Here is a 230,686-nt window from a genome sequence, read left to right on the forward strand (position 1 = left end):
GGCGCATGAAGCCGCATGCACCGGTTGGTTCACGTCAGCCGCCACCCGCGGCGAAGTTGAATAACCTCTTTGGAGACCCTGATGCAGACAACCGTCAGTCTTTGGCCGCTCATCGGTGTGGCCGTCATCATCGTTGGTTTTCTGTTGCGCTTCAATCCGATGCTGATCGTGGCCGTCGCCGCGATCGTCACCGGATTCGCCGCGCATTTCCCACCCGAAAAGATCCTCGCGCTGATCGGCACCGGCTTCATCAAGACGCGCAACATCCCGCTGATCATCCTGCTGCCGCTCGCGGTGATCGGCCTGCTCGAACGACACGGCCTGCGCGAGCGCGCGCAGACGTGGATCAGCGGTATCAAGGCGGCGACCGCCGGGCGTCTGTTGATCGTCTATCTGGCAGTGCGGGAGTTGACCGCCGCGGTCGGCCTGACCGGGCTCGGCGGCCATCCGCAGATGGTGCGTCCGCTGATCGCGCCGATGGCCGAGGGCGCAACGGAAAACCGCTTCGGCAAGATCAGCGACTCGGTGCGGTTCCGGCTGCGCGCGTTCTCAGCCGCAACCGACAACGTCGGCCTCTTTTTCGGCGAGGACGTCTTCGTAGCATTCGGCGCGATCGTGCTGATGACGACTTTCCTGAAGGAAGCGGGCATCGTCGTCGAGCCGATTCACGTGGCGGTGTGGGGCATTCCGACCGCGATCAGCGCGTTCATCGTGCACGGCTTCCGGCTCTGGCTGCTCGACCGCCGGCTCGAACGTGAATTGCGCGGCAACGCTCCGGGCGGCAGTTCAAACCCGAAAGCGGCCGCGGCATCGACGCCGTCGTCGGCCACTCGCGCTACCGGAGACGAAGCATGACCTTCACGATCACCTATCTGTTCTGGTTGCTCGGCATCGTGCTGCTGATCGTCGGCGGCATGATCGCTACGGACCGCGAGCATCCGCGCCGCTTCACCGCGGGCGGTTTCTGGATTCTGTACGCGCTGATCTTCCTGATCGGCGACCGGCTGCCGCCGGCCGTGGTCGGCGTCGCCGTCATCGCGATGGCGCTGATCGCTGGCTTTGGCGGCGTCACCGCGGGCAAGCCGAAGACGCTGTCGCTCGAAGCGCGTCAGGCGAGCGCCGCGCGTCTGCGCAACAAGCTGTTCGTGCCCGCGCTGACGATCCCGGTCATCACGGTGATCATCACGCTCGCGGCGAGCCATCTCGTGTTCGGCGGCGTGCCGCTGATCGAGAAGGCCAACGTCACGCTGATCGGCTTCGGCATCGGCTGCGTCATTGCACTGGCGATCGCCTGCGTGATGACGCGCGACACGGTCGGTCAGTCGATGAAGGAAGCGCGCCGCCTCGTCGATGCGCTGTCGTGGGCGGCGGTGCTGCCGCAGATGCTCGGCATGCTCGGCCTCGTGTTCTCGGACGCGGGCGTGGGCAAGGCGGTCGCGCACGTGACCACGTCGTATATCAGCCTCGATTACCGCTTCGTCGCGGTGGCCGTGTACTGCATCGGCATGGCGCTGTTCACGATGGTGATGGGCAACGGCTTCGCCGCGTTTCCGGTGATGACGGGCGGCGTCGGCGTGCCGATTCTCGTCGGCGTGTTCCACGGCAACCCGGCCGTGATGGCCGCGATCGGCATGTTCTCCGGCTACTGCGGCACGCTGATGACGCCGATGGCCGCGAACTTCAACATGGTGCCGGTCGCGCTGCTCGAATTACCCGACAAGAATGCGGTGATCAAGGCGCAGATTCCGACGGCGTTGACGCTGCTGGTGATCAATATCCTGCTGTTGAATTTCCTGATGTTTTTGTAGCGGTCAGGTCTCGGTTTTCGGCTCACTTTCGGCTCAATTCGCGCTTGACGTTGCCGGGCGGCTCACTTGCACAAGGGGCGCCCGGCAGCGCCGAAGATCCGCTCCAGCCCGCAATAAGCCTTCGTCTCCCCCTTCAGAAAGCTCCCGATCTGCCGTACTTCTGGACTGGTCCTGCACAGGCCCATATTTCAGCGCGCAGGTATCGCATAACCAGTAAAAGGAGACGAAGTGCAGAAGGCCCACCTCACGATCAGGATCCGGATCCTGTTGATATTCGGCAGTTGCGTCGCGCTGAGCTTCCTTGCCGGCCTCGCGGGCCTCATCGGGCTGTCGCAGTTGAGCGGGGACGCGGCGGCAAGCCGAAGCTGGTTTGCGGCGCTGGTCGCCATGGCCTGGCTCGGCACGGCTATCGCGCTCTACGGCGGTCTGCAGTTACATCGGATCGTGTGCGGCGGCCTGATCCGGCAGCGTCGGAAATTCGAGGAGATCGCCGAGACGCTCGACGTGTCGCGGCGCGCGGCGAGCCCGCGCATGGACGAATTCGGCCGCGGCGCGGTCGCGTTCGACGCGCTGTTGCGCCGGATCGAGCAAAACATCGTAACCGTGCGCGCGTCGACCGATTCGGTCAGCACCGCGACGCGCGAGATCGCGGCCGGCAATCTCGATCTGTCGGCGCGCACCGAGGAGCAAGCCGCGTCGCTCGAACAGACCGCGGCGAGCATGACGCAGCTCACCGAAACGGTAAAGCACAATGCCGACAATGCACGTCAGGCGAACACCCTTGCGAGCAACGCCGCGAGCATGGCCGCGAGCGGCAACGACGCGGTGCAGGCGATGGCCGCGACGATCGGCCGGATCAGCGGCAGTTCGAGCAAGATCTCGGAGATCACCGGGGTGATCGAGGGCATCGCCTTCCAGACCAACATCCTCGCGCTGAACGCGGCGGTCGAAGCCGCGCGCGCCGGCGAGCAGGGCCGCGGCTTCGCGGTCGTGGCGAGCGAAGTGCGCAGCCTCGCGCAGCGCTCGGCGGCGGCCGCCAAGGAGATCAAGGAATTGATCGGCTCGTCGGTGTCGATGATCCAGGATGGCTCGACGCAGGCGGTCGAGGTCAGCACCGCGATGGGCCAGGTGACGACGGTGATCCGTCAGGTGTCGGACATCGTCGGCGAAATCGCGGCCGCGTCGGAAGAGCAGAGCCGCGGCATCGAGCAGGTCAACCAGGCCGTCAACCAGATGGACGAAGTCACGCAGCAGAACGCGGCGCTCGTCGAGCAGGCGGCCGCCGCGGCGCAGTCGCTCGAAGAGCAGGCGGCGAAGCTGGCAGGCGTGGTGTCGGCGTTCAAGGTCGGTAACGGCGAGCCGTCGGCTGCGCGTGGCGTCGCGCCGCGGATGCCGAATAAGCACGCGCCCGCGTTGCCCGCGACGCGCGCCGAGCTGCCCTCGGCGCACGGCAACGCGCAGGCGAAATCCGCGCCGCTGTCGTCAGCCGAAAGAAAATCCGCCACCAGGACGCCGGGCGCAAAGCCCGAACCAGCACTCGCGACGACCTCCGACGCCGACTGGCAAACCTTCTGATCGATCCCGCCGTTACGGCTCGAACCTCGATCTGATTCACCCCGCCTCGACTACGAAGCCGTGCTGCCGCAACAGCTGCAGCACGCCCTTCGGCCCACCCAGATGCAGCGCGCCGATCGCGACGAACACCGGCTTGTTCGGCGCGGCGTACTGCAGCATCCGCGCGACGAAGCGACGATTGCGCTCGTAGACGATCCGGTTGTCGATCGAATCGGAGACGCGCGGGTCGCGCGCGAGTTTCTCCGATTTGGCGGCCTGCCACGCGGCGATCGCATCGGCATCGCCGACCTGCCACAGCCGATGCAGCGTGCGCACGTCCTCGACGTTCTGCGCGGGCGTCTGCACCAGATCCTGCGCGAGCATCTCACGCTGCTGGGCGCCCGACAGTCCGGTGAACGCGCGCATCTGCTGCGCGAGCGTTTCGAGTCCGACGATCTTGCCGCGCGTCTTCAGATACACGTTCTGCAATTGCGCTTCGGTGCCGTACTCGGTTTGCAGACCCGCGGACAGCGAGTCGTAGGTCTCGACCACCAGCGACGCGAGCCACGGCCGCATCTTCTTGATCGCATCGAGCGCGGCCGGATTGCCGCGCAGCCGCAGAGCCAGCTTGTGCCACAGCGGCTCGGGCAGCAAACCCGGCAGGCAGTCGCGCTTGCACACGCCGTACTTCGACACGTCGTCCTGCGACACCAGCAGTTCGTCGGGCGACAGTTCGAGCGCGAGCGTCGGCGACGCGGCGAGCGCCGCGAGGATCGGCGCGCGAAACGGCTGCCCTGCCGGATAGTCGACCGGATCGCCGACGTGCAGCGTGCCGAGCACGTAGATCGTGGTATTGCCGCGCGTCGCGACATAGAACGGCATGCGCGCCGGTTGCTGACGCACCGGGCCGCTCGCGGTGGTGCCGGGCGCCGGGGGCGGCGCAACGGAAGCCGGCGGCGTGGCTGGCACCGCGACCACCGGGCGGGCCCCTTGAGCCGCCGGGGCTGGCGTATTGGCCGCCGCGCCGGCCGCGTGAGCGATGCCGGGCACGGCCGCGCCAACCGACAGCGCGCAGACCAGGCGAAAAACTCCGGACAGAAACGACGGAAGAAATGCGGAGAAAAAGGCGCGCGCAAGCGCATGAACATTGGCACGGTAAAACGTGCGAGAAAACTTGCCGACGAACCTTCCAGCAAATGCGCCGCAGGGCGCGGCGCCTCCCAGCGCACGCGCCCCGCGGCGCCGCACGAAGGCGGCTATCCAGCCGCCCTCACACAAGCGGCGCGCAAGACGACGCGCCGCCACCCCATCAGGCATCCACGTCCCCCACCTCTTCGGCGCGATGACACGAGACGAGGCGGCCGTCCACTTCACGCAGCTTCGGCTCCTCGCTGCGGCAGCGGTCGATCACGTACGGACAGCGCTGATGGAACGTGCAGCCCGACGGCGGATTCAGCGGCGACGGCATTTCGCCTTGCAGCTTGATCTTGATCGTGCGGTCCGCCTCGAAGATCGACGGGGTCGCCGACATCAACGCTCGCGTGTACGGATGGCGCGGCTTCGAGAAGATGCGCTGCTTGTCGCCGAGTTCAGCGACACCGCCGAAGTACATGACCATCACGTCGTCGGCGATATGCTCGACCACCGACAGGTTGTGCGAGATGAACACGTAGCTCGTCTTGAACTCGTCCTGCAGATCCATGAACAGATTCAGGATCTGCGCCTGGATCGACACGTCGAGCGCCGAGACCGGTTCGTCGGCGACCACGATCTGCGGATCGAGGATCATCGCCCGCGCGATCGCGACACGCTGACGCTGGCCGCCGGAAAACATGTGCGGATAGCGCTTCGCGTGCTCGGGCCGCAGGCCGACCGTGCGCATCATCTGCGCGATGCGCTCGGCGCGCTCGGTCGCGCTCATCTGGGTGTTGATCGCGAGCGGTTCGCCGAGCGTCTGCTCGACGGTCTTGCGCGGATTGAGCGATGCAAACGGGTTCTGGAACACCATCTGCACGCGCCGCCTGAGCGCCGCGATCTTCTCGTGATTCGCGCCGGCCACGTCTTCGCCGTCGATCAGCAGGCGGCCCGCGCTCGGCGTTTCGATCATCGTCAGCTGACGCGCGAGGGTCGACTTGCCGCAGCCGGACTCGCCTACTACCGCCAGCGTCTTGCCGCGTTCGAGCGCGAACGACACGCCGTTCAGCGCCTTCACCGTGCCGTGCGCGAACATGCCGCGCTTGACCGTGTAGTAGCGCGCAAGCTGGTCGGCGACGAGCACGTGATCGCCGGTACGATCCGACTGGCGACGGATTTCGGGTGCTGCGCTCATCGGGCGCCTCCTTGCGTGTGAACGTTGGCGTCCTTCTCGAGGTTCAGCGGCTTGATGCAGCGCACGCGCGTGAGTTCGGCGTGAGCCGGCAGCGACGCGAGCGCGGGGCGCGCCTTCATGCAGTCATCGACCACGTACTTGCAGCGCGGCGCGAACAGACACCCCTTGGGCCGGTCGTCGCGGCCCGGCACCATGCCCGGCAGCGCCGCGAGCCGCACCGCGCCCACGTTGTGCTCGGGAATCGCGGCCAGCAGCGCTTCCGTGTACGGATGATGCGGCGCGGCGAAGATGTCCGGCACCTTGTTCGTCTCGATCACCTCGCCCGCGTACATCACGGCGACGCGCTGCGCGACCTCGGAGACCACGGCCAGATCGTGCGAAATCAGCACGAGCGCCATGCCGCGTTCCTTCTGCAGGCGCATCAGCAGTTCCATGATCTGCGCCTGGATCGTCACGTCGAGCGCGGTGGTCGGCTCGTCGGCGATCAGCAGCTTCGGGTTGCAGGCGATCGCCATCGCGATCATCACGCGCTGGTTCATGCCGCCCGACATCTGATGCGGGAACGAGCCAATGCGGTTTTTCGCGTCCGGGATGCCAACCTGGTCGAGCAGTTCGAGCGCGCGTTTGTCCAGCGCCGAACCACGCAGCCCTTCGTGCAGCTTCAGCACCTCCTTGATCTGATAGCCGACCGTGTAGCTCGGGTTCAGGCTCGTCAGCGCGTCCTGGAACACCATCGCGATGTCCTTGCCGATGATCTTGCGGCGCTGCTTCGCGGAGGCTTTCAGCAGGTCCTTGCCGTCGAAGGTGATTTCGTCGGCGGTGACCTTGCCGGGCGCGTCGATCAGGCCCATCAGCGCCATCATCGTCACGCTCTTGCCTGAGCCCGATTCGCCCACCACGCCGACTACTTCACCTGGCGCGACGTCGAGATTGATGCGGTCGACCGCGGGCAGGCCGCCGAAGTTGACCGCGAGATTGCGGATGGTCAGTAGAGTGCTCATGTTCAGGCCATCCGTTTCAGTTTGGGGTCGAGCGCGTCACGCAGCCCGTCGCCGAGCAGGTTGATCGCAAGCACCGAGATCAGGATGGACAGACCAGGCATCGTGACGATCCACCATGCGCTGTCGATGTAGTCGCGCGCCGACGCGAGCATCGCGCCCCACTCCGCCGACGGCGGTTGCACGCCGAGGCCGAGGAAGCCGAGCGCGGCGGCATCGAGAATCGCCGACGAAAAGCCCAGTGTTGCCTGCACGATCAGCGGCGCGGTGCAGTTCGGCAGCACCTGCGAGAACATCAGCCGAAACGTGCTCGCACCCGCGACGCGTGAAGCGGTCACGTACTCCTTCTGCAACTCGCCCTGCGCGGACGCGCGCGTCAGACGCACGTAGCCCGGCAGCGCGACGATCGCGATCGCGAGCATCGTGTTGACGAGACCCGGACCGATGATCGCGACGACGGCGACCGCGAGCAACAGCGACGGCAGCGCGAGCAGCACGTCCATGATGCGCATGATCGGCGTGTCGGCCCATTTCTCGAAGAACGCGGCGATGAGGCCGAGCACGACGCCCGGGATCAGCGCGAGCACGACCGACACGAAGCCGATCCAGAACGACAGCCGCGCGCCGTACATCAGACGCGAGAGGATGTCGCGGCCCGCTTCGTCGGTGCCGAGAATGAACTTCCAGTTGCCGCCATCGAGCCAGGCGGGCGGGATCTTCACGGAGTCACGGTACTGCTCGATCGGGCTGTGCGGCGCGATCAGCGGCGCGAAGATCGCGATGAAGACCAGCACCAGCACGATGATGCCCGCGCCGACCGCGCCGCGGTTGCGCGAGAAGTTCGCCCAGAATTCGCGTACCGCGATGGCGCGGCCGCTCGGCGGGGTGACCGATTGGGGGACGGTGTTTTGAATGTCAGCCATATTGATTTACCTCGTATGGCGAATGCGTGGGTTGAGCACGCCGTACAGCAGATCGACGACGAGGTTCACGACGATCACCAGCGTCGCGATCAACAGGATACCGCCTTGCACGACCGGATAGTCACGCCGGCCGATCGCGTCGATCAGCCATTTGCCGATGCCCGGCCATGAAAACAGCGTTTCGGTCAGCACCGCGCCCGCAAGCAGTGTGCCGACCTGCAGGCCGATCACGGTGACGACCGGAATCAGCGCATTGCGCAGCGCATGCACGACGATCACGCGTCCGGGCGACAGCCCCTTCGCGCGCGCGGTGCGGATGTAATCCTCGCGCAGCACTTCGAGCATCGACGAGCGCGTCATGCGTGCGACGACCGCGAGCGGAATCGTGCCGAGCACGATCGCCGGCAGGATCAGATGGCTGAGCGCGGATTTGAACGCGCCTTCGTCGGTGGACATCAGCGAGTCGATCAGCATGAAGCCGGTCACGTGCGGAATGTCGTATTCGACCGCGATGCGGCCCGACACCGGCGTCAAACCGAACTTGACCGAGAACACCATGATGAGGATCAAGCCCCACCAGAAGATCGGCATCGAATAGCCGGTCAGCGCGGTGCCCATCACGCCGTGATCGACCACCGTGCCGCGCCTCAGAGCCGCGAACACGCCCGCCGGCAGGCCGACGATCAGCGCGAACAGCATCGCGCAGATCGACAGTTCGACGGTGGCGGGAAAGCGCGCGAGGAATTCGCCCATCACGCTCGTGTTGGTGATGATCGAAGTGCCGAGGTCGCCGTGCAAGGCGCGGCCGATGTAGTGGAAGTACTGGATCGGCAAGGGCTCGTCGAGCCCGAGGCGGTGCATCGCGGCCGCATGCATGGCCGGATCGACACCGCGCTCGCCCATCATCACTTCGATGGGGTCGCCCGGGATCAGGTGAATCAGCGCGAACGCGAGGATGGTGATGCCGATGAACGTCGGTATCACCATGCCGATGCGGCGCAAAACGAAGCGGAACATGGTTCGCTCCCATGGTACTGGTGATGAAAAAACACAACCGGCGACGAGGGCTCGTGACCCCGGTCGCCGGACCATTTCGACCAGTTTTCTAACCGTGCGAAAAGCGTACTGTATTGCGGCGTACTGTGCGAACTTTACGAATTACTTGACGCTGACGCCGTCGAAGCGCGCGTAGCCGAGCGGTTCGATGCGCATGTCGACCACCTTCTTGCTGACCGGCTGATAGACGGTCGAGTGGGCGATCGGCGAGAACGGCAGTTGCTGCGCGAAAATATGCTGCGCGTCGCCGTATACCTTCGTGCGCGTCGCCACGTCCGAGGTCGTGCGGCCCTTCTGGATCAACTCGTCGAACGGCTTGTAGCACCACTTCGAGAAGTTGTTGCCGTTGATCGCCTCGCAGCCGAGCAGCGTGCCGAGCCAGTTGTCAGGATCGCCGTTGTCGCCGGTCCAGCCGATCAGCATCGTGTCGTCTTCGCCCGCGTGCGCGCGCTTGATGTACTCACCCCACTCGTAGGTGACGATCTTCGCTTTCACGCCGATCTTCGCCCAGTCCGCCTGGATCATTTCGGCCATCAGACGCGCGTTCGGGTTGTACGCGCGCTGCACCGGCATCGCCCACAGCGTGATGTCGAAGCCGTTCGGGTAGCCTGCCTTCGCGAGCAGATCCTTGGCCTTGGCCGAATCGTACGAAGCGGCCGGCAGGCCCTTGACGAACGACCATTGCGTCGGCGGCATCGGGTTCGTGGCGAGTTGACCCGCGCCCTGGTACACCGAGTCGATGATCGCCTTCTTGTTGATCGCCATGTCGAGCGCCTGACGCACTTCGAGCTTGTCGACCGGCTTGTGCGTCACGTTGTACGCGAGGTAGCCGAGGTTGAAGCCAGGCTGCGACGGCATGTCGATGTTCGGCTCGGCCTTCAGCGGCGCGATGTCGGCCGGGCGCGGATAGCTCATCACCTGGCATTCGTCGCGCTTGATCTTCTGCACGCGCACACCGGCATCCGGCGTGATCGAGAAAATCAGCTTCGAGATCTTCACCGCGTCCGGCTTCCAGTAGTCCGGATTGCCGTCGAAGCGGATCGTCGCGTCCTTCGTGTAGCTGCGGAAGATGAACGGACCGGTGCCGACCGGGAACTGGTTGATGTCGGATGCCTTGCCCGCCTTCAGCAACTGATCCGCATATTCAGCCGACAGGATCGACGCGTATTCCATCGCCAGATTCTGGATGAACGGCGCGTTGACTTCCTTCAGCGTGAACTTGACCGTGTACGGGTCGACCTTTTCGACGCTCGTGATCAGCTTGTCGAGGCCCATGTCGGTGAAGTACGGGAACTGCACCGGATACGCCTTGCGGAACGGCTGGTTCGGGTCGAGCATGCGCTGGAACGAGAAGACCACGTCGTCCGCGTTGAATTCGCGCGTCGGCTTGAAGAACGAGGTGGTCTGGAACTTCACGCCATGCCGCAGATGGAACGTGTAGGTCTTGCCATCGGGCGATACGTCCCACTTCTCCGCAAGGCCGGGCTCGACCTTGGTGCCGCCGCGCTCGAACTCGACGAGGCGGTTATAGACGGTGAACGTGTTGGCCGTGAAGTCGACGCCCGTCGTGTATTGGGCCGGATCGAAACCCGCGGGACTGCCTTCGGAGCAGTAAACGAGGGTTTTGTTCGGGATCCCAGCGGCCTGCGCGCTTGTGACGCCAAGCAGGGATGCCGCTGCGGCAGCGACGAGCGCGGACACGCGCGCGACGCGCAACAGTTTGTTTTGCTTCATGTTTCCTCCAGGTTCAGGGCCGGCTTGCGCCGGCGTAGCGGGATATTACTTGAGCTTGGGCCGGCCACCAAGCCGAGCAAAATCCCTCTGTTGACGATAGGAAACACTTCGTGCAAACGTTTTGCCGCTGTTTTGTCATCGGCCGGGCGGCTCCGTTGAGCCGCCCGGAGACGAAAGCGGCGCAAAACGCGCCGAGTCCGCTTATTTCACCCCAACTTCCAGGAATTGCGTCGGTCCGAACGGATCGATCTTGAAGCCCGTCACGTTCTTGCTGATCGGCTGATAGACGGTCGAATGCGCGATCGGCGTGAACGGCACCTGGTCCTTGAAGATCTCCTGAGCCTGCGTATAGGCCTTGGTGCGATCGGCCATGTTGGTCGTGCTGCGGCCCTGCTTGATCAGGTCGTCGTAAGGTTGGTAGCACCACTTCGAAAAGTTGCTGCCGTTGACCGCGTCGCAGCCGAGCAACACGCCGAGCCAGTTGTCGGGGTCGCCGTAGTCCCCCGTCCAGCCGATCAGCATCGCCTGATGCTCGCCGGCATGCGCGCGGCGGATGTACTCGCCCCACTCGTACGTGGCGATATTCACCTTGACGCCGATCTTCGCCCAGTCCGACTGCAGCATTTCGGCCATCAGACGCGCGTTCGGGTTATACGGGCGCTGCACCGGCATCGCCCACAGCGTCAGATCGAAGCCGTCGGGATAGCCCGCCTCCTTCAGCAGCGCTTTTGCCTTGTCGACGTCGTACGGCGCGTCCTTCAGGTTCTTGTCGTAGCCCCATTGCGTCGGCGGCATCGGGTTGGTCGCAGCCTGGCCCGCGCCCTGGTAGACCGCTTCGATGATCGCCTTCTTGTTGACCGACATGTCGAGCGCGCGGCGCACGAGCACGTTGTCGAGCGGCTTTTTCGTCGTGTTGTACGCGATATAGCCGAGGTTGAAGCCCACTTCGCTCGGCATCGCGAGCGACGCATCGGCCTTCACGGTGGGAATGTCGGCCGGGCGCGGATAGCTCATGACCTGACATTCGCCGCGTTTCAGCTTTTGCAGGCGCACGGCCGGATCCACGGTGATCGCGAAGATCAGCTTGCCGACCTTCGCGACGCCCGGCTTCCAGTAGTCGGGATTGCCGTCGAAGCGGATCGTGTCGTCCTTCGTATAGCTGCGGAAGATGAACGGACCGGTGCCGACCGGGTACTGGTTGATATCGGCCGCCTTGCCCGCCTTCAGCAGCTGATCCGTGTATTCAGCCGACAGGATCGACGCGAACGGCATCGCGATCTGCTGCAGGAACGGCGCGTCGACTTCCTTCAGCGTGAAGCGCACCGTATACGGATCGACCTTCTCGATTTTGGCGATGTTCTTCGCGAGACCGAGGTCGTTGAAGTACGGGAAATTGACCGGATACGCCTTGCGGAACGGGTTCTCGGGATCGAGCATGCGCTCGTAGGTGAACACGACGTCGTCCGCGTTGAATTCGCGGGTCGGCTTGAAATACGAGGTGGTCTGGAATTTGACGCCGCGGCGCAGATGGAACGTATAAGTGAGGCCGTCGGGCGACACGTCCCACTTTTCGGCGAGTCCCGGCTCGATGTCCGTGCTGCCATGCGCAAATTCGACGAGGCGGTTATAGACCGTGTACGAACCGGCGCTGAACTCGACGCTGGTCGTGTATTGCGCGGTATCGAAGCCCGCCGGGCTGCCTTCGGAGCAGAAAATCAGCGTCTTGTCGGGCAGCGCGGCCGCCTGCGACGCGACGGGCGCGAGGCCGCTCGTGGCGACCGCGAGCGCGGCGAGAGCCGGCAGGCAGAACTGGTGAAGCGCGAACAGTCGGTGTGCCGCAGTCTTTCTTGTCACTGTCATATCGTCCTCCGCACAGCAGCCGGGTTAGCTGCGTTTCGATGATAGACAGCCCAAAAATGAGCTTCAACAGGGACTTACCACGCTATTTGGGACAAATTCGAGACCCACGCCGGACTGGCTATGCCCGCGCGGCCGTCGCGGCCGCGCGGGCATAGCCGTTAGAAGGCGAGCCTTCCGCAGATCGCCTTGGTCGACGCGGCGGCGTTCAGCGTATAGAAGTGCAGGCCGGGCACCTTCGCATCGACGAGCCGTTGGCACAGATCCGTCACCACGTCGAGGCCGAACGCGCGGATCGACTCGCGGTCGTCGCCGAAGCTTTCGAGCCGGCGCGCGATCCAGCGCGGCACTTCGGCACCGCACATTTCGGAGAAGCGCATCAGCTGCGAGAAGTTCGTGATCGGCATGATGCCGGGCACGATCGGCACGTCGACGCCGAGCTGGCGCGCATCGTCGACGAAGCGGAAGTACGCGTCCGCGTTGAAGAAGTACTGCGTAATCGCCGAGTTCGCGCCGGCCTTCACCTTGCGCGCGAAGTTCTCGAGATCGTGCTTCGGCGAGCGCGACTGCGGATGGTATTCCGGGTAGCCCGCCACCTCGATCCAGAACCAGTCGCCGAACTCGGCACGGATGAAGCTGACGAGCTCCGACGCATAGCGCAGCTCGCCGAGCGCGCCCATACCCGACGGCAAATCGCCGCGCAGCGCGACGATATGGCGGATGCCGTGCGCGCGGTATTCGCCGAGGATCGCGCGCAGGCTGTCCTTCGACGAGCCCACGCACGACAGATGCGGCGCCGCCTCGAGCCCGTCCTTCGCCATGTCGATGACGGTATCGAGCGTGCCTTGCTGGGTCGAGCCGCCGGCGCCGAACGTGACGGACACGAACTTCGGTTTGAGCGACACGAGTTCCGCGCGCGTCGCGCGCAGTTTGTCGATGCCTTCCTGCGTTTTCGGCGGGAAGAATTCGAATGAGAGTTCGATCGGATTCATAGTCGATGAGGTCAACCTAAACTGCGGTTGCCGAAAATGAGCGCGGACAGCAGCCACGACACGATGCTGTACAGGATCGAGCCGAAGAACGCCGACCAGAAGCCCGACACCTCGAAGCCCTTCAGCAGCGACGCGCACAGCCAGAAGCACAGCGCATTGACGACCAGGATGAAGAGTCCGAGCGTGAGGATCGTGACGGGCAGCGTCAGCAGGATCAGCACCGGCCGCAGCACCGTATTGATGAGACCGAGCACGATCGCGACGATCAGCGCGGTGCCGAAGCTACGGATATGGATCGACGGAACGATGTAGGTGATGATCAGCAGCGCGAGCGCGTTGATGAGCCAGGTCAGCAGCACGGTCATGTAGAACTCCTTGTAAGCACCTGTGCGGGGAAGATGTCCAGCAAATGAAAAGCGGCGCGGGCGAACAAAGCGGCGCATTGCGCGCCGCCCCGAGATCAGACCGTCAAGCTTTTAGCGCCGCCCGCGTGGCCGAGCGCGCCGAAGCGCGCGTCGAACCCGCGGGCGGCCGCGTGGCTTAGTAGCGGTAGTGGTTCGGCTTGAACGGACCGCTCTTGTCGACGCCGATGTAGCCGGCCTGCGCGTCGGACAGCACGGTCAGGTTCGCGCCGATGCGCGCCAGATGCAGACGCGCGACCTTCTCGTCGAGATGCTTCGGCAGCACGTACACCTTGTTCTCGTACTTCGCGCCTTGCGTGAACAGTTCGATCTGCGCGAGCGTCTGGTTCGTGAACGAGTTCGACATCACGAACGACGGGTGGCCGGTCGCGCAGCCGAGGTTCACCAGACGGCCTTCGGCGAGCAGGATCACGCGCTTGCCGTCCGGGAAAATGATGTGGTCGACTTGCGGCTTGATGTTTTCCCACTGGTACTGGCGCGTCGACGCGACGTCGATTTCCGAGTCGAAGTGGCCGATGTTGCAGACGATCGCGTTATGACGCATCGCCTTCATGTGATCGTGGTTGATCACGTGGTAGTTGCCGGTCGCGGTCACGAAGATGTCGGCCTTGTCGGCCGCGTATTCCATCGTCACGACGCGGTAGCCTTCCATCGCCGCCTGCAGTGCGCAGATCGGGTCGATTTCGGTGACCCACACGGTCGCGCCCAGACCGCGCAGCGATTGCGCGCAGCCCTTGCCCACATCGCCGTAACCGGCCACGACCGCGATCTTGCCCGCGATCATCACGTCGGTCGCGCGCTTGATGCCGTCGACGAGCGACTCGCGGCAGCCATACAGGTTGTCGAACTTCGACTTCGTGACCGAGTCGTTGACGTTGATGGCCGGGAACGGCAGGCGGCCTTCCTTTTCCATCTGGTACAGACGGTGCACGCCGGTGGTGGTTTCTTCGGTGACGCCCTTGATTGCCGCGAGGCGCTTCGAGTACCACGTCGGGTCGATCTCGAGATGCGCGGCGATCGACTTGTACAGCGCGACTTCTTCCTCGTTGGTCGGCTTGGCGATCACCGAGCGGTCCTTCTCAGCCTTCGAGCCGAGGATCAGCAGCAGCGTCGCGTCGCCGCCGTCGTCGAGGATCATGTTGGCGAATTCGCCGTTCGGCCATTCGAAGATGCGGTGCGAGAACTCCCAGTATTCGTCGAGCGACTCGCCCTTGAACGCGAACACCGGCGTGCCGGCCTGCGCGATCGCGGCGGCGGCATGGTCCTGGGTCGAGAAGATGTTGCACGAGGCCCAGCGCACGTCCGCGCCGAGCGCGGTCAGCGTCTCGATCAGCACGCCGGTCTGGATCGTCATGTGCAGCGAGCCGGCGACGCGCGCGCCCTTCAGCGGCTGCTGCGCCTTGTACTCTTCACGCGTCTGCATGAGGCCGGGCATTTCGGTCTCGGCGATCGTGAGTTCCTTGCGGCCCCAAGCGGCGAGCGACATGTCGGCAACAACGTAATCCTGCTTTTGGGAATCGATGACTGCGGCGTTCATCACGCCCTCCTTTCTAAGAAATTGACTAGAAATGTGACGTGAGCGCGGTTTGAGGCAGGGTTCGGAATCGCGCGATGCGCGTTCCATGCTGCCGATTGAAGCCTTCGAGCCTGGCGGGCGGCCGGCGAATGCGGATTCGCGGTACCCGTCGCAACGCTCCTCGAAGACGAACGGCGATTGTAGCAAATCGAGATGACATCGGCGCACGTGGGATGGCGCCGCGCGCGCCGCTTCAGATCGGCAGCAGCCCCAGCATCGGCGCGAGCAGCACCATCGCGACGCCCGCGATCATCATCGTCAGGCTGGACACCACGCCCTCCTCGCTGCCGAGTTCGCGCGCCTTCGCGGTGCCGACGCCGTGCGCGGCCGCGCCGAACAGCGCACCGCGCGCGAGCCGCGTGCGCAGCGGCACGAACGCGAGCACGATTTCGCCGAACAACATGCCGCAGACGCCGGTCGCAATGACGAATAACGCGGTCAGATCCTTCGGCGCGTGAATCCGGTCGGACACGGCGAGCGCGAACGGCGTCGACACCGAGCGCGTCATCAGACTGCGCTGCAATTCCGGCGACAGATGCAGCAGCTTCGCGAGCATCAGCGAGCCGCCGACGCCGACCAGAATGCCCACCGCCACGCCGACGGACAGCGAGATCCAGTGGCGCTTCAACAGTGCGCGATATTCGTAGATCGGTACGGCGAACGCGACCGTCGCGGGACCGAGCAGCCACATCAGCCAGCGCGTGTCCTCGAAGTACAGCGCGTACGGAATGTGCGCGAGCACGACGATCGCGACGAGCGCGGCCGGCACCGTCAGCATCGGCGTGAGCCACGGTGAGCGCACGCGCGCGTACAGCGCCTTCGACGCGAAATACAACGCGATAGTCAGCACGAGGCAGCCGGCCGCGATCAGGCGCGAGGCGTCGTCGGCCAACAGCGAAGCAAGAGAGAGCGGGCTCATCGGCGCACGCGCGACAGACTGCTTGCCTCACGCGCAACTCGCACGCGGCGCAGCGCGAAGCGCCGTTCGACGCGCGCGGCCTGATCGACGGCGAACGCCACCGCGACCATCACCATCAGCGTGCCGGCGATCACGACCAGCGCGAGGCGCCAGCCGTCCGCGCGGAACAGGCCGCCGTATTGCACGGCGGCGACCGCGGCCGGAATGAAGAACAGCAGCATGTCGGACAGCAGCCAGTCCGCGCCGGCCTTGACCCAGCGCGGCGCGATGCCGCCGCAGAACAGCAGCGCGAGCAGCACGACGAGGCCGACAACGCCGCCCGGCACCGGCAGATGCAGCCGGCGCACGACGAAATCGGCGCCGATCCACAGTGCGGCGATCGCGGCGCTTTGCACGGCGATGCGTGCGAAACGGGCGAAGCCCCCCGCGCCGTCATTCGAGCCGCCATCGGCGGCAGGCGCGGAACGGGCGAAAACTGGCGTGGACATGGCATTCCCTGACTGACATCGGATGCGACCGAGTATAGGGTTCGCCGTGTCATAAACAAAATGACTTACAATCATCGAAATCATTCCAATCTGGAATTCTGGAGGCCACGATCATGGAACTCCGTGCGCTGCGCTATTTCGTCGAAGTGGTTCGTCAACAGAGCTTCACCATCGCCGCTGAGCGGATGTTCGTCACGCAGCCGACCATCAGCAAGATGGTCAAGTCGCTGGAGGATGAGATCGGCTCGCCGCTGCTGCTGCGCGACGGCCGCCAGATGGTGCTGACCGACGTCGGCCGGATCGTCTATCAGCGCGGCCAGGATGTGCTCGCCGCGCACGCGCAACTGCAGGCCGAGCTGAACGATCTCGACACCCTCGGGCGGGGTGAGCTGGCAATCGGCATCCCGCCGATGGGCGGTGCGCTTTTCACGCCCGCCATCGCCGCATTCCGCCAGCGCTATCCGAAGATCGAGCTGAAGCTGTTCGAGCAGGGCTCGCGCGCGATCGAAACCGCGTTGATCAACGGCGAACTGGAACTCGGCGGTGTGCTGCAGCCGGTCGACCCCGACAACATCGACGTGCTGCCGATGTCGCGCCAGCTGCTGTGGCTCGTCGCGCGCGCCGGCTCGCGCTGGGACGCATTGAACGAGGTGCCGCTCGCGCAGCTCGCGAACGAGCCGTTCGTGTTTTACGGCGAGAGCCTCGCGCTGAACGACGTGGTGCTGAACGCGTGCCGCGCGGCGGGGTTTGCGCCCGCGATCGTCGGACGCAGCGGGCATTGGGACTTCATGGCGGCGTTGGTGCTGGCCGGCGTCGGCATCGCGCTGTTGCCCGCGCCCTATTGCCGGCGGCTCGATCCCGCGCAGTTCACCTGCCGCCCGGTCGTCGAACCGGAGATTCCGTGGGAAATGGCAATCGGCTGGCGCCGCAACGGCTATCTGTCGCACGCGGCGCGCGCGTGGCTCGACGTCGCGCGCGAAACGCTGCCGACGCACGTCAGCGCCGATTTCATGCTCGGACCGGGAATCGGCTTCAACGGAATCGCGACGCCTGACGGAATTCCGCCACCCTCGAGCAAGTGACGCGTGGCGGCGGTTGCGTTCGGTTACGTTCCCCGCCCGCGTTTCTCGAACTTCTCGTCGACTTCGATCAAGCCGCCCGCGCCGGCACCTCACCCGGGTTCGGGGGCGCCGTCGTCGCCGACATTCCCACTGCCTGCCGCCGGCTCGCCGCGATCAGCTCTGCCGCCCGTTCGCCAATCATCACCGTCGGAGCATTGGTGTTGCCGCCGATCAGGGTCGGCATCACCGACGCATCGACGATTCTCAATCCCGTTACGCCGCGCACGCGCAATTGCGGATCGACGACCGAGCGCGCGTCGCCGCCCATCCGGCAGGTCGCGACCGGGTGATAAATCGTGTCCGCGCGCTCGGCGATCGTCCGGCGCAGCTCGGCGTCCGATTGCCGCGGCCGCGTGTACAACTCCTCGCCGCCGTGCAGCGCGAGCGATGGCGCGTCGAGAATGCGCCGCGCCATCTTCGCGCCTTCGACGAGCAGATCGAGATCGCGCGCATCGCTCAGAAAGCGCGGATCGATCAGCGGCGCGACACGCGCATCGGCGCTCGCGAGCGTCACGGTGCCGCGGCTATACGGACGCAGCACGCACACATGCAGCGAATAGCCGTGTCCCCAGTGCATATGGCGGTTGTGATCGTCGACGATCGCGGCACAGAAATGCAGTTGCAGATCGGGCCGCTCGAGCGTCGGCCGGCTCTTCAGAAAACCGCCCGCCTCGGCGGCGTTGCTCGACAGCATGCCGCGCCCGTGGCGCATGAACGTGACGAACTGCGGCAGCATCCGCGCGATGCCGCGCACCGAGAAACCGATCGGCTCGATCGACTTCACGCGTTTGTTGATCGTGAAATCGATGTGATCGATCAGGTTCTGGCCGACCTCGGGTGCGTCGTGCAGCACGTCGATGCCGAGCGAGCGCAGATGCGCGGCCGGTCCGATGCCCGAGCACATCAGCAGTTGCGGCGAGTTGAACGCGCCCGCGGCGAGCACGACCTCCGCGCGCGCGGCTAGCGTTTCAGTGCGCCCGCCTCGCACGATCTCGACGCCGCTCGCGCGCTTGCCGTCGAACACGACGCGCAGCACGGTCGCGTCGGCGATCGTGTGCAGGTTCGCGCGCGGCCGGTCGTAGATGTACGCGCGCGCGACGCTGCAACGGCGTCCGTCGCGCTGCGTGACCTGATAAAAGCCGATGCCTTCCTGATCCGCGCCGTTGAAGTCGTCGTTCGCGCTGTAGCCCGCTTCCATCGCGGCCTGCACGAAGCGTTTCGAAAACGGATTCTTGAAGCGCAGATCGGACACCGTTAGCGGACCGCCCTCGCCGTGCCAGGCATCGGCGCCGCGCTGGTTGTCTTCGGACCGGCGGAAATACGGCAGCACCTCGGCCCACGACCAGCCATCGCAGCCAAGCCGCGCCCATTCGTCGTAATCGAGCGGATGGCCGCGCGTATAGATCATCGCGTTGATTGCGCTCGATCCGCCGAAACCGCGGCCGCGCGGCTGATAGCCCCGGCGGCCGGCGAGCCCCGGTTGCGGCGTGCTCAGGTAGCCGTAGTTGGTCTTCAGCCGGTTCGGCACCACGGCCGCGACGCCGACCGGCATGTTCACCAGCAGATTGCGCCCGGTATGCGGACCGGCCTCGATCAGCGCGATGGTCGCGTCGGGACAGCTATCCGCGAGACGGCTCGCGAGCGTGCAGCCGCCCGAGCCCGCACCGACGATGATGTAGTCGTATTGCATGCGCTCCTCCAGGTGGGCCGCGTTGTTGGCGGACCCCGTCTCGTGCACACTTGTCTACGTGTGTTTTCTGCGCATTGTAGGGAGCGTTCTAGGGCGGCGGCGGCTTCCTGACAGAGCGATTCCTCTAAACGCCGGCGGCGTCGCACCCCCTATGATGAAAGGCGCGCACGATTCGCACGACCCGCGCGGGGCAGCCGTCAGCGGGCCGCGCGCGGCATTCAAACATGGCGCGACGCGCGCCCTCGTCCCCGCATGCGACGTCACGGCCGGCGCTCGAACAGACGCCTCGACGCGCGTCGGATAGCCGTCGGTAAAGCGGCGCACAATAGACCAAGCACGGAGACAGCAGATGGAACGGCACGGCTTCGGCCAGACTCACGAGGTGACGAATCAGGCACCGCCGCTTGCGGACTACAACCTGTTCGCGAGCGACGCCGCTTTGAGCGCGGCCGTCGATCGTGATGGCGCGCAGTGGCATCGCGAGGCGCTGCTGCGGCACGGCGCGGCGCTGACGACGCCCGAGACGCTCGCGCTCGCCGAGCTCGCCAATCGCCACACGCCGGAGCTGGTCACTCATAGTCCGCGCGGCGAGCGCATCGACGCGCTCGAGTTTCATCCCGCGTGGCACGAGCTGCTCGCGCTGCTGCGCCGCGAAGGACTGCAGGCGCTGCCGTTTTCCGATCCGCGAAGCGGCGCGATGGCCGCGCGCTGCGCCGGCTACTTCATGCATGCGCAGATCGAATCGGGCTCGCTCTGTCCGGTGACGATGACCTTCGCAAGCATCCCCGTGTTGCAGCGCGAACCGGTGTTGTTCGATGCGCTGCGCGACCAGCTATACGCGCGCGAGCACGATCCGCGCGACGTGCCGCTCACGCGCAAGCGCTCGGCGATGATCGGCATGGGCATGACCGAGAAACAGGGCGGCTCGGACGTGCGCAGCAACCAGACGCGCGCCTATGCGCTCGACGGTGCCGGCGGACGGGGCGGTGCCTACCGGCTCATCGGCCATAAGTGGTTTTTCTCGGCGCCGCAGTGCGATGCGCACCTCGTGCTCGCGCGCATCGGTACCCACGAAGGACTGTCGTGCTTTTTCGTGCCTCGCTTCGCGCCGGACGGCAGCAAGAACGCGGTGCAGATCCAGCGTCTGAAGGACAAGCTCGGCAATCGCTCCAACGCGAGCAGCGAAGTCGAATTCCTCGACGCGTACGGCGTGATGATCGGCGACGAAGGACGCGGCGTGCCGACCATCATCGAGATGGCGAACTACACGCGGCTCGACTGCGTGATCGGCAGCGCCGCGCTGATGCGCGCCGCGCTCGTCCAGGCGATTCATCATGCGCGGCATCGCAGCGCTTTCGGCCGGCATCTCGCCGAGCAGTCGCTGATGCGCAACGTGCTCGCCGATCTCGCGCTCGAATCCGAAGCGGCGACGGTACTGTTCATGCGTCTCGCGCGCGCGTTCGAGGAATCCGCCGATGCGTCGTCGGCTTCGTCGGCCGAACGCGCCTGGCGGCGCATCGTTACGCCGGCCGCGAAGTACTGGGTCTGCAAGCGCGCGCTCGAATTCACCGGCGAGGCGATGGAGGTCTGGGGCGGCAACGGCTACGTCGAAACCGGGCCGATGGCGCGCTTCTATCGCGAAGCGCCGGTCAACTCGATCTGGGAAGGCTCGGGCAACGTGATGTGCCTCGACGTGCTGCGCGCGCTGGAGCGCGAGCCGCAAGCCGCGCAGGCGCTGTTCGCCGCATGGCGGGAGCTCGCGCGCGCCCATCCGGCGTTGGGCGCGGCGCTCGCGCGTCTTGCCGCGACGTTGAACGGGCCGGCCGAACAGCGCGAGGCGTCGGCACGACGTATCGCGCAGCAGATCGTGCTGATCGCGCAGGCGACGCTGCTCGCGCAGCACGCGCCCGCCGAGGTTGCCGACGCGTTCATCGCGACGCGTGTCGCCGACGGCTGCGGCGAAAGCGGTCGCGTGTACGGCACGCTGCCGGCCACGTTCGATCACGCGGCGATCGTCGAACGCGCCTTTGCCGCGTAAGCGCGGCGGCACGCAAACTACCGGGCGCACCGCTCGCAACCCGACGCAAGTTCAAACCAATAAGCGCGCTCGACGCGCATTCCTCATCCATCAGGGAGTGGACTCACATGAAGAACGATCTGGCGGACGTCGCCGCGCTCGAGGCGCTGCTGCGCGATCAACGTCACGCGTATCTGCGCGCGCCGTATCGGTCGTGGGACACGCGCGCGACGCATCTGCGCGCGCTGCGCAAGCTGATGCTCGACAATCGCGACGCGCTCGCCGATGCGATGCACGCGGACTTCGGCAACCGCGCGAAGGAAGAAGTGCTGCTCGCCGAATTCCTGCTCGTGAAGGAAGAGATCGACGCCGCGCTGCGTCACGGCAAGCGCTGGATGAAAGCGCAGCGCCGCCGCACCAACAAGTGGCTGCTGCCGGCGCGCGCGAAGGTGGTGCCGCAGCCGCTCGGCGTGGTCGGCATCATCGTGCCGTGGAATTATCCGGTGCTGCTCGCGGTCGGGCCGTTGATCAGCGCGCTGACGGCCGGCAATCGCGCGATCATCAAGATGTCCGAGCTGACGCCGCGCACCTCGGCGTTATTCGAGCTGCTGATCGGCCAGACTTTCGCGCGCAATCACGTCGCGGTCGTCAATGGCGATGCGGCGCTCGCTGCCGCATTCAGCGCGCAGCCGTTCGATCATTTGCTGTTCACGGGTTCGACGAAGGTCGGTCACGAAGTGATGCGCGCGGCGGCCGAGCATCTGACTCCCGTCACGCTCGAACTGGGCGGCAAGTCGCCCGCGCTGATCGGCGCGCATGCGCGGTTCGACAACGCGGTCGACAACCTGATCGCCGGCAAGACGATGAACGCGGGGCAGACCTGTGTGGCGCCCGACTATGTGCTGGTGCCGCGCGGCAAGGAGCAGGCGTTCATCGAGCGGGCGCGCGTGCGGATGGCGAGGATGTATCCGGACTTCGCGCAGAACCCTGACTACACGTCGATCATTTCGGCGCGGCACTTCGAGCGGCTCGAACGGCTCGCCGACGAAGCCAGGGCCGCTGGCGCGCAGTTGCATGCGCTGACCGACGCGACACCCGATGCCGCGAGCCGGCGCTTTCCGCTCATCGCCGTGACCGGCGCGCCGGATGATTGCGCGCTGATGCAGGAGGAGATTTTCGGGCCACTGTTGCCGCTCGTGGCGTATGACACGCTCGATGATGCGATCGCGTGGATCAATGCGCGGCCGCGGCCGTTGGCGCTCTATCTTTATGCCGACGATGCGAGGACGGTCGAGCGTGTCACGCTCGAAACGATCGCGGGTGGGATGGCGGTCAACGAGACGCTGATGCATCTTGCGTGTGAGAGTTTGCCGTTCGGCGGGGTTGGGGCGAGTGGGATGGGGGCGTACCACGGGTATGAGGGGTTCGTTACTTTCTCCAAGATGAAGCCAGTGCTCACTCAATCGCGCTTCAATGCGCGGGGGTTGATTGCGCCGCCGTATGGGAAACGCGTGAACGCGTTGCTGAAGTTGATGATGAGGTTTTGATTTGGGCTTTTGGGCCAGGGGCTTTTTTTGGTGGTGTTCTTTGGGGTGGTGTTGGCCTCTGCCTGGATCTCGCGCACGCTCATGCCGCGTGCGTCCCACAGGGACTAGCTTCGCGTCGTACATCGCGATGTTGCGTTCGTCAAAGCCGGTGAAACGGCGCTCATGCTTGGGGACGAGGACCGGCTCGAAACTGCCGTCGCGATCGCGCGGCAAATCGACCCTGAGCGGCCCGTGATCGGTGATGAGCGTCGTGCCACTTGCGCCGGTGCGCTCGTTGGTCTGGCCTTCGGCTTTCGGCTGCCCCTGCGGGTAGCCCAGATGCAGATTCATTTCGGCGCCCATCGCGCGCTCAATGACCGCCTTGTTGAACGCCAGCATCAGATCCTGAACCTCAGCAGGCGTCATCGGACCCTTCACCAGTTCGTCCAGCAGACCTTCAGGCAGGGCAGGCAGCGGCCCGAGGGCCGCTGCCTGAGAAGCGACCGTGCGTTTCTCAGGCAGCGGCATATCCATGATCTTTACCTCTCTTGATATGCCTCGCCCGCGAAATGACGGATAGGTCCCCTGTGCGGGGCGGCACCTACCTGCACGCGACCGAGCAATCAACAGTAGGCGGGGCGCAAACCGACATCTGACCACGCTTGACGGCCAGGCAACGCGTTCGCGCTGCGCTCAGGCATTGCGTGGAATCCGCTACCGCAGGAGATGGGGACGATTCGACCACCGCTTGCTGGTGACCGCTCGCCGGGTGGCAAGAAACAGGCGTCCGGCAAACCTCATGCCGCTTTCTAATTCATTTCGCACCAGCTTCTTAGTGGGAACGCGACCTTTCCGATTCAGGAAGGTCGCGCGCCACAGAAGCCTGAGCGCGCTTTGCCATCAGGTCGGATGGGACAGGTTCACACGTACCACCACGCGGCGGTTAGGCTCGTTGCAAGCAATTTTCTGCTGCATGGTGCCGCTGCACTCCGTAACCACAGGATCGGAATTGCCTGCGCTTTCAGCTGCAATCTTCAACGTCGGAACACCCCGCTCAATCAGCATCCGGCGAACCGTCATCGCACGCTGCTCGCCAAGTTTCTGCGCCGCTGCATCCGAGCCGATCAGGTCCGCGTGGCCAATCACCGTGACGGCTTCCAGCGATCCGTTCTCCGCGAGAATCTGCTCGGCAAGATGCGAAATCTGCTCCCGTCCTTTGCCGGTCATGTCCCGACTGCCAGACTTGCCGAAAGCGAACAGCGTGTCGCCCTTAAGAATGTAGTTTTTTATTAACGCAGGTTGTGCCGCCGCGACAGGTTGTACCACGGGGACTGACGGATAGTCACACGCCTGAACTGCCGGTGCACGGGAAAGCACGTGCATTTGCGCGCGCATGCCTTGCAACTGGGTTGCGGCTTCGTTGCGCGGCACCACCACCGGTGCACCATTGCTGCCAGCCGGCGCGACCTTGACGAAGTAGGTCATGCCGCCCTTCAGTTCAGCGCGGGATCCACCAGTGGTCTTGCCTTTGTACAGCGGTGCATCGTGGGTGTACGCACCCAGCGTGTGTTCGCCCGGCTTCACGCAGAAGACGCTATAGCCGTTAGGCAGCAACGCGGTCTGCAGGTCGCCATCAACATAGACGTCAGCGGCAGCCGAACGGCCCGTACCCGCAGACGCGTCACGGTAATAGACGATCTGCGCCTGCTGCGGGCCAATCTGTTTAACCGGCGCATAAGTCTGGCCGAATACCTTGCCAGGCTGTGTGCCGGCGCCGGTCATCGGTCCGGCACCGGGTGCGCCAGCCTGGGTAGCCAGCGACGGCTGGTTAGAGAAAGTTTGCTGTGCGACGGCGGGCAAGACGCTGCCCATCACGAGCAATGCGCCTGCTAGCGCACGCTTCAAGGTTTTATTGAAAGTCATGTTAGTTCACCAAAACGGCTCCCCGAAACGCTCGATGCGGTTCAGGGGACCGGGTCAAATGATTGGTCAATTCCAGATTCCGCGACGCAGGTCATGCGCCGCGGACCGCGCGGAGGTCAGTGGTTGTTCAATGTCGTCTCGACACCATGCTGTACCAGCAGTTCGGCATTCAGACCGGCGTGGTAGAAGACGTCATACTCAACGCCACCCACGGTCGCAGTGCCAGACTCCTGCACCCAGTCGCCAAGGTCCTCTCCGTCCGGCAGTAGATCGGAGAGTTCGACCTTGTCGCTCGCATCGCCCTTGACCATCAGCTGCGTATGGCCATCGGCAATGAACAGGTCCTCGGCTCCCAGTTCGAGCACATCGCCCAGCGAAAGCTTGAGCGTGTTGTTACCCGTGCCGGTGATGTCGAAGACTTCGATCGACGACAGCTTCTCTTCAACGTTCGCCAGATCCAGCACCAACCCTGAACCCGTCAGCGTCAACACGTCTACTCCATCTTCAGTATGAATATCACCATCCTCACGGGTGGAATACTCAATGCCCTGAAGATCAAGCACCGTCTCTGGGCTTTCAGCCAAGGTCGCGCCTACTGACTGTTCGTCACTATCGGGTGCCGAATCTGAATCGCTCGGCTTCTCATCGTCAACGCCACTGTCAGCAGGAACATCTGCATTTGCATGTGCCATTGCATCTGTATCAGACGAATCCTCGGTGTCCTGAATCTCGGAAACCGCGACCTCGTCTACAAAGACATCAGACAGGCCGATTGGGAACTGATATCCAATGTCGTAAGAAAGAGCCGTTATATCGAAACCCGGAGATGCGTTGTCGAACACGATTTCGATTCTGACCAATTCATAGCCTTCTGGCGCTTCTAATTCATAATGACTAGCACCTTTAGGCAAAGTTACGACCATTGACATTATCTCCCCTGTGATCTTTCCGACCGGCCTCACAAAGACCTTTAGCGCATGGTTGTAGGCCGCATTGACGTTAGCGAAGTCAATCGCAGCCGAAGTCGGGTAACCAGTATTAGCGTTCCAAGGCTGAATATGCAGATTTGACGTCGCTTCCTGCTTCCAAGAAGTGGTATGCGCGCCTATATGCAATACACCATCCTTGAACGTCAAATCATGACGATCCCAGCCATATTGCACGAAGTGTATCGGCGCATTGACGCCGCCGTTAAGGGCGTCTCCTAGATCCACATCTTGATGTCCGGACGGCACCACCGAGAACCCGAATTGCCCGCTCGGTTCACTGCTGCCCACCGCGTTCGTCGCCACAGCCGTCAGGCTATGTTGCCCTTCGGCCAGGGGCGTTTCCGGCGTGAAGCTCCAGTTGCCAGTGTCATCAGCCGTCATCTGTCCCAGCGCCTCACCACCATCAAAAATCGTCACGGTGCTGCCCGGCTCCGCCGTGCCCCGGATTTCCGGCTGTGAATCATCCGTCGTCGAACCGTTGGCGATCGGCCCCGTCACCGGCCCTTGATCGTCGATCACTGCAGTGATCACCGGCGCGTCCGGTACATCAGCATCCGCATCAGCGTCGGCATCTGCGTCGGCATCGGCATCGGCATCCGCGTCAGAGTCAGCATCCGCGTCCGCATCCGCATCAGCATCAGCATCAGCATCAGCATCAGCATCCGCGTCAGCATCGGCATCGGCATCGGCATCGGCATCGGCATCCGCGTCAGCGTCCGCATCGGCGTCGGCATCGGCGTCCGCATCGGCATCAGCATCCGCGTCGGCATCCGCGTCAGCATCTGCATCCGCGTCAGCGTCAGCGTCAGCGTCAGCGTCAGCATCCGCGTCCGCATCCGCATCCGCATCGGCGTCAGCGTCAGCATCAGCGTCAGCGTCAGCGTCAGCATCAGCATCAGCATCAGCATCAGCATCAGCATCAGCATCAGCGTCCGCATCGGCATCAGCATCCGCGTCGGCATCCGCGTCAGCATCTGCATCCGCGTCCGCGTCCGCGTCAGCGTCCGCATCGGCATCCGCGTCAGCGTCAGCGTCAGCATCCGCGTCCGCATCCGCATCCGCATCGGCGTCAGCGTCAGCATCAGCGTCAGCGTCAGCATCAGCGTCCGCATCAGCATCGGCATCAGCGTCAGCATCAGCATCCGCATCGGCGTCCGCGTCAGCATCAGCATCCGCGTCAGCATCCGCATCCGCATCAGCATCGGCATCGGCATCAGCATCCGCGTCGGCATCAGCATCAGCATCGGCATCGGCATCAGCATCGGCATCGGCATCAGCATCAGCGTCCGCATCGGCATCAGCATCCGCGTCGGCATCAGCATCCGCGTCGGCATCCGCGTCCGCATCCGCATCAGCATCAGCATCCGCGTCAGCATCGGCATCGGCATCGGCATCGGCATCGGCATCCGCGTCAGCGTCCGCATCGGCGTCGGCATCGGCGTCCGCATCGGCATCAGCATCCGCGTCGGCATCCGCGTCAGCATCTGCATCCGCGTCAGCGTCAGCGTCAGCGTCAGCGTCAGCATCCGCGTCCGCATCCGCATCCGCATCGGCGTCAGCGTCAGCATCAGCGTCAGCGTCAGCGTCAGCGTCAGCATCAGCGTCAGCGTCAGCATCGGCATCGGCATCGGCATCGGCATCCGCGTCAGCGTCCGCATCGGCGTCGGCATCGGCGTCCGCATCGGCATCAGCATCCGCGTCGGCATCCGCGTCAGCATCTGCATCCGCGTCAGCGTCAGCGTCAGCGTCAGCGTCAGCGTCAGCATCCGCGTCCGCATCCGCATCCGCATCGGCGTCAGCGTCAGCATCAGCGTCAGCGTCAGCGTCAGCATCAGCGTCCGCATCAGCATCGGCATCAGCGTCAGCATCAGCATCCGCATCGGCGTCCGCGTCAGCATCAGCATCAGCATCAGCATCAGCATCCGCGTCAGCATCCGCATCCGCATCGGCATCGGCATCAGCATCCGCGTCGGCATCAGCATCGGCATCAGCATCGGCATCGGCATCGGCATCAGCATCAGCGTCCGCATCGGCATCAGCATCCGCGTCGGCATCCGCGTCAGCATCTGCATCCGCGTCCGCGTCCGCGTCCGCGTCAGCATCAGCATCAGCATCAGCGTCAGCATCCGCGTCCGCGTCAGCGTCCGCATCGGCATCCGCGTCGGCATCGGCATCGGCATCGGCATCGGCATCGGCATCGGCATCAGCATCGGCATCGGCATCAGCATCAGCGTCCGCATCGGCATCAGCATCCGCGTCGGCATCCGCGTCGGCATCCGCGTCAGCATCTGCATCCGCGTCCGCGTCCGCGTCGGCATCAGCATCCGCGTCGGCATCAGCATCCGCGTCGGCATCAGCATCCGCGTCGGCATCCGCGTCAGCATCCGCATCAGCATCAGCATCCGCGTCAGCATCGGCATCGGCATCGGCATCGGCATCGGCATCGGCATCGGCATCAGCATCAGCATCAGCATCAGCATCCGCGTCCGCATCCGCATCCGCATCGGCGTCAGCGTCAGCATCCGCATCGGCATCCGCGTCAGCGTCAGCATCAGCGTCCGCATCAGCATCGGCATCAGCGTCCGCATCAGCATCAGCATCAGCATCCGCGTCAGCATCCGCATCCGCATCCGCATCGGCATCGGCATCAGCATCCGCGTCGGCATCAGCATCAGCATCGGCATCGGCATCGGCATCAGCATCAGCATCGGCATCGGCATCGGCATCAGCATCGGCATCCGCATCAGCATCGGCATCAGCATCAGCGTCCGCATCGGCATCAGCATCCGCGTCGGCATCCGCGTCGGCATCCGCGTCAGCATCTGCATCCGCATCCGCATCAGCATCCGCATCCGCATCGGCATCGGCATCGGCATCGGCATCCGCGTCCGCATCGGCATCCGCGTCAGCATCGGCATCGGCATCGGCATCGGCATCGGCATCTGCATCCCCGTCAGCATCAGCATCAGCATCAGCGTCCGCATCTGCATCTGCATCTGCATCGGCATCGGCATCGGCATCGGCATCAGCATCGGCATCGGCATCAGCATCGGCATCGGCATCGGCATCGGCATCGGCATCGGCATCGGCATCTGCATCAGCGTCCGCATCCGCATCGGCATCCGCGTCAGCATCGGCATCCGCGTCGGCATCGGCATCGGCATCCGCGTCAGCGTCAGCGTCAGCATCCGCATCGGCATCCGCATCGGCATCCGCGTCAGCATCCGCGTCAGCATCCGCGTCAGCATCCGCATCGGCATCAGCATCCGCGTCGGCATCCGCGTCAGCATCTGCATCTGCATCCGCGTCAGCGTCAGCGTCAGCATCCGCGTCCGCATCCGCATCCGCATCGGCGTCAGCGTCAGCATCAGCGTCAGCGTCAGCGTCAGCATCAGCGTCCGCATCAGCATCGGCATCAGCGTCAGCATCAGCATCCGCATCGGCATCCGCATCGGCATCCGCATCAGCATCAGCATCAGCATCAGCATCAGCATCAGCATCAGCGTCCGCATCGGCATCGGCATCGGCATCGGCATCTGCATCTGCATCTGCATCTGCGTCAGCATCCGCGTCAGCATCAGCATCAGCATCAGCATCAGCGTCGGCGTCAGCATCCGCGTCGGCGTCAGCGTCCGCATCGGCATCGGCGTCCGCATCGGCATCCGCATCCGCATCAGCATCAGCATCCGCATCCGCATCGGCATCGGCATCGGCATCAGCGTCCGCATCGGCATCCGCGTCAGCATCAGCATCAGCATCGGCATCCGCGTCAGCATCTGCATCCGCGTCAGCGTCAGCGTCAGCGTCAGCGTCAGCGTCAGCGTCAGCGTCAGCGTCGGCATCAGCATCAGCATCAGCATCGGCGTCGGCATCGGCATCGGCATCGGCATCGGCATCCGCATCCGCATCCGCGTCAGCATCTGCATCCGCGTCAGCGTCAGCGTCGGCATCAGCATCGGCATCAGCATCAGCGTCGGCATCCGCGTCAGCGTCAGCATCAGCATCAGCATCGGCATCGGCATCCGCGTCAGAGTCAGCGTCAGCATCCGCATCCGCATCGGCATCAGCGTCCGCATCAGCATCGGCATCGGCATCCGCATCGGCATCAGCGTCCGCATCGGCATCAGCGTCCGCATCGGCATCGGCATCGGCATCAGCATCCGCGTCAGCATCAGCATCGGCATCGGCATCGGCATCGGCATCAGCGTCCGCATCGGCATCGGCATCAGCGTCAGCATCGGCATCCGCATCGGCATCAGCATCCGCATCGTCTTGCTCACCCGGTGGCGTCTGCGCGTCCTCGATTGGAGCTACGTCCCCTAAGCCACCACTCTTACCGCCGCTGGCGGCTGCAATCCCTGCGCCCAACGCTGCAAGCGCGCCCAGCCGCAAAAAGCCGAGACCGGCCAAGCCCATACCAGGCGCGGCTGCGACATTTGCGCTGAACCCGTTCAGTTGCCTCACACCCAGCACCAAAGGCGAGTCGGTACCGTCCACAAGGAAAGCGGCTTCGTGGTCATTCTCGCCATCTGCAGCGATATATTCGTGATATGCCCCGTCTTCGCCCAAGCCGATCAGTTCGCCTTCATTGCCGTAAAAGTCTTCGATGATCAGTTGCGGCTGGTCGAGCTCCGTCCCTTCCAGGCTGACTAGAAGTTTCTTGCCGGAACGGCGCACGGTAATGTTTTGGGGAGCATGGCCGGTATCGCTCTGGGCCAGAATAAACTTGCCGCCCTTGATGGCGTGGATATAAACGGGTGCGCCTTGCGCGGAATCGCGCAATTCGACCGTCTGCTTGATCGTGCTGCCGTCGATAACGGCCAGCTTCACAGAACTCGTACTCACAGCATTATTCCTTTCTTTCGGAGTGGGCGCGCTGGCCCAACTGGCCAGCAAATGGATGGGAAATCGTGACCCGGTTGCCGCCGGCTTCATCCACGTTCATTCTTGATAAGTGCCCCGGCAAACAAAACTGGACAAATCCATTTCTCAACAGGACTGGACCGAAAATGCCGTTTTAATGAGAAATCAGGGAGGGCAACCGCCCCATGTAGCCACTAAGGAATAGGCCGAGAGGATTCTTGCGTTGAGATATCTGTGAACTATCGTGGGAGGACAAGAATCAGTCGTGTGAAAACTTGAGTTTCACGATGAAGTCTCCTCCGGTACCTACTGTGAAGTACGCCTCGATTGATGCGCATTGCCGTTACTTATTGCGGTCGGCGCTGTGCGAAGCCCTGTCCGTGCGGGCAAGTTCAGCCGGTGGATGGAATAGTCGGTTGGAATCGCTTGGTGGACGTTTCGTATTCCAGCTTCTTCATCGGACCTTTGTTGAATCTGTCGTCGAAGCATGTGAAGCATCGGTCATGCTTGCGAGTCAGCGGCGGTTCGAAGCTGCCATCCGGTCGGACCTATCCGTCATTTCGCGGGCGAGGCATATCAAGAGAGGTAAAGACCATGAATATGCCGATGAAGAGGAAACGCACGGTCGCTTCTCAGGCAGCGGCCCTCGGGCCGCTGCCTGCCCTGCCTGAAGGTCTGCTGGACGAACTGGTGAAGGGTCCGATGACGCCTGCTGAGGTTCAGGATCTGATGCTGGCGTTCAACAATGCGGTCATTGAGCGCGCGATGGGCGCCGAAATGAATCTGCATCTGGGCTACCCGCAGGGGCAGCCGAAACCCGAAGGCCAGACCAACGAGCGCAACGGCGCAAGTGGCAAGACGCTCATCGCCGATCACGGGCCGCTCAGGGTCGATTTGCCGCGCGATCGCGACGGCAGTTTCGAGCCGGTCCTCGTCCCCAAACATGAGCGCCGTTTCACCGGCTTTGACGAACGCATCATCGCGATGTACGACGCGAAGCTGGTCCCTGTGGGACGCACGCGCGGCATGAACGTGCGCGAGATCCAGGCATTTCTGGCCGAGGCTTACGGCACCGAGGTTTCACCTGACTTCATCAACTCGGTCACTGACGAGGGGATGGCTGAAACGCTCGCCTGGCAAAGCAGCCCGCTCGAGCAGATGTATCCGCTCATCTTCTTCGACGCGCGGCGCGCAAAGATCCGCAGCGACGGCGTAGTAAGCAACAAGGCCGTGTATCTGGCGCTGGGCATCCCGGCCGATGGCCAGCGCGACGTGCTCGGCCTGTCGATCGAGCAAACCGAGGGCGCAAAGTTCTGGCTCAAGGCGTTCAACGAACTGAAGATGCGCGGCTGTCAGGACATCCTGATCGCCGTGGTCGATGGCCTGAAGGGGCTGCCCGAGGCGATTGGCACGGCCTATCCTTCATGGCATGAACGGCTCCAGGCGATAGACCGACAAGAAATCAAGGAAAGGCCAACTAGTCCAGGACAACGAAAAAAGCGCCGCCCTGCCAAGGGCCTCACCTCACATCAGTAGCAACAACATCCACGACATCCACCGCGCCAGCGCCACCGGCAGGTTCAGCCTCCAGCCGATGCAACCAGGCCAGCAACTCGGCGACAGCCTGATAAAGCTCCGGCGGAATCCGAGCATCCAGATCGACCTGCATCAGCAGTGACACCATCTCCGGTGCCTCGTGCACATACAACCCTGCTTCCTTCGCGCGCTGCACGATCATCTCGGCGATCAGCCCATACCCCTGCGCGACCACGCGCGGCGCGGGCTCGCCGCCATGAGTGTCGTACATGAGTGCAGCCGCGCTGCGGCGATGAGTGCGGCTCATCAGATGTCCCAATCGAAGTCGTCGCGCGCCGCGGTGCTCGCCATCGCCGACGCTGTAGCCGCGGTGGCCGCCGCGGCCGCCGACCGCGCATACGCCGACGCCGCCTGCACGCCCGCCACCGAGGCGCCTGCCGCAGCTCCCCCCGGTGCCCCGCCGCCGATCTCGCGGATCGTCAATCCCTGTAGCTCGATCCCCGCCGCCGCGAGCCGCTGACGGAAATCGTCGCCCTGCATCGCCAGCCGGGCCGCGCCGCGCGGGCTCGCCTGCACGCGCGCGGCGAGCCGCGTACCGGTCAGCGTCAGCTCGGCGTCGACGGTGCCGAGCGTCGGCAGCGACAACGTTAAGCGCGTGCGCCACGGCTGGTCGTCCTCGCTCGCGAGGCCGCCACCGCTGCGGTCCCATTCGTCACCGTCCTGCTCGATCGTCCAATCCAGACGCGCGCCGGGCCACGCCTCGCCGGTCCAGCGAAACTGTCCGGTCGCGAGCAGATCGAGTTGCTGGCGCACGAGCGGCACGGTCGCCGGATGCACCGCCGCCGCCATCGCCTGCGCGCTCTGCGACGAACCGGCCTCGGCTGCTTGCGGCGCCGCGCTGTGCAACCCCGTGTGCGTGGACTGGCCGTTCAGATCGGACACCGAGCTGGCCAGCAATTCGCCCGCGACGAGGCGCGCGGCCTGCGCGGTCAGGATCGATGGCATCGCGCGCGCGGCGGAGTTGTTCTCGGCACCGGTTGCTGTGCCACCCGCCTGAGCGTTGGATGCGCCGTTCGGTGTCCCGCGTGGCGCGCCGTCCGGCGCAGCGTTCGCCGAAGCGGACCACGCGTTCGCGCCGCCATCGTCGGGGCTCCAGTCGGGAAGTAGTTGAGACTGGGCAACGAGCTGGTTCTGCGCCTCGTTCGCCAGCTCGGCCGGTGAGCGCTGGCCGACCAGCCAGGCCGCGAGATGCGCCTCGTAGAACAGGCCGCTATCGGCGACCGTCTGTTCCAGCGCGGCCGCGAGCGCCGCGACGGGCACTTCGGTCGCCGCCACGCTTGCGATCACGGTCGCGGCGGCAGTTGCGTTGGAACTGGTATTGGAAGCGGCGGCGGAATTGCCGGCAGAAGAATTGCCCGCTGCGGTGCCGGCCGCATCGGGCAGCGGCAAGCTCTCAATGGCGACATCGAGCGCCGGGGCGGCGGCCCAGATCGGCGCACGGCCGAGCACGGCGGGGGTCGCCTCGCCGCCCGAATTGGCGATCGCATTCAGCGTCAGCGCGACGGCCGACAGCGCGGTTTGCGCGGACGACTGCGGCACGGACGTCGTGTTTACGGGCGCCGCGGGAGCCGCGGTATCGACGCCGGCCGCGCCGGTCTGCGAAGTGGTCGCGGTTCCCGGCGCGATGCTGAGCAGGCTGTCGATCCGGCTCGATAGCACCGAAGCGAGGGCCGAATCGATTCCGTTCATACCGGTTCCTTGGTCGCATCGGCGGCAACGCGCGCGATGCTCTGATTGCTCCGATCCTTCAGACGCGTGCGGCGCGGCGCCAGCTCACGCGCCCACCCGCACTCAGCGCGCCCCGTACAGCTCCTTCAGCACGCGCGTCGGCCGGCCGGCGAACAGCGCCGACAGATGCGCCATGCGCGGGTTCGCGAGGTCGCGGATCGCGGCGTCGTCGGCGAGGATCTGGCGGATCAGCGCGTACTTGCGCAGGCGCTCGGCCTCGTCGAGCTTGACGCCCACGTCGGCTTCGCGCAGCGCTTCGACCAGATGCCGATACTCCTCCTGCAAGTGGACCAGGTCGTTCCACAGTGCACGACGGGCCGCCATCAGCATGCGGCAGGACAGCGCGGCAACCGCTTCATAGCGGGCAAAATATTCTGCGTTCGATGTCATCTCAGGCTTTCCGCGGCTGGCTGTGCAGCCATCCGCGCGACCTCCGGGGCTATCCCGATCCATGCCTCTTCGAGCGTCGCGAGCAGACCGTCCACTTCCACGAGCATCGCCTCGCTCTGATTGATATTGGCTTCCAGCAGCCGACGCAACATATAGGTGTACAACGCGTTCAGCCGTGCCGCGACCTGACCACCCACCTCGAGGTTGAGCGACTGCTGCAGCCCGCTTTCGATGATCCGCATCGCCTTGCTGATCGCCATGCCACGCTCGGCCACGTTGCCCTGCTGCAAATGCATGCGGCTCTGTGCGATTGCCTGCCGTGCGCCCTGGTACAACAACACAGTCAGCCGATGCGGACTCGCGCCCATCACGGATGTCTCGATACCGACACGCGCATACGCGTTGGCTCCAGCGTGACCCGGGGAAAACATCGGCGCTCCTCCTCTGATACTGACTGCGGTTAAGTCGTGGCGTGGCCGCGCGGCGCGTCGCCGCGCCGGTCGCTGACCTGTACTTTGGTTATCGGATCCGCGACGACAAAGCTTTAGGCCGGTGTAAGGGGGATCGAATGCGCCGCTGGGCGCGCACGGGAAACGCGGCACGAGGCGCCGCCGGCGCATGCGCCGGCAGCGGCTTGCCGGATCATCGGACGGGGTTGACGCAGACTGTCATGCTGTCCTTCAGGTAGACCTTAAGGAAGACCCTCAGGCAGTCCTGCACCAACCCGCGCGAGCTCGTTCAGATCGACATCTGCGCGATGTCGTTGTACGCGGCGACCAGCTTGTTGCGCACCTGCAAGCCGAACTGGAAGCCGACGTTGGCCTTCTGCATGTCGACCATCACGTCGTTCAGCGACACGTTCGACGCACCAAGCTCGAACGCCTGCGATTCGCCGACCGCCTTCTGCTGGTCGCCGCTGATCTTGTCGAGCGAGGCCTTCAGCGCCGCCGCGAAGTTGGTGGGCGTCGCCGCGCCGGACTGCTCCGCCGCCGGGGTCGCGTCGCCGGCCGCCTGCGCCGCCATCGCCTGCATCTGTTGCAGCGCCGACGATAGCGCGTTCACGGGCATGGTCATGTTTTCTCCGTTGAATGTGCGATCGGACCGCCGGAAGGTGTACCGATCTGGACGAAAGCATAGCAGCGGCCCCTCGCGGAAAGTCCCGAAACTAGGGGGGAAACCCGGCTCTATTCAAGCAATCGGGTTGAGCGCCGCTGCGGATAATTTCAAGGGTGAAAGTGTCTGTCCGTCCGCCGAGCCCCGGCGCGGCATCACGGCAGAACGCCAAGGCATTCCCCGGAGAAACCCGACGCATGGATTCGTCAGCCAACTCGTTGATCAACCCCGACGCCCGCATGGGGCTCGCCGGCGCGCAGCCCGCTGCCGGTCAGGCCGGTAGCGGCCAGGCCGGCGGCACGGCCGACCTGGGCGGCCTCGGCGGCCTGGGAGGTATCGGCGGCAATTTCGGCCAACGTCTGTCCGGACTCGCGCAGATGCGCGGCAACCCGCGCGCGCCGCTCGTATTCGCGCTCGCGCTGCTGATAGCGGTCGTCGCGGGCCTGTTCCTGTGGTCGCGCGCTCCGGACTACAAGGTGCTCTACAGCAATCTGTCCGACCGCGACGGCGGCTCGATCATCGCCGCTTTGCAGCAGGCCAATATCCCGTACAAGCTGTCCGACAGCGGCAGCGCGATCCTCGTGCCGGCCGAGCAGGTCCACGAGATGCGCCTGCGCCTCGCGTCGCAGGGGCTGCCGAAGAGCGGCTCGGTCGGCTTCGAACTGATGGACAACCAGAAATTCGGCATCAGCCAGTTCGACGAGCAGATCAACTATCAGCGCGCGCTGGAAGGCGAACTCGAACGCACGATCGAATCGATCTCGTCGGTCAAATCGGCGCGCGTGCACCTCGCGATTCCGAAGCCGAGCGTGTTCGTGCGCGACAAGGAAGCGCCGTCGGCGGCCGTGCTGGTGAACCTGTACCCGGGCCGCGTGCTCGACGAAGGCCAGGTCGTCGCGATTACGCACATGGTGGCGTCGGCGGTGCCGGAAATGCCGGTGCGCGGCGTGACGATCCTCGACCAGGACGGCAACCTGCTCACGCAGCCAACCAACGGCAGCGGGCTCGATGCAACCCAACTGAAGTTCCGCCAGCAGATCGAGCGCAATACCCAGCAGCGCATCGACACGATCCTCGCGCCGCTGTTCGGCGCCGGCAACGCGCGCTCGCAGGTCAGCGCCGACATCGACTTCTCGCATAGCGAGCAGACTTCGGAGAAGTACGGCCCGAACGGCAATCCGCAGGATGCCGCGATCCGCAGCCAGCAGACGAGCAGCGCCACCGAAATGTCGCAGGGCGGCGCCTCGGGCGTGCCGGGTGCGCTGTCGAACCAGCCGCCGCAGCCGGCCTCCGCGCCGATCGTGGCCGGCAACGGCGCGAGCTCGGTGACCACGACGCCGGTCAGCGATCACAAGGATTCGACCACCAACTACGAGCTCGACAAGATCGTGCGCCACGTCGACCAGCCGATGGGCGGCATCCGCCGGCTGTCGGTCGCGGTGGTCGTCAATTACCTGCGGGTCGTCGATCCGAAGGGTCACGTGACGATGCAGCCGGTCAGCGCCGACAAGCTCGCGCAGATCACGCAGCTCGTGAAGGACGCGATGGGTTTCGACGCGTCACGCGGCGACTCGGTCAACGTGGTCAACAGCGCGTTCACCACCGAGCTCGACCCGAACGCCGACCTGCCGTGGTGGCGCACGCCGGACATGCTCGCGCTGTACAAGCAGATCGCGACGTACCTCGGCATCGGCGCGGTGGCCCTGTTCCTCTACTTCGTGATGGTGAAGCCGGCGCTGCGCCGCGCGTTCCCGCCGCCGCCCGAGCCGGTCGCCGCACTGATGTCGCCGGACGAACCGATGCTGCTCGACGGCATCCCGGCCGAGGAGCGCGAAGGCGCGGTGGTCGAAATCGAAGCGGACAGCGAGAAGCTCGCGCTCGAAAACGCGAAGCACAAATACGAGCGGAACCTGGAGTTCGCGCGCAGCATCGCGCGTCAGGATCCGAAGGTCGTAGCAACCGTCGTCAAGAACTGGGTGTCCGATGAGCGCTGAAGGCGTAGTGAAGAGCGCGCTGCTGCTGATGTCGATCGGCGAGGAAGAGGCGGCGCAGGTGTTCAAGTTCCTGGGCCCCCGTGAGGTCCAGAAGATCGGTGTCGCGATGGCCGGGCTGAAGAGCGTGACGCGCGAACAGGTCGACGAAGTGCTGCAGGAGTTCGTGCGAGAAGCCGAACAGCACACCGGCATGTCGCTCGATTCGAACGAATACATCCGCTCGGTGCTGACCAAGGCGCTCGGCGACGACAAGGCCGGCGTGATCATCGACCGGATCCTGCAGGGCAGCGACACGAGCGGCATCGAAGGCCTGAAGTGGATGGACTCGGCGGCGGTCGCGGAACTAATCAAGAACGAGCATCCGCAGATCATCGCGACGATCCTCGTGCATCTGGACCGCGATCAGGCTTCGGAGATCGTCGCCTGCTTCACGGACCGCCTGCGCAACGACGTGCTGCTGCGGATCGCGACGCTCGACGGCATCCAGCCGGCCGCGCTGCGCGAACTCGACGACGTGCTGACCGGCCTGCTGTCCGGCAGCGACAACCTGAAGCGCAGCCCGATGGGCGGCATCCGCACGGCGGCCGAGATTCTCAACTTCATGTCGAGCAACCACGAGGAAGGCGTCATCGAAAACGTACGCCAGTACGACGCGGAACTTGCGCAGAAGATCATCGATCAGATGTTTGTGTTCGAGAACCTGCTCGACCTCGAAGACCGAGCGATCCAGCTGCTGCTGAAGGAAGTCGAATCCGAGGCGCTGATCATCTCGCTGAAGGGCGCGCCGCCCGCGCTGCGTCAGAAGTTCCTGTCGAACATGTCGCAGCGCGCGGCCGAGTTGCTCGCCGAAGACCTCGACGCACGCGGCCCGGTGCGCGTATCCGAGGTCGAGACGCAGCAGCGCCGCATCCTGCAGATCGTGCGCAACCTCGCCGAAAGCGGACAGATCGTGATCGGCGGCAAGGCGGAAGATGCATATGTCTGATCCGAACGCCCCGGCAAAGGAAAGCCTCTCGGCCTACCAGCGCTGGGAGATGGCGTCGTTCGATCCGGCCCCACCGGCGCCCCCGCCGGCCGAGCCCGAGTTCGACGAGCGTGCGTTCGAAGCCGAACTCGAGCGCCGCCGCGACGCCGCGCATGCGCAGGGCGTCGCGACCGGTCATGTGGCCGGTCAGGCGCTCGGCTACCAGGCGGGCTACGACCAGGGGCATGCGCAGGGTTTCGCGCAGGGCCAGACCGAGGCGCGCGAGGAAGCGATGCGGCTCGCCGCGCTTGCCGAAACCTTCAAGAGCGCGCTCGATGGCGCGCAGCACGCGATTTCCGAAACGCTGGTCGCGCTCGCGCTCGACATCGCGCAGCAGGTCGTGCGCCAGCACGTGCAGCACGACCCGACCGCGCTGATCGCGGCCGCGCGCGAGGTGCTCGCGGCCGAGCCCGCGCTCTCCGGCTCGCCGGCGCTGATCGTGAGTCCCGCCGATCTGCCGGTCGTCGAGGCGTATCTGCTCGAAGAGTTGCAAACCCGCGGCTGGACCGTGCGCACCGATGCTTCGGTGGAGCGCGGCGGTTGCCGCGCGCAGGCCGGCACCGGCGAAGTCGACGCGGGCATCGACACGCGCTGGCAGCGCGTCGCCGCCGCGCTCGGCAAGGTGAGCACGTGGTGAAGCCGACGCTCGACGAGATCCGCGCGAGCGACCTGACGCCGCTCGAGCGCGAGCTCGCATTGGCATCGTTCGGCGCCGAAGCGCTGGCCGATGCCGAGTCGGCCAGTACCGACGAATCCGCGGATTCCACACCGCAAGCTTCGGCGGGCGCGCATCCCGCGACAGGCGCGGCGGCGAGCCGCGAGTCGGCCGCGACGGACCACGCCGTGCGTGCGGCTTCGGCCGCTCACGCTCCGCGCGCGCCGTCCTACGATCCCGCGCTCGACATCAATCCCCACATGCAGGCGTGGCGCGGCCAGCTCGACGCGCTGCGCGCGCGCAACGCGATCGCCAGGCCGCTGCGCGCGTGCGGGCGTCTGACGCGCGCGGCCGGTCTCGTGCTCGAAGCGGTCGGCCTGCGTCTGTCGGTCGGCGCCGAAGTGATGATCGAACTGCCGCCCGGTAGTTCGCTGCCGATGGCCGAAGCCGAAGTGGTCGGCTTCTCCGGCGACAAGCTGTTCCTGATGCCGACCACCGAAGTGATCGGCCTGTTGCCCGGCGCACGCGTCTATCCGCTCGAAAGCGCGCCGATCGCCGATCCGCTCGCGGGTGCGAAGCGTCTGCCGGTCGGCTGGGAACTGCTCGGCCGCGTGCTCGACGCATCGGGCCGTCCGCTCGACGGGCTCGGTCCGCTCGGCACCCAAACCGACGCGCCGCTGTCCGCGCCGGTGATCAATCCGCTCAATCGCGAGCCGATTCACAAGGTGCTCGACGTCGGCGTGCGCGCGATCAACTCGCTGCTGACGGTTGGCCGTGGTCAACGCATGGGGCTGTTCGCGGGTTCGGGCGTCGGTAAATCGGTGCTGCTCGGCACGATGGCGCGCTACACCAGCGCCGAGGTGATCGTGATCGGGCTGATCGGCGAACGCGGCCGCGAAGTGAAGGAATTCATCGAACAGATTCTCGGCGAGGAAGGTCTGGCGCGTTCGGTCGTGATCGCCGCGCCGGCCGACGTGTCGCCGCTGTTGCGGATGCAGGCCGCCGCGTACTCGACGTCGCTCGCCGAATTCTTCCGCGACCAGGGCAAGCACGTGCTGCTGCTGATGGACTCGCTGACCCGCTACGCGATGGCGCAGCGCGAGATCGCGCTGGCGATCGGCGAGCCGCCCGCGACCAAGGGTTATCCGCCGTCGGTGTTCGCGAAGCTGCCGGCGCTGGTCGAGCGCACCGGCAACGGGCCGGCGGGCGGCGGCTCGATCACCGCGTTCTACACGGTGCTGACCGAAGGCGACGACCAGCAGGACCCGATCGCCGACTCGGCGCGCGCGATTCTCGACGGCCATATCGTGCTGTCGCGCTCGCTCGCCGAAGCCGGCCACTACCCTGCGATCGATATCGAAGCGTCGATTAGCCGGGCAATGACCGCGCTGATCGACGATAACCATCTGAATAAAACGCGTATGTTCAAGCAGATGCTGTCGCGCTATCAGCGCAACCGCGATCTGATCAACGTCGGTGCGTATTCGAGCGGGCGCGACGCGGTGCTCGATCGCGCGATCGCCCTGTATCCGCGGATGGAAGCGTTCCTGCAACAAGGTTTTCGTGAGTGCGCGAACTTCCAGCCGAGCATCGACATGCTGAACGCGCTGTTTGCTTAGCCCCGAGGAGGCTGACGATGTCGAAACACTTTCCGATCAAGACGCTGATCGGTCTCGCGCAGGACGACGTGGACGCCGCCGCGCAGCGGCTCGGCCGCGCGCAGCGCGAGCGCAACGACGTGCAGGCGCAACTCGATGCACTGGTGCAGTACCGCAACGAATACTACGTGCGCTTCACCGAGAGCGCGCAGTCGGGCATGCCGGCCGGCAACATGCGCAACTTCCAGGCGTTCCTCGACACGCTCGATGCCGCGATCGAGCAGCAGCGCAACCTGCTCGCGGCGGCGAGCGCCCGGGTCGAGATGGCGAAGCCCGACTGGCAGCGCCAGAAGCAGAAGCTCGGCTCGTACGAAGTGCTGCAGGCGCGCGGCGAGGCAGCCGAGGCGAAGGTCGCCGCGCGCCGCGAGCAGCGCGACGCCGACGAATTCGCCGCGCGCAGTCTGCGCATGCGTACCGACGGCGCGTGAGGCGTTGCCTCACGGCTAAGGCCCGACGGCACAGCCGTTTGACAGGTTCACAGGATTCCTTATGTCGCTTCTTTCACAGATCGGCTCCCAACTGAGCACGCTGCTCGACACGAGCGGCAATGGGTCGAGCAACGCCGCCGCGAGCGCCGCGGTCAACTCGAGCCCGTTCGCGCAGACCCTGCAGCAAAGCATCGACCAGCAGAACAGCGCGAATCAACAGCAGACGAGTTCCGCGACGGCGTCGCAACCCCAGCCGCCGAGCGCGCCGCCTGCCTCCCCCGCTGCCGCGCAGCAGAGCGCGAGCAGCAGCCAGAACGGCAGTGGCACGTCGAACAGCGGGTCGAGCAGCGACGCGTCGTCCACGACGTCGACGTCACAAACGCAGCAGGCTTCGAACAGCCAGACGACCACGACGCAGGCGAAGCAGAAGGGCACCAAGGCGCAGACCGACGCTGGCGCGCTTGCCGCCGCGGCGGCTGCCGCCCAGGCTCAGGCCCAGGCCCAGGCTGTTGCCAACAATGCCGACGCGAACGCGACCACCACGACCGATGCCGCGAGCGCCGCCGCCGACGCGGTCAGCGCGCTGGCCGGCACGGCCGCGGGCGCGCTCACGGCCACGGTGGCAAGCAGGACAGGCGCGGTCGATCCGAAGTCGCTGCAGGATGCGTTGCAGAGTGCACTGTCCGCGCTGTCGAGCGGCCAGGGCGCGGTGCCCGCGGCCGCGCTCGCCAGCGGCGCGGCCGCGAAAGCAGCGAGCGTGTCGAGCGCGGCAGGCGGATTGGGCAACACGAAGACTGGCCTGAACGGCACGTCGGACGGCAAGACGCTCGGCAACGGCCTGTTCAGCGATGCCAAGGGGACCTCGACCGGCCACACGACGCTGACCACGGCGACGGCCGCCGCGACTGCGCTGGCCGATCCATCGATGGCGAGGTCGGCGGCCGATGCGCTGAGCGCCGCGGCCGCGACGAGCGGCCAGGCGGACAACCTCGCATCGGCGCGCAGCGCGTCGGATGCGGCGAACGCCGCGCTGGCCGCGACGCAGGCGGCCGCGAGCGCCGCGAGCACGACGGCGGCGGTGCAGAACACCGGCAACGCGAGCGCGGCCGCCGCCGCGAACGCGCTGACGCCGCAGGTCGGCACGAGCGACTGGGAAGACGCGCTGAGCCAGAAGGTGGTGTTTTTGTCGAATGCGCATTCGCAGAGTGCGGAGCTGACGCTCAATCCGAAGGATCTGGGACCGTTGCAGGTCGTGCTGCAAGTCGCGGATAACCATGCGCATGCGCTGTTCGTTTCGCAGCACCAGTCGGTGCGGGAGGCGGTCGAGGCGGCTTTGCCGAAGCTTCGCGAGGCGATGGAGTCCAATGGGATTGGGCTTGGCAGTGCGAGTGTGAGTGATGGGTTTGCGCGGCAGAGCGGGCAACAGCAACAGAGCGCAGGCGCGGGTGGGTCTAATGGGAAGGGGGGCGGTGGTGGTGGGGCCCTCGCAGGGGATGGCGTCGTGGACTCCGCCGGTTCAGTGGCTGGTGTTGCCGTGCGGCAGCAGGTTGGACTAGTCGATACGTTTGCCTAGAGCGAGGCTGGGCGCTTTTTTCGTTGTTCTGGCGTTCTTGGCCTTTCCTTGTTGTCTTATCGGTCTATTAGCGTTGCCCCTGTGCGGGGCGGCGCTTTTTTCGTTGTTCTAGCGTGATTGGCCTTTCCTTGCTGTGTTGTCGGTCTATTAGCGTTGCCCCTGTGCGGGGCGGCACCTACTTTCTTTGCTGCTGCAAAGAAAGTAGGCAAAGAAGACAGCTCAAACCGCTAACTCTTAAGCGGGCTCCCCGGTCTGCATGAGGTAGTGGTGCATCTGGAATCCGTGCTCCCGCACATTCAGCACCAATGACAAGGCCGTCATTCCTCCGGCGGCGCTACGCGCGCCGAATCCCCGTTCAAAAACCACTGGTTGTTCTGGCGCATCGCCGAGGCGAGCCGAGGGCTCCCGCTGCGCGGGCCAAACCGTTGGTTCCCCTGGCAGACCCGTCCGCGACGCACGCAGTGCGGAGTGGGAGCTGATGACGGCTTTGTCACCAGAGCGGAATGTGCGGGGACACGGATTCCAGATGCACCACTGCCCCTTCCGAGCCAGGGGAGCCGCTTATAAGCTGGCGGTTTGAGCTGTCTTCTTTGCCTACTTTCTTTGCAGCAGCAAAGAAAGTAGGTGCCGCCCCGCACAGGGGCAACGCTAATAGACCAATAAGACAACAAGGAAAGGCCAAGAACGCCAGAACAACGAAAAAAGCGCCGCCTCCGCACAGGGGCAACGCTAATAGACCGATAAGACAACAAGGAAAGGCCAACCAAGCCAGAACAACGAAAAAAGCGCCGCCCTGCCAAAGGGCAACACCAAAACCCAAAAACAAAACCCATCTCAACGATAAAAAAACAGCCAAAAACCTGAGATAGCCAGAAATAGCCCTTCTTTTCGACCCATAGCGCCGCAGGCAAATCAACAACAATCACCCTAACCCTTACTAGGCTAGCAACAAGCTAGCAAACCAAATGGCAACCACGACCGCCCCGCAACAAGCCGTGCCCGCCTCGCCGGGCCCCATGAAGCGCATCATCCTGATCGTCCTCATTGCGCTGATCGCCGCGGGCGCCGCCGGGGCTGGCGTGTGGTTCTTCATGTCGAAGCGCGCACCCGTCGCCGTATCGGCCGAAGCCGCGCCGGCGCCGTCCGCCGTGCCGCTGTTCTTCCCGCTCGAATCAATGACCGTCAACCTGCAATCGGACGACGGTCAGCAACACTTCCTGCGCATCGGCCTCACGCTGAAGCTCGGCGACGCCGCCACCCAGCAGGCGCTCACCGATCACATGCCGGAAGTGCGCAGCCGCATCCTGCTCGCGCTGTCGAACAAGCACCCCGAAGACCTCGCGCCGCTCGAAGGCAAGCGCGCGCTCGCCGAAGAGCTGAAGACGCTGATCATGGAGCCGACCGAAAAGGGCGCCGCACCGATCCGCGTGCAGGACGTGCTGTTCACCGAGTTCGTCGTGCAGTGACGTGACGTTCGCCAGCACTGCCATCATCAATCGCCAAGGGACGCACGAGGAATAAGCAATGGGCCACGAAGAGTTCATGTCCCAGGAGGAGGTCGATGCCCTTCTGAAGGGCGTCACCGGCGAATCCGACACGGAATCCGAGCAAGGCGATCGCACGGGCGTACGCCCGTACAACATCGCGACGCAGGAACGCATCGTCCGTGGCCGGATGCCGGGCCTCGAAATCATCAACGACCGCTTCGCGCGCCTGTTGCGCGTCGGCATTTTCAACTTCATGCGGCGCTCGGCGGAAATCTCCGTCGGCCCGGTGAAAGTGCAGAAGTACAGCGAATTCACGCGCAATCTGCCGATCCCGACCAACCTGAACCTGGTCCACGTGAAGCCGCTGCGCGGCACGTCGCTGTTCGTGTTCGATCCGAACCTCGTGTTCTTCGTAGTCGACAACCTGTTCGGCGGCGACGGCCGTTTTCATACGCGCGTCGAAGGACGCGATTTCACGCAGACCGAGCAGCGCATCATCACGAAGCTGCTCAATCTGACGTTCGAGCACTACACGGCGTCGTGGAAAAGCGTGCGCCCGCTGCAGTTCGAATACGTGCGCTCGGAAATGCATACGCAATTCGCCAACGTCGCGACGCCGAACGAAATCGTCATCGTCACGCAGTTCTCGATCGAGTTCGGCTCGACCGGCGGCACGCTGCACATCTGCATGCCCTACTCGATGATCGAGCCGATCCGCGACGTGCTCTCGTCGCCGATCCAGGGCGAGGCGATGGACGTCGACCGGCGCTGGGTGCGCGTGCTGTCGCAGCAGGTGCAGGCGGCCGAAGTGCAGTTGAGCGCCGACCTCGCGCAGGTGCCGGTCACGTTCGAACAGATCCTGAACATGCGCAAAGGCGATGTTCTGCCGATCAACATCCCGGAGCACATCACCGCCAAAGTCGACGGCGTGCCGGTGATGGAATGCGGCTACGGAATTTTCAATGGTCAGTACGCGTTGCGGGTCCAGAAGATGATCAGCGCAGCCGACACGATGAAGGAAGGTGGATATGAGTGACCTGAACGCAAAGCCCGAGAGCGATCTCGCGGCAGCCGAGCAACTCGCCGCCGGCGCGCTGTCCGCCGCGGACGACGACGCGGGGATGGACGACTGGGCCAGCGCGCTCGCCGAGCAGAACGGCAACGACGAAATCAACCCGGCCGCGGCCGGTGTGTTCCAGCCGCTGTCGAAGGTCGCGCCGACCTCGACGCACAACGACATCGACATGATTCTGGACATCCCCGTCCAGATGACCGTCGAGCTCGGCCGCACCAAGATCGCGATCCGCAATCTGCTGCAGCTCGCGCAAGGCTCGGTCGTCGAACTCGACGGTATGGCCGGCGAGCCGATGGACGTGCTCGTCAACGGCTGCCTGATCGCCCAGGGCGAAGTGGTGGTCGTCAACGACAAGTTCGGTATCCGGCTGACCGACATCATCACGCCGTCCGAACGCATCCGGAAACTGAATCGATGAAACGTTTGGCAGGTCGCGGCGGGTTGCTCGCGTCGCGCAAGGTTTTGTCGCAGGCCGTGAACAAGGCGCTGGCAGCGAGCGCCACGGTGCTCTGCGCGTCCACCGTCGCGCACGCCGCCGACATGAACGCGGTCAACAACGCCGCGAAAATCGCGTCGGGTGTCGGCGCGGGCAGCGCAGTGCCGGCGCTCGGCGTAGGCGCAGTGCTGCAAACCTTCGTCGGGCTCGCGGTCGTGATCGGCCTCGTGTTCGGCTGCGCGTGGCTCGCGCGACGCTTCGGCCTGCAACCGGGCCAGCGCGGCGGCCTCGTGAAGACGGTCGGCGGCGCTTCGCTCGGCGGCAAGGAGCGCGTCGCGGTCGTCGAGATCGGCGATACCTGGCTCGTGCTTGGAGCTGCGCCCGGCAACGTGCGGCTGCTGCATACGATGCCGGCGGGTTCCGCCGCGGCCGATGCGCTCGCCGCTTCGCCCGCACCGCTCGCCGGCAGCTTCGGTCAACGCTTTCGCGACGCCCTGAAGGGCGAAGTGGGCAAACGTTTCAACGCGCACGGCGGCGGGGATCGGTGATGCAGGTCAGTTTCAGGCAGTCAGGCTGGTTCTTCATGCTCACGCGCCGAGTGGCGCGGGCGCTCCCCGCAGTGCTTCAACTCGCGCTGCCGGCACTGCTGTTCGCGCTGCCCACGCTATCGTTCGCGCAAACCGCCGGCCTGCCGGCCTTCACGACGAGCCCCGGCCCGAACGGCGGCACGACCTACTCGCTGAGCGTGCAGACGATGCTGCTGCTCACGATGCTGTCGTTCCTGCCCGCGATGGTGCTGATGATGACGAGCTTCACGCGCATCGTGATCGTGTTGTCGCTGCTGCGCCAGGCGCTCGGCACGACCACCACGCCGCCGAACCAGGTGCTCGTCGGCCTTGCGCTGTTTCTGACGTTGTTCGTGATGTCGCCGGTGCTCGACAAGGCCTATAACGAAGGGTACAAGCCGTTCTCCGAAGGCACGATTTCGATGGACCAGGCGGTGTCGCGCGGTGTCGCGCCGTTCAAGACCTTCATGCTGCGTCAGACCCGCGAAAGCGACCTCGCGCTGTTCGCGCGCATCTCGCACGCGGCGCCGATGCAGGGGCCCGAAGACGTGCCGCTGTCGCTGCTGGTGCCGTCGTTCGTGACGAGCGAGCTGAAGACCGGCTTCACGATCGGCTTCACGATCTTCATCCCGTTCCTGATCATCGACATGGTGGTCGCGAGCGTGCTGATGTCGATGGGCATGATGATGGTGTCGCCGGCGACGATTTCGCTGCCGTTCAAGCTGATGCTGTTCGTGCTCGTCGACGGCTGGCAGTTGCTGCTCGGCTCGCTCGCGCAGAGCTTCGTCTGATCTTTTTCGACTCCTCGTTCTCCAGGCACTCCCGATGACACCCGAAGCAGTCATGACGCTGGCCCACCAGGCCATGTACATCGGCCTGATGATGGCCGCCCCGCTGCTGCTCGTCGCGCTCGTCGTCGGTCTGCTGGTGAGCCTGTTCCAGGCGGCCACGCAGATCAACGAAACCACCCTGTCGTTCATCCCGAAGCTGCTCGCAATCGCACTCACGCTGGTGATCGCCGGGCCGTGGATGCTGACCACGATGCTCGACTACCTGCGCCACACGATCACCAGCATTCCGACGCTCGTCAACTGAGCGCCGCCGGCACGTCGACGCGCTCTCCCCGCCCCGCTCCATGTTCACGGTCACCTACGCGCAACTGAACGTCTGGCTGACCGCATTCCTGTGGCCGTTCGCGCGCATCGCCGCGCTGATCGCGACCGCGCCGGTGTTCGGCAACACGTCGCTGCCCTCGCGCGTGAAGATCGGCCTTGCCGCGTTCACGACGATCATCGTCGCGCCGACGATCGGCGCGCTGCCGCAGGTCACCGTGTTTTCCGCCGCGGGCGTGTGGATTCTCGTCAACCAGTTCCTGATCGGCATCGCGCTCGGCGTGACGATGCAGGTCGTGTTCCAGGCGATCGACGCGACCGGCTACTTCATCGGCCTCGGCATGGGCCTCGGCTTCGCGACTTTCTTCGACCAGCAGGCGACCGGCTCCGGCGTCGTGATCTCGCGCTACATGACGACGATCGCGACGCTGGTGTTTCTCGCCGTCGACGGTCATCTGCAGATGATCGCCGCGCTCGTGACGACGTTCCAGTCGGTGCCGGTGTCGGCGAACCTGCTCGCACCGCACGGCTGGCAGGCGCTCGCGAACTGGGGCGGCTCGATCTTTTCCGCGGGACTGTTGCTGTCGTTGCCGGTCGTCGTCGCGCTGCTGATCGCGAACCTCGCGCTCGGCATTCTCAATCGCGCGGCGCCGCAGATCGGGGTATTCCAGATCGGCTTTCCGCTGACGATGCTGGTGGGCCTGCTGCTCGTGCAGCTGATGCTGCCGAACATGATCCCGTTCTTCGTGCGGCTGTTCGATGGCGGCATCGATCAGATGGGACGGATCGCGGCGGGGCTCAGATAACACCACGCAAGTCTCGAACCGCGCACGTAAAAAAACCGGCTCGCGCCGGTTTTTTTCTTTGAGCCGCCGCAGCGGCATCAGTTGTTGATGTACTGGAACAGCGACATGTTCTGGATCTGCACGAACGCTTGCTGCGATGCTTGCAACGCGGCCTGCGTCAGCGTGTACTTGCTGATCGTCGAGACCATGTTGGTCTGGGTCAGGTTTGCGATATCGCTTGCCGTTTGCGTCGAGTTGGTCTGCGTGACCGTTTGCAGCGCCTCGACTTCCTGCTCGCGACCGCCCACCGAAGCCTGCACCGCGGTGATGTTGTTCAGCGTGTTGGAAAGCTGCGACAGACCCGTATTCATCGCGTTCTGCAGCGTCGCCGAGGCCGCGTCGTTGCCGCTCACCGGCTGCTGCAGCGCGGTGATCATCGCGTTCAGGTTCGCGAACACGTTGGTGCCCGCCTTGTTGGCCGGCTGCACCGTGAAAGTGTCGTTGGCGACCGGCGTGCCGGTGATTTCGACGGTCTGGCCGGCCAGCGTGATGTTCGAACCCGACGTGTAGGGCTGTGCCGTGCCCACGGTGTTGGTCGTCGTGTCGGTGACCGTGTAGGTCATCGCGCTGCCGGTGCCGCTGAACTGGATCTGGTACGTGTCGGCGTTCGCCGCGTTGGTCGGATCGGTGACCGTGACCGGGCCGATCACGCCGGTGCCGGTGTTGGCCGAACTGCCCGAGGCGATCGGCTCCGCGTTGGTCGCGCCGACGCTCATGAACACCGCGAGACCGTTGTCGCCGGTCGCCACCGAGTTGCTATCGGTGACCTGCACGGTGCGGGTGCCGGTGTCGCCCGAATAGACGACGTTGCCGGCCGCATCGGTCGTGAAAGCCTGGGTCGAATTCTGGAAGCCGGCGAACAGCGCGTTGCCGGAGCCGTCGGTCGCGTTCGCGTAGGTCAGCAGCTGGTCGCGCAGGGTGGTCAGCTGCGCGGCGATCGCCTGGCGGTTGGTGTCGTTCAGCACGCCGCTGCCGACGCTCAGGCCCAGCGTGTTCGCGCTTTGCAGCGTCGTGATCACGCTGGAGAGCGTCGAGTCCTCGGCCCCCAGCGACGACAACGCCGAATTCTGGTTCGTCGTGTACTGCGACAGCGCGGCCGCCGTCGAGCTGAGCTGCACCGCCTGCGCGGCGCCGAGCGGATTGTCGGCGGGCGTGGTCAGGCTCTGGCCGCTCGAGATTTCCTGATAGATCTGCGACAACTGAGCTTGCTGATTGCTCATGTTCGCGACGTTCATGCCGAAGTACTGCTGGGTCGAAATTCGCATGGTTCAACGCCTTACGAGAAGATGCCAAGCAAAGTCTGGAACAGCGTCTGCGCGGTCTGGATGACCTTGCTGTTGGCCTGATAGAGCTGTTGGTACTGAAGCAGGTTGGCCGCTTCTTCATTGATATTGACGCCCGAGACCGACTGCTGCGCCGACGTGATCTGCGTGACGAGCGTGCTTTGCGCGGTCGCCGACGTCTGGATCTGCGTGGTCTGGTTGCCGATGGTGTTCACGTAGCTCGCGTACGCGCCCGTCAGCGTCGCGGTGCCGCCGTTGAGCACCTGCGCCGACGTCAGGCTCGACAGCAGTTGCGCGTTGCGGCCGTCGTTGGTCGCGCCGGTGTTCGGTCCGATCGTGAACGTGTCGCCGCTGGCGGGCGTGCCGCCGATCGTGACCGTGACGTTGTTCATCACGCCCGCGCTCGTCGAATTGGTCGGGTTGGTGATCGTCAGCGTTGCACCCGAGCTCGGCGAGTACGGCACCGCGGTCGTCGTCGAGCCGATCGTGTACGAAGTCGACGGGGAGCCCGCGACCGTCACCACCGAGCCGACCGGGAAGCCGGTCAGGCCGGTGCCCGCGGTATAGGTGATCGTCGACGTGCTGGTCGGTGCGCTGTAGCCGGCCGATACCGTGCCTTGCGAGACCGTCATGCTGCCGGTGTTCGACGTCGATGCCGATGCGAGCACGGGCGCCGCGGCCGCGATCGACGAGGCCGAGGTGGTGGTCAGCGCGAAGCCGTCCAGCGCGCCGCGGGTCGGCTCGACCGAGAACGAGTCGCCGGCCTTCATCGTGCCGCTCGCGACCGAGAACTGCAGGCCGCCGATCGGGTTGGTCAGGTTCGCCGCCGAGCCGACGATGCTGCCGGTCTGGTTGTCGGTCAGCGTGTAGGCGGTGCCGTTGTACGACAGCGTGTAGTCGCTCGTGGTCGGCTGGGCCGCGTTCGCGAACGAGACGCCGAGCGTCGCGTTGCCGGTGTTCTGCGGGTTCGCGTACACGGTCGGCGAGCCGACCGTGAACAGCGCGCCGCCGGCGGTGCCGTTCAGCGTGAGGCCGAGCTCGTTCTGCGAGTTGACCTGCGCGGCGAAGCTGGTCGCGATCGCGCCGAGTTGCGCTTCGGCCGGATCGAGCGTTTGCGACCGGAATTGCAGCAGGCCGCCGAGCGTGCCGCCGGACACGCTCGTGTCGGACAGCGTCTGCGGGGTCGGCGCCGGCTTCGCGCCGGCCTGGCCGAGATACTGGACCGACAGCTCGCTCGGGTCGCTCGTCGAGGTCGCCGTGCCGAGGTTGAAGCTGTTGCCCGCCAGCACCAGCGGCTGCCCGCTCGACATGAACAGGCTATAGCTGCCGTTGTCCTGCACGACCGACACGCCGATCAGTTGCGACAGATTCGACACCGCCTGGTCGCGTTCGTCGAGCAGCTGGTTCGGCGGCTGGCCCTGGTTGCTCGCCTGCGTGATCTGCGTGTTCAGCGACGCGATTTGCGCGGTATAGGTGTTGATCTGCGTGGTCGCGTTGCTCAATTGCGTATTGACGCTCGAGCGCAACTGGTCGTACTGCTGGCCTGCCGCGTTGATCTGGTTCGCGAGCGTCTGCGCGTCGCTGATCGCGGTCTGCCGCGTCGACACGCTCGACGCGTTGCTGGCGACGTTCTGCAGGCCCGAGAAGTAACCGCTGATCGCGCTCGCAATCCCCGTGGTCGGACTGCCGACGAGGTTGTTGAGCTCGGTGATCATCGTGTTGTACGCGGTGAGCGAGCTGCTCGTCGACTGCGCGTTGTTCAGCTCGGTCGTCAGATACTGGCTGTACGCACGCGTCACGGTGTCGGTGGAGACGCCCATCGGCAGGTAGCCGGAGCCGGTGTACGTGCCGCCCGTCTCCGAATACACCGGCGTTTCCATCGTGTAGCCGGGTGTCGACGCGTTGCTGATGTTTTCACCGGTCGTCGTCAAACCCCATTGGGCTGCCTGGAGTCCGCTGAGGCCGATAGTCAAGAGATTGCTGGACATGCGTCATCCTGAAGGGCGGCATCGCAGACATGCCACCGCGTTAGTGGAACATCCTCTTTAACGGCCCGCCGCGCGAAAAATTGAGGGCCATTCCACTTCGTTTGCGCTCGCCGCGACGTTGCCGCGACGTTGCCGCGCCGTCGCCTCCGACGCGAGTGCAACGTTTGCTTCGCCAGTCAAAACGTTCGCGCGGCGCCGTGCGTCATGCGCACGGCGCCGCGCGTTGCCTCGCCGCTCAGCGTGACAGCGAGCGGCGCTTCATTTCGAGCTGCGTGATCAGCCGCTGCAGCGTGTTTTCAGCGCTGCCCGGCAGCGTCAGGAAACGGAAGCCGAGCTGATAGCGCTGCGTGCCATTCGGCATCGCGAGCGAGCGATGCGACACGAGTTGCAGATCCAGCGACAAACGGCCGAGCGCGCCGAGCGTGAGCTCGCAGTCCATCAGGCGCGCGCCCATCGGCAGATTGGCGACGCGCAGGTCGGTCGTGCGCATGCCGACGCCGCCGAGCGACAGGTCGTGCACCTCGAAGCGGAACGTGTCGCCCTCGGGCAGGCGGCCGGTACACGTGTACGGGTCGAGAATCGGCGCGGCGACGCGGAAGTACTCGCGGCGCTGCACGTAGAACAGCACCTCGGGGAAGTCGGCCTCGAACGCCGGCAGTCCCTCGAAGCGCGTTTCGCGCGGGGTCTTGGTCGAGAAGTCGACGCGCACGCCGTCGGGCGACGCGTGGAACTGGCAGCGCGGCGCGCTGAGCAGCCCCGCGTTCTGATCGGGGAGCGCGCCCCAATCGAAAGTGAAAGTACGCTCTCGCACGTCGACGTCGAGCAGACGCGTGACGAGCTGTCCACCCGCATATTCGAGTGTGAGGAAGTCGCCGCGGTTGACGAGATTGCGCAGTTGCACGCCGATTTCGAGCGGATTGCGGCGGCCGAAATCGGGAACGCCATCGTTTTGCGGGACGTGCGGCTGACCGTTCGTGTCAGTCTGGCCGTTCGACTGGTTCATATCCATGGGCTTGCCGGTAAGCATGTTCTTGCGGGCACGTGCCAGGGCCTAGCCATTGACTCTGAGGGTCTTCATGCAAAGCCGCAACACGCGCGTTCGACCGGACCTTACAGCGCTGTTCCGGTATCGGGTCTAACTCGTTAGCGGCAGCATCGAGCCAAAATTTAGGGGCTCAATTTAAATATTCGCCGGAAATTTTACGCAAACGTTAAAACCGTATCCGCCCCATTTCCCACGATTATGTGGGCGCGGTATTTTATGCCGCTTTTTTCTGATGCCGTTTTGTCGTCGCGGCTTTTATACCGAATTTACCGGTAACTTTAAAAACCGCATTAAATGTCATCCCGTCGCGGAACGGCCAACCGCCTGCTCGCGGCCGGACCGTCTCCGTCTCTCCTGCACAGTGAGCTCATCACGTGCATTATTTTTAATCAGCCCATTTTCTGCATGATCGACATCAGCTTTTTCGCGTAATGCGGATCGGTCGCATAACCGGCGCGCTGCATGCCGTTGGCAAAACCGTTCACGTCGCGCGACGAATTGATCACCTGCGCGTAACGCGGATTGCTCTTCAACACGCTCGCGTAGTCGGTCATCGCTTCCTCGTACGAGTCGTACGCGCGGAATTTCTCGACCGTGCGATGCGGCTTGCCGTTCACGTATTCGGTCGTGACCGTCGACACGGTCTTGCCGGTCCAGTCGTTACCCGCCTTGATGCCGAACACGTTGTGGCTCGTCGAGCCGTCGGCCTTCTTGATCTCGCTCTTGCCCCAGCCCGATTCGAGCGCCGCCTGACCAATGATGAAGCGAGCCGGAATGCCGGTCGCCGCGCTCGCGGCCTGCGCCGGCGCGGCGAGCTTGTCGACGAACGCGTCGACCTTCGGCGAGCTGCCGTCGCCGCGCACCGGCGGCGTCAGCGCGCTATTGGCCGAGTAGGGCCGGCCCATCGCGAGCTGGCCGTTTGCCTGGGCATTGCCGTAGGCGCGCGCGAGCGCGTTCAACGCCGCGCTCTGGCCTTCGTCACCGCCGCCGCTGCCGCCACCGAGCGCGTTGGCCATGCCGGCGAGACCACCCGCCGCGCCCGTGCCGTTCGCGCCGCCCACCTGCATGCCCTGGTTGCGCATCAACTGCTTGAGCATCGCGTCGGCGACGCCGATGCCCTTCTTCGACAGCTGCTGCGCCATCTGCTGATCCATCATCGACGTGAAGGTCGCCGTGTCGTGCGAATCGAACGGACTGTCCTGCGGCGTCGCATCGCGCATGCTCTTCAACATCATCTGCGTGAAGACGGCGTCGAACTGCTGCGCGGCCATCTTCATGCCCGCTTTCGGCGAAGTTTTCGCCTGCGCGCTCAGGGCGCCGAAGCCCTGCACGTCGAGCGCGAACCGGCTGGTCAGGTCGTTGGCGGAGTTGACGCTATTGGTCGGATCCGAATTCATCCTGTGTGCTCCTTAGATGATTTCCAGGTCGGCGCGCAACGCACCGGCTGCTTTCATGGCCTGCAGGATCGACATCAGATCCGCGGGCGTCGCGCCGAGCGCATTGAGCCCCTTCACCACTTCGGCGAGATTCGCACCGGCGTTCACGAGTTTCAGCGCGCCGTTGTCCTGCTTCATCTGGATCTGCGACTGCTGCGCGACCACGGTGCGGCCGTTCGAGAACGCGCCCGGCTGGCTCACCACCGGCTGCGTGTTGATCACGACCGACAGATTGCCGTGCGCGACCGCGCAGTTCTGCAGCGTGACCATCTGGTTCATCACGATCGAGCCGGTGCGGGCGTTCAGGATCACCTTCGCGGCCGCCTGCGCGGGCCGCACTTCCAGGTTCTGCAATTGCGCCATGAACGAGACCTGCTGCTGCGGGTCGGCCGGCGCGCGCAGCTGGATCGTGCGGCCGTCGAGCGCGGTCGCGGTGCCGCTGCCGAACGCGTTGTCGATCGCCGAGACGACGCGTTGCGTGGTGTCGTAGTCCATGTCGTTCAGGTCGAGCTGCATCGTGCCCGCCTGCGATACCGAGGTCGGCACCGAGCGCTCGACGATCGCGCCGCTGGTGATGCGCCCCGCCGCCAGCTGGTTGACCTGCACCTTGCTGCCGTTGGCGCTCGCGCCCGCGCCGCCCACGGCGACGTTGCCCTGGCCGAGCGCATACACCTGGCCGTCGGCGCCCTTGAGCGGCGTGAGCAGCAGCGTGCCACCGCGCAGGCTCTTCGCATTGCCGAGCGACGACACGGTGATGTCGATCGGTTCGCCAGGCCGCGCGAACGGCGGCAGCACCGCGGTCACCATCACGGCGGCCACGTTCTTCAGCTGGATGTTCGACAGCGACGACTGCGAGTTGCTCGAGCCCGCCGCCTGGTTGTTGATCGAGATGCCGAGGTTCGCGAGCATGTTCGCGAGCGTCTGCGTCGTGAACGGCGTCTGCGTGGTCTGGTCGCCGGTGCCGTCGAGGCCGACCACGAGGCCGTAGCCGATCAGCGGGTTGTCGCGCACGCCCTGGATTTGCGCGAGATCTTTCAGGCGCTCCGCGTGCGCGGGCGTCGCGGCCGGCAGCGCCGCGCAGGCGAGCGCGGCGAACATGAGTGCGCGGCCCGCGCGCGACAGCGTGTTGAAGACAGTAGCCATGATCACCACGGCGCCACGTTGAGGAAGAACCGCTGGAGCCAGCCCATGGTCTCCGCTTCGTTGATGTAACCCTTCGCGGAGTATTCGATTTTCGCGTCGGCGACCTGGGTCGAGTACACGGCGTTCAGGCTTGAAATCGTGTTCGGATTGACGACACCCGAGAAGCGCACGAATTCATTGCCCTGATTGATCAGCATCTGTTTCTCACCGCTGACGACCAGGTTGCCGTTCGGCTGCACGCCGGTCACGGTCACGGTGATCGTGCCGTTGAACGTATTCGACGCGTTCGCGCCGCCGGTGCCGGCAAAACCGTTGGTGCCGGTCGCGCTCAGGTTGGTCTTGGCGAACAGGCCGCCGAGAAAGCCCGCGGTCGGCACATTGAAACTCGTGTTGCCGTTGCGGGTCGCATTCGCGCCCGAGTTCTTGGTCGCGTTGATGTTCTCGGAGATCACGATCGTGATGATGTCGCCCACGTTGCGCGGCCGCTGGTCTTCGAAGAGCGGCCGACCCGCGTAGCCCGGGTTGTAGATCGAGCCCGGTGCCTGCTGCTGCGGCGGAACCGGCGGCAGTGCGGTCATCGGCTGCTGCGTGATCGGTTCCCTCGGCAGTTGCGCGCAGCCGGCGAGCGCGGCGACCAGCGTGAGCTGCACGAGCGCCTCGGCCGTGCGCGAGTGAACCGGAGTACGAGTGGAGTGCGACATCATCGTTTACCGCCTTAAATATCCAGTCCTCAAACCTGCATCTGGCTCAAGGTCTGCAGCATCTGGTCGGAGGTCGTCACGGCCTTGCTGTTGATTTCGTACGCGCGCTGGGTCTGGATCATGTTCACCAGCTCCTGCACGACGTTCACGTTCGACGCTTCCACGTAACCCTGGTTGAGCGTGCCCGCGCCGTTCAGGCCCGGTTGCGCCACGTTCGGCGCACCCGACGACGCCGTTTCCGCGAACAGGTTCTCGCCCTTCGCGTCGAGGCCGGCCGGGTTGATGAAGGTCGCGATCTGCATCGTGCCGAGCTGCTGCGTGTTGCTCGAGCCGGCCACGGTGATCGACACCGCGCCGTCGCTGCCGATCGTCAGCGAGGTCGCATTGGCCGGGATCGTGATCGCCGGAATCACCTGGTAGCCGCTCGACGTGACGAGCTGACCCTGCGCGTTGGTCTGGAACGAGCCGTCGCGCGTGTAAGCGGTCGTGCCGTCGGGCATCTGCACCTGGAAGAAGCCCGCGCCGTTGATCGCGACGTCCTTCGAGTTGCCGGTCTGTTGCAGGTTGCCCTGCGTGTACAGACGCTCGGTCGCGACCTGCTGCACGCCGGTGCCGAGCTGGATGCCGGACGGCAGTTCGGTTTGCTGCGTCGAGTTCGCGCCGGGCTGGCGGATGGTCTGGTACAGCAGATCCTCGAACACCGCGCGCGAGCCCTTGAAGCCGTTGGTGCTGACGTTCGCGAGGTTGTTCGAGATCACGTCCATCTGCGACTGTTGCGCATTCATGCCGGTAGCGGCGATATAGAGTGAGCGGTTCACTTATGGTTCTCCATTGTCGGCCCGGAGGTGGCGCTTTAGCGCTTACTCCGGCCCCATGCAAAGCTGTCTCGGAGCGCGCCACGCAGGGCGCTCCGTGGCAATCCGTTAGCTGAAGCTGAGCAACTGGTTGGCGGACTGATCGTTCTTGTCGGCGTTTTGCAGCAATTGCGTCTGCATCTGGAACTGGCGCGCGTTGGTGATCATCGAGACCATCGCGCTGACCGGATTCACGTTACTGCCTTCGAGCGACGCCGGCGCGAGCGTCACGGTCGGATCGGCGTCGGCGGGGTTGCCGTCGGCGGTGCGAAAGAGACCGTCGTCGCCGCGGGTGATCGACTGCGGATCCGGATTGACGAGCTTCAGCTGATCGACGGTGACGACGGCGGTGGGCGGGTCGCCCGGCGTCAACGCCGACACCGTGCCGTCCTTGCCGATCGTGATCTGCGCGCCCGGCGGCACCGACACCGGCCCGCCGTTGCCGAGCACGACCTGATTGGTCGCGTTCACGAGCTGGCCGTTTTCGTCGATGTGCAGATTGCCCGCACGCGTGTAGGCCTCGTTGCCGTCGGCGGTCTGCACCGACAGCCAGCCCGGCCCCTGAATCGCGACGTCGAGCGGATTGCCCGTCTGCTGGATCGGCCCCGGCGTGTAGTCGGCGCCCGGTGTCGACGACAGCACGAACGTGCGGGTCGTGTCGTCGTTGATCGAACTGCCGTCGCCGAACGACATCGGCACGGCGCGGAAGGTTTCGAGCTGCGCGCGAAAGCCCGTGGTCGACGCGTTCGCGAGGTTGTTCGCGACGATCGCCTGCTGTTCGAGCGCCTGCGCGCTGCCCGACATCGCGGTGTAGATCAGCCGATCCATGAGGAGGTCCCGTTGGCTTACAGGTTGATCAGGGTCTGGTCGACGGCCTGCTGGGTCTTGATCGTCTGCGCGTTCGCCTGATAGTTGCGTTGCGCGGTGATCAGGTTGACCAGCTCGCTCGTCAGATCGACGTTCGAGTTCTCGACCGCGCCGCCTTGCAGCACGCCGTGATTGGTCGAGCCCGGCGTCGAGATCTGCGCGACGCCCGAGGCCGCCGTCTGGCCGTACTCGTTGTTGCCGAGGTCGGTGAGGCCGTTCTGGTTCGAGAAGTTCGCGAGCACGATCTGGCCGAGCGCCGCGGTCTGGCCGTTCGAGTAGTTGCCGGTCAGGGTGCCGTCGGCGCCGACTGTGAAGCTGGTCAGTTGGCCCGCCGCGTAGCCGTTGGTCGACAGGTTGTTCACGCCGTCCTTGCCGCCGTATTGCGTGGTGGCGCCCATGTTCAGCGTGACGTTCTGCGGCGTGCCCGAACCGTCGGTGGTCGGCAGCGACATCGTGAACGCGCCGAGCGTCGCGGTCGCGAGGCCGGTCGTCGCGTCGGTCGTGCTGACCAGCGTGCCCGACGAGTTGAAGTTCGCCGTGCCGATCTTGGTCGCGGTACCGGTCGACGTGCCCGCGTACACGTCCCACGTGCCCGAGGCCGTCTTCGCGAAGTACATGTTGACCGTCTGCGAGCCGCCGAGCGTGTCGTAGACGGTCGTGCTGGTCGAGTAGTTGTAGGTCGAATTGGAATTCTGGTTGAACGTGGTCGGGTTCTGCGTGATCGTGTAGCTGTCGTTGGCCACCGGTGTGCCGCTGAACGTGATGCTCTCGCCGTTGCCGAGCGTGATCGCGGTGCCGGCCGTGTAGGTCTGCGCCGCCGTGGTCGTGCCCAGCGTGTTGTCCGTGACCGTATAGGTGGTCGGGCTCGTGAAGTCGATCGTGTACTTGTCGGTGTTGGTGCCCGCGGCCGCGTTGGTGATCGTCGCACCGGTCGTGGCCAGCGTACCGGCGTTCGTGGCGCCGGCCGTCGCGGTCGGCGCGCCGAGCATGAGGTTGTCCTGCGCGTTCAGGTTCAGGCCCGCGGTGATCGAGGTGGTCGCCAACGGCGCGATGTTCGCGGTCGGCACCTGCAGCGGCACGGTCTGCGCGGTGTTGATGATGCCCGAGCTGTTGGCCGCGTAGCCCATCAGGTCGAGGCCCTGCGCGTTCGTGATGTAGCCGTTCTTGTCGAGCTGGAACACGCCGTTGCGCGAATAGGTCAGCGTGCCGCTGTTCGACATCTGGAAGAAGCCGTTGCCGTTGATCGCGACGTTCAGCGCCTGGTTCGTCGTCGTGATCGTGCCTTGCGAGAACTGCTGCTGCACTTCGGAAAGTTGCGTACCGATACCGATCTGCTGGCTCGTCGCGGTCGCGACCGAATTGGCGTACATGTCGGCGAATTCCGCGGTGCCGCTCTTGAAGCCGACCGTGTTGGCGTTGGCGATGTTGTTGCCGATCACGTCGAGATCGCTCGACGACGCTGACAGACCGCTCAAACCCGTTTGGTAACTCATGACGTACTCCGTATCTGGAAAGTCGTAACTGGATGGATCCGGACTACAGGATCGCGGCGACGCTGGTCAGGCCGACCGTCGAGCCGTTCGACAGCACGAGGCCCGGTGTGCCGCTGCTCTGCTGGACGACGCTTTCGACCGTCGCGCCGGTGAGCGTGGTGGCGGTCGCCTGCTGGCCGTTGATCGTGCCCGTCGCGGTAATCGTGTAGGTGCCGTCGGGCAGCGTGTTGCCGGCCGTGTCGGTCGGCGTCCAGCCGACCGGAATCGTGCCGGCCGACTGCTTGCCTAGATCGATCGTGTTGACGATCGTGCCGGCCGAGTTCTTCACGACGACCTGCAGGTCGCTGACGGAGTTCGCGAGCGTGACGCCGAACTCGTTCGCCTTGCCACTCGCCACGGTGATCGAGTTGCCCGTGGCGAGCACCGTCGAGCCGATCAGCAGCGCAGCCTGCGATTGCTGGCCCGCCGACAGTTGCGTCGACAGCGAGGAAAGCGACGTATTGAGCTGGCTGATGCCCTGCACCGTGCTGATCTGGGCGAGCTGCGAGGTCATCTGCGAGCTGTCCATCGGATTGGTCGGGTCCTGGTTCTTCATCTGCGCGACGAGCAGTTGCAGGAAGGTGTTCTGCAGGTCCGAGGCCGAGGTGCCCGAGGTGCTGCTCGTCGAGCCGGTCGCGCTCGAACTGCTGCTCGTGCCGTTCATCGTGTCGAGCAGCGTCTGCGAAACGGTCGTGCCGCTGCTGCCGATCGTGGTGTTGGTGGTCAAGGCTCTCTCCTCAGGTTCCGATCGTGAGCGTTTTCAGCATCAGGGTTTTGGCGGTGTTCAGCGTTTCGACGTTGGCCTGGTACGAGCGCGAGGCCGAGATCATGTTGACCATCTCCTGCACCGGGTCGACGTTGGGCAGCGTCACGTAGCCGTTCGCGTCGGCGGCCGGATTGCCGGGTTCGTACGCGGTCTTCATCGGCGACGGATCGTCGACCACGCCGGTCACCTGCACGCCGCCGACCTGCTGGCCGGAGCCCGAGCGCGCACCGCCGAGCGGGTTGACCGCGAACACGACCTGCTTGGCCTTGTACGGCTGGCCGTCGGGGCCCGTCGTGCTGTCCGCGTTGGCGAGGTTCGACGCGGTCACGTTGAGCCGCTCCGACTGCGCCGACATCGCGGAACCCGCGACACCAAAAATATTCATCAGGGATGGCATGTTTCCTGACCTCTCCTGCCGGTTCGCACCGGCTTCACGTTAAGTCCCGTAGCGTTTATGTTCGTCCGTGCGTGCTGCCTGTATTCAGCTGCTATGCACTCTGCTTGTGTGTCGTGCGGCGCGCGCGGCTTACGAGCCCGACGTGATCGCCGACAGCATCGTCTTGATCTGGTTCGACACGACCGTCATGCCCGACTCGAAGTGCACCGTGTTGTCGGCGAACTGCACGCGCTCGGTGTCGACGTCGACCGTGTTGCCGTCGAGCGACGGCTGCAGCGGCATCCGGTATTGCAGGTTGCCGTAGTCGTCGGGGCTGCCGCCCGTCGCCGTCAGGGTGGCCTTGCCGCTCATGTGGCCGGCCTCGGTCGTGTTCATCGACATGCCGCTCGTCACGCCCGCGGGTTGCGCCATCGCGAGCGTCGAGCTGTTCGACGCGCCCTGCCCGGCGGTGCTGCCGCCCGTCTTCTTCAGCGCGCCGGCGAGCGACGACGCGAAGTCGATATCGCGCGCCTTGTAGCCCGGCGTGTCGGCGTTCGCGATATTCGACGACAGCAGTTCCTGCCGGTATGCGCGCACATCCATCGCCTGCCGGCCGAAGGCGAATTCGGCATCGAGTTTGTCCAGCATGGGAATCTCCCGAGTACGTTTCCAAGGCCGACCCGTGCGCATCGTGCGAGACACGCGGCCGGTGCGAAGGCCTTTTTGCATGTGATGCATCTTATGGGCCGGGCGCAAGCGGCAATCGGACGAATAACCGGGAAAGGGGGCTTCTATTCAACGTTTGCGCGAAAGGGGTGCTCACTAGAATGCAAGGCGTACCGATGCATTCGATGGAGACTCGCGATGGACCAGCCCACCAACACCTTGCCGCAGCGTGCGAGCGGCACGACGATGCGTCGCGTGGGTGGCCGCTCGGTGGATCAGCGGGGTGATGGTTCAGAGAGCGCGCTCGCGCAGCCGGTGCGGCGCTCTTTCTCGCGTTGCGTTGCGCGCTGCCTGACGCGGGTAGTCGTCAACGTCGTGGTATGGGTGGCGGGCGGGATCGTGTTGCTGCCCGCTACGACCAAGGCCCAGGATGCCGGCGGCCTGATCGTGATTCCAGGGCCCGCCGAGAAAAATCCCGCCGCGCTGAACGATCTCGCGCAACGGATTCAGACGCCGGCGCAACGCAACGCGTCGGCGGCGTCGCTCGCGGCCGCGACCGCGCAGTCGCTCGGCTGCGCTCCCGCCTCGCGTGACACCGATGCGTTCTCGCGCGCCTCGAGCGCGAGCGGTGCGATCGTCATTCCGGGCGCGGGTGAGTCCGCTGCGGCCGCGCCGGCAATCATCCGCACCAACTTCAAGCCTGACGCGAACGGCGTCGTGACGATTCCGGCGGCGCCCGATACAGGGGCGTCGGGCGTCGCGCGCGTCAATGTCGAACGGGCCCCGGCCGCCGGCGTCGCGAATCCGCGCGCGGTCGCGGCCAATGCGCCGCAAGGCGACGGTTTCGACGATCTCGCATCGCGCGGCGAGCCGCCCGAATTCGGCGCGAACGGCAAGCCGATCGCGGCCGCGGCCGCGCAGCGGGCCAATGCCCCGATCGCGAGACTGCCCGTGACGTCGCCTGGCGCGCGGCCACCGACTGCCGTCGCCATCGCACCGAGAACACCGCAGACCGGTACCGCCGCCACGCCCGCGCAATCCGCACAAACCGCACAACCCGCGCCGCTGCCGGGCCAGCAGGATCCGGAAGCGATTCATACGGCTGCGCTCGCGTTCCTGCAACAGCAGTCCGTCGGCCTGCCCGGCAAGGTCGACATCATGGTCGCGCCGGCGTTTCCGCGCGGGCTCGCCGCGTGCACGTCGCTCGAACCGTTCATGCCGAGCGGCGCGCGCCTGTGGGGCCGGCTGACCGTCGGCGTGCGCTGCGCGGGCGAGCGGCCGTGGACGATCTATCTGCAGGCGCGCATCTCGCTGCACGCGACCTACTACCTCGCCGCACGCGCGATGGCGCCGGGCGAGGTGCTCACGGCCGCCGACCTCGTCGCGCGTGACGGCGACCTGACCGGCCTGCCGCAGGCGATCGTCACCGATCCGTCGCAGGCGGTCGGCTCGGTCTCGCTCGTGCGAATCGCGGGCGGCATGCCGCTGCGCCGCGACATGCTGAAGAGCGCGTCGGCGGTGGTGTTCGGTCAGACCGTGCGGGTCATCGCGGCCGGCGACGGTTTCTCCATTTCGTCCGAAGGCAGCGCGATGAACAACGCATCGCCGGGCCAGCAGGTGCGCGTCAAGACCGCGAACGGCCAGATCATCTCCGGCATCGTCAAGGACGGCGGCACGGTGGAAGTGCAGATGTGAGCGGGCTCGCACAAACGTCCACGCTCGAAGCCGTCTGCGCGGCGGCGGGCGGCGCAGGCGCAACCATGTTGAAAGGGGCGGATGGCCACGGGTTGGCGGGCCGGGTGTCGAGCGATTGCGCTAAAGTTTTGATCAGCGGTTGCCGTTATCAGGATCAAATCGTTAGGGAAGCCAATCGTGAAAGTCGATCCCACCACCTCTTCGAATCTGCCGTCGTTGAAAGACGCTGTGTCCCGCTCGCAGCAGAGCGGCGAAGCCACGCCCGCAGCCAGCGCCACGCAGGGCGCGGCGAGCACGGCCGCGCCGGCCGCGAGCAGCGCATCGGGCGACACCAGCGTGAGCCTGTCGGGTTTGTCGCAGCATCTGCGCAGCCTCGCGGCCTCCGGCTCGGCCGACATCGACACCGCGCACGTCGAGTCGATCAAGCAGGCGATCAAGGACGGCACGCTGCAGATCGACTCCGGCAAGATCGCCGACGGCGTGCTGCAGACGGCGCGCGACCTGTTGCAGAACAAATCCTCGTCGACCGGCAACTGATCGGCATTTCGCCGCACGGTGACCTGCCGGGCGGCGTCCGACCAACTCGGTTCGCGCGTCGTTCGCGAGCCGGTGTGCGTAGCGAGTTGTACACATGAAAGACGCCCTGGTTGCTACCCTGATCGAAGAATATTCGACCGTCGAGGCATTCGCCTCGATCCTCACTCTCGAAACCAAAGCGCTGACAGCGGTCTCGCCGCTGGAGCAGTTGCCCGCGATCGTCGAGAAGAAAACCGAATTGATCGGCGTGCTCGCGAGGCTCGAAGCGGCCCGCGACACGCAACTGGCCGAACTCGGCTTTCCGGCCGGCTGGTCCGGCATGGAACTCGCGGCGAGCACCGACGCGCGCGTCGCGACGCAATGGAAGCTGCTGCAGAAAGCCGCGGATCGCGCGCGGCGCGTCAACACCAACAATGGCGAGCTGATCCGCGTGCGGATGGACTACAACCAGCGCGCGCTGAAGGCACTGCAGGTCAACGTGCCGCGCAAGACGAATCTGTATGGGCCGGATGGGCGAATTCCGGCTTATTCGGGACTTTGATCGGCCCGCCGCCCGCCCTGCCATCGAGCAATATCCGAAGTGAGTGAAGAAGGCCCGTCATCGACGGGCCTTTTCGTTTTCCGCCGCCGCCTTTTCACCCCGCCTTTTCACCCCGCCTTTTCATCCGACTCCCCTTCCATTTCACGCCGCGTTAGCCGTTCGGCTAGCTGGCGCTAGTCCACCCCGTCACGTTGAAATGGTGACTTCGTTCGAGCTTTCGCCAGCGCCGCGGCTGCGACGTCGCAGCGCATCGGCAGGCGGAATCTTGCTCGCTGGTTGGATTGTGTAGTCGTGTGTATAATGGAGGATATAATGTATGAACAGTGCCGAGGTCGTCAAATTGATTCAAGCGAATGGCTGGCAGCTCGTCCGCATAGCGGGCAGTCACCATCATTTCAGGCACGCGGGAAAACGGGGGCTCGTCACCGTCCCGCATCCGAAAAAAGATCTGCCGGCCGGCACCCTGAACAGCATCCTGAAACAGGCGGGGCTCAAATGAAGCATCTGATCTTTCCGATCGCCATCGAACCCGGAGACAACACGCACGCATTCGGCGTCGTGGTGCCCGATATCCCGGGCTGCTACTCCGCGGGCGACACGCTCGAGCAAGCGTATGTGAACGCGAAAGAGGCGATCGAATCGCATCTCGAAACCTTGCTCGACGAAGGGCTGCCGCTGCCCGAGCCTCTGACGCTCGGCGAGCATCGGCGCAATCCCGAGTTCGCGGGGTTCACATGGGGTTTCGTGACAACCCGCAATATCCCGGCGTTGAAGAAGGCGGTCCGCATCAACATCTCTCTGCCCGAGGTGCTGGTCCAGGAGATCGACGCGTATGCACAGGCGCGCGGTATGTCGCGCTCGGCTTTTCTCGCGCTCGCCGCCGAGCATGAGATGGCGGACGCATGACGAGCGGCAGGCGGCATGGGCCCGCATCGGCAGCGGCGCTCTGCCGCATCTGAAAAAGCGCTTGAAAAGCGGCGGGCTGCCCCGCGCTGGCGTCAGTTCGCTTCGGCGTTCGCCCAGGCCATTTCGCGCAGCCGGGTGCGCAGGCGCGCCACGGCCTGGCTGTGCAACTGGCACACGCGCGATTCGCTGACTTCCATCACCGCGCCGATCTCGCGCAGATTCATGCCGCGCTCGTAGTACAGCGACATCAGCAGCTTCTCGCGTTCCGGCAAGCGGTCGATCGCTTCGACGAGCGCCGAGCGCAGGCTGTCGTCGAGCAGCGCCGACAGCGGATCGGAATGATCGACGCAGTAGCGATCCAGAAATGGTTCGTCGTCGGCGGAGCGGTCGAAGTCTTCGTAGTAGATCAGCTGGCTGCCGTGCAGGTCCTGCAGCATCGACTGATATTCGTCGAGCGGCATCTGCAGGTGCTCGGCGACCTCCGCCTCGCTCGCCGAGCGGCCGAGGTTCTGCTCCACCTTGTGCACAGCGGTTTCCACTTCGCGCGAGGTGCGGCGCAGGCTGCGCGGCAGCCAGTCGTTGCTGCGCAGCTCATCGAGCATCGCGCCGCGAATCCGCTGGCTGGCATAGGTCTCGAACTGCGCGCCCTGGTCTTCCTTGTAGCGGCCGGCGGCATCCAGCAAACCGATCATGCCGGCCTGGATCAGGTCGTCGAGATCGACGCTCGCCGGCATTTTCGCGACAAGCTGCAAGCCGAGTCGACGCACGAGCGGTGCGTACTTCGTCAGAACTTCGGCTTGAGAAATCTTTCCCTGAGCGTTGTACATCGTGCTCCCCTTGTCCTTTCGTGCGCGCCTTTTAGGCGTGCTGCGCGGACGGTTGGTCGGCGTGGTGCGCCGCTGTAACTGTCGCAGGCGCCCGCCAGGGCGTTTGCGACGACATCGCTGGCCGCATCGGCCAGTACTGCAATTCCGCCGCGAGATGGCGGAAGTCGCGCGCGGCCGGCGTCGACGGAAACGCGTCGACCACGCAGCGCGACAGCTCGAGCGCCCGCGCGATGCGCACGTCGGCCGCAATGCAGCCGGCGTTTTCCAACGCGACGGTCAGGTAACGGCCGGCCACGCCGGCGAGCTTCGTGAACGCGGCCTGCGCGTCCTTGGCGCTTTGCACGTGATTGGCGAGCACGCGCAACTGCGCGATCGCGTGGGCGTAATGCAAACGCTTGATGCACGCATAGGCGTCGGTGATCGCCTCGCCCGACACGCGCGCGACGATCATCACGTCGTGCGCCTGCTTGGCGAGCGGCGACAGATGCCCTTCGTCGTCGAGCTGCGCGTCGATCAGCACGATGTCGGCCGAGCCGCCGAGCAGCACGCTCAACTCGGCCTCCGTATGACCCTCGCGGTTGTTGCGCGAGGCAGTCAGCACCGAAAAACCGAGCGCGTGACGCGCGGCCGCAAAGTCGACCGGGGTCTCGCCGCGCATCACCGCCGCGAAATTGCCCGCGCCGCGCAAGCCGCCAAGCATCGAGCTCACCGATCTCTCACCGACGCATTCGTCGATCACGAGCACGTCCTTGCCTTGCTGCGCGAGCGCCACGGCGAGGTTGACTGCCGCGGTCGTATTACCTACACCCGACGACGCACCCGCCAACGCGATCACGCGGGCACCGTCGCGCGCAAGCAGCCGCCGCAGCCCTTCGGCTTGATCTGAAACGAACTTATCCAAAGCGAACCTCGTGCAGCTCGGCGGTCGAACGTGCGGACAGCGAGGACAACAAAGCGGGAATGTCGTCGTCGTGCGGGACGAACGGCGAGTTGTCGCGTGGGATGCAGAAGGTGCTCTTGATCAGGAATTTCTTCGTTGCGACGTACAGGTTCTCCGGCACCTTCTGTCCGGTCGATACGTAATGCACCGGCAGCTTGTAGCGGATCACCGTGTCGAGCACGCCGCCGAGGTTGGTCGCTTCGTCGAGCTTGGTCAGGATGCAGCCGGCGAGCGGGTGCTGGTCCGTCGCGCGCTGATAGGCCTGCACGACTTCATTCAAGGTGTCGCCGTGGCTGGTCGCGTTGAGCAGCAACAGACGCTGCACCGGCTGGCCGGCGCGGCTTAGCATCGCGATCTGGTCGGACACGAGGCGGTCGCGCTGGCTCATGCCGATCGTGTCGATCAGCACGATGTGCTTGTTGCGCAGCTCGGAGAGCGCGAGTTGCAGATCGGCGCTGTCCTTCACCGCATGCACCGAGACGCCGAGGATCTTGCCGAAGATGCGCAGCTGTTCGTGACCGCCGATGCGGTAGCTGTCGGTCGTCAGCAGCGCCACCTTGCTCGCGCCGAAGCGCATCACGCAGCGCGCGGCGAGCTTCGCGGTGGTCGTCGTCTTGCCGACGCCGGTCGGCCCCATCAGCGCGAACACGCCGCCGCGCTCCATCAGCGCGTCTTCGTCCTCCATCACCGGCAGGTTCGATTCGAGCACCGTGCGCACCCACTCCATGCCGCCGTCCATCGTGTCGACGTCATCGGGCATGTTGTCGACCATCATCTGCACGAGCTGCGCGGAAAAGCCCGCGGCGAACAGATGCTTGGTGAGCGCGGCGCGGGCGGGATTGCGGCGCTGTCGCTCGCCCCACAGCAGACCCGCGAAGTGCTCTTCCATCATGTCGCGCATCGACGACAGCTCGTTCATCACGGTGTCCTTCACGACCTGCTCCATGCGCCCCTTGATCGCTTCGGCGACGGCGGCCGGCGTGCGGCTTTCGTCGGCGGCGGACGGCACCGGCGCGATCTTCTGCGCGGCGCGGCGCGCGGCGACTTCGGCGGCTTCGCGCGCCCAGTCGGGCGTATCGATCACCGGCGGCGCGGCGGCCTGCCGCGCGTCGACTGCGCTGCCGAGGCCTTTGGCGGTCGCCGCGGCAGGCGTCATCGCGGCGGGACGCGCGCTGTATTGGCCGCTTTGTTGCTGCTGCTCGGCCGCGATGCGGCGAGCGTGATCGAGGAGCCACGGATTCGACTCGGCCATCGTGCGCGGTGCGGCTTCGCTCGATGCGACAGTCGACGATGCCGGCACGCCGGCAGCTTTCAGCAGATCCGCGCGGATGTCTTTCGACAGGCGCGCGGCCGCGGCGCGGGCGCTTGCACCGGAAGGTGTGGCGGGAGCGGCGGCCGTGGCGTTCGCCGCGCCAGCCGCGGAGGTGACCGTTGTGCCCATCGCGCCTATCGCGCCCGTTGCGCCTGGCATCGCCGGGCTGACCGGCGAACTGCCGGGCAACGCGGTTGCTGATGCGGACGCGGCGCTGCGCGCGGAATGCGTCGTGGGATAGGCAGCCGAACTTGCAGCCGAACTCGCGGCCAGGCTTGCTGCCGAGTTCGTGGCGACCGACGCTGCTTCATTCGCGGACAACATGTTGACCGCCTGGCTGACCGCCGACCTGAGCGCCGCCTTGCTCGCCGGGCCGGCCACGACATCCGCAGCCGGATGCCCCGGCTCGATCACCGGCATCGCTTCGGCACCCGCTTCCGGGCTCGCCCCGAACACCGACGAAAACACGTCCGGCATCGCGCTCGCGTACGGATTCGTCGGCGCCGCGGACAAGCCGCGCGGCGCGAGCATCGATGCCGCACCTGAGCCCGTGCCGAGCGCCGCGGCCTGCGCGCCTTCGCGCGCTTTCGGCGTGATCGCGGCGAGATCGCTATCGGCGAGCGCGACGATTTCGACGCTGCCGTCGTCCATCGTCCGATTCGACAGCACGACCGCATCGGGGCCCAGTGCTTCGCGAACGAGACGCAACGCATCGCGACTGGTAGCACCGACAAATTTACGAATGTTCAAGCTGGACCCCCGATGAGGTATACGGACTGACGGACCGGCGATACACCGCTTCCCATTGCGATCAATTATTGCGAAAGGCGTCGGGAGACGATCGATGGATAAAGACCGTTAAAGGTGGGCAATTCGCGCGATGGACGCACGGCAGACACATCGCGTGACGAGGCCCGCAATGGCGCTTTTACCGACCCGACGGGGTGCGCAATCAGAAGCGGAAACAAAAACCGGCGCCCCACTGGAGCGCCGGTTTGCGTGGTATCCACCGCCACGAGCGAGCGGCCTTCGTCAGCCGTGCGCGCCGATCAGATTCACCACCTTGACGTTGCGCGTATCGGGCACTTCCGCATACGACAGCACCTTCAGCTGCGGCAGACTGCGGCGCAGGAAGCGCGCGAGCATCGGCCGCAACGCGTGCTGCACCAGCAGCACCGGCGCGAGACCGAGGTTCTGCTGACGCGTCATCGCTTTCTGCGTTTCGGTGAGCAGCGTGTTCGCGAGACCCGGTTCGAGGCCCGGGTTCGCCCCGGTCGATAGCGCCTGCGACAGCACCCGTTCGAGGTTCGCGTCGAGGCCCATCACCTGCATGTCGGCAGTGCCGGGGAACCACTGCTGGGTGATCGCGCGGCCCAACGCGAGCCGCACCGCGGCGGTGAGGTCGTGCGGGTCGGTGATCTTGCTCGCGTGCTCGGCGAGCGCTTCGAGGATCGTGCGCAGATCGCGGATCGGCACACCTTCTTCGAGCAGGTTCTGCAGCACCTTTTGCAGCGTGGTGAGCGGCAGCATCTTCGGCACCAGATCGTCGACGAGCGACGCCGTGTCCTTCTGCATCCGCTCGATCAGCGCCTGCACCTCGCGGCGGCCGAGCAGCTCCGACGCGTGCGTGACGACGAGGTGATTCAGGTGCGTCGCGACCACCGTGCTCGAATCGACGACCGTGTAGCCGTACACCTGCGCCTGTTCGCGCAGGTTCGTATCGATCCAGATCGCGGGCAGGCCGAACGCCGGATCCTGGGTCGGCGTGCCCGGCAGCGCGGCCGATACCTGCCCGGGGTTGATCGCGAGCCACTGGCCCGGATACGCTTCGCCCGAGCCGACTTCCACGCCCTTCAGCGCAATGCGATAGCCGTTCGGCCGCAATTCGAGGTTGTCGCGGATATGAATGACCGGCGGCAGGAAGCCGATTTCCTGCGCGAACTTCTTGCGGATGCTCTTGATCCGCTTCAGCAGCTCGCCGTCCGAGTTCTTGTCGACGAGCGGAATCAGCCGGTAGCCGACTTCGAGACCGAGCGTGTCGATCATCGTCACGTCGTCCCAACTCGCCTCAGCGTTTTCGACCGGCGCCAGCGCGGCCGGCGCGACATCGACGAGAGCCGGCGCGTTCTTGCGCTCCTCGGCGCGCTTCTTCATCATGCGGCCGAGCTGGATCAGGCCGCCACCGAGAATCAGGAACGCGAAGTGCGGCATGCCCGGAATCAGGCCCATCAGCACGAGAATGCAGCCCGTGATCATCAGCACGCGCGGGTTCGTGAACAGTTGGCCGGTCAGCTGCGTGCCGATGTCCTCGTTGGTCGCGACGCGCGACACGATCACGCCGGCCGCCGTCGAAATCACCAGCGACGGAATCTGCGCGACGAGGCCGTCCCCGATCGTCAGCAGCGTGTAGTTCTTGCCCGCCGCGGCAAAGCTCATGTCGTGCTGGACCATCCCGACGATCAGCCCGCCGATGATGTTGATCACCATGATCAGCAGACCGGCGATCGCATCGCCGCGCACGAACTTGCTCGCGCCGTCCATCGAGCCGTAGAACTCGGCTTCCTGCGAGACTTCCGCGCGCCGCTTGCGGGCCTGCTCTTCGTTGATGAGACCCGCGTTCAGATCGGCGTCGATCGCCATCTGCTTGCCGGGCATCGCGTCGAGCGTGAAGCGCGCGGACACTTCCGCGATCCGCCCCGCGCCCTTCGTGATCACCATGAAGTTGATCACCATCAGGATGATGAAGACGACGATACCGACCGCGAAATTGCCGCCCACGAGGAAGTGGCCGAACGACTCGATCACCTGGCCGGCGGCGTCGGGACCGGTATGGCCTTCGAGGAGCACGATCCGCGTGGACGCGACGTTCAGCGACAGCCGCAGCAGCGTCGAGAACAGCAGCACGCTCGGGAACGCGGCGAAGTCGAGCGGCTTCATCGTGTACATGCTGACGAGCAGCACCATCACCGACAGCGCGATGTTGAAGGTGAACAGCAGATCCAGCAGGAACGGCGGCAACGGCAGAATCATCATGCCGAGGATCATGCAGATCAGCACCGGCCCGGCGAGGGCGCGCAGGTTGGTGCTGCTCAGTGCATCCGGCCGTCGGGCGAGGAAACCGGCGCGAACGTTCATGCGGAGGCTCCCTTATCGTCGTTTCTAGTGTCGTCGCTGGCGTCGTCGCCGGCCGGGTTCAGCGTGTCGGTGGCTTCCTCGGCGGCGTCCTCGTCCGAGACGCCGCCCTTGTCGAGTTCGGGCGGCACGTCGAGATCGGTCGGCGCGAGCGGGGCGTCGCCGCCCTCGGCCTTGAAGCGGCGCAGCTGATAAACCCATGCGAGCACTTCCGCGACCGCGCCATACAGCGGCCCGGGAATCTCGCGATTCAGATCGACGTTGTGATAGAGCGCTCGCGCGAGCGGCGGCGCTTCGAGCAGCGGCACGTTGTTTTCGGTGGCGATCTCGCGAATCCGCGCGGCCACCAGGTTCACGCCCTTCGCGACCACCTTCGGCGCGCGCATCTCGCCATCGGTGTATTGCAGCGCGACCGCGAAGTGCGTCGGGTTCGTCACGACCACGTCGGCCTTCGGCACCTGGGCCATCATGCGGCGTCGCGCGATCGCGCGCTGCTGCTGGCGAATCTTGCCCTTGATGTGCGGATCGCCTTCGCTCTCGCGATGCTCGCGCTTCACTTCTTCCTTCGTCATGCGCAGCTTCTTGTGGAACGACCACAGCTGATACGGCACATCGAGCGCGGCCACCGCGAACATGCCGGCCACCGTCATGCCGCAGCACACCGCGATCAGATGCATGGAGTTGGCGAGCGCGAGATTGAGCGGCTGCGTCGCGAGCGCGAGGAATTGCTCATGGCGATTCCAGATCGCCGTGCCGCCGATGACGCCGACCACGAGCGTCTTCGCGAGCGACATGCCGAGCTGGATCGGCCCGTTGATCGAAAACATGCGGCCGAGGCCCTCGATCGGGTTCAGCCGGCTGAACTTGGGCTCGAAGCCTTTCGCCGACAGCTGCCAGCCGCCCAGCGCCATCGGCGCGAGCAGCGCGGCAAGTCCGGTGAAGCCGAGGATCGGCACCAGCGCGGAGAGTCCTTCGCGGCTCGCGGCGCCCGCGCCGATCAGCATGCGGCTGGTGTCGAACGCGCCGGCGTGATTGAACGTGAGCGACGCGCGCACCATGTTCTGCAGATGCTCGCCGATGCTGCCCGACATGCCCCACACGCCGTAAAACCCGGCTGCGAGCAGCGCGAATGTCGACAGCTCCCGGGAACGCGCGACCTGCCCCTCCTCGCGCGCCTTCTGCAGGCGCCGAGGGGTGGCGGATTCGGTCTTTTCGAGGTCGCTGTCCTCTGCCACAAAGCTCTCCAGTCGGCCGAGGCACGGCGCCTCTTTCCAGTGACAGCGATTATTCCCGCTCGACGCAAGCGCCGATCGTCGGATAAGGGCGGAGAAACGGGGGTATTTCGACGGATGACCGGAAGGCTTGCGCGTATCTCACGCGCAAGCCTTCCGGCATTGGAGCGACGTGCGGCTTCAGTAGCCGACGTAAGGGGAGGGACCGCCGCTCGCGGTCTGATCGAGGTGGTAGTACACGTAGCGGCCGTAGAAGAACGGCAGACCGAGGTCGAAGCTGGCGTCGCCGCCGATCTGGCCGGCGAGGTTGTTGAACGCGAAGTTGCTGCCGTTGGAGAACAGCGTCTGCGCATTCAGGATGCCGATGCTCGCGACCGCCGACACTTTGTTCAAGCCCACCAGCGTGACCGTGCGGGTCTGCGCCGACGACGGGCAATAGAAGCCCGCGAACTGACTGCCGCACAGCGTGAGCGAGCTGTCGCCGAAGAAATAGGCGTTCGAGCCGGAATCGAGGAATGCCTGGACGGTCGTGCCGTTGAAGGTGCTGTTGTTGAGGTCGCCGAACGCGTCGGTCGTGAACACCTGAGCCGCGGCAAGCGGGTTGTTGCCCTGCGTGCCGATGCCTAACACCAGCGTGCCGGTCGCCGATGCTTGCCCGGTGTTCGACACCGGTGCCATCTGCACGATCACGCCGTTGTTGTCGAGCGGGAAGTTCGCGACCGGATTGGCGATCTGTTGCGTGAGCGGCACCGCGGTGCGGGTGCACGACGTGCCGTTGGGGCACGCGAAGTAGTTGCTGTAGTTCGCCGCGGTCGCCGGGTTCGCGCAGGTCGCGCCGCAATCGTTCGGCGCGGTGCCGATGCCGAGAATGCCGTTCGCGCCCAGATCACCGACCGTGTTTTCGGCCGCGCCGCTGCCGCAGCCGCTCGTGGGTATGGTGCTCGCGGCCTTGTCGCCGATGATCTGCAGCGGGATGCTGCTGGTCGTCGTTTCGCCGCCGAGCGTCACGATCGCGGTACGCACCGAGCCCCACGTGAAACCGTCCGCGAACGTAGCGCACTCGGCGAGCTGCGCGCCGTTGCTGCCGATCGTGCTGACCGGCAGCGCGCCGAGCAGCGTCGAATTGAGCACCGAGCCCACCACGCGCAAGCCGAACGAGCCGGTGTCGAGCTGGATGTTGTTGATCGTCTGGCAGTTGGAGGTCGAGCCCGGCGCGCAGATCGTCACGCTGACGGTGGGGATGTTGATGACGCCGGCCGCGCCCCGCCCGACCGTGATCGGCACCGTGTTCGACGCGTTCGCGGAGATCGGCTGCTGGGTCGGGCTGGGCGGCAGCGAACCGCCGTTCAGTCCGTCCGACGTGCCGCCGCCACTGGAGTTGTTGTCGCTACTGCCGCCGCCGCCGCACGCGACGAGTGTTGCCGTCAGCAGCACGGCGAGCGCGGCCTGCATCCAGCCTTTGAGATTCGCGGTCGTGAGCATGGTTCGCATCGTCGTCCTCGCCGTTACTGGATGTCGGAACCGCTGACGCCGGCCGGCAGCGCGGACGGCAGCCACGCGACGCCGCTGAAGGCGCCCATGTGGCCGCCCGAACGCACCACGATGCCGCTATCGTCGACGGCGACCGGTCCCCGCGCGTTGCCGCGCGCGGCCCGCACGGCCTTCACGCCGGCCACGTACTGCGGGAAATAACTGCCGAGCAGATCACTGAGATCGGGCATTTGCGGACCATGCCACGCAATGCCGAATACCGCGCCGCTCGCGCCCAGGTATTCGCGCACCACGGTGCCGTTGCCGAACGTGGTCTCGCGTACCGTGTAGGAAGCGGAGGCGGAAGATGTGGAAGACGCCGCGCTCGATTCAGAACGCATGACACCTTGCGTCGAGCCGCCGGCGGGCTGCACCACGCGCGACGACACCGACGCGTCGGAGGGGGGTGTAAGCGGCGCGCTGCCCAGCGCCGCATGGGCCGACTGCGCGGCCGTCAGGGCCAGTATCGAACATGGCAACACGAGCGCCGAAATTCCGGCGCGACGAAAGCGACTCCACATGACGATGCTCCTCCCGAGCCGCGGCACACTTCGCCGATTGCGCGAACCGGCCGCTTATAGGCAGATGATACGGCACCGCCGCGGCCGCCACGTTGAAGGATCCCCTCACCGGGCGACCGCCCGGCGTTGCGTGGCCGGGTGCGGTACCGCTATGACCTCGTAGTATGCCTGCGGATTCTTTCAGCCGGCGCAAGGCGCGCCCACGCGCGCGACTTACCGACTATTACTAGCAGGAAACCGTATGGGAGACGAGTAGTCGGTGCATATTGAGCGCGGCTTTGGCGCGAATCGCGGGGAAACCGCCAGCCCGGCACGGTTGCCGGGCCGAATCGCTTGCTCAGAAACCGAGGCTCGCGAGCAGATCGTCGACCTGCGATTGGTCCTGCACCACATCGGTCTTGCCTTCCGGATTGATCTGCGGACCGTTGAGCAGATGCTCGGGGCTGCCCGTCGGCGACACCTCGGCCGCCAGCGCCGCCGCGTTGGCCGCGAACTTCTCGCGGCGCTCGAGCGCGATGTTCTCGACCAGCACGCCGAGCAGTTGCTGCTCGATCAGATAGACGACGTCGGTGATCTTCTTGATCACCTGGCCAGTCAGATCCTGGAAGTCCTGCGCGAGCATGATCTCCATCAGCTGCGAGTTGGTCGCGCCGGTTGCCTCGGGCACGCCGCGCAGAAAGGTGCGCGTGTCGTTCATCAGCGCACGCACTTCCTCGCGCTCGATCGGCGCCGAGTACCACTGCTCCCAGCGCGCGTCGAGCGTGCCCGCGTCCTTCTGCAACTGCTCCTGGATCGGCTTCGCGATGTCGATCGCCGACAGCACGCGCTCGGCGGCCTGCTCGGTCATGTTGGCGATGTACTTCAGACGATCGCGCGCATCGGGCACGGCTTCGGCCGCGCGCTCGACGTGCTTGTCGAGTCCGAGCTCGCGCATCGAATCGCGCAGCGTGCGCGTCAGTTGTCCGATGCGGGCGAGGATGCGGTCCGACGCGAAGTCGCCGCTGTCGTTGCCCGCTTCGGCGCCAGGCGTTTGGGTCGGCGGCGTCACGTCAGCTCCCGGCTTTCGCCATCTTCTCGAGGATCTTGTTGAGCTTCTCGTCGAGCGTCGCGGCCGTGAACGGCTTGACGACGTAACCGCTCGCGCCGGCCTGCGCCGCGGCGATGATGTTTTCTTTCTTCGACTCCGCCGTCACCATCAGCACCGGCAGGTGCGTGAGGTTCGCGTCGGCGCGGATTTCCTTGAGCATCGCGAGACCGTCGAGGTTCGGCATGTTCCAGTCCGAGATCACGAACTCGTAGCTGCCGCTGCGCAGACGCGCGAGACCGGCCGCGCCGTCTTCCGCCTCGTCGACGTTCGAGTAGCCCAGCTCTTTGAGCAGGTTGCGGACGATCCGGCGCATCGTCGGAAAATCGTCAACCACCAGAATCTTCATTCCCTTATCCATTTCTATCCCTTTGCTTGATCCATGTTGCGGCGTTCGACCGCGTCATTCCATCCGGCACGCATCATACCCGCTGAACGCGGTCGCCCATCGACGACAAACGCGCCATCACGCGCCGGCTCATGTCCGGCAGCGCGGCGATTTCGTCGGCCGCGCCGAGCGCGATCGCCTCGCGCGGCATGCCGAACACGATGCAACTCGCTTCGTCCTGCGCCAGCGTGTACGCACCAGCCTTTTTCATCTCCAGCAGACCGGCCGCGCCGTCGCGCCCCATGCCGGTCAGAATCACGCCGACCGCGTTCTTGCCCGCATGCTGCGCGGCCGAGCGGAACAGCACATCGACCGACGGACGATGCCGGTTCACCGGCGGGTCGTCGGACAGATGCGCAATATAGTTCGCGCCACTCCTCGCGAGCAACAGATGCGCGTGGCCCGGTGCGATGTACGCGTGCCCCGGCAACACTCGTTCGCCGTGCTCCGCTTCTTTAACGGTAATCCGGCACAAACCATTGAGGCGTTGCGCGAAAGATTTCGTAAAGCCCGGCGGCATGTGCTGCGCGATCAGCACCGCCGGCGCATCGGGCGGCAGCGGCACCAGTACTTCGCGGATCGCTTCGGTGCCGCCGGTCGATGCGCCGACGATGACCAGCTTCTCGGTACTGAGCAGCGGGTTGTTGAAGAGCGGCGCCGAGCCGACCGGCGCATGCGTGGCCTGGGTGGCCGCATGCTGCGCGGGCGCCGCCTGGCGCACGCGCGCGCGGGCCCCCGCGCGAATCTTGTCGGCGAGCTTTTCCGCGTAGTCGAGCATGCCGTCGCGAATGCCGACCTTCGGCTTGGTGACGAAATCCACCGCGCCGAGTTCGAGCGCGCGCAGCGTGATTTCGTTGCCGCGCTCGGTCAGCGACGACACCATCACGACCGGCATCGGCCGCAGGCGCATCAGCTTCTCGAGAAAGTCGAGGCCGTCCATGCGCGGCATTTCGACGTCGAGCGTCAGCACGTCGGGGTTGTGCTGCTTGATGAGCTCGCGCGCGACGAGCGGATCGGGGGCAGTCGCCACCACCGTCATGTCCGGCTGGCCATTGATGATCTCGGTCATCAGGCTGCGGATCAGCGCCGAATCGTCGACGCACAATACCTTGATCTTTTGCACAGCGCTCACGCCTCCTCTGTGGTTCTGGCGTTGTTTGGATTAGTCGGGCGCGGGCTCGCGCCGAACAGTTCGATTCTCGGCCGCGTGGCGGCGGCGGCCGGCTTCGCGAACAGCTCGACCCGCTTGCGCGCGGCGGCGAGCCGCTCGGCGCGCGCTTCGGCGCTTTGCCGCACGAGCGCCTGTTCGCGCTCGGCGACGCCCGCTTCCTGCTGCAAGCGCAATTTCTTCACCATCACCTGACCGGTGCGCGGCATGAACGCGACCTTGCGCGGATGCGAGCCTTGCAGGTCCTCGGCGACGATGCGGATCTTTTCGGTGGCCAGATAGCGGCGCACGAACTCCGAGTTGCGATCGCCGATGTTCATCGTCGTCATGCCCGCGAGCACCGCGCCGCCGCCGAATACCTTGGCCTCGAAGCGCTCGCGCCGCCCGCCGGCCTTGATCAGTTCGTTGATCAGCACTTCCATCGCGTACGCGCCGTAGCGCATCGTGTCCGACGCGGCCTGCGCGACGTCGGCGCCGTCGTCGGGCAGCATGAAGTGATTCATGCCGCCGATGCCCGCGGTGCGGTCCTGGATGCAGGCCGCGACGCACGAGCCGAGCACGGTCACGAGCACCATGTCTTCGCTCGTCGTGTAGAACTCGTTGGGCAACAACTTCACGCCAGGGCGCTGGAAGTGGTTGTCGTAGTACAGATTCGAAGCGATCGGCAGCGTGCTGCTCATGCGGCCACCCCGCTCGCCTGATGCGCGTCATGCGCGGTGGAGCGCGACGGCGCGCGCGAACCGCCGGCGTCGCGCGTCAGTTCGTAGACCGTCTGGCCGCGCAGCCGGAACGCCTGCGTCACGTACGTGAAGTTTTCCGAATGGCCGGCGAACAGCAGACCGCCCGGCTTCATCAGCGGCTCGAAGCGCGTGAGCACCTGCGCCTGGGTCGGCTTGTCGAAGTAGATCATCACGTTGCGGCAGAAGATCGCGTCGAACTGCGTGCGCAACTGGTAGTCGCGATCGGTCAGGTTCAGTTGCTCGAAGCGCACGAGCGCGCGCACTTCGGGACGCACCTTGACCATCCCCGCATGGGCGCCCGTGCCCTTCAGGAAGAAGCGCTTCAACCGCTCGGGCGACAGGTGCTTGACCTGGTCGAACTGGTAGACGCCGGCCTCGGCTTTGGCGAGCACCTGGGTGTCGATGTCGGTGGCGAGCACCGACGCCTGGCGCGCGCCGCTGTCGCCGAGCGCTTCGATCAGCGTCATCGCGATCGAGTACGGCTCCTCGCCCGTCGATGCCGCCGAGCACCACACGGACACCGGTTGCGTGCGGCGCGGCACGAACTCGGCGAGGATCGGAAAGTGATGGGCTTCGCGGAAAAACGCGGTGAGGTTGGTGGTCAGCGCATTGGTGAACGCCTCCCACTCGGCCGGATCGTTTTCGGCTTCGAGCAGATCGAGATACTGGCGGAACGTCTCGATGCCGCGTGCCCGCAAGCGGCGCGCGAGGCGGCTATACGCCATGTCGCGCTTGTGATCCGACAGCGAGATGCCCGCCGCGCGGTGAATCAGATCGCGGATGCGGGCGAAATCCGCCGCCGTGAATTCGAAATCGCGTCCCGTCTCGACGGACCTGGCCGGCTCTGTGCGGTCAGGCGCCGCCCGTGCGGGGCGTTGTGGTGCGCGCGTTGCCATCATGAAAATTCCTGTCTGCGATATGAGCCATCACGCTCGCCGCCCAGCGGGATTGCCTGGGAGGTAGGAATTGTCTTCGCGGGGTCGCGCCCTCCCGCGAGTACCATCGACACACGGCCGGCTCGCGACACGCGTGCTGCGCGTGCTTCGATGCTTCGCCCATCCGCGGGCGCGATGCCGGTTGACCACATGTCACTCTGCCGTTGCCTAAAACGTTTCCCAGTCCGCGTCCGAACTGGCCTTCGCCGTGCTCGCCGCAGTGGCGCGCGTGGGCGTGTCGGTCGCGACGCGAGCCGCGGCTGCGGCCGGCCTGGGTTTCAGTGCCGGTTCGACGCGGGCGGCTGCGTCGTGCTGGGCCGGGGCCGTCGCGGCCGCAGCGGCTGCCTTCGTCTCGTTGCTCGCGCCGACCGGATTCACCGGCGTCGCCGCTCTCGCCGCTTGCGGTGCGGCCTTGGCGAACTGCGCGGAGGTCTGCGCACGCACCGCCGGCACGCTCTGACGCGCCGCCGTGCCGCTCACCTTCCAGCCGCTCAGCACCGCCTGCAACTGCCGCGTCTGATCTTCGAGCGACCCCGCCGCGGCCGCCGCCTGCTCGACCAGCGCGGCGTTCTGCTGCGTGACCGAATCCATCTGCACGACCGCGCGATTCACCTGCTCGATGCCGCCCGACTGCTCTTCCGACGCCGCGCTGATCTCGCCCATGATGTCGGTCACGCGCCGCACCGCCTGGACGATTTCGTCCATCGTCGTGCCCGCGCGGCCGACCAGCTCGGAGCCGCTCTTCACCTTGTCGGCCGAATCGCCGATCAGCTCCTTGATCTCCTTCGCGGCGCTCGCGCTGCGCTGCGCGAGGCTGCGCACCTCGCCCGCGACGACCGCGAAACCGCGGCCCTGTTCGCCGGCGCGCGCGGCTTCGACCGCCGCGTTCAGCGCAAGGATGTTGGTCTGGAACGCGATGCCCTCGATCACGCCGATGATGTCGACGACCTTGTTTGAACTGGTCGCGATTTCCTGCATCGTCGTGACGACCTGGCTCACCACGTCGCCGCCGCGCGTCGCGATATCCGACGCGTTGACGGCGAGCTGGCTCGCCTGGCGCGCGTTCTCGGTGTTCTGCCGTACGGTGCCGGTAAGCTGATCCATGCTCGACGCGGTTTCCTGCAGCGATGCGGCTTGCTGCTCGGTGCGCTGCGACAGATCGGTGTTGCCCATCGCGATTTCACGCGCGCCGGTGTCGATCGATTCGGTGCCGGTGCGGACCGCGCGCACCATCGTCTCGAGGCTTTCCTGCATCCGCTTGATGCCCGCGAACAGGCGGCCGATTTCGTTGTTGCTATCACCATCGACGGGAGTGGACAGGTCGCCCGAGGCGATCCGCTCGAAGCATGCGGTCGCATCGTTCAGCGGCTGCACGATCAGCCCGCGCAGCGCGAAGCGGATGCCGACCACCACCAGCAGCGCGATCACCGTGATCACGCTGATCAGCGTGATCATCAACGATGCGTTCGACTGCGCGCTCGCCTCCTGATCGGCCACGCTCTGCTGCAGCGCCTGGATCACCGCGGCGGCCGCCGCGTCGTAGGCGATGAACATCGGGCTGATCTTCGTGTCCGCGACCGCGTGATACGCATCGAGATTGTTCGCATTCAACGCGGCGAATTCGACGTCGACGCCGTCGTGCATCACCGTCGTGTGCTTCGCGAGCACATCGTCGAGCAAGCCCTGCTCGACGCCGTGTTTCGGCGCGTCGAGATACGCCTGCCAGCTCTGGTTGCTCTTGCCGAGCAGTTCCTGCGCGCGATCGAGTGCCTTCTTCGCCTCGTCCGCGTTGCCGGCGGCCGTCAGCGTGTTGAAGCGATCGATCGCGACGCGCGAGCGCAGCAGATACGCCGACGCATCGTCGAGCGCATGAATCGCGACCAGTTCGCCGCGCGCGATGCGATCGAGCGAGCCGCTCGCGCGATTCAGCGCGGTCAGCCCAAGCGCGCCGACCACCACGGTCAGCGTCACCAGAAGAATCCCCACCATCGTCAGCGACGTGCGGATCGACCACCTGCTCAGCATGTTGATGCTCCTTGTGCCGTGTTGCGTTACTGCCTGCGCTTAGACGCCGAGCGTTTCGGTGAGCGCCATCTCGGAGCTGGTCATCAGCTTCTCGATGTCCATCAGGATCAGCATGCGGCCGTCGAGCGTGCCGAGACCGGTCAGATACTCGGTCGTCAGCGTCGCGCCGAATTCCGGCGCCGGCATGATCTGGTCGACCGCGAGCGTCAGCACGTCCGACACGCCGTCCACCACCATGCCGACCACGCGATGCGCGACGTTCAGGATGATCACGACGGTCTGATGGTCGTACTCGACGCGGCCCAGATGGAACTTGATGCGCATGTCGACGATCGGCACGATGATGCCGCGCAGATTGATCACGCCCTTGATGAACTCGGGCGCGTTGGCGATGCGCGTCACGTTGTCGTAGCCGCGGATTTCCTGAACCTTCAGGATGTCGATGCCGTACTCTTCCGCGCCGAGCGTGAAGACGAGGAATTCCTGACCGCCGGCGTCCGCCTGCGCGTCGCGGCGGCCATTGGCCCCGCCCGCGACGCTCGAATTGATGGATTGGACTTCTGCCACGTTAGCCCCCAAACGGTTGGGATGAATTGAGTTGAAGTTGTGTTGCGTTGTCTGTCAGCGCGGCGCCTGCTGCATGCGTCACGCGAGGCTCATCGCCTGCGCGTGACCATGCGCATGGCGCGATTCGCGGTTCAGCGCCGCGACGTCCACGATCAGCGCGACGCTGCCGTCGCCCAGAATGGTCGCCGCGGAAATGCCGTGCACCTTGCGGTAATTCGTTTCCAGATTCTTCACCACCACCTGCTGCTGGCCGACGAGTTCGTCGATCAGCATCGCGAAGCGGCGTCCCTCGGTCTGCATGATCGTGACGATGCCCTGGGTCGGCTCCTGCTTCGCGTCCTGCACGTTGAACACCTCGTGCAGCGCGACGAGCGGCAGGTATTCGCCGCGCACGCGCACCACGCGCTCGCCGTTGGCGACCGTGTAGATGTCTTCGGCTCGCGGCTGCAGCGACTCCATCACGAAGTTCAGCGGCAGGATGAAGATCTCGTTGCCGATCTTCACCGACATGCCGTCGAGAATCGCGAGCGTGAGCGGCAACACGATGCGGGTCGTGCTGCCCTTGCCCGCGTGCGACGTGATCTCGACGTGACCGCCCATCGACTGGATGTTGCGCTTCACCACGTCCATGCCGACGCCGCGGCCGGACACGTCCGTGACCTGTTCGGCGGTCGAGAAGCCCGGCAGGAAGATCAGGTTCCAGACTTCCTCGTCGGTCATCGTTTCGCTGACCTGCATGCCTTGCTTGGCCGCCTTCGCGAGAATCTTGTCGCGGCGCAGGCCCGCGCCGTCGTCGCTGACCTCGATGACGATGTTGCCGCCGTGGTGGGCCGCCGACAGCACCAGCTGACCGGTCGAATCCTTGCCCGCCGCGCGCCGCGCCTCGACGGTTTCGATGCCGTGGTCGAGACTGTTGCGCACGAGGTGCGTCAACGGATCGATGATCCGTTCGATGAGGCTCTTGTCGAGTTCGGTCGCCTGACCGAAGGTGACGAGTTCGACCTCCTTGCCGAGTTTGGCCGCGAGATCGCGCACCAGACGCGGGAAGCGGCTGAACACGTAATCCATCGGCATCATGCGGATCGACATCACCGCTTCCTGCAGATCGCGCGCGTTGCGCTCGAGTTGCGCCATGCCGTTGAAGAGCCGGTCGTGCAGCGCCGGATCGAACGTGCTGGTGGTCTCCGCGAGCATCGCCTGCGTAATCACCAGTTCGCCGACCAGGTTGATCAGCTGATCGACCTTCTCTACGCCGACGCGAATCGAGCTGCCTTCGGCGCCGGCCGCCGCGGCGGCCGGACGGGCCGCCTTGCGGTCCTGATCGGCGGAGGGGGGCGAAGCCGCTTTGGCTGCGGCCGGAGCCGCCGCGGGTAGCGCTGGCGGCGGCTCGATGAGGTCCGCGTGACTGGCCGCGCTTGCGGGAGCAGCGGTGTGGGCCGCGGGGGCCGACGATGCTGCGTGCTCCGCGTGAACGACCGGATGCGCGTGCGCGGCCGCGGCAGCGGACGCGACATGCGCGGTTTGCGCCGGTGTCGGAACGGCAGCGTCGGGCGTTCCAGGTTCGCCCTGCTGCGCGTCGTCCGCCGGCGCGGTGCCGCGGCCGATCGTGATCTGACTTTCGTCGATCACGAAACAGCACACGGCGATGATGTCGTCGGAGGGTACGTCGCTCGAGAGCCACAGCGTCAGATCGCCACCGCTCTTGAACTGCCCGACGATATTGCCCAGGTTGCCCAGCTCTTCGGCGAGCAGTTCCTGGTCTTTCTCTCCCACGCCCCGTAGCGTAATTTTCAGATGTGGGCCGGCGCTGTCGGCCGTGCCCGCGGCCTGCCCGGTCTGTGCCGGTTCGCCGTCGATCCATTCGCCCGCCGCCTGCACCGCCTGTTCGACGACGTGCTCGGGCGGGATACCGCCTGGCTCTTGTAGTGCCGTTATTGGTGTCGTTATTTGTGTTGCCGCTGCCGGCATAGCCGCGGGCGCGCTCGCGGGCATTGCCGGGGGTTGCATCGGCGCGCCGCCCATGCGGCTTTCGGCGTGCAGCTGCTCGAGCTTCGCGCAGATCGCGCGCGCCACCGCCGCATCGGGCTCGGCGCTCGCGCGGTAGTCGGCGAGCTGGCCGGACAGCACGTCCTTGGTTTCGAGGAACGTGTCGATCATGTCCTTGCGCAGCACCAGCTCGTTGTTGCGCGCGCGATCGAGCAGCGACTCCAGAATGTGCGTGGTTTCGGTCAGCGCGGTGAAGCCGAACGTCGCCGCGCCGCCCTTGATCGAATGCGCGGCGCGAAAGATCGCCGCGAGGTCTTCGGGGTCCGGGCGGGCCACGTCGAGATTGAGCAGCAGCTGCTCCATCTGCGCGAGCAGTTCGTCCGCTTCGTCGAAGAACGTCTGATAGAACTGTGTGATGTCGAGTGTCATGCCTGGTTCACCGCGAGAGTGCCTGTCGGGCGTGAGCCGCCGTGCAGGCGCGTCGAGAGCTGTCTGTACTGTGTCTAAAGGTATTGATTGCGCGGCTCAGGCCGGGTCCGGTTCGGCCAGCGCTGCCACCAGCTCGGTCAGCATGTCCGGGTCGAGCGGCTTTTCGATCCAGCCGGTCGCGCCCGCCGCGCGCGCCGCCTCTTTGAAGGCTTCGCCCGATTCCGTCGTGAGGACGAGGATGGGCGTCACCTGATAGGCCGGATTTCCACGCAGCGCGGTGATCAGATCGAGACCGGTCTTGCCGGGCATGTGCTGGTCGGTCAACACGAGATCGAACGCCATCGCGAGCGCGTTTTCGAGCCCTTCGTTGCCGTCGGCCGCGAGCGTGACCTCATAGCCGGCGCCCGTCAGCGTCGCGGCGAGGATCTGCCGCATCGATGCCGAATCGTCGACTGCCAGGATGTGCCTGATCATGAAAACCTCGCTGCGCTTAACACTGGCCCGCCAGGCGGAGCGCGCCGCCCGGGCGCGCTCCGCGGCCCGGCGGCCGCGGTCTGTTACTGGGCCGGCGGCGCTGCCGCCGGCAACTTCGGTGCAACCGTCACCGGCTGCGCAAGTCTTTGCAGCAGCGGCTTGGAGCCGGCTGCGTCGTCCGACAGAGTCGTCGTCGTGGAGTCGTCGTGATCGAGCACCTCCTCCGACTTCCTGTTCAACACGATGATGCTGATGCGGCGGTTCTCCGGATCGAGCGGGTCCGCCTTGTTCAGGTTCTGCGCCGATGCGAGGCCGAGCACGCGCATCACCTTCGCTTCGTCCATGCCGCCCGCGACCAGCTCGCGCCGCGATGCGTTCGCGCGGTCGGCCGACAGCTCCCAGTTGCTATAGCCTTTCTCGCCGCCCGCGTACGGCACGGCGTCGGTGTGACCTTGCACGATGATGCGGTTCGGCACGTCGTTCAGCGTATGGCCGATCTCGCGCAGGATGTCGCGCATGTACGGCTCGACGACGTCGCGCGCGGTCGCGAACATCGGCCGCTTCTGCGAGTCGACGATCTCGATGCGCAAGCCCGTCAGCGTCGAGTCGATGCGGATCTGCTGCTTGAACTGGCGCAGCACCGGGTTCGCCTCGATCGCGGCCATCAGCTTGACCTGCAGGTCGTGCAGGCGCACCTGTTCCTGGCGTTCGAGCGCGCCCTGCAACTGCTTCACCGAGTCGTCGTTGTTATGCGACGCGCTGTGCTCGGCGCGGCTGCTGCTGCCGTCGGTCGAACGGGTCACGCCCTGCGCGTCGGTCGAGATGTCGCGGCCGCCGCCCTTCAGGATGCTCGAGTCTTCGGCGCTGCGATCGCCGCCCCACAGCGTGATTTTCAGCGGCTGGTTGAAGTAGTCGGCGATGCCTCTCAGCTGCACGGTCGAGGCCGAGCTGAGCAGCCACATCAGCAGGAAGAACGCCATCATCGCGGTCATGAAGTCCGCGTAGGCGAGCTTCCACGCCCCGCCGTGATGACCGTGCTTTTTCGGCGCGGAGCGCTTGACAACGATTGCGCGGTCTTTGTCCTTGCTGCTCATCGGTTCAATTCCCGTCGCCTTATTTCGCCTTGACGCGGCGCACGTGCTCTTCGAGCTCGGCGAACGACGGGCGCTCGGTCGAGAACAGCACCTTGCGGCCGAACTCGACCGCGATCGCCGGCGCGTAGCCGTTCAGGCTCGCGAGGATCGTCACCTTGATGCACTGGAACATCTTGGTCGACTCGGTCACGCGCTGCTCGGCGACGCTCGCGAGCGGTCCGATCAGCCCGTACGAAAGCAGAATGCCGAGGAAGGTGCCGACCAGCGCCTGCGCGATCATTTCACCGAGCACCGCGGGCGGCTTGTCGGCCGAGGCCATGGTGTGCACCACGCCCATCACCGCGGCGACGATACCGAACGCCGGCATCGCGTCGCCGACCTTGGTCAACGCTTGCGCGGGCGCCTCGCCTTCCTGGTGGTGCGTCTCGATCTCCTCGTCCATCAGGCTTTCGATCTCGAACGCGTTCATGTTGCCGCCGACCATCAGCCGCAGGTAGTCGGTCAGGAACTCGATGATGTGCTTGTCGGCGAGGATCTTCGGGTACTGCGTGAAGATCGGGCTCTTCGACGGATCGTCGATGTCGGCTTCGAGCGTCAGCGTGCCTTCCTTGCGCGCTTTCGCGAGCAGCACGTACAGGAGCCCCATCAGCTCCATGTAGACGTCCTTGTTGTACTTCGCGCCCTTGAACAGGGTCGGAATGACGCGCACTGTTGCCTTGATCGTCTTCATCCCGTTCCCGAGAATGAATGCGCCAACGCCAGCGCCGGCGATCATCAGCACTTCAACGGGTTGCAGCAGCGCGCCGAGATGGCCGCCTTCCAGCGCGTAACCGCCGAAAACGGACAACAGCGTCACGAGTGTTCCCACGAAAATCAGCACTGCCGAGCCCTCACAAAAAAGCGACGGTCACCGTCGTTAGTCTGGTTTACGGCACCGAGGCGGAAAACTTTGGGGAAAAAGGCGGCGCGCGGGTCCGGTGTAAACCAGAGGCTTGCGCTGCCTCAACGTGTGCTGCTCAGACTTCGGCGGTGACGAGGGTGTCGAGCGTGGGCGCGGTACAGCGGGCCTCGTGAGCCCGCGCGTCGGCCACGTGCGGCGCCTCGGCCGGGATTGCGGCGACGGCGATTTGGCGCTCGGCTCGCGTTTGCGCCGCCTTCTTCGTCTTGCCCGCGCGCGACGGCGGCTGGCACAGCCCGCAGACGAACGCATGCTGCGGATCGTGTGCGTGCGCGACGAAGTGGCCGCTGCAGCGGCGGCAGGCGCTCATCTGCAGCATGCCCGAGTCGAAGAAGCGCACCAGCGTCCACGCGCGCGTGAGACTGAGCACCGGCTCGTCGTCGTGCAACTGCACGTGCTCCAGATACAGCCGGTAGCTCTTCACGATCGATTCGATCGCGCGGCAGCCGCCGTGACCGGCCATGAAGCGGTAGATGTTGTAGAACAGCGACGAATGAAAGTTCGGCTGCCAGGTCATGAACCAGTCGGTCGAGAACGGCAGCATGCCCTTGGGCGGCGAGACCCCTTTCAATTCCTTGTACAGCTTGATGAGCCGATCGCGCGACAGGCTGGTTTCCGCCTCCAGCAGTTGCAGACGCGCGCCCAATTCGATCAGCTCGATCGCGAGAGTGATTTCCCGGACTTCGAGTACGACGCTCTTACTGGCCATCAGCCGAGTTGCTCGACCGGCTGGCTCGCCATCAGGATTGCCGAATGCGCTTGTGCGACCGCGCTGGACTTGTCCTTGTCCGCGAGGGCGGACAGCACCGCGTGATCGTCGAAGCGGAAGCGGCAGAGCATCTGGTTGGACGCCGCGAGCTTGACGGTCTGCGCCAACGACAGATTGGCGAGCACGTCGGCCAGCTGGTCCGAAATACCCATGCGGAACATGCCCATCGGCTTGTCTTCGCGCAGCAGACGCTGAGCGAGCAGCAGGTAGGACAGATTGACTTCCCTGATCTCACTGAGCATATGGCTAGTCGTGCTCATGATTTCCCCCGTACGTATGCGCGGCTGGTCAGGCCGATTTTTTTGCGGAAACGTTTGCTCGAGCGCGCGCGATAAATCCGCGCGAATCGGCTCGTCTCTGGTCTTGCAAGCATTGTCTCGAAAGGGGACACAGCCGAAAATCGGAGAGACACCCCACATGAATGACGGATTAATCCGTCATTTGTGTAGGAATAATTCCTACAACTGAGGCCGCGGCGACGCGCGAATCGGGACGAATTGGTGCGCGGGGCGGGAATGACGATGCGCGCTGGGAATTTCTACGGCTGCGGCATGTACCGAATGGTGAGTTTTCAGAACTTCACCGCCGCACCGTGAAACGGTGGAAAACAATTATAAGACGTTTTCACTCGCATGCAATCTGGCTCGCTTAGAGCTTGTTTCCCGTTTCATCCGACCCTCGGGTCCGCCGCTTGCTACGGTGCTTTTCGCCTGTCGCACGTCTGATTAAGCCGCTGGAATCATGCGTCCCGATTATGGGGACGGCTTGCCATTGAACCTCGCGCGTGTCTGTAACGGCCCATGTTTCGCGCTGTAACAACATTAAGTGTTTGAAAAATCACTCGAATTACCGCGGTCGATCCCGATAATGAACGCTAAGGGATTACCCGATACGTATTTCGGAGCACCCTGGGGCGGGGGTCAACCGCGTCCATCCGTCCGTCAGGCCTACGTACTTCGCGCAATCCAGCCGTCGTGCGAAGCCCCGGTAAGCATCAAGAATCTGCATGTGATCCGGGTCAGCGCGCAAGCGCTCACTCCGATCGACACAGGAGAAAACGCATGCGAATCGCACAAATCGCGCCGCTGTACGAAGCTGTCCCACCGAAACTCTATGGCGGCACCGAACGTGTCGTGTCGTATCTGACCGAAGCGCTCGTCGACCTCGGTCATGACGTCACGCTGTTCGCGAGCGGCGACTCAGTCACGTCCGCCAATCTCGACGCGTGCTGGCCGCGCGCACTGCGCCTCGATCCGACGATTCGCGATGCATTGGCGCCGCACGTGCTGATGATGGAAAAGGTCCGCAAGGTCGCGCACGAGTTCGACGTGCTGCACTTCCATCTCGACTACATGCCGTTCCCGCTCTTCACGACGATGGACACGCCGTTCGTGACCACGCTGCACGGCCGTCTCGACCTCCCGGAATTGCAGCCGGTGTTCGACGCGTTCTCGCATGTGCCGGTGGTGTCCATTTCGGATTCGCAGCGTTTGCCGCTGCAGCAGGCCAACTGGCTCAGCACGATCTATCACGGTCTGCCGGACCAGCTGCTGACGCCGCAGCCGCACAAGAAGCCCGAATACCTCGCGTTCCTCGGCCGCATCTGCCCGGAAAAGCGCGTCGATACAGCTATCAAGATCGCCGCGCAAAGCGGTCTGCCGCTGAAGATCGCCGCCAAGGTGGATAAGGTCGACATGGAGTACTTCAAGCGCGAGATCGAGCCCCTGCTGTCGATGGCGCACGTCGAGTTCGTCGGCGAGATCAACGAGGCGCAGAAACCCGAGTTTCTGTCGGGCGCGAAGGCGCTGCTGTTCCCGATCGACTGGTCGGAGCCGTTCGGCCTCGTGATGATCGAGTCGATGGCTTGCGGCACGCCGGTTATCGCGTTCAACCGCGGCTCGGTGCCGGAGGTGATCGACCACGGCGTGACCGGCTATATCGTCGAGGACGTGCAAGGCGCGGTGGCGGCTCTGCAGCGTCTCGATGAGCTGTCGCGCACGGAAATCCGCACCCAGTTCGAACGCCGCTTCAGTTCGAAAACGATGGCGCAGAACTATATCGACGGTTATTCGGCGATGATTGAAAGCTCGCGCCGCCCGGTATTGCGCCAGGTCGCGCTCGGCTAGGGGCGCGTTTGAAAACGGCCGAGGCTTTTACGCCCGGCCGTTTTTGGTACGCTTTGAAGCCGCGCTGTGAACCTTCGCTTATAACGCTCAATAGCGGAGGAATCCGGCATCGGAATCGTTTGCACGAGCGGGAAACGAAGCCTTTGTCGCCACCGGACGCGAAAAAGCCGCCCCAGCATGGGCGGCTTTTTTAATGCCGCAATGGTTGCGCTTCCACGGCGATTAGCGCGCGGCGAATAAGCCAGACGGCAAGAGAACCTTCAGCCCGCTTTCATCGCGTCTCGCGTCACCTCGCGCGGACCTCAGGCCGAGCCAATCAGGCCGAGCCAATCAGAAAGCGCTCGCGATTCTTGCCGACGATCCATTTGGGCGGCTTTCCACGCCCGCTCCACGTATTACCCGACTTCGGATCCTGATACTTCGCCGGCAGCGGTGTCTTCTTGGGCGGGCGACCGCGCTTGGCGGCGACCGCGAAGCCGAGATCCTGCGCGGTCAGACCGTATTCGGCGATCTTTTGGCGGATGTCGGCGACGACATTGTCGATTTCAGTGCGTCGCGCTTCTTCTGCCTGTGCCTGCAATTTGGCAATCTGCGCCTTGAGGTCTGCATATTGAGACATTCGGTTCTCCCCTTTCTAGAACTCATTCGACCGCAGACTAGCTGCAATTATAAAAATTCGCAATGGCCACTAATACCGGTTTAGCGAATTTTCCTCTGATAATTATTAAAGCGGGTGAATTGTAAAACCTGCGCTTTATCGCTCAATAGTTTATAAATCCTGTCCGGATTGACAATCCTTGACACCCGATTTGGCGCTGTCTACCTAGAATTGCGCGCTCAATGCACGTACTCGTGCTTTTCGATACGTGCTTCCGGCATACCAATTCTTTTTAGGATCACCAATCATGCAGTTGCCAAAGCGCCTCCTTGCCGAACTGTTCGGCACCTTCTGGCTCGTGCTCGGGGGCTGCGGCAGCGCGGTCCTCGCCGCCAACTTCGCCGGGCCGGTTCACGGTCTGGGCATCGGCTTCGTCGGCGTGTCGCTGGCCTTCGGCCTGACCGTGCTGACGATGGCTTTTGCGATCGGCCACATTTCGGGCTGCCATCTGAATCCGGCGGTGAGCATCGGCCTGAGCGTCGCGGGCCGATTTCCGGTGCGCGATCTGCTGCCGTATATCGTCGCGCAAGTGATTGGTGCGGTGTTCGGCGCATTCGCGCTGTCGCTGATCGCGTCGGGCAAGCCCGGCTTCGACCTGGTCGCGAGCGGCTTCGCGACGAACGGTTACGGCGAGCAATCGCCGGGGCACTACTCGCTCGCCGCCGCATTCATTTGCGAAGTCGTGATGACGGGCTTCTTCCTGTTCGTGATTCTCGGCGCGACGGACCGCCGCGCGCCGGCCGGTTTCGCGCCCATTTCGATCGGCCTGTGCCTGACACTGATCCACCTGATCTCGATTCCTGTCACCAACACGTCGGTCAATCCGGCTCGCTCGACGGGCCCGGCGCTTTTCGTCGGCGGCGCGGCGATCGGTCAGCTGTGGCTGTTCTGGGCTGCGCCGATCATCGGTGCGGTGATCGCGGGTGTCGTCTATCCGCTGATCGCCGCGGATCGCAGCAACGAGGCTCACGAGTTGGCGCTCGACTGACGGTTCGTTCGGCGCGCCGGTCGTGTGATCGTCGCGTAGTCGGCATGAATGGGCGCCTCGGCGCCCATCGTTCATTGCGACCACCAATGCGCCGGGAATGCCGCGGCGGCCCCGTCCAGGTCGGTGCCGCTGCTAGAATCGGGCGACCTCCCAGCCACGCACAGGTGCTTTCGATGAACCGTTTCCGCAGATTCCTGCATGGCGTCGCTCTGACGCTCGGCGGCTTGTGCGCGAGCACGCTGGTGTTGCCGGCCGCGAACGCGGCGGGCGGCAATATCGAAACCCTCGTATTCGTTCGACACGGCGAGAAGCCCGCGCAAGGCTACGGCCAGCTAGATTGCCAGGGGCTCAACCGGGCGCTCGCGTTGCCGGCCGTGATCGCCGCCAAATTCGGCAAACCCGATGCGATCTACGCGCCCGACCCCGGCCAGCAAAAGGACGACGGCGGTCGTCCGTACTATTACGTGCGCCCGCTCGCGACGATCGAGCCGACCGCGATTCAATTCCAGATGCCAGTGCAAACGCCCTACGGCTTTGCGCAGATCGACCAGCTCGGCAACGCGCTCGTTGCCCCGGCCAATCGCGGCAAGCTGATCGTCGTGGCGTGGGAGCACAAGCTGATCGAGAAGCTGTTGCGGCAGATGCTGGCGGCGCATGGCGGTCGCGCGGCCGACGTGCCGAAATGGCAAAGCGACGACTTCGACAGTATCTACATCGTGCAACTCGACTGGCAGAACGGCACGCCGCGCGCGAGCTTCAAACACGATCATGAGGGGCTCGACGGTCGGGCGACCGATTGCCCTTGCGCGGCGTTGCCGGGAGTGTCGGCGTCTTCGCCAGGCGCGGCGTCTTCCACCACTTCGGCCACTTCGGCGCCTGCGGCGGATTAATCGGGTAATACAGATGTAAGCCGTGATTACGCGCGCTAGCGCGTCGAGCGGCAAGCATGCGCGAAGAGCCGCCGTTCGGCTCGAGTTTTCCGGCCGCAAACCCCCGTGCGGCGCGGCTGCAGGGGAAACAAGGGCACTGTACGGAAGGTCCGCGCGATTGTTCCGCTCGCCTTTGATGACTTCGACGATGCTTGCAGTCCGTAACATCTGGTCGCAGTCCACCACGACGCGAGTGCGTACATTGGTCCTGTGCGACAAACCTACGTCGCCTCACAGGAGAGACCAACATGAAACGCATCGTCACTCACTTGCTGGTTGCTGCCGGACTCGCGGCGGGCGCATGCGGTGTCGCGCAGGCGCATACGGATTTGAGCGTCGGCCTGTCGCTCGGCGCCCCGGTTTATGCCGCGCCGGTCTATGCCGCGCCCGCCCGCGTGTACGCGGCGCCGGAGCCGGTGTATTACGGCGGCGGGGATCATCGCTATGAACGCGGCGATTACTACCGCGGCTACCACCGCGACGACCGCGGCTGGGGTCACGACAACCGTCGCTGGGGTCATGACGATCGCGGCGAGCATCGCGGCTGGCGGGATTGACGAGTGCAAGCGGAGCGCATGCACCGCGCTTCGCGATCAACTTCCGCGGCCCGCATCCACTCGCGTGGATGCGGGCCGCTTTCATGCGCAGTGACTACGGTTCAGGACGCCAATTCGTCGTTGAGCGCAAACAGTTTGCGCAGATGATGCGCCACGCCCGCCTCGAAATTGTTGCCGATGCGCGGCACATGCGGCAGACGCGTGATGAGATCGGGATTGGCGTTGTTCATCATGAACGGATGGCCGGCCGTCTCGAGCAGATCGATATCGTTCATGTTGTCGCCGAATGCGACGCACTGCGACGCGTCGACACCGAGACGCTCCAGCACGATCTGCAGGGCGCGCCCCTTCGACACATTCGCGGTCATCACTTCGAGACAATCCGGCAGCGAATACGTCACGTACAGACTCTCGCCGAATTCGCGTTCGAGATTGGCGGCCACCTGCGCGAGATCGGCTGGATCGCCGATATACAACGCCTTGGCAATGTCGACGCCATCGTGCTTCGGCAGGTCGGTCACTTCGTACGTGAAGCCGGAGTCCTGATGGAACTCCAGCAAATGGGGTGCGTCGCGATCGATCAGCCACGCATCGTCCGCAAACAGACTGACGATCACTCGACCATGCACCCCGACAATTTCGGGCTGCACCAGACGCTGGACGATCGCTGGCGGCAGATCGTCGGCGTGGATGACCGTGTTGTCGGGTGCGTGAATGCGCGCGCCGTTCGATGTGATCAGATACGGACTGATGCCGAGCAGGTCGCGGATGCCCGCGACGTCGCAGTAGTGCCGCCCCGTGGCGATTACGAACCGCAGCCCGTCGCTTTCGAGCTTGCGCACCGTGGCGACCGTGAACGGGTCCACCTGATGATCGGCGTTGAGCAGTGTGCCGTCGAGATCCGTGGCGATGACTTTGTACATGGTGAGTCCGGCGGCTGAGCCGTCGAGGCAGCGTCAAAACCGCTATTTTACAGGTCTCATCCAGCCAGCCGCTGCGCTTCGCGCCGCGCCAGCTGCAAGCCGCCATGCGCCGAGTCCGCCCGTGGCTCGCGCAGACGCGCCTGATACGCCTGCGGCACGTACTCGCGTAACGGCGCACCGAGTCCACCGCATAACGCGACCGGCAGCGCACCCGTCGAGTCCAGCGCGGCGATCATCTTGCCGACTTCGACGCCGGCTTCGCCGAGCAGCCGCGCCGCGAACGGATGTACGCGGTGCTTGATCGCGATCGGCGCGAGCCGCGCATAGGCGGTCTGATTGGCAGCGCACAGCCACACGACGAGACTGTCGCGATCCCGCGCGCCGGTATGCGCGAGGAGCGCATGGGCGAGCTCGTCGACGGGCACGCGGCCATCGAGCGCTTGTTGCGCGTGCACGATCAGCCGCAGACCGAGCCACGCGCCGCTCGCTTCGTCGCCCGATGGAAAGCCGTAGCCGCTGGCCATGCGAAATTCGCCGTCGCTCGCGAGCGAGGCCGCGACGCTGCCGGTGCCGAGTGCGACGATCACGCCGGGCGCGCCGTCGTGCGCGCCGAGCAGAGTGGTGTAAGCGTCGCTTTCGACGGCCAGTCCGGCTAGCCGCGGCGCCTGCTCGTGAAACTCGGCGAGCCAGTCGCGATTATTGACGCCCGCCAGTCCGCAACCGAGCACGCAGCGCGACCAGTCCAGCGCGATTCCGGCTCGCTCGAACGCTTCGCCGCAGCCGGCTTGAATGGACTGCCATGCGCGCGGAATGCCGAGCCCAAGGCCCGATGGGCCGCTTGCCGCCTGCGCGAGTTCGCGACCCTGCGCGTCGCCTAGCACGACGCGCGTGCCGGTGCCGCCGCCGTCGACGCCGATCAGAAAGAAGTCGTGGTTCATCGAATCGAATCAGTTCAGTGGGTGAATAACGCTTAGCGTGGCAGGTCAGTTTGAATCGCGCAATTAGCCGATTGGCCAGCTTGCGGCGTACACCGCTTCCGCTATGCTGGCGAACGACATGACCACGCGGGAGCGCGACAGTGACACAACGATGCAACTGGGTATCGAGCGATGCGCTCGCACAGTACCACGACACCGAATGGGGGGTGCCCTCTCGCGACGATCAACACCTGTTCGAGATGCTGGTGCTCGAAGGCGCGCAGGCCGGTCTGTCATGGTCGACGATACTCAACAAGCGCGCCGGTTATCGCCGTGCATTCGCCGACTTCGACATCGACAAGGTCGCGGCCTTCACGCCGAAGCACGTGGACGCGCTCGTCTCGGACGAAAGCATCGTGCGACATCGCGGCAAGATCGAGGCGGCCATCCTGAACGCGCGCGCTGTGCAGCAGATTCAGGCCGAACATGGCTCGCTCGCGAACTTCGTATGGTCATTCGTCGACGACACGCCGATTCAGAACGAATGGGCTTCGTATAAGCATGCGCCTGCGTCGACAGAAGTATCGGACGCGCTGAGCAAGGCACTCAAGCGCTACGGCTGCAAATTCGTCGGTTCGACGATCTGCTACGCGTTCATGCAGGCGGTCGGCATGGTCAACGATCATGAGACTACCTGCATGTGCCGCGAGCGATGCGTGTCGCTGGGCAAGAAGGGGCGTCGTCGCAAGGCGGGGTGAGGCCACAGCGTCCGCCGGGCGCGCAAACGCGCGAATTGGCGCCCTTTCATGCTCGTAGTCGGTCCATTGGCGGACGGCGCGCGGCGGATACTCGTCGCCATGCGCTCACGCAATGCGCGCTCAATAACAAATAATCACCGCCTCGGACGCGGGAGACCAACCATGAAAACACTCAGCTTCCTGACCCATCAGGACATTTACGATCAGTCCGTCGCACATCTATTGGATCAGAAACGCACCGCATTGCTGCCGAAGGGCGGCGGTGCGTACCGCGGCTATTGCGGCGGCTGCCCGGTAGGCAACCTGATCAAGCCGCGCGACTATATGACTGCGATGGAAGGCGTACCGGTGCGCTTCATCGGCAAACCACCGGCCCAGGTGCCCGCTTACATGGATGTCGGCGTGGCCGCGCTGAAAAAAGCGCTGCTGCGCGCCCGCATCAACGTGTATGACCCGGTGACCATCGCTTTGCTCAGTTGCCTACAAAACGTGCACGACGTGTTCGGCACATGGGAGTGGCACGACCGGCTGGGCTCGATCGCTTGCGAGTTCGGTCTGTCGGCCGAGCGGCTGAGGAACGCGGCGTAAGCATTGCCCGCAAGGGCAATAATCCTAAGCGCCAATAGCAAAACGGCGGTGTGGCTTCTTTCGAAGCTCACACCGCCGTTCGGCGTACGTAAAAAGCGTGCTTAGTGCAGCTTTTTCGGCAGCATCTGGCTGCGCAGACGCTTGTGCAGGCGCTTAACAGCTGCTGCCTTCTTGCGCTTGCGAGCGGTGGTCGGCTTTTCGTACGACTGGCGCTCACGCAGTTCAGCGATCAGGCCATTCTTTTCGATTGCGCGACGAAAGCGGCGAATTGCCACTTCGAACGGCTCGTTTTCCTTCAGAAGAATCGTCGTCATGTAATTCCTAACTCAATCACTAGATACGGGTTTAATTGCATGGCGGTAACCGTTCAGGTCACCACTAACGCGCCGGCCCTCCGGTCGCTCCGATTCATGGCCAGTAACAGGCAAACGCGAGGCTGATAAAACAACCCCGGCCAAACCACGAATGAAGCGAGAGGCAAAGCGGCCACGGAGGCCGGAAAAGAGAGGTGGGGAGTTCACCGCGGAACGCGGACAGACGTAATGCAAAAGCAGCGTCTGTTGCCGTTTCGCCAACCTTTCATCAATGGGAAACACTGACGAAACAGGCAAAGATCTCAATTCACTCCCGATCATATCAGGAAACTCTCCATCCTACCAGGGGTTTACCGATTGCGCCAGGCTTTTCCCTGGCGCGGATCGCGTCCGCGTCGGCGGTCGTGGTGTTCGCCTTATCACGCGCTCGCTTCGTCGAGTTCGCGAATATCGTCGGCGGTGAGGGACAGCTGGACGGCGGTCGCCAGACTCTTCAACTGCTCGACCGAGGTCGCGCTGGCAATGGGGGCCGTAACGCTCGGCCGCGCGATCAGCCAGGCAAGCGCGATCGCTGCCGGCTTGCTGCCGTGCCGTTGCGCGACACGGTCGAGCGCGCCGAGAATTCGCAAGCCGCGCCCGTTCAGGTATTTCTCGACCCGGCTCCCGCGCGCCTTGCCGGCCAGATCGGCCTCGCTGCGGTACTTGCCCGACAGGAACCCGCTCGCGAGGCTGTAATAGACCACCACGCCGAGATGATTCGCGAGCGCCACCGGTTCGCTGTCACGCTCGTAGTGTTCGCGGTCGTAGAGATTGTATTCGGGCTGCAGCAACTGGTACTCGGGCAGCCCGTGCTCGCGCGACACCGCGAGCGCCTCCTCGACGCGCGCGCCGCCGTAGTTCGACGCGCCGATCACACGCACCTTGCCCGCCTCGATCAGTTTTTGATAAGCGCCGAGGGTCTCCGCGAGCGGCGTCGAGGTGTCGTCGTCGTGGGAGAAATAGACGTCGATGTAATCGGTTTGCAGGCGCCGCAGCGAGTCTTCGACCGCCGCCCGGATGTTCGCGGCCGACAGGCCCTTGCGCTGCGGATGCTTGGACACCTTGGTCGCGAGCACGATCTGCTCGCGCTTGCCGCTCCGACGGAACCACTTGCCGATGATCGTCTCCGACTCGCCGCCCTGGTTGCCGGGCACCCAGGCCGAGTAGACATCGGCGGTGTCGATGAAGTTGAGACCGGCGTCGACGAACGCGTCGAGGATCGAAAACGAGGTCGCCTCGTCGGCGGTCCAGCCAAATACGTTGCCGCCGAACATCAGCGGCACGACCTGCAATTCGGAACGGCCAATCCTGCGCTTCTGCATGATTTCTCCGCGATCGATAACGAACGAGCGAACGAGAATACGCCCACTTTCGATTACCTGCAGCGCATCACGCCAGTCCCGCCGGATGGGGCTCGCGGCCCGCAAGCCCCGCCCGGCGCGGCAAACAATCGGGTCGCGATGCAGAAAGTTGCTCAAGTTTTTTGGAGGCGCGCCGTCAACCTTCACTGAGGCGGCCGGCAATGAACACGTGCTTCCGCCGATGCCACCACTGGCAGGTTTAGGGCTCATGCCTCTACAGGAGAATTTTCATGCTTAGCATCAACAGTAATATCAGCTCGCTGACAGCTCAGGAAAACCTGAATGGTTCTGGCAGCGCACTCTCGCAGGCTATTACCCGCCTGTCGTCGGGCAAGCGCATCAACAGCGCGGCGGACGATGCGGCTGGCCTCGCGATCTCCACGACCCTGCAAACCGCGATCAACGGCCTGAACCAGGGCGTTTCGAACGCGAACAACGGCGTGTCGATGGTGCAAACGGCAAGCACCGGCCTGAGCCAGATCACGCAAAGCCTGCAAACGATCCGTTCGCTCGCGAACGAGGCAGCAGGCGGCTCGCTGTCGGCAAGCAACCAGGCAGCACTGCAACAGGAAGTGGCACAGCAGATCGCTGAAGTGAACCGTCTCGCATCGCAGACGACGTACAACGGCATCAACCTGCTGAACGGCTCGGCTGGCACCATCAACGTCCAGGTCGGCTCGAACGTCGGTCAGACGATCAGCCTGAACCTGAGCCAGGGCGTTTCGGCAGCTTCGCTGGGCTCGGGCCCGGTGCAGGCAGGCAACACGCTCGGCACGATCACCGGCCTCGACCTGAACGCGAACGGTACGGCCAACTCGGCTGGCGGCACGGGCGCGATCACCCAGATCAACATCCTGTCGAACGGCACGGGCGGCTACACGTTCACCGACCAGAACAACCAGGCGCTGTCGTCGACGGCTGCGAACAACCTGTTCTCGGTTGCGGGTTCGGCAAGCGGCATCTCGACGATCTCGCTGGCTAGCGGCACGAACAACGGCCTGCTGCAAGCCAACGAACTGACGTCGGTCAACGCGAATTTCTCGGCCGGCGGCGGCTCGGCTGCGGCAGCGGGTACGGTCCTCGGCACCCTGTCGGGCCTGAACCTGAACGCGGTGAACGGCTCTGCGGCAACCTCGGGCACGTCGAACACGATCTCGTCGATCACCGTCGAATCGAACGGCACGGGCGGCTTCGAGTACGTCGACCAGAACGGCAACCAGCTTTCGAGCACGGCTGCATCGAATCTGTTCACGAGCACGACGGCTGGCATCACCGCCTTCAACGGCACCCAAACGACGATCGGCGCAACGACGGCAGCTCAAACGGCTGGCTCGGCACTGGCATCGGTCAACACGAACAACGTGCCGACCTCGGTTGCGAACATCAACGTCAGCACGACCGCCGGCGCGAACCTCGCGATGGAATCGATCGACAACGCTCTCGCGACGATCAACAACATCCAGGCAACGCTCGGCGCGGCGCAGAACCGTTTCACCGGTATCTCGACTTCGCAGCAAGCTGAATCGACCGACCTGTCGAGCGCACAGTCGCAGATCACCGACGCTAACTTCGCGGAAGAAACGGCGAACCTGAGCAAGGCGCAAGTGCTGCAACAAGCTGGTATCTCGGTGCTGGCACAGGCCAACTCGCTGCCGCAGCAAGTGCTGAAGCTGCTGCAGTAATACTCAGGCAGGTAGAGTGGCGCGGGCGAGGCGGTGAGCGGCAATACGCCCCGTCCGCGCCACGACGATTCAAACGGGAGGCGCGTCCTCCCGCTGTGCATTGTGCAAGACAGCGCATGACGCGCTGAATATCAGGCCGCAGGCAAGTTCCCCCGTCGCGTGGCCGCGACCACGCATGGAGCACTCTCATGTCAACGATTTCCGGCTCGTCGTCCTCAACATCGGCTTCCGCGTCCGCGGCAGCGGCTCAAGCCGCTGCGGCATCGGCGCTGCAGCAAGCTGGGCAATCCCTGATTGCCGGATCGACAGGCAACTCGTCACTCGACGTCCAGTCGCTCGTGACGGCGCTCGTCAACGCCAAGGTGGCCGGACAGGCCGCGACGCTCACCGCCCAGGCCACCAGCGACAACACGCAAATTTCCGCTATCGGCCAGATTTCGGCGGCGCTATCGAGCCTCCAGGTCAGCCTCGCACCGCTTGCAACCGGCGCCTTCCAGTCCGACTTCACCGCCACCGCCAGCGGTAGCGGCCTGACCGCCAACGCAGGTTCGGGCGCCGTGGCCGGCACGTACTCGATCGGCGTCACGCAGATCGCCCAGGCACAAAGCATTTCGTCGGGCGCCTTCACGTCGACGCAGGCAGCGGGACTCGGCACCGGCACGCTCACGATTGCCGTCGGCACCAAGTCGATGTCGCTCAACGTGACGTCGTCGAACAATAGCCTCACTGCGATTGCCGCGGCAATCAACGGTTCGAGCCAGAATCCCGGCATCACGGCGACTATCGTGACGGGCTCCGACGGCTCCCACCTCGTGCTCGGCTCGACGACGACGGGCGCGTCGAACATGATCAACGTGACCGTCAGCAATCTGGCCAACGACAACGGACTGTCGAGCCTCGGCGTCACCTCGGCCGCGGGCACGGGCACGAGCGGCGCCTCGACGATCACCTCGGCCGGGACGATTGCGTGGACGCAGACTACCGCCGCGCAGGACGCCCAGTTCACGATCAACGGCACGAAGGCGACCAGCTCGAGCAACGCGGTGAGCACCGTGCTCGCCGGCGTGACGATGAATCTCGGCGCGGCCGCCGTCGGCACGACGCAGACGCTGACCGTCGCATCGGACACCACTAGCCAGATCAGCGACATCCAATCGTTCGTCAGTTCCTACAACTCGCTCGTCAGCACGATGAGCTCGCTGTCGTCGTTCAATTCGAGCGCCGCGGCCGGTTCGCAAGGCGGTCCGCTGCTCGGCGATTCGATGCTGCAGACGATTCAGGCGACCATGGGCGACCTGCTGGGCAAAAGCGTTTCTGGCTCGGGGGTGACGGCGACGCTGGCGTCGATCGGGATCACGGTGAATGCAACCGGCACGTTGTCGGTCGATACGACGACGCTCACGAGCGCGGTGCAGAACAACCCGACGCAAGTCGGCACGCTGTTCAATTCGACCACCGGCATCGCGAAGCAGATGAACACCGACATCGCGGCGTTCACGCAAACCGGTGGCGTCATCGACATTCGCACCAACGCACTGACCGCCGACCTGAAGAGCGTGACGACACAGTCGAATTCGCTCACCGCGTACGAAGCGCTTCTGACGTCGCAATACTCGGCCCAGTTCACCGCGCTGAATTCGCTGATGGCGACCACCAACAGCAATTCGCAGTATCTGACGCAGCTGTTCGGCGGCGCCAATAGCGCGGGCGCACTCGCCAAGAACTCGTCGTAAGCATCCGGGAGACGGTCATGACTCAGGAGCGGCAAGCCGCACAGCAAACCGAGCTCGTGGAACGGGTGCTCGGCCTGACCCAGCAGATCGCGTTCGCCGCGAGCCTTTACGACTGGCAAAAGGCTGCCGGTCTGGCGCAGGAGCGCTCACCGCTGCTGATGTCGATCCACGCCGAGCAAACCCCGGCCGCACTCCACATGATCCACCGGATTCAGGCGCTCGACGCGGCGCTGCTCGACAACGCCCGGGAAACGCGTGACGAACTCGAGGCGGAGTACCGGACGGCGGTCAATTCCAGCAAGGCGGCCCGCCAGTATCACCAGATCGCGCAACTGTAGTTCACGACGGCGAAGGTGTGGCCGCCGCATGGCGTCCACGCCAAAACAAGCCGCATAGAAGGCAAGATCGATGACTCCAGCCCGCTCCATGCGGGCTTTTTTTTGCCCGCTAAACCCGGCCGCTGCGGTTCGCCACGAACAGCACGGAAATCCGGCCTTTACTCGGCCAATCGGCTGGCTCGCGTCTGGATAGACTGATTCGACATGCCAGTTTGGGCGAGGCGCGCCTACGCCCCATCCGCGACGATTCCCAGAAGGCAGATCACGAAGGGCTTCGCCGTGCGATGCCTGCAATCGACGTACACAAGGGCACACATGACTACCGAAGCCGACCTGCAACAGGCCCTGTGCCATGATCAGACACCGCGGTCCCCCGCGGCCGACGAACTGGCCAATCTCGCCGGGGAGTTCGTCGCCACCATCGACACGCTTCACGCCAAAGGCATGCACGACAGCGCCGAAGCATTGGCGCATCAGATGATCGCGGCTCTGCCCACGCATGGATACGGCTGGAAGACCCTCGCCTACGCGCACCTGCGACGCGGCGATCTGAACGGCGCGCTCGCGCCTCTCGAACGCGCTGCCGCGCTGCTGCCGCTCGACGGCGAAGTACGCAAGCACCTGGACGCCGCGTGCGCGATGCGCGACGCGCTGATGCTCGACGGCCGCGGCGATTACGAGCAGGCGGGAACGCTTTACCAGCGCGTGCTGGCAGCCTATCCCGAGCATCCCGACGCCAATCACCGGTATGGCGTGATCCTGATTCGGCTGCTGCAGCCCGAGGCGTCGCTGCCTTATCACGAGCGTGCGCTCGGCGCCGCTCCGAACCAGCTTCAGTACTGGGCCAACTACATCGACGGACTGTTGCAGGCCGACCAGCTGAAGGCCGCCTGGATCGCGCTTGAAATGGCCCAGCAACGCGGTCTGGCAGGCCCTGCGATCGACAAGCTGATCGGCATCATGACGATGGTCAGCACCCAGCCGATCACCAAGGTCGCGCCGATGGAGCTGGCCGCGCGGCAACCGCTGCCGGCCGAGCCGAAGGCCGCGCCCGACAGCGTCGTAGAAGCCCCGCCGCGCCGGACCAGCACCGCCGCGCCGACAAAACGCGAAATCGACGCGCTAGCCGAGCTGTTCAATACCGGCCGCGTCGAGGAAGCGGCGACAAGCGCCCGGAAACTGGCGGAGCGCTTCCCGGATCACGGGTTCGGCTGGAAAGTGCTGGCCGTCGCCTTGCACCGACTCACCCAATACGACGAAGCGTTGAAGTATGCGCGGATCGCGCACGACCTGTGGCCGAACGACGAAGACACGCTTCAGGTGCTGGCGAGTGTCCTCGCATCGAAAGGGGCTCACGCCGAGGCGGAAGCGATCTGCCGACGCCTGATCGAGATCAACCCGAAGCGCGCTGAAGGGCTGCGCGTGTTGAGCATCATCTGCCAGGAGACGGGCCGACTCGACGAGGCCGAGCAGTTCGCGCGACGCTCGATGGAACTCGATCCGACCTCGAACTTCACGCCCAACTCGCTCGGTGTCACGCTGATGCAGCTAGGGCGTCTGTCCGAAGCCATCGAGGAGTTCCGGCGCGCGCTCGCGATCGATCCGAACTTCGACCTGGCCTACAACAACCTGCTGTTCTGCATGACGCACAACGAGGCGATTGCCCCGGACGAGTTGTTCGCCGAGCATCGCCGCTTCGCGGCACGCTTCGAAACGCCGCTCAAGCCGAACTGGCCCCGTCACGAGAACACACGCGACCCCGAACGTGCGCTGCGCGTCGGCTTCATCTCGGGCGACTTTTGCCGTCACGCGGTCGCGAGCTTTCTCGAGCCGGTCGCCGCGCATCTGTCGCGCGATCCGAAGCTGTCGATGTATGCGTATTCGAACACCTTTCTCGATGACGGCACGACCGCGTCACTGCGCAAGATCTTCGGCCACTGGCGCCACGTCGTCGGCATGAGCGACGACGCGATCGCCGACATGGTCCGCGCCGACGGCATCGACATCCTGATCGATCTCGCCGGGCATACCGCGCACAATCGGCTGCTGACGCTCGCGCGCAAGCCGGCGCCCGTCCAGGCCTGCTGGATCGGCTACCCCGGCACGACCGGGCTCGACGCCGTCGACTATTTCATCGCCGACCGGCTCTGGGTTCCTTCCGACAAGTTCCGCAGCCAGTTCTCCGAAAAGATTGCCTATCTGCCGGCGGTAGCGCCGTTCGTCGCCGACGCGCTGTGTCCGCCGGTCAATGCGCTGCCCGCTTTGCACAAGGGCCACGTGACCTTCGGCAGCTTCAACCGGATGGACAAGCTGCGCCGCGACGTCGTGGCGCTGTGGTCACGCTTGATGCACGCCGTGCCGAACTCGCGCATGCTGATCGGCGCCATGCCGCGCGACGGCAGCCTCGGCAAGCTGCCCGAGTGGTTCGCCGAAGAAGGCATTACGCGCGATCGCCTCGACTTCATGGCGCGTGCGAGCGTGCCCGTGTATCTGCAGCAGCATCACCGTGTCGACTTCTGCCTCGACAGCTTCCCGTTCTCGGGCTTGACCACCGCGCTGCATTCGCTGTGGATGGGTGTCCCCACCTTGACGCTGCCCGGCGAGACGGTGCCTGGGCGCAGCGGCTTGACCGCGATGACCCATGTCGGCCTTGCCGACTTCGTCGCGCGCGACAAGGACGATTTCGTCCGCAAGGGCGTGGCGCTGGCGTCGGATCCTGGCTCTCTCGCGGCACTACGCGCCGGCATGCGTGAGCGTTGCGCACAGTCGCCGGTGTTCCGTCCTGAGTTGGTGGCCGAGACCGTGACGCAGGCGCTGCGCGTCATGTGGCGTCGCTGGTGCGACGGCTTGCCGGCCGAATCGTTCGACGTACCGGATTCGACGAAGTCGCCTGCTCCGCAACCGGCTTCGACAACCCGGATCGTCGCGCCGGTCGATCTGCGGCTGGTCCGCGGCTAGATGCCATTCTCGCGCTCCCTGAACACTCCTTGTTTGAACCATGAAGCCCATCCGATTCGTCTGCGGGACACGCCGCAACCCGCAGCAGTTCTCGAACGAGACTGCGCTCGGCCGCTCGCTGAAGCTCTACAACCATCTGCCGCATGCGCAACTGCATCTGTTCGATAACAACGCGCGCGGTCTGTCCACGATCTACAACGAGGCGATCGACTACGCCGCGCACCATCCGGCGATTCTGGTGTTCGTTCACGACGACGTCTGGCTGCAAGACTTCTTCTGGACCGAGCGGATCCTCGAAGGGCTCGCGCGCTTCGACGTCATCGGGCTCGCCGGCAACACACGCCGGGTGCCGCGCCAGCCGTCGTGGGCGTTCGTCTCGTCCGAGTTCAAATGGGACGAACCGCGATATCTGAGCGGGACGGTTGGACACGGCAAGGGTTTCCCTTGCGACATCGTGTCGTCGTTTGGTCCGTCCGGCGTGGAGGTCAAGCTGCTCGACGGGCTCATGCTGATCGCCGATAGCGCGAAGCTGATCGAGACGGGCGTGCGCTTCGACGACCAGTTCGCGTTCCACTTCTACGATATGGACTTCTGCCGGCAGGCGGAGTTGAAGGGACTGCGCATGGGGACGTGGCCGCTGAGCGTCGTGCATGAGAGTGGCGGCGCTTTTGGTTCGGCCGGTTGGCGCGAGAGCTATGAGCGCTATCTGCGCAAGTACGGCAGTTGAAAGTCCCGCGCGTCTGCGGGTCGCATCGCACAGCCAGCGCCGTCGATTCGGACCAGCAGACGCCGTCCCGGCATCCTGTCGCAAGATCACTGCGTATCACCGCCTACCCCAGCCGCCGTATAGCGAGACAACCGCCGGCGGAGGCCGGAGCGACGCCGCACCCGCGGCAGTGCCGAGCCGCCAAAATAGCCGGGGTTTTGCGTGTTGTTTGCCCAATTGCTCCGCGCGTCGTCTCGTAAACTGCAAGACAAGCAGTTTTCCAATCGCATCGACCCGAACCGAACCGACCCGCGGCCAACAGATGACTACCGTAGCAGTTACCGGCGCAACAGGCTTTATCGGTCGGCATGTACTCAAAGAGCTCGCCGGCCGCGACGTGGAAGTCATCGCGACAACGCGCAGCGACCGCGATGATCTTCCAGCGCAGGCAAACCTGAGATGGGTGACGCTCGACCTCGCGTGTCCGCCCGACGACGCATTCGAGCAGCTTGGCCGCCCCGACGTCCTGATTCACCTCGCTTGGGGCGGGCTGCCCAACTATCGCGCGTTACGGCATTTCGAAGTCGAACTGCCGCTGCACTACGCGTTCCTGCGCCAGTTGATCGACGAAGGTCTGAAGTCGCTGGTCGTCACCGGCACGTGCCTCGAGTATGGGTTGCGCGCAGGTGCGCTGAGCGAGTCGCTGGTCCCTGAGCCTGTCACGCCCTACGGATTCGCCAAGGACACGCTGCGCAGACAGCTCGAATATCTGCACCGGAGTCGCGACGCAGCGTTCGATCTCACCTGGGCTCGGCTCTTCTATACGTATGGCGACGGGCAGGCACACGCGTCGTTGCTGCCACAACTTCGCAGCGCAGTTGAACAAGGCTTGCCTGCTTTCAGGATGTCCGGCGGTGAACAGTTGCGCGACTACCTGCCCGTTGCCGACGTCGCGAGAAACCTCGTTGCCCTCGCAGTCAGAGGCAAGGGCGCCGGCATGGTGAATGTTTGCGCCGGTGCGCCGGTGTCCGTACGTCGCCTCGTCGAGCAGTGGCTGCGCGAGCACCGCTGGAATATCGAACTGGACCTCGGCCATTACCCTTATCCCGACTATGAGCCGCTTGCGTTCTGGGGTGATCGAAGCAAGCTTGCCGGACTGCTGGAGAATTCATGAGCGTCCTACGTGACCTTTATTCAGCAAGTGAATTGCCCGTCTTCCAGAACCGCATGTATGCGACCGCGGAGGAAGCGCGCAACTGCCCGCTCGGCGACGTTCGCCTCGTCGAAGACCTGAGCACGGGCCTCGTCTATAACGCGGCATTTCGTCCGGAGCTGGTGGTCTACGACCAGCACTATCAGAACGAACAGGCCGTCAGCGCTCAATTCCGCGCGCACCTCGAACAGGTCGCCGCGATTGTCGAGCGGCGTCTGGGCCGACACGCGCTGATCGAAGTGGCATGCGGCAAGGGCTTCTTCCTCGAAATGCTGGCCCAACGCGGCTGTGAGATTACGGGATTCGATCCGGCCTACGAAGGATCGAATCCCTCCATCGAGAAGCGCTATTTCGCCCCCGGCGCCGGTGTGACCGGCCGGGGCCTGATCTTGCGCCATGTGCTCGAGCATGTCGTCGACCCGCTCGCGTTTCTTGCCCAACTTCGCGAAGCCAATCAGGGCGAAGGCACCATCTACATCGAAGTTCCGTGCTTCGAATGGATCTGCGAACAAGGTGCGTGGTTCGACGTCTTCTACGAGCACGTCAACTACTTCCGGCCCGTGGATTTCTTGCGCATGTTCGATGTGGTCCACGAAAGCGGGCATCTGTTCGGCGGTCAGTACATCTACGTCGTCGCAGATCTGCGTAGCCTGAGAATGCCGGCTTACGACGAGAACCAGCGTGTGCGGCTACCCGCGACGTTCGGCGCGCGCGAAAGGCACATGCATGCCGACGCCAACCAGGCTGTGATCTGGGGCGGCGCCTCGAAGGGCGTGATCTTCGCGCTGCAGCGCATGCGCAGCGGCGCGCCCATCCACACCGTTGTAGACATCAATCCTGCAAAACAGGGCAAATACCTCCCCGCCACTGGCCTGCGAGTCGAATCGCCGGACGAAGTGCTGCCGCGCCTGAGCGGAGGCACCACCATCTATGTGATGAACTCGAACTACCTGGACGAGATCCGCGTGCAGGCCGGCCCAACTTTTCAATATATCGGCATCGATCATGAGTGACTTTCAACAGGACCTGGAACGACGCGTCGCGGGATACGGCAGCGATACGGAATTGCTCGACGCCGGCCGCGAATTCTTTCTCGCCAGCGCAGCGCGTCAGTATTCGTACAATTTCCACTGGCTGGGGCGCCCGATCATCCAATACCCGCAGGATGTGATGGCCATGCAGGAACTGATCTGGCAAGTGCGCCCGGATCTCATCATCGAAACCGGCATCGCGCACGGGGGCTCGCTGATTCTGAGCGCCTCGATGCTGGCCATGCTCGACTATTGCGACGCCGTCGAAAGCAACACGCTCCTCGATCCGGCCAAGCCCAAGCGTCGCGTGGTCGGCGTGGACATCGATATCCGCGCGCACAACCGGGCAGCGATGGAGGCCCACCCTCTGGCGAACCGTATCGACATGATCCAGGGTTCGTCGATCGCCCCCGAGATCATCGAACAGGTGCGCCGTCATGCCGAAGGCAAACAGACCGTGCTCGTTTGCCTCGACTCGAACCATACACACGATCACGTGCTGGCCGAGCTCGAAGCGTATGCACCGCTCGTGACGCCGGGCAGCTACTGCGTGGCGTTCGATACCGTCATCGAAGACATGCCCCAGGGCAGCTTCCCTGACCGGCCCTGGGACGTGGGCAACAACCCGAAGACCGCGGTCTGGTCCTTCGTCAACGCGCACCCCGAGTTCGAGATCGACCGCGAGATGGACCACCGTCTGCTGATCTCCGTCGCGCCGGAAGGCTACCTGAAGCGCACCCGTTAATCTGCCCCGCGCCCTCGCCCGCGCACGACGCCGGGCGTCGCATAGCCCCGGCATACACTCTGCACGAAACACATCGATATGAAAGTCGTCATTCTGGCTGGCGGACTCGGTTCACGACTCGCGGAAGAAACCTACGTGCGGCCCAAGCCGATGGTGACCGTTGGTGACCGGCCCATCCTTTGGCACATCATGAAGATCTATTCGTCTCACGGGATGAACGACTTCATCATTTGCTGCGGCTACAAGGGTTACGTCATCAAGGAATATTTCGCCAATTATTTTCTGCATTCCTCCGACGTCACGTTCGATCTCGCATCGAACTCCATGGAGGTGCATCAGCGCTACGCGGAGCCGTGGCGGGTGACGCTGCTCGACACGGGCGAGCACTCGATGACCGGTGGACGCCTGAGGCGCGCCGCCCATTTGCTGCGTGAAGAAGAAGCGTTCTGCTTCACTTACGGGGACGGCGTGGGCGACGTCAACATCACCGAACTCGTGCGCTTTCACAAGAAACACGGCCGGCTTGCGACGGTGACCGGTGTGCAACCACCCGGACGATACGGCGTGCTCCAACTCGCCGACAACGAAAACTCGGTGATTGGCTTCACAGAGAAGCCGCAGGACGGAGCCGCGTGGATCAACGGCGGCTACTTCGTCGCGTCACCGCGGGTCCTCGATCTGATCGACGACGATGCCACGCCGTGGGAATCCGCGCCGATGGAACGGCTTGCCGCTGCCGGCGAATTGCAGACCTACCGACACGGCGGGTTCTGGCAGCCAATGGACACCCTGCGCGACAAGCAACAGCTCGACGCCATCTGGGCGAGCGGCAAGGCGCCGTGGAAGGTCTGGCAATGATGGACCCGCAATTCTGGGCAGGCCGGCGCGTGTTCGTGACGGGACATACCGGCTTCAAAGGCAGTTGGCTCGTGCTCTGGTTACAACGCATGGGTGCGCACGTATCGGGCTTCGCACTCGATGCGCCAACGCGCCCTTCCCTGTTTCAAGAAGCCCGTGTCGCGGACGGCATCGACCATACCATTGGCGACGTGCGCGATGCGCAGGCCGTCCTCGCGGCCATGCGACGGGCTCGCGCGGAAATCGTCTTCCATCTCGCGGCGCAGCCGCTGGTGCGTTGCTCGTACGCGGCGCCTGTCGAGACCTACGCGACCAACGTGATGGGCACCGTCCATGTGCTCGAGGCGGCGCGCCAGGTCGATAGCGTACGCGCGATCGTCAACGTGACGTCCGACAAGTGCTACGAAAATCTCGAAACCGAACACAGCTACGCGGAGACCGACGCACTCGGCGGCCACGACCCCTATAGCAACAGCAAGGCCTGTTCGGAACTGGTTACCGCCGCGTATCGTCGATCGTTCTTCCATGCTGGTTCCGGGCGGGCGCAGCAGACAGGTATTGCGACTGCCCGCGCCGGCAATGTGATCGGCGGCGGCGACTGGGCCTCGGACCGGCTGGTGCCCGATCTCTTGCGCGCCTTCGAAAATGGTGAGCCTGCGATCGTGCGCAAGCCGCACGCGGTGCGTCCGTGGCAGCACGTGCTGGTTCCGCTGGCCGGATACCTGACGCTCGCCGAACGGCTCTTTCATTCGCCGCAGCGCTATTCGGGCGCCTGGAACTTCGGTCCCCGCACCGATGACATGCGTCCGGTAGAGCAGATCGCGGCCGCGTTGACAGCGGCACTCGGGGACGGCGCTTCCTTCGTGGTGGAAGCCGACGCCAGTGCGCCACACGAAGCCGGCCTGCTATTACTCGACTCAGGCAAGGCTCGCCGCGAGCTGGACTGGAGCGCCGCGCTCGAACTGGACGAAGCCCTCGCCTGGGTCGCGCAGTGGCATCGCGAACGCACGGCCAGGCGCAGTGTGCGACAGATTACGCTCGATCAGATCGAGCGCTACGAGGAGCGATTCCGAAGCGCCGCCGTGCCAGCAGGCAGCACCGAATCCGTTTGAGGAGCAAGAACTTGAATTGCCGTCATTGTGGTCACGCACTGACCATACCGTTTCTGGATCTGGGCTTCGCGCCGCCGTCGAACGCGTACCTGAAACCCGCCGATCTGACGCAGGCAGAACGCCACTACCCGCTCAAGCTATTCGTCTGCGACGCCTGCTGGCTGGTTCAAACGGAAGACTACGCTGCGCGCGAAGAGCTCTTCGATGCGGAGTATGCGTACTTTTCGTCGGTGTCCGAGAGCTGGCTCGCCCATGCCAGGCAGTATGCCGATTCGATCATCGGCGAGCTGTCGCTCGATCGCGATTCGTTCGTGATCGAGGTCGCGTCCAATGACGGATATCTGCTACGCAATTTCGTTGCGGCAAGAATCCCCTGTCTCGGCATTGAACCCACCGCGAGCACGGCAGCCCGCGCCGAGCAACTCGGCATTCCGGTGCGCCGGGAATTCTTTGGCAAAGCACTTGCCGAACAGTTCGCAGCCGAAGGATCAAAGGCCGATCTGATCGTCGGCAACAACGTGTTCGCCCACGTGCCCGACGTCAATGACTTTACCGCCGGACTGAAGACCGCATTGAAGCCGGGCGGATCGATCACGCTCGAGTTTCCGCATCTCGTCAAATTGCTGGAGCAAGTGCAGTTCGACACGGTCTACCACGAGCACTTTTCGTACTTCTCGTTGCATGCGGTCGAACATATCTTCCGTTCGGCCGGACTGCGCGTATGGCGCGTCGAACAATTGACGACGCACGGCGGCAGCCTGCGCGTGTTCGGCTGCCATGACGACGACCCACGCGCGGACGACGCTTCGGTCGATGCGGTCCGGGCCCTCGAGGTGGAGCGGGGCATCACGAAGCCGGAAACGTATCAGGAGTTTCAGCAGCGCGTTGATGCTGCGAAATACGGTCTGCTCCGCTTTCTGCTCGATTGCAAAGACAAAGGTATCCGGCTAGGCGCCTACGGTGCCGCGGCGAAGGGCAATACGCTGCTCAACTATGCGGGCGTCAGGCCTGACCTGCTGCCATACGTATGCGATGCTGCTCCGTCCAAGCAAGGCAAGTTCATGCCGGGCAGCCATATCCCGATCGTTTCACCCGTCGCGCTCGCGGCGGAGCAGCCGGACATCGTGCTGATCCTGCCGTGGAATATTTCGCATGAGGTCGTCGCGCAACAGCGCCCGATTCTCGGACCGCAGGTACGCTTTGCCGTGGCAATCCCGGAGGTCCGCTACCTTTAGCGACCGGCTACGGAGTGGCTGGGGGGCCTCGCTCGGTGTCGTGAAACCGTGAGGCGCCCTCGGACGGTTGCGATTGCGGTTGCGTTGAAAGAGCTGCAAGTCGCGTGCCCCGCACTAGCGTGCACGCGACTTTCGCAGCAGGTGACGAGTCAATCGTCGATCGAGGCGAGCCAGCCTTGCACGCTCGGCAGTGCGCGGTCCCTCTCCGACAGCAATGCGACGTCGCGGGGCCACGCGATGGCGAGTTGAGGATCGTCGTGCGCCACCCCCCGCTCAGCTTCGGGCTTGTAGAAATCGGTGTGCAAATACAGCAGGCGACTGTCGGCCTCGAGGCTCTGGAAGCCGTGCGCGCAGCCTTCGGGAATGAACACTGCCTTGCTGTTGGCGGCCGACAACTCCACCGCCCGCCATTGCAGAAAGGTATCCGACTCGGGACGAAGATCGACGATCACGTCCCATACAGCACCTTCGAGGCAACGGACCCATTTGGCGTCCGCGTCGTCACCATGCTGAAAATGCATGCCTCGTACCGTGCCCGGACAAACCGTATGTGACCAGTTGATCTGCACGATCTGCCGGGAGCCGTGCGCATCGGCGAAATCGTCGGCACAAAAGAGGCGCATGAAACTACCGCGGACGTCGCCGCGCGGTGTGCTCTGCGCGACGAACGCTCCGGCGATGCCCAGAGGCTCAAGCGAACGCGCCGGGCTCATTGCCCCCCCACGTAGACGGTTTGGGCTTCCTCAGTCAACAGGTTCAACTGGCCTGCGACATGGTGCATCCACCCGTTCACACCGTAAGTGGCCGTGAGGTGGCGCAACAGCAGAAAGCTACCCAGCCGCTCCGCGCAGAACGCCCAGGAGCGCGCCTGATAACCTTCGCGCCGGATCGGATAGCGCTCGCAACAGGCACGCACGACCGACTCGATCGCGGAAATCGAACGAACCCAGAACTCCGCCGGAAACACGCCCATTTCGATGCCACCGGGCAGGAATACCTGCTCAGCCATGAACGGGGTGGCCTCGTGGCGCGACAACACGCCCAATTCGAGCGCGGTAGCGGCGAAGCGGAGCAGATCTTCTGGAGGGTGACACTCCTGATATTGATTCAGGTAACCACCTCGTACCGCAGCCGGTTGCCCGAGCAGGAAGTCACGCCTGCCGGGCGCCATCGCTTCGGCGATCTGCGCCGTCGTGAGCGTGTTGCTGCTGACGACGTCCATGACTGGGTAATTGTCTGCCGGCGTGCCTCCTATCTTGCGATGGGAAACGAACTTGCGGTACTGGCAGATCCCGATCTGACGAACCTGCAGATTGTTGTCGACGATGTAGTTCTTCAGCGCGAAGCAACCCGCCAACCCGCCGATCTGCGGGTGATACGGTTCCCATTCCGGCGCGAGATCGCGAAGATTGGCCTTGCCGGGTCCCTGCTCTGCACCTAGACACAGCATCGAAACGTCCGACGGAAACTCGAACGGCGGTGGAACATGTGTGAGGCAGATGTACAGGAGATCCGGTGAAGCAATGAGCTGGGTCCCGAGAAAACCGCTCTTCGCGCGCTCCAGCTTCGGCCCCTCGACTGCGCTCAACACTGCGCCGCGCAAGGTATAGAAGTGGTTCAACGCCGAACGGTCACCTGTCGCGGCATAACCCGCTTTCAATTCCTCGAGCAGCGCGATTTGCTCTGCGTAAGGGCGATAAGCGGCATCGGCGAGCGGCATCGTAGACGCGTCGAATGCGGCGACCCCGATGTCTGGGCAGAGCGCCAGCACCAGCGAGGCCACGCGCTCAACCAGTAGCGCCCGCGCCGACTGTCGCGGGCCGCCCAATGCGATTGAAGCGATGCGGCGCTGAAAATCAGGGTGATCGCCTTCGAACAGATCGAACAGCCGCTCCGTCAACGCGAACCACGTTTTCCAGAACGCCGGCGTGGCCACGATGAACTGACCGACTACCGCTGAGCGCTTGTCCATGGGCTGTCCGCGCAGATCGACTTCCAGCGGAATCGCGCGCACGTAGGCTTCGGCAGCCTCGATCAGGCCTGGGTTGGTCCGGTTCCCTTGTTCGAAGACATTCAGGTAACACGCGTTCTCGCGTTGCGATGGCGAGAATGTGTAGACATCCTGCCCCGGATGCTCGCGAATGAATGCCGCAACGGACTCCGCCGAAAGCCCGGTGCGCTGAGCAAAGTCGGCTCCGAAAAATCCGTACAGTTCGCCTTCGTTGACGGACGTGGTCAGAAAGAAACGCCGGATTGCCCAGTATTCGTGCCACTCGGGACTTGGGCTATCGGACGTGTCGAGTGCCACGAACCCCGTGTCGAGCTGCTGACGCGTCGCGTCATCATGAAAAATCTGAAATATATGCGCGCTCATCGCTTCCTGTGTTGCCGAGTTACGACTTGATCGATCTGCCAACGCGTGACGTGAGCCGTCCCTGGACGGCGGTCAGGATGACGACTGTCATGCGGATGCCGCTGTTTGGATCCGCCTTGCGCCGCGATGTCTTTGAAGGCTCATGGCACGCCTGGACAGTTACCTCATCCGATGCTAGCGCTTTGCCTCCGGTCGCAATGGTTCAATCAGACGCGACTATGCCCCGCAATTCGGCTTCGTTGCGGTTGTCGTGGGTGCGTCGAGCGAGGCGATTGCGGGATGTGCGACGGATCGCGCGTGGAAAAGGCGGATGTCCTGTGACGATCATTGATGACCTGCGCCGGTATTAGCGAGGGGGGTTCGCTGTCACGGCGGTTCAACGCGAGAATCGGGTGAGGTGGGCGAGGCGCGACACCGCTGCGTACGTTGAGCTCACGCCGCGCGTAGTGTGTCGGACAGGGATGGGCAGATAAAAAAGGCTCACTGCGCCAATGCAGCACAGCAGCCTTTGATCTACTTACGAGAATTCTTGGCGCGCCCGGCTGGGATCGAACCAGCAACCCCTGCCTTCGGAGGGCAGTACTCTATCCATTGAGCTACGGGCGCATCACCACAAACTGCGGGGAATTTTCGCGAAAGCGCGTCAACCAGAACGGACGCCACGCCAACGCGAGAGACCGCAAGGATACCCGGTTTCGGCCGAACCGTCCACCGGACGGCCTCCGACGCCCACTCCAGCGCCCTCCCCGCGCCCCTCCACTATCCGCGCCGCTCCGGGTAAACGCCTGCAGAACACCGTCCAGGCCCCCTCGCCGCCGCCGAAACCTTGCGTCTATAATCGTCCGTGGCTGATAAAGAACAAGAAGTTGCCGTCGCGCTGTACCGCTCACACACCCACGGAGACGAGACAAGCATGAGCGAAGCACCACACGGAGCCCCAATCAAAACCCCAGCGCAGCTCATCGCCGCGGTCATCGCCGGGTTTGCTGTGCCGATCATCATCATCGTTCTGCTCGCCGTCTACGTCGACAATTCGACGCGCACCGGCGCCGGCACCGACTCCCTCTCCGAAGCCGAAGTCACCTCCCGCATTCATCCAATCGCCCAGGTCGAGATTCGCGACGCCAACGCGCCGCGCGTCTACAAGAGCGGCGAGGAAGTCTACAAGGCGGTCTGCTCGGCGTGTCACGCGTCGGGCGCCGCAGGCGCGCCTAAATTCACCAACACGGCCGACTGGGCGCCGCGCATCGCGCAAGGCTTCGACACACTGTGGCACACCGCGCTGTCCGGCAAGGGCGCGATGCCGCCGCGCGGCGGCACGAGCCCCGACGACTACAGTGACTTCGAGATCGCGCGCGCGGTCGCGTATATGGCCAACAATTCGGGAGCGAGCTTCCCCGAGCCGGCACAACCGGCGGCGGGCGCGGCGGCAGCATCCGGTGCGGCGGCGGCAGGCGCGGCCGGCGCATCGGACGCGGGCGCGGCCCAGGCCGCCGCGGCGATGGCCGCAATGGCCAGCGTGCCGCAGGCCCCCGCACCGGCAGCGGGCGGCGCGCAAAGCGCGGACGCCTCGCAAGCCGGCAAGGCGCTGTATCAGTCGGTATGTCAGGCCTGTCACGCTGCCGGCGTGCTGAATGCGCCGAAGTTCGGCGACAAGGAAGCATGGGCGCCCCGCCTGAAGGACTCGATGGACACGGTCTACAACTACGCTCTGCACGGCAAGGGCGCGATGCCGCCGAAGGGTGGCTCGAACGCATCGGACGCGGACGTGAAGGCCGCGGTCGACTACATGGTCAGCGCGGTGAAATAAAGCGGGCGGCATCGGCCGTCGCTTAAATGAAAAATCCCTGCATGCGGTAACCCGATGCAGGGATTTTTTTGTGCGCAATGGCCTTTAGTCGCGCCTGGCAGCCACGCAAAGCCCAGCCCGCTCACGCCTTCTGCAACAGCGCCTTCAAACTCGCGAGCCGATCCTTCGGCGACATCGGCGCTTCTTCCGCCGTCGGCGGCGGCGCATCGTCGAGCAGCATCTCGTTGATAAAGCGCGACGGCTCGCAGACGACCGTCTCGCGCGCCCGCTTGCGCTTCTTGCACCAGTTCAGATGCAGACTGCGCTGCGCGCGCGTGATCGCGACGTACATCAGCCGGCGCTCTTCCTCGATGCGCGCATCGTCGATCGGCTCGTCGTCCGCACCGCCGCGATGCGGCATGATGCCTTCCTCGACGCCGACCAGAAACACGTGCGGATACTCGAGCCCCTTCGACGCATGCACGGTCGACAACCGCACCGCATCCGGATCTTCCTCACGGCCTTCGAGCATCGACATCAGCGCCACCGTCTGGATCAGGCCGAGCAAGTTCTTGCCGGTGTCGCCTAAGCCGTCGGCGGTGTCATAGCCGGTCGCCTCGCTGGCGCTGCCGGGCTGTGGCTCCGCCTTCGTGCCCTTGCGCTTCAACCACTCGATGAACTCGAGCACGTTCTGCCACTTTGCCTGCGCCTGGCGCTCATCGAACGCGTCGTACAGATACGCTTCGTAGTGGATCGCATCCATCAGCTCGTCGAGCAGCGTGCCCGCCGCGTCCTTCTCCGCGCGGTCGGTCAGGCGCTGCATGAAGTCGCAGAACGCGCGCATCGGCTCGATCTGACGCGGCGACAGACGCGCCTCGATGCCACCCATGTAGACCGCCTCGAACAGCGACACCTTGGCCTGGCCAGCGAACGCGCCAAGCGCCTCCAGCGTCGTATTGCCGACGCCGCGACGCGGTGTCGTGATCGCGCGGATGAACGCGGGATCGTCGTTCGCGTTGGCGATCAGACGCAGGTACGCACAGATGTCCTTAATCTCGGCCTTGTCGAAGAACGACTGGCCGCCCGACAGCACGTACGGAATCCGTTCGCGGCGCAGCACCTGCTCGAAGATGCGCGCCTGGAAGTTGCCGCGATACAGAATCGCGTAGTCGCGGAAATTCGCGCGGCGCTCGAACTTGTGCGCGGAGAGGCGAAACACCACCGACTCCGCCTCGTGCTCCTCGTCGTTGCAGCCCGTCACCGTGATCGTGTCGCCCATGCCGTGCTCGGACCACAGCTTCTTCTCGAACAGCTTCGGGTTGTTCGCGATCACGTTGTTCGCGGCGGTCAGGATGCGCACCGTCGAGCGGTAATTCTGCTCGAGCTTGATGAGGTGCAGGTGCGGGAAATCCTTGCCGAGTTGGCCGAGGTTCTCGAGGGTCGCGCCGCGCCAGCCGTAGATCGCCTGGTCGTCGTCACCGACCGCCGTGAACGCCGCGCGCTTGCCGGCCAGCAGCTTCACCAGTTCGTACTGGCACGCATTGGTGTCCTGATACTCGTCGATCAGCAGATAGCGCAGCTTGTTCTGCCAGCGGTCGCGCACCTGCTCGTTGCTCGCGAACAGCTCGGCGGGCAGGCGGATCAGATCGTCGAAATCGACCGCCTGATACGCATGCAGCGTCGCCACGTAGTTGCGATAGACGATCGCCGCCTGATGCTCGTCCTCGGTCGATGCGGTCGCAATCGCCTGCTCGGGCATGATCAGGCCGTTCTTCCACAGCGAGATGATCGACTGGACCTTGCGGATGAAGCCCTTGTCCGTCGAGCCGACCTGTTCCTGGATCATGCCGAAGCAGTCGTCCGAATCCATGATCGAGAACTGCGGCTTCAGGCCGACGTGCTCCGCCTCCTGCCGCAGAATCTGCACGCCGAGCGAGTGGAAGGTACACACCGTCAGCTGGTTCACGGGCACCTTGCGGCCTTCCTTGCCCGGCGCGGTCAGCGTCTTGCCTTCGAGCAGCTTGCCGACGCGCTCGCGCATTTCCGCCGCGGCCTTGTTCGTGAACGTGACGGCGGCAATGTGACGGGGCTCGAAGCCCTTCGCTTCGATCAGGTGCGCGATTTTCTGCGTGATCACGCGCGTCTTGCCGCTGCCGGCACCGGCGAGCACGAGACAGGGACCGTCGAGATAACGGACCGCTTCACTTTGAGCGGGATTCAGGCCTGCGGACATCGTTTGTGGATGGGTAACACGGTTGAGGGCCGCTGAGGTCGGACTGGCGGGAGGCGCCGGCCGATGGCCCGGGACATGCTGCGCGGCGCAATGCGCGCGAGAGGTGCGATGTTAACACGGACACCGCGATGGACGCCCCCGATGAACACCGCGCCGAATGCCTCGATTGACCGAACGCCCGAATGGACTGCGCGCAAGACCGGCGCCGATGCTGAGCCCCCGGTCCCGCCCACAAATGCCACAATGACGGGATTGCGCGCCGTCGCCGCGGTGGCAAGGCGGCGCGCCGCTCCTCCAGGAAGACTCGCATGTCCGCATCGCTGAAGATTGGATTGATGGGCTACGGCTTCGCCGGCGCGACGTTTCACGCACCGGTGATCGAACATTGCGGACGCGCGAGCGTCGCCGCGATTGCGACCGGGCAATCCGAGCGCGCGCACGCCGACTATCCGCACGCGAAAATCGTCGCCGATCTCGACGCGCTGCTCGCGCTCGACGACATCGACTGCGTCGTGATCGCGACGCCCAACGACACCCACTTCGACCTCGCGCGCCGCACGCTCGAAGCCGGCAAGCATGTGGTCGTCGACAAGCCGGTCACGCTGTCCGCCGCCGACGCCTACACGCTCGCCAATATCGCGCTCGCGCGCGGCAAGCTGTTCGTGCCCTTTCACAATCGGCGCTGGGACGGCGATTTTCTGACCGTGCGCGATCTGCTCGCGCGCGTGGAACTGGGTCGCGTCACGCAGTACGAATCGCATTTCGACCGCTTCCGGCCGGGCGTGCGCCAGCGCTGGCGCGAAGACGTGACGCGGGGCGGCGGTCTGCTGTTCGATCTCGGTCCGCATCTGATCGACCAGGCGCTTGCCCTCTTCGGCGCACCGCAGACCGTATCGGCGACGGTGCGCTCGCATCGCGAGGACGCCAGCGCCCCCGACTACGTGCACATCCAGCTCGGCTACGACGACTTCGAAGTCGTGCTGCACGCGAGCGCGCTGACTGCCTTGCCGGGACCGCGCTATGCGATCCACGGCACACGCGGCAGCTACGTGAAGTACGGGCTCGACACCCAGGAAGACCAGCTCAAAGCCGGCCTGCACCCGGGCGACGAAGGCTTCGGCGCCGGCAATACCCCCGGCATGCTGCGCGTGCTCGAAGGCGACCAGGAAGTCGAGCGCGAATTGCCGACCCGCAACGGCGAGTACGCCGGCTTCTATATTGCGTTAGCCGATGCGATCCAGGACGGCATCGCATTTCCGGTCAGCACGCGCGACGCGGTCGACGTGATGACTATCATCGAACTGGCCGCGCGCAGCTCCGAGCAGGGCGTGCGGCTGCCGTTCGAGCGCATTCGCTGAATCCCGCGCCACCGGGCATCACTACCGCGCGACCCGGCCTTGTGTACCAAAAACCCGACGGCATTTTCTCTCCGCAAAGGCCGCCGGCGCGGGCTTCCCTGACATTCCAGAAAGGAACATAAAGTTACAAATTCGCCCTCTGCTGAGTCAGCGGGCGCTCGTCGTCATCCGTTGCTAGCGGGTAGCAACTCAATACGACAACGTACGACAACGACTCCGGGAGAATCCATGTCTCGAATCATCCGTGCCCTCGCCGCATGCGCACTGCTCACCTCCGTCGCAGCCTGCGTGGTGACGCCGCCGCCCGCGCCGCATCCGGGCCCGACTCCGCAGCAGATCGCCGATCAGCGCCTGCATCAGGTCGGCGGCCGCATCGACAATCTCGCGCACCGTATCGACAATCACGTGAATCAGGGCTATTACCCGCCGCCGCAAGGCGCCTCGCTGCATCACCGTCTCGAGACGATCCGTCAGGAAGCGCACGACATGGCCGCGCAGCATGGCGGCGGTCTGTCCGCGGAAGAACAGCGTGTGCTGAATCAGGAGCTGGATAACGCGGCTCATGCGATCGGCGAGTAAGCCAGCAAACGAGTCAGCAGACTGACTCGGCAAACGAGCTTCAACGTGAGCACCCACTCCCGCTAAACATGCGGTGACGGACAGCATCGAAACAAGCATCTCAGAAGCGCGGCCTCTCGGTCCGCGCTTTTTTCTTTTTCGGCGCCCCGACCCGCCGCGCCCGCCCCCCACACCGCTCGCGGGCCTTTATTTGACAAGCCCCGGCCCGTCGCGTACATTCGCCGCACGCGTCGGGAGAGCGCGCTGGCAAGCGAAAAATCGCAGGCCGCGCCGCCGAAGGGGCACACCCGCAAACTCTCAGGCAAAAGGACCGACCGCGTCGAAAGAACCCGCCTTCCGGCGGTTTTTTCGCACTCTGGAGAGCGGCAGTAGCCATCCGCGTCGCACGTCGTGCACAGCAGGCAGGCTGCCCACCGAAGGGGCGCGCGTTTCACCGTGACAGATCGGGCTCATCGAGCCAGTCGCGGCGGCGCAATCTCTCAGGTATCGAGGACAGAGGGGTCATGCAGAACCACGCTCGCAGGCAAAAGGCCGCGAGGCAGTGCGCCGCATGGCCTTTTTTGTTTCGCGAGACGCCCGAGGCCCCATGACCGAACTCAAACACACCCCGCTCCACGCCGCTCACCGCGCGCTCAATGCCCGCATGGTCGACTTCGGCGGCTGGGACATGCCCGTCAACTACGGCTCGCAGATCGAGGAACATCGCGCGGTGCGCACCGACGCCGGCATGTTCGACGTGTCCCACATGTGCGTGGTCGACTTCACCGGCGAGCGCGTCCGCGCATTCTTCGAACATGCGCTCGCGAACAACGTCGCGAAGCTGCAAACGCCGGGCCGCGCGCTCTACTCCTGCATGCTGAATCCGAACGGCGGCGTGATCGACGATCTGATCGTCTATTACTTCGGCGAAGACCACTTCCGCGTGGTCGTCAACGCCGGCACCGCCGACAAAGACATCGCGTGGTTCAGCCAACTCAACGCCGAAGGCGGCTTCGGCCTCACCATCACGCCGCGCCGCGATCTGGCGATCGTCGCGGTGCAAGGCCCGAACGCGCGCGAAAAAACCTGGCAAACCGTGCCAGCCGCGCGCGCCGCGACCGAAGCGCTGAAGCCGTTCAACGCCGCGCGCGTCGACGGCACGCCGTTCGGCGAGCTGACCGTCGCGCGCACCGGCTACACCGGCGAAGACGGCTTCGAGATCATCGTGCCGGCTACCCACGTCGAAGCGTTGTGGAATGCACTCGCCGCCAGCGGCGTGCGCCCGGCCGGTCTCGGCGCGCGCGACACGCTGCGCCTCGAAGCCGGCATGAATCTGTACGGCCAGGACATGGACGACAATGTCTCGCCGCTCGACGCCGGCCTCGCATGGACCGTCGACCTCACGTCGCCGCGCGACTTCGTCGGCAAGAGCCGGCTTGACGCCGACGGCTCGCGCGCCGCGTTCGTCGGCCTGATCCTGCTGAAGGACAACGGCAAGGCCGCGGGCGTGCTGCGCGCGCATCAGAAAGTCGTCACGCCGCACGGCGACGGCGAAATCACCAGCGGCACGTTCTCGCCGACCATGCAGGAATCGATCGCCTTCGCGCGCGTGCCGAAAGGCGTGCAGCCGGGCGACACCGTGCACGTCCAGATTCGCGACAAAGCCTGCCCCGCAAGCGTGGTAAAACTGCCGTTCGTGCGCAATGGCAAGGTGCTGGCGGTCTAAGCGGCCGGCGCACGCCCCCTACATTCAAAACACTACCGAACACACCGTTTAGGAGCATCCGATGAGCATCCCGGCCGATCTGAAATACACCGAATCGCACGAATGGGTCCGCACCGAAGCGGACGGCACGCTGACGGTCGGCATCACCGACCACGCGCAGGAAGCGCTCGGCGACATCGTCTTCTTCGAAGTCCAGGAACTGGGCAAGTCCGTGAGCGCGGGCGACACCGTCGCCGTGATCGAATCGGTGAAAGCCGCTTCCGATATCTACGCGCCGGTTTCGGGCGAAGTGATCGAGGCGAACACGACCGTCGCCGACTCGCCGGACACCGTCAACAGCACGCCGTACGACAGCTGGCTGTTCAAGATCAAGCCGGCCGCCGACGCGTCGCTCGAGCGTCTGATCGACGCCGACGCGTACGCGAAGTCGATCGGCGCCTGAGTCGCGACCTGACTCACTGCCTGATTCACTTTTCGTTTTAACCGTCAGGCACGGCGCGCGCACCACAGCGCGCGCCGCGCCGCCAGGAACACCCATGAAGCTCGAACACCCGGATCGTCTGATGAACCGCACTCCTCTCTCGCTCGCCGCGCTCGAAGTGCACGACGCCTTCGCCGAACGGCATATCGGCCCGGATGCGGCCGACCAGCAAGCGATGCTCGAAGCACTCGGCTTCGCGTCGCGCGCGGCATTGATCGACGCCGTCATCCCGAAGACGATCCGCCGCACCGAAACCCTGCCGCTCGGCCCCTTCGCGCAACCCAAGAGCGAAGCCGAAGCGCTCGCCGCGCTGCGCGAGCTCGCGGACAAGAACCAGGTGTTCCGCTCCTACATCGGCCAGGGCTATTACAACGCCCATACGCCGACGGTGATCCTGCGCAACGTGCTGGAAAACCCGGCGTGGTACACCGCGTACACGCCGTACCAGCCTGAAATTTCTCAAGGCCGTCTGGAGGCGCTGCTGAACTTCCAGCAGATGATCACCGACCTCACCGGCCTCGCGATCTCGAACGCATCGCTGCTCGACGAAGCGACCGCCGCCGCCGAAGCGATGACGCTGCTGCAACGCGTCGGCAAGCCGAAGTCGAACGTGTTCTTCGTTGCCGACGACGTGCTGCCGCAAACCATCGAAGTCGTGAAGACGCGCGCGACGCCGGTCGGCATCGAAGTGAAAGTGGGCCCGGCCGCTGAAGCCGCGAATGCGAACGCGTTCGGCGTGCTGCTGCAATACCCGGGCGTGAACGGCGACGTGCGCGACTACCGCGCGCTGACCGAAGCGATCCACGCGGCGGGCGGCCATGTGGTCGCAGCCGCCGACCTGCTCGCGCTGACGGTGCTGACGCCGCCGGGCGAATGGGGCGCCGACGTCGCGGTCGGCAATACGCAGCGTTTCGGCGTGCCGGTCGGCTTCGGCGGCCCGCATGCCGCGTACCTCGCGGTGCGCGACGAATTCAAGCGGCAGATGCCGGGGCGCCTCGTCGGCGTGACCGTCGACGCGCAAGGCAACCCCGCGCTGCGTCTCGCGCTGCAAACGCGCGAGCAGCACATCCGCCGCGAGAAGGCGACCTCGAACGTGTGTACCGCGCAGGCGTTGCTCGCGATCATGGCGAGCATGTACGCGGTCTATCACGGCCCGCGCGGCCTGAAGACGATCGCGCTGCGCGTGAATCGCATCGCCACGCTGCTCGCCGAAGGCGCCAAGCAACTCGGCTATAAGCTCGTCAACGAAACCTTCTTCGATACGCTCACGTTCGACACCGGCGCACGCACGCAAGCGCTGCACGACGCGGCCACGGCGAAGCGCATCAATCTGCGCCGCGTGAGCGCGACGCAAGTCGGCCTGTCGATCGACGAAACCACTACGCGCCAGGATCTGACCGACCTGCTCGCGGTATTCGCGCAAGCGGCCTTCTCGAGCGACGTGCCGCAAGTCGACGCGCTCGACGCCGCGCTGAGCGCATCGAACACCGCGTCGGTGCCGGCCGCGCTCGAACGCACGAGCGCGTACCTGACGCATCACGTGTTCAACCGTCATCATTCGGAAACGGAAATGCTGCGCTATCTGCGCAGCCTGTCGGACAAGGACCTCGCGCTCGACCGCTCGATGATCCCGCTCGGCTCGTGCACGATGAAGCTGAACGCGACCTCGGAAATGCTGCCTGTCACATGGCCGGAGTTCGGTCAGATCCATCCGTTCGCACCGGCTGACCAGACCGTCGGCTATCGCGAGATGATCGATCAGCTCGAAGAGATGCTGGTCGCCGCGACCGGCTATGCGGCCGTGTCGCTGCAGCCGAACGCGGGCTCGCAGGGCGAGTATGCGGGTCTGTTGATCATCCACGCGTATCACGCGTCGCGCGGCGAAGCGCATCGCAACGTCTGCCTGATTCCCGCTTCGGCGCACGGTACGAACCCGGCGTCCGCGCAGATGGCCGGCATGCAGGTCGTGGTCGTCGCATGCGACGCGCAGGGCAACGTCGATATCGAAGACCTGAAGAAGAAGGCCGCGCAGCACGCCGACAAGCTCGCGGCGATCATGATCACGTATCCGTCCACGCACGGCGTGTTCGAACAGAACGTTCGCGAAATCTGCGAGATCGTGCATGCGCACGGCGGCCAGGTGTACGTGGACGGCGCGAACATGAACGCGATGGTCGGTCTGTGCGCGCCGGGTCAGTTCGGCGGCGACGTCTCGCACCTGAACCTGCACAAGACCTTCTGCATTCCGCACGGCGGCGGCGGACCGGGTGTCGGTCCGGTCGCGGTCGGCGCGCATCTCGCGCAGTTCCTGCCGAACCAGACTTCGTCGGGCTACGAGCGCGCGCCGCAAGGCATCGGTGCGGTATCGTCCGCGCCGTACGGCTCGGCGTCGATTCTGCCGATCTCGTGGATGTACATCGCGATGATGGGCGCGAAGAACCTGACCGCCGCGACCGAAACCGCGATCCTCAACGCGAACTACGTCGCGAACAAGCTCGCGTCGCACTATCCGGTGCTGTACTCGGGCCCCGGCGGCCTCGTCGCGCACGAGTGCATTCTCGATCTGCGTCCGATCAAGGACACGAGCGGCATCACCGTCGACGACGTCGCCAAGCGCCTCGCCGACTACGGCTTCCACGCGCCGACGATGAGCTTCCCGGTGCCGGGCACGCTGATGGTCGAGCCGACCGAGTCGGAGTCGAAGGAAGAGCTCGATCGTTTCGTCGAGGCGATGATCGCGATCCGCGAGGAAATTCGCGCGGTCGAGGAAGGCCGCTCGGACCGCGAGGACAATCCGCTGAAGCACGCGCCGCACACGGCGGCGGTCGTGATCGCCGACGACTGGAAGCATGCGTATGCGCGCGAGAGCGCCGCATATCCGCTGAAGACGCTGATCGCGAACAAGTACTGGCCGCCGGTCGGCCGCGCGGACAACGTGTACGGCGACCGCAACCTGTTCTGCTCGTGCGTGCCGATCGCTGATTACGAGGCGTAAAGCCATCTGAGCGGACCTCCCACGAGGCGCTCTGCTCCTGAACGGCCGCTGCTTTCGCCATCGTGCGAGACGGCGGCCGTTTTGCTTCGGCCGCCCCGCTTTCGCGTCCCTTCTTCTGCGTGACGACCCTACAAGCGCGCCCGCAAGGCGGCCGTCAAGGTCCGCCCGCGCCGCCGCAGCCAGCCTGATCGCGATGCGCGACCACGCGCGCCAGACCTGGCCGTCGCGCGTCGCATGATGGCAGAGCCGGTTTTAGACGCGGAAATAGCCCGCGGCGGCGTCGAACGGCAAACGCTTGAGTTCGATCTTGTTCAGATCGAGCACTTCACGCAGCGCCTTCGTTTCGCCCGGGAAGTTCCGATAGGCCACTTCATCCAGAACGACGATCGCGCCCTTCGGCATGTAAGGCAGGAACGTTTCCAGCGCGACCTTCGTCGATTCGTACAGGTCGGTGTCCAGAATCAGCATGGCGACCACCAGATCCGGACGGGTCTTGACGAACTCCGGCGCCGTTTTCGCGATATCGCCCTTGACGAGTTCACAGCGCGGAATGCGATTGACTGGACGGACAAGATCGTTCGCCTCGATCATCTGCTCGATCAGCGACATATCGGTGTCCGCGAACATCGACGTGTTGATGTCGCCTGGATCGTGCTCGGGATCGATGCCCGTGAAACCGGAGAACGTATCGAAACCGACGATCGAGCGATTTATCGCGTAGGGTTCCAGAATGGTCGACAGATGCATATAGAGCATCAGCGAATTGGCCTTGTACACGCCGCATTCGATGATCGCGCCGGGAATGTCCATGACCTTCTTGAACAGCTCGATACGCGACAGCGCTGCCGTGACTGTGATCCGGTCAGCAAACACGAACGGTGCGCTGGCCACATAAGCGGCGTCGACGCGGTCCAGCACATCGGCGCGCTTGGCTGCGAACGCCTTCTCGGCCTCGGTAAGTCGGCGCTTGGTCATGCGAGTACCTCCTGAAAACGGTTGAAGCTATCAGCGTAAAAATAGTCTTTGAAGCCGGCCTCGGGGTCCGGGCAGCCGTTGTCAACGTTGATCGCGCCTCGGCCCGCCTTCAGATCCTCGACATGCATGAGACGGAAATCAGTGCTAAAGCGCGTCTTTCCGCTACGGTTCGGCACGGTGCCGTGCAGGTGCGCGCCGGAGAACACGATCATTTCACCGCCGTTCAGACCGATGCGCAGTTCGTTCGACGTGTTGATGCCTTCCAGCGGCACCGGATGAACGCGCGTTTCCTCATCCAGTGTCTGCGAAGCCTTCCAGCGTTCGTTGTTGATCCAGTCGGCGAGATGCCAATCGACCGACGAGTTCTCGACAGGCACGCTAAAATATTCGGGGTTGATGCTCATGGTCGTGTCGGGCGTTACACCGAACACGGGCATCCAGGTGTTGAGCTGGCATTGCACGGAGCCGTACCACGTATCGCGATGGGGCTTGTACGCGTAGCTCACGCCCGCGTGCAGATAGTCGTAGTGCGGCACGACGCGCAGCCGCGGCACGTCGAACAGATAATCCGCGGGCTTCTCGCCCAGCTCGACGATGAAATCCCGGATGATCTCTTTCGCTTGCGGGCTGTTGGTGAACTGCCCTTTGATGCGCGAGACAACCTGCACGAACTCCTTCACAGGCATCAGCGTGTGAATTAGATGCGGATCGGTGTCCTGCCCCAGTACCTGGGCAATGCTGTGTTTCGCAAGCTCACTCAGTTGCTGCGCCGTCTTCAGTTGTGTTTCGAGAAAGATGTCGCCTTTATAGATAGCATCCTTCAGACTGCAGTGACTTCGTGCTTGATTGATATGTAGATCCATCTTGGTCCCTGGCTCACGCCTACCCGCCGTCTTCATCCCCGGTGGAACACGAACGCACGGGCCAACAGTTGACACGCAAACATTTGCATCAGCGCAAAGTATCGGCTAGGTTTGCGGATTGCCAGGCGTCAAACTGACGCCCTAAGTGGGTCCAATTCGTCGATTGGAGAGGTCCGGGGCAGCCATCCGGATGGCAGAGCGAACGGGCGAACCAAAATGTCACTTCCCTGTCACGACCGTTGCGGCACAAGAACCGTTAATATCACACCCCGAATCCGCCCATTGAAGGAGTGTCGAAGAGTGCAAGCGGCGCGAATCCTCAAATCCCGCGTGGCCCTGTCAACGGAGCCGACGCGGAGGTTCGCCGGCCGGATCGCGGCGGCATCGATTCTAACGAGCTTCGCAATACTCTCGTCGCACGCGCAGGCCGCGATGAATTTCTGCGCGGCGCCCGCGCTGCAAACGAGCGAGCGCACCAATGCCGATCCCGGCGTCAAGGCGCTCGTCGCCAACGTGCAGGCGCATCTGAACGAGCAGCCGCATGCGCTCGCGAAACTGCACACCGAGGGCACGCTGCCGCACGAGGACATCTACGACCAGAGCGTCGAAGCGGAGAAAGATCTCGACCTGCTGCGCGACGCCGCACTCGCGTGGCGCGCGACCAGCGACGACCGCTTCCTGAAGCTCGTCGACCGTCTGCTGTATGCATGGGTCACGACCTATCAACCGAGCTTCAATCCGATCGACGAAACGCGCTTCGAAGGGCTGATCCTCGCGTACGACATGACCGCGAGCGCGCTGCCCGTCAAGACGCGGAACGCCGCGATGGCCTTTCTGACGAAATTCGCGAACGGCTACATCGCGCAGATCGACGCGCAACCGCGGCCGCTCTCGGGCACGTTCCGTAACAACTGGCAAAGCCACCGGATCAAGCTGATCGCGATGGCCGCGTTCACGCTCGACAACCGCAAGATGATCAACGCCGCGCAGCGGCTGTTCGTCGAGCACATCGGCGACAACATCGCGCCGGACGGCTCGACGGTCGACTTCGGCGAGCGCGATGCGCTGCACTACGTGACCTACGATCTGCAACCGCTGGTGACGGCCGCGCTCGCCGCGCGCCGGCACAACCGCAACTGGCTGCAGGAGAAGGGCGCGAACGGCGCGACGCTGCTCGCCGCGCTGAACTGGCTGGTGCCGTTTGCTACCGGCGGCCAGACGCATGAGGAATTCGTGCATTCGAACGTCGCGTTCGATGCAAAACGTCGCGAGGCCGGCATGCCCGGCTATTCGGGTCAGTGGGATCCGAAGAACGCGACGGAACTGTTTCACCTGGCGGCGCGTCTCGACGGACGCTTTACGCCAGTCGCGCTGAAGCTCGCACCGACGCCGCCCGCATGGCTCGCCGTGTGTTTACCGCTGCCGGCGCGCTAAACTCTTATCTATAGGCAGGGAGCAGTACATGGCAGTCAGCGTCTTCGATCTCTTCAAAATCGGCATTGGTCCGTCGAGTTCGCATACGGTCGGGCCGATGCGCGCGGCACTGATGTTCGTCCAGGGGCTCGAGCGCGACGGGCTGCTCGATTCCACCGCATCGGTGAAAGCGGAGCTGTACGGCTCGCTCGGCGCGACCGGCAAGGGGCACGGCACCGATCGCGGCGTGATGCTCGGCCTGATGGGCGATGCGCCCGACACCGTCAATCCCGAAACGATCGCGCAGCGGCTCGAAGCGGTGCGCACGTCGCGCAAACTCGCGCTGCTCGGCACTCACGACGTACCGTTCGTGCAGAAGGAGCACATCGCGTTTTATCGCCAGGCGCTGCCCGAGCATCCCAACGGCCTGAAGCTCTTCGCGTTCGATGCGCCGGGCGCGACGCTGCGCGAGTCGACCTATCTGTCGGTCGGCGGCGGCTTCGTCGTGACGGCCGGCGCGCCGAACACGAAAGTGTTGAGCGCTGTCGATCAGCTTCCGCATTCGTTTCGCACCGGCAACGAATTGCTCGCGCTGTGCGCGTCGAGCGGCAAGAGCATCGCGCAGCTGATGTGGGAAAACGAACGCGTCTGGCACAGCGAGGAAGAAACGCGCACGGGTCTGCTGAAGATCTGGGACGTGATGCAATCGTGCGTCGCGCGCGGGTGCGGCATCAACAATCCCGATGCCGACGGTCACCTGCCCGGGCCGTTCCAGGTGAAGCGGCGCGCGCCGCAGTTGTATCGCGCGCTGACCGGCAACCCTGAGCGCGCGTTGCAGGATCCGCTGTCGATGGTGGACTGGATCAACCTGTACGCGATCGCCGTCAACGAAGAGAACGCCGCGGGCGGCCGCGTCGTGACCGCGCCGACCAATGGCGCGGCCGGCATCATTCCGGCGGTGCTGCATTACTACACGCGCTTCATGCCGGGCGCGAACGAGCAGGGCGTGATCGATTTCCTGATGACGGCCGCCGCGATCGGCATCCTGTACAAGCTGAACGCGTCGATCTCCGGCGCCGAAGTGGGCTGTCAGGGCGAAGTGGGCGTCGCGTGCTCGATGGCCGCGGGCGCGCTCGCCGCCGTGATGGGCGGCACGCCTAAGCAGGTCGAGAACGCCGCCGAAATCGGCATGGAGCACAACCTCGGACTCACCTGCGATCCGGTCGGCGGGATGGTGCAGATTCCGTGCATCGAACGCAATGCGATGGCCTCGGTGAAGGCGGTCAACGCCGCGCGCATGGCGTTGCGCGGCGACGGCAGTCACTACGTGTCGCTCGATTCGGTGATCAAGACGATGCGCGAAACCGGCGCGGACATGAAGACCAAGTACAAGGAAACGTCGCGCGGCGGCCTCGCGGTGAATATCGTCGAGTGTTGAGTCGTTGAGCGCGGCATTGGATTGCATGCGATCTGTTCGGAAAAACGCGGGCCCTGTGGTCCGCGTTTTTTAATTGGGCGATCGCATTGCGCATCCGCCGATCAAACAGTTGCGCTGCGCCATGACAGCGCCCACGTGCTCGGCGTAAGCTGTCGAAGCGCCCATCGGCCGCGATTGCATCTTCGGTCGATGCGGCTCCATCCCAACGCACTCATGCACTGCCAGGAGGCTTTTTCGCAATGTCGCTGCCGAATGCTCCCGCTGCCAATTCCGCTTCCGATTCCGCGCCCGCTTCCGATGCGGCACGCACGACCGGCGCGCGCCTCGTCGTCGACGCGTTGCTCACGCATGGCGTCGAGCGCGTGTTCTGCGTTCCCGGCGAAAGCTTTCTCGCCGTGCTCGATTCGCTGCATGACGAAACCGGGCGCATCCAGACGATCGTCTGCCGTCACGAAGCCGCGGCCGCGAACATGGCCGAAGCGGTCGGCAAGCTGACCGGCCGGCCGGGTGTCGCGCTCGTCACCCGCGGGCCGGGCGCGACGCATGCGTCGATCGGCGTGCACACCGCGTTTCAGGACTCGACGCCGATGATCCTGCTGATCGGCCAATGCGCGCGCGAGCATCTCGATCGCGAAGCGTTTCAGGAGATCGACTACCGGCGCATGTTCGGTCAGATGGCGAAGTGGGTCGCGCAGATCGACGACCCGAAGCGCATCCCCGAATATCTGAGCCATGCGTTTCATACGGCCACCTCGGGGCGGCCGGGGCCGGTCGTGCTGGCGCTGCCCGAAGACGTGCTGAGCGAGGCCTGCGACGCGGTGCCCGGCGCGCCCGCTTATCACCGCGTGGCGGCGTCGCCGTCGGCCGCGCAGATCGAGAAGCTGGGCGAGTTGCTCGAAGGCGCGCAACGGCCGATGGTGATCGCCGGCGGCAGCGGCTGGACAGCGGCTGCTTGCGCGGACCTGCGGCGCTTCATCGAAAACTGGCAGTTGCCCATCGGCCTCGCATTCCGCTTCCAGGACACCCTCGACAACGAGCATCCGAACTACGCGGGCGACGTCGGCCTCGGCATCAATCCCGCGCTCGCGCAGCGCATTCGCGACGCCGACTTGCTGCTCACGCTCGGTCCACGCCTCGGCGAAGCGACGACCAACGGCTACACGCTGCTCGACATCCCGAAGACGAAGCAAACGCTGGTGCACGTGCATCAGGGCGCGGAAGAACTCGGTCGCGTCTATGCGGCCGATCTGCCGATCGTCTCCGGCATGCCTGAGCTTGCGGCGATGCTCGCGGAGCTGAAGCCGTCGTCTTCCGGCAAGCTCGCCTGGGCGGGTGCAGCTGAAGCAGCGCATCGCGCGTATCTGGAATGGCGCAAGCCGCGCCCGATTCCCGGCGACGTGCAGATGGGCGAAGTGATCCAGCAGTTGCGCGCGCACTTGCCCGACGACGCGATCCTCACGAACGGCGCGGGCAATTACGCGACGTGGCTGCATCGGCATTTCTCGTATCGACACTTCCGCTCGCAGCTCGCGCCGACGAGCGGCGCGATGGGCTACGGCGTGCCGGCGGCGCTCGCGGCGAAGTCGCTGTATCCGCAACGCGCGGTAGTCGCGCTCGCCGGCGACGGCTGCTTCATGATGGCCGCGCAGGAGCTCGCGACAGCGATGCAGTACGACCTGCGCGTGCTGTTCATCGTCGTCAACAACAGCCATTTCGGCACGATCCGCATGCACCAGGAGCGGCACTATCCGCATCGCGTGCACGGCACCGGTCTCACGAATCCGGACTTCGCGGCATTCGCGCGATCGTTCGGCGCACATGGCGAAACCGTTGAACGTACTGGGGATTTTCTACCGGCGTTGCAGCGCGCGATCGAATCGCAGCTGCCGGCATTGATCGAGATTCGCATGCCGCAGGAAGCGAGCACGCCCGCGGCGACGCTCGAGATGATTCGCGAGCAGGGGAAGAAGATGCGCGGAGAGTGAAAATAACCGCGTGACCCGACGGCGCGTCAAATGCGCCGCCCATGAAAAACCCCGCCGAAGCGGGGTTTTTTCGTCACCAGACGTAGTCGGCAAAAACTTACTTGCCGCCCACGCTTTGCAGCGTCGTCCACTTGCCGTCGACGACCTTGTACAGCGTGATACCGCCGTTCTTCAGATCGCCGCGCGCGTCGTACGCGAGATCGGCCGTCGTGACGGCCGGCTTCGACGTCTTCGCGAGCACCGGCAGGTACTTGGCCGGATCGGTCGAGTTCGCGGTCTTCATCGCGGTGAACATCGCCATCGCGCCATCGAACGCGTACGGCGAGTACGTTTGCACGTCCTCGTTGAAGCGCGCCTTGTACTTCTCGACGTACGCCTTGCCGCCCGGCATTTCTTCGAGCGGCAGACCGGCGAGCGAAGCCACCGTGCCATTCGCCGCGTCGCCGGCGAGCTTGATGAAGGTCGGCGTGTGAACCATTTCGCCGCCCATCAGCGGCGCCTTCACGCCGAGCTGCTTCATCTGCTTGACCATCGGTGCCGCTTGCGAATCCGCGCCGCCGTAGTAGATCAGATCAGGGCTCGTCGACTTCAGCTTGGTCAGGATCGACTTGAAGTCGACTGCCTTGTCGTTCGTGTATTCACGATCGACGATCGTTGCGCCAGCCGCCTTCGCAGCCTTCTCGAACTGATCCGCAAGACCCTGGCCGTAAGCGGTGCGATCGTCGACGATCGCGATCTTCTTCATGCCGAGGTTCTTCACCGCGAACGTGCCGGCGACCGAGCCTTGTTGCGTGTCGGACGTCATCATGCGGAACGTCGTCTTGAAGCCCTGCTGCGTGTATTCCGGTGCGGTCGCCATCGCGATCTGCGGGATACCCGCGTTCGCGTAGATGCGCGAGGCCGGAATCGTCGTGCCCGAGTTGAAGTGGCCGAGCATGCCCTTGATGCCGTCATCCACGAGCTTCTGCGCGACAGTCGTGCCGGTGCGCGGGTCGGCCTGGTCGTCGGCCGAGTCGAGCACGATGTGAACCTGCTTGCCGCCGATCACCGGCTTCGTCGCGTTGAACTCCTCGACCGCGAGCACGATGCCGTTCTGGAAGTCCTTGCCGTAGTGCGCCTGTGCGCCCGTCATAGGACCGGCAAAACCGATCTTCACGTCTTCCGTCGATTGAGCGTTGGCCGTCCCCGCCAGCGACATTGCGGCAACCAGAGCTGCGCCTGCCAGCTGTTTCATTTTGTGTTGCATAGCTTCTCCTTGATACCAGGTGTGGATGAAGCGGTGTCGGGGTCGCCGTGCCGCTTCCTTTCTATTGAAGAAATCGTCGAGGTTCGCTCAGCCGATCGTCATCAAATTCGCATTGCCGCCTGCCGCCGCGGTATTCACGCTGACCGAGCGCTCCGTGAGCAGACGCTCGAGCGCGTAGTCTTCTTCGCCGCTCGCGAGCGCACGGGCCGCGACGCCCTGCACCGACACGATCGGCCCCGCGCGCTTCGCGACCTCCTTCACGAGTGCGAGCAGCTCATCGCTGTCGCCTTCGAACAGCACGGCGTCGAACGGCGCGTCGGCGTTCTTCTTCACGCTCGCGTGCGCCTTCAGCGACGCGGGCAGTTGCGCGACCAATTGTTCACCGGCCGCGCCTTCGAACAGCGCACGATTTCCCGTAGCCAGCGCCGCCGCGAACTGCACGCGCGCGCCGCTCGCCGTCGATGCGATGCACAGCACCGTGCCACGCGGACCCAGCGTGTACGTATTGCGCTCGCCGGTCGGCCCCGACAATACCGCGGTCGCGCCCGCCGGCACATGCGACAGATAGCCGTCGCAACGCGCGGCCAGCTGCGGCTCGCGCTCGGCGATCAGCCAGTCGCGCAACGCGGTCAGCGCGGCCGCCGGATTGTCGCCCTTTTCTGCGGCCTGCGGTACTTCGACCACCAGCGCCTGCGCTAGCGACTTCGGCAGACCTGCCGGACGCGTCGCCAGCAGACGCTGCAGATACAGCGCGCCGCCGGCCTTCGGCCCCGTACCCGACAGCCCTTCGCCGCCGAACGGCTGCACACCCACCACCGCGCCGATCACGTTGCGGTTCACGTAGATGTTGCCCACGTGTGCGCGGCTGATCACGTGCGCGATCGTTTCGTCGATGCGCGTGTGGATGCCGAGCGTCAAACCGTAACCCGTCGCACGAATCTGTTCGAGCAGCTTGTCGAGCTGGCTGCGGCGATAGCGCACCACGTGCAGCACCGGACCGAACACTTCGCGCTTCAACTCGTCGATGCTGTCGAGCTCGATCAGCGTCGGCGGCACGAAAGTGCCTTGCGTCGCGCCTTCCGGCAGCGCCAGTTGCTCGACCTTGCGGCCCTTGTCGCGCATCGCCGCGATGTGCGCGTCGATGCCGCGCTTCGCGTCGAGGTCGATCACCGGACCGACGTCGGTCGACAGCCGGTCCGGGTTGCCGAGCGCAAGCTCGCGCATCGCGCCCGTCAGCATTTCGAGCGTGCGGTCCGCGACATCGTCCTGCAAACAAAGAACGCGCAACGCGGAACACCGTTGACCGGCGGAGTCGAAAGACGATTGCAGCACGTCGGCGACGACCTGCTCGGCGAGCGCCGACGAGTCGACGATCATCGCGTTCTGGCCGCCGGTTTCGGCGATCAGCGGAATCGGCTTGCCGTCGGGATCGAGTCGGCCGGACAGCGTCTTGTTGATCAGACGCGCGACTTCGGTCGAGCCGGTGAACATCACCGCACGCGTGCGCGGATCGGCGACCAGCGCGGCGCCGACCGTCTCGCCATTGCCCGGCAACAGCTGCACCGCGCCCGCGGGCACGCCCGCTTCCCGCAGAATCCGCACGGCCTGAGCGGCGATCAGCGGCGTCTGCTCGGCCGGCTTGGCGAGCACCGTGTTGCCGGCCGCGAGCGCGGCGGCCACCTGGCCCATGAAAATCGCCAGCGGGAAATTCCACGGGCTGATACAGACCACCGGACCGAGCGGCCGATGCGTGTCGTTCGAAAACTCGTCGCGGATCTGCGTCGAGTAGTAGCGCAGGAAGTCGATCGCCTCGCGGATTTCCGCGACCGCGTTGGCAAGCGATTTGCCCGCTTCGCGCACCACGAGGCCCATCAGCGTGTGCATCTGCGCTTCGAGCAGATCGGCGGCACGCGCGAGGCAATCGGCGCGCGCCTCGACCGGCGTCGCCTGCCAGATCGGCGCGGCGGCCACCGCATGGCCGAGCGCGGCGCTCACGTGCTCCGCCGTCGCTTCGACGACCGTGCCGACGAGATCACGCTGATCGGCCGGGTTGCGCACATCGCGCCCAGCGCCGACGGCGATCTCGTTGTCTTCGAGCATCGGCGCGGCGCGCCACGGATGATGCGCGCTCGCGAGCAGCGCCGAGGACAGCGACGCGAGCCGATGTTCGTTCGACAGATCGAGGCCCATCGAATTGAGCCGCTCCGCGCCGTACAGATTGCGCGGCAACGGAATGCGCGCGTGCGGCGCGCCGAGCGGCACGATCCTCGATGCTTCCTCGACCGGATCGGCGACCAGATCCTTGATCGCGACGGATTCGTCGGCGATGCGATTCACGAATGACGTGTTCGCACCGTTCTCGAGCAGCCGGCGCACGAGGTACGCGAGCAGCGTCTCATGAGTGCCGACCGGCGCGTAAACGCGGCATGGGCGGTTCAGCTTGTCGCGGCCGGTGACTTCTTCGTACAGCGGCTCACCCATGCCGTGCAGGCACTGGAACTCGTATTGGCCGGGGTAGTAGTTGTTGCCCGCGAGGTGATAGATCGCCGCCAGCGTATGCGCGTTGTGCGTCGCGAATTGCGGATAGACGGCATCGGGCGCGCCGAGCAGCTTTTTCGCGCAGGCGAGGTAGGACACGTCGGTGTAGACCTTGCGCGTATAGACCGGATAGCCTTCGAGGCCGTCGACCTGCGCGCGCTTGATTTCCGTATCCCAGTACGCGCCCTTCACGAGCCGCACCATGATTCGGTGACGGCTGCGGCGCGCGAGATCGACGATGTAGTCGATCACGAACGGGCAGCGTTTCTGATACCCCTGCACGACGAAGCCGATACCGTTCCAGCCTTGCAGATCCGGATCGAAGCAGAGCGCTTCGAGCAGATCGAGCGACAGCTCGAGGCGGTCGGCCTCTTCGGCGTCGATATTGAGGCCGATGTCGTAGCGGCGCGCAAGGATCGCGAGCGAGCGCACACGCGGCAGCAATTCGCTCATCGTGCGTTCCTGCTGCGCGCGCGAATAGCGCGGATGCAGCGCCGACAGTTTGATCGAGATGCCGGGGCCCTCGTAAATGCCGCGGCCGCCGGCGGCCTTGCCGATCGCGTGGATCGCCTGCTCGTACGATGCGTAGTAGCGCTGCGCGTCGGCCTCGGTGGTGGCTGCTTCACCGAGCATGTCGTACGAATAGCGGAAACCGCGCGCCTCGTACTTGCGGCTGTTCGCAAGCGCTTCGGAAATGTTCTCGCCGGTGACGAACTGCTCGCCCATCAGGCGCATCGCCATGTCGACGCCCTTGCGGATCAGCGGCTCGCCGCCCTTGCCGATCAGGCGCGTGAGCGCCGACGACAGGCTCGTCTCGCTGTTGGTCGTCACCAGCTTGCCGGTGATCATCAGCCCCCAGGTCGCCGCGTTGACGAACAGCGAAGGCGCCTGGCCGACATGCGATTTCCAGTCGCCCTTGCTGATCTTGTCGCGAATCAGCGCGTCGCGCGTCGCGCGGTCGGGAATGCGCAGCAGTGCCTCGGCGAGGCACATCAGCGCGACGCCTTCCTGGCTCGACAGCGAAAATTCATGAATCAGCCCTTCGACGCCGCCGCCCTTGCTCTTCGAGCGCAGCGTTTCGACGAGCTTGCCGGCCATCGCCTGCACGTCGCCGGCGAGGTTGGCCGGCAGACGCGCCTGGCCGAGCAGGAACGGCACGCACTCGGGTTCAGGGCGGCGATATGCGGCGGTGATCGCCGCGCGCAGCACTGACTGCGGTTGCACGTTCTGCGCGAAATCGAGGAACGGATGCGATGCGCCGTCTTCCTCGTTCTCGACCGCCGCGCCGTCCGCGAGATCGGCCGTGCCGGTCGCGCCCGACAGTTCGGCCGGCAACTGGCCGTGCTCGATCTTTTCGAGGTAGGCGAAAATCGCCTGCTTGATCAACCAGTGCGGGGTGCGCTCGAGGCGAGTGGCGGCATCTTTGAGCCGGGAACGCAGGAGGTCGTCGACCTTGACGCCAAGAGTGGTGCTAGCCATGTTTCCTTCTTTGATACCGGGCGCGAGCCTGGCGAAAGACTAAAAGTTGGGCGAATCGTACGCCTCCAAATAAAAAGGTGCAACCAAACCGGCGCGTTGGTTGCACCCCGCCAGGAGCCTTAGCGGGCGCGGCTTTCAGGCCGCCGGGCGGCAGCCGCACCGGTGCATTTGCGATCGGTACTTTCCCTGGCGTGATTCTTTTTGAAATAAGCCTTATCAAACGACTTCGCGCGCCGATATACAGAAGCACGGCGACGGGCGGCCCGAAACATCGATTTTCGGGGCACGCAGAAAAAATAAACGGGGTTTCCGAGGGTTGGTGTGATGGAAAAGTGGCTGGTAATACTGGGCATCTGGGCGATGTGCGCGGCCTGTGCCGTGTTTTTCATTCGAGGCGCGACTGGCGGCTCGGGCCGGCGCGAAGAGGAGCGCAAGCGTGCGAGCGCGGCCTCGCGTGAATCGGCGGCCAATACGCGAAATGCGTTGAACGACTGAGTTCAGGAGAGCGCGCGCGGTGGCTCGTGATGCCGGATGCGCGCAGAGATGTGCGAACGTGCGACTGGATTCGGCGGGGGGAAGGTTGGCGCGCCGGGGTTGCGCCTAAGAATCGCTTTGGGGTCAGCGTGGACCGAGCGGCGGCGCAACCGGCTCGAACCTTGCACAAACGTCGCCAGGAGACACCAACTGGTCGTGCTGACGACACAGCCGGCTATCAGCGACGCTCGCGCCGAACCCCGAACTGAACGTGGCGAGCCCTGGAATGCGCTGCTCGAGCGCATCCCGTTCGCTCACGCGATGCCGGCATGCCGCGCAGCACGGCGCACCTGCCGCGCTGCTGCGCTCTAGCGCGCCTAAGTACAGGCCGGCGATGCGATCCATCGAGATCTTCACGGGCGTCATCCGAGGCTGTTCCAGTACGACGCGAACACGTGCGCGGACAGCGCATAGCCGATCGCGATATTGACCACGACACCCGCCGTGAACGCGAGGAACGGCTTCAGACCCGTCGCGGCCAGCGAGCGGAAGCGTGTCGTCAGACCGATGCTCAGGAAGCAGAAGGTGAACGCCCACGTGCGCAGCACGGTGATCGGTGCGACGAACTCCGGCGTGACGACCTTGCGGTAATCGGCGAGCGAATAATGGCTTGCGATCCACGTGACCAACGCCGAAGCAATCACAAAACCAATCACGAACTTCGGGAAACGCGCCCAGATCTCGCCGGCATTCGCGCGCGCGGCGACGCCGCTGTCCTGCGCTTCCCAGCGCGTCGTCGCGACGATGGCGAGCACGAACGCCCAGGTGCCGATCCAGATGTCGCGGCCGACCACCTTCATCAGCGTGAAGGCCTGCAACGACGCTTCCGGCGCGCCGGCGATTGCGCCGCCCGCGTGTCGCGCGAAATCGCCGTAAGCCTGGGCGGCGGCGATGCCGGCGGCGTCGGCGAATTCGGAGGTGCCGATCCATGCGCCGGCGACCGCCGTCGGCAGTCCGAGCGAGCGCGACACGAACGGCAGCACGAAGATCATCACGATTGCCCACAGCACGACCAGCGTGATCGCGACCGACGCCTGCTCGCGCTTCGCCCGTACCGCGCCGGCAATCGCGATCGCCGCCGACACACCGCACACCGCGCCACCGACGCCGAGCACGGCGGCGAAGCGTCGATCGAGTCCGAACGCGCGCGCCACGAGGAAAATCACGAAGAACGTCACCAACGACACGATGCTCGCCTGTACGACTGCCACCGGGCCGGCCCACACGAGCAGCGTGAACGGCAGCGTGGCGCCGAGCAGCACGATGCCGACCTTGATGTAAAACTCGACGCGCAGCCCCGCCGCGAGCCATTCCGGCAGCGTGAACAGGTTCGACACGACCAGCCCGAGCGCGAGCGCGACGAGCGGCGGCTCGAGGTTGTACTTCGACGCGTCGACCCACGCGCCGAGCGTCAGGATCAGCGCGGATGAAACGAACACGACGACGAACGCGGCGAGAAACGCGCCGACGCGCTGCCTGAGCAGAGCGACGCTGGCGCCGAACAGCACCGCGAATGTCGCGAATAGCGCGACGTAGTTGGGCAGATGCTTGCCGATGTCCTGCGCGGCCTGCCCGACGCTCGTCCATTTGGCCGGCGCGACCGCGAGCCACTTGATGCTGCTGCCCGACGCGAACAGCGCCCACGCAATCACGATCACGAGCAGGCCGACGCCTGCGGCGAGCCAGTCTTCGGTCAGCGAAAAGCCGCTGCCTCGTGCGGTTTGCGCGTCTTGTGTACCTTGCCCCTGCCCGGGCGCGGCGCCCGCCGGCACGGTGTGATGGGTGTCGCTCATTGCAGATGCCCCGAGAAGTTGAGTGGCATCGGCGCGAAGTTATTGTCGTTTAGCCGCAGAATGCGCCGATTTGCCGACTATAGGCGCGTGCGATCGCAAAGCGAAACGATCATTCGCTCTATGGATATGACTGAAAGAAGTATGGCGAGCGTAAACTCGCCCGTGGCGTCAGATGTCGAGCGGATCGACTTCGAGATTCCAGCGCAATACGCCCTTGAGCGCGCGCAATAGTGGCTGCCACGCGCGCAGCGTAGCCTGCAGCGCCGCGCGCGACGCGCTTTCGATCAGCAACTGCGCGCGATGCACGTGCATCACCTTGACGATCGTCAGCGGCACCGCGTCGTAGACCGTGACGCGCTCGGCGGCTGGAATCTGCGCAAGCTCGGCGGCGGCCTGCTGCAGAAACGCGAGCGCCGCATCGAGCGTGCGGCCTTCGGCGCGCAGCAACGCCTGGTAGACGAATGGCGGCAGGTGCGCGTCGCGTCGCTCGGCGAGCGTCGCATTGGCGAAGCCGACGTAGTCGTGGCGGCCCAGCGCGTGATACAGCGCGTGGCTTGGATAGCGCGTCTGCACCAGTACTTCGCCCGGCAGACCGGCGCGGCCCGCGCGGCCGCTGACCTGCATCAGCTGCGCGAACAGGCGCTCGCTCGCGCGGAAATCGTGCGAAAACAGCGCGGTATCGGCGTTCAGCACGCCAACCAGCGACACGCGCTGGAAATCGTGTCCCTTCGCGATCATCTGCGTGCCGACCAGAATATCGACCTCGCCCGCGTGCACGTCCGAGAACAGGGCCTGCGCACTGCCCTTGCGGCGCGTGCTGTCGGCATCGATACGCAGCACCCGGGCGCCCGGCACCGCGCTCGCAAGCGTCTCCTCGACGCGCTGCGTGCCGCGCCCGAGCGGTGCGATATCGACGTTGCCGCATTCCGGGCACGAGCGCGGGATCCGCGACTCCCAGCCGCAGTGATGGCAGCGCAGCGCGCGCTCGGGCTTGTGCAGCACGACGTAGGCGCTGCAGCGCGGACAACCGGCCACCCAGCCGCACGCGTCGCACGCGAGTTGCGGCGCGTAGCCACGACGGTTCAGGAACACGAGGCTCTGCTCGCCGCGTTCGAGCCGTGCCTTCATGGCGGCGATCAACGGTCCCGACAAGCCTTCGAGCGACGCCCGCCCGCGCCGGCGCTCGTCTTCCAGATCGATGAGGCGCACGGTCGGCAATACAGCATCGGCGACTGCCCGGCGCGACAGCGTGAGCCGCTTGTAGCGCCCCTGGTCGGCCTGCCACCAGCTTTCGAGCGACGGCGTCGCCGAGCCGAGCACGACCGGCACGCCAAGCTGTTTCGCCCGATAGATCGCGAGATCGCGCGCCGAATAGCGCAAGCCTTCCTGTTGCTTGTAGGCCGGATCGTGCTCCTCGTCGACGACGATGATCGCCAGTTGCGGCAGCGACGCCAGCACCGCGAGCCGCGTGCCGAGCACGATGCGCGCTCGGCCGGTGTGCGCGGCAAACCAGTTGCGAGCTCGCTCGCCTTCGGCGAGGCCGCTATGCAGCGTGACGATTGCGCTGGCATCGAGCGCGGCGAAGCGCGCGCGGAACGCCGCCTCGAACTGCGGCGTCAGGTTGATTTCGGGCACCAGCACGAGCGCTTGCGCGTCCGGCTTCGCGGCAAGAATCCCTGCGAGCGCACGCAAATACACCTCGGTCTTGCCGCTGCCCGTTACGCCGTGCAGCAGGAACGGCGCGAAGCCGTCGGCATCGCGGATCGCTTCGACGGCGCCGGCCTGTTCGTCGGTGAGCGTCGGCAGGGCCGGCGCGGGAGCGTCCGGCAGCGACGCGGTGGCGGGCAGCGCGGCGGCGTCGATCACGTCGAGCGTCACCCAGCCCGCGCTCCGCCAGGTGTCGAGTGTCGACAGCGCCTTCGGATGCAGCGCGCGGGCGTCGGCGGCGAGCAGGAAGTCGGCTTGCGCGAGTGCTTGCGCGAGCGCCCTGAGCGCGCTCGCGCGGGCCGGCAGAGCGTCGGGCAATGCCGTGCGGCCCTCGGCCGTCAGCCGATAGCGCTCCTCCGGCGCGAACAGCCGCGACCAGCGCGACGCGTCGCGCAGCGCCTGCGGCAACGCGGGCAGCGCCACTTCGCCGAGACCGCGTTGATAGTAGTCCGCGGCGAAAGCGGCTAGCGCGAGCCAATGCGCCGATACCGGCGGACACGCGCTGCACACCTTATCCACATCACGCAGGCGCTCGGCCGGCACGTCGCTGTGAGCGGCCACTTCGCAGACGAGCCCCACCACGTGCCGCTTGCCGAACGGAACGCTGACGAGCGTACCCACGACAGCCGCCTCGGACGCGTCGCAGCGGTAGTCGAACAGGGTCGGCAGCGGATGGTCGAGCGCGACGCGGACGAAGATTTCGCTCACGCGACGGGGTGCGGAGATGGAGTCAACATGAGGCCAAACCGCGACGCGGGGTAGGTCGCGGAGGCCGCTGAGCCGTCGAAGTTAAAGTAAAACCTTAATTTCACCGCTAAGTTTTGGATTCGACTGAACAATTGCGCTCGGCTCGCGGCCCTGTGGATAACTTTGTTGAGAACTTGGCTGCGACGGGCCGCAAACGGCGTCGCGACGGCCTTGTGTGGGCTTCCGCACATTTCGTCGCGCTCCCCGCAAACCCTTGCCCGACAAGGCTTAGATCAAATGCGCCGAGTATGTGCAAGGGTCGGGGCACGATTAAACCCTCTACCGCGCCGCAGCGTGCGAAGTGTGCATAAGTCGACTCTTGACTTTCGTAAGACCACCATCTGACGGCCTCTTCGCGGAACTACGGTCCTTAGGCCGAGAGCCCAATTCGCTGCGACGCAACAAGAAACGGTAACGATTACAGTGTTACGCGGGGGTATGTGCACCACTACGAATAGCGCGGCTGTGGCGATGCACTTCGTCGACCAGTTCGGCAACATGCTCCGGCGGCGTGAACTGCGAAATGCCGTGACCGAGATTGAAGACGTGGCCGGGGTGATTGCCAAAGCTGTCGAGCACCGCACGCGCTTCCATGCGGATCGCGGCAGGCGGCGCAAACAGCACCGACGGATCGATGTTGCCCTGAAGCGCCACCTTGCCGCCGACACGTTCGCGCGCGCGGCCGAGGTTCACGGTCCAGTCGAGGCCCACCGCATCGACGCCGCTCGCGGCGATGTCGTCGAGCCACAGCCCGCCGCCCTTCGTGAAGGCGATCACCGGCACTTTTTCGCCGTCGTGCTCGCGCTTCAGCTGACTGACCACCTGCTCGATGTAGCGCAGCGAGAAGCGCTGATAGATGCCGTCGGCGAGCGCTCCGCCCCATGTGTCGAAAATCATCACCGCTTGTGCGCCGGCGTCGATCTGCGCGTTCAGGTACGCCGCGACCGAGCGCGCGTTGACCTCGAGAATCCGCTGTAGCAGGTCAGGACGCGCATAGAGCATCGATTTGACCGTGCGAAAGTCCGCCGAGCCGCCGCCTTCGACCATGTAGCACGCGAGCGTCCATGGACTGCCTGAGAAGCCGATCAGAGGCACACGCTGGCGTCCTTGCGCGTCTTTCAGCGCCGAGCGGATTTCACGCACGGCGTCGGTCACGTAGCGCAGAGTCGCGTCGATGTCGGGCACCGCGAGTCGCGCGACGTCGTCTTCGGTGCGCACCGGACGGGCAAATTTCGGCCCCTCGCCGTTGACGAAATCGAGGCCGAGACCCATCGCGTCGGGCACGGTCAGGATGTCGGAGAACAGGATCGCGGCGTCGAGCGGATAGCGATCGAGCGGCTGCAACGTGACTTCCGTTGCGAAAGCCGGGTTCTTCGCGAGACCGAGGAAACTGCCCGCGCGGCCGCGCGTGGCGTTGTATTCCGGCAGATAGCGGCCCGCCTGCCGCATCAGCCAGATCGGCGTGTAGTCGGTGGGCTGGCGCAGCAGCGCGCGCAGGAAAGTGTCGTTCAGGAGTTGATGGGCCACGTTGCGTGCGACTGAAGAGCTGAGGGCAAAAGAGCATTTTACCGGAGGCGGCTCCGGAGATCGCGTGTGGTTGGGTAATCACTGTGGCTTCAGCGCGTCTCGGGAGGCAGTCGGAAAGTGGCTCGGGCGCGGCCCGCTCAGCTACTGGCCCCACCGTGCGCGCCGGTCGCGGCTCGCTGTCTCCCGCTGCCCGATTCGCCCTGGCTGAACGGCCGATGTTCAAGCCCGCGCTGCCAAGCTACTATCCGACAGCTTTCCCGACGAATTACACACTACATACCACCAGGAGACTCGATGAAGAAGGCAGCACTCGCAATGCTCGGCGCGCTCGCCGGCATCCTCATGCATGTCGGCGTGGCTAGCGCGCAAAACGCCGCGGCCGCGCCGTCCAGACTCGACGACATCATCAGCCGCGGCACGCTGCGCGCCTGCACGACCGGCGACTACAAGCCGTACTCGTTCTACAAAGGCGATGGCCAGTTCGAGGGTATCGATATCGACATGGCGGAGTCGCTCGCGAAGTCTCTCGGGGTGAAGGTCGAGTTCGTCAAGACGTCATGGTCGAATCTGATGAACGACTTCGTCGCGAAGTGCGACATCGGCATTGGCGGTGTGTCGCCGACGCTCGAGCGCCAGAAGCATGCGTTCTTCACGCAGGCTTACATGATCGACGGCAAAACGCCGATCGCGCGTTGCGACGACGTCAACAAATATCAGACGGTCGCGCAAATCGATCAACCGTCCACGCGAGTGATCGTCAATCCGGGCGGCACTAACGAGAAGTTCGCGAAGCAATACTTCCCGCACGCGAACGTGACCGTTTATCCGGACAACGTGACGATCTTCAAGCAGATCCTCGCGGGCAAGGCCGACGTGATGGTGACGGATGCGTCCGAAACGCTGCTGCAGCAGAAACTCAATCCCGGCCTATGCTCCGTGCATCCGGACAAGCCGTTCCAGTACGGCGAGAAGGCATGGCTGTTGCCGCGCGGCGACGTCGCGTTCCAGCAATACGTCGATCAGTGGCTGCATCTCGCTCGGGCGACCGGCGAGTATCAAGCTATTTCGGATAAGTGGTTGAAGTAAACCGGCCGGATCCGTTGCAGGTCGTCATCAGCCGCTGACCGGTTGCGGCAGGGGGCGGCCTGCGCAGGCCTGACGATTTCATGTCGGGATCGCAGGATGATGTAACCAAGGGCCACATCGTGGGTTCGTAATAACCATCCGGATCAGGTAGATGATGTTGCGGTGCACCCCGCTTTCGTATGTAGCACGAGGGCATTCGCTTTGCTGCACTGCCACGCAGGTTTTCGCGGAATGGTGGCGTATTTCGGGGCAGGGTCACCGCGCCTGTTACAAAGGGAATTCATTGCACAAATGATGCACATGCAACGATTTCACGCAAAAAGGGAAATCAATTTCTACCGCAATATGCGTCGGGAATAGCATTAATCATGCGGATTAAAATGCGCGGCAATCATCGGTAATTACTACATTTCAAGCTTTTTATTTTGGCAATAAATCCCGCAGCGCCTTATCTGGCGGGCGTTACAACCTGAAACACTTTGTTACGGCGTTCATAAGGTAATTCGCCCACAATGCCCTCAACGGTTTCAACACGGATGTGGCTGTGTGCGTGGTGTGAGCGGATACGATGCACTTGCCGGTCGGCGCTTGCCGAAGCCCTGTGAAGGGGGCATCCCTGCTGGGGCCGTAATCGACGCAGGGTCGTCTTGATAACCGTCCCATCATTGGTCTCCTCGCGCTAACCCCGTAGCGTGTGGTTTTTAGCGGGCTCCAGGCCCGCTTTTTTTTCGCCTGCTCAAACGTTTGCGCGTGACGAAACGATCGCCGCGCAGTTTCGATTCCTACCCCTCGCTTTCGCTCATATCTGTGGCTCAGCGTGCCGTGGCGCTGTCATGCCGTCTTATCCTGCGTGAGTTTCAATTCGCCGATCATCCGTTCGCGCATCACGAATTTTTGCACCTTGCCGGTCACAGTCATCGGCAGTTCGTCGACAAAGCGGATATATCGCGGCACCTTGTAGTGCGCAATCTGTCCCTGGCAGAACTGCTGGATCTCTTCTGCCGTGGCCTGTTCGCCCGTCCGCAACACGATCCACGCGCACACTTCTTCGCCGTACCTGGTATCGGGCACGCCGAACACCTGCACGCTCTGGATCTTCGGGTGGCGAAACAGAAACTCCTCGATCTCGCGAGGATAGATGTTTTCGCCGCCGCGAATCAGCATGTCCTTCAGCCGGCCGACGATGTTGCAGTAGCCTTGCGCGTCGAGCGTCGCCAGGTCGCCCGTGTGCATCCAGCCGTCGACGATGCTCTCGTGCGTTTTCGCGTCGTCCCCCCAGTAACCGAGCATCACCGAGTAGCCGCGCGTGCATAGCTCCCCCGTTTCGCCGACCGGCACGATATTGCCGAGCGGATCGACGATTTTCACTTCGAGATGTGGCTGGATGCGCCCGACGGTCGTCGTACGCTTGTCGAGCGGGTCGGTCGTCGAGCTCTGGAACGATACCGGGCTGGTTTCAGTCATGCCGTAGGCGATCGTGACCTCGCTCAGGTGCATCTTCAAGACGACCTTCTTCATCGTCTCGATCGGGCACGGCGAGCCCGCCATGATGCCGGTGCGCAGCCGCGAAAAGTCATACGAGGCGAAGCTCGGGTGGTCGAGTTCCGCGATGAACATCGTCGGGACGCCGTGCAGCGCGGTGCATTTTTCCTCCGCAGTCGCGGCGAGCGTCGCGGCCGGATCGAAGCCTTCGCCGGGAAACACCATGTTCGCCCCGACCGACACGCACGCGAGCACCGCCAGCACCATCCCGAAGCAGTGGTAAAGCGGCACCGGGATACACAGGCCGTCCTGCTCGCTGAGCCGCATCGCCATCGCGATATATCGAGCGTTGTTCACGACGTTGCGATGCGTCAGCGTCGCGCCCTTCGGATTGCCCGTCGTGCCGCTCGTGAACTGGATGTTGATCGGCTCCCGGCACGACAGCGTCGCGCCAATCTGATCGAGCCGGGTGGCGTCGAGCGACACACGCCCGCGTTCGATCACGTCGGAAAAGCTCAGCATGCCGGGCGTCTCCGTGTCGCACATCCGGATCACGTAGCGCAGTTCCGGCAGTCGGGCGGCATGCAATTCGCCCGGCGGCTGCGTCGCCAATTCGGGCGCGAGCTCCTGCAGCATTTCGATGTACATCGACGTCTTGAAGCGCTCGGCACTGATGATCGCCTTGCAGCCCACCTTGTTCAGTGCGTATTCGAGCTCCGCTAGCCGATAGGCCGGATTGATGTTGACGAGGATCGCGCCTATACGGGCGGTCGCGAACTGTGTCAGCAGCCATTCGACGCGGTTCGGCGACCAGATGCCCACACGGTCGCCCTTCGCAATGCCGAGCGCAAGCAGCCCGGACGCGAGCACATCCACTTCCTGCGCGAATTCGCTCCACGTCCAGCGGATCCGCTGCTCGCGAAACACCACGGCCGGCCGGTCGGGAAAGCGTGCGGCGGTGTCGCGCAGGAATTCGCCGACGGTCGCTTCGCTCAACGGATTTTCAGTCGATCCACGTACGTACGAGAGTCCATCCGCGGGTTCGATGAGCGCACCTTCGCCCGAGCTATGCGTTGCCATGGTGTTGTCTCCGTGAGCGCAAGCGCGCCCGATTGAAATGAATTTGAAATCGATTGTGCACTGACGCGTATTCGGCCGGCATCAAGTCTTACCCGCACCGCATCGCGCCGACCGCCGCGGGCGACCGTCTGTGCCTCCAATCTCGTGGATTGTGCCGACCTTTACGTAAACGTCAACTAGATATCAAAAAAAAGCAGCCGCGCAGGCTGCTTTCTTCTCCTACGTGCTGCTTAGCGCTGGCCGCGCAGCTTGCGCAGACGCTGGATTGCCGCGAGCTGTGCCGTCGCGTACGCGAGTTCCGCCTGTGCGGTCGCGTACTCCAGGTTCGAGCCCGTGTTCTGCAGCGCCTCTTCCGCACGCTTGCGTGCGTCTTCGGCCTTGGCTTCGTCGAGATCCTTGCCGCGGATCGCCGTGTCGGCGAGAACCGTCACTGCGCCCGGCTGGACTTCGAGGATGCCGCCGGCGACGAACACAAACTCTTCTTCGCCGTTTTCAACTTCGATGCGCACCGCACCCGGACGAATCCGCGTGATGAGCGGCGTGTGGCCCGGCAGAATGCCGAGTTCACCCGCTTCGCCTGGCAGCGCGACGAACTTCGCCTGCCCCGAGAAGATTTCCTCTTCCGCGCTGACGACGTCTACTTTAATGGTTGCCATATGTGTCGACTCCTGTCGACGAGAGTTAGCGCTCTAGTGCTGACTCCCGTCCCATGCAAGGCGGGTTGAGCGCAATAAGAGACGCCGGCTTTGCGCAACGCTACCGTTTTGGCAGTCGTCATGCGCGAGGCCCGCGCCCGCTTCGTTACACCCGACCTTTACTGGATCTTCTTGGCCTTTTCGAAGGCTTCGTCGATCGTGCCGACCATGTAGAACGCTTGCTCCGGCAGGTGGTCGCACTCGCCTTCGACGATCATCTTGAAGCCACGGATCGTTTCCTTCAGCGGCACGTACTTGCCCGGCGAACCCGTGAACACTTCAGCGACGTGGAACGGCTGCGACAGGAAACGCTGGATCTTACGAGCGCGCGCGACGGCGAGCTTGTCTTCCGGCGCGAGTTCGTCCATGCCCAGAATCGCGATGATGTCGCGCAGTTCCTTGTAGCGCTGCAGCGTTTGCTGCACGCCACGCGTGATCGAGTAGTGCTCTTCGCCGATCACGTGCGGGTCGATCTGACGCGAGGTCGAATCGAGCGGGTCCACCGCGGGGTAGATACCGAGCGAAGCGATGTCACGCGACAGCACGACGGTTGCGTCCAGGTGGCCGAAGGTCGTAGCCGGCGACGGGTCGGTCAAGTCGTCCGCAGGGACGTACACGGCCTGCACCGACGTGATCGAACCAGTCTTGGTCGACGTAATACGCTCTTGCAGCTTACCCATTTCTTCAGCCAGCGTCGGCTGATAGCCCACTGCCGACGGCATACGGCCGAGCAGTGCCGACACTTCGGTACCGGCCAGCGTGAAACGGTAGATGTTGTCGACGAAGAAAAGCACGTCGAGGCCTTCGTCACGGAAGTGCTCGGCCATCGTCAGGCCGGTCAGTGCGACGCGCAGACGGTTGCCCGGCGGCTCGTTCATCTGGCCGTACACCAGCGCAACCTTGTCGAGAACGTTCGAGTCCTTCATTTCATGATAGAAGTCGTTCCCTTCGCGGGTACGCTCGCCCACACCGGCGAACACGGAGTAACCGCCGTGTTCCTTCGCGATGTTGTTGATCAGTTCCATCATGTTCACGGTCTTGCCCACACCGGCGCCACCGAACAGACCCACCTTACCGCCCTTCGCGAACGGGCAGATCAGATCGATAACCTTGATGCCGGTTTCGAGCAGCTCGGTCGACGGCGACAGTTGGTCGAACGCCGGAGCCTTCTGGTGGATCGCGCGCGTGGTTTCGCTCGAGATCGGGCCAGCTTCGTCGATCGGACGGCCCAGCACGTCCATGATACGGCCGAGGGTCGGCTTGCCGACCGGCACGCTGATCGGGTTGCCCGTGTTCTTGACGACCGTGCCGCGGCGCAGACCGTCCGAAGCACCCAGACAGATAGTACGGACCACGCCGTCGCCCAGCTGCTGCTGGACTTCGAGCGTCAGTTCCGAACCTTCGAGAATGAGCGCGTCGTAAATCTTCGGCATGGTTTCACGCGGAAATTCCACGTCGATCACCGCGCCGATGCACTGTACGATCTTGCCTTCTACCAAAGCAGTAGTACTCATCGCTTTTCCTTTAGATACTCAATTCTTCACTCGCGCAAAGGCGCAGTTTCTCCGATGGGTGCGCCGCTCGGGCGCACACGCAGCGACCTGCCTGACCGAGGTCAGACTGCCGCCGCTCCACCGACGATTTCCGACAGTTCTTTCGTGATCGCGGCCTGGCGGCTCTTGTTGTAGACGAGCTGCAGATCGCTGATGACCGTCTTCGCGTTGTCCGAAGCGGCCTTCATTGCGACCATGCGGGCCGACTGCTCCGATCCCATGTTTTCCGCGACGGCCTGATAGACCAGCGCTTCGACATAACGCACCAGCAGTTCGTCCACCACTGCCTGCGCATCCGGCTCGTAGATGTAGTCCCACTGCGTGCTCGGGGTCGTGCCGTCTTCTTCCTTGCGCTCGAACTGGTCCGCCGACAACGGCAGCAGCTGCTCGATCACCGGCTCCTGCTTCATCGTGTTGACGAAGCGCGTGTACGCGAGGTACACCGCCGAGATCTTGCCTTCCGAGAACAGGTCGAGCTGCACCTTTACGGCGCCGATCAGTTTTTCCAGATGCGGCGTATCGCCCAGTTGCACGACGTTCGACACAACCTTCGCCTGCAGACGATTCAGGAAGCCCAGACCCTTGCTGCCGATCGCGGTTGCCTCGATCGTCTTGCCCTGACCTTCCAGTTCCTTGAACTTCTGCAGCGATGCGCGCAGCACGTTGGTGTTCATCCCGCCGCACAGACCTTTATCGGTCGTGACGAGGATGATGCCGGCCGCCTTCGCGCCTTCGTTCGACACCATGAACGGGTGACGATACTCCGGGTTCGCACGGCTCATGTGCGCAGCGATGTCGCGGACCTTGTCGGCATACGGGCGAGCAGCGCGCATGCGCTCCTGAGCGCGGCGCATCTTCGATGCGGCCACCATCTCCATCGCTTTCGTGATCTTGCGCGTGTTTTGCACGCTCTTGATCTTGCCGCGAATTTCCTTCATTCCAGCCATTGCTTGCTCCTTGATCGAAGCGATGCGGGGCATTCACGTGCGCCCCGCACCGCTTCAAGGTCCGTTTATGCCTTGCGGATCACTCGCGGATCAATAAGCGCCGGACTTCTTGAAGTCTTTGACGGCCGTGTGCAGCAGGCCTTCGTCGTCCTTCGAGAGTTCCTTGGTATCTTCGATACGCTTGACCAGGTCAGCATGGCTCGACTTCAGGTGGTCGCGCAGGCCCTTCTCGAACGGCAGGACTTGAGCAACTTCGAGGTCGTCGAGATAGCCGTTGTTCGCCGCGAACAGCGACACAGCCAGCTCCCACACTTGCAGCGGCTGATATTGCGGCTGCTTCAGCAGTTCCGTCACGCGGCGGCCGCGCTCGAGCTGCTTGCGGGTCGCTTCGTCGAGGTCCGATGCGAACTGCGCGAACGCAGCGAGTTCACGGTACTGCGCGAGGTCGGTACGGATACCGCCCGACAGCTTCTTCACGACCTTCGTCTGAGCCGCGCCACCCACACGCGACACCGACACGCCAGCGTTAATTGCCGGGCGGATACCTGCGTTGAAGAGGTCGGTTTCGAGGAAGATCTGGCCGTCGGTAATCGAGATCACGTTCGTCGGAACGAATGCGGTCACGTCGCCTGCCTGCGTTTCGATGACCGGCAGTGCCGTCAGCGAACCGCTCTTGCCCTTCACTTCGCCGTTGGTGAACTTCTCGACGTACTCTTCCGACACGCGAGCAGCACGCTCGAGCAGACGCGAGTGCAGATAGAACACGTCACCCGGATAAGCTTCACGGCCCGGCGGGCGGCGCAGCAGCAGCGAGATCTGACGATATGCCCAAGCCTGCTTGGTCAAGTCGTCATAAACGATCAGCGCGTCCTGGCCTCGATCGCGGAAGTATTCGCCCATCGAGCAGCCGGCGTACGGCGCGAGGTATTGCATCGCAGCCGAGTCCGAAGCCGAAGCGGCGACGACGATCGTGTATTCGAGCGCGCCCGATTCTTCGAGCTTGCGCACCACGTTCATGATCGACGATGCCTTCTGGCCGATCGCGACGTAGATACAGAAGAGGTTCTTGCCCTTCTGGTTGATGATCGCGTCGACTGCGACTGCGGTCTTGCCGCACTGACGGTCGCCGATGATCAGCTCACGCTGGCCACGGCCGATCGGCACCATCGAGTCAATCGACTTCAGACCGGTTTGGACCGGTTCCGAAACCGACTTACGCCAGATCACGCCCGGTGCAATCTTTTCGATTGCGTCGGTCATCTTCGCGTTGAGCGGGCCCTTGCCATCGATCGGGTTGCCGAGTGCGTCGACCACACGGCCGAGCAGTTCCGGACCCACCGGCACTTCGAGAATGCGGCCCGTCGTCTTGACGATGTCGCCTTCCGAAATGTGTTCATACTCACCCAGAATCACGGCGCCGACCGAGTCGCGCTCGAGGTTCAGTGCGAGACCGAAGGTGTTGCCCGGAAATTCGAGCATTTCGCCCTGCATCACTTCCGACAGGCCGTGGATACGCACGATACCGTCGGTCACGGAGATCACGGTGCCCTGGTTGCGAACGTCTGCGCTCGCGTCAAGGCCCTGGATCCGGCTCTTGATCAGCTCGCTGATCTCAGAGGGATTGAGTTGCATTATTCGCTCCTGATAGTCAATTCTGTTGCGTGCCAGCCGCTAAAGCGCGAAGCGCTTCAGGCCGTCAGGGCCGTTTGCATGCTGGCGAGCCGCGCGCGGACCGAGGTATCGAGCACTTCGTCGCCGACCGTCACGCGCACGCCGCCGATCAGCGACTGATCGACTTCGACCGTCGGTTTCAGCTTGCGCTTGAACTTGCGTTCGAGGCTTGCGACGAGTTCGTTCAACTGCGCACCTTCGAGCGGGAATGCGCTGACGATCAGCACATCTGCCGCCCCTTCGCGGGCGTTCTTCAACTCTTCGAACTGCGAGGCGATTTCCGGCAGCAGTTGCAGGCGATGGTTGTCCACCAGCATCTGCACCAGATTCTTCGCTTGCGCGTTGTCCTTGAGCGGCGACTGGACCGCGGCCAGCAGCAGATCGCTAACCTGGGCGCGGCTCACTTTCGGGCTCGAGGCGACCGACAGCACTTCGGGCAGACGCGCAACCTGTGCCAGCTCCTGCACGAGCGTGGACCAGGCGGCGATGTCACCAGCTTCGGCCACGCCGAACAGCGCTTCCGCGTACGGACGGGCGATGGTTGCAAGTTCGGCCATGATCAGAGCTCGGCTTTCAGTTGATTCAGCAGGTCAGCGTGAGCTGCCTGGTCGACTTCGCGCTTCAGGATCTGTTCAGCGCCTTTCACAGCGAGTGCAGCGACTTCGCCACGCAGCGTTTCGCGCGCCTTCACGACTTGCTGATCCGCGTCGGCCTTCGCCTGCGCGATGATGCGGGCGGCTTCCACCTGCGCCTGCGCCTTGATTTCGTCGGCGACTGCGACAGCGCGCTTTTCAGCGTCGGCGATGCGTTGCTGACCATCGTTGCGAGCCTGGGCCAGTTCCTGGTCGACGCGCTTGTGAGCGGCTTCGAGTTCCTGCTTGCCCTTTTCCGCGGCGGACAGACCGTCCGCGATCTTCTTCGCGCGCTCGTCGATGGCGTTGATCAGCGGCGGCCACACGAATTTCATCGTGAACCACGCGAGGATCAGGAACACGACCATTTGCGCAAACAGGGTTGCGTTGAGATTCACGGTGTTTCCTTAAACGTTGCTAGTTCGGAAAGTGAAACGGCAAGGCGCTCATCGATTCTGCTCGATCAGCGCCCCAGTACCCGTTCCGCCCTGCGCCTTTACCTGTTATAGCTCAGGCGCAAACCTCCGAGGAACCTCAGCCTGCCAGCTTCGAGAGCAGCGGGTTCGCGAACGCAAACAGCATTGCCACACCAACGCCAATCAGGAACGCCGCATCGATCAGACCAGCCAGCAGGAACATCTTGGTTTGCAGCGGGTTCATCAGTTCCGGTTGACGGGCGCATGCTTCGATGTACTTGCCGCCCATCAGACCAATACCGATACAGGCGCCGATAGCACCCAGGCCGATGATGATGCCGATACCGATGGCGGTCAGACCCTGGATGTTGGCGATGAAAGCTTGCATGATCACTCCTTTGTGAAAAGTCTTTTAGAACTGGTTGGAACTGGGATTTAAAAAACTACGATTCTTTTGTCGACTGCGCAGGTCAGTGCGAGTCGTGTGCCTGGCCGATGTACACCAGCGTCAGCATCATGAAAATGAACGCCTGCAGCAGAACGATCAGGATGTGGAAGATTGACCACACTGTGCCGGCGACCACGTGGCCGATGAAGCCAAGCACCGTCGTGTCCGCGCCGAAGCTCCAGAGGCTGCCGAGCAGGGCAATCAGCAGGAACAACAGTTCGCCCGCGTACATGTTGCCGAACAGCCGCATGCCGAGCGAGACCGTCTTCGCGACGAACTCGATGATGTTAAGTGCCAGGTTCGGGATCCACAGCAGCGGATGCGCGCCGAACGGAGCGGACAGCAGTTCATGCACGAAGCCGCCAGCGCCCTTGATCTTGAAGTTGTAGTAAATCATCAGCACGAACACGCCGAGCGCGATGCCGATCGTGCCGTTCAGGTCGGCGGTCGGCACGAGGCGGTGATGCGGGATGACTTCGGAGAGGCCCAGCCAGCCGATTACGCGGCCCGGCAGGTCGACGGGAATGAAGTCGAGAGAGTTCATCAGCGCGACCCACACGAACACAGTCAGCGCGAGCGGTGCGATGAAGGTGCGCGAGCCGTGGATCATGGCCTTCGACTGATCCTCGACCATTTCGACCAGCATCTCGATCGCGCATTGGAAACGGCCCGGCACACCGGACGTTGCCTTGCGTGCTGCCATGTGCAGCACGAGGATCGTGACGAGGCCGCACACGATCGACCAGAAAAGGGTGTCGAGATTCCACACATGGATGTCGAAGATCGACGTCTGGTGCGCGGTGGAAAAGTTCTGCAAGTGGTGCGCGATGTACTCGGACGGATCCATTGCGCGCGTGCCTTCGCTAGCTGCCATATCGTTAAAGCCACCCAAATTGTCGAAAATCGTTCGAGGCCGCTCCCGCCGAAATACTCTATTGCGGGAACGCGCCGGGTGCGGGTCCTGTCTCATCCGCACACCCGTGCCAGCGCCACGCGCCGGCCTAAATTCTTTTTGCTGCTATTTTTGGTGCTGCTACCTTAGCGCCACGCCAAGGCGATCCAGTAAGTCTTCAGCGCGATGAGGTAGGTCACGAGCAGCGGAATCCAGCGTACGTCGTGGTACCAGAAGGCGATTGCGACAAACATCGCAATCGTTGTCCCCATCTTGAGTGCTTCGCCGATCATCCAGCTCATCGCGGTCTCGGCGCCGCCCTGCTTTTTCAATCGTGCCGCGAACAACGCGCTCGGCACCCAGCAAATCGCGCCTCCCAGGAACGCTGACAGCGCAGCAGCGCCCGGCGGCTTGTAGAACAGCCACCACAACAGCGTTGCAACCAGGGACAAAACCATTTGCGCCGCGACGACCCTGAACGGCGTCACACGCGATGGACGACCGACGCCGGGACCAAACAGCTTTTCCGCCTCGGCCCGCGTGAGCGGAACGATATTGTTGTCTTCCTGCGCGTCATTCCACGCTTCGGCCGGATCGAACTGCCGACTGCCGGACGTATCGGGTGCGGAGCGTTCAGCGCGGTGTCTGTCGTCACCATTCTCCGGCGACAGATTCGACGTTTTGACCGCCATCGCAATGTTCCGAAAGTCTCGTTCAGCCCGCGAGTTTACGCAGCGCTTACGGGGTTGCCGTGCAATTAAATCCGGGCGATTGTAAGCGATAGTTGCAGGCAATTCAAGACTTTAGGCCAGCCTATAACCGCGTGAAACGTGCCTTCACGATGCGGTAAAACGTATGCTAACCACGCGAAACACGTCAAATGTAAGGCGGGCGGGGGATGGCAAAACCCGTGTGGGTAATCGCATGCATCGAAGCTCGTGGGAGAGGCATTTCGACGCTGCTGCGGACGTCTCGAAAATGCAACAAATGACGCTTTTTTAAGGGCTGAATGGGACAGCTGATCCAATGACCTGAATCATCCTGATCGCAAATTTCGATGATGATCGCGAGGCTTTCTGATAGCGGCACGTAAGGATGATTACCGCGCGGATGTCGCGCGCCCGAAGCTAGGATTCCTGATTATTTCCGGACCGGGTGTTTAGGAATCCACGGTAGTCGCTCGAGCGTCGGTAAACCGACTCGCGGCAGTGCTTATGCACACGCCGCCAGCCGTTCCCCCCCTTCCCCGCTGAGCGCCAATCTGCGCTCAGACGTTCGCGTTCCCGCGCAAGCGAACCAGAATGCCTTCCAGCGCATCGAGATCGCCGAAGTCCACCAGCACCTGGCCCCGACCACGTCGGCCGAGCTTGATTTTCACCGTCGCGGACAGCAGGTCCGACAGTTCCTCTTCCAGCCGTCGCGTGTCACGGCCGCCATCCGGATTCGCGCGCGCCTTGAGCGCCGGCGTCACCTTCGTGGTCATTGCGACCAGTTTTTCGGTCTCGCGCACGGACAGACGCTTGTTGACGACCTGGTTGGCCAGCGTAATCTGCGTCGCGGCATCGACGGCAAGCAACGCGCGAGCGTGGCCCATGTCGAGATCACCGGCGAGCAACATCGTCTGTACCGGCGTTGCGAGGTTCAGCAAACGCAGCAGGTTCGACACCGCACTACGCGAACGTCCGACCGACTCTGCCGCCTGTTCATGTGTGAAATTGAATTCGTCGAGCAAGCGCTGGATACCTTGGGCTTCTTCGAGCGGATTCAGATCTTCACGCTGAATGTTCTCGATCAGCGCCATCGCCGCGGCGGCCTGATCGGGCACGTCCTTCACCAGCACCGGCACCTCGTCGAGTCCCGCGAGACGCGCCGCACGAAAACGCCGCTCCCCCGCGATGATCTCATAGCGATCCGCCGCGATCGGACGCACGAGAATCGGCTGCATCAACCCTTGTGCACGGATGCTCGCCGCGAGTTCCTGCAGCGCGCCTTCGTCCATGCGCGTACGCGGCTGGTATTTGCCCGCCTGCATTTTGCCGAGCGGCAGCACGTGCGGCGCGCCGTTGATCACCACCGCCTCGGTGATATCCGCGGTGCCGCCAAGCAATGCCTCCAGACCGCGACCCAGTCCCTTCTTCCTTGCTACTGCATTCATCGTGCTTCCTCGATCCGCTTAGGATGCCAGGGGCGCGTCATTCAGCGCGCGCACCCGCTCAATCATTTCGACGCCGAACTGCACGTACGCCTGCGCGCCTCGCGACGCCCTGTCGAACACCACCCCAGGCAGCCCGTAGCTGGGCGCCTCGGCCAATCGCACGTTGCGTGGAATCACCGCGTCGAACACCTTGTCGCCGAAGTGCTCTTTCAATTGATCTGAGACTTGCTGTTGCAACGTGATGCGCGGATCGAACATCACGCGCAGCAGACCGATCACCTTTAGGTCCCGATTGAGGTTCGCGTGGACCTGCTTGATCGTGTTGACGAGGTCGGAGAGCCCTTCGAGCGCGAAGTATTCGCACTGCATCGGAATGACGACGCCGTGCGCGGCGCATAGTCCGTTGAGCGTCAGAAGCGACAAAGCCGGCGGGCAATCGATCAGCACGAAATCGTATTCGCCCACGACCGCCGCAAGCGCCGTCTTCAGCTGACGCTCGCGATTCTGCATGCTGACAAGTTCGACCTCGGCGCCCGCGAGCTCACGGTTCGCCGGCAGCACGTCGTAGTCGAGCGCCTCGGGCCGCACGCGCGCATCGGCCACCGCCACGTTGTCCACGAGCACCTCGTAGACCGTGTTCGTGCATTCGGCCTTGTCGATACCGCTGCCCATCGTGGCGTTACCTTGCGGGTCCAGATCGATGAGAAGGACTCGCTGTCCCTGCGCTGCCAGGCTCGCGGCCAGATTGACTGTGGTGGTCGTCTTGCCGACGCCGCCCTTCTGGTTCGCAACGCAGAAGATTTTTGCCATCGTTGGTGTGTCCCTTTTGCTGCTTGGATGAAGAAGAAATCGTTGAGGGTACTGACAGGCCGCGACGGCCGTCAGCTTTCGGCGTCGACTCGCACCTCAATCAGATGCCGTTCGGCGTCCAGCGACGGCACGTTCAGCCGGATGATCCGTTCCACGTGGGCGCCCGCCGGCAGACGCCCGATTTCGCCATCAGGCCGCACACCCTTCATCGCCCAGATCGCGCCCTGCTCCGCAACGAGATGACGGGCCAGTGTAACGAAATCCGAGAGTTCTGCGAATGCGCGCGAAACGATTACGTCGAACTTTGCCGGTACTTCGGCGCCAGGCCGCAGCGTCTCCACCCGCCCGGTCACAACCGACAGGTTCGCGAGGGCCAACTCGGCCTTCGCCTGCGCTTGAAAGGCCGTCTTCTTGTGGACGATGTCGTTCGTCGTGACTGTCCAATCGGGCAGCACGATCGCGAGCACGATGCCCGGCAGCCCCCCGCCCGAACCGACGTCGAGCACCGACGACGGACCGCGCGGCGCCAGGTGCGGCACGATCGACAGCGAATCGAGAATGTGCTGGATCAACATCTGCCGCGGATCGCGGATGGCCGTCAGGTTGTAGACGTTGTTCCACTTGGCGAGCAGCGCGACGTAATCGAGTAGCTTGCGCTGCTGCGCATCGCTGAGTTCGAGGCCAAGCTCACGGACACCATCCGCCAGCAATGACGCCAACGCCTGCTGGTCGATTTCCCTCTGCGCAGCCGTCATTGCACCACCGGCGTGCTGTCGGCGCCGGGTTCGGCGGGTTTCGACGGACGACGCCCAAGGCCACGCTTCAGATGAACCATCAGCAGTGAGATCGCGGCAGGCGTGATGCCTGAAATACGCGACGCCTGTCCGATCGTTTCCGGCCGGAACTGCATCAGCTTCTGGCGTGCTTCGAACGACAGCCCACGCACCTCGGTGTAGTCCAGCCCTTCCGGCAGACGCGTATTCTCTTGCGCCTCATTGCGTTCGATCTCATCGGCCTGCCGGTCGATGTAGCCTTGATACTTGACGCCGATTTCGATCTGTTCCTTGATCTTCGCGAGCAGCACCGGGTCTTCCGCCAGTGCTTCCGGGGCGCCACAAATGCCGTCACGCAGCCCGCAGACGCCGTCGTAGCTGACGCCCGGACGACGCAGCAGGTCCGCGAGACTGTATTCGTGGTCGATCTGCTTGCCGAGCAAGGCAGTCGCTTCTTCGGCGGATAAAGTCTTAGGATTGACCCAGGTCGAACGCAAGCGCTGTGTTTCACGTGAAACAGCGTCACGTTTGCGACTGAAGGCGTCCCAGCGGGCGTCATCGACGACACCCAGCTCACGGCCGATCTCCGTCAACCTCATATCGGCGTTGTCTTCGCGCAAGCTCAGACGGTACTCCGCGCGGCTCGTGAACATCCGGTACGGCTCTGACACGCCGCGCGTGACCAGATCATCAACGAGCACGCCGAGATAAGCCTGGTCGCGGCGCGGGCACCACGCCTCCTTGTCTTGCACGAAAAGACCTGCGTTGATGCCAGCCAGAACACCCTGTGCCGCCGCCTCTTCGTAGCCGGTCGTACCATTGATCTGTCCCGCGAAGAACAGCCCACTGATTACCTTCGTTTCCAGCGATGCCTTCAGCCCGCGCGGATCGAAATAGTCGTACTCGATCGCGTAGCCGGGGCGCAGGATATGCGCATGCTCGAGGCCACGCATCGAGCGCACCAGCTCGAGCTGCACGTCGAAGGGAAGGCTCGTCGAGATCCCGTTCGGATAGAACTCGTTGGTCGTCAGCCCTTCCGGCTCGAGGTAGATCTGATGCGATTCCTTCGATGCAAACCGGTGAATCTTGTCCTCGATCGACGGGCAATAGCGCGGCCCCACCCCCTCGATCACACCCGTGTACATCGGCGAACGATCGAGACCGCCGCGAATGATGTCGTGCGTCCGTTGATTCGTATGCGTGACCCAGCACGGCACCTGGCGCGGGTGCTGTTCGACGCGCCCTAGGAATGAGAACACTGGCACCGGATCCAGATCGCCAGGCTGCTCTTCGAGCAGCGAATAGTCGATCGTGCGGCCGTCGATTCGCGGCGGCGTACCCGTCTTCAGCCTACCCTGCGGCAGCTTCAGTTCTTTCAGCCGCGCCGACAGCGAAACCGCAGCTGGATCGCCCGCGCGGCCGCCGGTGTAGTTGTTCAACCCGACATGAATCTTGCCGTCGAGGAACGTGCCAGCCGTCAATACCACCGCGCGCGACCGGAAACGAATGCCCACTTGCGTGACCGCACCGACCACACGGTCGCCTTCGACCATCAGATCGTCGACGGCCTGCTGAAACAGCCACAAGTTGGGCTGATTCTCCAGCCGATGGCGGATCGCCGCTTTGTACAGCACGCGGTCAGCCTGAGCGCGCGTCGCGCGGACGGCTGGTCCTTTCGACGAATTCAGGATACGAAACTGGATGCCGCTTTCGTCGGTAGCGGCCGCCATGGCGCCGCCGAGCGCGTCGACTTCCTTGACCAGATGGCCTTTGCCAATGCCGCCGATCGACGGATTGCAGCTCATCTGACCCAGGGTTTCAATGTTATGGGTCAAAAGCAGCGTTTTATTGCCCATACGCGCCGACGCCAAAGCGGCTTCGGTGCCGGCATGACCGCCGCCGACGACGATTACGTCAAATTCTGTGGGAAAAAGCATCGCGGGATCTCACGCCAGATCGTCGCGTGAGCCTTCAAAAGAAAATGTATGGGCGAATTATAACGGGTTCAGTTTCGGCCCGAATTTCGTCCGAATGGTGAAACAATAAAAAAGCGGTGTGTTTCACGTGAAACACACCGCTTTCAGAGACCGCCGCTAAGCGAGAAAGTGCGAGCCTAGGCGACTTTTTTCGCAAGGCCAAGATACGTTTCAATCACCCGCGGATTTTGCGCGAGGTCGATTGCCGGTCCTTCCAGTGCCAGCTCGCCGGTTTCCAGCACGTAGCCGTAGTCCGAGATCTGCAATGCGGCGCGCGCATTCTGCTCGATCAGCAGCGTCGCGACGCCCGTCTGCCGCAACGCGCTGATGATGTGGAAAATTTCCTTCACGATCAGCGGCGCGAGTCCGAGGCTCGGCTCGTCCAGCATCAGTAGATCGGGCTTGCCCATCAGCGCACGGCCTACCGCGAGCATCTGCCGCTCGCCACCTGAAAGCGTCCCAGCCGCCTGCTTGCGCCGCTCCTTCAGCCTCGGGAACAGTTCGAACACCGGTTCCAGCTGATCGAGAAAGTTGCGCTCCCCTGCCCGCTTCCGCCGGTACGCGCCAAGCAGCAGATTGTCTTCGACCGTCATCGATGCGAACAGCTCGCGCTTTTCCGGCACGAGGCACATACCGAGTGCGACCCGTTTTTCGACCGGCACCGCGCTGACGTCTTCGCCCTGATAGGAGACCGCGCCTTTCGCATGACCGGACGTGGGCAATGCGCCCATGATCGCGTTCAGCAGCGTCGATTTGCCCGCGCCGTTCGGACCGATCACGGAGACGATCTGCCCCGCGCGCACCTTGATCGCCGCATTGTGCAGCGCCTCGACCTTGCCGTAGCGGACCGACAAATGATCCACTTCGAGAATCGGTGCCGCGGCCGCCACATTGGTCGTTGTCGTGTTGTCCATCATTCCACCCCACCCAGATACGCTTCGAGCACCGCTGGATCCTGCTGCACTTCCTGTGGCAGACCTTCAGCGATCCGCGTACCGAATTCCATCACCACGAGCCGGTCCGTCAGATTCATCACGAAATCCATATCGTGCTCGACGAGCAGCACACTCATCCCTTCCGCCTTCAGCCTGCGCAGCAGATCTGCGAGTTGAAGCTTTTCCTGATAGCGCAGACCGGCAGCCGGCTCGTCGAGCAATAGCAGAGTCGGATCGCAGCAAAGCGCGCGCGCAATTTCGAGAATCCGCTGCTGACCGAGCGCGAGGCTGCCTGCCTCGTCATACATATGCTGTTCGAGACCGACGCGGCGAATCTGCCGAGCGGCTTCGGCCATCAGCCGCGCCTCTTCCGAGCTGTTCAGCCGCACGACGCTGCGCCACACACCCGCATGGCCACGCAGATGCGCGCCGATCGCGACGTTCTCGAGCACGGTCATGCCCGGCAGCAGCTTCACGTGCTGGAACGTCCGGCCGATGCCACGCTTGACGATTTCACGTGAACTCAGCGCATCGATGCGCTCGCCGCGGAACGTGATTTCGCCACTCGTGGCCTGCAGCACGCCGGTCACGAGATTGAACGTCGTCGACTTACCGGCGCCGTTCGGTCCGATCAGCCCGATGATCTGCCCGGCTTTGACCTCGAAGCTCACGTCGTTCACCGCGACGAGGCCGCCGAACTGCTTGCGCGCCTTGTTCACCGTCAACAGATCTTCGCCGGCCTGTGGCTTGTTGCGTTGCGGCAGCGGCTCCGCGTGATCTGCGAGATGCGCACGCGGGCCACGCGGGAAAAAGCGCGCGACGAACGGCCATACGCCCTGCCGTGCGTACTGAAGCAGTAGCACCATGATGATGCCGAATACGATCACCTCGAAGTTGCCGTTCTCGCCGAGCAGTTTCGGCAGCAGAGTCTGCAGATAGTCTTGCAGCACGGTCAGGATCGCCGCGCCGAGCACCGCCCCCCAGACGTGGGAGACGCCGCCTACCACCGCCATGAACAGAAACTCGATGCCATGATTCAGCCCAAACGGCGTCGGATTCACCGCACGCTGCAAGTGCGCGTACAGAAAGCCCGAAACCGACGCGAGCACCGCGGCATACACGAAGATCACAACGCGCATCCAGCCGGTGTTGACGCCCATCGCCTCGGCCATCAGACCACCGCCGCGCAGCGCGCGAATTGCTCGACCCGGTCGACTATTAAGCAAATTCTGAACAGAGACGACCGCGCCGAGCACGACCACCCATATCAGGTAATAGATATGGCGCCCGGACTCGAGGTTGATCCCAAAAACATTCAGCACCGGGATGCCATTGATGCCGTCGTACTTGCCGAGCATGTCGAGATTGCCGAACAGGTAGAACAGCGCGAGCCCCCACGCAATCGTGCCGAGCGGCAGGAAGTGCCCGGACAGACGCATCGTCACGAGACCGAGCATCAGCGCGACCAGCGCAGTCACGATCACGCCCGCGATCAGTGCGAGCCACGGCGACACGCCGAAGTTCGTCGTCAGATACGCGGTCGCATAGGCGCCGATGCCGACGAACGCGGCCTGCCCGAAGCTCGTCATCCCGCCGATACCGGTCAACAGCACGAGGCCGATCGCGACGATCGAATAGAGGCCGATATAGTTCAGCAGCGTGACCCAGTACTCGGGCACATGAATCGGATGCGGTAGAACCGGCAACGCGAACAGCACCACGAGGAATAACCAGAAGAACTTCTTTTGCATGATCCGTTTCATCGCGTCACTCCTCTTCCTCTTCGGCGTGCGGGCTCGCAAGACTGCGCCACAGCAGCACCGGGATGATCAGCGTGAACACGATCACTTCCTTGTAAGCACTGGCCCAGAACGACGAATACGACTCCAGCAGACCGACGAGAATCGAGCCGGCCGCCGCCAGCGGATAGCTGACCAGACCGCCGATGATCGCGCCCACGAAGCCCTTCAAACCGATCAGGAAGCCCGAGTCGTAGTAGATCGTGGTGAGCGGCGCGACGAGGATGCCGCACAGTGCGCCGAGCCCCGCCGCGAGCGTGAAAGCGAGGCGCCCCGCCTGCGTCGTGCCGATGCCGACAAGCCGCGCGCCGAGCCGGTTCACCGACGTCGCGCGCAACGCCTTGCCGGAGATCGAGCGATCGAAGTACAGGTACAGCGCGCCGATCAGCACGACCGCGGTGCCGATCACCCACAGGCTTTGCCCGGAGATCGACAACGTGCCGATGTTGAACGTCGCATCGGAAAACGCGTTGGTGCGTGAGCCTTCAGCGCCGAACATCACGAGGCCGAGACCGACCATCGCGAAATGCACGGCCACCGCCACGATCAGCAGCAGCAACGTGGTCGCCTCCGCGATCGGCTCATACGCAAGCCGATAAACGAACGGACCCATCGGAATCACGATCAGCAGCGTCAGCGCGATCTGCACGATCATCGGCAGCGGCTGCAGGAAGATGCCGCGCGTGAGCGCGTAGACCGCGATCGGAAATAGCAGGTACTTCCCTGCCAGCACAGGCAGCGTGCGCACCGCATGACGACGCCGCTCCGCGTGCCTCAACACGCCCGCCGTTTCGACGACGAAGCAGGCGGCGCCCATCGCCATCAACAACCAGCAGGTGGCTGGAAACTTCTGCGTCTGCAGTGCGGCGAGCGTCAACGCGCCGTACGAAACGAACTCCCCTTGCGGGATGAAGATCACCCGTGTGACGGAGAACACCAGCACCAGCGCAAGCGCGAGCAGCGCGTAGATCGCGCCGGTCGTGATGCCGTCCTGCGCGAGAATCGCCGCAATTGATAGATCCATACTTCCTCGTCCTGAAGCGTCGAAATCGAAAACCGGGAATGAGTCGTGATCGTGTGGCTCGTAGCGGGCCATCGATCTGCAATGCCCGAAAAGACAACCGCCGCGCCGGGACTCGGCGCGGCGGTCGATGCCATTGTCATCGAACACAATGGCAATGCGGCGTCATGCACCGCAGATTGCGCGAGAGGCGCGTACCGCTAGTTGTCTTTGTAACCGCTCTTAATTGTTCTGCAGCTTCCACTTGCCGTCGACGATCTGCACGATCACGCGCGCGCGCTGATCGAGGCCGTTGTGGTCGTTCGCGGTGGTGTTCATGATGCCGTGCGACACCGGCAGCTCCTTGATGTTTTCGAGCGCATTGCGCAGCGCCATGCGGAATTCGGGCGTGCCCGGCTGTGCGGTCTTCAGCGCGACCGGAATGGCAGCCTGCAACATCTGGCCGGCATCCCATGCGTGACCGCCGAAGGTCGCGACCGAACCCACGCCGTACGCCTTCTCATAGGCATTCTTATAGGCTTCCGACGACTTCTTCACCGGGTTCGAATCCGGCAATTGATCGACGACGAGAATCGGACCGGCCGGCAGCAATTCGCCTTCGCAATCCTTGCCGCACACACGCAGGAAATCGTTGTTGGCGACACCGTGCGTCTGATAGATCTTGCCCTTGTAGCCACGCTCCTTCAGCGTCTTGGCCGGCAGCGCCGACGGCGTGCCCGAGCCTGCGATCAGCACCGCGTCGGGATTCGCGCCCATCGTCTTCAGCACCTGGCCCGTCACCGATGCATCGGTGCGGTTGAAGCGCTCGTTCGACACGATCTTCAGGTTGTGGGCTTTCGCTGCGGCGTCGAACGTCGTGTTCCAGCTGTCGCCGTATGCGTCCGAGAAGCCGATGAAGCCGACCGTCTTTACGCCATGGTGCTGCATGTAATCGGCGATGGCATCGGCCATCAGGCTGTCGTTCTGGGGCGGCTTGAAAGCCCAGGCGCGCTTCGCATCCATCGGCTGGATGATCGCGGCCGATGCCGCGAGCGAGATCACCGGCGTCTTGCCTTCAGCGGCCGGATCGAGCATCGCGAGCGAATTCGGCGTGACAGTCGAGCCGATGATCGCGTCGACGTGGTCTTCGTCGATCAGCTTGCGCGTGTTTTGCACGGCCTTGCTGGTGTCCGACCCGTCGTCGAGGATGATGTACTGCACGCTCTTGCCGCCGATCTCCTTCGGCAGCAACGCGATCGTGTTCTTCTCAGGAATCCCGAGCGACGCGGCCGGCCCCGTCGTCGACAGCGTGACGCCGATCTTCACCTGCGCGAATGCCGCCCCCGCGCCGCACATCAGCGCCATCGCTATGCCGGTACGTACCCAATGCCTTGTCTTTTTCATTGCGAGTCTCCAAACGCCTTGAAATGCGCCTATCTGTAAACCGGCCTGCTGGGCCGGGTGTCTGAATCTAGTGAGCGGGTTCAGGTGTGCCAAGCATGGTTTTCCCTGCTCGGCGCGCATACCCTCCCCGCCGTGTCGAGTACCGCTCCTGTCGCGGCGCATTCTTGTCATACGCCGCGTTTCTGCGCCGCGGCTCTATTCCAACCTAGCATTCCCAAACTACTAATATGTTAGTAGCTTGCGTTCTGCATTATCGACGGTCAAGAGAGCTTGCGCCAAATGCGGGTTTGTCCTGAAGCCGCGAAACCACACTTTTGCGCGCTGCAGACACCTCGCACGGGCAATAAAAAAGACGCGTCAACTGCACGCGTCTTTTTCGATGAGGTCTTCTGGCGCAGAGCCTTCGCTCAGTCGCCGGCGAGCTTCCACTTGCCGTCGACGATCTGCACCATCACGCGCGCCCGCTGATCGAGACCCGCGTGGTCATTCGCGCTCATGTTGAAGATGCCGTGCGACGCGGGCAGATCTTTCGTGCCTTCGAGCGCAGCACGCAGCGCCTCGCGGAATGCCGGTGTGCCAGGCTGCCCCTTCTTCAACGCGAGCGGGATCGCATGTTGCAGCAGCAGACCCGCGTCCCAGGCGTGACCGCCGAACGTCGACACGGATCCTGCGCCATACGCCGTTTCATACGCGTGCTTGTATGCGAGCGCGCTCTTCTTTACCGGATTCGCCTCGGGCAGTTGCTCGGCGACCAGCAGCGGGCCGGCGGGCAGCCACGTGCCTTCGCAATCCTTGCCGCACACGCGCAGGAAGTCGTTGTTGGCGACGCCGTGCGTCTGATAGTACTTGCCCTTGTAACCGCGTTCCTTCAGCGTTTTCTGCGGCAGCGCGGCCGGTGTGCCCGCACCGGCGATCAGTACCGCGTCCGGATTCTGCGACATCATCTTCAGCACCTGGCCTGTGACCGACGCATCGTTGCGTGCGAACCGCTCGTTCGCGACGATCTTGATCTTGGCGAGGTCGGCGGCTTTGCTGAATTCCTTGAACCAGCTCTCGCCGTACGCGTCGGAAAACCCGATGAACGCGACCGTTTTCACGCCGTGATTGGCCATGTGCTGCGCGATCGCCGTGGCCATCAGAATGTCGTTTTGCGGCGTCTTGAAGACCCATGCTCGTTTCGCGTCCATCGGCTCGACGATGCCCGCGGCCGCGGCCAGCGAGATCATCGGCGTGGAAGTTTCGGCGGCGACGTCGATCATGGCGAGCGAGTTCGGCACGACGGTCGAGCCGATCAGTGCATCGACGTGGTCTTCGCTCGTGAGCTTGCGAGCGTTCTTCACCGCCTGGGTGGAATCGGTTGCGTCGTCGAGGACGATGTAGTCGATTTTCTGGCCCGCTACCTCTTTCGGCAGCAGCGCAATCGTGTTCTTTTCCGGAATGCCGAGCGATGCCGCCGGACCCGTTGCCGACACGGTGACGCCGATTTTCACGTCCGCGAATGCATGGCCGCTCCATGCAGCCGAAACCCCGGTGGCGACCAATGCCGCGCTGATCCAACGCAATGCCGACTTCATCCTGCTCCTCTATTAACCCCGTTATTCAATTGCAATTAAATCCGCGGATTCAATTGCCAACCCAGTGGTCGGTGAATAGTGAGTTTAGCGGACGCAAGCGCCGTGCTGCAAGCGTTTCACAGGCTTCGCCGTTTACATGCAATGGCTTCCGAGGAATAAAAAATGGCGCGCGAAACGGCGAGATATTGAGTCGAAGAAGATCAAAAATACAAATAAAAAAGCGCTGTTGGATATCAATCCAACAGCGCTTTCTTCTGGGCACTGAGTGCCTCAATTGTCTCCTCGTTCTCCACCTGCAAATTCGTGGTGCATCAGAACTGCATGAAGATTAAACGACCACCCAAGCAGTAACAACTAGCAATTACCCTAGTGGTGCACTGCGGCACCGAATTGGGGCGCGTTCGCCTGATTTCGTCACACAGTTTGCCACAGGTTCGCTCGAGCCTCCGATCCAGCGGACCTTCGGCACGCCTCGCCATTGAATCGGAGACCGAAGCAATTGCGTATCGCACTGCATCAAGCGGCGGCCGCGCGCGACATCAATCCGACGATCTCAGGCCCGCAACGGCCGCACACGCGCGACGATCTCACCCACGATGCCGCGCCGGAAAGCCAGCACACACGCGATGAAAATCAGCCCCGTGACGATCGTCACCGATTCGCCTAGCGAGCGGAACCAGTCGATGCCGGTCATCGACGCAAGCGCCGAGCCGATATCGCCGAGCCTGTCTTCGAGCGATACGATCAGCGCGGCACCGAGCAACGGCCCGAACAGCGTGCCCATACCTCCGACCAGCGTCATCAGGATCACCAGGCCGGACATCGTCCAATAGGCGTCGCTCAACGTTTCGAAGCCCTGCACCAGCACCTTCAGCGAACCCGCGAGGCCCGCGATGCCGGCCGACAGGATGAATGCGAGCAGCTTGAAGCGGTCGGTGTCATAGCCGAGCGACACCGCGCGCGGCTCGTTTTCCTTGATCGCGACGAGCACCTGCCCGAACGGCGAGTGCACGATCCGCACGATCAGCAGGAACGCCGCGACGATCACCGCGAGCACGACGAAATACAGCGCGACATCCGACGACAGACTCAGCAGGCCGAACAGATTCCCGCGCGGCACGCCTTGCAGGCCGTCTTCACCGTGCGTGAACGGCGCCTGCAGGAACACGAAATAAACCATCTGCGCGAGCGCAAGCGTCACCATCGCGAAGTAGATGCCCTGACGGCGAATCGCGAAGAAGCCGACCACAAGCCCAAGCAGCGTCGCCGCCGCGGTGCCGCTCAGCACGCCGAGCTCGGGCGAAAAGCCGAGCGTCTGCATCGCATAGCCGGTCACGTAGCCGGCCGACGCGAGAAACATCGCATGACCAAAGGACAGCAGGCCCGTATAGCCGATCAGCAGATTGAAGGCGGCCGCGAACAGCGCGAAGCACAGCACCTTCATCACGAAGAGCGGATAGATGCCGAGCACCGGCACCGCGAGCAACACGATCAGCAGCAGACCGTAGAGCACTTTTCTCTGCATCATTTTTCCCTGCCGAAAAGACCCGCCGGACGCACGAGCAGCACGAGCGCCATGATCACGAAGACGACCGTCGCCGATGCTTCGGGGTAGAACACACGCGTGAGCCCTTCGACGACGCCGAGCATCAGGCCGGTCAGAATCGAGCCCATGATCGAGCCCATGCCGCCGATCACGACCACCGCGAACACGGTGATGATCATCGGCTGGCCCATTAGAGGCGAGACCTGAATCACCGGCGCCGCGAGCACACCCGCAAACGCCGCGAGCGCGACGCCGAAGCCATAGGTCAGCGTGATCATCAACGGCACATTGACGCCGAACGCCTCGACGAGCTTCGGGTTCTCGGTGCCCGCGCGCAGATACGCGCCAAGCCGCGTCTTCTCGATCACGAACCATGTCGCAAAGCACACGACCAGCGACGCGACGACCACCCATGCGCGATAGTTCGGCAGATACATGAAGCCGAGATTGGTCGCGCCCGACAGCACCGAAGGCACGTCATACGGCTGGCCCGACGAACCGTAGATCGAATGGAACACGCCTTCGATCACGAGCGTGAGGCCAAACGTCAGCAACAGGCCATACAGATGATCGAGCTTGTAAAGCCAGCGCAGCATCGAGCGCTCGATCGCGACGCCGACGAGCCCGACGAGCAGCGGCGCGAGCACGAGCATCACCCAGTACGGCAGATTGAAATACGACAGCCCCATCCACGCGAGCATCGCGCCGAGCATGAACAGCGCGCCGTGCGCGAAGTTGATCACGTTGAGCAAGCCGAAAATCACAGCCAGCCCGAGGCTCAGAATCGCGTAGAACGAGCCGTTCACGAGTCCGAGCAGAAGCTGGCTCAGCATCGCCGGCAGCGGAACGCCAAAGATGTCCATTGAAGCCCTTAGCCCTTCAAGCCATCGTCAAGGTGAGAAACGGTGACGCACGATCCGGCCGGCACGCGACGAGCGGCGACGCTGCCCATCGCGTGCGGCATCTGAAACGCTTACCCGCCGGCGCGTGCCCATGCACCGCCGACGGTTCTCTCAGGTCTGCGCGGTCCTTGACCGCATCCTGCGCGTTCGCGCTTACTTCCAAAGCGCGCAGCGGGTCTGCGCCTTGGTCGTGAAGGCCTGATCGCCCGGAATCGTCGCCATGATCTTGTAGTAATCCCACGGCTCCTTCGATTCGGCCGGCGTCTTCACCTGCATCAGGTACATGTCGTGGATCATGCTGCCGTCCTGGCGGATGTAGCCCTTCGCGTAGAAGTCGTCGATCTTGGTCTTGCGCAGCTGCGCCATCACCTTGTCCGGATCGGTCGAGCCCACCGCCTGCACTGCCTTCAGATAGTTCATCGTCGCCGAGTAGTCGGCAGCCTGCAGGCTCGACGGCATCTTCTTCATCTTGTCGAAGTAGCGCTGCGACCACTTGCGGGTGTCGGCGTCCTTGTTCCAGTACCAGCTGTCGGTCAGCACGAGACCTTGCGTCGTTTCCAGACCGAGGCTATGGACGTCGTTGATGAACATCAGCAGCGCAGCGAGCTTCATCGTCTTCGTGATGCCGAATTCCTTGGCGGCCTTGATCGAGTTGATCGTGTCGCCGCCCGCGTTCGCGAGACCGAGGATCTGCGCCTTCGACGCCTGCGCCTGCAGCAGGAACGACGAGAAGTCCGACGCCGACAGCGGATGACGCACCGAGCCGAGCACCTGCCCGCCGTTCGCCTTCACGACCTCCGAGGTCGCTTTTTCGAGCGCCTTGCCGAATGCGTAGTCTGCCGTCAGGAAGTACCACGTCTTGCCGCCCTGCTTCGTCACCGCCGAGCCCGTGCCGTTCGCGAGCGCGGTCGTGTCATATGCGTAGTGGATCGTGTACGGCGTGCATTGCTCGTTGGTCAGCGTATCGGCGCCGGCGCCGACGTTGATGTAGACCTTGTGCTTTTCGCCCGCGACGGTATTCATCGACAGACCGGTCGCCGAGTTCGTGCCGCCGATCAGCATGTCGACGCCATCGCGGTCGAACCATTCGCGAGCGCGCGACGCCGCGATGTCGGCCTTGTTCTGGTGATCCGCGTACAGCACCGTGATCGGCTTGCCGTTGACCTTGCCGCCGAAGTCGGCGACCGCCATCCGGATCGCTTCAAGTCCGCCCGGCCCGTCGATATCCGCGTACAGTCCCGACAAATCCGTGATGAAGCCGATCTTCACGGCATCGTCGGCCGCTTGCGCGCTGCCCAGCGTCAGTGCGGCGCCGGCGGCGACCGCGAAACAGAGCGAGGCAATTCGCGCGAGTGGATTCTTTTTCATGCGTGTCTCCTGGTTCTTCGCTTGTGGTTATCAGAGGCAGTCGGGCGTGAAAGGGTCCGTGTCTATACGCCCAGTAAATCGTGCAGCACAGGCATCTTGCCTTCGAGCTCGCCGGCCCCGAAATGCTCGACGATCATGCCGTGCTCCATCACATAGAAACGATCCGCGAGCGGCGCGGCGAAGCGGAAGTTCTGCTCGACCATCACGATCGTGTAGCCGCGCGACTTCAGCGTGATGATCATGCGTGCGAGCGACTGCACGATCACGGGTGCGAGCCCTTCCGAAATCTCGTCGAGCAGCAGCAGATTCGCGCCGGTGCGCAGAATTCGCGCGACCGCGAGCATCTGCTGCTCGCCGCCCGAAAGTCGCGTGCCCTGGCTCATGCGCCGCTCCTGCAGATTCGGGAACATCGCGTAGATTTCCTCGAGCGACATCATGTGCGCCTTGTCGCCGACGGTCGGCGGCAGCAGCAGATTTTCCTCGCACGACAGGCTCGAAAAAATGCCGCGCTCTTCCGGGCAATAGCCGATGCCGCAATGCGCGATGCGATGCGTGGGCAGGCCGATCGTCTCGCGTCCGTCGATGCGGATCGAGCCGGTACGGCGGCCCGTAAGACCCATGATCGCGCGCAGCGTCGTGGTGCGGCCCGCGCCATTGCGTCCGAGCAGCGTCACGACCTCGCCGCGGCCGACAGACAGATCGACGCCGTGCAGAATGTGGGATTCCCCGTACCAGGCTTGCAGGCCCGCGATTTCCAGCGCGGGTGCGCCGCTTTTCGTTTCGTTCGCTTCGAGGCCTTCGCGCTCGACCGTCGTATTCATGCGTGGGCTCCGGCGAGCGCCGCGTCGGCGCTGCCCATGTAGGCTTGCATCACGAGCGGATTCTTCGACACTTCCGCGTAGCTGCCCTCGGCGAGCACTTCGCCCCGTTGCAGCACGGTGATCGTGTCGGAGATACCGGCGATCACGTTCATATTGTGCTCGACCATCAGAATCGTGCGGCCCGCCGATACTTTCTTGATCAGCGCGGTCACTCGGTCGACATCCTCATGACCCATGCCTTGCGTCGGTTCGTCGAGCAGCATCAGCTCCGGCTCCATCGCGAGGGTGGTCGCGATTTCGAGCGCGCGCTTGCGGCCGTACGCGAGTTCGACGGTCAACACATCGGCGAAATCGGTCAGGCCGACCTGGGTCAGCAGATCCATCGCGCGATCGTCCAGACGCTGTAGCGTACGTTCGCTCTTCCAGAAGTGAAACGCGGTGCCGAGCGAACGCTGCAAACCGATGCGCACGTTCTGCAATGCCGTCAGATGCGGAAATACCGCGGAAATCTGGAACGAACGAATGATGCCCCGCCGCGCGATCTGGGCGGGACGTTCACTGGTGATGTCGACGCCGTTGAAAACGATCTGACCCGCGGTGGGTTCGAGAAATTTGGTGAGCAGATTGAAGCAGGTGGTTTTGCCCGCTCCATTGGGGCCGATCAGCGCATGGATCGAGCCACGGCGCACGCGCAGGTTCACGCCGTTCACGGCGACAAAGCCTTTGAACTCACGGGTGAGGCCGCGAGTTTCGAGAATCGTATCGCCGAGAATCATGTTCCCTTCCATACGGAGTAAGGCGAAGCACTACGATCTTTCCGCGCTAAGCTCTGCGCGACTTGTTATTTTGGCGGCACCCCTTGCCGCTCGTTGGCGTGCTGCACCAATCCGGACGGTGATCCATGACGCGGCACGCAGCATGGCTGCCATTGTCGCCCCAATGATGCAGCGCATTCATTGGGATTTGCACTTAGTGAACGAGGCCCGCGCCGTGCGCACGTGACGCACGGTTCGCACGCTTCACGTATGCGGCGGAAAACATGACCGATACGCTCACTACGCATGTCACGCATGCATGTCACACAGCCGACATCGAAGCGAAGACACCCGTTTGCGCGGCCATGCTGCCGCTCACGCGCGCGCGACGATCCTCGCGAATCATGTCGCTCGCGCGCTCGGCGATCATCAGCGTAGGCGAATTGGTGTTGCCCGAGGTGATGTTGGGCATCACCGACGCATCGACGACACGCAGGCCTTCGACTCCGATAACCCGTAGCCGGTTGTCGACGACCGCGGCGGGATCGTCGCTCGTGCCCATGCGGCAGGTGCCGACCGGATGGAAGATCGTCGTGCCGACCGCGCCCGCGGCCTGCTGCAATTCTTCTTCACTCTGATACTGGAGGCCCGGCAGGATCTCCCGCGGCTGATAGCGCGCGAGAGCGGGCGCCGCGACGATGCGACGCGTGAGACGCAGCGCGTTCGCGGCGACGTGGCGGTCGTACTCGGTCGACAGATAATTCGGCGCGATCAACGGTGGCGCGCAAGCATCGGCCGACGCTATATGAATGCTGCCGCGCGAGGTGGGCCGCAACTGACACACCGAAGCCGTGAACGCATTGAAGCGATGCAGCGGTTCGCCGAAGCGATCGAGCGACAAAGGCTGCACGTGATACTCGAGATCGGGTCGCGCGAGCGAGCGATCGTCCGCGTCGGACTTCGCGAACGCGCCGAGTTGCGACGGCGACATCGACATCGGTCCGCTTTGAAACAACGCGTACTGGATGCCGATCTTCAGCTTGCCCCACCAATGCGCGGACATCGTATTCAGCGTGCGCACGCCCTGCACCTGGTACGCCATGCGCAGTTGCAGATGGTCCTGCAGATTTTCGCCGACGCCGCGCAGATCCTGAACGACCTCGATACCGAGATTCTGCAGACGCGCACCATCGCCGACGCCAGATAACTCGAGCAATTGCGGCGAGTTGACCGCGCCCGCGCAAAGGATCACTTCGCAACGCGCTTTGGCGAGATATTCGACGTCCCCGCCACGATATTCGACACCGGTGCAGCGCCGGCCATCGAACACGACGCGCTGCGTGTGGGCACCGGTAATGACCGTGAGATTCCCGCGCTTCAGCGCAGGCCGCAAAAATGCCTTCGACGCATTCCAGCGAATGCCGCGCTTCTGATTGACGTCGAAGTAGCCGACGCCGCTGTTGTCGCCGCGATTGAAATCGTCGGTGGCGGGAATGCCCGTTTGTTGCGCGGCTTTCGCGAACTCCTCGAGAATCTTCCATTTGAGTCGCTGCTTTTCGACGCGCCAGGGTCCGCCCGCGCCGTGCGCTTCGTTGGCGCCGCCGTGGTGATCCTCGCTGCGCTTGAAGACCGGCAGCACCGCGTTCCATGACCACGTGCTGTCGTTCGTTACGCGCGCCCACTCGTCGTAGTCTTCGCGCTGGCCTCGCATGTAGATCATGCCGTTGATCGACGAACTGCCGCCGAGCACACGCCCACGTGGATACGAAAGCGTGCGGCCATTCAGACCCGGCTCGGCCTGGGTCTTGTACAGCCAGTCCGTACGCGGATTGCCGATGCAATACAGGTAGCCGACCGGCACGTGAATCCAGTGGTAGTCGTCTTTGCCGCCGGCTTCGAGCAGCAGCACCTGGACGTCGGGATCTTCGGTGAGCCGGTTCGCCAGCACGCAGCCCGCGGTGCCCGCGCCGACGATGACGTAGTCGAACTCGCCTTCGAGCCGCCGAGCGGCGCGAGGGGTACTGTCGGTATGACCCATCGTTCAGTCTCCTAAGCATTTCTGCGGCGCAAACGTGGAGGCTCAATTGCTTCCAGGCTTGCGCCGCGACGCGCTCTTATTGTTTTGCTGGTGCGCCTGCCGGCCTGATGCCGCGCAAAGCCGCCAGCTTATTTGGCGACCGGCATCGTGAATTCGGCGCCCTTCGCGATGCTGTCGGGCCAGCGCTGCATGATGCTCTTGTAGCGCGTGTAAAACCGCACGCCTTCCTCGCCGTACGCGTGATGATCGCCAAATAGCGACTTCTTCCAGCCGCCGAACGAGTGCCATGCCATCGGCACCGGAATCGGCACGTTGATGCCGACCATGCCGATCTCGATCTGCCGTGAAAACGCGCGCGCAACGCCGCCGTCGGACGTGAACAGCGACACGCCGTTCGCAAACTGATTCGCGTTGATCAGCTCGACCGCGGAGGCAAAGTCCGGCACGCGCACGACGCACAGCACCGGTCCGAAAATCTCCTCGCGGTAGATCTTCATGTCGGGCGAAACGTCATCGAATAGCGTGCCGCCGAGGAAGAAGCCCTTCTCGTGCCCGGCGACCTGATGACCGCGGCCATCGACGACCAGCTTCGCGCCCGCGGCGACGCCGGCGTCGATATAACCGACCACCTTGTCGCGATGGGTGCCTGTGACGAGCGGCCCCATCTCGGCTGCCGCTTCCATGCCGTTGAGGATCTTCAGGCTCTTCACGCGCGGCGTCAGACGCTCGATCAGCTCGTCGGCGATATGCCCCACCGCGACCGCCACCGAGATCGCCATGCAGCGCTCGCCGGCCGAGCCGTAAGCGGCGCCGATCAGTGCGTCGACCGCCTGGTCCAGATCCGCGTCGGGCATCACGACGAGGTGATTCTTGGCACCGCCCAACGCCTGCACGCGCTTGCCGTGCTTCGTGCCTTCCGTGTAGATGTATTCCGCGATCGGCGTCGAGCCGACGAACGACAGCGCGCTCACCTCAGGATGCACGAGCAGCGCATCGACCGCTACCTTGTCGCCGTGCACGACGTTGAACACACCGTCGGGCAGGCCCGCTTCCTTCAGCAGTTCGGCGAGCCGGTTCGACGCGGACGGATCGCGTTCGGACGGTTTCAGCACGAAAGTGTTGCCGCACGCGATCGCGACCGGGAACATCCAGCACGGCACCATCATCGGGAAATTGAACGGGGTGATGCCCGCGACCACGCCGAGCGGCTGCCGCAGATTCCAGTTGTCGATGCCGCCGCCGATCTGATCGGTGAAATCGGTCTTCAGCAGATTGGGGATGCCGCATGCGAATTCGACGATTTCGATGCCGCGCATCACCTCGCCCTTTGCATCGGAAAATACCTTGCCGTGCTCGCGCGTGATCAGCTCCGCGAGTTCGTCGTGGTGACGGTCGAGCAATTCCTTGAACTTGAACAGCACCCGCGCGCGTTTGATCGGCGCGGTGTCGCTCCAGGCGGGAAACGCGGCTTTGGCGGCGGAAACCGCGGCGTCCACCTCGGCGACGCTCGCGAGCGGCACGCGCACGCTGACGCTGCCGAGCGCCGGATTGAAGACGTCGCCGAAGCGCCCGCTCGTACCTTCGACGGTCTTGCCGTTGATGAAATGGCTCAGCGCGGGTGCACTCGCCGCGCCGCGTGCGGCTTCGTTCTGGACGATTGCGTCGGGATATGTCTCGCTCATCTCGTTCCTCTTTCCTGTGAAATCTCTTCCGCTTCGCGCCTCGATGCCGAGCGCGCAAGCGTGTGTCGAACGCCAAGCGTACGGCGCTCATAGGCGACAAATCCAATGAGTATTGCTCAACTGAGCTATAAGCCGCGCTAATATCAAGATATGGATCTGACTCTGCTTAGGGCCTTCGTCACCGTCGCGCGCGAGGGCAACCTCACGCGTGCCGCGGTGCAACTGCATCTGACCCAACCTGCCGTCAGCCTGCAGATCAAGCACCTGCAGGAGACGCTCGGCGTGACGCTGTTCACGCGGACTTCGCACGGGCTCGCGCTGACGCGCGACGGCCAGGCGCTGCTGCCGCACGCCGAACGCGCGCTCGGCGCGGCAGCCGACGTGGAGCGCGCCGCGCAATCGCTTCGCCAGGAAGTGCGCGGGCGGCTGCGCATCGGCACGATTCTCGACCCGGAGTTTCTGCGCCTCGGCGGCTTCCTGAAGCAGCTGGTCGAGACCTGGCCGCAAATCGAAACCGCTCTGCGCCACGGCATGTCGGGCTGGGTGCGCGAGCAGATTCGCGCGGGCGAGCTCGACGTCGGCTATTACATCGGCCTGCCATCCGACGACGACACCCGCGACGGCGCCACCTTTCACGCGGTCACGCTCACGCATTTCCAGTATCGCGTGCTCGCGCCGGCGGGCTGGAAAGATCGCGTGAAGGGTGCGCGGGACTGGCGCTCGCTCGCGGCTCTGCCGTGGATCTGGACCCCGCCGGCGTCCGCGCACAACCGGCTGCTGTCACGCTGTTTCGGCGAGGCGGGCGTAAAGCCCGTCAAGGTGGCCGAGGTGGACCAGGAGCCGTCGATGCTCGATCTGGTCAAGTCGGGCGTCGGTCTCACACTTGCCCGCGACGCGACCGCAATCGCCGAGGCGCATGCGCACGCGCTCACGATCGTCGATGGCATCACGGTGCCGACGCAGTTGAGCTTCATCACGCTCGACGAGCGTAAAAACGAGCCGGCGATCGCGGCGGCGTTGAAGCTGATCGAACAGCAGTGGGCGATTTGAGGGGGACGCTCTGACGCATTGCGATATGAGTCTCGCTAATGCCCGCCCTGTCTCGCCTCCCCGCCGAGCTGAAACCGCTCCGTCACGAAGTTTTTGCTAGATTGTCGGTTTGTGCTCGCGCAACGCCGTCGCACCGCTTCCCGTTCCGCCTGACTTCGTCCTTCCCTCGGCTTCTCCCCGGCATCCCCCGCAATCCCGGAAGCCGCCGATCACTGCGCCCAACCACAGGAGCCTGACATGGCACGCAACATCGAAATCAAAGCCCGCGCCCAGCATTTCGACCAACTGCGCGAGCGCGCCGCGCAGCTCGCGACGGACGCGCCGCTGATCTTCCGCCAGCAAGACTTTTTCTACGACGTGCCCCGCGGCCGCCTGAAGCTGCGCCAGTTCGACGACGGCACGCCGGCCGAGCTGATCTTCTACCAGCGCGACGACCGCGACGGCCCGAAGGCGTCGTACTACACGCGCAGCCCGGTAACGAACCCCGAAGCGATGCACGCGCTGCTCGCGACCGCGCTGACGACGCGCGGCATCGTCTCGAAAGAGCGGCACGTGTATCTGATCGGACGCACGCGGATTCATCTGGATCGCGTCGACGGTCTCGGCGATTTCGTCGAACTCGAAGTGGTGCTCGCGCAGGAAGACGACGAAGAAGGCGGCCACGCCGAGGCGCAAGCGATGTTCAAGAGCCTCGGCGTATCCGAAGCGGATCTGGTGCCGGTCGCGTATGTCGATCTGCTGAATGCCGAAGACGAGCCGAAGCAGGCGGCATAAAGATCGCGTCGCCGCAGGGGCCGCGGCACCGCATGCGCGGCCCCCTCTTCCTGTAAGTCGCCACTACCGGCAACCGCCTCAAACCCTCAAACCGGCGCCGCTCCTGGTGCCAGATGCCCGAGCGGCAACGGCCCATTGCGCTTGAACGTGGTCAGCACGATATTCGAGCGCACGCTATCGACACCCGGCACGCGCATCAGCTTCTTCATCACGAAGGTCGACAGGTAGTTCAGATCCGGCGCGACGATGCGCAGCAGATAGTCGGCATCGCCGACGACCGCGTGACATTCGAGCACTTCGGGCAGCACGTCGATCTGCTGCTGAAACTGCTCGATGATCGAATCGCCGTGATGCTTGAGCTTCAGGCTCGTGAAAGCGGTGACGCCGAGCCCGAGCTTTTCGGGCCGCAGCACGACGCGATAGCCATCCACCACGCCGACCTGTTCCAGCCGCTGCAAGCGTCGCCCGATCTGCGACGGCGACAGCGGCACCTGCTCTGCCAGTTGCTGATGCGTGGCGCGGCCAAAGCGCTGCAGCACGTCGAGCAGCGCGAGATCGAAGTGATCGAGTTCAAGCATGGGCATATCCCGCATCAATTGACCATTTGATGCACGATTATTTCATATAAGCGTGCTTACGCGCCAATCTTGCGCCCTTCCCGCACAGACTCCGCTCTACACTCGCATTCACCGATTTCAAGCGATTCCTCTGTCAAAGCCGCTTCGCCATGTCCACTGCCAGCACCGCCAGACTCAAAGAACAGTTCGACGCCGGTCTCGAGACCCGCGCCGACTTTACGATCGACCAGGCGCTAGAACGCTACGGCACGGCCGACCATGCGGTCTGGCAACAACTGTACGCGCGGCAAACGGCGTTGCTCGAAGGCCGTGTCTGCGATGAATTCCTCGCGGGCGTCGAGCGCATCGGCCTGCCTCCCGAGCGCGTGCCCTCCTTCGACGACGTCAACGCAAAGCTCACGCCCGCAACAGGCTGGCGCATCGTCGCGGTGCCCGGCCTCGTGCCGGACCAGGTGTTCTTCGAGCATCTGGCGAATCGCCGCTTTCCGGTCACCTGGTGGATGCGTCGCCCCGACCAGCTCGACTACCTGCAGGAGCCCGACTGCTTTCACGACCTATTCGGCCATGTGCCGCTGCTGATCAACCCGGTATTCGCCGACTACATGCACGCGTACGGCCGCGCCGCGCTCGCTGCCAATGACGCGGGCGCGTTGCCGCTGCTCGCGCGGCTCTATTGGTACACAGTGGAGTTCGGGCTGATCCGCGATGCCGCGAGTCCGAACGGCGTGAAGATCTATGGCGCAGGCATCGTCTCGAGCAAGACCGAGACGCTATACAGCCAGCAAAGCGCGGCGCCGAACCGGCTCGGCTTCGCGCTCGAACGCGTGATGCGCACGCGTTATCGCATCGATACGTTCCAGAAAACCTACTTCGTCATCGATGACTTCGCGCAACTGTTCGGCGTCGCACAAACCGACTTCGCGCCGCTGCTGACAAAGCTCGCCAATGCACCCGCCTACGCGGCGGGCGACGTATTCGACGGCGACTGCGTGATCACACGTGGAACCCGCGACGGCTGGCTCGCCAGCGGCGACGTCTGAAGGTGAAGCCGCCGCAAATCGACCCGGCCCGGCGTGAGGCGAGCATTGAGCAATCGTGAAAAAATAACGGATTCGCCCCGCCTGCCGGCGCAGCGTGTTCGATCAGCGAGGTAACAAATACCATGATTCAGAAACTGACTTCCGACGAACGCACCCAGCAACTGGCAAAACTGAATCGCTGGCAAAACGCGGCGGGGCGTGACGCGATTCGCCGGACATTCGAGTTCGCCGACTTCAACGAGGCGTTCGGCTTCATGACGCGCATCGCGATCAAGGCGCAGGAGATGGATCACCATCCGGAGTGGTTCAACGTGTACAACAAAGTCGACATCACGCTATCGACCCACGAAGCGAACGGCGTGACCGAACGCGACATCGCGCTCGCCACATTCATCGACAGTATTTCTATGTAATACAAATAATTACGGGCGTTTATGCGTGTTTATACACAGCTTGCCGCGTAATCAGGCCACAATGAAAGGACAATGCAGGCAATTCCCTGGTCAAACCTTCAGTTCTACAGGCTATTCTTAAGTTGAACGTAAGCTTCCCAAGCCTGCCTGGCAATCGGGTCGAAACGATCGAGTGATAGCGACTGCTGACGCTGTACAATCAGCAGCGCATACGGCTTGGAGAGCGCGCTTGCCTCCTTGCACAGAACGTGTTCGTCGCCGCTTGAAGGTGAGCGGGCGCGCCAGAAGTTGATTGCGGCTTCCAGTTCGTGAATGCTGATCTCGGACATGGCTTCGTGATGACTGGCACGGCGCTTCGAGTCGGTTCGACAGCTGCCTGGTGGGGCGTTAGCCGCCGCTTCGCACGCTGGCTGTGTAGCAGGCGCCCTGGCGAACCGCTTGCCCAAACGCCTAAACCCATTGTACTTGAGCGAAATCCATGCGACTCCTTCTGATCGAAGATGACCGCCCCATCGCACGCGGCATCCAAAGCAGTCTCGAACAAGCCGGCTTCACAGTCGACATGGTCCATGACGGCATCTTTGCCGAGCAGGCCCTCACGCAAAACCGCCACGAACTCGTGATCCTCGATCTGGGTCTGCCGGGCATCGACGGCATGACGCTGCTGTCGCGTTTCCGCCAGAGCAACCGTCACACGCCGGTGATCATCCTGACCGCGCGCGACGAACTGAACGACCGCGTGCAAGGCCTGAACTCGGGCGCCGACGACTACATGCTGAAGCCGTTCGAACCGGCCGAGCTCGAAGCGCGCATTCGCGCGGTGATGCGCCGCAGCGGTCCGCACGGCGATATGCCGCGTCCGGAAGTGTCGCTGGGTGGCGTGCGGCTGTCGGGCGTCGATCGCCGCATCTTCAACGACGACAAACCGCTCGAACTGTCGCCGCGCGAATTCGCGGTGCTCGAAATGCTGCTGCTGCGTCACGGCCGCGTCGTCAGCAAGGCGCAACTGCAGGACCACCTAACGCACTTCGGCGGCGATCTCGGCGATACCGCGATCGAAGTCTACGTGCACCGTGTGCGCAAGAAGCTCGAGAACTGCCGTGTCGAAATCGTCACCGTGCGTGGTTTTGGCTATCTGTTGCAGGAAATCCGCCAGGCCGCATAATCGCCGTGAAGGCCGCGCATTGCGCCGCGGCCTGACGGCGCCGGACCGGCGCCGCGGACCGGCTGTGCCCGCCGCGCGCCGTGCCGGCAGCCGGTCTGTCTCAAGGCGCTTCGCGCCGTTGCCACCGCAGTTACAACTTTCCCGCGCGTACGATCATGCACCAGCCGGCCGCCAATAGTCTGCGCCGCACGCTGTTGCGGCGCCTCGCTGCTCCCCTGTCGCTGCTCGCGCTGATGAGTGGCCTGATCGCCTACTGGCTCGCCTGGCAGTACACGCAGCACGTGGTCGACCGTTCGCTCGCGGACCTCGCGACCGCGATCTCCAAGCAGATCCAGATTGCCGGCCCGGAAGCGCCGATCACCGTGCCGCCGCTCGCGCAGGCGATGTTCTCCGATCCGGTCGAACATCTGGTGTACCGGATCAGCACCGGCGACACCGAAATCGCCGGCGACAACAATCTGCCGCTGCAAGGCACCAACGTGCGCCGCATGCATTACGCGTACGTGTTCGAGACGCAGCACGAAGGCGTGACCGTACGGGTCGCACAGGTACGCGTCGAACAGTCGAGCGGCAATCCGATCGTCGTCGAAGTCGGCCAGCCCGTGCATCACCGCTTCCGCATCGCCGCCGAATTCCTCGTCGCGATCATGATGCCGTTATTGCTGCTGCTGCTAGCCGGCTGGGTAATCGTGTGGCGCGTCGTCAATCAGCAGCTCAATCCGCTGACCGCGCTCGCCGATTCGCTGAACCGGCAAACGCACACGTCCCTCGAACCGGTCGACGAAACCTATGTTCCGGTCGAAATCCGTCCGCTGACGGGCGCGCTGAACGCGCTGCTCGATCGTCTGAAAGCCGCCCTCGATGCGCAACGCAAATTCATCGCCGATGCCGCGCATCAGCTGCGCACACCGCTCACCGCGGTCAAGCTGCATGCAGAGCAGGCCGTCGTCGCGCGCGATCCGCAGCAGACCCTTGCCGCCGTGCGCGAACTGCGCGCCGCAGCCGATCGCGCCGTGCGACTGTCGAACCAACTGCTGTCCCTCGCGCGCGCCGAGCCGGGCGAACAGGCTGCCCGTTTTGTCAATGTCGACATGGCCGCGCTCGCGTTCGACACCGGCGCCGAATGGGTGCCGCGTGCGCTCGCGGTGCACGTGGACCTCGGCTTCCAGCGCCTCGACGATCCGTCGAACGACGATCCGCTGATGGCGCGCGGCAACCCGGTGCTGCTGCATGAAGTGATCGCGAATCTGCTCGATAACGCGCTGAAGTATGTGCCGCCCTCGCGGGCCGACGGCGGGCGTATCACCGTGACGGTGTCGCAGACCTTGATCGACGATCTGCGCATGGCCGAGATCGTCGTCGAAGACAACGGGCCGGGCGTGCCGCGTTCGCAGCAGGCGGATCTGTTCAAGCGGTTCTTCCGCGGCGACGGGCAAGCCGAGGCGGGCGTCGACAGCGGCGCCGGTCTGGGCCTCGCGATCGTCCACGACATCATGGTGCTGCATCATGGCAGCGTGCATTACGAGGACGCGCCGGAGGGAGGCGCAAGGTTTATCGCGCGGATTCCATTGCTTCCGCCCGGTGCGTCCGCAGGCGCTGCCCCCGCCAACGACGCCAACGCGCGGCGCGCCACGAAGAAACCGGCGCACTCGGCGCCGGTCGATTTGTAGAAGGTTTGCCCGGCTGCCAGGTCGGCGGTCGCCTCAGCGCTTCGATCGGCGCAGACAGCTCATGCCGGGCGCTGGGCAGGGGCTCATTTCTTCTTCGATTTCTTCGCCGATTTGCTCGACTTCTCCGCCTTGTCGGCACCCTTATCCGACTTGCCGGCTCCCTTGGCTTTTGGCGGCGGCGCCAGCATCGTGCCACGGCACTTGCGCGCGCCGCAGCGGCATTCGTATTCCTTTTTCAGCTTCTTCGTCTGCCGCGCATCGATCACGAGGCCGTAGTCGTAGAAAACTTCCTCGCCCTCCGCGATATCGCGCAGCGCATGCACGTACACGTGCCCGTCGACTTCCTCGGCTTCGCAGTTCGGCGCGCATGAATGATTGATCCAGCGCGCGCTATTGCCGTTCACCTTGCCGTCGATGACCTTGCCGTTATCCAGCGCGAAATAAAACGTGTGATTCGGTTCAGCCGGATTATGCGGATGACGGCGCAACGCCTCTTTCCAGGTAATCCGCTCGCCCTTGTATTCGATCAGTCGCTCGCCGGCGGCGATCGGTTCGAGAGCAAACACGCCTTTGCCGTGCACACCCGAACGGCGCACGGCGATCCTGCGTGAATTCATTGAATGAATCCTTGTGAAGAACTGGGGAATCGAGTCTGGCAATCGTCAGGCGCGTCTTGCGCGCGGCCTTTTCTGACGCGAATAGCAAACGCGGCGCCTTGCGAGCGCCGCGTCGACTTGCGACGCGCATCGCGCCACAACCGGCATCGTACACGCTGTCGACGGCTTCCTTCAACCGTCAGCCGATGCGTTTGTTCAACCTGCGACGGGCGTCACCGTTGACCGAACGTAATGTCGCCGAACAGCGCTTTCTGCTCGCGCGGTTGCGAACGCCAGTACTGCGGCGGCGCTTCCACGTTCGCGCCGAGGTTAGCGGCCGCGTGCCACGGCCAGCGCGGGTTGTAGAGCAGCGCGCGAGCCAGCGCGATCAGATCGGCATCGCCCGCTTCGATCAGTTGCTCGGCATGCAACGGGTCGGTGATGAGCCCGACGCCGATCGTCGTCAGACCGGTTGCGTGCTTGACCGCCTTCGCGAACGGAATCTGATAGCCCGGCTCGAGGGGAATTTTCTGCAGCGGCGAGACACCACCCGACGACACGTCGATCCAGTCGCAGCCGCGCTTTTCCAGTTCGTGCGCAAACGCGATCGTGTCTTCGAGCGTCCAGCCGCCTTCGACCCAGTCAGTCGCCGAAACGCGCACGCCGACCGGTTTGTCGGCCGGGAATGCAGCACGCACGATATCGAAGATTTCGAGCGGGAAACGCATGCGGTTTTCGAGCGAGCCGCCATAGTCGTCGGTGCGCTGATTTGCGATCGGCGACAGGAATTGATGCAGAAGATAGCCGTGCGCGGCATGCAATTCGAGCGCGTCGATGCCAAGGCGCGCGGCGCGCCGGGCGGACGCGGCGAACGCCTCGCGAATCCGGTTCAGGCCGGTGACATCGAGCGCGAGCGGCGGCTCCTCGCCCGGCTTGTGCGGCAGCGCCGACGGCGCATGCGGTAGCCACCCCCCTTGCGACACCGGAATCAGCTGGCCGCCTTCCCACGGCACATGGCTGGACGCCTTGCGACCCGCGTGCGCCAGTTGCATCGTCACGTTGATATGCGAATGCTTGCGGATCGCGGCCAGCACCGGCACGAGCGCTTCTTCGGTCGCGTCGTCCCACAAACCGAGATCGCCGGGCGTAATGCGGCCCTCCGGCTCGACGGCGGTCGCTTCGATGCACAACATGCCCGCGCCGGAGAGTGCGAGACCGCCGAGGTGAATCATGTGCCATGCGGTCGCTTCGCCGCGTTCGGCGGAGTACTGGCACATCGGGGAGACGACGATACGATTGGGAAGCGTCACGCTACGCAGCGTGAGCGGAGAAAAAAGCGCGCTCATGGATTTTGTCCAGTGAAAGCCCGAGAGCGATCGAGAATAGCACCGCACGCGGTTTACTGCATGAACGTGGCACCAGATTGGCCGCTCAGGTCGCCAATCGGCTAGCCATTCAGACTTTCGTCTCGACCTGATCGAGCCATTCGCCGAACATGCGGCACGCGGCGGCTTCCAGCGCGGGGCCGTATCGAGCGGTGTCGGCGCGCAACCGACGCGCGTCGATGCCGTGGCCGGACAGTTCATTCGCATTCCCAATCAGCCAGGGCTCGAACCGATCGGTGCGGATCTCCGGATGACACTGCAAGCCCAGCACGTGATCGCCCCATGCGAAGGCCTGATTCTCGCAAGCCGGCGTCGACGCCAGACGGGTTGCGTTGGCGGGCAGATCGAAGGTATCGCCGTGCCAATGCAGCATCGACGTATGAGCGCCATCGAGGTGACGCAGTGGCGAGGCGCGGCCCGCATCGGTCAGCGAGAGCGGCGTCCAGCCGAGTTCGCCCTGAGCCGCCGGGTAGACGCGCGCCCCGAGCGCGCGCGCGATCAGCTGTGCGCCGAGGCAGATGCCGAGTGTCGGCAGACCGGCCGCGATGCGCTTTTCGATCAACGACAGCAGCGGCGCAAGCGTCGGGTACAGCGCGTCGTCGGTCGCGCTGATGGGACCCCCGAGCACGACCATCAGCGACGCCGAAACCGGATTGGGCGCCTCGATACGGCCGACGCCCACATCGAGATAACGGACCGGACGGCCGCGCTCGCCGAGGACGAGCTCGAGACTGCCCAGATCCTCGAAGTGCACATGGCGGATGGCGAGTACTTCCCGATTCATCGGCCTGCCCTATCTTCAGGTTAACTAACGACTTGCCGCCAACAACTCTATCCTTGCACGGCACCAGCCGGCAAGCAGGCGGCATATACCGCCCGCCGAGGCCGGCCGGGCCATGTTAGCGGATTGCCCCGGAAGACGCCCCGTTATTGGGCGAAGATCTTCCAGGTCTTCTTCTGGGTGGCGACGTCCGCGGTTTCGTGCACGGAGCAGTCGAGACGCAGATCGGTGTCCGACATGTTCAGGTCGAGCAGCGCGCAGTGATGCGGCACTTTCTTCGGATTCTTGCTCACCTGGAAATGCGTGCAGCTCAGGCACATACGATGCGACGGAATCGTGTTTTGCGCTTCGAGCTGGTAGATGGTTTTGAGCAGCGTGCGATAGAACACGGACTGTTCGTCGTCGCGCAGCGTGCCGACCGCCTTGGCCAGGAAATCCGGCCATTGCGCGGCGCGCTTGGCAGCGGTGCGGCCTCGCGTGGTCAGGCGTACCGCGAGCGCGCGACCGTCGTCGAGCGCGCGACGCTTTTCGACGAGGCCCTTGGTCTCGAGCGTGCTGACCGCATCGCTGGTGGTCGCGGCGGTCAGCGCCGTTTCACGCGCGATTTCGCCGAGACGCATCGGCCCCTTACGTTGCATCAACAGCACGAGGATTTCGCCCTGGGTCGGCGTAAGGCCCGCGCCTTCCGCCCATTCCCAAGCCTGGCTTCGCATCGCCGTGCTCAATCGCAAGAGGCTGTGGGTCACTCGCCCGGTTGCCTGTTCTCCGTATACGCCTTCGCTCATAATCTTCGATTCGTTTATTTACCGCTTGGTGCGATGCCGGCGGCTGCCTGCCGGGGTACGCCCGTTGCGTGTGTGGGGTAGCTTCGTCCAACCGCGGATGAAGCCGTTTGTACTATCTCAAAAATACACCGCCTTGGAAGCCGAAGGCGGCGAAAAACGACATTCTATGCGACAGCGGCAAATCGTACAGCTAACTTATCCAACGCGAGCTGTGGATAAGCAGGGGAAAACGTTTGAATAGCCTGTGTACCGTTTTGCAACAAGCACTTGCAGCGGGTTGAACGTTTCCTCGGTTGTTCTTGCCGGGCGCGGCCGGGGGCTGTTTTTCGCGCCCGGTTGTTATATCTCCAGCGCGTTGACTCTGCAGGAAATTATTCAGTTGTCCACAGCCTTTGGCAATGCCTGCTTACGACCACTACGCTGGTATACGTAAACTTTCGAAAAACCTGAAGGGTTGGACGCGCAAAAAAACATAAAAATTTTCTTACGAAAAAAAACCCGCTCGCGGCGGGTTTGGTCGAAACGTCGCGTACCTGGCGCACGCAAACGGTTTTCATCAGGTCTTCGCGACTAGGCACGCCACTGCAGACACTGCTGGCGCACCGCTTCGTGCAAGGACTTTTCCTGAGCAAACACACTGCGCAGCCAGGTCGCGTCATTGACCTGGCCGCGCGCGATCGCGCCAACCTCGGCCAGCGCATTGGCCGAACCGAGCGCTTGCGCGTGCGGTCCGATCTGTTCGAGCGTTTCGAGAATATCTTCGGAAATCGTCTTGCGTTCACCGGTTTGCGGATTGATGCAGGTGCCGGCGAGCCCGAAACGGCAGGCTTCGAAACGGTTGAACGTGTAGACCAGATAGTCGTCTTCCTGCGGCATGATCGGCTTGTCGAGCAACAGATGACGCGCGAGCGTCTGGATGTAGCAGGCGATCGCCGCGGCGCGATCCACCGAAAACGGCGTATCCATCACCCGGACCTCGATCGTGCCGAACCCCGGCTTCGGACGGATATCCCAGTAGAAATCCTTCATGCTGTTGACCACGCCCGTGTGGACCATCTTCGAGAAATACTCCTCGAAGCTGTCCCACGTCAGCACGAACGGCGCGCGGCCCGACAGCGGAAACGCGAACACGGAATTCAGTCGTGCCGAATGAAATCCGGTATCCACACCCTGTACGAAAGGCGACGACGCGGACAGCGCAATGAAATGCGGGATGAAGCGCGACATCGAATGCAGCAGATACAGCGCGCTGTTCGGATTCGGGCAACCGATGTGCACGTGCTGGCCGAACACCGTGAACTGCTTCGCGAGGTAGCCGTACAACTCGGAAAGATACTGAAAGCGCGGCGTATCGACGATCTGCCGCTCGCTCCATTGCTGGAAAGCGTGCGTGCCGCCGCCGCACAGACCGACGTTCAGATGGTCCGCCGCGGAAACCAGGGTATCGCGAATCTTGCGCAGATCGGCGACCGCCTGTTCGTGCGATGTGCAGATGCCGGTCGACAGCTCGATCATGCTTTCGGTGATTTCCGGCGTGATGTTGCCGGGAATTTTTTCGTCCTTGATGAGGCGCAGCAGATCCGTGCCGGCTTTGGTCAGATCATAGTCGTGCGTATTGACGATCTGCATTTCGAGCTCGATACCGAACGTGAACGGTTTCGAATCGATGAAGGGTTCGAGTGACATGGCGTCCCCTGGGTCAGGTCGTTTGAGGCGAAAGAATTGAAAAGACGGGTTCGTGAAACGCGCATGGCAGCCAATGCGCGTTTCACGCCTACCCCTCGCGCCGCTCGGCGACGAGCGCGAGGCTGCGATAAACGAGCCACGGGCCGAGAATCTGCAGCACGAAAATCGAACACATGACGATCGCGCGCAGCTGCGGATCGAAGTTCGGATACAGGTTGTACGTGTCGTCGACGAGCAGATACGCGAGCGCCGACATCGGCGACAACGACAGGCCGAGCGCGATGCCCTGCTTCATGTTCAGGCCGCTCGGCTTCGCGAACGCAAGCACGCCGACCAGCTTCGCAACGAGGCGAGCAACGATCAGACCCAGCGCTGCGACTCCGCCCAACGCGATGTGCTTCCATTCGAACGACGTTAGCGTCAGCACGAACAGGATCACCGTCAGCAGCCAGCCCGCGGTGCCGAAATGCTCTGGCCACAACTGCGGACGCGCTTCGTGATTCTTCACGATGATGCCCGCGGCGAGCAGCGCGAGGATGGTCGACAGCTTGAACAGATGCGCGATCGCGATCGCAAGCAGCACGAGACCGAACAGTGCGACGAACGAATGCTCGTCGTGCATATTCAGGCGGCGATAGAAGAACGTGCAGGTGCGCGCGAGCAGGTACGCGAGCACGAGCGAGCCGACCAGCAGGTACAACGGCTGCAGGATCGTCGCGAATACGTTGCCGTAAACCTCCTGATGCAGCCAGCTCGATACGAGTTTTTCGATCACGACCGCATACATGCTGTTCAGCGCGGTCAACGTCAGCAGACGCTGGGTGACCTGGCCTTCGGCGCGCAGTTCGGTTTTGAGCTGGATCACCATCGCCGGCGATGTCGCCATCGCGATCGCGGCGAGTACCGTCGCGACCATCAGCGGCACGTGCAGAAACAGCAGCACCGGCAGCACCAGCACGAAAGTCAGCGTGGCTTCGGCGACGCTCGACAGGATCAGCCACGGATTGCGGCGGATCCAGCGCAGATCGAGCCGGCTGCCCAACTCGAACAGCAACAGACCGAGCGCAACGTCGAGCAGTGGCCGCGCGGCGCTCGCGGAATCCGCGTCGATCACGCCAAAGCCGGCCGCGCCGGCCACGAGGCCGATCACCGCATAACCGGAAATGCGCGGTAAGCGCCACGCCCGAAAGCAAAGCTCTCCGCACAGACCGGCGGCAAGCAACGCAAGACCCGCCCAGAAAATGGCGTCGGGTGAGAGCGGCCACGCTGGCAGAAACGAAAACGCCGAATTCATCGTGATGGGTTCTCCTTGGCAGCAACGGCAGACGACACGAACCGGGCGCACACGCACGCCGTGGCACGAGCGAACCGAGAGCGCTCGTTATCGCAAGCGCTTCGCGATGTCAGCGTTGCGAGGTTTCAATGATCGGATGATCGGAATGCGCCGCGGCCGCAAAGAACACCACGGAGTCCGGCACATTCATGGATGCGGCTGTAGCAACAGGCACGGTGAAGGAACGCCGTCGACCTTGAATCAGATTCTGATTGACCGGCACCGTTCCATTGCTGCGTGTGCTACCAGACACGGCGGCACGACGCGGGAAAGAACGGGGATTGTGCCATAGCTTGTTCCGCGTTGACCGAAATGACGTTAACTCACTGGCAAAACGGTAAAAAAGAACGTTATTTTCACAGTGGACGGAAAAAGCGACCTTTTTTCGCAGCATCGCGTCAGTTTCGGCTACGTCGCGAACGGCGAATGCGATCAAGAGTGTTACCGCTGCGTGTGTGATTTTGATGTGCGGTTTTGTCTGCCGTTTCGCGGGCTCTCTCAACGCTCTTTCAAGTTAACGCGGTGCATCGAATGATCTGTTTGCGCGAACTCGAACGATATTCAGCTGACCCGACAGGCGGGGCGTTAGCCCCCGTCTTTGCTGTTTACTGGTTTACCGTATGTATACGTAGTAACAGTTAACAAGCTGACTCCGTTTCTGTGGATAACCTACGTTAACCGAAATAAATCATCGAGTTGCGGCTCGCATAACCGGATGTACAGCATGTGCGGCACCCGCCGGTATACGCGAGCAACTTTTCGCGCTTTTTTGCGATGTTCCAGTTACCCCGTTTACGTCCACAACGGTTCCACACGACTTGCGCTGGTTAACTGCGCGGTTATCCACAGTGTGCGGTGGATAAGCAGGAAGGCCGGTTAACCTGGTTTACAGGGCGGAGGGGGCTAACACGTGCCCGGGCGCAGAGGTTGGCTCGCAATGATCTAAGCCCGTTAACCGATCGTTCCCTGCCGCAACGAACGCAGCAGAAAACGCGCGGGGTCGATGTCTTCGGCGAGATCGCGTTCGAGCGGCCACGGCTCGCCTTCGATCTGTGAGGCGATCAACTCGGCGCCGAGCGCGGCCCACACCAGCCCGCGAGAACCATAGGCGAATGCGCCGTACAGACCGTCGACACGCGGCAGATCGAGCGGCCATGCGCCGCGCAGCCGGGCAGCATCGCGCGTGGCCGCGGCTTCGTCGGCGAGCTGGCCGATCATTGGCATGCGGTCCGAGGTCACGCAGCGAAACGCGACGCGCCCGGCGAGGGAAGTCAGCGGCGCGGCATCGAGTGCCCTCGCGAACGACGGCAGCATCTGTGCAACGCGCTCGATATTCTCGCGATGACCGTCTGCGCGCAGCGACGTGTCGGGGTCGTCGAGTTCATAGGTCGCGCCCGTCAGCGTGACGCCGTTCGCGAGCGGCACGGCGTAGCCCTCGCCGATCACCGGCAGCGCGAGGGGCGTGACGGTACCGGCGGGCAGCAAGCTCAACTGTCCGCGAATGCTGCGGGTCGGCGCATGACGCAAGCCAGCGATGCGCGCAGCCTCATGCGCGCCCGCGACGATCACGACGGGCGCTTGCGCGACCGCCTTCCCTGCGATATCGAAGACGGTCCACTGATCGCCGGAACGTTCGAGTCGCGCGACGTCGACGCCGAAGCGTCGTTCGAGCAAGCCGTCTGCCGATGCGAGTTGCGCCGCGCACAGCGAGGCCGGATCGATCCAGCCGCCGCGTGAAAAGAACCAGCCGCCACGCGCGAGCGGCATGCCTGCGAGTTGCGCTGCGTCGGCCGCGGAGACCGGCGTCACGTAATCGGACGGATAGCGGAACGTGCCGATGGCCTCGCCGAGTGCGCGCGCCTCGGCGTCGTCGGCAGCGATCTGCAGCAGGCCGCGATCGCCGCGCGCGATTCGATGCCCTGCCCGTTCGAGCGCGGACCAACGATTGAGCGCATACAGAAAGCCCGCCCGCGTGACGCGCGACGCGACGCTGTCGTCGCGCGAAATCATCGGGTGGAATACGCCGGCTGGGTTGCCGGACGCATCCTGTGCAACCGACCCATGCCGCTCGAGCGAAGTGACGCGCCAGCCGCGCGCCGCAAGCCGCTCTATCACAGCGCAGCCGGCCAGTCCCGCGCCGATCACGACCGCGTGTCGTTCGTCGTGTCCGAACGGCGCGGGCGGCTCATAGCGACGCACACGCCAGCGCGGCGCGAAGCGGCCGACCAGCATTGCGCGTTTCCAGCCGAAGCCGTCGACCTTGCGATACTCGAAGCCGCATTGGGTCAACGCGCGTTTGACGTCGCCCGCGCTGCTATAGGTGGAGAAGGTCGCGTCATCACCGGCGACGCGCGCGAGCGCCTTGAAGATCACCGGGCTCCACAGCTCGGGATTTTTCGCGGGCGCAAATCCATCCAGATAAAACGCATCGGCGCGCAGCCGCAACGAGGGCAGGCTGTCGAGCGCATCGGCGAAGATCAGCGTCAGCACGACGCGGCCCCCTTCGAATTCGAGTCGATGCGTGCCGGGCACGAGCATCGGCCATGCGTTCGCGAGCGTGTCCGCGAGTCCGGCGATCAGCGGATCGGAGATCGTCGTTGCGTGGACGCGGCGCAGATCTGCGGCGCTAAACGGATGCTTGTCGATGGACACGAAATGCAGCCGCTCGCAGCGTGCCGGATCGGCGCGCCACGCGGCCCACGTCACGAGAAAGTTGATGCCGATGCCAAAGCCCGTTTCGAGCACGGTGAACGTGCGACGGCTCCGCCATCGATCGGGCATTTCATTGCCGTGCAGAAAGACGTACTGAGCCTGCTCCAGCGCGCCGACGGCGCTGTGATAGATGTCGTCGTAATGCGGTGAAAAGGGGCTGCCGTTGTCGCGGAAAGCCAGCACGGCGGGGATCAGCGGATCGGTCATGCGCGAGGGAAAAACACGCTCAAAAGGACGCTCGAAAGAGCAGGTTCGATGGTATGAATCGGCGCGGGCTGCGCGCGGGTCGCCGTAAAAGACCCATCAGGACGCTTTTAGACGCTTTGCTGCGTTGGCAAAAACCAACGCTAACCCCCACCAGGACTGGGTTTCGGCCCTCGTTTAGGGCGCCAGAGGGGCTAATTTTCGATTTCCTTGCAGGAACGGCCTGAAAACCGTGCAATTCCTCGAAACCCTTATCCTGATTGGGTTTGCGCTGCGCTATCATAGCAAGCGCCGCGAAGGGAGCGGCAGCACGGCCGCCGAACAGTGTTCTGTCCGGCGCGGGAGATCTTCAGGATCAGGGCCGCAGCTGCTCGACGGCGCGGTGCGCGCACGTATAATCGGCGCGGTCGCGCTGTTCGTATCAACCTAAACTCAGAAAGGAACCTTAATGAACAAACAGGAACTGATCGACGCTGTCGCAGGACAGACGGGCGCCAGCAAGGCTCAAACCGGTGAAACGCTGGACACGTTGCTTGAAGTGATCAAGAAGTCGGTGTCGAAGGGTGATGCGGTCCAGTTGATCGGCTTCGGTAGCTTTGGTTCGGGCAAGCGCGCAGCGCGTACGGGTCGTAATCCGAAGACCGGCGAGACCATCAAGATCCCGGCAGCCAAGACCGTCAAGTTCACGGCAGGCAAGGCGTTCAAGGACGCAGTCAACAAGCGCTAAGCAGACTACTGCCGGGCAGTTGACACCCGTTTGAAAAACCCGCCGATGGCGGGTTTTTTTTCGTCCATGCTGTGTGGTTCAAACGCGCTGCGTGCTTTGCTCAGTCATGACGATGCACTTGCTCGCCGTGGTCATGTCCGCAATGCTTGCAGTCGTCGCCGTGCCCGTGATGATGATGGCCGTGATCATGATCGTGGTCATCGAACTCCCACGCCGGGAACGGATCGGGGAACTGCTGCCAGGCTTGCGGCCCAAGCGCGTATTCGGCGTCGGTGAGCAGGCAGGCGTCGAACTTCGCGCGCCAGATGGCGGGGTCGAGATCGACGCCGATCAGCACGAACTCCTGACGACGATCGCCGATGCTCATATCGTCCGGCGCGCCGTACCAGTCGGCGGCGATTTCGGCGGCCAGCTCGTTGTCGCCTTCCGGCCATTCGCTGCGATCCTGCGCGGCCCACCACATGCCCGCCGGACCGTGCCGGCAGGCGCCGCCGGCCTGCGATAGCGAACCGCCGATATCGTTGCGCGTCGCGAGCCAGAAGAATCCCTTGCTACGCAGTACGCCCTTCCACTCCTGATGCAGCAGCTCCCACAACCGCTGCGGATGAAACGGCCGGCGTGCGCGATAGACGAAATGGCCGACGCCGAGTTCGTCGGCTTCGCTGTGATGCGCGTGACCGAGCTCACTGTCGTCCTCATTCTGATGCTTGTGCTCGAGCGCCGCGAGCCAGCCCGGCGCATTCGACGCTTCGTCGAAATCGAAGCGTCCGGTGTTCACGATCTGATCGAGGGGCACGTCGGCGAAGCGGCTCACGAGTTGCTCCGCGCGCGGGTTCAGGCGCGCGAGGATGCGCTGCAAACGCGCGAGTTCGTCCGCGCTGACGAGATCAATCTTGTTCACGACGAGCACGTCACAGAACTCGATTTGCTCGATCAGCAATTCGACGATCGTGCGATCGTCGTCTTCGTCGACCGCGACGCCGCGTTCGACGATCGCGTCGGCGGACGCGTAATCGCGCAGGAAGTTGAACGCATCGACGACCGTAACCATTGTGTCGAGTCGCGCGACATCGTCGAGCGACGCGTCTTCGTCGCCGTCGGCGAACGCGAGTGTTTCGGCGATCGACATCGGCTCGGCGACGCCGCTCGATTCGATCACGAGCGCGTCGAAGCGCTTTTCGCCGGCAAGACGACGGATTTCGTTTTGCAGATCGTCGCGCAGCGTGCAGCAAACGCAGCCGTTCGTGAGTTCAAAGACCTGCTCGTCGACGCGCGAAAGATCGGCCGCATCGAGCACGAGTGTCGGGTCGATATTGACGGCGGCGAGATCGTCGACGATCACCGCGACGCGCAATCCGGCGCGATTCGCGAGGATGTGATTCAGGAGCGTGGTCTTGCCGGCGCCCAGGAAACCGGAGAGCACGGTGACGGGCAAAAGCGGCTGGTTCATCGCGGTACGGAAAACGGAAGATTAGAGGGTGTGCGCGGCGCGGAGCCATATCGTCGACGGCGCTGCGACGGCGGATGGACGGCGTGGGAGCAGCATGAAGCCGCATTGTGCATCAAAACTTGCGCGGCCCGTGGGAGGGCGTCGTTCGCAACACGCCGTCCGCGCGCCTGGCGGATAAGGCCGAAGAAATGGCGCGGAAATCGGTAGAAAAGGAAATCCGACGTAAATAACGCGGAAAACGGAGCAAATATGACGCGAAAACGGCGGAGCCGTGCTAGAAAAAAGCCTATTGTGCCGGCATTAATTTCCAACTGCGCAGAATTGCAGCGATCTGTTGCGCATACTTGTCGCGAAGGGCAGGCGTCTCAGAGTGGTATGATCCGACCGCCTGCCAGGTGTTGCCGTACTTGTTCATCTGGCGGCGCAGATGCCACGCCGCTATGTAAACGTTCTTGCACGGCTCCATCAGCGTGCCTTGCGAGATCCCGTACTGCGCGAGCACCGGCAGATGCACCGAATTGATCTGCATCACGCCATAGTCGGTCGAACCGTTCGCGTTCTTGTGCTGCGCATCCGGCCGGTTGTGCGACTCCTGCCAGGCGATTGCTCGTAAGATCAACGGATTGACCTTCTGGTACTTGGCCGCCTCGTCGAAGCAGTCGGCGCGCGCGGAGCCAGCTGCGGCGAACAGCGCGAGCGTGGCGACGGCGGTGACAATCGGACGTTTCATCGGTCAAGACGGCTAATTAAACCAGCGGTAAGAATTGGTAAGGTAGTTTGCAGGCCGTGTTTCGGCCGCAACAGCAAGCTGGCCGGGCGTTTGTCGAGCATCGGGGAAAACCCGTGGCCGCAAACACATAACAGCGAGTCGAACGGCTCGTATGATACCGGCAGTCCGACCTTCGTCAAGTTGGCTAACCGACATAAGACCGCACAAAGCCGGTTAATGTCGCGCGCGCACGGTGCCGGTTAGCTTTCAATTCAATGACAACACTGCGAATCTTTTACCGGAATCGCATGGGGTCGCTTGTTTTGTTTCAAATCCGACATGAAAAACTGTTACTGTTCGTTTTTTTCGCGTGTCGGCAAGCAGGAGCTCGAAGCGAGGGTCGCTTTTAGGGCTGGTTCACATACCGACCGGGCGGTAGTTTGCTGCCGGGTCCGCATCGCATGACCGTCGGTGGCTAAGGCTGCCGGCATCGATATCACATCCCATGAGAAGAAATTGTATGGCTTTGCGTCGCGTGGCAACGGCGCTGCTGGTAGCTGGACTGATTACCGCGCAGACAGCCCAGGCAGAGGTGACCCTGAACTTCGTCAACGCCGACATCGACCAGGTCGCCAAGGCGATCGGCGCGGCTACCGGCAAGACGATCATCGTTGATCCGCGGGTGAAGGGACAGCTGAACCTCGTGTCCGAAAACGCCGTGCCCGAAGACCAGGCGCTCAAAACCTTGCAGTCCGCGCTGCGCATGCAGGGCTTCGCGCTCGTGCAGGATCATGGTGTGCTGAAAGTGGTGCCGGAGGCCGACGCCAAGCTACAAGGCGTGCCGACCTACGTCGGTAATGCGCCGACGGCGCGCGGTGACCAGGTCGTTACGCAGGTCTTCACGCTGAGGAACGAATCGGCCAACAATCTGCTGCCGGTCCTGCGTCCGCTGATCTCGCCGAACAATACCGTAGCGGCCTACCCCGCCAACAATACGATCGTCGTCACCGACTACGCCGACAACGTGCGGCGCATCGCCCAGATCATCGCCGGCGTCGATAGCGCGGCGGGCCAGTCGGTCGCGGTCGTGCCGCTGAGGAACGCCAACGCGATCGACATCGCGCAGCAACTGAACAAGATGCTGGACCCGGGTGCGATCGGCAGCACGGACGCGACGCTCAAGGTGTCGATCACGTCGGATCCGCGCACCAACTCGCTGCTGATGCGCGCATCGAACACCGCACGTCTTGCGGCGGCCAAGGAACTCGCGAAACAGCTCGACGTGCCGACCACGATGCCGGGCAATATTCACGTCGTGCCGCTGCGCAATGCCGACGCGACGAAGCTCGCGCGCACGCTGCGCAGCATGCTCGGCAAGGGCGGCGGCGAAGGCTCGTCGGGCGGCTCGAATGAGGCGAACTCGTTCAACCAGAACAGCAGCGGTGGCGGCGGCGGTATGTCGAACAGCAGCAGTTCGACGGGCACGTCGGGTACGCCGCCGTTGCCGTCGGGCGGCCTCGGCAGCAGCTCGATGAATTCGCCGATGGGCGGCGGCGCCTCGGGTTCGAACAGTAACAACGGCGGCTTTCTCGGCGGCGACAAGGACAAGAGCGAGGACCAGGGCGGCGGCATGATCACGGCCGATCCCGCGACCAACTCGCTGATCATCACCGCCCCCGAAGCGACGTACCGCAACTTGCGCGCGGTGATCGACCAGCTCGACGCGCGTCGCGCGCAGGTCTATATAGAAGCACTGATCGTCGAGCTGAATTCGAATACGAGCGGCAACCTCGGCATTCAGTGGCAGGTCGCGAACGGTAACCTGTTTGCCGGTACCAACCTGGCGACTGGCTCGGGCAACAGCATCGTCAACCTGACGGCCGCGGCGGCCGCGGCTGGTTCGACCGGCGGTCTCGCGACGGCACTGGGTGCGAGCGGCCTGCAACAGGGCTTGAACGTCGGCTGGATTCACAACATTTTCGGCGTGCAGGGTCTCGGCGCGCTGCTGCAGGCGCTGTCGCAGACCGCCGACGCGAACGTGCTGTCCACGCCGAACCTGATCACGCTCGACAACGAAGAAGCGAAGATCATCGTCGGTACCAACGTGCCGATCCAGACCGGTTCGTACTCGAACCTGACGAGCGGCACGACGAGCGCGGCGTTCAATACGTTCGACCGCGTCGACATCGGTCTGACGCTGCACGTGAAGCCGCAGATCACCGACGGCGGCATCCTGAAGCTGCAGCTCTACACGGAAGACTCGGCGATCGTGAACGGCACGAACAACGCGTCGACGAACCCGCAAGGTCCGGAATTCACGAAGCGTTCGATCCAGTCGACCGTGCTGTGCGATAACGGCGAGATCATCGTGCTGGGCGGCCTGATGCAGGACAACTACCAGGTCAGCAACAGCAAGGTGCCGCTGCTCGGCGACATTCCGTGGCTGGGCCAGTTGTTCCGCTCCGAGCAGAAGACGCGCGACAAGACTAACCTGATGGTGTTCCTGCGCCCGGTCATCCTCGCCGATCGCGACACCACCCAGGCCGTCACGGCGAATCGCTACGACTACATCCAGGGTGTGCAGGGCGCGTACCGTCAGGACAACAACATCATGAAGGATCACGACGATCCGGTCGTGCCGCCGATGCCGCTCGGCCCGAGCCAGGGTGGCGTGCCGGCGATGAACCTGTTCGACCTGAACCAGATGCGCCGTCAGCAGATGATGCCGCAGCAGGCACCGCAACAGGTGCCTCAACAGGTACCGCCGCCGCAAGCCGTGCCGCAAACCGCCGCGCAGCCCACGACCCAACCGGTACCGCAGACGATGCCGCAAACCGTGCAGCAACCGGCGCTCGTCAATCCGGCCAGCGGCGAGGTGCCGAACACGGTGTCGCCGGGAGCGCGTCCGTGACGCAGACGCCCGCGCAAACCGCACCATCGCAACGTCTGCCGAACGGTGACGCTGCCGCCGGCGAGCGCGCGGCGCCCTCGCCGCTCGCCGCCCGGCTCGTGCCATACGGCTTTGCGCGCAGCGGCCAGATTCTGGTCGCGCATCAGCATGCCGATAGCCTCGAAGTCTGGATCAGCGAGCGCACGAGCGACGCTGCGCTTGCCGAAGTCGCGCGCAACTACGGCGCGGTGTCGGTCGTGCGCGTGCCAGCCGACGATCTCGCGCAGGCGATCAACCACGCGTATGCGCGCCAGGACGGCAGCGCTGCGCAGGTGGTCGGCGAAGTGGAAGGCGAAGTCGATCTGTCGCGTCTGATGCAGGACATCCCCGAGGTCGAGGATCTGCTCGAATCGGAAGACGACGCGCCGATCATCCGTATGATCAACGCGCTGCTCACGCAAGCTGCGCGCGAGCAGGCCTCGGATATCCACATCGAGCCGTTCGAGAATGCATCCGTGGTGCGCTTTCGCGTCGACGGCACGCTGCGCGACGTAGTGCGGCCCAAGAAGGCGCTGCACGGCGCGCTGATCTCGCGGATCAAGATCATGGCGCAGCTCGACATCGCGGAGAAACGTTTGCCGCAGGACGGCCGCATTACGCTGCGCGTCGGCGGTCGTCCGGTCGACGTGCGCGTCTCGACGTTGCCGACCGGCCACGGCGAGCGCGCGGTGTTGCGTCTGCTCGAAAAAGACGCGGCGCGACTCAATCTCGAAGCACTCGGCATGGCGTCCGACACGCTCGGCCAGTTCGACAAGCTGATCGGCAAGCCGCACGGCATCGTGCTGGTGACAGGCCCGACCGGCTCAGGCAAGACCACCACGCTGTATGCGTCGATGTCGCGACTGGAGACGGCGACCACCAACATCATGACGGTGGAAGACCCGATCGAATACGACCTGTCCGGCATCGGCCAGACCCAGGTCAACGAGCGGATCGGCATGAGCTTCGCGCGCGCGTTGCGCTCGATCCTGCGTCAGGACCCGGACGTCATCATGATCGGTGAAATCCGCGACCTCGAAACCGCGCAGATCGCTGTGCAGGCGTCGCTGACCGGTCACCTGGTGCTCGCGACGCTGCACACGAACGACGCGGCATCGGCCGTCACGCGACTGACCGACATGGGCGTCGAGCCGTATCTGCTCGCGTCGTCACTGCTCGGCGTGCTCGCTCAGCGGCTTGTGCGGCGCCTGTGCCCGGTGTGCCGCGAAGAGCGCACCGAAGAGGACGGCAGCAAGCGCTGGCATCCGGTCGGCTGCGACCGTTGCGGCCAATCCGGTTACGCGGGACGCCGAGGCGTGTACGAACTGCTGCTGATCGACGAATCGATCCGCTCGCTGATCCACCGCAACGCGGCCGACGCAGAAATTCTCGAAGCGGGCCGCGCCCAGGGTATGCGCACGCTGCGCGACGACTCGGAGCGCTGGCTCGCATCCGGACTGACGTCGCTCGAAGAAGTGATTCGCGTGACGGGCGGAGCATAAGCGCATGCCGGCATTCCGTTTTGAGGCGATCGACGCGGCGGGCAAGGCGCAAAAAGGCGTGCTCGACGCTGACAGTGCACGCGGCGCGCGCACCAACCTGCGCTCGCAAGGATTGACGCCGCTCGTCGTCGAACCGGCGGCGTCGCGCACACGCGGCGAGCGCAATCAGCGGCTCGCGCTCGGGCGTCGTCTGTCGCAGCGCGAGCAGGCCATTCTGACGCGCCAACTTGCGAGTCTTTTGATTGCTGGTCTGCCGCTCGACGAAGCACTCGCGGTACTGACCGAGCAGTCGGAGCGCGACTACATCCGCGAGCTGATGGCGGCGATTCGTGCCGAAGTGCTCGGCGGTCATTCGCTGGCGAATGCGCTGCAGCAGCATCCGAAGGATTTCCCCGAGATCTACCGGGCGCTCGTCGCGGCCGGCGAACATACGGGCAAGCTCGGTCTGGTGCTGTCGCGGCTGGCCGACTACATCGAGCAGCGCAATGCACTGAAGCAGAAGATCGTGCTGGCGTTCACGTATCCGACGATCGTCACGATCATCGCGTTCGGCATCGTCACGTTCCTGCTCAGCTATGTGGTGCCGCAGGTCGTCAACGTGTTCGCAAGCACGAAGCAGCAACTGCCGTTTCTGACGATCGTGATGATGGCGCTGTCCGGTTTCGTGCGGCACTGGTGGTGGGCGATGCTGATCGGCGTGATCGTGGTCGTCTATCTGGTGCGCGCGACGCTGAAGCAACCGGGCCCAAGACTCGCGTTCGACCGCTGGCTGCTGACCGCGCCGCTGATGGGCAAGCTCGTGCGCGGCTACAACACCGTGCGCTTCGCTAGCACGCTCGGCATTCTGACCGCGGCGGGCGTGCCGATTCTGCGCGCGCTGCAGGCCGCGGCCGAAACGCTCAGCAACAACGCGATGCGCGAGAACATCGACGATGCGATCGTGCGGGTGCGTGAAGGCACGTCGCTGTCGCGCGCGCTCGGCAACACGAAGACGTTTCCGCCGGTGCTCGTGCACCTGATCCGCTCGGGCGAGGCGACCGGCGACGTGACGACGATGCTCGATCGCGCTGCCGACGGCGAAGCGCGCGAACTGGAGCGTCGCACGATGTTCCTGACGAGCCTGCTCGAGCCGCTGCTGATTCTGGCGATGGGGGGCGTGGTGCTCGTGATCGTGCTCGCGGTGATGCTGCCGATCATCGAACTGAACAACCTCGTGCAGTAGCAGTAGCCGTAGCGCGAGGAAGGAAGAGAAAGGATTTGCGCGGCGTGCCGTATCAGCCGCGCAACCGCTTCAGGTTTCAGCGCACGTAGATGGTGGGACCGCTGGAGTTGGCGGGCAGGAAGATTTCCGAGTGGGCGCCGTTGCGGTCGATGATGATCGAGCGGGGGCGAACTTCGGAGAGCCTGGTGCCTTGCATCAGCGTGCTGCCGAGCGACACCGCGTGCGGCGGCTCGCCACCGACGCTGACGATCGCCGCGGCGCCTTCGCTCAAGGCGAGGATGCCGAACAGATGGATGTCCTGATTGACGTTGCGCGTGAGCTGTCCGCCGAACAGCGTCGCGGCCTGGTCGGTCGAGACCTGCGCATGCGCGGCGGCAGCCGGCAACGGTGCGCCGGACATTGTGGTGAGCGTAATGACCCAGTAGGTCAGCGTCGCGCAGAAAGCGGCGAACAGCGCGAGCGACAGGAGGCGGATTTGGATTGCGTTCATGCGCACATTGTACGGACTATTGAGGAAATTGCGGTGGTTGAAGTCCTTCAACTGCCTGACATTAAAATGACCGGCCCGGTGTAGTCAATCTGACAGTCCGAGTCGAAATCTTCATCTGAAAAGAGGTAGCAATCTATGCAACTGTCGACCATTCGCCGCGCTGACAACGCGGGTTCGCGCAGCCGTCGTCAACGCGGTTTCACGCTGATCGAAATCATGGTCGTGATCGCGATTCTCGGCATTCTCGCCGCGCTGATCGTGCCGAAGATCATGAGCCGTCCGGACGAAGCGCGACGCGTCGCCGCGAAGCAGGATATCGGCACCGTGATGCAGGCGTTGAAGCTCTATCGCCTCGACAACGGCCGCTATCCGACCCAGGAGCAAGGCCTGCACGCGCTGACCGAAAAGCCGAGCACCGACCCGGTGCCGAACAACTGGAAGGACGGCGGCTACCTCGAGCGTCTGCCGAACGATCCGTGGGGCAATGCGTACCAGTATCTGAATCCGGGCGTGCACGGCGAGATCGACGTGTTCAGCTACGGCGCCGATGGCAAACCGGGCGGCGAAGGCAACGATGCCGACATCGGATCCTGGCAATAAACCCGCCGAAACCCAGTATTCCGCCAGGCTCGATGATGTTCACGTCCGCGCCCTCCCTGCAACCGGTTTGGCCGCCGGTTTCACCAAGGGCCTTGCCCGCCGCCCCGCGAGTTTCGCGGCGCGGCAGAGCGTGCGTGCTTCACCGATGCATTGCCGTTTGAATTTCCGTTGATCGTCGATGGCCGGCACTATGCGCACGTCCGCTTGCAAGTCCCGTGTGGACACTCCGTATACGGCTTCGCGGCCGCGCCCCCGCCTGCGCCGCGGCCGCGCGGCCGGCTTCACGCTGCTCGAAATGATGGTCGTGCTGGTGATTGCGGGCCTGCTCGTGTCGCTGACCGCGGTCACGATGACCCGCAATCCGCGCACCGATCTGAACGAGGAAGCGCAGCGCCTCGCGCTGCTGTTCGAATCGGCTGGCGACGAAGCGCAGGTGCGCGCGCGGCCCATCGCGTGGCAGCCGTTCGAGGGCGGCTTCCGTTTCGACCAACGCACCCAGGACGGCTGGCGTCCTCTGCGCGACGAGCTGCTCGGACCGCGCAAATGGGAAGGCGGCGTGACGGGTGTCGCGATCAATTATGCGGGCTCGGATTCGCAATCCGATCGCATCGTATTCGGTACCGAGGCGATCGACGCGCCGGTGCAGGTCACGCTGTTTTCGGCGGCCGGCCAGGCGACGATCGTCGGTACCGGCAATGGCCGCTACGAGGTGCGCTGAGATGCGAATGCACCGTTATCGCAGGTGTGCCTGCAACCCTTCCCTCTCTACGGCGCGCGACGGCGCGCGTCGCAATGAGCGCGGCTTCACGATGATCGAAGTGCTGGTCGCGCTCGCCATCATCGCGGTCGCGCTGGCGGCGTCGCTGCGCGCGGTCGGCAGTCTCGCGAACGGCGAAGTCGATCTGCACCGGCGTCTGCTCGCCGGCTGGAGCGCCGACAACGCGCTCGCCGATCTGCATCTGAGGCATGCATGGCCGAACGTCGGCTCCACGAGCTTCGATTGCTCGCAAGGCAATCTGCAACTGCGCTGTACCGAGCATGTGACGGCGACGCCGAATCCGGTGTTTCGCCGTGTCGAAGTCATGGTGACGATGCCAGGAGTATCCGGCAATCTCGCCCAGATGGTCACGGTGGTCGCGAATGAAATCAACCGCTCGCTGTAAGCCCCGCCGCCGTTACGGCGCGCGCGGCTTCACGCTGATCGAACTGCTGGTCGCGATCGCGATCCTCGCGGTGATCGCGGTGTTGTCGTGGCGCGGGCTCGATCAGATCATCCGCGGCCGCACGACGATCACGAACGCGATGGAAGACGAGCGCGTGTTCGCGCAGCTGTTCGACCAGATCCGCATCGACGCGCGCCAGGCCGCCAGCGACGACGAAACCACCCAGGTGAGCGCGATCTCGGTCACCGGCAACACGCTGCAGATCGTGCGGCACATCGTGCTGCCGGGCACGGCGCCGCGTCTGCAGGTGGTGCGCTATCAGATCTCGAGCGGCCGCGTGGTGCGCTTCGCGTCACCGCCGCTTGGCAACGTCGGCCAATTGTGGCGCGCACTGCACGGCAACGAGGAAGGCTGGAGCTCGGTGCAGCTGATGGGCGGCGTCGGCTCGATTTCGGCGCGCATGTATGTGCCGAAGCTCGGCTGGACCACGAATATGAACGACGTAGAGACCGCGTTGACCCAGGCCATCAACAACCTGAAGGTGCCGCAGCTCGGCAACGCGCCGATGCCGCGTTCGGTGACCGGGCTCGAGGTCAGCGTCGGCGCGACGTCGCTAGCGCGGCCGATCACGCGCGTTTTTCTGGTCGGAGAATGACATGACGTTCTCCTCATCGCTGCCGAAACAGTCCGCAAGGGGTTCGCGCGCACGCGAGCGCGGCGCGGCCATCATCAGCGCGCTGCTCGTCGTCGCGCTGTCGGCGATCCTCGTGTCCGGCATGTTGTGGCGCCAGCAGGTGCAGATCCGGCGCATCGAAAATCAGCGGCTGCTGTCGCAGGCGCAATGGGTCGCGCGCGGCGCGCTCGACTGGACGCGGCTGATCCTGCGCTCCGAAGGCGACACGTCGGCGGGCATCACGTACCTGGGCGGCTTGTGGGGTGTGCCGATCGCGAAAACGCGGTTGTCGGATTTTCTCGGCCAGATCGGCGAGGTGCGCGCAGAGCAAGGCGCGGCGACGTACCTGTCGGGCTCGATCGAAGACGCGCAGTCCAGATTCAATCTGCGCAATCTGGTCGCGAGTCCGGCGCCCGGTGTGACGCAAATCAGCGCCGAGCAGGTGGCCGCGTATCAACGGCTACTGGTGTCGCTTGGGTTGAGCGGACAGCTCGCCAAACCGACCGCGCTGCAGATGCGCGCGGGGTTGGCGCAATCGGCGACGCGCTTTCAGACCGGCACGTCGGTCAGCAGCTCGACGCAGGTCGGCGGCGGCGGCATGGCGGGCGGCAACTTCACGAATAAACCCGGCATCGAGGACGATGACGACAACCTGGCGGTCAAGCCGTTCCTGATGACGGGGGTCGATTCGCTGCTCGACATTCCGGGCTACACGCCGGAGATCGTCGCGAAGCTGCGCCCGTTCGTCACCGTGCTGCCGACCACCACGCCGATCAACATGAACACCGCGTCCGCAGAAGTGATCGCGGCGGTCGTGCCGGGCATGACCGTGTCGCAAGCGCAGGCGTTGGTCGCGCGGCGGCAGACCGTGTTTTTCCGCAACGTCGGTGACGTGCAGCTCGCGCTGACTGCCGCCGGCGTGCAATCGGTGTCGATCGATCCGAACCAGTTCGACGTCAACTCGAGCTACTTTTTAGTCCACGGCAGTGTGCAGCACGAGCGCGCCGAAGTGGATCGCACGACGCTCGTCTATCGCGATCCGCTGACTCACACCACGCGTATCGTGCGGGTACAAGACCAACTATGAATAACGCAATCCACAGAGAGAGTGGCCTTTGAGCACGCTGATCGTCCTATTGCCGCCGCGTGATCCGGCGGTGCCCTCGCAGGAATGGCAACTGCCCGAGCTGCCGTTCGTGCTGCTCGACAAGTCGGGCCGCACGCAGCGCGCCGGCCGCTCGGCGCTCGCGCTGCTGCCGCGCGCGACCACGGCGGTGCTGATGGTCGCCGCGCGCGACCTGCTGCTGATGCCCGCGACGTTGCCGCCGCTGCGCGGTCCGAAGCTGCGCCAGGCGCTGCCCAATATCGTCGAGGATCAACTGATCCAGGACCCGCAGACCTGCCATATCGCGGTCGATCCGCAGGGGCTTGCCGAAGGCCGGCACCTGCTCGCGATCATCGATCGCGGCTGGTTCCGTTTCATCTGCGAAGCGTTCACCGCGGCCGGTCATCGCAGCCTGCGCGCGGTGCCGGTCACGCGTTGCCTGCCGCAGGCAGCGGTGGCCGAAACGGCCGCGAGCGGCGATGAAACAGCCGAACTGCGCGAGCCGGTGATGGCCGGTGGCGCGAGCGTCGCGACGTCCCTGCCGGGCGTGGCGCCGGTAGTCGCGCCCGAAGCGCCGTCTGTCGTGCCGATGGTGGCCGCCGTGCTCGGCGCGGTCGTGCAGACCGCACCTGCGCTGCTCGTCGAAGGCGCAATCGAGAGCGGCGTGCCGCGCGTCGAACTCGCGATTGCGCGCGGCGTGCAGGGCGAAGGCTTCGCGGCGCCGGCCGACGCGGTCAACGCGACGCTCGCCGCGCTGGCGGGTGCGGCGCCGGTATCGCTGTACATGCTGACCGAGGTGCCCGGCAACGAGCCGAGCCACGCCACGACGAGTCCCGCGCGGCTCGCCGCGCATATCCACGGCGCGAGTCCGCTGCCGTTCGAACAGCTCGCGCGGCGCGCGCTCGAATGCCGCTTCGACCTGTGCCAGTTCGAATTCGCGTCGCAGCCGTGGCGCCTCGATCGCGCGACGCTGCGACGTCTGCGTCTGCCGATCGCGCTGGCGCTCGCAGCGGTGGTCGTCGCGATCATCGGGGCGAACGTGCAGTGGCTGATGCTCGCGCGTCAGCGTGACGCGATCAGTACGCAGATGACGGAGTTGCTGCTCAACACGTTCCCGAAGACCACCGTCGTGCTCGACGCGCCCGATCAGATGGCGCGTCAACTGCAACAGCTGCGCGTCGCGGCGGGTGAGTTGTCGCCGGAGGATTTCCTGTCGCTCGCCGACGGCCTCGCGCGCTCGCTGTCTCCGCTGCCGGTCAACGGCATCGCTGCGCTCGACTATCACGAGCACCGCCTCGACGTGACCTTCAAACCCGCGATCAAGGTCGACCCCGACTTCGCCAAGCGCCTCTCGCGCAACGGACTCACCGGCGCGATCGACAGCAGTACCGGCAAGTGGACCATCAGGAACGGACAATGAAAGCTGAACTCGCTCAAACATGGGCTGGCTTCTGGGACCAGCGCACCGATCGCGAAAAGGCGCTGCTGACCTGGGGCGGCGCCGCGCTCGCGGTGGCGATTGCGTGGTCGGTGCTATGGGCACCCGCGCAGGAAGGCCGCGCGCGTCTGCACGAATCGCTGCCGAGCCTGCAGCGGCAGCTCGCGCAGATGACCGCGCAGGCGAATGAGGCGCGCTCGCTGTCGGCGGCCGCGCAGGGCGTCGCGCCGACCGGCGCGGCACTGAAGGACGCGCTCTCCGCTTCGCTCGGCGAGCATGGCCTCGCCGCGACGCAGGTTCAGTTCGTCGGCAACGCGGTGCAGGTGCAGATGAAAAACGTGGCGTTCCCGGCCTGGACCACCTGGGTCGACGACGTGCGCAAGCAGTTCAAGGTGCAGGTGTCCGAGGCGCACATCACCGCGTTGAAAGACGACGGGCAGGTGGATCTGACGGTGGCGCTGCAACCGTCGACCGCAAAATAACGACGCGCCGCTCGCTACAGGATCTCGCATGAAATACTGGATGTGGCGCCTGCGTGTGGCGCTGCCGTGGCTGGTGGTCGCCATTTTGTCGGTCGCGGCCGTGACGCTCGCGTTGCTGCCGGCGGCCTGGATTACGCCGCAATTCGCGCGGCAAACGCACGGGCACGTCAATCTCGTCGACGCCGAGGGTTCGTTGTGGCACGGCTCGGCGACGCTGATGCTGGCGGCCGGCTCCGATATGAGCGCAGCGACGCTGCTGCCTGGGCGGATCGAATGGCGCACCGCGTTCTGGCCGCTTTTCACCGCACGTGTACGCATGATCATGCGCCATAGCGAGGCGATGCCCGACCCGATCACGGTCGATGCGACGCCACGCGGTGCGACCGTCACGCCGGGCGTGCTGGTGGTGCCCGCATCGCTGCTCGCGGGGCTCGGCGCGCCATTCAACACGCTCGATCTGCAGGGCAACGTGCAGCTGTCATGGTCCGATTGGCGCAGCTTCCACGGCGAAGCGTTCGGACAGCTGACGATGATGCTCGAGGACGTCAGCTCGCGGGTGTCGCTCGTGAAGCCGCTCGGGTCGTACCGGGTCAGGTTTCAGGCGCAGGGCACCTCGTCGGAGCTCGATGTGAGCACGCTCAAGGGGCCGTTGACGCTGAGCGGCAACGGCACGGTGTCGGCCGCATCGACATCGTTTCATGGCACGGCGAGCGCCGCGCCGGAGCAGCACGATAACCTCGCCGGCCTGCTGAATCTGCTTGGCCGGCCGAGCGGGCCGGATACGGTGACGCTGACGTTCGTGCACTGAGGTGGGCTTCGCACGCCCATAGGTGGCCAAGCGTGCGTATCGCGCGCGTGGCCCGATGAAAAAAGAGGCATGGCCGCGAGTCGCGACCATGCCTCTTCCGTTTGTGCGGCTGCTGTGAGTTTTGCGCTTCGCGCGCCGCGTCGACCGCGCCGGGCACAGCCGCCGCTATTTACTCTGCACCCGCGCTGACTGAGCCTCTGCGTTTGGCGCCGTGCCTTGCGCGATGGACGTCGCCCCGACCGAAGTGGCCGCAGCCGTCGGAGCCGATGCCGGCAGCGGCGCGGGCGCCGCGACATCGCCGGTCTCGCGATCCATCTGCGACGCGTCCCAGCCGCCGCCGAGCGCCTTGACGAGCCCCACCGACGACACCATGCGCTGCCCGGCGATATTCTCGAGCTTCTGTTCGGCCGTGAACGCTATGGTCTGCGCGGTCAGCACATTGACGAATCCGACCGTACCCGCCTTGTACTCGTTCGTCACGATGGCGAGCGCCTGGCGCGCCGAGTCGACCGCCTGACGCTGCACGACGATTTCCTGCTCGAGGATGCGCTGCGATGCAAGGTTGTCCTCGACGTCCTGGAACGCGGTGAGCACCGTCTGCCGATAGGTGGCGACATCGGCGTCATAGGTGGCGCGCGCGGCCTCGGTTTGCGCCTTGCGCAGGCCGGCGTCGAAGATCGTCCCGGCCAGTTGCGGGCCGAGCGTCCAGAAGCGTGAAGGCAAGGTCAACAATTGCGAAAACACCGAGTTCTCGAAGCCTCCGGTCGCCGACAGCGTCAGCGATGGGAAGAATGCGGCGATCGCCACGCCGATCTGCTCGTTCGCCGCCGCGGCCTTGCGTTCCGCCGACGCTATATCCGGCCTGCGTTCGAGCAGCGCGGACGGCATTTGCGCTGGCACGGCGGGTGGCGTCGCGGTGAGCGGCATCGGCGGCAGCGAGAACATCGACGCGGGCACGCCGACCAGCACCGCGATCGCGTGCTCGTCCTGCGCGCGCTGGATGCCGTTGTCGATCGCGGCGGCCTGCGCCGATTGCAGCTGCGTTTGCGCCTGGATCACGTCCGAGCGGGCGGCGACACCGGCCGCGTACTGATTCTGGGTGAGTTGCAGCGAGTGCTGATAGGCGATGACGGTGTCATCGAGCAGCTTCTGCGTGGAGTCGAGCGCACGCAGCAGGAAGTAGGTCTGCGCGAGCGTCGCCTGGGCGGACAGGCGCGCGTTCGCGAGGTCGGCGGCCGCGCCCTGCTGGCCGGCCTTCTGCGCGTTGACCGAGCGCGTGACCGAGCCCCACAGGTCCGGCTCCCAGCTCGCCGTCATCTGGACGTTGAAGCTGTTGTTGATGCCTTCGCGGCTCGTCGCGGTCGTGGCATTGCCGCCGGTTTGCGTGCCGTTGCCCGAGCGCGTCATGCCGGCCGACGCGCCGATCGTCGGAAAGTACGCGGCCCGCGCTTCGCCGACGAGAGCGCGCGCTTGCCGATAGTTTGCGGCAAATTGCGCGATGGTCTGGTTCGCGGCGTTGAGCTTGTCTTCGAGTTCGTTGAGCTTCGGATCTTCGTAGATTGCCCACCAGTCGCCGCGGTCATGTTGATCGGCGGGCTCGGCGACCTTCCAGCCGGGCGCGGCTTCCTTGAACGACGCGGGAATTTCGGTAGTCGGCCGCTGATAGTTCGGGCCGACCGCGCACGCGGCGACGAGCGTCGCGCAGGCCGCGCTCACGACGAGGGAAAGGACGCGCGGCGCAAACACCCGCGCGCGCGAGATTCGATCAGACTGCATGCAATGAAATTCCTTCTGGACGCCGTAGTGCGGCCGGGAACGGCGCCACCGGCCGGGCGAGACCGTGGTCTGCCGGAATGTTAGCGTATGAGCCCGCGCGAGCGCGGGAAACTGAAAGCTGAAAGGTTAATGCGAGGCGGTGTGGAGGTGTGTTACTTGCGGTGACGCGATGGTTACGCGTTGTTACCGGCAGCGCGAGGGGCTGTGGGTTGGCGGTAGTTCCGGTGACGACAGGAGGCCAAACTGTATGCCGAAAAGCGCGCTGCGAACCGGCGCGCCGTCAGAGTCGCGCTTCCGCCGATTGAGTCTGCTGACGTTGACGTTGGCGCTGGCACCCGGGCTTGCCAGCCGAGGCCCGGCACGACGCACCGCCGGGCGCGACGCAAGCGTTACCGCTGTTGACCGTCACGGCGACGACGTTTTCGGCCTCTATGGCGAAGCTTTCCTTCGGCAACACGATCTCGCTGGTTTCCACGATCACGGCGTTGCCATTCTTCGAGCGCTTCGTCCCCCGTCGATGCTCTGCCCAAGCGAGCAACGCGACACCGACCGACCCGCCCGGCAGCACGAACAATCCCGCGAACAGCGCGAGCTTCCACCAGCGGTGCCGGCCCTGGAAGCTATGGAGTGCGGAATCGGTCAGTGAGCGGCTGAGGCCGCCAAGCGTGTTTTTGAGGTACAGCATCGGGGAAATCCTTTGGCGCGCGTCGCGGCAGGGGCGATGCGCGGTCGATCGATCAGAACATGGTCTCGAATGGCGCGGGACGCGCGAAACTCATTGCTTGTCATAATATTGACTATGCAAGCAAATTTCAAGATACTGTGCGGCGCAAAAGATTCGACTGTTGTTTTTATGATGTTTGATTGCGCACCGCAAAATGCGATTTGACTTGTCTGCTTAGGCAGCTAAACTTCGTCTTGCCTGGATGTTGCGGATACCCCATGACTGATGGCCCCTACAAAGCGGACGAGGCCGAGCTCACGAGCAGTCTCGGCTACTACCTGACGAAAGCGCGCAACGTGCTGGTCGAGCGCACGGACCGTGCGGTCAAGCCGCTCGGGCTCACTGCGCAGCAAATCGGCGTGATCCTGATGCTGTCGTCGCGGCGCGCGAGTACGCCATTCGAACTGTCGCGCGCGATGTCGTACGACAGCGGCTCGATGACGCGTCTTCTCGATCGGCTGGAAAAGAAGGGCTTCGTCGTGCGCACGCGTAGCAGCGACGACCGACGCATGGTGAAGCTGGAACTGACACCGCAAGGCCAGGAGGCCGCGCGGCAATTGCCGAACCTCGGCGCAACTGTGCTGAACGACCAATTGCGCGGCTTTACCGCCGAGGAGCACGCGACGCTGATTCACCTGCTCGCCCGTTTCATCGCGAACGGTCCCGAGGGAGAAGCCGACGTGGGTTGCGGACCGGCACCAGCACCGGACGAGCCGCCGGGATGAGCTGAAGCGTGCATCGAAGCGCCACCGTCGTCGGATGGCGGCGGCGCTTCATCACGAAGCACTAGCAGGACAATCACGAGGCGCCTTTCCAAGGCGTCATTGTCACCAGATATCTGTCTGGGCAGAGGGTGATCCGGCATGCAAGGATCGTGTTTGAAATGCGCGATAAAGATGCCGTGTCAAGCTTTTGCCGTCTGAGGAGAACAAACCTATGGATGCCACGGCTTCCAACGCCGCGAGGCCCGCCGCAGAACCCGCCCCGCTCCAGGGTGGCACGCTCGCGCTGCTGACCGTCGGCCTTGCGCTCGGCACCTTTATGGAGGTGCTCGACACTTCGATCGCGAACGTCGCGGTGCCGACCATTTCCGGCAGCCTCGGTGTCGCGTCGAGTCAGGGCACCTGGGTGATCTCGTCGTACTCGGTCGCCTCGGCGATCGCCGTGCCGCTGACCGGGTGGCTCGCGCGGCGCGTCGGCGAGGTACGACTATTCACGCTGTCGGTGCTGCTGTTCACGATCGCGTCGGCGGCCTGCGGTTTCGCGCACAACTTCGAATCGCTGATCGCGTTCCGGCTCGTGCAAGGGCTCGTGTCCGGGCCGATGGTGCCGTTGTCGCAGACGATCCTGATGCGCTCGTACCCGCCCGAGAAACGTGGTCTCGCGCTCGGCTTATGGGCGATGACCGTGATCTGCGCGCCGATCTTCGGCCCGGTGATGGGCGGCTATATCACCGATCACTTCACGTGGCCGTGGATCTTCTACATCAACGTGCCGATCGGCCTGTTCTCGGCGTTCTGCGCGTATCTTCTGCTGCGCGGCCGCGAGACCCAGACGATGCGCCAACGCATCGACGTGGTGGGTCTCGTACTGCTCGTGACCGGCGTGTCGTGTCTGCAGATGATGCTCGACCTCGGCAAGGACCGCGACTGGTTCAATTCGACGTTCATCGTGGCGCTCACGGTGATTGCGCTCGTTTCGATCGCCTTCCTGCTGGTCTGGGAGTTGACCGAGAAGGAGCCGATCGTCGACCTGTCGCTGTTCAAGGATCGGAACTTCGCGCTTGGCGTCGTGATCATCTCGTTCGGCTTTATGGCGTTCTTCGGCTCGGTCGTGATCTTCCCGCTGTGGCTGCAAACGGTGATGGGCTACACGGCCGGCCTCGCGGGTCTCGCCACGGCCCCGGTCGGACTGCTCGCGCTGTTTCTGTCGCCGATGATCGGCAAGAACATGCATCGGCTGAATCTGCGCATGGTCGCGAGTTTCGCGTTCATCGTGTTCGCAATCGTGTCGTTCTGGAACTCGACGTTCACGCTCGACGTGCCGTTCGGCCACGTGATCCTGCCGCGACTCGTGCAGGGCATCGGCGTCGCCTGCTTCTTCGTGCCGATGACGACGATCACGCTGTCGAGCGTGTCCGACGAACGTCTTGCGAGCGCGTCGGGTCTGTCGAACTTTTTCCGCACGTTGTCGGGCGCGATCGGCACCGCGATCAGCACGACGTTCTGGGAAAACGACACGATCTATCACCACGCGATGCTCGCCGATACGGTCAACACGTATTCGGCAAACACCAACGCCTATACGAATGCGCTCGCGGGCGCCGGGCTGTCCGGCGACAGCCTGACCGCGCAGCTGAACCAGGTGGTGACGAGCCAGGCGTACATGATGGCCACCAACGACTTCTTCCGCATCTCGTGCGCGGCGTTCATCGTGCTGGCGTTGCTCGTGTGGATCACGAAGCCGCGCAAGGGCACCGGGCCATCGTTAGGACATTGAAGCAACTGCACGGCAGAGGCAAATGCACCGCCGCTGCCGCAACTGCTTCAGCTATTGCGACATCGCCTCGCCATTCGGCAGCGTGGTCGTCTTGCCGGGCAGCGTCTCCGGATGCGTCGCATCGGGCGCGTTCTGCGATGGCGTCGCGCTGCCTTGCGGCGCGCCGGCGGTTGTGCCCGTGGCGCCTCTCACATACTGCTTGAAATCCGCACCGGCTTGCCACGGATTCGGCTTGCAGCCGAGCGAGCTGTCGCAATGCGCGGAAAAGCCGATCGTAATGGTGCCATCCGGACCCGCAGCCCGCGTGATCTGAAACGCGAGCGCGCGCTTGCCGCCGTCGGGACCGGCGGTCTGGATCAGCGAATCGTTAGCGGTCTCGATCTGGTACTTCGAATGACTCGCGACCCACGTTTGCGCCCGTTGCCACCAGAGGTCGCATTCGGCCTTGTTCGAGCACGTCAACGGCGCGGTCGCGATCTGCATGACGTTCGGATCGACCTGACCCTGGGTCGAGCATGCCGCCGTCGCCACGAGACACAGCGCGGCCAACAGAGTTTTGTTCTTCACGTCGGTACCTCCCCGGTGGAGCGTGTCATAACATTTTGGACCACCCCATCGAAGCGGTGTTTCATCCAGATCAGAGAATCGCGACCACGCGCGGAGAATTTGCCGATTGCGCATTCGTTCGACGCGCGCAATCCGTAGAGCTTACTTGCGCGTTATGCGCGGCAAAGAAAAAGCGGCCACGTGGGCCGCTTGATCGCTTCTGGAGATGCTGTGGTCCGAATGCTCAGACGCTGATGCGATTGAGCGTGTAGGCGCGATACGCAGCGACGAACGCATCGAACGAACCGACCTCCTCGCGTTCGAGCTTTGCCTGTTCGTCGAGCGATTGCACCGCGAGGTCCGCAAAGGCTTTCGACTGCGCGGCATCGAGCGGACGCGCACGGAAGTACGCGGCGTGCGCTTCGCTTTGAGCGAGGCCGAACGCAAGGAAGCTTTGCTGCTGGTCGCGCATGGTTTGCAGCACGCGAGCCGATGGCGTCAGCGACACGTCCGCGAGCTTCGCGCGTTGCGCGGCGACCGCGCGCGCGTGTTCGTCGCCGCCCTTCAGGCCGTCGAGCACGGCCGCCGCGGCGTCGATTTTCACGAGCAGTTCATTGGCCCAGTCGAGCATCGCGACCGGCTTGCCGTCGCGAACCAGTTCGAGGCCCGGCTTGCGGCCTTCCATCGTCACGCGGCCGAAATTCTCATTGGCTTCCGTGTACGCGGGCGGAGGCAGCGGCGCGCTGTCGTCGAGCGCGCACACGAGCAGATACGCGTCCAGAAAGCGTGATGTTTCGAGCGAAATGCCAGTCGGCTCGAACGGATCGATATCCATGCAACGCACTTCGACGTATTGCACGCCGCGCACGGCGAGCGCATGCAACGGCCGCTCGCCCGGATACGTGACGCGCTTCGGACGAATCGTCGAATAGAACTCGTTTTCGATCTGCAGCACGTTGGTGTTGATCTGCACCCACTCGCCGTCGCGTTGCGTGCCGATCTTCTCATACGCGGGATACGGCTGGCTCACAGCTTTCGCGAGCCCGTCGAGATAGCCGGGCAGCGTGTCGTAGTCGGCGTGCAGGGCGGCTTGCGCGGTCGTGTTCGAATAGCCGAGGTCGCTCATGCGCAGGCTCGTCGCGTACGGGCGATACAGCGTATCGGCGTCGAACGCGTCGAGCGTATGTTTGCGATCGCGAAGGAATCGACGATCGAGCGCCGGCGACGCGCCGAACAGATACATCAGCAGCCAGTTCGTGCGGCGGAAATTGCGGATCAGCGCGAGGTAGCGATCGGACTGGAAGTCGACGGCATTCGCGGCGGATTGCTGATCGGCGTGCAGCAGTCGCCACACGTCTTCGTTGAGCGAATAGTTGTAGTGGATGCCCGCGATGCACTGCATCGTACGGCCATAGCGCAGCGCGAGGCCGATCCGGTACACGTACTTCAGCTTGCCGATGTTCGACGTGCCGTAATCGGCGATCGGGATGCCGTCGTCGGTGGCGGGCAACAGCCCCGGCATCGAGTTGTTCCACAGGATCTCGTCGCCGAGCTGCGCGTAGACGAAACGATGCAGCACGTCGAGCTGCGCGAGGGTTTCGGCGACGTCCTGTTCGGCCGGCGTGATCAGCTCGAGCAGCGCCTCGGAGTAGTCGGTCGTCAGCGACGGATGCGTGAGCGCCGAGCCGAGCGCGCGCGGATGCGGGGTCATCGCGAGCTGGCCGTCGCGCGTCACGCGCAGGCTTTCCCTTTCGATGCCGCGCAGGCCGCGTAACAGCGCATCGCGCTGCGGGCTCGAGTCGAGCACGGACAGACGGTGCGAAAGCGCGTCGGTCGTGCGGGAAGGTGTGGTGTTTGGCATTGATGCGAGTCGCGCGTTGCCGGTCGCCGTGTATCACCAGACGATTCACAGACGGTACAGCGGCTGACAACGTTCGGCGGAATTTTCAGTAGCGGGCACTTTAACATCTCGCCAGAACGGCTGCTTGCGGCCGCTTTGGCGGGGTCTGAGCGGGCTGCCGAGGTCGCGCCGAACTACGCCATCACCATCGCCACGTCACGATGACGCTCACCCGCCGCGCGCCGCGCCCGCCCGGTCCGCCACCTCGTTCCACAGATGCATCGCGGCATACGCGCGATACGGCCGCCACGCGTCGGTGCGGCTGCGTTGCTGCGCGGGCCGTGTGAGCGAAGGATCGCGCGCGCAGATCGATTGCATCAGCACGAGATCCGACGCGGGCCATGCGTCGGCATCGCGCCATGCGCGCATCGCGACGTATTCGACGGTCCAGGGGCCGATGCCGGCGAGTGCTAGCAGCGCGGCGCGCAGGCTCGCGGCGTCGACGGTATCGCTGCTGTCGAGCGGCACGTCGCCGCTCGCGACCGCGCGCGCGAAGCCCTGCAACGCGGCGACCCGTTTGCCCGGCATACCGATTTGCGCGAGATCGACTTCGGCGAGCGCGGCCGGCGTCGGAAAACGCCACGCGGTGTTCTCATGCGGATGCCCGTCGATGCGTTCGCCGGCGCGTTGCACGAGCCGTCCGATGATCGTCGTCGCGGCCTTCACGCTAACCTGCTGACCGACGATCGCGCGCACCACCAGTTCGAAGCCGGACCACGCGCCCGGTACGCGCAGGCCGGGCGCCGCGGCGACGAGCGGCGCGAGCCACGGGTCCGTGGCGAATGCGGCCGCAATCTTGCCGGGATCGGCGCGCAGATCGAACATTCTCGCGACGGGCGCGGCGAGAGCATCGGCATGCCGGCTCGCCGGTCCCTCGATGCTCGCGACGATACAGTGCTTGCGCGGATGCAGCCGCACGCTGAGCGTGCCGCTGTCGCCGTTCCAGGCTATCGCGCGACGATACGCACCGTCTTCGACGGCTTCGACGCCTGGCGTCGCGCGGCCGCTGAAAAAGCGCAGCAGCCGCGGCCAGTCGAACGGTGCCTTGAACGGTAATTCGAGAGTTGCGACGTCGTTAAGCGTGCTCAAGCGGCGTGATCCAGTTGGGAGTTGTGGGAGTCGGCATCGGTGCGGCTTGCGTCGCGACGCGGCACGTCGCCGGCTGATACGCCGCCTGCGTGTTGCGCCTCATTATCGAGCAACGCGGCCTTGCGCGGCAGTCCCCAGCGGTAGCCGGCGAGCGCCCCGCCCTTCTGCACGACGCGATGGCAAGGAATCGCGAGCGCCACCGGATTGGTCGCGCATGCGCTCGCAACGGCACGCACCGCGCGCGGCGAGCCGACCGCCTCGGCGATCTGCGAATAGCTGCGAGTCTCGCCGTACGGGATGCGCCGCAGCGCTTCCCACACGCGCTGCTTGAACGCGGTCGACGCGATATCGAGCGGCAGGTCGAAGTCCTGGCGCGTGCCGCGCAGATACGCATCGATCTGCGCGATGAACGGCGCGAGCCGCCCGGCATCTTCGCGCAGCTCGGCGTTCGCGAACTCGCCGCGCAATTCGTCGATCAGCAGCGCGGTGTCGTCGCCGAAACCGATCTTGCAGATGCCTTTGTCGGTGGCCGCGACCAGCACGAAACCGAGCGAGGTCGGCGCGCTCGCATAGCGCACCGTGAGCCCGGCGCCCTTGCGGCGATAGGCGGACGGCGCCATGCCGAGTTCGGCCGGCGCGCTGTCGTACATTCGCGACGGCGAGCCGAAACCGGCGTCGAGCGTCGCGCGCGTGACGTCGGCGCCGCCTTGCAGCGCATCGCGCAACGCGGCGCCACGCTGCGCGGCCTGGTACTGACGCGGCGACACGCCGACCACACGCTTGAACAGGCGCTGCAAATGGAACGGGCTCACGTGTACGGCATCGCTCAGTTGCGCCAGCGTGAGACGCTGCTGCGGATCGGCATCGAGCGCGGCGCATGCCCGGGCGACGATTTCGAGCTCGCGCGGCAGGCCGCCGGGCTGGCAGCGCTTGCAATCGCGAAAGCCCGCGGCGCGCGCGGCGGCGGCATCGGTGAAGAAAGCGACGTTTTCGCGGCGCGGCTGGCGCGACGCGCACGACGGGCGGCAGAACACGCCGGTCGTCCTGACGGCGTAGAAGAATGCGCCGTCGGCGTCGCGGTCGCGGCGGGTGACGGCGTCCCAGCGTTCGTCGTCGGTGGGCCACTGGGTGGTGTCGACGTCGGTGGCGGTGCGCACGGTGGCGGAATGGCGAGTGGTGGCGTTCATGATGTCTGGGGCCCGGATGGGCAGGCAATGTCGATGCTCATCAATCTAGGCCCGATCGCTACACAGTACGCGCCGCTTCTTGCTCTGTCATTCGGACGCGCTTGTCCTTACCCGTTGTGGGGTCAAACCCGGCAAATCGCAGCCCGATGCGCTCCGGAACGCACTGCGGTCGGGCGTTTTGCCTCAAAGTGCGACAATTTCGCACGATATCGGGTTTTCCCTTAAAAAGTTATTGCGTCGCACCAAGCCGATGTGTATATTAGTACCTGTCTCCTCCATGTCTCCTCCTGATATGGATTCAGCCCGCTCCACTTGAGCGGGCTTTTTTTTGCCTACGTTTTTGTCCGCGCCTGGTCCGATTTAGTCCGCTCGCCCGCGACTTCCCGCCGATCCATCCCCGCCCTTTCTCCTACACTTCCTAATCGGTTCTCCGAACTAGCGAAAGGACGTCCGACATGAAAATCCACATTCGCGAGATCGACCACGTCGTGATCCGGGCGACGCACGTCGACACCCTCGCGCGCTTTTACTGTGACGTACTCGGCTGCAGCGTTGAAAAGGAGCAGCGCGAACTCGGCCTCACGCAACTGCGCGCGGGCCGATCGCTGATCGATCTGCTACAGACCGGCGCGAAGCTCGATCGCGCGGAAAACGGCGCGGCGGGCACGGGACGCAACATGGATCACCTGTGTCTGCGCGTCGAATCCTTCGATGCTGACGCGCTGAAGGCGCATCTGAGCGCGCATGGCGCGCGGCTCGGCGAGCAGGGAGTGCGTTATGGCGCGGACGGATTCGGGCCGTCGCTGTATCTGTTCGACCCCGAGGGCAACATGGTCGAACTGAAGGGGCCGCCGGAAGCGCCACGGGTAACGTCGCTCTGAAGGCCAAAACGAAGCGGCGCGATAAACCGCTTCAGAGTGGCGCCATCAAGCGTCGGCGGGCGCTTTCAGTACGGTCCAGTCGATCTTCACCGCATCGGCTTCGGCGCTGCCGAGCCATGCTTCGCCGTCCTGCACCGTGCATTGCAGCCGCATCGTGCGTTCGGCGAGCGAGCCGAGCGATGCCGCGACATCTTCGCCGAGCGTCCAGACCGTCACGTTGCGCAAGCGGTCGACCTTGTTGCGTACGCCCTGCCACCAGATTTCCGAAGTCCGTCCGCCATACGCGATCACGACCACGCGATTGGAGCGGCCGCTCGCCTTCGCGATGCGGCGCTCGTCAGGTTGACCGACCTCGATCCACGTGTCGATCGCGCCGGTCAGATCCTTCGCCCACAGGTCCGGCTCGTCGACATCCGACAAACCTTTGCAAAATTCCAGCCGTTCCTGCGCGAACAGCGCGAACGCGGCGACGCGGACCATCATCCGTTCGTCGGTTTCGGAGGGGTGACGGGCGATCGTCAGCGAATGGTCGGCGTAATAGTGCCGGTCCATGTCCGCGATCTGCAATTCCGCCTTGTATATCGTCGATTTGAGAGCCATGCCGTTGCTAAACCAGGCGCTCGCTCCACCGGAGCGCAGCGAAAATGAATCGTCGACGGCGCGTTGCCGTTTCTTGTGTTTGCTGTACATCGTTGTTTCCTCCCGCGCCGTCAGCCGGTGCCTATGACGCAGAAGGAAGCATTTACCGGGCCACCGCAGCTTCCGTGGCCGTGCCGTACACGTCGCGAGCCGCGTCCCGCAACGCCTCGAGGACGACAGCGGCCGCCGGAGACAACAGATGCGACTGGCGCGTGATGATACCGAATGTATCCATCCTGCACGGTAAATCGATCGGTACTCGCTTCAATACGCCGTACTGTTGGTATTGACGCGCCACTTCATCGGGCAGTACGGCCAACATGTCGCTTTGCAGCAGCAGGCTCGAAATGGCGAGGAAGTTGTTCGTATTGACGACGTTCTGCGGCGGATTCAGGCCGATCTGCGAAAACATCAGATCGAAGCGATGGCGCAGCACGCTGCCCGGCGGATGCAGCACCCACGCGGCGTTGACGATACCGCGCAGCGTCAGGCCTGTTTCATTTTCGAGCGGATGGCCGGGGCGCGCGACCACGCACAGCGGTTCGTCCGCGAGCGGTTCGTAGCGCACGTCGGTCTTGAACTGGTTCTGCCGTTCGAGCACGCGGCCGATCATGATGTCGAGGTCGCCTTCGGCAAGCCGCGGCAGCATCACGTCCGAGGTTTCGACCTCGGTCCAGATCTGCAGTTGCGGATATCGCTCCTTCACGCTGGCGATCGCGCGCGGCACCATCGTCGCGGCGGCCGCGGCAATCACGCCGATCCGCACCTGGCCCGCGAGCCCCGAGCGCAGCGCCGAGATTTCGTCGTGCGCCTGGCTCAGATTCGACAGCACCATACGCGCGTGCCGGATCATCACCTCGCCGTACAGCGTCGCGTGCATGCCGTGCGGCGTGCGGTCGAACAGGCTCACGCCGAGCATGTCCTCGAGTTCCTTCAGCAGGCGCGACGCGGCCGGTTGCGTCATGCCGAGCACGTCGGCCGCGCGGCGCACGTTGCCCTCCTCCTCCATCGCGGCAAGCAGCAGCAACTGGCGCGTTTTCAGCCGCGCGCGCACGAACCAGTTCGAATAGCTACGCGTCATCGCAGGGTCTCCAGGTTTTTACGAGCGATGTTTGTACGTTCTTCCTCTGAAGTTCCCATAATGCCATATCGAAACTGATATCGGAGAAGCCCAAAAAGGGATTGGAAAGTTATTGGGGCGGCTCATACCATTCGTGGACTTTTGTGAACTTCCGGTGCGCCTTTTCCGCCGATGAACCGCGATCCGCTCGTCCCTCTCGTTGTCAGCCCGTTCCGCCATTACATCAATGGCGGATGGGAGACCGGTGCGACCGCGGGCGTGTCGCTCAATCCGTCGGATCTCGACGAACCGGTCGGCGAATACGTGCGCGCCGATGTGCGGCAGACCGACAGCGCGATCGAGGCCGCGCACGCGGCGTTTCGCGACTGGTCGCTCGCCTCCGCGCAGCGCCGCGCGGACGCGCTCGACGCGATCGGCAGCGAAATGCTCGCGCGCCGCGAGGAACTGGCGCGGCTGCTCGCGCGTGAAATCGGCAAGGTGTTGCCCGAGGCGCTCGCCGAAGCGACGCGCGCGGGGCAACTGTTCAAGCTGTTCGCGGCCGAGGCGCTGCGCGCGTTCGTCGAACCGCTCGCGTCGGCGCGTGCCGGCGTCGAAATCGACGTGACGCGCGAGCCGCTCGGGGTGGTCGGCATCATCGCGCCGTGGAGCGCGCCGCTCGCGATCGCCGCGGCGAAGATCGGCGCCGCGCTCGCGCATGGCAACTGCGTCGTCTACAAGCCGGCCGAATCAGCGCCGGCCTGCGCGGCGGCGCTCGCGTCGATCGTCAGTCGCGCTGGCTTGCCGGCCGGCGTGTTCAACCTCGTGATGGGCAGCGGGCGCAAGGTCGGCGCGCGCATCGTCGCGCATCCGCTCGTCGCCGCGATCAGCTTCACCGGTTCGTCCGACACCGGCACGCGCGTGCTGCAGGCCGCCGCCGCGCGCCAGGCGCGTGTGCAGCTGGAGATGGGCGGCAAGAATCCGTTCGTCGTGCTGGCCGACGCCGATCTCGACGGGGCGGTCGATGCGGCGCTGACCGGCGCATTCAGCGCGACGGGCCAGCGCAGCACGGCGGCCGCGCGGCTGATCGTCGAACGCTCGGTGTTCGCGCCGTTCGTCGACGCGTTGCAGGCGAAGCTCGCGAAACTCACCGTCGATCACGCGTTGAAGCACGGCACCGATATCGGCCCGGTGGCGAACGCGGCGCAGCTCGAACGCAATCTCGACTACGTGCGCATCGGCGAGCAGGAAGGCGCGCAGTTGTTGCGCGGCGGGCGGCGACTGGAGCGCGCGACGCGCGGCTATTTTTTCGAACCGGCGCTGTTTATCGGCGAATCGGAACATCGCATCGCACGCGAAGAGATTTTCGGGCCGCTCGCGATCGTGCTGCGCGCGGACGATTACGAACACGCGCTACATCTGGCGAACGACACCGCCTACGGACTGTGCGCCGGCATCTGCACGCGCTCGCTCGAACGCGCGCGGCATTTTCGCCGCCACGTGCAGAGCGGTCTCGTCACGATCAACCTGCCGACCACGGCCGTCGAGCATCACGGACCCGGCGGTGGGCGCAAGGCATCGGCTTATGGCGCGAGCGATGCCTCGTTCTGGACCGCTGTGAAAACGGCGTACGTGGCGGGCTAGCAGCGATGAGTCGCACCACGGTTTTCGTCACGACATGCGCGCCGCGCCGCGCGCCACGGACCTGCGCCACCGGCCATGCACGACGTTTCACGAATCGCCCGGCTGGCCGAGCCCGGTTCCGCCCAGATCCGCGCGACGGCTGAAGCCGCCCGCGTTACCCCGCTGCAACTACCACGACATCAATGCAGCTTTTCAACTTCAGGAGACAGTAGATGACCAGCAAGCTTCGCCGTTTGACCCTGACCGCGATGGCCGCCGCCGCCCTCGCCGCGCCGTTCGCCGCGCAACTGTCCGCGCATGCGGATGAGCCGCTCAAAGTCGGCTTCCTCGTGAAGATGCCGGAACAGGCGTGGTTCATCAACGAACAGAAAGCCGCGACCGCAGTCGGCCAGAAGGACGGCTTCTCGGTCGTCAACATCGGTACGCCGGACGGCGAAAAAGTGCTGGCCGCAATCGACAACCTCGGCGCGCAAGGCGCGAAGGGCTTCGTGATCTGCGCACCTGACGTGCGTCTCGGACCGGCGATTCAGGCACGCGCGAAGCGCTACAACATGAAGTTCGTGACCGTCGACGACCAGCTGGTCGATTCGACCGGCAAGCCGCTCGCGAACGTGCCGCACCTCGGCATGTCGGCGTTCAAGATCGGCAACCAGGTGGGCCAGGCGATCACCGACGAAATGAAGCGCCGCGGCTGGAAGCCTGAAGAAGTCGGCGCGCTGCGTATCACCGACTACGAACTGCCGACCGCGAAGCTGCGCACCGACGGCGCGACGCAGTCGCTGCTCGCCGGCGGCTTCAAGAAAGAAAACGTCTTCGACGCGCCGCAGAAAACCACCGACGACGAAGGCGGCTTCAACGCGGTGTCGCCGGTGCTCGCGCAGCATCCGAACATCAAGAAGTGGGTGATCTTCGCGCTCAACGAGGAAAGCGTGCTCGGCGGCGTGCGCGCGACCGAACAGCTGCATATTCCGGGCACGGACGTGATCGGCGTCGGCATCAACGGCGCGGGCGAGGCGTTCGCCGAGTTCCAGAAGAAGGAACCGACGGGCTTCTACGGCACGATCGCGGTCAGCTCGACGAACCACGGCAAGGAGAGCACTGAAAACCTCGTCGAATGGATCAAGGACGGCAAGCAGCCGCCCGCCGACACGCAAACCACCGGCAAGCTGATGGTGCGCGGCAATTGGCAGGACGTGCGCAAGGAACTGGGTATTTAAGCGAAGTTCTCGCAGCAGATAGCGGACCGCATCGCGACTTGCGTTTAGCGCGAGCGCGGCCCGCTCAGGTTTCATCCGTTCGAGGTTTTTCGATGACGTCCTTATTCACCGGGTCTCAAGCCCGCGAGGCGGCGCTCGCGCCCTCGCCTGCATCGACGCCCGCGTCCGCCGCCCCCTATCTGCGGCTCGATGGCATCACCGTGCGCTTTCCGGGCGTGCTCGCGCTCGACCAGGTCTCGCTCGAAGTGCGCCGCGGCGAGGTGCACGGCCTGATGGGCGAAAACGGCGCCGGCAAGTCGACGCTGCTCAAGGTGCTGTCCGGTGTCAATCATCCTGTGTCGGGCACGCTGTCGCTCGATGGCGTCGAGCAGCAGTTCGCGACGACCAAGGCGGCGATCGCAGCGGGCATCGCGATCATCTATCAGGAACTGCATCTGGTGCCGGAACTGACCGTCGCCGAAAACCTGATGCTCGGCGCCTTGCCGAATCGCTTCGGGGTACTGGACGAAAAGGCTTTGGTCGCGCGCGCGATACGCGAGCTCGAACGGCTCGGCGAAAAGCTCGATCCGTCGCAACAGGTCAAGCATCTGTCGATCGGTCAGCGGCAGATGATCGAAATCGGCAAGGCGCTGATGCGCGACGCGCGCGTGATCGCGTTCGACGAACCGACCAGCTCGCTGTCGTCGCGCGAAACCACGCAACTGTTCCGCATCATCCGCGCGCTGAAGGCCGAAGGCCGCGCAATCATCTACGTCACGCACCGGATGGACGAAGTCTATGAGCTGTGCGATCGCGTCACGGTGTTTCGCGACGGCCGCCGCATCGAAACCTTCGAGGCGGGCGCGGGACTCGATCGCGATCGGCTGATCAGTTGCATGGTCGGCCGCTCGATCGCCGATGTGTACGGCTATCGCGCGCGCGAGCACGGCGACGTGCAGCTTCAGGTCGACAGCCTGATGGGACCGGGCCTGCGCGAACCGGCCTCGTTTTCGGCGCGCAAGGGCGAGATCGTCGGCTTTTTCGGACTCGTCGGCGCGGGCCGCTCCGAACTGATGAAGCTGATCTACGGCGCGGTCAAGCCGAGTGCCGGCGAGGTCGCGCTGAAGGGTAAGCGCGTGCAGTTCGCCACCCCGCGCGACGCGGTGCGCGCCGGTGTCGCGCTGTGTCCCGAGGATCGCAAGCAGGAAGGCATCGTGTCGATCGCGTCGGTGTCGGACAACCTGAACATCAGCTGCCGCCGCCATTTCAGCCGCTTCAACGTGCTCAACGGCCGCAAGGAAGCGCAGACCACGCGCGAGTTCATCGGCAAGCTCGCGATCAAGACCCGCAACGGCGACACGCCGATCGGCACGCTGTCCGGCGGCAATCAGCAGAAGGTGATCCTGTCGCGCTGGCTCGCCGAAGAGATCGACGTGTTCCTGATGGACGAGCCGACCCGCGGCATCGACGTCGGGGCACGCAGCGAGATCTACGGGCTGCTGTATGGGCTCGCCGAGGCGGGCCGCACGGTCATCGTCGTGTCGAGCGATCTCGCCGAGGTGATCGGCGTGACCGATCGCGTGATCGTGATGAAGGAAGGCCGCATCGTCGGCGATCTGCCCAAGGCGCAGGCCACGCCGGATGCACTGATCAAGCTGGCGCTGCCGCGCTGATCGGCCGACGGCTCGCGCCACCGGACCTCTACCGAATACCGCAACGAATACCGCAACGAAAGCGGCATTGAATGGAACAGACATCATGAACATACCTTCCACCGATTCCTCGACCCCCGCCGTCGCCTCCGCCGGTTTGACCGCGCGGGCGGCGCGTACCTGGGACCTGATCAACAAATCCGGCATCGTGATGGTGTTCATCATCCTGTTCGCGGTGCTGTCGTTCACGGTCCCCGACTTTCTGAGCTCGCGCAATATCCAGGGGCTGCTGCTGTCGGTCACGCTGATCGGCTCGATCTCCGTCACGATGATGTTCGTGCTCGCGCTCGGCGAGGTGGACCTGTCGGTGGCGTCGATCGTCGCGTTTTCGGGTGTGGTGGCTTCCGTGCTGATCACCGCGACGCATAGCGTGTTCATCGGCGTCGCGGCCGGCGTGCTCGCGGGCGGCGCGGTCGGGCTCGTCAACGGCACGCTGGTTGCGCGCTACAAGATCAACTCGCTGATCGTCACGCTCGCGATGATGGAGGTCGTGCGCGGCCTCGCCTACATCACGTCGAACGGCGACGCGGTGATGATCTCCGAGGAGCGCTTCTTCGATCTCGGCGGCGGCTCGTTTCTCGGCATTTCTTATCCGATCTGGAGCAACATCGTCGGCTTCGTGCTGTTCGGCTTTCTGCTGAAAAAGACCGTGTTCGGCAAGAACGTGCTGGCCGTCGGCGGCAACAGCGAAGCGGCAGTGCTCGCTGGGCTGCCCGTCACGCGCATCAAGATCACGGTGTTCGTGCTGCAAGGCCTCGTGACCGGCTTCGCGGGCGTGATGCTCGCGTCGCGCATGAGCCTCGGCGATCCGAAGACATCGGTTGGGCTCGAGCTCGGCGTGATTTCCGCATGCGTGCTCGGTGGCGTGTCGCTGACGGGCGGCGTCGCGACGATCTCCGGCGTGCTGGTCGGCGTGCTGATCATGGGTTCGGTGCAGGACGCCATGAGCCTGCTGAACGTGCCGACGTTCTACCAGTATCTGATTCGCGGCGGCATCCTGCTGCTCGCGGTGCTGTTCGACCAGTTCCGCCGCAGCAAGCGCGTCCACTGACGCGCCGTTGCTCGTGGCCGGTTTCCTGCGCTTTGCGAGAAGGCGTACTGCCGATGCGGGTCGATAAAACCCGCATCGGCTTTTTTATTGCACGCGAAGCCGCGCCGGTATCGAAAGCAATAAAAAAACGGCTTGGCATCTGAATGCCCAAGCCGCTTCCTTTAGCTCACGCGCCCACTCCTGCGGCTTTTAAAGCTGCAGCGGATCCGCATGCGACCGTATTCCGGCTTTTGCCGGAATACCGGCGTTGTACTTATTGCTTGATAAATCGGTCGTTCGCCCAGAGCCCCTCGGTGTCGCTATTGCCTGAATTCACGAACTCGACGTCGTGGCCGACCACCCGCACTACGCGGAAACTCGAGTCGGTCGGTGTCGATACGCATTGATATCCGGAGAAGAATTCCTGCATTTGTTGCTGTTCACCGGCTTGCGCGTGGTGGTCGACCGCATCGAGCTTGTCCTTCGATACGCAGCCGTACGCATTGGCCTTGAACTGGATCGTTTGCTGCGGCTTGATCACGACGTCTTGCGCCTGAACGCTAGCGGCAGCCAATCCCGCAATGGCGAAAACAACGGCAATTCGAACTTTCATTTATCCCTCCGGTGCGGGCCGAAAAAATACTCGGGTTAGCTATGTATTTAACTTTAACGGTGGACCCGCATCTTGCACTATAGGAGAACCGAGGAGAACGACAAGCACATCTTGTGTGCGGTCGCAACAGTGGCGAATTGTCGCACTCCCGGTAGCGGCTGCTTAAAGCTTGAGCACGCACCTGACTGGATGGCAATGAAACGGATAACTAACAGACTCCTCGTGCGCACGGCTTTATCTGGTAAAGCTTTGCACGCGTATTCGCGTAAACTCGGAGCGTCAATTAAGCCAATTAATACAATTTAATCAACGAATTTGTGCATTGCACACAAAGTCATTCGGCAGGCAAAAGCCGGTACGCGCAATAACGAGGTAAATGCAGAAAATAAATAGTGCCAGCCGTATATCGAGGATAGCCCTGAAGCGTTTGCAACGCCTCATTGCCGAAACCGCACTAACCGGGGTCACGGCGCGCAAAGCCACGCGGACAAGGCAAGGGCGGCGCGAACGTAGCGCAATGCACCATCGGGCGCCGCCTGAATCCAGGGTCGATCAGCGTCGCACTGCCATGCGGGTACAAGCGGTGCTCTACAATTGAAACAAATCTCCTGCACCTGGAGGCTATCGTGAACGAGCACGTGATACTCGGGATTTTTCTGGTCGTTCCGCTGCTGATCGTCGCGTTTCTTTTCTCCGACGAATTGTGGCAGGAGCACCGACACCTGCACGAAGGACGACCAATGCCAGCGCGACCCCGGCGCATCGACTGGCGGCATCCGCTGCGCCGTGCGCGCGACCGGATCTGAGATTGCGAAGTGGATCGCCCAAAGAAAAAAGCCTGCCGCTGCGGGCAGGCTAAAAAAGAGATCCACACTCAATGCCTTGAACACAAGGCAGTAGCAGTCTAGCGGCGCCGCGCCTGCCAGTGGTTTCAACGGCTTTTACAGTTGTTACCGCACGTGACCGCGATGCGCGGCGCGTAGATGGGTGCGCCGCGAGTCGCACGTCCTCGATGCTTCAATGGGCGCGCCAGTGCGCTCGAATTCGTGTGGCGAGCGCTTCGAGCGTGTCCGCATCGGCGCGCTCGCGCGCATGCAGTTTCAACGGTTGACCTTGCCAGCGCGGAATCACGTGGAAATGGACGTGCGGCACCGTCTGTCCCGCCGCCGCGCCGTTGAACTGGCCGATGAACACGCCGTCCGGGCGCAGCGCCGCACGCACTGCGATCGCGAGCTTCTGCGCCATGCGCATCGACGCGACCAGCGCCTCATCCGACAGATCGAAAATTTCCGCCACCGCCTCTTTCGGCACGACGAGCAAATGGCCATCGGCTTGCGGCATCAAGTCCATGAAAGCCAGTGCCTGGTCGTTTTCCGCCACCTTGATGCACGGTAGTTCACCGCGCAAGATTTTGGCGAACGGGTTGCTGTCGTCATAGCTCATCGCGTTTCCTTTGCTCGTTGGGGCTGGGTTCGATTCGCGGGTCGATAGCGGGGCACCGTCTTGGCCGCGCAGCTTCATGCCGCAGGTTTCCTATTCTCCACCCGATCGCTTACGACACACGTGCGGCGCGCCGGATCGCTTGCGGCGGCTGGCCGAATGCGCGCAAAAAGGCGCGTCGCATGCGCTCGGGGTCGACGAAGCCAGTGTCGGTCGCGACCGTTTCGATCGAATGACGGCCGGTTTCGAGCATCGTGCGTGCCGCTTCGACGCGCAGCGCCTCGATCGCACGGGCCGGCGACTGGCGCGTCTCGTCGCGAAACGCGCGGCTGAACTGGCGCGGACTCAGATGCGCGACGTCGGCCAGCTGCTCGACACTCAGCGGCTCGCGCAGATGGCTCTTCGCATACGACAGCGCGTTCTGGATCCGGTCGGATTTCGGTTCGAGATCGAGCATCGCCGAGTACTGCGACTGCCCGCCGGTGCGGCGGTGATAGACCACGAGCTTTTTCGCGATCGTGCGCGACGCCTCGACGCCGAGGTCGTTCTCGACGAGCGCGAGACACAGATCGATGCACGCGGTCATGCCGGCCGAGGTCCACACCGAGCCGTCGACGATGAAGATGCGGTCCTCGTCGACCCGCGCGCGCGGAAAGCGCCGCTGCAGGTCGCGCGCATGCGCCCAGTGGGTGGTCGCGTGGCGGCCGTCGAGGATGCCCGCTTCGGCGAGCACGAATGCGCCGGTGCAGATGCTGGCGGTGCGGCGCGAAGCGGCGAGGGCGTCGTTCAGAAACGCAAGCAGCCCCGGCGACGACGGCGCGATCTCCATCGCGCCGGTGACGATCACCGTGTCGTAGGCGGGATCGCCGAACGGCCGCGTCGCGACCTCGACGCCCGCCGAGCTGCGCACCGTGCCGCCGTGCTCGGAGATCACCGCGACGTCGTACGCGGGCTCATCGGTGTCCTGATTGGCGAGTTCGAAAATCGATACCGCGACCATGTCGAGGATCTGGAAGCCCGGAAAAACCACCACGCCGATGCGTTTCATTTGCTTGTCCGGAAACGAGGGAAATACGACATTTGAGACAAAACGGTACGCGCCTACACTGAGCTCGTCAACCCCGCCGTATCAGCGCAAAAGCCGCGACGCGGCGAGTTCACGGATGTTCCAATTCACTGAACAGGGCGGCCGCATCATGCGCAACCCGCAAGGAGAGCTTCAATGGCAACGCAGGCAGACAAGGGCGTACAAGGCAATTCGAACGAAGGCAAGGGCACGGCAGTGGTGACGGGCGCATCGTCGGGTATCGGCGCGGTCTACGCGGACCGGCTCGCGCGACGCGGCTACGATCTGCTGCTGATCGCGCGCGACGGCGCGCGCCTCAGCAGTCTCGCCGAGCGGCTGACGAAGGAGACCGGACGCCGCGTGAGCACCGTCACCGCCGATCTGACCGACAAGGCCGACGTGCGCCGCATCGAGAACCAGTTGCGCGCCGAGCGCGGCATCACGATGCTGGTCAACAACGCGGGCGTCGGCGCGACCGCGACGCTGATCGACTCGGACATCGATGAACTCGAGAAGATGATCGACCTGAACGTCACCTCGCTCACGCGCCTGACGGCGGCGGTGTTGCCGGGTTTCATCGCGCGTGGCGCGGGCACGGTGATCAATATCTCGTCGATCGTCGCGCTGTCGCCGGAGTTGCTGAACGGCACCTATAGCGGCACCAAGGCGTACGTGTTGAACCTCACGCAGTCGCTGCATCACGAGGTGGGCGGCAAGGGCGTGCGGCTGCAAGCGGTGCTGCCGGGTGCGACGAGCACCGCGTTCTGGGATCGCGCGGGTCTTGCGGTCGAGAACCTGCCTTCGCAGATCGTGATGAGCGCCGAGGACATGGTCGACGCGGCGCTTGCCGGTCTCGACCAGGGAGAGCTGGTGACGATCCCGTCGTTGCCCGATGCCGCCGACTGGGAGCGTATGAACAGCGCGCGGCTGCATCTGCAGCCGAATCTGTCGCGCAGCGCGCCCGCCGAGCGCTATACGCGCGCCGTCGCGGCGTAAAGCAGAAGGTGGGGAAGGGCGGCGCCGGACTCAGCCGCTCACCGCCACCTGATTCCTGCCATCGTGTTTCGCCCGATACAGGCCGACTTCGGCGGCTTCGATCAGCGTCGTGACCGGTTCGGCGTCCGACGGCACCACCATCGCCGCGCCGATGCTGATCGTGACGACGCCGTCCGCCGAGCCCGCATGGGTGATCGCGAGGTCTTCGATCGCGATGCGGATTTTCTCCGCGAGCAGGCGCAGGCTGCCCGCCGACGCGCCCGGCACGACCACCGCGAACTGCTCGCCGGCGAAGCGCGCGGCGAGATCCGGCGAGCGGCCGAGGCACGCTTCGATCGTATGCGCGACGCTCTTCAGCACTTCGTCGCCGGCGACGTGGCCGTAGGTGTCGTTGTAGGCCTTGAAGTTGTCGACGTCGATCATCAGGAGGCCGAGGGTGGTCTTGTCGCGCGTGCCCCGGCTCCATTCGGCGGCGAGATGCTCGTCGAGGTAGCGGCGGTTCGACAGGCCGGTCAGACCGTCCGAATGCGTGAGCCGCTGCAACTCGAGATTCGTCGCCAGCAGTTGCTGTCGAGATTGCCGGAGCGCACGGTACGCCTCGTCGCGTTGCAGCAGGTTCAGATACGAGCGCGAGTGATAGCGGATGCGTGCGATCAGTTCGATGCGATCGGGCAGCTTCACGAGGTAATCGTTCGAGCCGGCCGCGAATGCCGCGCTTTTGACGAGCGGTTCCTCCCTGGTCGACAGCGCGATGATCGGGATGTCGCGCGTGGCCGGATTCAGCCGATATTGCCCCACCAGCGTCAGCCCGTCGGTGCCAGGCATCACGAGATCTTGCAGGATCACCGTCGCGCGCGTTTGCTCGGCGCAGCGCACCGCGTCCTCCCATGACGCGCAGTAGTGAAAGTCGACGCCCGGCTCGTCGGCGAGCGCCTCGCGCACCGCCTCGGCGATGGTCGCCTCGTCGTCGACCAGCAGCACCATGATCGGGCACTCGGCCGCCGGCGGACTGGCGAGGAGGCGCGCGAGCGCATCGTCGATGGCGGGACAGGGTGCATCCTCCGCGACGAGCGTTTGCGCCTGCGCGTTCGCTTCGTCTGCGGGATGCAGCGTTGCGACGTTCTGGGGCAGTTTAGAGGTGTCCATGTGGTTCAGCCAGAATGAAGGTCAGGAAAGGCACGTCAGCTTGCGGGAGAGGAAAGGCGCTCGTTGGCCACTGCCACGAGCGCGCCCCAGAGAACCGCGCCTCGTCGTCAAAACTTCCACTGGTCAGATAATAGTCGGCGCCCGCACCGAGTCCAGCGCGCAATGCCATGCGCCGGATTTCACATGGAACGTTATGTGTCTGTTACAGAGTTAATGTCCGGTTACCAACTGCAGCATCTATTTCCGTCCGCCTTGGCGACAATTCGTCCATGCCTGAACGGCGGGAGCTCAAAATGAAAAAGATCGCAGTGGCGTTGGTAATGGCGGGTAGTTTGACGGTGGCGGGCCAGGCGTCCGCGCACGGAAACGGCGGCGATGTGGTGGGCGCCCTTATCGGTGGTGCGGTGCTGGGCGCGGTGGTCAGCTCGGCATTAACGCCGGCGCCAGTGGTCGCGTATCCGCAGCCGGTCTATGCGGAGCCCGCGTATCAGCCCGCGCCGGCTTACGCGGCACCGCCGCCCGGATACTGCTATGACCAGTATCAGCGCGCCTATGTCGCGTGCGGCGCACCGCCGCCCGGTCAATACGGCTCGCGCAGCCGCAACCCGAGCCGCAGTGGTGAGCGCGGACAGGCTCTGATGCGCGGGTGATTCGGACTGGCAACGCGCAGACAAAAAGGCCGTCGCTCAATGCGACGGCCTTTTCCATATGAAGCACGGCTTAGTGCTTGTGATGCAGCCACTCCGCGTAATGCGTGTCGAGCCAGCGCTCGAGCCTGGGCGGCTTGGACGGATCGCGGTGACGCGACATCATCCAGATGGCAAAGCCGACCAACAGCATGACGGCGGGCCCCATCAGGTAGGCGAGCATTGATTCAGGCATCGGAACCTCCGTATCGGCTTGCATCCATCTCTCAGTGTAGGCGAAGGAAGCGGGGCAAGAACGACGATGTGAAACTGTCGAAAGAAGCGGAAAAAGGTGCGTTTGCGCCCGGGTTGGAAACCTTATTGTTCGATGATTTTTCCTTTGTCTGCTTAGGTTTCTGACGACGCCGTATCAGCCTGTGTACCATCCCGTTTCCGGCGTGAAGGCAAACGTCACATGGCGCCAAAACCCATGACGATGCCGTCAAGCCGTCCCGTTCGCCGTCTGCCGTGCGTCTTCCATCTGGCTATCGACAAAGTCTGCCCAACTC

203 protein-coding genes, 1 tRNA gene, 3 pseudogenes and 3 riboswitches (1 of these 210 only partly in view) are annotated in these 230,686 nt (G+C 64.2%); of the genes and pseudogenes, 81 read left to right on the top strand and 126 right to left on the bottom strand.

Annotated features, from left to right (window positions below):
* Positions 1-81: 81 nt before the first annotated feature.
* The 3 genes from L0U84_RS18800 (at position 82) to L0U84_RS18810 (ending at position 3,383) form a co-directional block, all read left to right on the top strand.
* Positions 82-855 carry a DUF969 domain-containing protein gene (locus L0U84_RS18800; protein WP_233851662.1) on the top strand — a complete coding sequence of 258 codons (774 nt, stop codon included), beginning with the start codon at positions 82-84 and terminating at the stop codon, positions 853-855.
* A complete protein-coding gene (locus L0U84_RS18805; RefSeq protein ID WP_233851663.1) occupies positions 852-1,808 on the top strand; it encodes a DUF979 domain-containing protein in 957 nt (318 codons plus the stop codon). The genes L0U84_RS18800 and L0U84_RS18805 overlap by 4 nt, the downstream gene beginning before the upstream one ends.
* Positions 1,809-2,036: 228 nt before the next feature.
* Positions 2,037-3,383, top strand: a complete 1,347-nt coding sequence (locus tag L0U84_RS18810) for a methyl-accepting chemotaxis protein (protein ID WP_326491180.1) — start codon at positions 2,037-2,039, stop codon at positions 3,381-3,383.
* Positions 3,384-3,419: 36 nt separating this feature from the next.
* On the opposite strand, the gene L0U84_RS18815 is transcribed toward L0U84_RS18810, so the two are convergent.
* From L0U84_RS18815 to L0U84_RS18870, 12 genes are all read right to left on the bottom strand, one after another.
* Positions 3,420-4,679 carry a TraB/GumN family protein gene (locus L0U84_RS18815; RefSeq protein ID WP_233851664.1) on the bottom strand — a complete coding sequence of 420 codons (1,260 nt, stop codon included), beginning with the start codon at positions 4,677-4,679 and terminating at the stop codon, positions 3,420-3,422.
* Positions 4,672-5,691 carry a peptide ABC transporter ATP-binding protein gene (locus L0U84_RS18820; protein WP_233851665.1) on the bottom strand — a complete coding sequence of 340 codons (1,020 nt, stop codon included), beginning with the start codon at positions 5,689-5,691 and terminating at the stop codon, positions 4,672-4,674. Before L0U84_RS18820 ends, L0U84_RS18815 begins: the two co-directional genes overlap by 8 nt.
* Positions 5,688-6,692 carry an ABC transporter ATP-binding protein gene (locus L0U84_RS18825; RefSeq protein ID WP_233851667.1) on the bottom strand — a complete coding sequence of 335 codons (1,005 nt, stop codon included), beginning with the start codon at positions 6,690-6,692 and terminating at the stop codon, positions 5,688-5,690. The genes L0U84_RS18820 and L0U84_RS18825 overlap by 4 nt, the downstream gene beginning before the upstream one ends.
* A gap of 2 nt (positions 6,693-6,694) precedes the next feature.
* A complete protein-coding gene (locus L0U84_RS18830) occupies positions 6,695-7,612 on the bottom strand; it encodes an ABC transporter permease subunit (RefSeq protein WP_233851669.1) in 918 nt (305 codons plus the stop codon).
* 6 nt (positions 7,613-7,618) lie between these two features.
* Positions 7,619-8,629, bottom strand: a complete 1,011-nt coding sequence (locus L0U84_RS18835) for an ABC transporter permease subunit (RefSeq protein WP_233851671.1) — start codon at positions 8,627-8,629, stop codon at positions 7,619-7,621.
* 141 nt (positions 8,630-8,770) lie between these two features.
* Positions 8,771-10,402 (bottom strand): ABC transporter substrate-binding protein, encoded by a 1,632-nt coding sequence (locus L0U84_RS18840; RefSeq protein WP_233851673.1) that lies wholly within the window; start codon positions 10,400-10,402, stop codon positions 8,771-8,773.
* A 201-nt stretch (positions 10,403-10,603) separates the two neighbouring features.
* On the bottom strand, positions 10,604-12,262 hold the full coding sequence (locus L0U84_RS18845; RefSeq protein WP_233851675.1) for an ABC transporter substrate-binding protein: 1,659 nt from the start codon (positions 12,260-12,262) through the stop codon (positions 10,604-10,606).
* 158 nt (positions 12,263-12,420) lie between these two features.
* Entirely contained in the window at positions 12,421-13,251 is an 831-nt protein-coding gene (gene metF / locus L0U84_RS18850; RefSeq protein WP_233852066.1) for a methylenetetrahydrofolate reductase [NAD(P)H], read from the bottom strand.
* Between the two features lie 11 nt (positions 13,252-13,262).
* Complete coding sequence (locus tag L0U84_RS18855) at positions 13,263-13,616, bottom strand: phage holin family protein (RefSeq protein ID WP_129959856.1); 354 nt, start codon at positions 13,614-13,616, stop codon at positions 13,263-13,265.
* Positions 13,617-13,791: 175 nt separating this feature from the next.
* The gene (ahcY, locus tag L0U84_RS18860) at positions 13,792-15,210 is read right to left on the bottom strand and encodes an adenosylhomocysteinase (protein WP_129959858.1); all 1,419 of its coding nucleotides are present in this window, start codon (positions 15,208-15,210) and stop codon (positions 13,792-13,794) included.
* A 33-nt stretch (positions 15,211-15,243) separates the two neighbouring features.
* Positions 15,244-15,378: riboswitch (S-adenosyl-L-homocysteine riboswitch) on the bottom strand.
* A gap of 64 nt (positions 15,379-15,442) precedes the next feature.
* Positions 15,443-16,168, bottom strand: a complete 726-nt coding sequence (locus tag L0U84_RS18865) for an LrgB family protein (protein ID WP_233851676.1) — start codon at positions 16,166-16,168, stop codon at positions 15,443-15,445.
* Positions 16,165-16,656 carry a CidA/LrgA family protein gene (locus tag L0U84_RS18870; RefSeq protein ID WP_233851677.1) on the bottom strand — a complete coding sequence of 164 codons (492 nt, stop codon included), beginning with the start codon at positions 16,654-16,656 and terminating at the stop codon, positions 16,165-16,167. Before L0U84_RS18870 ends, L0U84_RS18865 begins: the two co-directional genes overlap by 4 nt.
* Positions 16,657-16,769: 113 nt before the next feature.
* On the opposite strand from L0U84_RS18870, the gene L0U84_RS18875 reads away from it, so the two are divergent.
* Positions 16,770-17,738 (top strand): LysR family transcriptional regulator, encoded by a 969-nt coding sequence (locus L0U84_RS18875; protein ID WP_233851678.1) that lies wholly within the window; start codon positions 16,770-16,772, stop codon positions 17,736-17,738.
* A gap of 67 nt (positions 17,739-17,805) precedes the next feature.
* Here the strand turns inward: L0U84_RS18875 and L0U84_RS18880 are convergent, their stop codons facing one another.
* Positions 17,806-19,467: a GMC family oxidoreductase gene (locus tag L0U84_RS18880; protein WP_233851679.1), complete on the bottom strand. Its 1,662-nt coding sequence runs from the start codon at positions 19,465-19,467 to the stop codon at positions 17,806-17,808.
* A gap of 349 nt (positions 19,468-19,816) precedes the next feature.
* Between L0U84_RS18880 and L0U84_RS18885 the strand changes: the two genes are divergently transcribed.
* Together L0U84_RS18885 and L0U84_RS18890 are read left to right on the top strand one after the other, a co-directional pair.
* Entirely contained in the window at positions 19,817-21,505 is a 1,689-nt protein-coding gene (locus tag L0U84_RS18885; RefSeq protein WP_233851680.1) for an isovaleryl-CoA dehydrogenase, read from the top strand.
* Positions 21,506-21,612: 107 nt separating this feature from the next.
* The gene (locus L0U84_RS18890) at positions 21,613-23,031 is read left to right on the top strand and encodes a coniferyl aldehyde dehydrogenase (RefSeq protein WP_233851681.1); all 1,419 of its coding nucleotides are present in this window, start codon (positions 21,613-21,615) and stop codon (positions 23,029-23,031) included.
* A 59-nt stretch (positions 23,032-23,090) separates the two neighbouring features.
* On the opposite strand, the pseudogene L0U84_RS18895 reads toward L0U84_RS18890, so the two are convergent.
* The 3 genes and pseudogenes from L0U84_RS18895 to L0U84_RS18905 form a co-directional block, all read right to left on the bottom strand.
* A pseudogene (locus tag L0U84_RS18895) lies at positions 23,091-23,544 on the bottom strand (transposase); the annotation flags it as partial.
* Between the two features lie 366 nt (positions 23,545-23,910).
* Positions 23,911-24,882 (bottom strand): OmpA family protein, encoded by a 972-nt coding sequence (locus tag L0U84_RS18900; RefSeq protein WP_233852067.1) that lies wholly within the window; start codon positions 24,880-24,882, stop codon positions 23,911-23,913.
* 167 nt (positions 24,883-25,049) lie between these two features.
* Complete coding sequence (locus tag L0U84_RS18905) at positions 25,050-26,441, bottom strand: Ig-like domain-containing protein (protein WP_233851683.1); 1,392 nt, start codon at positions 26,439-26,441, stop codon at positions 25,050-25,052.
* Here L0U84_RS18905 and L0U84_RS18910 point away from each other — a divergent pair.
* The 3 genes and pseudogenes from L0U84_RS18910 to L0U84_RS18920 all read left to right on the top strand — a co-directional run.
* Positions 26,427-30,245: a hypothetical protein gene (locus tag L0U84_RS18910; RefSeq protein WP_233851685.1), complete on the top strand. Its 3,819-nt coding sequence runs from the start codon at positions 26,427-26,429 to the stop codon at positions 30,243-30,245. The genes L0U84_RS18905 and L0U84_RS18910 overlap by 15 nt on opposite strands.
* A gap of 189 nt (positions 30,246-30,434) precedes the next feature.
* Positions 30,435-30,575, top strand: coding sequence for a hypothetical protein (locus L0U84_RS18915; protein WP_233851687.1), 141 nt, complete (start codon positions 30,435-30,437; stop codon positions 30,573-30,575).
* Between the two features lie 810 nt (positions 30,576-31,385).
* Positions 31,386-32,210 (top strand): annotated as a pseudogene (locus L0U84_RS18920) (IS256 family transposase); the annotation flags it as partial.
* Positions 32,211-32,304: 94 nt separating this feature from the next.
* Here the strand turns inward: L0U84_RS18920 and L0U84_RS18925 are convergent.
* The 5 genes from L0U84_RS18925 to fliE form a co-directional block, all read right to left on the bottom strand.
* A complete protein-coding gene (locus L0U84_RS18925; protein WP_233851689.1) occupies positions 32,305-32,628 on the bottom strand; it encodes an EscU/YscU/HrcU family type III secretion system export apparatus switch protein in 324 nt (107 codons plus the stop codon).
* A complete protein-coding gene (gene fliK, locus L0U84_RS18930) occupies positions 32,628-34,070 on the bottom strand; it encodes a flagellar hook-length control protein FliK (RefSeq protein ID WP_233851690.1) in 1,443 nt (480 codons plus the stop codon). Before fliK ends, L0U84_RS18925 begins: the two co-directional genes overlap by 1 nt.
* A gap of 102 nt (positions 34,071-34,172) precedes the next feature.
* On the bottom strand, positions 34,173-34,499 hold the full coding sequence (locus L0U84_RS18935) for a flagellar protein FliT (protein WP_233851691.1): 327 nt from the start codon (positions 34,497-34,499) through the stop codon (positions 34,173-34,175).
* Positions 34,496-34,930 (bottom strand): flagellar export chaperone FliS, encoded by a 435-nt coding sequence (fliS, locus tag L0U84_RS18940; protein WP_233851692.1) that lies wholly within the window; start codon positions 34,928-34,930, stop codon positions 34,496-34,498. The genes L0U84_RS18935 and fliS overlap by 4 nt, the downstream gene beginning before the upstream one ends.
* A 307-nt stretch (positions 34,931-35,237) precedes the next feature.
* The gene (fliE, locus tag L0U84_RS18945; protein WP_233851693.1) at positions 35,238-35,573 is read right to left on the bottom strand and encodes a flagellar hook-basal body complex protein FliE; all 336 of its coding nucleotides are present in this window, start codon (positions 35,571-35,573) and stop codon (positions 35,238-35,240) included.
* Between the two features lie 236 nt (positions 35,574-35,809).
* On the opposite strand from fliE, the gene fliF reads away from it, so the two are divergent.
* From fliF to L0U84_RS18975, 6 genes are all read left to right on the top strand, one after another.
* On the top strand, positions 35,810-37,606 hold the full coding sequence (fliF, locus tag L0U84_RS18950; protein WP_233851694.1) for a flagellar basal-body MS-ring/collar protein FliF: 1,797 nt from the start codon (positions 35,810-35,812) through the stop codon (positions 37,604-37,606).
* A complete protein-coding gene (fliG, locus tag L0U84_RS18955; RefSeq protein ID WP_233851695.1) occupies positions 37,596-38,591 on the top strand; it encodes a flagellar motor switch protein FliG in 996 nt (331 codons plus the stop codon). The genes fliF and fliG overlap by 11 nt, the downstream gene beginning before the upstream one ends.
* Positions 38,578-39,267: a flagellar assembly protein FliH gene (fliH, locus tag L0U84_RS18960; RefSeq protein WP_233851696.1), complete on the top strand. Its 690-nt coding sequence runs from the start codon at positions 38,578-38,580 to the stop codon at positions 39,265-39,267. The genes fliG and fliH overlap by 14 nt, the downstream gene beginning before the upstream one ends.
* Positions 39,261-40,904, top strand: coding sequence for a flagellar protein export ATPase FliI (fliI, locus tag L0U84_RS18965; protein ID WP_233851698.1), 1,644 nt, complete (start codon positions 39,261-39,263; stop codon positions 40,902-40,904). The genes fliH and fliI overlap by 7 nt, the downstream gene beginning before the upstream one ends.
* 17 nt (positions 40,905-40,921) lie before the next feature.
* Positions 40,922-41,371, top strand: a complete 450-nt coding sequence (gene fliJ / locus L0U84_RS18970) for a flagellar export protein FliJ (RefSeq protein WP_233851699.1) — start codon at positions 40,922-40,924, stop codon at positions 41,369-41,371.
* Positions 41,372-41,432: 61 nt separating this feature from the next.
* On the top strand, positions 41,433-42,944 hold the full coding sequence (locus L0U84_RS18975; RefSeq protein ID WP_233851700.1) for a flagellar hook-length control protein FliK: 1,512 nt from the start codon (positions 41,433-41,435) through the stop codon (positions 42,942-42,944).
* 490 nt (positions 42,945-43,434) lie between these two features.
* On the opposite strand, the gene L0U84_RS18980 is transcribed toward L0U84_RS18975, so the two are convergent.
* Complete coding sequence (locus tag L0U84_RS18980) at positions 43,435-43,866, bottom strand: hypothetical protein (RefSeq protein ID WP_233851701.1); 432 nt, start codon at positions 43,864-43,866, stop codon at positions 43,435-43,437.
* Between the two features lie 43 nt (positions 43,867-43,909).
* Between L0U84_RS18980 and fliL the strand changes: the two genes are divergently transcribed.
* Genes fliL through fliR form a run of 7 tightly spaced genes read left to right on the top strand, consistent with a single transcriptional unit; the run spans position 43,910 to position 48,426 of the window.
* On the top strand, positions 43,910-44,410 hold the full coding sequence (gene fliL, locus L0U84_RS18985) for a flagellar basal body-associated protein FliL (RefSeq protein ID WP_233851702.1): 501 nt from the start codon (positions 43,910-43,912) through the stop codon (positions 44,408-44,410).
* Positions 44,411-44,468: 58 nt separating this feature from the next.
* On the top strand, positions 44,469-45,467 hold the full coding sequence (gene fliM, locus L0U84_RS18990) for a flagellar motor switch protein FliM (RefSeq protein WP_233851703.1): 999 nt from the start codon (positions 44,469-44,471) through the stop codon (positions 45,465-45,467).
* Positions 45,460-45,924, top strand: coding sequence for a flagellar motor switch protein FliN (gene fliN / locus L0U84_RS18995; protein ID WP_233851704.1), 465 nt, complete (start codon positions 45,460-45,462; stop codon positions 45,922-45,924). Before fliM ends, fliN begins: the two co-directional genes overlap by 8 nt.
* Positions 45,921-46,490, top strand: a complete 570-nt coding sequence (fliO, locus tag L0U84_RS19000; protein ID WP_233851705.1) for a flagellar biosynthetic protein FliO — start codon at positions 45,921-45,923, stop codon at positions 46,488-46,490. The genes fliN and fliO overlap by 4 nt, the downstream gene beginning before the upstream one ends.
* Positions 46,490-47,299 carry a flagellar type III secretion system pore protein FliP gene (gene fliP, locus L0U84_RS19005; RefSeq protein WP_442794016.1) on the top strand — a complete coding sequence of 270 codons (810 nt, stop codon included), beginning with the start codon at positions 46,490-46,492 and terminating at the stop codon, positions 47,297-47,299. The genes fliO and fliP overlap by 1 nt, the downstream gene beginning before the upstream one ends.
* 34 nt (positions 47,300-47,333) lie before the next feature.
* Positions 47,334-47,603: a flagellar biosynthesis protein FliQ gene (gene fliQ, locus L0U84_RS19010; protein ID WP_129959905.1), complete on the top strand. Its 270-nt coding sequence runs from the start codon at positions 47,334-47,336 to the stop codon at positions 47,601-47,603.
* A 40-nt stretch (positions 47,604-47,643) separates the two neighbouring features.
* A complete protein-coding gene (gene fliR, locus L0U84_RS19015) occupies positions 47,644-48,426 on the top strand; it encodes a flagellar biosynthetic protein FliR (RefSeq protein ID WP_129959907.1) in 783 nt (260 codons plus the stop codon).
* 77 nt (positions 48,427-48,503) lie between these two features.
* Here the strand turns inward: fliR and flgL are convergent, their stop codons facing one another.
* From flgL to flgB, 12 genes are all read right to left on the bottom strand, one after another.
* A complete protein-coding gene (gene flgL / locus L0U84_RS19020) occupies positions 48,504-49,730 on the bottom strand; it encodes a flagellar hook-associated protein FlgL (protein ID WP_233851706.1) in 1,227 nt (408 codons plus the stop codon).
* Between the two features lie 11 nt (positions 49,731-49,741).
* The gene (gene flgK, locus L0U84_RS19025) at positions 49,742-51,736 is read right to left on the bottom strand and encodes a flagellar hook-associated protein FlgK (RefSeq protein ID WP_233851707.1); all 1,995 of its coding nucleotides are present in this window, start codon (positions 51,734-51,736) and stop codon (positions 49,742-49,744) included.
* Positions 51,737-51,971: 235 nt separating this feature from the next.
* Complete coding sequence (locus L0U84_RS19030) at positions 51,972-52,745, bottom strand: flagellar brake protein (RefSeq protein WP_233851708.1); 774 nt, start codon at positions 52,743-52,745, stop codon at positions 51,972-51,974.
* Between the two features lie 425 nt (positions 52,746-53,170).
* Complete coding sequence (gene flgJ, locus L0U84_RS19035) at positions 53,171-54,178, bottom strand: flagellar assembly peptidoglycan hydrolase FlgJ (RefSeq protein WP_233851709.1); 1,008 nt, start codon at positions 54,176-54,178, stop codon at positions 53,171-53,173.
* A 12-nt stretch (positions 54,179-54,190) separates the two neighbouring features.
* Positions 54,191-55,360: a flagellar basal body P-ring protein FlgI gene (locus L0U84_RS19040; protein ID WP_326491181.1), complete on the bottom strand. Its 1,170-nt coding sequence runs from the start codon at positions 55,358-55,360 to the stop codon at positions 54,191-54,193.
* Positions 55,361-55,362: 2 nt separating this feature from the next.
* Positions 55,363-56,061, bottom strand: coding sequence for a flagellar basal body L-ring protein FlgH (gene flgH, locus L0U84_RS19045; RefSeq protein WP_233852070.1), 699 nt, complete (start codon positions 56,059-56,061; stop codon positions 55,363-55,365).
* A gap of 29 nt (positions 56,062-56,090) precedes the next feature.
* Complete coding sequence (gene flgG, locus L0U84_RS19050) at positions 56,091-56,879, bottom strand: flagellar basal-body rod protein FlgG (protein WP_233851710.1); 789 nt, start codon at positions 56,877-56,879, stop codon at positions 56,091-56,093.
* 105 nt (positions 56,880-56,984) lie between these two features.
* Positions 56,985-57,743 carry a flagellar basal-body rod protein FlgF gene (gene flgF / locus L0U84_RS19055; RefSeq protein WP_233851711.1) on the bottom strand — a complete coding sequence of 253 codons (759 nt, stop codon included), beginning with the start codon at positions 57,741-57,743 and terminating at the stop codon, positions 56,985-56,987.
* Positions 57,744-57,760: 17 nt separating this feature from the next.
* Positions 57,761-59,275, bottom strand: coding sequence for a flagellar hook protein FlgE (locus tag L0U84_RS19060; protein ID WP_233851713.1), 1,515 nt, complete (start codon positions 59,273-59,275; stop codon positions 57,761-57,763).
* Positions 59,276-59,318: 43 nt separating this feature from the next.
* Complete coding sequence (locus L0U84_RS19065) at positions 59,319-60,041, bottom strand: flagellar hook assembly protein FlgD (protein ID WP_233851714.1); 723 nt, start codon at positions 60,039-60,041, stop codon at positions 59,319-59,321.
* 10 nt (positions 60,042-60,051) lie between these two features.
* Positions 60,052-60,477: a flagellar basal body rod protein FlgC gene (flgC, locus tag L0U84_RS19070; protein ID WP_027199188.1), complete on the bottom strand. Its 426-nt coding sequence runs from the start codon at positions 60,475-60,477 to the stop codon at positions 60,052-60,054.
* Positions 60,478-60,606: 129 nt separating this feature from the next.
* On the bottom strand, positions 60,607-61,104 hold the full coding sequence (gene flgB / locus L0U84_RS19075; protein WP_233851715.1) for a flagellar basal body rod protein FlgB: 498 nt from the start codon (positions 61,102-61,104) through the stop codon (positions 60,607-60,609).
* A gap of 216 nt (positions 61,105-61,320) precedes the next feature.
* Between flgB and flgA the strand changes: the two genes are divergently transcribed.
* From flgA to L0U84_RS19100, 5 genes are all read left to right on the top strand, one after another.
* Positions 61,321-62,817 carry a flagellar basal body P-ring formation chaperone FlgA gene (flgA, locus tag L0U84_RS19080; RefSeq protein WP_233851717.1) on the top strand — a complete coding sequence of 499 codons (1,497 nt, stop codon included), beginning with the start codon at positions 61,321-61,323 and terminating at the stop codon, positions 62,815-62,817.
* 177 nt (positions 62,818-62,994) lie between these two features.
* Positions 62,995-63,354, top strand: a complete 360-nt coding sequence (gene flgM, locus L0U84_RS19085; RefSeq protein ID WP_233851719.1) for a flagellar biosynthesis anti-sigma factor FlgM — start codon at positions 62,995-62,997, stop codon at positions 63,352-63,354.
* Positions 63,355-63,448: 94 nt separating this feature from the next.
* Positions 63,449-63,895: a flagella synthesis protein FlgN gene (locus tag L0U84_RS19090; protein WP_233851721.1), complete on the top strand. Its 447-nt coding sequence runs from the start codon at positions 63,449-63,451 to the stop codon at positions 63,893-63,895.
* A gap of 316 nt (positions 63,896-64,211) precedes the next feature.
* A complete protein-coding gene (locus L0U84_RS19095; protein WP_013090886.1) occupies positions 64,212-64,394 on the top strand; it encodes a type II toxin-antitoxin system HicA family toxin in 183 nt (60 codons plus the stop codon).
* Entirely contained in the window at positions 64,391-64,801 is a 411-nt protein-coding gene (locus L0U84_RS19100) for a type II toxin-antitoxin system HicB family antitoxin (protein ID WP_129959940.1), read from the top strand. The genes L0U84_RS19095 and L0U84_RS19100 overlap by 4 nt, the downstream gene beginning before the upstream one ends.
* Positions 64,802-64,893: 92 nt before the next feature.
* Here L0U84_RS19100 and L0U84_RS19105 read toward each other — a convergent pair whose 3' ends face one another.
* From L0U84_RS19105 to flhD, 20 genes are all read right to left on the bottom strand, one after another.
* Positions 64,894-65,628 carry an RNA polymerase sigma factor FliA gene (locus L0U84_RS19105; protein ID WP_233851723.1) on the bottom strand — a complete coding sequence of 245 codons (735 nt, stop codon included), beginning with the start codon at positions 65,626-65,628 and terminating at the stop codon, positions 64,894-64,896.
* A 31-nt stretch (positions 65,629-65,659) separates the two neighbouring features.
* A complete protein-coding gene (locus L0U84_RS19110) occupies positions 65,660-66,529 on the bottom strand; it encodes a MinD/ParA family ATP-binding protein (RefSeq protein ID WP_233851725.1) in 870 nt (289 codons plus the stop codon).
* Positions 66,522-68,630 (bottom strand): flagellar biosynthesis protein FlhF, encoded by a 2,109-nt coding sequence (gene flhF, locus L0U84_RS19115; RefSeq protein WP_233851727.1) that lies wholly within the window; start codon positions 68,628-68,630, stop codon positions 66,522-66,524. Before flhF ends, L0U84_RS19110 begins: the two co-directional genes overlap by 8 nt.
* A 282-nt stretch (positions 68,631-68,912) precedes the next feature.
* Complete coding sequence (gene flhA, locus L0U84_RS19120) at positions 68,913-71,015, bottom strand: flagellar biosynthesis protein FlhA (RefSeq protein WP_233851728.1); 2,103 nt, start codon at positions 71,013-71,015, stop codon at positions 68,913-68,915.
* On the bottom strand, positions 71,012-72,247 hold the full coding sequence (flhB, locus tag L0U84_RS19125; RefSeq protein ID WP_233851729.1) for a flagellar biosynthesis protein FlhB: 1,236 nt from the start codon (positions 72,245-72,247) through the stop codon (positions 71,012-71,014). Before flhB ends, flhA begins: the two co-directional genes overlap by 4 nt.
* Positions 72,248-72,424: 177 nt before the next feature.
* A complete protein-coding gene (locus L0U84_RS19130; protein WP_233851730.1) occupies positions 72,425-73,735 on the bottom strand; it encodes a DUF3443 domain-containing protein in 1,311 nt (436 codons plus the stop codon).
* 14 nt (positions 73,736-73,749) lie between these two features.
* Positions 73,750-74,295, bottom strand: a complete 546-nt coding sequence (locus L0U84_RS19135) for a DUF2844 domain-containing protein (RefSeq protein ID WP_233851731.1) — start codon at positions 74,293-74,295, stop codon at positions 73,750-73,752.
* A 337-nt stretch (positions 74,296-74,632) separates the two neighbouring features.
* Entirely contained in the window at positions 74,633-75,343 is a 711-nt protein-coding gene (gene cheZ / locus L0U84_RS19140) for a protein phosphatase CheZ (RefSeq protein ID WP_233851732.1), read from the bottom strand.
* A gap of 1 nt (position 75,344) precedes the next feature.
* Entirely contained in the window at positions 75,345-75,740 is a 396-nt protein-coding gene (cheY, locus tag L0U84_RS19145; protein WP_129959964.1) for a chemotaxis response regulator CheY, read from the bottom strand.
* A 61-nt stretch (positions 75,741-75,801) separates the two neighbouring features.
* Entirely contained in the window at positions 75,802-76,890 is a 1,089-nt protein-coding gene (locus L0U84_RS19150) for a protein-glutamate methylesterase/protein-glutamine glutaminase (protein ID WP_233851733.1), read from the bottom strand.
* A gap of 5 nt (positions 76,891-76,895) precedes the next feature.
* Positions 76,896-77,615, bottom strand: coding sequence for a chemoreceptor glutamine deamidase CheD (cheD, locus tag L0U84_RS19155; RefSeq protein ID WP_233851734.1), 720 nt, complete (start codon positions 77,613-77,615; stop codon positions 76,896-76,898).
* On the bottom strand, positions 77,612-78,574 hold the full coding sequence (locus L0U84_RS19160) for a CheR family methyltransferase (protein ID WP_233851735.1): 963 nt from the start codon (positions 78,572-78,574) through the stop codon (positions 77,612-77,614). The genes cheD and L0U84_RS19160 overlap by 4 nt, the downstream gene beginning before the upstream one ends.
* A 204-nt stretch (positions 78,575-78,778) precedes the next feature.
* Positions 78,779-80,635: a methyl-accepting chemotaxis protein gene (locus L0U84_RS19165; protein WP_233851737.1), complete on the bottom strand. Its 1,857-nt coding sequence runs from the start codon at positions 80,633-80,635 to the stop codon at positions 78,779-78,781.
* A gap of 39 nt (positions 80,636-80,674) precedes the next feature.
* Positions 80,675-81,202, bottom strand: coding sequence for a chemotaxis protein CheW (locus tag L0U84_RS19170; protein ID WP_233851738.1), 528 nt, complete (start codon positions 81,200-81,202; stop codon positions 80,675-80,677).
* 78 nt (positions 81,203-81,280) lie between these two features.
* Positions 81,281-83,617 (bottom strand): chemotaxis protein CheA, encoded by a 2,337-nt coding sequence (gene cheA / locus L0U84_RS19175; RefSeq protein WP_233851740.1) that lies wholly within the window; start codon positions 83,615-83,617, stop codon positions 81,281-81,283.
* Between the two features lie 96 nt (positions 83,618-83,713).
* On the bottom strand, positions 83,714-84,091 hold the full coding sequence (locus tag L0U84_RS19180; RefSeq protein WP_129959978.1) for a response regulator: 378 nt from the start codon (positions 84,089-84,091) through the stop codon (positions 83,714-83,716).
* A gap of 83 nt (positions 84,092-84,174) precedes the next feature.
* On the bottom strand, positions 84,175-85,185 hold the full coding sequence (gene motB, locus L0U84_RS19185) for a flagellar motor protein MotB (RefSeq protein ID WP_233851741.1): 1,011 nt from the start codon (positions 85,183-85,185) through the stop codon (positions 84,175-84,177).
* Between the two features lie 19 nt (positions 85,186-85,204).
* Positions 85,205-86,065 (bottom strand): flagellar motor stator protein MotA, encoded by an 861-nt coding sequence (gene motA / locus L0U84_RS19190; protein WP_233851743.1) that lies wholly within the window; start codon positions 86,063-86,065, stop codon positions 85,205-85,207.
* A gap of 136 nt (positions 86,066-86,201) precedes the next feature.
* Positions 86,202-86,852: a flagellar transcriptional regulator FlhC gene (flhC, locus tag L0U84_RS19195; protein WP_233851744.1), complete on the bottom strand. Its 651-nt coding sequence runs from the start codon at positions 86,850-86,852 to the stop codon at positions 86,202-86,204.
* Positions 86,852-87,172 carry a flagellar transcriptional regulator FlhD gene (gene flhD, locus L0U84_RS19200; protein WP_267939713.1) on the bottom strand — a complete coding sequence of 107 codons (321 nt, stop codon included), beginning with the start codon at positions 87,170-87,172 and terminating at the stop codon, positions 86,852-86,854. The genes flhC and flhD overlap by 1 nt, the downstream gene beginning before the upstream one ends.
* An 801-nt stretch (positions 87,173-87,973) precedes the next feature.
* On the opposite strand from flhD, the gene L0U84_RS19205 reads away from it, so the two are divergent.
* Entirely contained in the window at positions 87,974-89,038 is a 1,065-nt protein-coding gene (locus L0U84_RS19205; protein WP_233851746.1) for a glycosyltransferase family 4 protein, read from the top strand.
* A 316-nt stretch (positions 89,039-89,354) separates the two neighbouring features.
* Here L0U84_RS19205 and L0U84_RS19210 read toward each other — a convergent pair whose 3' ends face one another.
* A complete protein-coding gene (locus L0U84_RS19210) occupies positions 89,355-89,657 on the bottom strand; it encodes an H-NS histone family protein (RefSeq protein WP_013090908.1) in 303 nt (100 codons plus the stop codon).
* A gap of 286 nt (positions 89,658-89,943) precedes the next feature.
* On the opposite strand from L0U84_RS19210, the gene aqpZ reads away from it, so the two are divergent.
* From aqpZ to L0U84_RS19225, 3 genes are all read left to right on the top strand, one after another.
* Positions 89,944-90,684, top strand: coding sequence for an aquaporin Z (gene aqpZ, locus L0U84_RS19215; protein ID WP_233851748.1), 741 nt, complete (start codon positions 89,944-89,946; stop codon positions 90,682-90,684).
* A gap of 173 nt (positions 90,685-90,857) precedes the next feature.
* Positions 90,858-91,574 carry a histidine phosphatase family protein gene (locus L0U84_RS19220; protein WP_233851749.1) on the top strand — a complete coding sequence of 239 codons (717 nt, stop codon included), beginning with the start codon at positions 90,858-90,860 and terminating at the stop codon, positions 91,572-91,574.
* 287 nt (positions 91,575-91,861) lie between these two features.
* A complete protein-coding gene (locus tag L0U84_RS19225; RefSeq protein ID WP_233851750.1) occupies positions 91,862-92,170 on the top strand; it encodes a hypothetical protein in 309 nt (102 codons plus the stop codon).
* A 101-nt stretch (positions 92,171-92,271) separates the two neighbouring features.
* Here L0U84_RS19225 and L0U84_RS19230 read toward each other — a convergent pair whose 3' ends face one another.
* Together L0U84_RS19230 and L0U84_RS19235 are read right to left on the bottom strand one after the other, a co-directional pair.
* Positions 92,272-93,093, bottom strand: a complete 822-nt coding sequence (locus L0U84_RS19230; RefSeq protein WP_233851752.1) for a Cof-type HAD-IIB family hydrolase — start codon at positions 93,091-93,093, stop codon at positions 92,272-92,274.
* Between the two features lie 56 nt (positions 93,094-93,149).
* The gene (locus L0U84_RS19235) at positions 93,150-94,031 is read right to left on the bottom strand and encodes a BadF/BadG/BcrA/BcrD ATPase family protein (protein ID WP_233851754.1); all 882 of its coding nucleotides are present in this window, start codon (positions 94,029-94,031) and stop codon (positions 93,150-93,152) included.
* Positions 94,032-94,171: 140 nt separating this feature from the next.
* Between L0U84_RS19235 and L0U84_RS19240 the strand changes: the two genes are divergently transcribed.
* Positions 94,172-94,768: a DNA-3-methyladenine glycosylase I gene (locus L0U84_RS19240; RefSeq protein ID WP_233851755.1), complete on the top strand. Its 597-nt coding sequence runs from the start codon at positions 94,172-94,174 to the stop codon at positions 94,766-94,768.
* Positions 94,769-94,930: 162 nt separating this feature from the next.
* Positions 94,931-95,356, top strand: a complete 426-nt coding sequence (locus L0U84_RS19245; RefSeq protein WP_233851756.1) for a hypothetical protein — start codon at positions 94,931-94,933, stop codon at positions 95,354-95,356.
* Between the two features lie 101 nt (positions 95,357-95,457).
* On the opposite strand, the gene rpsU is transcribed toward L0U84_RS19245, so the two are convergent.
* Together rpsU and L0U84_RS19255 are read right to left on the bottom strand one after the other, a co-directional pair.
* Complete coding sequence (rpsU, locus tag L0U84_RS19250; RefSeq protein WP_006050883.1) at positions 95,458-95,670, bottom strand: 30S ribosomal protein S21; 213 nt, start codon at positions 95,668-95,670, stop codon at positions 95,458-95,460.
* Between the two features lie 419 nt (positions 95,671-96,089).
* A complete protein-coding gene (locus L0U84_RS19255) occupies positions 96,090-97,031 on the bottom strand; it encodes an aldo/keto reductase (RefSeq protein ID WP_233851757.1) in 942 nt (313 codons plus the stop codon).
* A 269-nt stretch (positions 97,032-97,300) separates the two neighbouring features.
* On the opposite strand from L0U84_RS19255, the gene L0U84_RS19260 reads away from it, so the two are divergent.
* From L0U84_RS19260 to L0U84_RS19310, 11 genes are all read left to right on the top strand, one after another.
* Complete coding sequence (locus L0U84_RS19260) at positions 97,301-98,752, top strand: flagellin N-terminal helical domain-containing protein (protein ID WP_233851758.1); 1,452 nt, start codon at positions 97,301-97,303, stop codon at positions 98,750-98,752.
* A 188-nt stretch (positions 98,753-98,940) separates the two neighbouring features.
* Positions 98,941-100,485 (top strand): flagellar filament capping protein FliD, encoded by a 1,545-nt coding sequence (fliD, locus tag L0U84_RS19265; RefSeq protein WP_233851759.1) that lies wholly within the window; start codon positions 98,941-98,943, stop codon positions 100,483-100,485.
* A 17-nt stretch (positions 100,486-100,502) separates the two neighbouring features.
* Positions 100,503-100,823, top strand: a complete 321-nt coding sequence (gene fliT, locus L0U84_RS19270) for a flagellar protein FliT (RefSeq protein WP_233851760.1) — start codon at positions 100,503-100,505, stop codon at positions 100,821-100,823.
* 315 nt (positions 100,824-101,138) lie between these two features.
* On the top strand, positions 101,139-103,781 hold the full coding sequence (locus L0U84_RS19275; RefSeq protein ID WP_233851762.1) for a tetratricopeptide repeat protein: 2,643 nt from the start codon (positions 101,139-101,141) through the stop codon (positions 103,779-103,781).
* A gap of 40 nt (positions 103,782-103,821) precedes the next feature.
* Positions 103,822-104,508 (top strand): glycosyltransferase, encoded by a 687-nt coding sequence (locus tag L0U84_RS19280; protein ID WP_233851763.1) that lies wholly within the window; start codon positions 103,822-103,824, stop codon positions 104,506-104,508.
* A gap of 301 nt (positions 104,509-104,809) precedes the next feature.
* Positions 104,810-105,661 (top strand): NAD-dependent epimerase/dehydratase family protein, encoded by an 852-nt coding sequence (locus L0U84_RS19285; RefSeq protein ID WP_233851764.1) that lies wholly within the window; start codon positions 104,810-104,812, stop codon positions 105,659-105,661.
* A complete protein-coding gene (locus tag L0U84_RS19290; RefSeq protein ID WP_233851765.1) occupies positions 105,658-106,713 on the top strand; it encodes a class I SAM-dependent methyltransferase in 1,056 nt (351 codons plus the stop codon). The genes L0U84_RS19285 and L0U84_RS19290 overlap by 4 nt, the downstream gene beginning before the upstream one ends.
* Positions 106,706-107,476 (top strand): cephalosporin hydroxylase family protein, encoded by a 771-nt coding sequence (locus tag L0U84_RS19295; protein WP_442794017.1) that lies wholly within the window; start codon positions 106,706-106,708, stop codon positions 107,474-107,476. Before L0U84_RS19290 ends, L0U84_RS19295 begins: the two co-directional genes overlap by 8 nt.
* Before the next feature lie 78 nt (positions 107,477-107,554).
* A complete protein-coding gene (gene rfbF / locus L0U84_RS19300) occupies positions 107,555-108,334 on the top strand; it encodes a glucose-1-phosphate cytidylyltransferase (RefSeq protein ID WP_233851767.1) in 780 nt (259 codons plus the stop codon).
* Positions 108,331-109,446: a CDP-glucose 4,6-dehydratase gene (gene rfbG / locus L0U84_RS19305; protein ID WP_233851768.1), complete on the top strand. Its 1,116-nt coding sequence runs from the start codon at positions 108,331-108,333 to the stop codon at positions 109,444-109,446. Before rfbF ends, rfbG begins: the two co-directional genes overlap by 4 nt.
* A gap of 11 nt (positions 109,447-109,457) precedes the next feature.
* The gene (locus L0U84_RS19310) at positions 109,458-110,681 is read left to right on the top strand and encodes a class I SAM-dependent methyltransferase (RefSeq protein WP_233851769.1); all 1,224 of its coding nucleotides are present in this window, start codon (positions 109,458-109,460) and stop codon (positions 110,679-110,681) included.
* Positions 110,682-110,830: 149 nt separating this feature from the next.
* Here L0U84_RS19310 and L0U84_RS19315 read toward each other — a convergent pair whose 3' ends face one another.
* From L0U84_RS19315 to L0U84_RS19325, 3 genes are all read right to left on the bottom strand, one after another.
* Complete coding sequence (locus L0U84_RS19315) at positions 110,831-111,394, bottom strand: dTDP-4-dehydrorhamnose 3,5-epimerase family protein (RefSeq protein WP_233851770.1); 564 nt, start codon at positions 111,392-111,394, stop codon at positions 110,831-110,833.
* On the bottom strand, positions 111,391-113,055 hold the full coding sequence (locus L0U84_RS19320; protein WP_233851771.1) for a hypothetical protein: 1,665 nt from the start codon (positions 113,053-113,055) through the stop codon (positions 111,391-111,393). Before L0U84_RS19320 ends, L0U84_RS19315 begins: the two co-directional genes overlap by 4 nt.
* 530 nt (positions 113,056-113,585) lie before the next feature.
* Positions 113,586-113,661: transfer RNA gene (locus L0U84_RS19325), tRNA-Arg, on the bottom strand.
* Between the two features lie 307 nt (positions 113,662-113,968).
* Between L0U84_RS19325 and L0U84_RS19330 the strand changes: the two genes are divergently transcribed.
* Positions 113,969-114,865: a c-type cytochrome gene (locus tag L0U84_RS19330; protein WP_233851772.1), complete on the top strand. Its 897-nt coding sequence runs from the start codon at positions 113,969-113,971 to the stop codon at positions 114,863-114,865.
* A gap of 121 nt (positions 114,866-114,986) precedes the next feature.
* On the opposite strand, the gene L0U84_RS19335 is transcribed toward L0U84_RS19330, so the two are convergent.
* On the bottom strand, positions 114,987-117,077 hold the full coding sequence (locus L0U84_RS19335) for a UvrD-helicase domain-containing protein (RefSeq protein ID WP_233851774.1): 2,091 nt from the start codon (positions 117,075-117,077) through the stop codon (positions 114,987-114,989).
* A 308-nt stretch (positions 117,078-117,385) separates the two neighbouring features.
* Here L0U84_RS19335 and L0U84_RS19340 point away from each other — a divergent pair, with 308 nt between their 5' ends.
* The 5 genes from L0U84_RS19340 to gcvP all read left to right on the top strand — a co-directional run bounded on the left by L0U84_RS19340 (position 117,386) and on the right by gcvP (position 124,195).
* Positions 117,386-118,435 carry an oxidoreductase gene (locus tag L0U84_RS19340; protein WP_233851775.1) on the top strand — a complete coding sequence of 350 codons (1,050 nt, stop codon included), beginning with the start codon at positions 117,386-117,388 and terminating at the stop codon, positions 118,433-118,435.
* Positions 118,436-118,663: 228 nt separating this feature from the next.
* Positions 118,664-119,014: a hypothetical protein gene (locus L0U84_RS19345; RefSeq protein ID WP_233851777.1), complete on the top strand. Its 351-nt coding sequence runs from the start codon at positions 118,664-118,666 to the stop codon at positions 119,012-119,014.
* A gap of 221 nt (positions 119,015-119,235) precedes the next feature.
* Positions 119,236-119,338: riboswitch (glycine riboswitch) on the top strand.
* A gap of 21 nt (positions 119,339-119,359) precedes the next feature.
* Positions 119,360-119,520: riboswitch (glycine riboswitch) on the top strand.
* Positions 119,521-119,600: 80 nt separating this feature from the next.
* Positions 119,601-120,719 (top strand): glycine cleavage system aminomethyltransferase GcvT, encoded by a 1,119-nt coding sequence (gcvT, locus tag L0U84_RS19350; RefSeq protein WP_233851778.1) that lies wholly within the window; start codon positions 119,601-119,603, stop codon positions 120,717-120,719.
* 61 nt (positions 120,720-120,780) lie between these two features.
* Positions 120,781-121,161: a glycine cleavage system protein GcvH gene (gcvH, locus tag L0U84_RS19355; protein ID WP_233851779.1), complete on the top strand. Its 381-nt coding sequence runs from the start codon at positions 120,781-120,783 to the stop codon at positions 121,159-121,161.
* 94 nt (positions 121,162-121,255) lie between these two features.
* Complete coding sequence (gene gcvP, locus L0U84_RS19360; protein ID WP_233851780.1) at positions 121,256-124,195, top strand: aminomethyl-transferring glycine dehydrogenase; 2,940 nt, start codon at positions 121,256-121,258, stop codon at positions 124,193-124,195.
* Between the two features lie 252 nt (positions 124,196-124,447).
* Here gcvP and L0U84_RS19365 read toward each other — a convergent pair whose 3' ends face one another.
* Entirely contained in the window at positions 124,448-125,170 is a 723-nt protein-coding gene (locus L0U84_RS19365; protein ID WP_233851782.1) for a TylF/MycF family methyltransferase, read from the bottom strand.
* Positions 125,167-126,033: a hypothetical protein gene (locus tag L0U84_RS19370; protein ID WP_233851783.1), complete on the bottom strand. Its 867-nt coding sequence runs from the start codon at positions 126,031-126,033 to the stop codon at positions 125,167-125,169. Before L0U84_RS19370 ends, L0U84_RS19365 begins: the two co-directional genes overlap by 4 nt.
* 432 nt (positions 126,034-126,465) lie before the next feature.
* Between L0U84_RS19370 and L0U84_RS19375 the strand changes: the two genes are divergently transcribed.
* The 3 genes from L0U84_RS19375 to L0U84_RS19385 all read left to right on the top strand — a co-directional run bounded on the left by L0U84_RS19375 (position 126,466) and on the right by L0U84_RS19385 (position 130,869).
* Entirely contained in the window at positions 126,466-127,467 is a 1,002-nt protein-coding gene (locus L0U84_RS19375) for an alginate lyase family protein (RefSeq protein WP_233851784.1), read from the top strand.
* A gap of 28 nt (positions 127,468-127,495) precedes the next feature.
* Positions 127,496-128,884, top strand: a complete 1,389-nt coding sequence (locus L0U84_RS19380) for an L-serine ammonia-lyase (protein ID WP_233851785.1) — start codon at positions 127,496-127,498, stop codon at positions 128,882-128,884.
* Between the two features lie 239 nt (positions 128,885-129,123).
* Positions 129,124-130,869 (top strand): thiamine pyrophosphate-binding protein, encoded by a 1,746-nt coding sequence (locus L0U84_RS19385; protein ID WP_233851786.1) that lies wholly within the window; start codon positions 129,124-129,126, stop codon positions 130,867-130,869.
* A gap of 97 nt (positions 130,870-130,966) precedes the next feature.
* Here the strand turns inward: L0U84_RS19385 and L0U84_RS19390 are convergent, their stop codons facing one another.
* The 7 genes from L0U84_RS19390 to hemE all read right to left on the bottom strand — a co-directional run bounded on the left by L0U84_RS19390 (position 130,967) and on the right by hemE (position 142,440).
* Complete coding sequence (locus L0U84_RS19390) at positions 130,967-132,115, bottom strand: branched-chain amino acid ABC transporter substrate-binding protein (protein WP_233851787.1); 1,149 nt, start codon at positions 132,113-132,115, stop codon at positions 130,967-130,969.
* Between the two features lie 87 nt (positions 132,116-132,202).
* Positions 132,203-136,132, bottom strand: coding sequence for a trifunctional transcriptional regulator/proline dehydrogenase/L-glutamate gamma-semialdehyde dehydrogenase (putA, locus tag L0U84_RS19395; RefSeq protein WP_233851788.1), 3,930 nt, complete (start codon positions 136,130-136,132; stop codon positions 132,203-132,205).
* A 119-nt stretch (positions 136,133-136,251) separates the two neighbouring features.
* Positions 136,252-136,521 (bottom strand): hypothetical protein, encoded by a 270-nt coding sequence (locus L0U84_RS19400; RefSeq protein WP_233852085.1) that lies wholly within the window; start codon positions 136,519-136,521, stop codon positions 136,252-136,254.
* 229 nt (positions 136,522-136,750) lie between these two features.
* Positions 136,751-137,011, bottom strand: coding sequence for a hypothetical protein (locus L0U84_RS19405; RefSeq protein WP_233851789.1), 261 nt, complete (start codon positions 137,009-137,011; stop codon positions 136,751-136,753).
* Positions 137,012-137,028: 17 nt separating this feature from the next.
* Positions 137,029-138,459 carry a YeiH family protein gene (locus L0U84_RS19410; protein WP_233851790.1) on the bottom strand — a complete coding sequence of 477 codons (1,431 nt, stop codon included), beginning with the start codon at positions 138,457-138,459 and terminating at the stop codon, positions 137,029-137,031.
* Between the two features lie 168 nt (positions 138,460-138,627).
* Positions 138,628-140,874, bottom strand: coding sequence for a primosomal protein N' (locus L0U84_RS19415; protein WP_233851791.1), 2,247 nt, complete (start codon positions 140,872-140,874; stop codon positions 138,628-138,630).
* Positions 140,875-141,339: 465 nt separating this feature from the next.
* Positions 141,340-142,440, bottom strand: a complete 1,101-nt coding sequence (gene hemE, locus L0U84_RS19420; RefSeq protein ID WP_233851793.1) for a uroporphyrinogen decarboxylase — start codon at positions 142,438-142,440, stop codon at positions 141,340-141,342.
* Positions 142,441-142,734: 294 nt separating this feature from the next.
* Here hemE and L0U84_RS19425 point away from each other — a divergent pair, with 294 nt between their 5' ends.
* Positions 142,735-143,526: a transporter substrate-binding domain-containing protein gene (locus L0U84_RS19425; protein WP_233851794.1), complete on the top strand. Its 792-nt coding sequence runs from the start codon at positions 142,735-142,737 to the stop codon at positions 143,524-143,526.
* Between the two features lie 831 nt (positions 143,527-144,357).
* Here the strand turns inward: L0U84_RS19425 and L0U84_RS19430 are convergent.
* From L0U84_RS19430 to L0U84_RS19555, 26 genes are all read right to left on the bottom strand, one after another.
* Entirely contained in the window at positions 144,358-146,088 is a 1,731-nt protein-coding gene (locus L0U84_RS19430; RefSeq protein WP_233851795.1) for an AMP-binding protein, read from the bottom strand.
* A 230-nt stretch (positions 146,089-146,318) separates the two neighbouring features.
* On the bottom strand, positions 146,319-146,744 hold the full coding sequence (locus L0U84_RS19435; RefSeq protein WP_233851796.1) for a F0F1 ATP synthase subunit epsilon: 426 nt from the start codon (positions 146,742-146,744) through the stop codon (positions 146,319-146,321).
* 158 nt (positions 146,745-146,902) lie between these two features.
* Complete coding sequence (gene atpD / locus L0U84_RS19440) at positions 146,903-148,297, bottom strand: F0F1 ATP synthase subunit beta (RefSeq protein ID WP_008917919.1); 1,395 nt, start codon at positions 148,295-148,297, stop codon at positions 146,903-146,905.
* 101 nt (positions 148,298-148,398) lie between these two features.
* Positions 148,399-149,283, bottom strand: coding sequence for a F0F1 ATP synthase subunit gamma (gene atpG / locus L0U84_RS19445; protein WP_233851797.1), 885 nt, complete (start codon positions 149,281-149,283; stop codon positions 148,399-148,401).
* Between the two features lie 90 nt (positions 149,284-149,373).
* Positions 149,374-150,915, bottom strand: coding sequence for a F0F1 ATP synthase subunit alpha (gene atpA / locus L0U84_RS19450; protein WP_233851799.1), 1,542 nt, complete (start codon positions 150,913-150,915; stop codon positions 149,374-149,376).
* 56 nt (positions 150,916-150,971) lie between these two features.
* A complete protein-coding gene (locus L0U84_RS19455) occupies positions 150,972-151,511 on the bottom strand; it encodes a F0F1 ATP synthase subunit delta (protein ID WP_129956622.1) in 540 nt (179 codons plus the stop codon).
* A 2-nt stretch (positions 151,512-151,513) separates the two neighbouring features.
* A complete protein-coding gene (locus L0U84_RS19460) occupies positions 151,514-151,984 on the bottom strand; it encodes a F0F1 ATP synthase subunit B (protein WP_233851800.1) in 471 nt (156 codons plus the stop codon).
* A 136-nt stretch (positions 151,985-152,120) separates the two neighbouring features.
* The gene (gene atpE / locus L0U84_RS19465; RefSeq protein ID WP_007180033.1) at positions 152,121-152,390 is read right to left on the bottom strand and encodes a F0F1 ATP synthase subunit C; all 270 of its coding nucleotides are present in this window, start codon (positions 152,388-152,390) and stop codon (positions 152,121-152,123) included.
* 82 nt (positions 152,391-152,472) lie between these two features.
* Positions 152,473-153,324 carry a F0F1 ATP synthase subunit A gene (gene atpB, locus L0U84_RS19470; protein ID WP_233851802.1) on the bottom strand — a complete coding sequence of 284 codons (852 nt, stop codon included), beginning with the start codon at positions 153,322-153,324 and terminating at the stop codon, positions 152,473-152,475.
* Between the two features lie 164 nt (positions 153,325-153,488).
* Positions 153,489-154,034 (bottom strand): ATP synthase subunit I, encoded by a 546-nt coding sequence (locus L0U84_RS19475; protein WP_233852071.1) that lies wholly within the window; start codon positions 154,032-154,034, stop codon positions 153,489-153,491.
* Positions 154,035-154,609: 575 nt separating this feature from the next.
* The gene (locus L0U84_RS19480; protein WP_233851803.1) at positions 154,610-155,497 is read right to left on the bottom strand and encodes a ParB/RepB/Spo0J family partition protein; all 888 of its coding nucleotides are present in this window, start codon (positions 155,495-155,497) and stop codon (positions 154,610-154,612) included.
* Between the two features lie 18 nt (positions 155,498-155,515).
* Complete coding sequence (locus tag L0U84_RS19485) at positions 155,516-156,307, bottom strand: ParA family protein (protein ID WP_129956627.1); 792 nt, start codon at positions 156,305-156,307, stop codon at positions 155,516-155,518.
* A gap of 71 nt (positions 156,308-156,378) precedes the next feature.
* Positions 156,379-157,062, bottom strand: a complete 684-nt coding sequence (gene rsmG / locus L0U84_RS19490; RefSeq protein ID WP_233851804.1) for a 16S rRNA (guanine(527)-N(7))-methyltransferase RsmG — start codon at positions 157,060-157,062, stop codon at positions 156,379-156,381.
* Positions 157,059-159,017 carry a tRNA uridine-5-carboxymethylaminomethyl(34) synthesis enzyme MnmG gene (mnmG, locus tag L0U84_RS19495; protein WP_233851805.1) on the bottom strand — a complete coding sequence of 653 codons (1,959 nt, stop codon included), beginning with the start codon at positions 159,015-159,017 and terminating at the stop codon, positions 157,059-157,061. Before mnmG ends, rsmG begins: the two co-directional genes overlap by 4 nt.
* 176 nt (positions 159,018-159,193) lie before the next feature.
* The gene (locus L0U84_RS19500) at positions 159,194-159,970 is read right to left on the bottom strand and encodes an ABC transporter ATP-binding protein (protein WP_233851806.1); all 777 of its coding nucleotides are present in this window, start codon (positions 159,968-159,970) and stop codon (positions 159,194-159,196) included.
* Complete coding sequence (locus L0U84_RS19505) at positions 159,970-161,754, bottom strand: branched-chain amino acid ABC transporter ATP-binding protein/permease (RefSeq protein WP_233851807.1); 1,785 nt, start codon at positions 161,752-161,754, stop codon at positions 159,970-159,972. The genes L0U84_RS19500 and L0U84_RS19505 overlap by 1 nt, the downstream gene beginning before the upstream one ends.
* 4 nt (positions 161,755-161,758) lie before the next feature.
* Positions 161,759-162,814: a branched-chain amino acid ABC transporter permease gene (locus tag L0U84_RS19510; protein WP_233851808.1), complete on the bottom strand. Its 1,056-nt coding sequence runs from the start codon at positions 162,812-162,814 to the stop codon at positions 161,759-161,761.
* Positions 162,815-163,033: 219 nt separating this feature from the next.
* The gene (locus L0U84_RS19515; protein WP_233851809.1) at positions 163,034-164,194 is read right to left on the bottom strand and encodes an ABC transporter substrate-binding protein; all 1,161 of its coding nucleotides are present in this window, start codon (positions 164,192-164,194) and stop codon (positions 163,034-163,036) included.
* A gap of 407 nt (positions 164,195-164,601) precedes the next feature.
* Positions 164,602-165,768 (bottom strand): ABC transporter substrate-binding protein, encoded by a 1,167-nt coding sequence (locus L0U84_RS19520; RefSeq protein WP_233851810.1) that lies wholly within the window; start codon positions 165,766-165,768, stop codon positions 164,602-164,604.
* Between the two features lie 553 nt (positions 165,769-166,321).
* The gene (locus L0U84_RS19525) at positions 166,322-167,293 is read right to left on the bottom strand and encodes a branched-chain amino acid ABC transporter permease (RefSeq protein ID WP_233852072.1); all 972 of its coding nucleotides are present in this window, start codon (positions 167,291-167,293) and stop codon (positions 166,322-166,324) included.
* Entirely contained in the window at positions 167,293-168,177 is an 885-nt protein-coding gene (locus L0U84_RS19530) for a branched-chain amino acid ABC transporter permease (protein ID WP_233851812.1), read from the bottom strand. Before L0U84_RS19530 ends, L0U84_RS19525 begins: the two co-directional genes overlap by 1 nt.
* A 192-nt stretch (positions 168,178-168,369) precedes the next feature.
* On the bottom strand, positions 168,370-169,584 hold the full coding sequence (locus L0U84_RS19535) for an ABC transporter substrate-binding protein (protein WP_233851813.1): 1,215 nt from the start codon (positions 169,582-169,584) through the stop codon (positions 168,370-168,372).
* A 62-nt stretch (positions 169,585-169,646) separates the two neighbouring features.
* A complete protein-coding gene (locus L0U84_RS19540) occupies positions 169,647-170,405 on the bottom strand; it encodes an ABC transporter ATP-binding protein (protein ID WP_233851814.1) in 759 nt (252 codons plus the stop codon).
* Positions 170,402-171,181, bottom strand: a complete 780-nt coding sequence (locus tag L0U84_RS19545; protein WP_233851815.1) for an ABC transporter ATP-binding protein — start codon at positions 171,179-171,181, stop codon at positions 170,402-170,404. The genes L0U84_RS19540 and L0U84_RS19545 overlap by 4 nt, the downstream gene beginning before the upstream one ends.
* Before the next feature lie 301 nt (positions 171,182-171,482).
* Positions 171,483-173,198, bottom strand: coding sequence for a GMC family oxidoreductase (locus L0U84_RS19550; RefSeq protein ID WP_233851817.1), 1,716 nt, complete (start codon positions 173,196-173,198; stop codon positions 171,483-171,485).
* 128 nt (positions 173,199-173,326) lie between these two features.
* The gene (locus L0U84_RS19555) at positions 173,327-174,880 is read right to left on the bottom strand and encodes a CoA-acylating methylmalonate-semialdehyde dehydrogenase (protein WP_233851818.1); all 1,554 of its coding nucleotides are present in this window, start codon (positions 174,878-174,880) and stop codon (positions 173,327-173,329) included.
* Positions 174,881-175,030: 150 nt separating this feature from the next.
* Between L0U84_RS19555 and L0U84_RS19560 the strand changes: the two genes are divergently transcribed.
* Both L0U84_RS19560 and L0U84_RS19565 read left to right on the top strand, forming a co-directional pair.
* Positions 175,031-175,930, top strand: coding sequence for a LysR family transcriptional regulator (locus tag L0U84_RS19560; protein ID WP_233851819.1), 900 nt, complete (start codon positions 175,031-175,033; stop codon positions 175,928-175,930).
* Between the two features lie 237 nt (positions 175,931-176,167).
* Positions 176,168-176,704 (top strand): class IV adenylate cyclase, encoded by a 537-nt coding sequence (locus tag L0U84_RS19565; protein ID WP_233851820.1) that lies wholly within the window; start codon positions 176,168-176,170, stop codon positions 176,702-176,704.
* Positions 176,705-176,790: 86 nt separating this feature from the next.
* Here L0U84_RS19565 and L0U84_RS19570 read toward each other — a convergent pair whose 3' ends face one another.
* Positions 176,791-177,282, bottom strand: a complete 492-nt coding sequence (locus L0U84_RS19570; protein ID WP_013090976.1) for an Lrp/AsnC family transcriptional regulator — start codon at positions 177,280-177,282, stop codon at positions 176,791-176,793.
* 149 nt (positions 177,283-177,431) lie between these two features.
* On the opposite strand from L0U84_RS19570, the gene phhA reads away from it, so the two are divergent.
* Positions 177,432-178,322, top strand: coding sequence for a phenylalanine 4-monooxygenase (gene phhA, locus L0U84_RS19575; protein ID WP_233851822.1), 891 nt, complete (start codon positions 177,432-177,434; stop codon positions 178,320-178,322).
* A gap of 101 nt (positions 178,323-178,423) precedes the next feature.
* Complete coding sequence (locus tag L0U84_RS19580; protein ID WP_442794039.1) at positions 178,424-178,735, top strand: 4a-hydroxytetrahydrobiopterin dehydratase; 312 nt, start codon at positions 178,424-178,426, stop codon at positions 178,733-178,735.
* 104 nt (positions 178,736-178,839) lie between these two features.
* Here L0U84_RS19580 and L0U84_RS19585 read toward each other — a convergent pair whose 3' ends face one another.
* Entirely contained in the window at positions 178,840-179,064 is a 225-nt protein-coding gene (locus L0U84_RS19585; protein WP_013090979.1) for a DUF3717 domain-containing protein, read from the bottom strand.
* A gap of 149 nt (positions 179,065-179,213) precedes the next feature.
* Here L0U84_RS19585 and L0U84_RS19590 point away from each other — a divergent pair, with 149 nt between their 5' ends.
* Together L0U84_RS19590 and L0U84_RS19595 are read left to right on the top strand one after the other, a co-directional pair.
* Positions 179,214-179,900 carry a response regulator gene (locus L0U84_RS19590; RefSeq protein WP_013090980.1) on the top strand — a complete coding sequence of 229 codons (687 nt, stop codon included), beginning with the start codon at positions 179,214-179,216 and terminating at the stop codon, positions 179,898-179,900.
* 155 nt (positions 179,901-180,055) lie between these two features.
* The gene (locus tag L0U84_RS19595; protein ID WP_233851824.1) at positions 180,056-181,570 is read left to right on the top strand and encodes a sensor histidine kinase; all 1,515 of its coding nucleotides are present in this window, start codon (positions 180,056-180,058) and stop codon (positions 181,568-181,570) included.
* A gap of 83 nt (positions 181,571-181,653) precedes the next feature.
* On the opposite strand, the gene L0U84_RS19600 is transcribed toward L0U84_RS19595, so the two are convergent.
* From L0U84_RS19600 to mnmC, 8 genes are all read right to left on the bottom strand, one after another.
* The gene (locus L0U84_RS19600; RefSeq protein ID WP_233851825.1) at positions 181,654-182,187 is read right to left on the bottom strand and encodes an SET domain-containing protein; all 534 of its coding nucleotides are present in this window, start codon (positions 182,185-182,187) and stop codon (positions 181,654-181,656) included.
* Positions 182,188-182,399: 212 nt separating this feature from the next.
* On the bottom strand, positions 182,400-183,512 hold the full coding sequence (locus L0U84_RS19605; protein ID WP_233851826.1) for an NADH:flavin oxidoreductase/NADH oxidase: 1,113 nt from the start codon (positions 183,510-183,512) through the stop codon (positions 182,400-182,402).
* Between the two features lie 109 nt (positions 183,513-183,621).
* Positions 183,622-184,335: a glutamine amidotransferase gene (locus L0U84_RS19610; RefSeq protein ID WP_233851828.1), complete on the bottom strand. Its 714-nt coding sequence runs from the start codon at positions 184,333-184,335 to the stop codon at positions 183,622-183,624.
* A gap of 143 nt (positions 184,336-184,478) precedes the next feature.
* A complete protein-coding gene (locus tag L0U84_RS19615) occupies positions 184,479-185,117 on the bottom strand; it encodes a MarR family winged helix-turn-helix transcriptional regulator (protein ID WP_233851829.1) in 639 nt (212 codons plus the stop codon).
* A gap of 570 nt (positions 185,118-185,687) precedes the next feature.
* A complete protein-coding gene (locus L0U84_RS19620; RefSeq protein WP_233851830.1) occupies positions 185,688-186,803 on the bottom strand; it encodes a YbdK family carboxylate-amine ligase in 1,116 nt (371 codons plus the stop codon).
* A gap of 88 nt (positions 186,804-186,891) precedes the next feature.
* Positions 186,892-188,097, bottom strand: coding sequence for a cation:proton antiporter (locus L0U84_RS19625; protein ID WP_233851831.1), 1,206 nt, complete (start codon positions 188,095-188,097; stop codon positions 186,892-186,894).
* Between the two features lie 109 nt (positions 188,098-188,206).
* Positions 188,207-188,572 (bottom strand): hypothetical protein, encoded by a 366-nt coding sequence (locus L0U84_RS19630; RefSeq protein WP_233851832.1) that lies wholly within the window; start codon positions 188,570-188,572, stop codon positions 188,207-188,209.
* A 515-nt stretch (positions 188,573-189,087) separates the two neighbouring features.
* Positions 189,088-191,055, bottom strand: a complete 1,968-nt coding sequence (gene mnmC / locus L0U84_RS19635; RefSeq protein ID WP_233851833.1) for a bifunctional tRNA (5-methylaminomethyl-2-thiouridine)(34)-methyltransferase MnmD/FAD-dependent 5-carboxymethylaminomethyl-2-thiouridine(34) oxidoreductase MnmC — start codon at positions 191,053-191,055, stop codon at positions 189,088-189,090.
* Between the two features lie 445 nt (positions 191,056-191,500).
* Here mnmC and L0U84_RS19640 point away from each other — a divergent pair, with 445 nt between their 5' ends.
* Positions 191,501-191,779, top strand: a complete 279-nt coding sequence (locus L0U84_RS19640; RefSeq protein ID WP_006050811.1) for an HU family DNA-binding protein — start codon at positions 191,501-191,503, stop codon at positions 191,777-191,779.
* A 100-nt stretch (positions 191,780-191,879) separates the two neighbouring features.
* On the opposite strand, the gene L0U84_RS19645 is transcribed toward L0U84_RS19640, so the two are convergent.
* On the bottom strand, positions 191,880-193,229 hold the full coding sequence (locus L0U84_RS19645) for a GTP-binding protein (RefSeq protein ID WP_233851835.1): 1,350 nt from the start codon (positions 193,227-193,229) through the stop codon (positions 191,880-191,882).
* A 286-nt stretch (positions 193,230-193,515) separates the two neighbouring features.
* Positions 193,516-193,959, bottom strand: coding sequence for a lytic transglycosylase domain-containing protein (locus L0U84_RS19650; RefSeq protein ID WP_233851836.1), 444 nt, complete (start codon positions 193,957-193,959; stop codon positions 193,516-193,518).
* 499 nt (positions 193,960-194,458) lie between these two features.
* Between L0U84_RS19650 and gspD the strand changes: the two genes are divergently transcribed.
* Genes gspD through gspF form a run of 3 tightly spaced genes read left to right on the top strand, consistent with a single transcriptional unit; the run spans position 194,459 to position 199,591 of the window.
* Positions 194,459-196,849, top strand: a complete 2,391-nt coding sequence (gene gspD, locus L0U84_RS19655; RefSeq protein WP_233851837.1) for a type II secretion system secretin GspD — start codon at positions 194,459-194,461, stop codon at positions 196,847-196,849.
* Between the two features lie 35 nt (positions 196,850-196,884).
* Positions 196,885-198,369 (top strand): type II secretion system ATPase GspE, encoded by a 1,485-nt coding sequence (gspE, locus tag L0U84_RS19660; RefSeq protein WP_233852073.1) that lies wholly within the window; start codon positions 196,885-196,887, stop codon positions 198,367-198,369.
* A 4-nt stretch (positions 198,370-198,373) separates the two neighbouring features.
* Positions 198,374-199,591, top strand: coding sequence for a type II secretion system inner membrane protein GspF (gspF, locus tag L0U84_RS19665; protein ID WP_233851838.1), 1,218 nt, complete (start codon positions 198,374-198,376; stop codon positions 199,589-199,591).
* Positions 199,592-199,667: 76 nt separating this feature from the next.
* Here the strand turns inward: gspF and L0U84_RS19670 are convergent, their stop codons facing one another.
* On the bottom strand, positions 199,668-200,081 hold the full coding sequence (locus L0U84_RS19670; RefSeq protein ID WP_233851839.1) for a type II secretion system protein N: 414 nt from the start codon (positions 200,079-200,081) through the stop codon (positions 199,668-199,670).
* A 135-nt stretch (positions 200,082-200,216) separates the two neighbouring features.
* Here L0U84_RS19670 and gspG point away from each other — a divergent pair, with 135 nt between their 5' ends.
* The 8 genes from gspG to L0U84_RS19710 all read left to right on the top strand — a co-directional run bounded on the left by gspG (position 200,217) and on the right by L0U84_RS19710 (position 206,350).
* Positions 200,217-200,681, top strand: a complete 465-nt coding sequence (gene gspG, locus L0U84_RS19675; RefSeq protein ID WP_233851841.1) for a type II secretion system major pseudopilin GspG — start codon at positions 200,217-200,219, stop codon at positions 200,679-200,681.
* A 178-nt stretch (positions 200,682-200,859) separates the two neighbouring features.
* The gene (locus L0U84_RS19680; RefSeq protein WP_233851842.1) at positions 200,860-201,399 is read left to right on the top strand and encodes a GspH/FimT family pseudopilin; all 540 of its coding nucleotides are present in this window, start codon (positions 200,860-200,862) and stop codon (positions 201,397-201,399) included.
* Between the two features lies 1 nt (position 201,400).
* Positions 201,401-201,844, top strand: coding sequence for a type II secretion system minor pseudopilin GspI (gspI, locus tag L0U84_RS19685; protein WP_267939714.1), 444 nt, complete (start codon positions 201,401-201,403; stop codon positions 201,842-201,844).
* Entirely contained in the window at positions 201,822-202,499 is a 678-nt protein-coding gene (locus tag L0U84_RS19690) for a PulJ/GspJ family protein (protein ID WP_233851843.1), read from the top strand. Before gspI ends, L0U84_RS19690 begins: the two co-directional genes overlap by 23 nt.
* 1 nt (position 202,500) lies before the next feature.
* Positions 202,501-203,604 carry a type II secretion system minor pseudopilin GspK gene (gspK, locus tag L0U84_RS19695; protein WP_233851844.1) on the top strand — a complete coding sequence of 368 codons (1,104 nt, stop codon included), beginning with the start codon at positions 202,501-202,503 and terminating at the stop codon, positions 203,602-203,604.
* Between the two features lie 28 nt (positions 203,605-203,632).
* Positions 203,633-205,042 carry a type II secretion system protein GspL gene (gspL, locus tag L0U84_RS19700; protein WP_233851845.1) on the top strand — a complete coding sequence of 470 codons (1,410 nt, stop codon included), beginning with the start codon at positions 203,633-203,635 and terminating at the stop codon, positions 205,040-205,042.
* Positions 205,039-205,542 (top strand): type II secretion system protein M, encoded by a 504-nt coding sequence (locus L0U84_RS19705; protein WP_129956666.1) that lies wholly within the window; start codon positions 205,039-205,041, stop codon positions 205,540-205,542. Before gspL ends, L0U84_RS19705 begins: the two co-directional genes overlap by 4 nt.
* A gap of 28 nt (positions 205,543-205,570) precedes the next feature.
* Positions 205,571-206,350 (top strand): type II secretion system protein N, encoded by a 780-nt coding sequence (locus L0U84_RS19710; RefSeq protein WP_233851846.1) that lies wholly within the window; start codon positions 205,571-205,573, stop codon positions 206,348-206,350.
* 165 nt (positions 206,351-206,515) lie between these two features.
* Here L0U84_RS19710 and L0U84_RS19715 read toward each other — a convergent pair whose 3' ends face one another.
* Complete coding sequence (locus L0U84_RS19715) at positions 206,516-208,126, bottom strand: efflux transporter outer membrane subunit (protein ID WP_233851848.1); 1,611 nt, start codon at positions 208,124-208,126, stop codon at positions 206,516-206,518.
* 280 nt (positions 208,127-208,406) lie between these two features.
* Positions 208,407-208,811, bottom strand: coding sequence for a hypothetical protein (locus L0U84_RS19720; protein WP_233851849.1), 405 nt, complete (start codon positions 208,809-208,811; stop codon positions 208,407-208,409).
* Between the two features lie 257 nt (positions 208,812-209,068).
* Between L0U84_RS19720 and L0U84_RS19725 the strand changes: the two genes are divergently transcribed.
* Both L0U84_RS19725 and L0U84_RS19730 read left to right on the top strand, forming a co-directional pair.
* Positions 209,069-209,575 (top strand): MarR family winged helix-turn-helix transcriptional regulator, encoded by a 507-nt coding sequence (locus L0U84_RS19725; protein WP_233851850.1) that lies wholly within the window; start codon positions 209,069-209,071, stop codon positions 209,573-209,575.
* 211 nt (positions 209,576-209,786) lie between these two features.
* Positions 209,787-211,349 (top strand): DHA2 family efflux MFS transporter permease subunit, encoded by a 1,563-nt coding sequence (locus L0U84_RS19730; RefSeq protein WP_233851851.1) that lies wholly within the window; start codon positions 209,787-209,789, stop codon positions 211,347-211,349.
* A gap of 51 nt (positions 211,350-211,400) precedes the next feature.
* Here the strand turns inward: L0U84_RS19730 and L0U84_RS19735 are convergent, their stop codons facing one another.
* The 4 genes from L0U84_RS19735 to ada all read right to left on the bottom strand — a co-directional run bounded on the left by L0U84_RS19735 (position 211,401) and on the right by ada (position 216,071).
* Positions 211,401-211,916, bottom strand: coding sequence for a hypothetical protein (locus tag L0U84_RS19735; protein WP_233851852.1), 516 nt, complete (start codon positions 211,914-211,916; stop codon positions 211,401-211,403).
* A 223-nt stretch (positions 211,917-212,139) separates the two neighbouring features.
* Positions 212,140-213,756, bottom strand: coding sequence for a glutamate--cysteine ligase (gshA, locus tag L0U84_RS19740; RefSeq protein WP_233851853.1), 1,617 nt, complete (start codon positions 213,754-213,756; stop codon positions 212,140-212,142).
* A 207-nt stretch (positions 213,757-213,963) separates the two neighbouring features.
* A complete protein-coding gene (locus tag L0U84_RS19745; RefSeq protein ID WP_233851855.1) occupies positions 213,964-214,884 on the bottom strand; it encodes a DNA-3-methyladenine glycosylase family protein in 921 nt (306 codons plus the stop codon).
* On the bottom strand, positions 214,881-216,071 hold the full coding sequence (gene ada / locus L0U84_RS19750) for a bifunctional DNA-binding transcriptional regulator/O6-methylguanine-DNA methyltransferase Ada (RefSeq protein WP_233851856.1): 1,191 nt from the start codon (positions 216,069-216,071) through the stop codon (positions 214,881-214,883). The genes L0U84_RS19745 and ada overlap by 4 nt, the downstream gene beginning before the upstream one ends.
* A gap of 455 nt (positions 216,072-216,526) precedes the next feature.
* On the opposite strand from ada, the gene L0U84_RS19755 reads away from it, so the two are divergent.
* A complete protein-coding gene (locus tag L0U84_RS19755) occupies positions 216,527-216,952 on the top strand; it encodes a VOC family protein (protein ID WP_233851857.1) in 426 nt (141 codons plus the stop codon).
* Between the two features lie 45 nt (positions 216,953-216,997).
* On the opposite strand, the gene L0U84_RS19760 is transcribed toward L0U84_RS19755, so the two are convergent.
* Together L0U84_RS19760 and L0U84_RS19765 are read right to left on the bottom strand one after the other, a co-directional pair.
* Positions 216,998-217,552, bottom strand: coding sequence for a YaeQ family protein (locus L0U84_RS19760; RefSeq protein ID WP_233852075.1), 555 nt, complete (start codon positions 217,550-217,552; stop codon positions 216,998-217,000).
* Between the two features lie 142 nt (positions 217,553-217,694).
* Complete coding sequence (locus tag L0U84_RS19765) at positions 217,695-218,672, bottom strand: LysR family transcriptional regulator (RefSeq protein ID WP_233851858.1); 978 nt, start codon at positions 218,670-218,672, stop codon at positions 217,695-217,697.
* A gap of 171 nt (positions 218,673-218,843) precedes the next feature.
* On the opposite strand from L0U84_RS19765, the gene L0U84_RS19770 reads away from it, so the two are divergent.
* From L0U84_RS19770 to araH, 4 genes are all read left to right on the top strand, one after another.
* Positions 218,844-220,292, top strand: coding sequence for an aldehyde dehydrogenase family protein (locus tag L0U84_RS19770; protein ID WP_233851859.1), 1,449 nt, complete (start codon positions 218,844-218,846; stop codon positions 220,290-220,292).
* A 212-nt stretch (positions 220,293-220,504) separates the two neighbouring features.
* Entirely contained in the window at positions 220,505-221,509 is a 1,005-nt protein-coding gene (locus L0U84_RS19775; RefSeq protein ID WP_233851861.1) for an arabinose ABC transporter substrate-binding protein, read from the top strand.
* A gap of 92 nt (positions 221,510-221,601) precedes the next feature.
* Entirely contained in the window at positions 221,602-223,161 is a 1,560-nt protein-coding gene (gene araG / locus L0U84_RS19780) for an L-arabinose ABC transporter ATP-binding protein AraG (RefSeq protein ID WP_233851862.1), read from the top strand.
* Positions 223,162-223,246: 85 nt separating this feature from the next.
* The gene (araH, locus tag L0U84_RS19785; protein WP_233851863.1) at positions 223,247-224,251 is read left to right on the top strand and encodes an L-arabinose ABC transporter permease AraH; all 1,005 of its coding nucleotides are present in this window, start codon (positions 223,247-223,249) and stop codon (positions 224,249-224,251) included.
* A gap of 253 nt (positions 224,252-224,504) precedes the next feature.
* Here the strand turns inward: araH and sap1 are convergent, their stop codons facing one another.
* From sap1 to L0U84_RS19805, 4 genes are all read right to left on the bottom strand, one after another.
* Positions 224,505-224,843, bottom strand: coding sequence for a surface attachment protein Sap1 (gene sap1 / locus L0U84_RS19790; protein WP_233851864.1), 339 nt, complete (start codon positions 224,841-224,843; stop codon positions 224,505-224,507).
* A gap of 464 nt (positions 224,844-225,307) precedes the next feature.
* Positions 225,308-225,778 carry a hypothetical protein gene (locus L0U84_RS19795; RefSeq protein WP_233851866.1) on the bottom strand — a complete coding sequence of 157 codons (471 nt, stop codon included), beginning with the start codon at positions 225,776-225,778 and terminating at the stop codon, positions 225,308-225,310.
* Between the two features lie 82 nt (positions 225,779-225,860).
* Positions 225,861-226,286, bottom strand: coding sequence for an HIT family protein (locus tag L0U84_RS19800; protein ID WP_233851867.1), 426 nt, complete (start codon positions 226,284-226,286; stop codon positions 225,861-225,863).
* A gap of 109 nt (positions 226,287-226,395) precedes the next feature.
* Positions 226,396-227,331 carry a GlxA family transcriptional regulator gene (locus L0U84_RS19805; protein ID WP_233851868.1) on the bottom strand — a complete coding sequence of 312 codons (936 nt, stop codon included), beginning with the start codon at positions 227,329-227,331 and terminating at the stop codon, positions 226,396-226,398.
* Positions 227,332-227,505: 174 nt separating this feature from the next.
* Between L0U84_RS19805 and L0U84_RS19810 the strand changes: the two genes are divergently transcribed.
* Entirely contained in the window at positions 227,506-228,345 is an 840-nt protein-coding gene (locus L0U84_RS19810) for an SDR family NAD(P)-dependent oxidoreductase (protein ID WP_233851869.1), read from the top strand.
* Positions 228,346-228,375: 30 nt separating this feature from the next.
* On the opposite strand, the gene L0U84_RS19815 is transcribed toward L0U84_RS19810, so the two are convergent.
* Positions 228,376-229,491 (bottom strand): diguanylate cyclase, encoded by a 1,116-nt coding sequence (locus L0U84_RS19815; RefSeq protein WP_326491182.1) that lies wholly within the window; start codon positions 229,489-229,491, stop codon positions 228,376-228,378.
* Between the two features lie 293 nt (positions 229,492-229,784).
* On the opposite strand from L0U84_RS19815, the pseudogene L0U84_RS19820 reads away from it, so the two are divergent.
* Positions 229,785-230,113 (top strand): annotated as a pseudogene (locus L0U84_RS19820) (ecotin precursor).
* A gap of 98 nt (positions 230,114-230,211) precedes the next feature.
* On the opposite strand, the gene L0U84_RS19825 reads toward L0U84_RS19820, so the two are convergent.
* Together L0U84_RS19825 and L0U84_RS19830 are read right to left on the bottom strand one after the other, a co-directional pair.
* A complete protein-coding gene (locus tag L0U84_RS19825) occupies positions 230,212-230,373 on the bottom strand; it encodes a hypothetical protein (RefSeq protein WP_233851872.1) in 162 nt (53 codons plus the stop codon).
* A gap of 246 nt (positions 230,374-230,619) precedes the next feature.
* Positions 230,620-230,686 carry the 3' end of a tyrosine-type recombinase/integrase gene (locus L0U84_RS19830; protein WP_233851873.1) on the bottom strand. The gene runs 1,124 nt beyond the window's last position, so 67 of the gene's 1,191 nt are visible here — the last part of the coding sequence; the start codon falls outside the window, past its right edge; the stop codon is at positions 230,620-230,622.

The sequence above is a fragment of the Paraburkholderia sp. HD33-4 genome, assembly GCF_021390635.1.
Classification (GTDB): domain Bacteria; phylum Pseudomonadota; class Gammaproteobacteria; order Burkholderiales; family Burkholderiaceae; genus Paraburkholderia.

Coding starts and splice junctions, on each gene's coding strand:
- L0U84_RS18800 (WP_233851662.1), top strand. CDS start 82: ATGCAGACAACCGTCAGTCTTTGGCCGCTCATCGGTGTGGCCGTCATC.
- L0U84_RS18805 (WP_233851663.1), top strand. CDS start 852: ATGACCTTCACGATCACCTATCTGTTCTGGTTGCTCGGCATCGTGCTG.
- L0U84_RS18815 (WP_233851664.1), bottom strand. CDS start 4,679: ATGCCTGATGGGGTGGCGGCGCGTCGTCTTGCGCGCCGCTTGTGTGAG.
- L0U84_RS18820 (WP_233851665.1), bottom strand. CDS start 5,691: ATGAGCGCAGCACCCGAAATCCGTCGCCAGTCGGATCGTACCGGCGAT.
- L0U84_RS18825 (WP_233851667.1), bottom strand. CDS start 6,692: ATGAGCACTCTACTGACCATCCGCAATCTCGCGGTCAACTTCGGCGGC.
- L0U84_RS18830 (WP_233851669.1), bottom strand. CDS start 7,612: ATGGCTGACATTCAAAACACCGTCCCCCAATCGGTCACCCCGCCGAGC.
- L0U84_RS18835 (WP_233851671.1), bottom strand. CDS start 8,629: ATGTTCCGCTTCGTTTTGCGCCGCATCGGCATGGTGATACCGACGTTC.
- L0U84_RS18840 (WP_233851673.1), bottom strand. CDS start 10,402: ATGAAGCAAAACAAACTGTTGCGCGTCGCGCGCGTGTCCGCGCTCGTC.
- L0U84_RS18845 (WP_233851675.1), bottom strand. CDS start 12,262: ATGACAGTGACAAGAAAGACTGCGGCACACCGACTGTTCGCGCTTCAC.
- metF (WP_233852066.1), bottom strand. CDS start 13,251: ATGAATCCGATCGAACTCTCATTCGAATTCTTCCCGCCGAAAACGCAG.
- L0U84_RS18855 (WP_129959856.1), bottom strand. CDS start 13,616: ATGACCGTGCTGCTGACCTGGCTCATCAACGCGCTCGCGCTGCTGATC.
- ahcY (WP_129959858.1), bottom strand. CDS start 15,210: ATGAACGCCGCAGTCATCGATTCCCAAAAGCAGGATTACGTTGTTGCC.
- L0U84_RS18865 (WP_233851676.1), bottom strand. CDS start 16,168: ATGAGCCCGCTCTCTCTTGCTTCGCTGTTGGCCGACGACGCCTCGCGC.
- L0U84_RS18870 (WP_233851677.1), bottom strand. CDS start 16,656: ATGTCCACGCCAGTTTTCGCCCGTTCCGCGCCTGCCGCCGATGGCGGC.
- L0U84_RS18875 (WP_233851678.1), top strand. CDS start 16,770: ATGGAACTCCGTGCGCTGCGCTATTTCGTCGAAGTGGTTCGTCAACAG.
- L0U84_RS18880 (WP_233851679.1), bottom strand. CDS start 19,467: ATGCAATACGACTACATCATCGTCGGTGCGGGCTCGGGCGGCTGCACG.
- L0U84_RS18885 (WP_233851680.1), top strand. CDS start 19,817: ATGGAACGGCACGGCTTCGGCCAGACTCACGAGGTGACGAATCAGGCA.
- L0U84_RS18890 (WP_233851681.1), top strand. CDS start 21,613: ATGAAGAACGATCTGGCGGACGTCGCCGCGCTCGAGGCGCTGCTGCGC.
- L0U84_RS18900 (WP_233852067.1), bottom strand. CDS start 24,882: ATGGGCAGCGTCTTGCCCGCCGTCGCACAGCAAACTTTCTCTAACCAG.
- L0U84_RS18925 (WP_233851689.1), bottom strand. CDS start 32,628: ATGAGCCGCACTCATCGCCGCAGCGCGGCTGCACTCATGTACGACACT.
- fliK (WP_233851690.1), bottom strand. CDS start 34,070: ATGAACGGAATCGATTCGGCCCTCGCTTCGGTGCTATCGAGCCGGATC.
- L0U84_RS18935 (WP_233851691.1), bottom strand. CDS start 34,499: ATGACATCGAACGCAGAATATTTTGCCCGCTATGAAGCGGTTGCCGCG.
- fliS (WP_233851692.1), bottom strand. CDS start 34,930: ATGTTTTCCCCGGGTCACGCTGGAGCCAACGCGTATGCGCGTGTCGGT.
- fliE (WP_233851693.1), bottom strand. CDS start 35,573: ATGACCATGCCCGTGAACGCGCTATCGTCGGCGCTGCAACAGATGCAG.
- fliF (WP_233851694.1), top strand. CDS start 35,810: ATGGATTCGTCAGCCAACTCGTTGATCAACCCCGACGCCCGCATGGGG.
- fliG (WP_233851695.1), top strand. CDS start 37,596: ATGAGCGCTGAAGGCGTAGTGAAGAGCGCGCTGCTGCTGATGTCGATC.
- fliH (WP_233851696.1), top strand. CDS start 38,578: ATGCATATGTCTGATCCGAACGCCCCGGCAAAGGAAAGCCTCTCGGCC.
- fliJ (WP_233851699.1), top strand. CDS start 40,922: ATGTCGAAACACTTTCCGATCAAGACGCTGATCGGTCTCGCGCAGGAC.
- L0U84_RS18975 (WP_233851700.1), top strand. CDS start 41,433: ATGTCGCTTCTTTCACAGATCGGCTCCCAACTGAGCACGCTGCTCGAC.
- fliL (WP_233851702.1), top strand. CDS start 43,910: ATGGCAACCACGACCGCCCCGCAACAAGCCGTGCCCGCCTCGCCGGGC.
- fliM (WP_233851703.1), top strand. CDS start 44,469: ATGGGCCACGAAGAGTTCATGTCCCAGGAGGAGGTCGATGCCCTTCTG.
- fliN (WP_233851704.1), top strand. CDS start 45,460: ATGAGTGACCTGAACGCAAAGCCCGAGAGCGATCTCGCGGCAGCCGAG.
- fliO (WP_233851705.1), top strand. CDS start 45,921: ATGAAACGTTTGGCAGGTCGCGGCGGGTTGCTCGCGTCGCGCAAGGTT.
- fliP (WP_442794016.1), top strand. CDS start 46,490: ATGCAGGTCAGTTTCAGGCAGTCAGGCTGGTTCTTCATGCTCACGCGC.
- fliQ (WP_129959905.1), top strand. CDS start 47,334: ATGACACCCGAAGCAGTCATGACGCTGGCCCACCAGGCCATGTACATC.
- fliR (WP_129959907.1), top strand. CDS start 47,644: ATGTTCACGGTCACCTACGCGCAACTGAACGTCTGGCTGACCGCATTC.
- flgL (WP_233851706.1), bottom strand. CDS start 49,730: ATGCGAATTTCGACCCAGCAGTACTTCGGCATGAACGTCGCGAACATG.
- flgK (WP_233851707.1), bottom strand. CDS start 51,736: ATGTCCAGCAATCTCTTGACTATCGGCCTCAGCGGACTCCAGGCAGCC.
- L0U84_RS19030 (WP_233851708.1), bottom strand. CDS start 52,745: ATGGATATGAACCAGTCGAACGGCCAGACTGACACGAACGGTCAGCCG.
- flgJ (WP_233851709.1), bottom strand. CDS start 54,178: ATGAATTCGGATCCGACCAATAGCGTCAACTCCGCCAACGACCTGACC.
- L0U84_RS19040 (WP_326491181.1), bottom strand. CDS start 55,360: ATGGCTACTGTCTTCAACACGCTGTCGCGCGCGGGCCGCGCACTCATG.
- flgH (WP_233852070.1), bottom strand. CDS start 56,061: ATGTCGCACTCCACTCGTACTCCGGTTCACTCGCGCACGGCCGAGGCG.
- flgF (WP_233851711.1), bottom strand. CDS start 57,743: ATGGATCGGCTGATCTACACCGCGATGTCGGGCAGCGCGCAGGCGCTC.
- L0U84_RS19060 (WP_233851713.1), bottom strand. CDS start 59,275: ATGAGTTACCAAACGGGTTTGAGCGGTCTGTCAGCGTCGTCGAGCGAT.
- flgC (WP_027199188.1), bottom strand. CDS start 60,477: ATGCCATCCCTGATGAATATTTTTGGTGTCGCGGGTTCCGCGATGTCG.
- flgB (WP_233851715.1), bottom strand. CDS start 61,104: ATGCTGGACAAACTCGATGCCGAATTCGCCTTCGGCCGGCAGGCGATG.
- flgA (WP_233851717.1), top strand. CDS start 61,321: ATGGACCAGCCCACCAACACCTTGCCGCAGCGTGCGAGCGGCACGACG.
- L0U84_RS19090 (WP_233851721.1), top strand. CDS start 63,449: ATGAAAGACGCCCTGGTTGCTACCCTGATCGAAGAATATTCGACCGTC.
- L0U84_RS19095 (WP_013090886.1), top strand. CDS start 64,212: ATGAACAGTGCCGAGGTCGTCAAATTGATTCAAGCGAATGGCTGGCAG.
- L0U84_RS19100 (WP_129959940.1), top strand. CDS start 64,391: ATGAAGCATCTGATCTTTCCGATCGCCATCGAACCCGGAGACAACACG.
- L0U84_RS19105 (WP_233851723.1), bottom strand. CDS start 65,628: ATGTACAACGCTCAGGGAAAGATTTCTCAAGCCGAAGTTCTGACGAAG.
- flhA (WP_233851728.1), bottom strand. CDS start 71,015: ATGAACGTTCGCGCCGGTTTCCTCGCCCGACGGCCGGATGCACTGAGC.
- L0U84_RS19130 (WP_233851730.1), bottom strand. CDS start 73,735: ATGCGAACCATGCTCACGACCGCGAATCTCAAAGGCTGGATGCAGGCC.
- L0U84_RS19135 (WP_233851731.1), bottom strand. CDS start 74,295: ATGTGGAGTCGCTTTCGTCGCGCCGGAATTTCGGCGCTCGTGTTGCCA.
- cheY (WP_129959964.1), bottom strand. CDS start 75,740: ATGGATAAGGGAATGAAGATTCTGGTGGTTGACGATTTTCCGACGATG.
- cheD (WP_233851734.1), bottom strand. CDS start 77,615: ATGAGCAGCACGCTGCCGATCGCTTCGAATCTGTACTACGACAACCAC.
- L0U84_RS19160 (WP_233851735.1), bottom strand. CDS start 78,574: ATGATGGCAACGCGCGCACCACAACGCCCCGCACGGGCGGCGCCTGAC.
- L0U84_RS19165 (WP_233851737.1), bottom strand. CDS start 80,635: ATGCTGAGCAGGTGGTCGATCCGCACGTCGCTGACGATGGTGGGGATT.
- cheA (WP_233851740.1), bottom strand. CDS start 83,617: ATGACACTCGACATCACACAGTTCTATCAGACGTTCTTCGACGAAGCG.
- L0U84_RS19180 (WP_129959978.1), bottom strand. CDS start 84,091: ATGATCAGGCACATCCTGGCAGTCGACGATTCGGCATCGATGCGGCAG.
- motB (WP_233851741.1), bottom strand. CDS start 85,185: ATGAGCAGCAAGGACAAAGACCGCGCAATCGTTGTCAAGCGCTCCGCG.
- flhC (WP_233851744.1), bottom strand. CDS start 86,852: ATGGCCAGTAAGAGCGTCGTACTCGAAGTCCGGGAAATCACTCTCGCG.
- flhD (WP_267939713.1), bottom strand. CDS start 87,172: ATGAGCACGACTAGCCATATGCTCAGTGAGATCAGGGAAGTCAATCTG.
- L0U84_RS19205 (WP_233851746.1), top strand. CDS start 87,974: ATGCGAATCGCACAAATCGCGCCGCTGTACGAAGCTGTCCCACCGAAA.
- L0U84_RS19210 (WP_013090908.1), bottom strand. CDS start 89,657: ATGTCTCAATATGCAGACCTCAAGGCGCAGATTGCCAAATTGCAGGCA.
- aqpZ (WP_233851748.1), top strand. CDS start 89,944: ATGCAGTTGCCAAAGCGCCTCCTTGCCGAACTGTTCGGCACCTTCTGG.
- L0U84_RS19220 (WP_233851749.1), top strand. CDS start 90,858: ATGAACCGTTTCCGCAGATTCCTGCATGGCGTCGCTCTGACGCTCGGC.
- L0U84_RS19225 (WP_233851750.1), top strand. CDS start 91,862: ATGAAACGCATCGTCACTCACTTGCTGGTTGCTGCCGGACTCGCGGCG.
- L0U84_RS19230 (WP_233851752.1), bottom strand. CDS start 93,093: ATGTACAAAGTCATCGCCACGGATCTCGACGGCACACTGCTCAACGCC.
- L0U84_RS19235 (WP_233851754.1), bottom strand. CDS start 94,031: ATGAACCACGACTTCTTTCTGATCGGCGTCGACGGCGGCGGCACCGGC.
- L0U84_RS19245 (WP_233851756.1), top strand. CDS start 94,931: ATGAAAACACTCAGCTTCCTGACCCATCAGGACATTTACGATCAGTCC.
- rpsU (WP_006050883.1), bottom strand. CDS start 95,670: ATGACGACGATTCTTCTGAAGGAAAACGAGCCGTTCGAAGTGGCAATT.
- L0U84_RS19255 (WP_233851757.1), bottom strand. CDS start 97,031: ATGCAGAAGCGCAGGATTGGCCGTTCCGAATTGCAGGTCGTGCCGCTG.
- L0U84_RS19260 (WP_233851758.1), top strand. CDS start 97,301: ATGCTTAGCATCAACAGTAATATCAGCTCGCTGACAGCTCAGGAAAAC.
- fliD (WP_233851759.1), top strand. CDS start 98,941: ATGTCAACGATTTCCGGCTCGTCGTCCTCAACATCGGCTTCCGCGTCC.
- fliT (WP_233851760.1), top strand. CDS start 100,503: ATGACTCAGGAGCGGCAAGCCGCACAGCAAACCGAGCTCGTGGAACGG.
- L0U84_RS19275 (WP_233851762.1), top strand. CDS start 101,139: ATGACTACCGAAGCCGACCTGCAACAGGCCCTGTGCCATGATCAGACA.
- L0U84_RS19280 (WP_233851763.1), top strand. CDS start 103,822: ATGAAGCCCATCCGATTCGTCTGCGGGACACGCCGCAACCCGCAGCAG.
- L0U84_RS19285 (WP_233851764.1), top strand. CDS start 104,810: ATGACTACCGTAGCAGTTACCGGCGCAACAGGCTTTATCGGTCGGCAT.
- L0U84_RS19290 (WP_233851765.1), top strand. CDS start 105,658: ATGAGCGTCCTACGTGACCTTTATTCAGCAAGTGAATTGCCCGTCTTC.
- L0U84_RS19295 (WP_442794017.1), top strand. CDS start 106,706: ATGAGTGACTTTCAACAGGACCTGGAACGACGCGTCGCGGGATACGGC.
- rfbF (WP_233851767.1), top strand. CDS start 107,555: ATGAAAGTCGTCATTCTGGCTGGCGGACTCGGTTCACGACTCGCGGAA.
- rfbG (WP_233851768.1), top strand. CDS start 108,331: ATGATGGACCCGCAATTCTGGGCAGGCCGGCGCGTGTTCGTGACGGGA.
- L0U84_RS19315 (WP_233851770.1), bottom strand. CDS start 111,394: ATGAGCCCGGCGCGTTCGCTTGAGCCTCTGGGCATCGCCGGAGCGTTC.
- L0U84_RS19320 (WP_233851771.1), bottom strand. CDS start 113,055: ATGAGCGCGCATATATTTCAGATTTTTCATGATGACGCGACGCGTCAG.
- L0U84_RS19330 (WP_233851772.1), top strand. CDS start 113,969: ATGAGCGAAGCACCACACGGAGCCCCAATCAAAACCCCAGCGCAGCTC.
- L0U84_RS19335 (WP_233851774.1), bottom strand. CDS start 117,077: ATGTCCGCAGGCCTGAATCCCGCTCAAAGTGAAGCGGTCCGTTATCTC.
- L0U84_RS19340 (WP_233851775.1), top strand. CDS start 117,386: ATGTCCGCATCGCTGAAGATTGGATTGATGGGCTACGGCTTCGCCGGC.
- L0U84_RS19345 (WP_233851777.1), top strand. CDS start 118,664: ATGTCTCGAATCATCCGTGCCCTCGCCGCATGCGCACTGCTCACCTCC.
- gcvT (WP_233851778.1), top strand. CDS start 119,601: ATGACCGAACTCAAACACACCCCGCTCCACGCCGCTCACCGCGCGCTC.
- gcvH (WP_233851779.1), top strand. CDS start 120,781: ATGAGCATCCCGGCCGATCTGAAATACACCGAATCGCACGAATGGGTC.
- gcvP (WP_233851780.1), top strand. CDS start 121,256: ATGAAGCTCGAACACCCGGATCGTCTGATGAACCGCACTCCTCTCTCG.
- L0U84_RS19365 (WP_233851782.1), bottom strand. CDS start 125,170: ATGACCAAGCGCCGACTTACCGAGGCCGAGAAGGCGTTCGCAGCCAAG.
- L0U84_RS19370 (WP_233851783.1), bottom strand. CDS start 126,033: ATGGATCTACATATCAATCAAGCACGAAGTCACTGCAGTCTGAAGGAT.
- L0U84_RS19375 (WP_233851784.1), top strand. CDS start 126,466: ATGAATTTCTGCGCGGCGCCCGCGCTGCAAACGAGCGAGCGCACCAAT.
- L0U84_RS19380 (WP_233851785.1), top strand. CDS start 127,496: ATGGCAGTCAGCGTCTTCGATCTCTTCAAAATCGGCATTGGTCCGTCG.
- L0U84_RS19385 (WP_233851786.1), top strand. CDS start 129,124: ATGTCGCTGCCGAATGCTCCCGCTGCCAATTCCGCTTCCGATTCCGCG.
- L0U84_RS19390 (WP_233851787.1), bottom strand. CDS start 132,115: ATGCAACACAAAATGAAACAGCTGGCAGGCGCAGCTCTGGTTGCCGCA.
- putA (WP_233851788.1), bottom strand. CDS start 136,132: ATGGCTAGCACCACTCTTGGCGTCAAGGTCGACGACCTCCTGCGTTCC.
- L0U84_RS19400 (WP_233852085.1), bottom strand. CDS start 136,521: ATGAAAAACACGGCACAGGCCGCGCACATCGCCCAGATGCCCAGTATT.
- L0U84_RS19405 (WP_233851789.1), bottom strand. CDS start 137,011: ATGGATCGCATCGCCGGCCTGTACTTAGGCGCGCTAGAGCGCAGCAGC.
- L0U84_RS19410 (WP_233851790.1), bottom strand. CDS start 138,459: ATGAGCGACACCCATCACACCGTGCCGGCGGGCGCCGCGCCCGGGCAG.
- L0U84_RS19425 (WP_233851794.1), top strand. CDS start 142,735: ATGAAGAAGGCAGCACTCGCAATGCTCGGCGCGCTCGCCGGCATCCTC.
- L0U84_RS19430 (WP_233851795.1), bottom strand. CDS start 146,088: ATGGCAACGCATAGCTCGGGCGAAGGTGCGCTCATCGAACCCGCGGAT.
- L0U84_RS19435 (WP_233851796.1), bottom strand. CDS start 146,744: ATGGCAACCATTAAAGTAGACGTCGTCAGCGCGGAAGAGGAAATCTTC.
- atpD (WP_008917919.1), bottom strand. CDS start 148,297: ATGAGTACTACTGCTTTGGTAGAAGGCAAGATCGTACAGTGCATCGGC.
- atpG (WP_233851797.1), bottom strand. CDS start 149,283: ATGGCTGGAATGAAGGAAATTCGCGGCAAGATCAAGAGCGTGCAAAAC.
- atpA (WP_233851799.1), bottom strand. CDS start 150,915: ATGCAACTCAATCCCTCTGAGATCAGCGAGCTGATCAAGAGCCGGATC.
- L0U84_RS19455 (WP_129956622.1), bottom strand. CDS start 151,511: ATGGCCGAACTTGCAACCATCGCCCGTCCGTACGCGGAAGCGCTGTTC.
- atpE (WP_007180033.1), bottom strand. CDS start 152,390: ATGCAAGCTTTCATCGCCAACATCCAGGGTCTGACCGCCATCGGTATC.
- atpB (WP_233851802.1), bottom strand. CDS start 153,324: ATGGCAGCTAGCGAAGGCACGCGCGCAATGGATCCGTCCGAGTACATC.
- L0U84_RS19475 (WP_233852071.1), bottom strand. CDS start 154,034: ATGGCGGTCAAAACGTCGAATCTGTCGCCGGAGAATGGTGACGACAGA.
- L0U84_RS19480 (WP_233851803.1), bottom strand. CDS start 155,497: ATGAATGCAGTAGCAAGGAAGAAGGGACTGGGTCGCGGTCTGGAGGCA.
- L0U84_RS19485 (WP_129956627.1), bottom strand. CDS start 156,307: ATGGCAAAAATCTTCTGCGTTGCGAACCAGAAGGGCGGCGTCGGCAAG.
- rsmG (WP_233851804.1), bottom strand. CDS start 157,062: ATGACGGCTGCGCAGAGGGAAATCGACCAGCAGGCGTTGGCGTCATTG.
- mnmG (WP_233851805.1), bottom strand. CDS start 159,017: ATGCTTTTTCCCACAGAATTTGACGTAATCGTCGTCGGCGGCGGTCAT.
- L0U84_RS19500 (WP_233851806.1), bottom strand. CDS start 159,970: ATGGACAACACGACAACGACCAATGTGGCGGCCGCGGCACCGATTCTC.
- L0U84_RS19505 (WP_233851807.1), bottom strand. CDS start 161,754: ATGAAACGGATCATGCAAAAGAAGTTCTTCTGGTTATTCCTCGTGGTG.
- L0U84_RS19510 (WP_233851808.1), bottom strand. CDS start 162,814: ATGGATCTATCAATTGCGGCGATTCTCGCGCAGGACGGCATCACGACC.
- L0U84_RS19515 (WP_233851809.1), bottom strand. CDS start 164,194: ATGAAAAAGACAAGGCATTGGGTACGTACCGGCATAGCGATGGCGCTG.
- L0U84_RS19520 (WP_233851810.1), bottom strand. CDS start 165,768: ATGAAGTCGGCATTGCGTTGGATCAGCGCGGCATTGGTCGCCACCGGG.
- L0U84_RS19525 (WP_233852072.1), bottom strand. CDS start 167,293: ATGCAGAGAAAAGTGCTCTACGGTCTGCTGCTGATCGTGTTGCTCGCG.
- L0U84_RS19530 (WP_233851812.1), bottom strand. CDS start 168,177: ATGGACATCTTTGGCGTTCCGCTGCCGGCGATGCTGAGCCAGCTTCTG.
- L0U84_RS19535 (WP_233851813.1), bottom strand. CDS start 169,584: ATGAAAAAGAATCCACTCGCGCGAATTGCCTCGCTCTGTTTCGCGGTC.
- L0U84_RS19540 (WP_233851814.1), bottom strand. CDS start 170,405: ATGAATACGACGGTCGAGCGCGAAGGCCTCGAAGCGAACGAAACGAAA.
- L0U84_RS19545 (WP_233851815.1), bottom strand. CDS start 171,181: ATGATTCTCGGCGATACGATTCTCGAAACTCGCGGCCTCACCCGTGAG.
- L0U84_RS19550 (WP_233851817.1), bottom strand. CDS start 173,198: ATGGGTCATACCGACAGTACCCCTCGCGCCGCTCGGCGGCTCGAAGGC.
- L0U84_RS19555 (WP_233851818.1), bottom strand. CDS start 174,880: ATGAGCGAGACATATCCCGACGCAATCGTCCAGAACGAAGCCGCACGC.
- L0U84_RS19560 (WP_233851819.1), top strand. CDS start 175,031: ATGGATCTGACTCTGCTTAGGGCCTTCGTCACCGTCGCGCGCGAGGGC.
- L0U84_RS19565 (WP_233851820.1), top strand. CDS start 176,168: ATGGCACGCAACATCGAAATCAAAGCCCGCGCCCAGCATTTCGACCAA.
- L0U84_RS19570 (WP_013090976.1), bottom strand. CDS start 177,282: ATGCTTGAACTCGATCACTTCGATCTCGCGCTGCTCGACGTGCTGCAG.
- phhA (WP_233851822.1), top strand. CDS start 177,432: ATGTCCACTGCCAGCACCGCCAGACTCAAAGAACAGTTCGACGCCGGT.
- L0U84_RS19585 (WP_013090979.1), bottom strand. CDS start 179,064: ATGTCCGAGATCAGCATTCACGAACTGGAAGCCGCAATCAACTTCTGG.
- L0U84_RS19590 (WP_013090980.1), top strand. CDS start 179,214: ATGCGACTCCTTCTGATCGAAGATGACCGCCCCATCGCACGCGGCATC.
- L0U84_RS19595 (WP_233851824.1), top strand. CDS start 180,056: ATGCACCAGCCGGCCGCCAATAGTCTGCGCCGCACGCTGTTGCGGCGC.
- L0U84_RS19600 (WP_233851825.1), bottom strand. CDS start 182,187: ATGAATTCACGCAGGATCGCCGTGCGCCGTTCGGGTGTGCACGGCAAA.
- L0U84_RS19605 (WP_233851826.1), bottom strand. CDS start 183,512: ATGAGCGCGCTTTTTTCTCCGCTCACGCTGCGTAGCGTGACGCTTCCC.
- L0U84_RS19610 (WP_233851828.1), bottom strand. CDS start 184,335: ATGAATCGGGAAGTACTCGCCATCCGCCATGTGCACTTCGAGGATCTG.
- L0U84_RS19615 (WP_233851829.1), bottom strand. CDS start 185,117: ATGAGCGAAGGCGTATACGGAGAACAGGCAACCGGGCGAGTGACCCAC.
- L0U84_RS19620 (WP_233851830.1), bottom strand. CDS start 186,803: ATGTCACTCGAACCCTTCATCGATTCGAAACCGTTCACGTTCGGTATC.
- L0U84_RS19625 (WP_233851831.1), bottom strand. CDS start 188,097: ATGAATTCGGCGTTTTCGTTTCTGCCAGCGTGGCCGCTCTCACCCGAC.
- mnmC (WP_233851833.1), bottom strand. CDS start 191,055: ATGACCGATCCGCTGATCCCCGCCGTGCTGGCTTTCCGCGACAACGGC.
- L0U84_RS19640 (WP_006050811.1), top strand. CDS start 191,501: ATGAACAAACAGGAACTGATCGACGCTGTCGCAGGACAGACGGGCGCC.
- L0U84_RS19645 (WP_233851835.1), bottom strand. CDS start 193,229: ATGAACCAGCCGCTTTTGCCCGTCACCGTGCTCTCCGGTTTCCTGGGC.
- L0U84_RS19650 (WP_233851836.1), bottom strand. CDS start 193,959: ATGAAACGTCCGATTGTCACCGCCGTCGCCACGCTCGCGCTGTTCGCC.
- gspD (WP_233851837.1), top strand. CDS start 194,459: ATGGCTTTGCGTCGCGTGGCAACGGCGCTGCTGGTAGCTGGACTGATT.
- gspF (WP_233851838.1), top strand. CDS start 198,374: ATGCCGGCATTCCGTTTTGAGGCGATCGACGCGGCGGGCAAGGCGCAA.
- L0U84_RS19670 (WP_233851839.1), bottom strand. CDS start 200,081: ATGAACGCAATCCAAATCCGCCTCCTGTCGCTCGCGCTGTTCGCCGCT.
- gspG (WP_233851841.1), top strand. CDS start 200,217: ATGCAACTGTCGACCATTCGCCGCGCTGACAACGCGGGTTCGCGCAGC.
- L0U84_RS19680 (WP_233851842.1), top strand. CDS start 200,860: ATGGCCGGCACTATGCGCACGTCCGCTTGCAAGTCCCGTGTGGACACT.
- gspI (WP_267939714.1), top strand. CDS start 201,401: ATGCGAATGCACCGTTATCGCAGGTGTGCCTGCAACCCTTCCCTCTCT.
- L0U84_RS19690 (WP_233851843.1), top strand. CDS start 201,822: ATGAAATCAACCGCTCGCTGTAAGCCCCGCCGCCGTTACGGCGCGCGC.
- gspK (WP_233851844.1), top strand. CDS start 202,501: ATGACGTTCTCCTCATCGCTGCCGAAACAGTCCGCAAGGGGTTCGCGC.
- L0U84_RS19705 (WP_129956666.1), top strand. CDS start 205,039: ATGAAAGCTGAACTCGCTCAAACATGGGCTGGCTTCTGGGACCAGCGC.
- L0U84_RS19710 (WP_233851846.1), top strand. CDS start 205,571: ATGAAATACTGGATGTGGCGCCTGCGTGTGGCGCTGCCGTGGCTGGTG.
- L0U84_RS19715 (WP_233851848.1), bottom strand. CDS start 208,126: ATGCAGTCTGATCGAATCTCGCGCGCGCGGGTGTTTGCGCCGCGCGTC.
- L0U84_RS19720 (WP_233851849.1), bottom strand. CDS start 208,811: ATGCTGTACCTCAAAAACACGCTTGGCGGCCTCAGCCGCTCACTGACC.
- L0U84_RS19725 (WP_233851850.1), top strand. CDS start 209,069: ATGACTGATGGCCCCTACAAAGCGGACGAGGCCGAGCTCACGAGCAGT.
- L0U84_RS19730 (WP_233851851.1), top strand. CDS start 209,787: ATGGATGCCACGGCTTCCAACGCCGCGAGGCCCGCCGCAGAACCCGCC.
- gshA (WP_233851853.1), bottom strand. CDS start 213,756: ATGCCAAACACCACACCTTCCCGCACGACCGACGCGCTTTCGCACCGT.
- ada (WP_233851856.1), bottom strand. CDS start 216,071: ATGAACGCCACCACTCGCCATTCCGCCACCGTGCGCACCGCCACCGAC.
- L0U84_RS19755 (WP_233851857.1), top strand. CDS start 216,527: ATGAAAATCCACATTCGCGAGATCGACCACGTCGTGATCCGGGCGACG.
- L0U84_RS19760 (WP_233852075.1), bottom strand. CDS start 217,552: ATGGCTCTCAAATCGACGATATACAAGGCGGAATTGCAGATCGCGGAC.
- L0U84_RS19765 (WP_233851858.1), bottom strand. CDS start 218,672: ATGACGCGTAGCTATTCGAACTGGTTCGTGCGCGCGCGGCTGAAAACG.
- L0U84_RS19770 (WP_233851859.1), top strand. CDS start 218,844: ATGAACCGCGATCCGCTCGTCCCTCTCGTTGTCAGCCCGTTCCGCCAT.
- L0U84_RS19775 (WP_233851861.1), top strand. CDS start 220,505: ATGACCAGCAAGCTTCGCCGTTTGACCCTGACCGCGATGGCCGCCGCC.
- araG (WP_233851862.1), top strand. CDS start 221,602: ATGACGTCCTTATTCACCGGGTCTCAAGCCCGCGAGGCGGCGCTCGCG.
- araH (WP_233851863.1), top strand. CDS start 223,247: ATGAACATACCTTCCACCGATTCCTCGACCCCCGCCGTCGCCTCCGCC.
- sap1 (WP_233851864.1), bottom strand. CDS start 224,843: ATGAAAGTTCGAATTGCCGTTGTTTTCGCCATTGCGGGATTGGCTGCC.
- L0U84_RS19800 (WP_233851867.1), bottom strand. CDS start 226,286: ATGAGCTATGACGACAGCAACCCGTTCGCCAAAATCTTGCGCGGTGAA.
- L0U84_RS19805 (WP_233851868.1), bottom strand. CDS start 227,331: ATGAAACGCATCGGCGTGGTGGTTTTTCCGGGCTTCCAGATCCTCGAC.
- L0U84_RS19810 (WP_233851869.1), top strand. CDS start 227,506: ATGGCAACGCAGGCAGACAAGGGCGTACAAGGCAATTCGAACGAAGGC.
- L0U84_RS19815 (WP_326491182.1), bottom strand. CDS start 229,491: ATGGACACCTCTAAACTGCCCCAGAACGTCGCAACGCTGCATCCCGCA.
- L0U84_RS19825 (WP_233851872.1), bottom strand. CDS start 230,373: ATGCCTGAATCAATGCTCGCCTACCTGATGGGGCCCGCCGTCATGCTG.